The organism is Streptomyces sp. ATCC 21386 (genome assembly GCF_018728545.1).
In the GTDB taxonomy this organism is placed as follows: domain Bacteria; phylum Actinomycetota; class Actinomycetes; order Streptomycetales; family Streptomycetaceae; genus Streptomyces.
The window spans coordinates 9,547,003-9,777,688 of sequence record NZ_JAAVVL010000001.1; the positions used below are offsets into that span (position 1 = coordinate 9,547,003).

Annotated in this window: 187 protein-coding genes, 15 tRNA genes, 1 other RNA gene, 2 pseudogenes and 1 riboswitch (2 of these 206 running past the window's edge); of the genes and pseudogenes, 112 read left to right on the plus strand and 93 right to left on the minus strand. The window is 70.1% G+C overall.

Features of this window, described 5'->3' with window-relative positions; genetic code table 11:
* From GWK25_RS41090 to GWK25_RS41120, 7 genes are all read left to right on the plus strand, one after another.
* On the plus strand, positions 1–625 hold the 3' portion of the coding sequence (locus tag GWK25_RS41090) for a metallophosphoesterase (protein ID WP_374105843.1). 1,037 nt of this gene lie to the left of the window's left edge; only the last 625 of its 1,662 coding nucleotides appear in the window; its start codon lies beyond the left edge, outside the window; the stop codon is at positions 623–625.
* Between the two features lie 81 nt (positions 626–706).
* Positions 707–779 (plus strand) — tRNA-Glu (locus GWK25_RS41095).
* A 36-nt stretch (positions 780–815) separates the two neighbouring features.
* Positions 816–890, plus strand: a tRNA-Asp gene (locus GWK25_RS41100).
* Between the two features lie 24 nt (positions 891–914).
* Positions 915–988: transfer RNA gene (locus GWK25_RS41105), tRNA-Phe, on the plus strand.
* 138 nt (positions 989–1,126) lie between these two features.
* A complete protein-coding gene (hrpA, locus tag GWK25_RS41110) occupies positions 1,127–5,107 on the plus strand; it encodes an ATP-dependent RNA helicase HrpA (protein ID WP_215456700.1) in 3,981 nt (1,326 codons plus the stop codon).
* A gap of 100 nt (positions 5,108–5,207) precedes the next feature.
* Positions 5,208–5,282, plus strand: a tRNA-Asp gene (locus GWK25_RS41115).
* Between the two features lie 245 nt (positions 5,283–5,527).
* Positions 5,528–5,719, plus strand: a complete 192-nt coding sequence (locus tag GWK25_RS41120) for a DUF6274 family protein (protein WP_215456701.1) — start codon at positions 5,528–5,530, stop codon at positions 5,717–5,719.
* Between the two features lie 532 nt (positions 5,720–6,251).
* Here GWK25_RS41120 and bldC read toward each other — a convergent pair.
* Together bldC and GWK25_RS41130 are read right to left on the minus strand one after the other, a co-directional pair.
* Positions 6,252–6,458, minus strand: a complete 207-nt coding sequence (gene bldC, locus GWK25_RS41125; RefSeq protein WP_003949541.1) for a developmental transcriptional regulator BldC — start codon at positions 6,456–6,458, stop codon at positions 6,252–6,254.
* Between the two features lie 612 nt (positions 6,459–7,070).
* On the minus strand, positions 7,071–7,928 hold the full coding sequence (locus tag GWK25_RS41130; RefSeq protein ID WP_215456702.1) for a hypothetical protein: 858 nt from the start codon (positions 7,926–7,928) through the stop codon (positions 7,071–7,073).
* 223 nt (positions 7,929–8,151) lie between these two features.
* Here GWK25_RS41130 and GWK25_RS41135 point away from each other — a divergent pair, with 223 nt between their 5' ends.
* Together GWK25_RS41135 and GWK25_RS41140 are read left to right on the plus strand one after the other, a co-directional pair.
* Entirely contained in the window at positions 8,152–9,246 is a 1,095-nt protein-coding gene (locus tag GWK25_RS41135; RefSeq protein WP_215456704.1) for a Glu/Leu/Phe/Val dehydrogenase dimerization domain-containing protein, read from the plus strand.
* A 311-nt stretch (positions 9,247–9,557) separates the two neighbouring features.
* Complete coding sequence (locus GWK25_RS41140; protein WP_215456705.1) at positions 9,558–9,812, plus strand: DUF3073 domain-containing protein; 255 nt, start codon at positions 9,558–9,560, stop codon at positions 9,810–9,812.
* Between the two features lie 231 nt (positions 9,813–10,043).
* Here the strand turns inward: GWK25_RS41140 and purM are convergent, their stop codons facing one another.
* From purM to GWK25_RS41160, 4 genes are all read right to left on the minus strand, one after another.
* On the minus strand, positions 10,044–11,114 hold the full coding sequence (gene purM, locus GWK25_RS41145; RefSeq protein ID WP_215456708.1) for a phosphoribosylformylglycinamidine cyclo-ligase: 1,071 nt from the start codon (positions 11,112–11,114) through the stop codon (positions 10,044–10,046).
* 67 nt (positions 11,115–11,181) lie between these two features.
* The gene (purF, locus tag GWK25_RS41150; RefSeq protein ID WP_184892164.1) at positions 11,182–12,708 is read right to left on the minus strand and encodes an amidophosphoribosyltransferase; all 1,527 of its coding nucleotides are present in this window, start codon (positions 12,706–12,708) and stop codon (positions 11,182–11,184) included.
* Between the two features lie 84 nt (positions 12,709–12,792).
* Positions 12,793–13,611: an META domain-containing protein gene (locus GWK25_RS41155; protein WP_215457928.1), complete on the minus strand. Its 819-nt coding sequence runs from the start codon at positions 13,609–13,611 to the stop codon at positions 12,793–12,795.
* A gap of 121 nt (positions 13,612–13,732) precedes the next feature.
* The gene (locus tag GWK25_RS41160) at positions 13,733–14,530 is read right to left on the minus strand and encodes a maleylpyruvate isomerase family mycothiol-dependent enzyme (RefSeq protein ID WP_215456710.1); all 798 of its coding nucleotides are present in this window, start codon (positions 14,528–14,530) and stop codon (positions 13,733–13,735) included.
* 258 nt (positions 14,531–14,788) lie between these two features.
* On the opposite strand from GWK25_RS41160, the gene GWK25_RS41165 reads away from it, so the two are divergent.
* Positions 14,789–15,373 carry a Uma2 family endonuclease gene (locus GWK25_RS41165; protein ID WP_215456712.1) on the plus strand — a complete coding sequence of 195 codons (585 nt, stop codon included), beginning with the start codon at positions 14,789–14,791 and terminating at the stop codon, positions 15,371–15,373.
* 67 nt (positions 15,374–15,440) lie between these two features.
* Here GWK25_RS41165 and purL read toward each other — a convergent pair whose 3' ends face one another.
* The 3 genes from purL to purS are packed head-to-tail and all read right to left on the minus strand — an operon-like array spanning position 15,441 to position 18,636.
* The gene (purL, locus tag GWK25_RS41170) at positions 15,441–17,699 is read right to left on the minus strand and encodes a phosphoribosylformylglycinamidine synthase subunit PurL (protein ID WP_215456714.1); all 2,259 of its coding nucleotides are present in this window, start codon (positions 17,697–17,699) and stop codon (positions 15,441–15,443) included.
* Complete coding sequence (gene purQ, locus GWK25_RS41175; protein ID WP_215456717.1) at positions 17,696–18,376, minus strand: phosphoribosylformylglycinamidine synthase subunit PurQ; 681 nt, start codon at positions 18,374–18,376, stop codon at positions 17,696–17,698. The genes purL and purQ overlap by 4 nt, the downstream gene beginning before the upstream one ends.
* Positions 18,373–18,636, minus strand: a complete 264-nt coding sequence (gene purS / locus GWK25_RS41180) for a phosphoribosylformylglycinamidine synthase subunit PurS (protein ID WP_215456722.1) — start codon at positions 18,634–18,636, stop codon at positions 18,373–18,375. Before purS ends, purQ begins: the two co-directional genes overlap by 4 nt.
* Before the next feature lie 352 nt (positions 18,637–18,988).
* Here purS and GWK25_RS41185 point away from each other — a divergent pair, with 352 nt between their 5' ends.
* The 8 genes from GWK25_RS41185 (at position 18,989) to GWK25_RS41220 (ending at position 23,930) form a co-directional block, all read left to right on the plus strand.
* Positions 18,989–19,306, plus strand: a complete 318-nt coding sequence (locus tag GWK25_RS41185; RefSeq protein WP_215456724.1) for an Lsr2 family protein — start codon at positions 18,989–18,991, stop codon at positions 19,304–19,306.
* Between the two features lie 158 nt (positions 19,307–19,464).
* Positions 19,465–19,536 (plus strand) — tRNA-Gly (locus GWK25_RS41190).
* A gap of 80 nt (positions 19,537–19,616) precedes the next feature.
* Positions 19,617–19,689, plus strand: a tRNA-Gly gene (locus GWK25_RS41195).
* A 156-nt stretch (positions 19,690–19,845) separates the two neighbouring features.
* Positions 19,846–20,970 (plus strand): ABC transporter ATP-binding protein, encoded by a 1,125-nt coding sequence (locus GWK25_RS41200; RefSeq protein ID WP_215456726.1) that lies wholly within the window; start codon positions 19,846–19,848, stop codon positions 20,968–20,970.
* A gap of 125 nt (positions 20,971–21,095) precedes the next feature.
* Complete coding sequence (locus GWK25_RS41205) at positions 21,096–21,839, plus strand: ABC transporter permease (RefSeq protein ID WP_251830745.1); 744 nt, start codon at positions 21,096–21,098, stop codon at positions 21,837–21,839.
* Between the two features lie 13 nt (positions 21,840–21,852).
* On the plus strand, positions 21,853–23,202 hold the full coding sequence (locus GWK25_RS41210) for a sensor histidine kinase (RefSeq protein ID WP_215456730.1): 1,350 nt from the start codon (positions 21,853–21,855) through the stop codon (positions 23,200–23,202).
* A gap of 17 nt (positions 23,203–23,219) precedes the next feature.
* Positions 23,220–23,834 (plus strand): response regulator transcription factor, encoded by a 615-nt coding sequence (locus GWK25_RS41215; protein ID WP_215457929.1) that lies wholly within the window; start codon positions 23,220–23,222, stop codon positions 23,832–23,834.
* A 23-nt stretch (positions 23,835–23,857) separates the two neighbouring features.
* A tRNA-Gly gene (locus GWK25_RS41220) sits at positions 23,858–23,930 on the plus strand.
* Between the two features lie 84 nt (positions 23,931–24,014).
* Here GWK25_RS41220 and GWK25_RS41225 read toward each other — a convergent pair.
* From GWK25_RS41225 to ffs, 6 genes are all read right to left on the minus strand, one after another.
* Entirely contained in the window at positions 24,015–24,914 is a 900-nt protein-coding gene (locus tag GWK25_RS41225; protein WP_215456731.1) for a phosphoribosylaminoimidazolesuccinocarboxamide synthase, read from the minus strand.
* Positions 24,915–25,034: 120 nt separating this feature from the next.
* Positions 25,035–26,558: a N,N-dimethylformamidase beta subunit family domain-containing protein gene (locus tag GWK25_RS41230; protein WP_215456732.1), complete on the minus strand. Its 1,524-nt coding sequence runs from the start codon at positions 26,556–26,558 to the stop codon at positions 25,035–25,037.
* A gap of 203 nt (positions 26,559–26,761) precedes the next feature.
* Positions 26,762–28,918 (minus strand): hypothetical protein, encoded by a 2,157-nt coding sequence (locus GWK25_RS41235; protein ID WP_251829264.1) that lies wholly within the window; start codon positions 28,916–28,918, stop codon positions 26,762–26,764.
* A gap of 498 nt (positions 28,919–29,416) precedes the next feature.
* The gene (purD, locus tag GWK25_RS41240; protein ID WP_215456735.1) at positions 29,417–30,670 is read right to left on the minus strand and encodes a phosphoribosylamine--glycine ligase; all 1,254 of its coding nucleotides are present in this window, start codon (positions 30,668–30,670) and stop codon (positions 29,417–29,419) included.
* A 129-nt stretch (positions 30,671–30,799) separates the two neighbouring features.
* Positions 30,800–33,355: a DNA polymerase III subunit gamma and tau gene (locus tag GWK25_RS41245; protein ID WP_215456738.1), complete on the minus strand. Its 2,556-nt coding sequence runs from the start codon at positions 33,353–33,355 to the stop codon at positions 30,800–30,802.
* A 45-nt stretch (positions 33,356–33,400) separates the two neighbouring features.
* Positions 33,401–33,497, minus strand: an RNA gene (gene ffs, locus GWK25_RS41250) — signal recognition particle sRNA small type.
* A 131-nt stretch (positions 33,498–33,628) separates the two neighbouring features.
* Here ffs and GWK25_RS41255 point away from each other — a divergent pair.
* Positions 33,629–33,713: transfer RNA gene (locus GWK25_RS41255), tRNA-Ser, on the plus strand.
* A 284-nt stretch (positions 33,714–33,997) separates the two neighbouring features.
* Here GWK25_RS41255 and GWK25_RS41260 read toward each other — a convergent pair.
* From GWK25_RS41260 to GWK25_RS41270, 3 genes are all read right to left on the minus strand, one after another.
* Positions 33,998–34,399: a DNA-binding protein gene (locus GWK25_RS41260; protein ID WP_215456740.1), complete on the minus strand. Its 402-nt coding sequence runs from the start codon at positions 34,397–34,399 to the stop codon at positions 33,998–34,000.
* Positions 34,396–34,644 (minus strand): hypothetical protein, encoded by a 249-nt coding sequence (locus GWK25_RS41265; RefSeq protein WP_215456742.1) that lies wholly within the window; start codon positions 34,642–34,644, stop codon positions 34,396–34,398. The genes GWK25_RS41260 and GWK25_RS41265 overlap by 4 nt, the downstream gene beginning before the upstream one ends.
* A gap of 128 nt (positions 34,645–34,772) precedes the next feature.
* Positions 34,773–35,171 (minus strand): calcium-binding protein, encoded by a 399-nt coding sequence (locus GWK25_RS41270; protein WP_215456744.1) that lies wholly within the window; start codon positions 35,169–35,171, stop codon positions 34,773–34,775.
* Between the two features lie 176 nt (positions 35,172–35,347).
* On the opposite strand from GWK25_RS41270, the gene GWK25_RS41275 reads away from it, so the two are divergent.
* The gene (locus GWK25_RS41275) at positions 35,348–38,155 is read left to right on the plus strand and encodes an SNF2-related protein (RefSeq protein ID WP_308404454.1); all 2,808 of its coding nucleotides are present in this window, start codon (positions 35,348–35,350) and stop codon (positions 38,153–38,155) included.
* Positions 38,152–39,387: an SWIM zinc finger family protein gene (locus GWK25_RS41280; protein ID WP_251829266.1), complete on the plus strand. Its 1,236-nt coding sequence runs from the start codon at positions 38,152–38,154 to the stop codon at positions 39,385–39,387. Before GWK25_RS41275 ends, GWK25_RS41280 begins: the two co-directional genes overlap by 4 nt.
* Before the next feature lie 359 nt (positions 39,388–39,746).
* Here the strand turns inward: GWK25_RS41280 and gap are convergent.
* From gap to GWK25_RS41295, 4 genes and pseudogenes are all read right to left on the minus strand, one after another.
* Positions 39,747–40,670: pseudogene (gene gap, locus GWK25_RS41285) on the minus strand (type I glyceraldehyde-3-phosphate dehydrogenase); the annotation flags it as partial.
* 102 nt (positions 40,671–40,772) lie between these two features.
* A pseudogene (locus tag GWK25_RS44935) lies at positions 40,773–40,847 on the minus strand (glyceraldehyde 3-phosphate dehydrogenase NAD-binding domain-containing protein); the annotation flags it as partial.
* A 108-nt stretch (positions 40,848–40,955) separates the two neighbouring features.
* The gene (locus GWK25_RS41290; RefSeq protein ID WP_215456749.1) at positions 40,956–41,915 is read right to left on the minus strand and encodes a GlxA family transcriptional regulator; all 960 of its coding nucleotides are present in this window, start codon (positions 41,913–41,915) and stop codon (positions 40,956–40,958) included.
* A 143-nt stretch (positions 41,916–42,058) separates the two neighbouring features.
* Entirely contained in the window at positions 42,059–42,502 is a 444-nt protein-coding gene (locus GWK25_RS41295) for a hypothetical protein (RefSeq protein ID WP_215457932.1), read from the minus strand.
* 680 nt (positions 42,503–43,182) lie between these two features.
* Between GWK25_RS41295 and GWK25_RS41300 the strand changes: the two genes are divergently transcribed.
* Together GWK25_RS41300 and GWK25_RS41305 are read left to right on the plus strand one after the other, a co-directional pair.
* A complete protein-coding gene (locus GWK25_RS41300; RefSeq protein WP_215456751.1) occupies positions 43,183–43,668 on the plus strand; it encodes a TrkA C-terminal domain-containing protein in 486 nt (161 codons plus the stop codon).
* A 7-nt stretch (positions 43,669–43,675) separates the two neighbouring features.
* Positions 43,676–45,019, plus strand: a complete 1,344-nt coding sequence (locus GWK25_RS41305; RefSeq protein ID WP_251829267.1) for a cation:proton antiporter — start codon at positions 43,676–43,678, stop codon at positions 45,017–45,019.
* Between the two features lie 138 nt (positions 45,020–45,157).
* On the opposite strand, the gene GWK25_RS41310 is transcribed toward GWK25_RS41305, so the two are convergent.
* Entirely contained in the window at positions 45,158–46,060 is a 903-nt protein-coding gene (locus tag GWK25_RS41310; protein ID WP_215456754.1) for an NAD(P)-dependent oxidoreductase, read from the minus strand.
* Between the two features lie 159 nt (positions 46,061–46,219).
* Here GWK25_RS41310 and GWK25_RS41315 point away from each other — a divergent pair, with 159 nt between their 5' ends.
* Positions 46,220–47,203 carry a TauD/TfdA family dioxygenase gene (locus GWK25_RS41315; RefSeq protein ID WP_215456756.1) on the plus strand — a complete coding sequence of 328 codons (984 nt, stop codon included), beginning with the start codon at positions 46,220–46,222 and terminating at the stop codon, positions 47,201–47,203.
* 135 nt (positions 47,204–47,338) lie between these two features.
* Complete coding sequence (locus GWK25_RS41320) at positions 47,339–48,400, plus strand: DUF72 domain-containing protein (protein ID WP_215456757.1); 1,062 nt, start codon at positions 47,339–47,341, stop codon at positions 48,398–48,400.
* Between the two features lie 91 nt (positions 48,401–48,491).
* On the opposite strand, the gene GWK25_RS41325 is transcribed toward GWK25_RS41320, so the two are convergent.
* From GWK25_RS41325 to GWK25_RS41340, 4 genes are all read right to left on the minus strand, one after another.
* A complete protein-coding gene (locus tag GWK25_RS41325) occupies positions 48,492–50,513 on the minus strand; it encodes a copper resistance CopC/CopD family protein (protein ID WP_215456759.1) in 2,022 nt (673 codons plus the stop codon).
* A 446-nt stretch (positions 50,514–50,959) separates the two neighbouring features.
* Positions 50,960–51,460 carry a cupin domain-containing protein gene (locus GWK25_RS41330; protein WP_215456761.1) on the minus strand — a complete coding sequence of 167 codons (501 nt, stop codon included), beginning with the start codon at positions 51,458–51,460 and terminating at the stop codon, positions 50,960–50,962.
* A 28-nt stretch (positions 51,461–51,488) separates the two neighbouring features.
* Positions 51,489–52,118: a GNAT family N-acetyltransferase gene (locus GWK25_RS41335; RefSeq protein WP_215457933.1), complete on the minus strand. Its 630-nt coding sequence runs from the start codon at positions 52,116–52,118 to the stop codon at positions 51,489–51,491.
* Between the two features lie 13 nt (positions 52,119–52,131).
* Positions 52,132–54,594, minus strand: a complete 2,463-nt coding sequence (locus GWK25_RS41340) for a penicillin acylase family protein (RefSeq protein WP_251829268.1) — start codon at positions 54,592–54,594, stop codon at positions 52,132–52,134.
* 79 nt (positions 54,595–54,673) lie between these two features.
* On the opposite strand from GWK25_RS41340, the gene GWK25_RS41345 reads away from it, so the two are divergent.
* The 6 genes from GWK25_RS41345 to GWK25_RS41370 all read left to right on the plus strand — a co-directional run bounded on the left by GWK25_RS41345 (position 54,674) and on the right by GWK25_RS41370 (position 58,879).
* Positions 54,674–55,558 carry a siderophore-interacting protein gene (locus GWK25_RS41345; RefSeq protein ID WP_215456763.1) on the plus strand — a complete coding sequence of 295 codons (885 nt, stop codon included), beginning with the start codon at positions 54,674–54,676 and terminating at the stop codon, positions 55,556–55,558.
* A 114-nt stretch (positions 55,559–55,672) separates the two neighbouring features.
* Positions 55,673–56,266, plus strand: a complete 594-nt coding sequence (locus tag GWK25_RS41350) for an HhH-GPD-type base excision DNA repair protein (protein ID WP_215456765.1) — start codon at positions 55,673–55,675, stop codon at positions 56,264–56,266.
* Between the two features lie 387 nt (positions 56,267–56,653).
* A complete protein-coding gene (locus GWK25_RS41355) occupies positions 56,654–57,040 on the plus strand; it encodes a hypothetical protein (protein ID WP_215456767.1) in 387 nt (128 codons plus the stop codon).
* Between the two features lie 61 nt (positions 57,041–57,101).
* Entirely contained in the window at positions 57,102–57,257 is a 156-nt protein-coding gene (locus GWK25_RS41360; protein WP_215456769.1) for a hypothetical protein, read from the plus strand.
* A 336-nt stretch (positions 57,258–57,593) separates the two neighbouring features.
* Positions 57,594–57,890, plus strand: a complete 297-nt coding sequence (locus GWK25_RS41365; protein WP_003999914.1) for a type II toxin-antitoxin system VapB family antitoxin — start codon at positions 57,594–57,596, stop codon at positions 57,888–57,890.
* A 302-nt stretch (positions 57,891–58,192) separates the two neighbouring features.
* A complete protein-coding gene (locus tag GWK25_RS41370) occupies positions 58,193–58,879 on the plus strand; it encodes a LytR C-terminal domain-containing protein (RefSeq protein ID WP_215457935.1) in 687 nt (228 codons plus the stop codon).
* 18 nt (positions 58,880–58,897) lie between these two features.
* Here GWK25_RS41370 and upp read toward each other — a convergent pair whose 3' ends face one another.
* Positions 58,898–59,533, minus strand: coding sequence for a uracil phosphoribosyltransferase (gene upp, locus GWK25_RS41375; RefSeq protein ID WP_215456771.1), 636 nt, complete (start codon positions 59,531–59,533; stop codon positions 58,898–58,900).
* A 302-nt stretch (positions 59,534–59,835) separates the two neighbouring features.
* Between upp and GWK25_RS41380 the strand changes: the two genes are divergently transcribed.
* The 8 genes from GWK25_RS41380 to GWK25_RS41415 all read left to right on the plus strand — a co-directional run bounded on the left by GWK25_RS41380 (position 59,836) and on the right by GWK25_RS41415 (position 64,960).
* The gene (locus GWK25_RS41380) at positions 59,836–60,021 is read left to right on the plus strand and encodes a hypothetical protein (RefSeq protein WP_184898289.1); all 186 of its coding nucleotides are present in this window, start codon (positions 59,836–59,838) and stop codon (positions 60,019–60,021) included.
* Between the two features lie 378 nt (positions 60,022–60,399).
* Complete coding sequence (locus tag GWK25_RS41385; RefSeq protein WP_215457937.1) at positions 60,400–60,924, plus strand: hypothetical protein; 525 nt, start codon at positions 60,400–60,402, stop codon at positions 60,922–60,924.
* 109 nt (positions 60,925–61,033) lie between these two features.
* Positions 61,034–61,522, plus strand: coding sequence for a nucleoside deaminase (locus GWK25_RS41390; RefSeq protein WP_215457936.1), 489 nt, complete (start codon positions 61,034–61,036; stop codon positions 61,520–61,522).
* A 77-nt stretch (positions 61,523–61,599) separates the two neighbouring features.
* A tRNA-Ser gene (locus GWK25_RS41395) sits at positions 61,600–61,684 on the plus strand.
* Between the two features lie 110 nt (positions 61,685–61,794).
* The gene (locus GWK25_RS41400) at positions 61,795–62,010 is read left to right on the plus strand and encodes a hypothetical protein (protein ID WP_215457986.1); all 216 of its coding nucleotides are present in this window, start codon (positions 61,795–61,797) and stop codon (positions 62,008–62,010) included.
* Positions 62,011–62,066: 56 nt separating this feature from the next.
* Positions 62,067–62,360 carry a Dabb family protein gene (locus GWK25_RS41405; RefSeq protein ID WP_215456772.1) on the plus strand — a complete coding sequence of 98 codons (294 nt, stop codon included), beginning with the start codon at positions 62,067–62,069 and terminating at the stop codon, positions 62,358–62,360.
* A 282-nt stretch (positions 62,361–62,642) separates the two neighbouring features.
* The gene (locus tag GWK25_RS41410) at positions 62,643–63,530 is read left to right on the plus strand and encodes an RNA polymerase sigma factor SigF (RefSeq protein ID WP_184892100.1); all 888 of its coding nucleotides are present in this window, start codon (positions 62,643–62,645) and stop codon (positions 63,528–63,530) included.
* Positions 63,531–64,039: 509 nt separating this feature from the next.
* Positions 64,040–64,960, plus strand: coding sequence for an RNA polymerase sigma factor SigF (locus GWK25_RS41415; RefSeq protein ID WP_215456774.1), 921 nt, complete (start codon positions 64,040–64,042; stop codon positions 64,958–64,960).
* 400 nt (positions 64,961–65,360) lie between these two features.
* On the opposite strand, the gene GWK25_RS41420 is transcribed toward GWK25_RS41415, so the two are convergent.
* On the minus strand, positions 65,361–65,561 hold the full coding sequence (locus tag GWK25_RS41420) for a hypothetical protein (RefSeq protein ID WP_215456775.1): 201 nt from the start codon (positions 65,559–65,561) through the stop codon (positions 65,361–65,363).
* Between the two features lie 171 nt (positions 65,562–65,732).
* Here GWK25_RS41420 and GWK25_RS41425 point away from each other — a divergent pair, with 171 nt between their 5' ends.
* The 4 genes from GWK25_RS41425 to GWK25_RS41440 all read left to right on the plus strand — a co-directional run bounded on the left by GWK25_RS41425 (position 65,733) and on the right by GWK25_RS41440 (position 70,401).
* Entirely contained in the window at positions 65,733–66,203 is a 471-nt protein-coding gene (locus GWK25_RS41425) for a MarR family winged helix-turn-helix transcriptional regulator (RefSeq protein ID WP_215456776.1), read from the plus strand.
* Between the two features lie 140 nt (positions 66,204–66,343).
* Positions 66,344–68,857, plus strand: coding sequence for an MFS transporter (locus GWK25_RS41430; protein ID WP_215456777.1), 2,514 nt, complete (start codon positions 66,344–66,346; stop codon positions 68,855–68,857).
* A gap of 99 nt (positions 68,858–68,956) precedes the next feature.
* Complete coding sequence (locus GWK25_RS41435; RefSeq protein ID WP_215456778.1) at positions 68,957–69,826, plus strand: YceI family protein; 870 nt, start codon at positions 68,957–68,959, stop codon at positions 69,824–69,826.
* Between the two features lie 110 nt (positions 69,827–69,936).
* Complete coding sequence (locus GWK25_RS41440) at positions 69,937–70,401, plus strand: PPOX class F420-dependent oxidoreductase (RefSeq protein WP_215456779.1); 465 nt, start codon at positions 69,937–69,939, stop codon at positions 70,399–70,401.
* A 37-nt stretch (positions 70,402–70,438) separates the two neighbouring features.
* On the opposite strand, the gene GWK25_RS41445 is transcribed toward GWK25_RS41440, so the two are convergent.
* The 10 genes from GWK25_RS41445 to GWK25_RS41490 all read right to left on the minus strand — a co-directional run bounded on the left by GWK25_RS41445 (position 70,439) and on the right by GWK25_RS41490 (position 81,628).
* Positions 70,439–71,200 (minus strand): TetR/AcrR family transcriptional regulator, encoded by a 762-nt coding sequence (locus tag GWK25_RS41445; RefSeq protein WP_215456781.1) that lies wholly within the window; start codon positions 71,198–71,200, stop codon positions 70,439–70,441.
* Positions 71,201–71,414: 214 nt separating this feature from the next.
* Complete coding sequence (locus GWK25_RS41450) at positions 71,415–72,917, minus strand: MFS transporter (protein ID WP_215456782.1); 1,503 nt, start codon at positions 72,915–72,917, stop codon at positions 71,415–71,417.
* Between the two features lie 133 nt (positions 72,918–73,050).
* The gene (locus GWK25_RS41455; protein ID WP_215456784.1) at positions 73,051–75,297 is read right to left on the minus strand and encodes a glycosyltransferase family 39 protein; all 2,247 of its coding nucleotides are present in this window, start codon (positions 75,295–75,297) and stop codon (positions 73,051–73,053) included.
* Positions 75,294–76,886 (minus strand): bifunctional glycosyltransferase family 2/GtrA family protein, encoded by a 1,593-nt coding sequence (locus GWK25_RS41460; RefSeq protein ID WP_215456786.1) that lies wholly within the window; start codon positions 76,884–76,886, stop codon positions 75,294–75,296. The genes GWK25_RS41455 and GWK25_RS41460 overlap by 4 nt, the downstream gene beginning before the upstream one ends.
* A gap of 40 nt (positions 76,887–76,926) precedes the next feature.
* Entirely contained in the window at positions 76,927–78,669 is a 1,743-nt protein-coding gene (locus GWK25_RS41465) for a HAMP domain-containing sensor histidine kinase (RefSeq protein WP_215456788.1), read from the minus strand.
* Positions 78,666–79,406: a response regulator transcription factor gene (locus GWK25_RS41470; RefSeq protein WP_215456797.1), complete on the minus strand. Its 741-nt coding sequence runs from the start codon at positions 79,404–79,406 to the stop codon at positions 78,666–78,668. Before GWK25_RS41470 ends, GWK25_RS41465 begins: the two co-directional genes overlap by 4 nt.
* Before the next feature lie 343 nt (positions 79,407–79,749).
* Positions 79,750–80,637 carry a DUF2797 domain-containing protein gene (locus GWK25_RS41475; RefSeq protein ID WP_215456799.1) on the minus strand — a complete coding sequence of 296 codons (888 nt, stop codon included), beginning with the start codon at positions 80,635–80,637 and terminating at the stop codon, positions 79,750–79,752.
* Between the two features lie 258 nt (positions 80,638–80,895).
* Entirely contained in the window at positions 80,896–81,117 is a 222-nt protein-coding gene (locus GWK25_RS41480) for a hypothetical protein (protein WP_033526723.1), read from the minus strand.
* Positions 81,118–81,265: 148 nt separating this feature from the next.
* Positions 81,266–81,338: transfer RNA gene (locus tag GWK25_RS41485), tRNA-Arg, on the minus strand.
* A gap of 199 nt (positions 81,339–81,537) precedes the next feature.
* Positions 81,538–81,628 (minus strand) — tRNA-Ser (locus GWK25_RS41490).
* 212 nt (positions 81,629–81,840) lie between these two features.
* Between GWK25_RS41490 and GWK25_RS41495 the strand changes: the two genes are divergently transcribed.
* Both GWK25_RS41495 and GWK25_RS41500 read left to right on the plus strand, forming a co-directional pair.
* Positions 81,841–82,440: an SSI family serine proteinase inhibitor gene (locus tag GWK25_RS41495; RefSeq protein WP_215456801.1), complete on the plus strand. Its 600-nt coding sequence runs from the start codon at positions 81,841–81,843 to the stop codon at positions 82,438–82,440.
* Positions 82,441–82,769: 329 nt separating this feature from the next.
* Positions 82,770–87,959 carry a PAS domain-containing protein gene (locus GWK25_RS41500; protein WP_215456804.1) on the plus strand — a complete coding sequence of 1,730 codons (5,190 nt, stop codon included), beginning with the start codon at positions 82,770–82,772 and terminating at the stop codon, positions 87,957–87,959.
* Between the two features lie 90 nt (positions 87,960–88,049).
* Here GWK25_RS41500 and GWK25_RS41505 read toward each other — a convergent pair whose 3' ends face one another.
* The 6 genes from GWK25_RS41505 to GWK25_RS41530 all read right to left on the minus strand — a co-directional run bounded on the left by GWK25_RS41505 (position 88,050) and on the right by GWK25_RS41530 (position 93,855).
* Positions 88,050–89,708 (minus strand): long-chain fatty acid--CoA ligase, encoded by a 1,659-nt coding sequence (locus GWK25_RS41505; protein WP_215456806.1) that lies wholly within the window; start codon positions 89,706–89,708, stop codon positions 88,050–88,052.
* Between the two features lie 155 nt (positions 89,709–89,863).
* The gene (locus GWK25_RS41510) at positions 89,864–90,490 is read right to left on the minus strand and encodes a SigE family RNA polymerase sigma factor (RefSeq protein ID WP_215456808.1); all 627 of its coding nucleotides are present in this window, start codon (positions 90,488–90,490) and stop codon (positions 89,864–89,866) included.
* A 226-nt stretch (positions 90,491–90,716) separates the two neighbouring features.
* A complete protein-coding gene (locus tag GWK25_RS41515; RefSeq protein WP_215456809.1) occupies positions 90,717–91,883 on the minus strand; it encodes a lipid-transfer protein in 1,167 nt (388 codons plus the stop codon).
* On the minus strand, positions 91,880–92,305 hold the full coding sequence (locus GWK25_RS41520; protein WP_215456810.1) for a MaoC family dehydratase: 426 nt from the start codon (positions 92,303–92,305) through the stop codon (positions 91,880–91,882). Before GWK25_RS41520 ends, GWK25_RS41515 begins: the two co-directional genes overlap by 4 nt.
* Complete coding sequence (locus GWK25_RS41525; protein ID WP_215456811.1) at positions 92,302–93,300, minus strand: bifunctional MaoC family dehydratase N-terminal/OB-fold nucleic acid binding domain-containing protein; 999 nt, start codon at positions 93,298–93,300, stop codon at positions 92,302–92,304. Before GWK25_RS41525 ends, GWK25_RS41520 begins: the two co-directional genes overlap by 4 nt.
* A gap of 249 nt (positions 93,301–93,549) precedes the next feature.
* The gene (locus GWK25_RS41530; protein WP_215456812.1) at positions 93,550–93,855 is read right to left on the minus strand and encodes a hypothetical protein; all 306 of its coding nucleotides are present in this window, start codon (positions 93,853–93,855) and stop codon (positions 93,550–93,552) included.
* A 422-nt stretch (positions 93,856–94,277) separates the two neighbouring features.
* On the opposite strand from GWK25_RS41530, the gene GWK25_RS41535 reads away from it, so the two are divergent.
* Entirely contained in the window at positions 94,278–95,186 is a 909-nt protein-coding gene (locus GWK25_RS41535; RefSeq protein ID WP_215456813.1) for a bifunctional DNA primase/polymerase, read from the plus strand.
* 545 nt (positions 95,187–95,731) lie between these two features.
* Positions 95,732–96,421: a hypothetical protein gene (locus GWK25_RS41540; protein WP_215456814.1), complete on the plus strand. Its 690-nt coding sequence runs from the start codon at positions 95,732–95,734 to the stop codon at positions 96,419–96,421.
* Positions 96,422–96,900: 479 nt separating this feature from the next.
* On the opposite strand, the gene GWK25_RS41545 is transcribed toward GWK25_RS41540, so the two are convergent.
* Positions 96,901–97,137 carry a hypothetical protein gene (locus GWK25_RS41545; protein WP_215456816.1) on the minus strand — a complete coding sequence of 79 codons (237 nt, stop codon included), beginning with the start codon at positions 97,135–97,137 and terminating at the stop codon, positions 96,901–96,903.
* A gap of 455 nt (positions 97,138–97,592) precedes the next feature.
* On the opposite strand from GWK25_RS41545, the gene GWK25_RS41550 reads away from it, so the two are divergent.
* Positions 97,593–98,399, plus strand: coding sequence for a class I SAM-dependent methyltransferase (locus tag GWK25_RS41550; RefSeq protein ID WP_251829270.1), 807 nt, complete (start codon positions 97,593–97,595; stop codon positions 98,397–98,399).
* 326 nt (positions 98,400–98,725) lie between these two features.
* Here the strand turns inward: GWK25_RS41550 and GWK25_RS41555 are convergent.
* Both GWK25_RS41555 and GWK25_RS41560 read right to left on the minus strand, forming a co-directional pair.
* Positions 98,726–98,813, minus strand: a tRNA-Ser gene (locus GWK25_RS41555).
* Between the two features lie 1,006 nt (positions 98,814–99,819).
* The gene (locus GWK25_RS41560) at positions 99,820–101,511 is read right to left on the minus strand and encodes a S1C family serine protease (RefSeq protein ID WP_215456818.1); all 1,692 of its coding nucleotides are present in this window, start codon (positions 101,509–101,511) and stop codon (positions 99,820–99,822) included.
* A gap of 298 nt (positions 101,512–101,809) precedes the next feature.
* Here GWK25_RS41560 and GWK25_RS41565 point away from each other — a divergent pair, with 298 nt between their 5' ends.
* The 3 genes from GWK25_RS41565 to GWK25_RS41575 all read left to right on the plus strand — a co-directional run bounded on the left by GWK25_RS41565 (position 101,810) and on the right by GWK25_RS41575 (position 104,714).
* Positions 101,810–102,619 (plus strand): glycerophosphodiester phosphodiesterase, encoded by an 810-nt coding sequence (locus tag GWK25_RS41565; RefSeq protein ID WP_215456819.1) that lies wholly within the window; start codon positions 101,810–101,812, stop codon positions 102,617–102,619.
* A gap of 267 nt (positions 102,620–102,886) precedes the next feature.
* Positions 102,887–103,516 carry an ATP-binding protein gene (locus GWK25_RS41570; RefSeq protein ID WP_184892023.1) on the plus strand — a complete coding sequence of 210 codons (630 nt, stop codon included), beginning with the start codon at positions 102,887–102,889 and terminating at the stop codon, positions 103,514–103,516.
* A gap of 208 nt (positions 103,517–103,724) precedes the next feature.
* Positions 103,725–104,714: a DUF5926 family protein gene (locus tag GWK25_RS41575; RefSeq protein ID WP_215456820.1), complete on the plus strand. Its 990-nt coding sequence runs from the start codon at positions 103,725–103,727 to the stop codon at positions 104,712–104,714.
* A gap of 255 nt (positions 104,715–104,969) precedes the next feature.
* On the opposite strand, the gene GWK25_RS41580 is transcribed toward GWK25_RS41575, so the two are convergent.
* Both GWK25_RS41580 and GWK25_RS41585 read right to left on the minus strand, forming a co-directional pair.
* Positions 104,970–105,761 carry a hypothetical protein gene (locus GWK25_RS41580; protein WP_374200677.1) on the minus strand — a complete coding sequence of 264 codons (792 nt, stop codon included), beginning with the start codon at positions 105,759–105,761 and terminating at the stop codon, positions 104,970–104,972.
* A gap of 55 nt (positions 105,762–105,816) precedes the next feature.
* Positions 105,817–106,482, minus strand: coding sequence for a bifunctional DNA primase/polymerase (locus tag GWK25_RS41585; RefSeq protein WP_215456824.1), 666 nt, complete (start codon positions 106,480–106,482; stop codon positions 105,817–105,819).
* A 513-nt stretch (positions 106,483–106,995) separates the two neighbouring features.
* Here GWK25_RS41585 and GWK25_RS41590 point away from each other — a divergent pair.
* The 6 genes from GWK25_RS41590 (at position 106,996) to fxsT (ending at position 118,970) form a co-directional block, all read left to right on the plus strand.
* Entirely contained in the window at positions 106,996–108,519 is a 1,524-nt protein-coding gene (locus tag GWK25_RS41590; RefSeq protein ID WP_215456826.1) for a PP2C family protein-serine/threonine phosphatase, read from the plus strand.
* A 185-nt stretch (positions 108,520–108,704) separates the two neighbouring features.
* Positions 108,705–110,198: an aminopeptidase P family protein gene (locus GWK25_RS41595; RefSeq protein ID WP_251829271.1), complete on the plus strand. Its 1,494-nt coding sequence runs from the start codon at positions 108,705–108,707 to the stop codon at positions 110,196–110,198.
* Between the two features lie 593 nt (positions 110,199–110,791).
* Positions 110,792–110,992 (plus strand): FxSxx-COOH cyclophane-containing RiPP peptide, encoded by a 201-nt coding sequence (gene fxsA, locus GWK25_RS41600; RefSeq protein ID WP_215456830.1) that lies wholly within the window; start codon positions 110,792–110,794, stop codon positions 110,990–110,992.
* A 70-nt stretch (positions 110,993–111,062) separates the two neighbouring features.
* Entirely contained in the window at positions 111,063–113,501 is a 2,439-nt protein-coding gene (locus tag GWK25_RS41605) for an FxsB family cyclophane-forming radical SAM/SPASM peptide maturase (RefSeq protein ID WP_251829272.1), read from the plus strand.
* A gap of 154 nt (positions 113,502–113,655) precedes the next feature.
* Complete coding sequence (locus GWK25_RS44640) at positions 113,656–114,906, plus strand: TIR-like protein FxsC (protein WP_215456832.1); 1,251 nt, start codon at positions 113,656–113,658, stop codon at positions 114,904–114,906.
* A gap of 68 nt (positions 114,907–114,974) precedes the next feature.
* Positions 114,975–118,970: an FxSxx-COOH system tetratricopeptide repeat protein gene (gene fxsT, locus GWK25_RS41615; protein WP_215456833.1), complete on the plus strand. Its 3,996-nt coding sequence runs from the start codon at positions 114,975–114,977 to the stop codon at positions 118,968–118,970.
* A gap of 56 nt (positions 118,971–119,026) precedes the next feature.
* Here the strand turns inward: fxsT and GWK25_RS41620 are convergent, their stop codons facing one another.
* Entirely contained in the window at positions 119,027–119,473 is a 447-nt protein-coding gene (locus GWK25_RS41620; protein ID WP_215456835.1) for an ATP-binding protein, read from the minus strand.
* A 466-nt stretch (positions 119,474–119,939) separates the two neighbouring features.
* Between GWK25_RS41620 and GWK25_RS41625 the strand changes: the two genes are divergently transcribed.
* The 9 genes from GWK25_RS41625 to GWK25_RS41665 all read left to right on the plus strand — a co-directional run bounded on the left by GWK25_RS41625 (position 119,940) and on the right by GWK25_RS41665 (position 130,315).
* On the plus strand, positions 119,940–120,755 hold the full coding sequence (locus GWK25_RS41625) for a hypothetical protein (RefSeq protein WP_215456837.1): 816 nt from the start codon (positions 119,940–119,942) through the stop codon (positions 120,753–120,755).
* A 269-nt stretch (positions 120,756–121,024) separates the two neighbouring features.
* A complete protein-coding gene (locus GWK25_RS41630; protein WP_215456839.1) occupies positions 121,025–121,765 on the plus strand; it encodes a YcnI family protein in 741 nt (246 codons plus the stop codon).
* 84 nt (positions 121,766–121,849) lie between these two features.
* Positions 121,850–122,524: an SCO family protein gene (locus GWK25_RS41635; RefSeq protein ID WP_215456841.1), complete on the plus strand. Its 675-nt coding sequence runs from the start codon at positions 121,850–121,852 to the stop codon at positions 122,522–122,524.
* The gene (locus tag GWK25_RS41640; protein ID WP_215456843.1) at positions 122,521–122,985 is read left to right on the plus strand and encodes a copper chaperone PCu(A)C; all 465 of its coding nucleotides are present in this window, start codon (positions 122,521–122,523) and stop codon (positions 122,983–122,985) included. Before GWK25_RS41635 ends, GWK25_RS41640 begins: the two co-directional genes overlap by 4 nt.
* 14 nt (positions 122,986–122,999) lie before the next feature.
* Positions 123,000–125,087, plus strand: a complete 2,088-nt coding sequence (locus tag GWK25_RS41645; RefSeq protein ID WP_215456845.1) for a copper resistance protein CopC — start codon at positions 123,000–123,002, stop codon at positions 125,085–125,087.
* Positions 125,088–125,095: 8 nt separating this feature from the next.
* Positions 125,096–126,526, plus strand: a complete 1,431-nt coding sequence (efeB, locus tag GWK25_RS41650) for an iron uptake transporter deferrochelatase/peroxidase subunit (RefSeq protein WP_215456846.1) — start codon at positions 125,096–125,098, stop codon at positions 126,524–126,526.
* Positions 126,527–126,608: 82 nt separating this feature from the next.
* Positions 126,609–127,544 carry a prephenate dehydratase gene (gene pheA, locus GWK25_RS41655; protein ID WP_215456847.1) on the plus strand — a complete coding sequence of 312 codons (936 nt, stop codon included), beginning with the start codon at positions 126,609–126,611 and terminating at the stop codon, positions 127,542–127,544.
* 570 nt (positions 127,545–128,114) lie between these two features.
* Positions 128,115–129,392 carry a serine--tRNA ligase gene (gene serS / locus GWK25_RS41660; protein WP_215456849.1) on the plus strand — a complete coding sequence of 426 codons (1,278 nt, stop codon included), beginning with the start codon at positions 128,115–128,117 and terminating at the stop codon, positions 129,390–129,392.
* A gap of 116 nt (positions 129,393–129,508) precedes the next feature.
* The gene (locus GWK25_RS41665) at positions 129,509–130,315 is read left to right on the plus strand and encodes an HAD family hydrolase (protein ID WP_308011117.1); all 807 of its coding nucleotides are present in this window, start codon (positions 129,509–129,511) and stop codon (positions 130,313–130,315) included.
* 538 nt (positions 130,316–130,853) lie between these two features.
* On the opposite strand, the gene GWK25_RS41670 is transcribed toward GWK25_RS41665, so the two are convergent.
* The 6 genes from GWK25_RS41670 to GWK25_RS41695 form a co-directional block, all read right to left on the minus strand.
* Positions 130,854–130,937, minus strand: a tRNA-Ser gene (locus tag GWK25_RS41670).
* A gap of 283 nt (positions 130,938–131,220) precedes the next feature.
* Positions 131,221–131,466, minus strand: a complete 246-nt coding sequence (locus tag GWK25_RS41675; protein ID WP_215456854.1) for a hypothetical protein — start codon at positions 131,464–131,466, stop codon at positions 131,221–131,223.
* Between the two features lie 143 nt (positions 131,467–131,609).
* Positions 131,610–132,329: an ABC transporter permease gene (locus tag GWK25_RS41680; RefSeq protein ID WP_215456856.1), complete on the minus strand. Its 720-nt coding sequence runs from the start codon at positions 132,327–132,329 to the stop codon at positions 131,610–131,612.
* Between the two features lie 10 nt (positions 132,330–132,339).
* Positions 132,340–133,251: an ABC transporter ATP-binding protein gene (locus GWK25_RS41685; protein ID WP_215456858.1), complete on the minus strand. Its 912-nt coding sequence runs from the start codon at positions 133,249–133,251 to the stop codon at positions 132,340–132,342.
* Entirely contained in the window at positions 133,248–134,201 is a 954-nt protein-coding gene (locus tag GWK25_RS41690; RefSeq protein WP_215456861.1) for an ABC transporter permease subunit, read from the minus strand. The genes GWK25_RS41685 and GWK25_RS41690 overlap by 4 nt, the downstream gene beginning before the upstream one ends.
* Complete coding sequence (locus GWK25_RS41695) at positions 134,191–135,180, minus strand: ABC transporter ATP-binding protein (RefSeq protein ID WP_215457941.1); 990 nt, start codon at positions 135,178–135,180, stop codon at positions 134,191–134,193. Before GWK25_RS41695 ends, GWK25_RS41690 begins: the two co-directional genes overlap by 11 nt.
* A 400-nt stretch (positions 135,181–135,580) precedes the next feature.
* On the opposite strand from GWK25_RS41695, the gene GWK25_RS41700 reads away from it, so the two are divergent.
* The 5 genes from GWK25_RS41700 to GWK25_RS41720 all read left to right on the plus strand — a co-directional run bounded on the left by GWK25_RS41700 (position 135,581) and on the right by GWK25_RS41720 (position 140,953).
* Positions 135,581–137,347 (plus strand): SDR family oxidoreductase, encoded by a 1,767-nt coding sequence (locus GWK25_RS41700; RefSeq protein ID WP_215456863.1) that lies wholly within the window; start codon positions 135,581–135,583, stop codon positions 137,345–137,347.
* Entirely contained in the window at positions 137,344–138,291 is a 948-nt protein-coding gene (locus GWK25_RS41705) for a MerR family transcriptional regulator (RefSeq protein ID WP_215456868.1), read from the plus strand. Before GWK25_RS41700 ends, GWK25_RS41705 begins: the two co-directional genes overlap by 4 nt.
* A 141-nt stretch (positions 138,292–138,432) precedes the next feature.
* On the plus strand, positions 138,433–138,981 hold the full coding sequence (locus GWK25_RS41710; protein WP_215456870.1) for an RNA 2'-phosphotransferase: 549 nt from the start codon (positions 138,433–138,435) through the stop codon (positions 138,979–138,981).
* Positions 138,982–139,018: 37 nt separating this feature from the next.
* On the plus strand, positions 139,019–139,921 hold the full coding sequence (locus GWK25_RS41715) for an LLM class flavin-dependent oxidoreductase (protein WP_215456872.1): 903 nt from the start codon (positions 139,019–139,021) through the stop codon (positions 139,919–139,921).
* Positions 139,922–140,083: 162 nt separating this feature from the next.
* A complete protein-coding gene (locus tag GWK25_RS41720; RefSeq protein ID WP_215456874.1) occupies positions 140,084–140,953 on the plus strand; it encodes an HAD family hydrolase in 870 nt (289 codons plus the stop codon).
* A gap of 23 nt (positions 140,954–140,976) precedes the next feature.
* Here GWK25_RS41720 and GWK25_RS41725 read toward each other — a convergent pair whose 3' ends face one another.
* The 5 genes from GWK25_RS41725 to hisC all read right to left on the minus strand — a co-directional run bounded on the left by GWK25_RS41725 (position 140,977) and on the right by hisC (position 149,799).
* Positions 140,977–142,050, minus strand: a complete 1,074-nt coding sequence (locus tag GWK25_RS41725) for a peptidoglycan DD-metalloendopeptidase family protein (protein WP_215456875.1) — start codon at positions 142,048–142,050, stop codon at positions 140,977–140,979.
* Between the two features lie 275 nt (positions 142,051–142,325).
* A complete protein-coding gene (cydD, locus tag GWK25_RS41730) occupies positions 142,326–145,832 on the minus strand; it encodes a thiol reductant ABC exporter subunit CydD (RefSeq protein WP_215457942.1) in 3,507 nt (1,168 codons plus the stop codon).
* A 98-nt stretch (positions 145,833–145,930) separates the two neighbouring features.
* Complete coding sequence (gene cydB / locus GWK25_RS41735) at positions 145,931–146,935, minus strand: cytochrome d ubiquinol oxidase subunit II (RefSeq protein ID WP_215456876.1); 1,005 nt, start codon at positions 146,933–146,935, stop codon at positions 145,931–145,933.
* Positions 146,936–146,962: 27 nt separating this feature from the next.
* The gene (locus tag GWK25_RS41740) at positions 146,963–148,471 is read right to left on the minus strand and encodes a cytochrome ubiquinol oxidase subunit I (protein WP_215456877.1); all 1,509 of its coding nucleotides are present in this window, start codon (positions 148,469–148,471) and stop codon (positions 146,963–146,965) included.
* Positions 148,472–148,719: 248 nt separating this feature from the next.
* Positions 148,720–149,799, minus strand: a complete 1,080-nt coding sequence (gene hisC, locus GWK25_RS41745; RefSeq protein WP_215456878.1) for a histidinol-phosphate transaminase — start codon at positions 149,797–149,799, stop codon at positions 148,720–148,722.
* Positions 149,800–150,223: 424 nt separating this feature from the next.
* Between hisC and GWK25_RS41750 the strand changes: the two genes are divergently transcribed.
* The 3 genes from GWK25_RS41750 (at position 150,224) to GWK25_RS41760 (ending at position 153,692) form a co-directional block, all read left to right on the plus strand.
* Positions 150,224–151,336 (plus strand): LacI family DNA-binding transcriptional regulator, encoded by a 1,113-nt coding sequence (locus GWK25_RS41750; RefSeq protein WP_215456879.1) that lies wholly within the window; start codon positions 150,224–150,226, stop codon positions 151,334–151,336.
* A gap of 214 nt (positions 151,337–151,550) precedes the next feature.
* Positions 151,551–152,630: a metallophosphoesterase gene (locus GWK25_RS41755; protein WP_215456880.1), complete on the plus strand. Its 1,080-nt coding sequence runs from the start codon at positions 151,551–151,553 to the stop codon at positions 152,628–152,630.
* Positions 152,631–152,813: 183 nt separating this feature from the next.
* Positions 152,814–153,692: a hypothetical protein gene (locus GWK25_RS41760; protein ID WP_215456883.1), complete on the plus strand. Its 879-nt coding sequence runs from the start codon at positions 152,814–152,816 to the stop codon at positions 153,690–153,692.
* Between the two features lie 202 nt (positions 153,693–153,894).
* Here the strand turns inward: GWK25_RS41760 and thiC are convergent, their stop codons facing one another.
* The gene (gene thiC, locus GWK25_RS41765; RefSeq protein ID WP_251829275.1) at positions 153,895–155,721 is read right to left on the minus strand and encodes a phosphomethylpyrimidine synthase ThiC; all 1,827 of its coding nucleotides are present in this window, start codon (positions 155,719–155,721) and stop codon (positions 153,895–153,897) included.
* Positions 155,714–155,870, minus strand: a riboswitch (TPP riboswitch). (Overlaps the previous gene by 8 nt.)
* Positions 155,871–155,941: 71 nt before the next feature.
* Here thiC and GWK25_RS41770 point away from each other — a divergent pair.
* Entirely contained in the window at positions 155,942–157,456 is a 1,515-nt protein-coding gene (locus GWK25_RS41770; RefSeq protein ID WP_215456886.1) for a YibE/F family protein, read from the plus strand.
* A gap of 29 nt (positions 157,457–157,485) precedes the next feature.
* On the opposite strand, the gene GWK25_RS41775 is transcribed toward GWK25_RS41770, so the two are convergent.
* The 4 genes from GWK25_RS41775 to GWK25_RS41790 all read right to left on the minus strand — a co-directional run bounded on the left by GWK25_RS41775 (position 157,486) and on the right by GWK25_RS41790 (position 160,184).
* Complete coding sequence (locus GWK25_RS41775) at positions 157,486–157,923, minus strand: SsgA family sporulation/cell division regulator (RefSeq protein ID WP_215456888.1); 438 nt, start codon at positions 157,921–157,923, stop codon at positions 157,486–157,488.
* A gap of 98 nt (positions 157,924–158,021) precedes the next feature.
* Positions 158,022–158,747 carry an IclR family transcriptional regulator gene (locus GWK25_RS41780; RefSeq protein ID WP_215456890.1) on the minus strand — a complete coding sequence of 242 codons (726 nt, stop codon included), beginning with the start codon at positions 158,745–158,747 and terminating at the stop codon, positions 158,022–158,024.
* 743 nt (positions 158,748–159,490) lie between these two features.
* A complete protein-coding gene (locus GWK25_RS41785; protein ID WP_215456892.1) occupies positions 159,491–159,703 on the minus strand; it encodes a DUF5326 family protein in 213 nt (70 codons plus the stop codon).
* 163 nt (positions 159,704–159,866) lie between these two features.
* Complete coding sequence (locus GWK25_RS41790; protein ID WP_033530837.1) at positions 159,867–160,184, minus strand: cupin domain-containing protein; 318 nt, start codon at positions 160,182–160,184, stop codon at positions 159,867–159,869.
* A 57-nt stretch (positions 160,185–160,241) separates the two neighbouring features.
* Here GWK25_RS41790 and GWK25_RS41795 point away from each other — a divergent pair, with 57 nt between their 5' ends.
* From GWK25_RS41795 to GWK25_RS41815, 5 genes are all read left to right on the plus strand, one after another.
* Complete coding sequence (locus GWK25_RS41795; protein ID WP_215456894.1) at positions 160,242–160,619, plus strand: phage holin family protein; 378 nt, start codon at positions 160,242–160,244, stop codon at positions 160,617–160,619.
* 9 nt (positions 160,620–160,628) lie between these two features.
* On the plus strand, positions 160,629–161,120 hold the full coding sequence (locus GWK25_RS41800) for a low molecular weight protein-tyrosine-phosphatase (RefSeq protein WP_215456896.1): 492 nt from the start codon (positions 160,629–160,631) through the stop codon (positions 161,118–161,120).
* Positions 161,117–162,262, plus strand: a complete 1,146-nt coding sequence (locus tag GWK25_RS41805; RefSeq protein WP_215456898.1) for a cystathionine gamma-lyase — start codon at positions 161,117–161,119, stop codon at positions 162,260–162,262. Before GWK25_RS41800 ends, GWK25_RS41805 begins: the two co-directional genes overlap by 4 nt.
* A 188-nt stretch (positions 162,263–162,450) precedes the next feature.
* Positions 162,451–163,356, plus strand: coding sequence for a LysR family transcriptional regulator (locus GWK25_RS41810; protein WP_215456901.1), 906 nt, complete (start codon positions 162,451–162,453; stop codon positions 163,354–163,356).
* A gap of 123 nt (positions 163,357–163,479) precedes the next feature.
* Positions 163,480–163,962, plus strand: coding sequence for an NUDIX domain-containing protein (locus GWK25_RS41815; protein WP_033530680.1), 483 nt, complete (start codon positions 163,480–163,482; stop codon positions 163,960–163,962).
* Positions 163,963–164,036: 74 nt separating this feature from the next.
* On the opposite strand, the gene GWK25_RS41820 is transcribed toward GWK25_RS41815, so the two are convergent.
* Positions 164,037–165,488, minus strand: a complete 1,452-nt coding sequence (locus GWK25_RS41820; protein WP_374200678.1) for a globin domain-containing protein — start codon at positions 165,486–165,488, stop codon at positions 164,037–164,039.
* Positions 165,489–166,119: 631 nt separating this feature from the next.
* Here GWK25_RS41820 and GWK25_RS41825 point away from each other — a divergent pair.
* Positions 166,120–166,986, plus strand: a complete 867-nt coding sequence (locus GWK25_RS41825) for a GNAT family N-acetyltransferase (protein ID WP_215456906.1) — start codon at positions 166,120–166,122, stop codon at positions 166,984–166,986.
* Between the two features lie 27 nt (positions 166,987–167,013).
* Here the strand turns inward: GWK25_RS41825 and GWK25_RS41830 are convergent, their stop codons facing one another.
* Positions 167,014–168,225 (minus strand): MFS transporter, encoded by a 1,212-nt coding sequence (locus GWK25_RS41830; protein WP_215456908.1) that lies wholly within the window; start codon positions 168,223–168,225, stop codon positions 167,014–167,016.
* A 140-nt stretch (positions 168,226–168,365) separates the two neighbouring features.
* Here GWK25_RS41830 and GWK25_RS41835 point away from each other — a divergent pair, with 140 nt between their 5' ends.
* Both GWK25_RS41835 and GWK25_RS41840 read left to right on the plus strand, forming a co-directional pair.
* Positions 168,366–168,824 (plus strand): MarR family winged helix-turn-helix transcriptional regulator, encoded by a 459-nt coding sequence (locus GWK25_RS41835; protein ID WP_215456910.1) that lies wholly within the window; start codon positions 168,366–168,368, stop codon positions 168,822–168,824.
* A 9-nt stretch (positions 168,825–168,833) separates the two neighbouring features.
* On the plus strand, positions 168,834–169,286 hold the full coding sequence (locus GWK25_RS41840; RefSeq protein WP_215456912.1) for a GNAT family N-acetyltransferase: 453 nt from the start codon (positions 168,834–168,836) through the stop codon (positions 169,284–169,286).
* Positions 169,287–169,367: 81 nt separating this feature from the next.
* Here GWK25_RS41840 and GWK25_RS41845 read toward each other — a convergent pair whose 3' ends face one another.
* Positions 169,368–170,753, minus strand: coding sequence for a serine hydrolase (locus GWK25_RS41845; RefSeq protein ID WP_215456914.1), 1,386 nt, complete (start codon positions 170,751–170,753; stop codon positions 169,368–169,370).
* A gap of 50 nt (positions 170,754–170,803) precedes the next feature.
* Positions 170,804–172,279: a replicative DNA helicase gene (dnaB, locus tag GWK25_RS41850; protein WP_184906398.1), complete on the minus strand. Its 1,476-nt coding sequence runs from the start codon at positions 172,277–172,279 to the stop codon at positions 170,804–170,806.
* 449 nt (positions 172,280–172,728) lie between these two features.
* Here dnaB and GWK25_RS41855 point away from each other — a divergent pair, with 449 nt between their 5' ends.
* Positions 172,729–174,075 (plus strand): MATE family efflux transporter, encoded by a 1,347-nt coding sequence (locus GWK25_RS41855; protein ID WP_374200679.1) that lies wholly within the window; start codon positions 172,729–172,731, stop codon positions 174,073–174,075.
* Between the two features lie 133 nt (positions 174,076–174,208).
* Here GWK25_RS41855 and rplI read toward each other — a convergent pair whose 3' ends face one another.
* The 4 genes from rplI to rpsF form a co-directional block, all read right to left on the minus strand.
* Positions 174,209–174,655 (minus strand): 50S ribosomal protein L9, encoded by a 447-nt coding sequence (rplI, locus tag GWK25_RS41860; RefSeq protein ID WP_184906394.1) that lies wholly within the window; start codon positions 174,653–174,655, stop codon positions 174,209–174,211.
* Between the two features lie 18 nt (positions 174,656–174,673).
* Positions 174,674–174,910, minus strand: coding sequence for a 30S ribosomal protein S18 (gene rpsR / locus GWK25_RS41865; protein ID WP_003949403.1), 237 nt, complete (start codon positions 174,908–174,910; stop codon positions 174,674–174,676).
* An 82-nt stretch (positions 174,911–174,992) separates the two neighbouring features.
* The gene (locus tag GWK25_RS41870) at positions 174,993–175,580 is read right to left on the minus strand and encodes a single-stranded DNA-binding protein (RefSeq protein ID WP_215456920.1); all 588 of its coding nucleotides are present in this window, start codon (positions 175,578–175,580) and stop codon (positions 174,993–174,995) included.
* 77 nt (positions 175,581–175,657) lie between these two features.
* Entirely contained in the window at positions 175,658–175,948 is a 291-nt protein-coding gene (gene rpsF, locus GWK25_RS41875) for a 30S ribosomal protein S6 (protein ID WP_215456922.1), read from the minus strand.
* A gap of 262 nt (positions 175,949–176,210) precedes the next feature.
* Here rpsF and GWK25_RS41880 point away from each other — a divergent pair, with 262 nt between their 5' ends.
* From GWK25_RS41880 to GWK25_RS41890, 3 genes are all read left to right on the plus strand, one after another.
* Positions 176,211–176,525: a hypothetical protein gene (locus GWK25_RS41880; protein WP_005482944.1), complete on the plus strand. Its 315-nt coding sequence runs from the start codon at positions 176,211–176,213 to the stop codon at positions 176,523–176,525.
* A gap of 224 nt (positions 176,526–176,749) precedes the next feature.
* Complete coding sequence (femX, locus tag GWK25_RS41885; protein WP_215456924.1) at positions 176,750–177,871, plus strand: peptidoglycan bridge formation glycyltransferase FemA/FemB family protein; 1,122 nt, start codon at positions 176,750–176,752, stop codon at positions 177,869–177,871.
* 65 nt (positions 177,872–177,936) lie between these two features.
* Positions 177,937–178,968 (plus strand): alanine racemase, encoded by a 1,032-nt coding sequence (locus GWK25_RS41890; RefSeq protein WP_033530670.1) that lies wholly within the window; start codon positions 177,937–177,939, stop codon positions 178,966–178,968.
* Between the two features lie 153 nt (positions 178,969–179,121).
* On the opposite strand, the gene GWK25_RS41895 is transcribed toward GWK25_RS41890, so the two are convergent.
* Together GWK25_RS41895 and GWK25_RS41900 are read right to left on the minus strand one after the other, a co-directional pair.
* Positions 179,122–180,624: a glycosyltransferase family 87 protein gene (locus tag GWK25_RS41895; RefSeq protein ID WP_374200680.1), complete on the minus strand. Its 1,503-nt coding sequence runs from the start codon at positions 180,622–180,624 to the stop codon at positions 179,122–179,124.
* Between the two features lie 193 nt (positions 180,625–180,817).
* On the minus strand, positions 180,818–183,481 hold the full coding sequence (locus GWK25_RS41900; RefSeq protein ID WP_215456930.1) for a transglycosylase domain-containing protein: 2,664 nt from the start codon (positions 183,479–183,481) through the stop codon (positions 180,818–180,820).
* Positions 183,482–183,854: 373 nt separating this feature from the next.
* On the opposite strand from GWK25_RS41900, the gene GWK25_RS41905 reads away from it, so the two are divergent.
* The 3 genes from GWK25_RS41905 (at position 183,855) to GWK25_RS41915 (ending at position 187,031) form a co-directional block, all read left to right on the plus strand.
* Complete coding sequence (locus tag GWK25_RS41905; RefSeq protein ID WP_215456931.1) at positions 183,855–184,535, plus strand: PadR family transcriptional regulator; 681 nt, start codon at positions 183,855–183,857, stop codon at positions 184,533–184,535.
* 44 nt (positions 184,536–184,579) lie between these two features.
* Positions 184,580–185,662: an inositol-3-phosphate synthase gene (locus tag GWK25_RS41910; protein ID WP_184906379.1), complete on the plus strand. Its 1,083-nt coding sequence runs from the start codon at positions 184,580–184,582 to the stop codon at positions 185,660–185,662.
* A gap of 79 nt (positions 185,663–185,741) precedes the next feature.
* Entirely contained in the window at positions 185,742–187,031 is a 1,290-nt protein-coding gene (locus GWK25_RS41915) for an MFS transporter (RefSeq protein ID WP_215456932.1), read from the plus strand.
* Between the two features lie 97 nt (positions 187,032–187,128).
* Here the strand turns inward: GWK25_RS41915 and GWK25_RS41920 are convergent, their stop codons facing one another.
* Positions 187,129–188,577 carry a CCA tRNA nucleotidyltransferase gene (locus tag GWK25_RS41920; RefSeq protein ID WP_215456933.1) on the minus strand — a complete coding sequence of 483 codons (1,449 nt, stop codon included), beginning with the start codon at positions 188,575–188,577 and terminating at the stop codon, positions 187,129–187,131.
* 236 nt (positions 188,578–188,813) lie between these two features.
* Here GWK25_RS41920 and GWK25_RS41925 point away from each other — a divergent pair, with 236 nt between their 5' ends.
* From GWK25_RS41925 to trxA, 7 genes are all read left to right on the plus strand, one after another.
* Positions 188,814–191,222 (plus strand): DUF6049 family protein, encoded by a 2,409-nt coding sequence (locus tag GWK25_RS41925; protein WP_215456934.1) that lies wholly within the window; start codon positions 188,814–188,816, stop codon positions 191,220–191,222.
* A 47-nt stretch (positions 191,223–191,269) separates the two neighbouring features.
* Positions 191,270–193,492, plus strand: coding sequence for a murein biosynthesis integral membrane protein MurJ (gene murJ / locus GWK25_RS41930; RefSeq protein WP_215456935.1), 2,223 nt, complete (start codon positions 191,270–191,272; stop codon positions 193,490–193,492).
* Positions 193,493–193,610: 118 nt separating this feature from the next.
* The gene (locus tag GWK25_RS41935) at positions 193,611–195,338 is read left to right on the plus strand and encodes a protein kinase family protein (RefSeq protein ID WP_215456937.1); all 1,728 of its coding nucleotides are present in this window, start codon (positions 193,611–193,613) and stop codon (positions 195,336–195,338) included.
* Positions 195,339–195,363: 25 nt separating this feature from the next.
* A complete protein-coding gene (gene sigM / locus GWK25_RS41940; protein ID WP_215456938.1) occupies positions 195,364–196,077 on the plus strand; it encodes an RNA polymerase sigma factor SigM in 714 nt (237 codons plus the stop codon).
* Complete coding sequence (locus GWK25_RS41945) at positions 196,074–196,961, plus strand: anti-sigma factor (protein WP_215456941.1); 888 nt, start codon at positions 196,074–196,076, stop codon at positions 196,959–196,961. The genes sigM and GWK25_RS41945 overlap by 4 nt, the downstream gene beginning before the upstream one ends.
* A gap of 173 nt (positions 196,962–197,134) precedes the next feature.
* Positions 197,135–198,106, plus strand: a complete 972-nt coding sequence (gene trxB, locus GWK25_RS41950) for a thioredoxin-disulfide reductase (protein ID WP_215456945.1) — start codon at positions 197,135–197,137, stop codon at positions 198,104–198,106.
* 41 nt (positions 198,107–198,147) lie between these two features.
* Complete coding sequence (gene trxA, locus GWK25_RS41955; protein WP_215456948.1) at positions 198,148–198,480, plus strand: thioredoxin; 333 nt, start codon at positions 198,148–198,150, stop codon at positions 198,478–198,480.
* Positions 198,481–198,555: 75 nt separating this feature from the next.
* Here the strand turns inward: trxA and GWK25_RS41960 are convergent, their stop codons facing one another.
* The 10 genes from GWK25_RS41960 to rpmH form a co-directional block, all read right to left on the minus strand.
* Complete coding sequence (locus GWK25_RS41960) at positions 198,556–199,770, minus strand: IS30 family transposase (RefSeq protein WP_215456950.1); 1,215 nt, start codon at positions 199,768–199,770, stop codon at positions 198,556–198,558.
* A gap of 66 nt (positions 199,771–199,836) precedes the next feature.
* Entirely contained in the window at positions 199,837–200,454 is a 618-nt protein-coding gene (locus GWK25_RS41965) for a GNAT family N-acetyltransferase (protein ID WP_215456952.1), read from the minus strand.
* Between the two features lie 323 nt (positions 200,455–200,777).
* Positions 200,778–201,872: a ParB/RepB/Spo0J family partition protein gene (locus GWK25_RS41970; protein WP_215456954.1), complete on the minus strand. Its 1,095-nt coding sequence runs from the start codon at positions 201,870–201,872 to the stop codon at positions 200,778–200,780.
* The gene (locus tag GWK25_RS41975) at positions 201,869–202,942 is read right to left on the minus strand and encodes a ParA family protein (RefSeq protein WP_215457944.1); all 1,074 of its coding nucleotides are present in this window, start codon (positions 202,940–202,942) and stop codon (positions 201,869–201,871) included. Before GWK25_RS41975 ends, GWK25_RS41970 begins: the two co-directional genes overlap by 4 nt.
* Positions 202,943–203,230: 288 nt before the next feature.
* Positions 203,231–203,947, minus strand: coding sequence for a 16S rRNA (guanine(527)-N(7))-methyltransferase RsmG (gene rsmG, locus GWK25_RS41980; protein ID WP_215456960.1), 717 nt, complete (start codon positions 203,945–203,947; stop codon positions 203,231–203,233).
* 115 nt (positions 203,948–204,062) lie between these two features.
* Positions 204,063–204,575: a R3H domain-containing nucleic acid-binding protein gene (locus tag GWK25_RS41985; RefSeq protein ID WP_215456962.1), complete on the minus strand. Its 513-nt coding sequence runs from the start codon at positions 204,573–204,575 to the stop codon at positions 204,063–204,065.
* 15 nt (positions 204,576–204,590) lie between these two features.
* A complete protein-coding gene (gene yidC, locus GWK25_RS41990) occupies positions 204,591–205,865 on the minus strand; it encodes a membrane protein insertase YidC (protein WP_215456964.1) in 1,275 nt (424 codons plus the stop codon).
* A 3-nt stretch (positions 205,866–205,868) separates the two neighbouring features.
* Positions 205,869–206,222, minus strand: a complete 354-nt coding sequence (gene yidD / locus GWK25_RS41995; protein ID WP_215456966.1) for a membrane protein insertion efficiency factor YidD — start codon at positions 206,220–206,222, stop codon at positions 205,869–205,871.
* Positions 206,219–206,590, minus strand: a complete 372-nt coding sequence (gene rnpA / locus GWK25_RS42000) for a ribonuclease P protein component (RefSeq protein WP_078853524.1) — start codon at positions 206,588–206,590, stop codon at positions 206,219–206,221. The genes yidD and rnpA overlap by 4 nt, the downstream gene beginning before the upstream one ends.
* 21 nt (positions 206,591–206,611) lie before the next feature.
* Positions 206,612–206,749, minus strand: a complete 138-nt coding sequence (gene rpmH / locus GWK25_RS42005; protein WP_005482975.1) for a 50S ribosomal protein L34 — start codon at positions 206,747–206,749, stop codon at positions 206,612–206,614.
* 416 nt (positions 206,750–207,165) lie between these two features.
* Between rpmH and dnaA the strand changes: the two genes are divergently transcribed.
* The 9 genes from dnaA (at position 207,166) to GWK25_RS42050 (ending at position 220,319) form a co-directional block, all read left to right on the plus strand.
* Positions 207,166–209,193 carry a chromosomal replication initiator protein DnaA gene (dnaA, locus tag GWK25_RS42010; protein ID WP_215456968.1) on the plus strand — a complete coding sequence of 676 codons (2,028 nt, stop codon included), beginning with the start codon at positions 207,166–207,168 and terminating at the stop codon, positions 209,191–209,193.
* A gap of 1,008 nt (positions 209,194–210,201) precedes the next feature.
* Complete coding sequence (gene dnaN / locus GWK25_RS42015; protein ID WP_215456970.1) at positions 210,202–211,332, plus strand: DNA polymerase III subunit beta; 1,131 nt, start codon at positions 210,202–210,204, stop codon at positions 211,330–211,332.
* A 212-nt stretch (positions 211,333–211,544) separates the two neighbouring features.
* The gene (gene gnd / locus GWK25_RS42020) at positions 211,545–212,420 is read left to right on the plus strand and encodes a phosphogluconate dehydrogenase (NAD(+)-dependent, decarboxylating) (protein WP_215456972.1); all 876 of its coding nucleotides are present in this window, start codon (positions 211,545–211,547) and stop codon (positions 212,418–212,420) included.
* Between the two features lie 120 nt (positions 212,421–212,540).
* Positions 212,541–213,665 (plus strand): DNA replication/repair protein RecF, encoded by a 1,125-nt coding sequence (recF, locus tag GWK25_RS42025; protein ID WP_215456973.1) that lies wholly within the window; start codon positions 212,541–212,543, stop codon positions 213,663–213,665.
* Positions 213,662–214,195 carry a DUF721 domain-containing protein gene (locus GWK25_RS42030; protein WP_215456974.1) on the plus strand — a complete coding sequence of 178 codons (534 nt, stop codon included), beginning with the start codon at positions 213,662–213,664 and terminating at the stop codon, positions 214,193–214,195. Before recF ends, GWK25_RS42030 begins: the two co-directional genes overlap by 4 nt.
* Before the next feature lie 395 nt (positions 214,196–214,590).
* A complete protein-coding gene (gyrB, locus tag GWK25_RS42035) occupies positions 214,591–216,660 on the plus strand; it encodes a DNA topoisomerase (ATP-hydrolyzing) subunit B (protein WP_215456975.1) in 2,070 nt (689 codons plus the stop codon).
* A gap of 42 nt (positions 216,661–216,702) precedes the next feature.
* Positions 216,703–219,297 (plus strand): DNA gyrase subunit A, encoded by a 2,595-nt coding sequence (gyrA, locus tag GWK25_RS42040; protein ID WP_215456976.1) that lies wholly within the window; start codon positions 216,703–216,705, stop codon positions 219,295–219,297.
* Positions 219,298–219,315: 18 nt separating this feature from the next.
* Positions 219,316–220,134 carry a DUF3566 domain-containing protein gene (locus GWK25_RS42045; RefSeq protein WP_215456977.1) on the plus strand — a complete coding sequence of 273 codons (819 nt, stop codon included), beginning with the start codon at positions 219,316–219,318 and terminating at the stop codon, positions 220,132–220,134.
* A 108-nt stretch (positions 220,135–220,242) separates the two neighbouring features.
* Positions 220,243–220,319: transfer RNA gene (locus tag GWK25_RS42050), tRNA-Ile, on the plus strand.
* A 337-nt stretch (positions 220,320–220,656) separates the two neighbouring features.
* Here GWK25_RS42050 and GWK25_RS42055 read toward each other — a convergent pair.
* On the minus strand, positions 220,657–221,025 hold the full coding sequence (locus tag GWK25_RS42055; protein ID WP_215456978.1) for a DUF6344 domain-containing protein: 369 nt from the start codon (positions 221,023–221,025) through the stop codon (positions 220,657–220,659).
* A 368-nt stretch (positions 221,026–221,393) separates the two neighbouring features.
* Between GWK25_RS42055 and GWK25_RS42060 the strand changes: the two genes are divergently transcribed.
* Positions 221,394–221,522, plus strand: a complete 129-nt coding sequence (locus tag GWK25_RS42060) for a DLW-39 family protein (RefSeq protein WP_003999697.1) — start codon at positions 221,394–221,396, stop codon at positions 221,520–221,522.
* 297 nt (positions 221,523–221,819) lie between these two features.
* Complete coding sequence (locus tag GWK25_RS42065) at positions 221,820–223,370, plus strand: hypothetical protein (RefSeq protein ID WP_215457945.1); 1,551 nt, start codon at positions 221,820–221,822, stop codon at positions 223,368–223,370.
* Between the two features lie 8 nt (positions 223,371–223,378).
* Here the strand turns inward: GWK25_RS42065 and GWK25_RS42070 are convergent, their stop codons facing one another.
* Both GWK25_RS42070 and GWK25_RS42075 read right to left on the minus strand, forming a co-directional pair.
* Positions 223,379–225,190 (minus strand): serine/threonine-protein kinase, encoded by a 1,812-nt coding sequence (locus GWK25_RS42070; RefSeq protein ID WP_215456979.1) that lies wholly within the window; start codon positions 225,188–225,190, stop codon positions 223,379–223,381.
* A gap of 292 nt (positions 225,191–225,482) precedes the next feature.
* Positions 225,483–226,031, minus strand: a complete 549-nt coding sequence (locus tag GWK25_RS42075; RefSeq protein ID WP_033530590.1) for a transcriptional regulator — start codon at positions 226,029–226,031, stop codon at positions 225,483–225,485.
* Between the two features lie 182 nt (positions 226,032–226,213).
* Here GWK25_RS42075 and GWK25_RS42080 point away from each other — a divergent pair.
* Positions 226,214–226,286: transfer RNA gene (locus GWK25_RS42080), tRNA-Ala, on the plus strand.
* A gap of 468 nt (positions 226,287–226,754) precedes the next feature.
* Here the strand turns inward: GWK25_RS42080 and GWK25_RS42085 are convergent.
* Positions 226,755–227,456, minus strand: coding sequence for a DUF5324 family protein (locus tag GWK25_RS42085; RefSeq protein WP_215456980.1), 702 nt, complete (start codon positions 227,454–227,456; stop codon positions 226,755–226,757).
* Between the two features lie 361 nt (positions 227,457–227,817).
* Between GWK25_RS42085 and GWK25_RS42090 the strand changes: the two genes are divergently transcribed.
* Positions 227,818–228,351 carry a peptidylprolyl isomerase gene (locus GWK25_RS42090; protein WP_215456981.1) on the plus strand — a complete coding sequence of 178 codons (534 nt, stop codon included), beginning with the start codon at positions 227,818–227,820 and terminating at the stop codon, positions 228,349–228,351.
* A 152-nt stretch (positions 228,352–228,503) separates the two neighbouring features.
* Positions 228,504–229,391 (plus strand): rhomboid family intramembrane serine protease, encoded by an 888-nt coding sequence (locus tag GWK25_RS42095; protein WP_215456982.1) that lies wholly within the window; start codon positions 228,504–228,506, stop codon positions 229,389–229,391.
* Positions 229,392–229,695: 304 nt separating this feature from the next.
* On the opposite strand, the gene crgA is transcribed toward GWK25_RS42095, so the two are convergent.
* Entirely contained in the window at positions 229,696–229,950 is a 255-nt protein-coding gene (gene crgA / locus GWK25_RS42100) for a cell division protein CrgA (RefSeq protein WP_215456983.1), read from the minus strand.
* A 142-nt stretch (positions 229,951–230,092) separates the two neighbouring features.
* Between crgA and GWK25_RS42105 the strand changes: the two genes are divergently transcribed.
* Positions 230,093–230,686, plus strand: the 5' portion of a protein-coding gene (locus GWK25_RS42105) for a DUF881 domain-containing protein (protein ID WP_215456984.1). The gene runs 186 nt beyond the window's last position; only the first 594 of its 780 coding nucleotides appear in the window; it begins with the start codon at positions 230,093–230,095; the stop codon falls past the right edge of the window.

The window sequence follows — 230,686 nt, forward strand, 5'->3', positions numbered from 1 at the left end:
GCGCGGCAACCACGACTCACGCGAGACGCAGCGCTATCTGGAGGGCATCGACAACACGCACGTCCTCGACGAGGGCAGGGCGGTGACCGTCGGCGGGCTGCGCTTCGCGGGGATCGGGGACCCGCAGTTCACCCCGGACCGCTCGACCGACAAGGCGGGCCTGCCCTCGGAGGAGGTCGCCGGACGGCAGCTGGCGGATGCGCTGCGCGCCCAGCGGGCGGCGGGCAGCCCCGTGGACATCGCGGTCGCCCACAACCCGGACGCGGCCCGGCAGACGGACGGACAGGTCCCGCTCGTGCTCGCCGGACATGTGCACCACCCGGAGATGGAGGTCCTCGACCGGGGCACCCGCCTGCGTATCGAGGGCTCGACCGGCGGCAGCGGTCTGCGCGCGGTGGAGGGCAAGTACCCCGATCCCATCCAGGCCTCGGTCCTGTACCTCGACCGCGACACCCGGCGCCTGCAGGCCTGGGACGAGATCGAACTCGGCGGGCTGGGCCTGACGACGGCCGAGGTCAGCCGCCACCTGCCGAAGGAGAACCAGCCGGGGGCCGAACCCGGGGACGAGCGGTCCCCGTCACCCTCCGGGACCACGTCGACGGACGAGTCCCCCGGCCGCCCGTAAACCGTTTTGGCGATAGCTCCCGCCATCCCATATGCTTCTCACGTCCCCGACGCGCTGACGAAGCGCCCAGGCGGGCCGATAGCCCTCATCGTCTAGCGGCCTAGGACGCCGCCCTTTCAAGGCGGTAGCACGGGTTCGAATCCCGTTGGGGGCACGCAAGAACGTGTGCGACACTGTCGTACGCATCCTTGGTCCTGTGGAGCAGTTTGGAGTGCTCGCCACCCTGTCAAGGTGGAGGCCGCGGGTTCAAATCCCGTCAGGACCGCTGGTGTTTCACGTGAAACATCGCGGCTGGGTAGCTCAGTTGGTACGAGCGATCGCCTGAAAAGCGATAGGTCGCCGGTTCGACCCCGGCCCCAGCCACAGCGAACGAAGAACCCCTCCGGGCAACCGGAGGGGTTCTTCGCGTGTACGGCGGCGGACGTGTGCGTGGTGCGCCGTGACGGCCCCACGCAAAAGCGTTCGCCCCTCGTTTCCCGGAGGTGAGATCCTGGGTCGCGTATGTCCACTCACCCCGCCCCCGCCTTCGGCGCCCTCGCCCCCCGTCTGGCCGAGCTGTCCCTGCGCGACGCGCACCGGCTCGGGCGCAGACTCGAAGGTGCGCGCAAGATCCGTAAGCCCGAGGCCCGGGCCGCCGTGCTCGCCGAGATCGAGGCGGAGGTCGCCAAGGGCGAGTCCCGCATGGCCGAGCGCGCCGCCCGCGTGCCGGCGATCTCGTACCCCGAGCAGCTGCCCGTCAGCCAGAAGAAGGACGAGATCGCGGCCGCCATCCGCGACCACCAGGTGGTCATCGTCGCGGGCGAGACCGGCTCCGGCAAGACGACCCAGATCCCGAAGATCTGTATGGAGCTGGGGCGTGGCGTACGCGGCATGATCGGGCACACCCAGCCCCGTCGTATCGCCGCCCGTACGGTGGCCGAGCGCGTCGCGGAGGAACTGCGGACTCCGCTCGGCGAGGCCGTCGGCTGGAAGGTGCGGTTCACCGACCAGGTCAACCCGGACGCCACCTTCGTCAAGCTGATGACGGACGGCATCCTGCTCGCCGAGATCCAGACGGACCGCGAGCTGCGCGCCTACGACACGATCATCATCGACGAGGCCCACGAGCGGTCCCTCAACATCGACTTCCTGCTGGGCTACCTCGCCCAGCTGCTGCCCAAGCGCCCCGATCTCAAGGTCGTCATCACCTCCGCGACCATCGACCCCGAGCGCTTCTCCCGCCACTTCGGCGACGCTCCGATCGTCGAGGTCAGCGGCCGGACGTACCCCGTGGAGGTGCGCTACCGCCCCCTCCTCGAAGAGGACTCCGAGGACGCCGACCGCGACCAGATCACCGCCATCTGCGACGCGGTCGAGGAGCTTCAGGGCGAGGGCAAGGGCGACATCCTGGTCTTCCTCTCCGGTGAGCGCGAGATCCGGGACACGGCCGACGCCCTGATCAAGAAGAACTACCGCTTCACGGAAGTCCTCCCCCTGTACGCCCGGCTCTCGCACGCCGAGCAGCACCGCGTCTTCCAGCCGCACACCGGCCGCAGGATCGTTCTGGCCACCAACGTCGCCGAGACCTCCCTGACGGTCCCCGGAATCAAGTACGTCATCGACCCGGGCTTCGCCCGCATCAGCCGCTACAGCCACCGCACCAAGGTCCAGCGGCTCCCGATCGAGGCGATCTCCCAGGCCAGCGCCAACCAGCGCAAGGGCCGCTGCGGCCGTACGTCCGACGGTGTCTGCATCCGGCTCTACAGCGAGGAGGACTTCGAGGCCCGCCCCGAGTTCACGGATGCTGAGATCCTCCGGACGAACCTCGCCTCCGTCATCCTCCAGATGACCGCGGCCGGCCTCGGCGACATCGAGAAGTTCCCCTTCATCGACCCGCCGGACCACCGCAACATCCGCGACGGCGTCCAGCTCCTCCAGGAGCTCGGCGCGCTCGACCCGGCGCAGAAGGACGTACGCAAGCGCCTCACCCCGATGGGCCGCAAGCTCTCCCAGCTGCCCGTCGACCCGCGCCTGGCCCGCATGGTCGTGGAGGCCGACAAGAACGGCTGCGCCCGCGAGGTCATGGTGATCGCCGCCGCGCTCTCCATCCAGGACCCGCGCGAACGCCCCGCCGACAAGCAGGCCCAGGCGGACCAGCAGCACGCCCGCTTCAAGGACGAGACCAGCGACTTCCTCGCCTTCCTCAACCTCTGGCGGTACATCCGCGAGCAGCAGAAGGAGCGCGGCTCGTCGTCGTTCCGCCGGATGTGCAAGCAGGAGTACCTGAACTTCCTGCGCATCCGCGAGTGGCAGGACATCTACAGCCAGCTGCGCACGGTCGCCCGGCAGATGGACATCCATCTGAACGAGGAGGACGCGCCGGAACAGCACATCCATGTCTCGCTGCTGGCCGGCCTGCTCTCCCACATCGGCATGAAGGACGTGAAGGACGCCGGGAGCGAGGGCGGCGGCCGGAACACCGGGAAGAACGAGTATCTGGGCGCCCGGAACGCCAAGTTCGCGATCTTCCCGGGCTCGGCCCTCTTCAAGAAGCCCCCGCGGTTCGTGATGTCCGCGGAGCTGGTGGAGACCAGCCGCCTCTGGGCCCGGGTCAACGCGAGGATCGAGCCCGAGTGGGTCGAACCCCTCGCCGGGCATCTCCTCAAGCGCACGTACAGCGAGCCGCATTGGGAGAAGGACCAGGCGGCCGTGATGGCGTACGAGAAGGTCACGCTGTACGGCGTGCCGATCGTCGCCCAGCGGAAGATCAACTACGGCCGGATCGACGCGGAGGCCAGCCGCGAGCTGTTCATCCGCAACGCGCTCGTCGAGGGCGACTGGCGGACGCACCACAAGTTCTTCGCCGACAACCGCAAGCTCCTCAGCGAGGTCGAGGAGTTGGAGCACCGGGCGCGGCGCCGGGACATCGTGGTCGACGACGACACGCTCTTCGACTTCTACGACCAGCGGGTCCCCGAGCATGTCGTCTCCGGCGCCCACTTCGACTCCTGGTGGAAGCACAAACGCCACGAGCAGCCGGACTTCCTGGACTTCGAGCGGGAGATGCTCATCCGGGAGTCCGCCGAGGCCGTCACCAAGGCCGACTACCCGGACTCCTGGCGTCAGGGACAGCTGAAGTTCCGGGTGACGTACCAGTTCGAGCCGGGTGCCGACGCGGACGGTGTGACCGTCCACATCCCTCTCCAGGTCCTCAACCAGGTCACCGACGAGGGCTTCGACTGGCAGATCCCGGGCCTGCGGGAGGAGGTCGTGACGGAGCTGATCCGTTCCCTCCCGAAGCCCATCCGCAGGAACTACGTACCGGCGCCGAACTTCGCCCGGCGCTTCCTGGACCAGGCGGTCCCCCTCCAGGAGCCGCTGCCGGTGACGATGGCCCGCGAGCTCAAGCGCATGGTGGGGGTGCCGCTGACCCCCGAGGACTTCGACTGGTCCCGGGTCCCCGACCACCTGAAGATCACCTTCCGGATCGTCGACGAGCGACGCCGGAAGCTCGCCGAGGACAAGGACCTGGAGTCGCTGCGGCTGCGACTGAAGCCGAAGGCACGTCAGGCGCTCTCCCAGGCGGCCGCGGCCACCGCCGAGCGACAGGGCGGCGAGTCCGTGGAGCGGACGGGTCTGACGGACTGGACCATCGGCTCGCTCACCCGGGTCTTCGAGACCCGCAGGGCCGGACAGCCCGTGAAGGCCTATCCCGCGCTGGTGGACGACGGCCCGACGGCGAACACCGTCTCCGTACGCCTCTTCGACACGGAGGCGGAGCAGGCGGAGGCGATGTGGAAGGGCACCCGGAGACTCATCCTCCGAAACATTCCGGTCAACCCTGCGAAGTTCGCGAGCGAAAAGCTCACCAACGCACAGAAGCTGGCACTGTCCGCCAATCCGCACGGTTCGATCCAGGCACTCTTCGACGACTGTGCGATGGCCGCGGCCGACAAGTTGATCGCCGACTTCGGCGGGCCGGCGTGGGACGAGTCGTCGTACCGCAAGCTGTACGACAAGGTGCGCGCGGAGATCGTCGACACCACCGTCCGCACGGTCGGCCAGGTGCAGCAGGTACTGGCCGCCTGGCAGGCCTGTGAACGCCGTCTGAAGTCCACCCGCAGCCCGGCCCTCCTCGCCAACCTCACGGACGTACGGGGACAGCTGGACGCCCTCGTGAAGCCCGGGTTCGTCACGGAGGCGGGGCTGCGGCGTCTGCCCGACCTGATGCGCTACCTGGTGGCGGCCGACCGCCGGCTGCAGCAGATGCCGACCGGCGTCCAACGGGACACCTCCCGGATGGAGAAGGTCCACGAGATGCGCGACGAGTACGCCTGGCTGCTGGAACAGCTGCCCCAGGGGCCGCCCGTGCCCTCCTCGGTGAAGGAGATCCGCTGGATGATCGAGGAGCTGCGGGTCAGCTATTTCGCGCACGCCCTGGGCACGGCCTACCCCGTCTCCGACAAGCGGATCGTGAAGGCGATCGACGCCGCGGCTCCGTAATCGGCCATGTACACCGGGTGAGTTCGACCGCGGGGCCACCGCTCCTGTACAGTCTCTTCTCGCAGGCCAGCGCGGCAACAAGGCGCGGACTGCGAAACCTGGTCCTGTGGAGCAGTTTGGAGTGCTCGCCACCCTGTCAAGGTGGAGGCCGCGGGTTCAAATCCCGTCAGGACCGCACGATCGCGAGAGGCCCGTATCCGATGAGGATGCGGGCCTCTTCCGTGTGTGGCGGCGGGCGAGCGCCCAAGAGCTCGGGACACTGGGGCTGTTGGGCGGGCGCGGGTCCCATGGGGCTGATGACGCAGTTCCCCGCGCCCCGGGGCGAACCTGCAGCCCCTCCAGGGGCGCCGTGGGGGTTGACGGCGTCACATTCCGCCGGTACCTCAGAATTCAGGGCCCAGAGACCCCCGGAGGTGGCGTATGGCGGCGTCCGTTCGGCACGAGACCCGCGCATTACTCCGCGCCCACCTGTCGGCCGCCTCGTCGTACCGCCACCTCACCCGCCACTGCCCGATCTGCCACCGCCTGCTGCGGCTGGCCACGGAACACCCCACGGGCGGCGAGGACGGCACTGACGGCCCCACGGACGACGAGACGCCTGCCAAGGCGTGAGACGCGTCCCTCAGGGAACACACTCCGCGGGGGCCAGACGCGCTCAACTCCCGCCCCCTTTACCGCAGATGTCGCCCCGGCAACAAGCAGCCCGGCATGTGACGGGTGTCACTGAACGAGTTTTCGGAACGCCGGTTCTTACCGACCCCCTACAACTGGTCAATTTTATATGTGCAATTGCACCAGTCACCGGAGTCCTGCACAGGAGATCCGACACCCCTCCCCAGACTCCGACAAGCCCGCTCACAACCCGCCGCTTCCGGACCCGGAACGGCCGGTACGGCTGGTCCCGACCCCTGGTCCGCGCACAAAAAAGATCGCGCTGGACCCGGCGGAGTCCAGCGCGATCTACGACGCACCCTTGGTGCTTGCCTGACGAATACCCGGGAAGCCTGGGCCTCCCGGAAAGCTCTGTATGGCTCGGGCGTGGGAACTGTTGGGGCAGAACCCGCGTCGCTTGAAGCTGCTGAGCGGTGCTTTCAGGCTTCCGGCCGATTGGGGGACCAGCCGAAACGCCCTGTCATGCGGCGGTTCAGGCCTCGCTGCGCTGCTGCGGAATACCCGCGAGCAGTGCGCGGACCTCAGCCTCGCGGTAACGGCGGTGTCCGCCGAGCGTGCGGATGGACGTGAGCTTGCCGGCCTTCGCCCACCGCGTGACCGTCTTGGGGTCGACGCGGAACATGGTGGCGACCTCAGCCGGGGTCAGCAGCGGCTCGGCATCAGGGGTGCGAGCGGTCATGAGCGGCCTCCTCGGGAGAACCGAACCTTCTCGGTTCTTTCCTCTAAATTCTGCACCTTGACCCGCGTTGCCCGAAATGGCGGACGCGAGTCGAGTCGGTTATAGGACGAACGGCTTGTCCTCGGCACTACAACTACACCATCCGTCCAGCCGCGTCGGCCAAACCGATGGAATTGCCCTCCCAGGTGTTCATCAGCGACGGATGCCGATGGACCATGCCATAGCGGACAGTCACGCCACTGTGACGATCAGTCACAGTGGCGTGCAGGAGTCACGAGACCCCCCAATAGCGTGCAATGCTGAGATTCCACCCATACGTGGGCAGAAGGAGCCTCCCCCGGGCTCCTTGTCCTATTTTGACACGAGGAGGTGCGTAAGAGGCAAGGCCCGCGTAAGTGCAATCCGTCACGCTTGGCGGCTTCTTGACACAAAAGCCCGGAACAGGGACCTACGTCCCACGATGACACGCGCAGATCAGTGCGCTGCGTCAAGCTTGGGTCAAGGGTGGACAGTTCACCATGGTTCGGCTTTCGTGGAAAGCCTTTTCCCACCGGCCCCACAAGTCACAGGTACGGACGCGACGTTGAGCCGGTTCAACCGGTTCGGCCCGTTTCAGTTCGCCGAGCGCCGGTCCCGTACCGCCCGCCAGCGTTCGACCAGGCGCCCGTAGGCCTCCCCGGCTGCCAGGCCGTCCCCGCCGCGCAGGGCCTCGATGCCCTCGGCGACGTCGGCGGCGGAGTGGTCCCCGTCCAGCTCGGCGGCGGGCAGGACGTGCACGAGGCCGCCGTAGTCCAGCTCGACGAGCGAGCGCGGGTGGAACTCCTCCAGCCAGCGGCCCACGTCGATCAGACCGTCGATGAGCGGGCCCTCGTCGATGGCCTCCCGCAGGGTCCGCAGCCCCCGCGCCACGCGCCGGCGGGCCTGCACCATGGGAGTGCGATAGCGAAGCACCGGCGAGATCTCGCCGGATCCCTTGTCGCCCGACCCCTTCTCGTACGTCCGCTCCTCGTCCGAGACGAGGACGAACCAGTTCAGCGGCACCTGCCAGGTCGCGGTGCGGATCCACGGCCGGGCGTCGGGGTTGCCGGCCATCCAGCGCTCGTAGTCCTGGCTCGCCTGGTGGCGCACCAGCGGCGGCAGCACCGCGTCCAGGACGGGGGCGGGCAGTTCCTCGGCCAGGTCGCCGAGCGCCTGCCAGCCCCGCAGCCGGGTCCGCCAGGGGCAGACACAGACCACCCCGTCGACCTCCAGCACGAAGGCGTCGTCGCTCTCGTGCACCGGCACCGGCACCGGCGGGGTCGGCAGCAGGTCGGCCAGCGAGCGTCGCAGCTCGTCCTGGTACGAGGGGCGGTCGGGGCGCCGGGCGTAACGGGCCCAGTGGCCACGCTCGGGCTCGGGGAAGGCCGCCAGCGGCTCGTACACGCGGAGGTAGGACGCGTACGGGACGATCACCGAGGACACCTTGGGCACGCCTGCTCCCTCCCCCGGCTGCCACCGGGGAAACCTGCGGAACCCGCACACGGGCGCGCCGGAAAACTGTGCGGATCGCACCACGTCCGTACTCCGGCCGGGGGGTGATCCTGAGGCTGCGCCGCTGTACGGCGGACGAAGGCTCTAATCTCATGCTCACAGACCCCGCCACCCGTACGGGAGCCTGTCACCAACCGCCGCTTCTTACCCAGGAGTCACCACAGTGACCGAAGTATCTGACGGCGTCCTGCACACCCTGTTCCACTCGGACCAGGGCGGTCACGAGCAAGTCGTGCTCTGCCAGGACCGGGCCAGCGGCCTCAAGGCCGTCATCGCCCTCCACTCCACCGCGCTCGGCCCCGCACTCGGCGGCACGCGCTTCTACCCGTACGCGACCGAGGCGGAGGCCGTCGCCGACGCCCTGAACCTCGCGCGCGGCATGTCGTACAAGAACGCCATGGCCGGTCTCGACCACGGCGGCGGCAAGGCCGTGATCATCGGCGACCCCGACCGGATCAAGAGCGAGGAACTGCTCCTCGCCTACGGACGGTTCGTGGCCTCACTCGGCGGCCGTTACGTCACCGCGTGCGACGTCGGCACCTACGTCGCCGACATGGACGTCGTGGCACGCGAGTGCCGCTGGACGACCGGCCGCTCCCCCGAGAACGGCGGCGCCGGGGACTCGTCCGTCCTCACCGGCTTCGGCGTCTACCAGGGCATGCGGGCCTCCGCCCAGCACCTCTGGGGCGACCCGTCGCTGCGCGACCGCCGGGTCGGTGTCGCGGGCGTCGGCAAGGTCGGCCACCACCTCGTGGAGCATCTGCGGGCGGAAGGCGCCGAGGTCGTGATCACCGACGTGCGCGAGGACGCCGTACGGCGGATCCTCGACCGGCACCCGGAAGGGGTCACCGCCGTCGCGCACACCGACGCGCTCATCCGGACCGAGGGGCTCGACATCTACGCGCCCTGCGCGCTCGGCGGGGCCCTGAACGACGACTCCGTGCCGGTCCTGACCGCCAAGGTGGTGTGCGGCGCGGCCAACAACCAGCTCGCGCACCCCGGCGTCGAGAAGGACCTCGCCGACCGCGGGATCCTCTACGCGCCGGACTACGTGGTGAACGCGGGCGGGGTCATCCAGGTCGCCGACGAGCTCCACGGGTTCGACTTCGAGCGGTGCAGGGCGAAGGCCGCGCAGATCTTCGACACCACTTTGGCGATCTTCGCACGTGCGAAGTTGGACGGTATTCCGCCGGCCGCCGCGGCCGACCGGATCGCCGAGCAGCGGATGCACGAGGCGGCCGCGGCACGCGGTCGCTGAGCCTGCGGGCCGACGCCGGGCGGCTTGCGCGCGGCGTCGGCGGTACCCGCCGGCGGCTTTAGAGAGAACTCTCACTTCGTACGGCGGGTCGCCCGTCCAGAAACGGTTAAAATCACCGTTGACCAGCGGGGAAAGGGCTCCTCGCAGGTTCTGGGCACGGGCACGTCCTGCGGGCGACGTACCGTATGGGCGTGGGCTCAGGTACCGTGGAAGCCCTACGGACCGGTCTCTCCACGGAGAGCCCGTTCCAGATCATGAACGCGTGTCAAGACTCTGGGGCCATCGAGCCCCGTCACCGAGGGGGTCGAGCCATGGGGCGCGGCCGGGCCAAGGCCAAGCAGACGAAGGTCGCCCGCCAGCTGAAGTACAACAGCGGCGGGACTGACCTGTCGCGTCTGGCCAGCGAGCTGGGCGCATCGACTTCGAGCCAACCTCCGAACGGCGAACCGTTCGAGGACGAAGACGACGACGACCCGTACGCCCAGTACGCGGATCTTTACAACGACGACGATGAGGACGACGAGGACGAGCAGTCCGGTCCCGCCTCTCATCGTCGCGGCGCTTGACGATCCAGCCGCGCTTCACCCGGTCCGGGCGGGTTACTTCGCCGGACCGGGTTTTGTGCGTGTTCGCTCCGCTGGGAGTGCCGGGCGCGTAGTAGCTCGGGGGCCACTGTGCGTTCGCGGCTGCGGGTTCGTCGTGGCTGGTCGCGCCGTTCCCCGCGCCCCTTTTGGGCCTTCGGCCCATCGGGGGCGCTTTGGCGTGCCCGGAACGGCGCTGCTTGAACGCCTCGCCGGTCAGCCTCGTGCGTAGTCGCCCACCAGTTCCGCGCCCGTGGTGCGGTCGGCGCGGTCGGTGATCTCGCCCGCGACCCAGGCCTCGACGCCGCGGTCCGCCAGGGTGGTCAGAGCCACGTCCGCCGACTCCTGGGGGACGATGGCGATCATGCCCACGCCCATGTTCAGGGTCTTCTCCAGCTCCAGGCGCTCGACCTGACCCGTTTTGCCGACGAGGTCGAAGATCGGGGCCGGGGTCCAGGTGGAGCGGTCGACCGTGGCGTGGAGGGTGTCGGGGATCACCCGCGCCAGGTTGGCGGCGAGGCCGCCGCCGGTGACGTGGCTGAAGGCGTGGACCTCGGTGGTGCGGGTGAGCGCCAGGCAGTCCAGCGAGTAGATCTTGGTGGGTTCCAGCAGCTCCGCGCCTAGGGGGCGGCCGAGTTCGGCGATCTCGGCATCCAGGGAGAGACCGGCCTGGTTGAGCAGGACGTGGCGGACGAGCGAGTACCCGTTCGAGTGAAGGCCCGAGGCCGCCATGGCGATCACGGCGTCACCCGTACGGATGCGATCCGGGCCGAGCAGGCGATCGGCCTCGACCGCGCCCGTACCGGCGCCGGCGACGTCGAAGTCGTCCGGGCCCAGCAGACCCGGGTGCTCGGCCGTCTCGCCGCCGACCAGGGCGCAGCCCGCGAGGACACAGCCCTCGGCGATGCCCTTGACGATGGCGGCGACCCGCTCGGGGTGGACCTTGCCGACGCAGATGTAGTCGGTCATGAACAGCGGTTCGGCGCCGCAGACCACGATGTCGTCCATCACCATCGCGACCAGGTCGTGGCCGATGGTGTCGTAGACGCCCAGCTGACGCGCGATGTCGACCTTCGTGCCGACGCCGTCCGTGGCGGAGGCGAGCAGCGGGCGCTCGTAGCGCTTGAGGGCGGAGGCGTCGAAGAGGCCGGCGAAGCCGCCCAGGCCGCCGAGAACCTCGGGGCGCTGGGTCTTCTTCACCCACTCCTTCATCAGCTCTACGGCGCGGTCGCCCGCCTCGATGTCGACGCCCGCGGCTGCGTAGCTGGCACCAGTTGTCTCAGACATGACGGTGAGAACTTTCGTGTCGTACGGCGGCCGGCGAGCAGGTGTCACCGGCCGTCTACGGGCAGTCTTACGGGCGACGGATCGCGTCGGCCGCGGCGGTGGCGGCGGGACCTGCCGCCAGCTCGGTCTCCAGGAGCTGCTTGCCGAGCAGCTCGGGGTCCGGCAGCTCCATCGGGTACTCGCCGTCGAAGCAGGCCCGGCAGAGGTTCGGCTTGGCGATGGTGGTCGCCTCGATCATGCCGTCGATGGAGATGTAGGCCAGGGAGTCGGCGCCCAGGGAGGTACCGATCTCGTCGATCGTCATGCCGTTGGCGATGAGTTCGGCGCGGGTGGCGAAGTCGATGCCGAAGAAGCAGGGCCACTTCACCGGGGGCGAGGAGATCCGGATGTGGACCTCTGCGGCGCCCGCCTCGCGGAGCATCCGGACCAGGGCGCGCTGGGTGTTGCCGCGGACGATCGAGTCGTCGACGACCACGAGGCGCTTGCCCTTGATGACTTCCTTCAGCGGATTCAGCTTCAGCCGGATACCGAGCTGGCGGATCGTCTGGGAGGGCTGGATGAACGTACGTCCGACGTACGCGTTCTTCACCAGACCCGCACCGAAGGGGATGCCCGAGGCCTCCGCGTAGCCGATGGCGGCCGGGGTGCCGGACTCCGGGGTCGCTATGACCAGGTCGGCCTCGACCGGGGCTTCCTTGGCCAGCTTGCGGCCCATCTCCACGCGGGAGAGGTACACGTTCCGACCGGCGATGTCGGTGTCCGGGCGGGCCAGGTACACATACTCGAAGACACAGCCCTTGGGCTTCGCTTCCGCGAATCGGGAGCTGCGCAGACCGTTCTCGTCGATGGCGATGAACTCGCCCGGCTCGATCTCGCGGACGTACGCCGCGCCGCAGATGTCGAGGGCGGCGGACTCGGAGGCGACCACCCAGCCGCGCTCCAGCCGGCCGAGGACCAGCGGGCGGATGCCCTGCGGGTCACGGGCGGCGTAGAGGGTGTGCTCGTCCATGAAGACGAGGGAGAAGGCACCGCGCACCTGCGGGAGGACCGTGTGGGCGGCCTCCTCGATGGTCAGCGGCTTGCCGTCCTCGTCGACCTGGGCCGCGAGGAGCGCGGTGAGCAGGTCGGTGTCGTTGGTGGCCGCGACGCGCGGCGTACGGCCCTCCTGCTTGGGCAGGTCGGCGACCATCTCGGCGAGCTGGGCGGTGTTGACCAGGTTGCCGTTGTGGCCGAGCGCGATGGAGCCGTGCGCGGTGGCACGGAACGTCGGCTGGGCGTTCTCCCACACGGAGGCACCGGTGGTCGAGTAGCGGGCGTGACCGACCGCGATGTGACCTTGGAGGGAACCGAGCGAGGTCTCGTCGAAGACCTGGGAAACGAGGCCCATGTCCTTGAAGACGAGGATCTGGGAGCCGTTGCTGACCGCGATACCCGCGGATTCCTGGCCCCGATGCTGGAGGGCGTAGAGCCCGAAGTACGTGAGCTTGGCGACCTCTTCGCCCGGGGCCCAGACACCGAAGACGCCACACGCGTCCTGGGGGCCTTTCTCGCCGGGGAGAAGGTCGTGGTTGAGTCGTCCGTCACCACGTGGCACGCAACCGAGTGTAGGCGAGATCGCGCACCGGTCCGAATCCGGTGATCTCGCCCGCCCCGGTCCCCGACTGCGGGCCTTCGCATGTCACTTGTCGGCGACGGCCCCGACACCCGCGTTGTTTTCGCTGGTCAACGTGATACTGCGGTGATCGATCCGATACTTCACCGTGCCCTTGAAGAGCTCCAGGAGGCTGCGTTCGGCGGCCATGAGTGAGTCGGAGCACATCTTGCGGGTGGTCCGCGGATTGCCGAGGGTGATCTCTTCCTCGCTCACCGTGGCCTTCGCGGAGATCTCGTTGCAGCCGACGCTCCCGCTGAGGGTGCCGGCCTTCTTGTCGAGGGTGAACCAGGCCTTGCCCTGGGCGGCCTCGGGGAGGGACGTGGCCACGTCGTGGTCGAGCAGCGAATCGATCCGCCACTTCGTGCCGTACAGCTCCGCGGGCTTCTCCTCGCTCAGCTTCACGGTGTCGCCGTCACCCGTGGTGAGGGTGAGCTCGCCGCCGTCGGTGGTCCGGGCCGTGAACTTCTCGGTGTCGAGGGTGCGGGCGAAGCTCTTCTCGAACTTCATCGGGGCGTCGCCGCAGGCCATCTCGGTGGACCGGGCGGTCTCGAAGTCGATGCCGTCGTCCTTGAAGGCGGCGGTGGAGCCGAAGGTGTTGCAGCCGTAGTTGCCGTCGACCTCACCGTTGTCGGCGATCCTGAGCCAGGCGCCGTCGGGGGCCTGTTCCGTCTTGTCGCCCACGGTCAGGCTGTCGACCTTCCAGCGGACGCCGGTGACCGCGGACTTCGTGGCGGCCGAGCCGACGTTTCCACTGCCGGAGTCGTCGGCCGACTCGGTACCGCAGGCCGCGAGCAGCGGGAGCGGGAGCAGTGCCAGGGCGGTGAGGGTCAGTCGCTTGTCCATGGCGGTGGGACGGGTGGGGTGCGTGGGTGGTTCCACCGAGTTGTTCGGCGAACCCAGGTCATGGGTCCGGCTGACCCAGGTCATGGGGCCCAGCGGGCCCAGGCCACCGGGCCCGCGGCCGTCAGCGCATCAGAGGCAGCAGCCCGCTCAGGTCCGCCCGTTCCCCGCTCGCGCTGACCTTGGCCGCGTCCAGGGCGGCGGCCCACTCCACCCGTCCGGTCGCGAGCCGGATCCAGGTCAGCGGATCGGTCTCGACGACGTTCGGCGGGGTGCCCCGGGTATGCCGGGGCCCCTCCACGCACTGCACCACGGCGTAGGGCGGGATCCGCACCTCCGTCGAGCCGCCGGGCGCCCGCGCGGCGAGGGTGTCCGCGAGCAGCCGGACACAGGTGGCGAGGGCGTGCCGGTCGTACGGGACGTCCAGGCCGGGGACGGCCGCGTTCAGGTCGTCGGTGTGGACGACGAGCTCGATGGTCCGGGTGAGCAGGTAGTCGTCGAGCAGCATGCCGCCGGCCCGGGTGTCGATGATCCGGCCCGGCGGGGTGGCGGCCAGGGCTTCGGTGATCCGCTGCCCGACATGGGAGTAGAGAGCGACGACGTCCGGGTTGGCCTCGGCCAGAGTGTGGCTGCCCTCGGCGATGGCCCCTGCGTACGCGGCGGTCGCGGAGGCGTAGTCGAGGGGGTTCAGCTCGGCCTTCGCGGGCTCGGGCCGCTCCAGCGCCTGGCTGACGCTCTCCACGGCCATCGTGAGGTGCGCGGACAGGTCCCGCACCGTCCACTCCCCGAGCCGGGTCGGCGCCGCCAGCCGCTCCGCGGAGAGGCCGCCCACGGCTTCCCGTACGTGCCCGAACTGGGCCAGGACGGCCTTGCGGGTCTTGACGGGGTCGTAGGCGCGGGGGCGTTTCCTGGCGGGTGGCATGGTGGCGAGCCTACGGGGCGGATGTACGCCGACTGCCTCCGCCGGACCCGGCTCTGTTCGCGCTGCCAGTGCCCGGCCGAGAAGCCGGTCCCCGTGGCCCTCGTCCACGGGGGCTCGGGGCCGGGGCGCACGGAGTACGCGTGCCGGACTGCGCGGACCGGGGCGGGTGGTCACCCGAAGGTGTGATCGAAGGCGAAGCGGGCCCGGCTTCGGCGCCCGCTGGCGACACTGGCCTTCGCCTGGAAAGGGGGGGGCAACATGACGGTTATGGCCGAGCGCACGTCTCAGATGTCGGTGGAGGAGTTCGAAACGATCGCGTCCGCCGCTCCCGAGACCGTCACGTTGGAGTTCATCAACGGACGGATCGGAGTCAAGCAGGTGACGGACGGGGACCACAGCACGATCGTGTCCTGGCTGACCCGGCGGTGTATGCAGTCAAGGCCCGACCTGGACGTGTACCAGGCCCAGGGGCTCCGGGTCGACACGTACCGGCAGGGCAGAGCGAAGCCGGACGCGGTGGTCACCCCCGAGGCGCACTTCGCGGGGCACGGTGAGTGGGCCGACCCCCACGGGGCCCTCATGGTCGTCGATGTCACGTCGTACGACTCGGACACCGACCGGCGGGACCGGCATGAGAAGCCAGCCGCTTACGGGCAGTCCGGGATCCCGCTGTACCTGCTGATCGACCGGGACTCATGCACGGTCACCGTGCACAGCAGCCCCGACCCTCTGGTCGGCGGCTACCGCGACATCCACACCGCGAAGTTCGGCGAGGAGGTCTGCCTCCCCGGCCCGATGGACATCGAACTGGACACAGAGATCCTCAAGAGCTACGTCCGCTGAACGAAACAGCCGAGAAGAAGGACCCGCCCGGAAGGCCATCCGAGCGGGTCCTTCACTGTCGTACCGGCTACGCCAGCAGCGCCGGGATCGTGCCCTCGTGGGCCGTGCGCAGCTCCTCCAGGGTGAGGGTGAACTCGCCCTGGATCTCGACCGTGTCGCCGTCCACGACACCGATGCGGGTGACCGGGAGCCCTCGGGCGCCGCACATGTCGTTGAAGCGGACCTCCTCGGAGCGGGGGACGGCCACGACGGCCCGCCCGGCCGACTCCGACAGGAGGAAGGTGAACGCGTCCAGACCGTCCGGGACGATCAGGCGCGCGCCCTTGCCGCCGAGCAGCGCCGACTCCACGACCGCCTGGATCAGGCCGCCGTCGGAGAGGTCGTGCGCGGAGTCGATCATGCCGTCGCGGGAGGCGGAGATCAGGATCTCGGCCAGCAGACGCTCGCGCTCCAGGTCGACCTGCGGGGGCAGTCCGCCGAGGTGGTCGTGGACGACCTGGGACCAGGCCGAGCCGCCGAACTCCTCACGGGTGTCGCCGAGCAGGTAGAGCAGCTGGCCCTCCTCCTGGAAGGCGACCGGCGTGCGCCGGGCCACGTCGTCGATGACGCCCAGGACCGCGACGACCGGGGTGGGGTGGATGGCCACCTCGCCCGTCTGGTTGTAGAGGGAGACGTTGCCGCCGGTCACCGGGGTGCCCAGCTGCTGGCAGGCGTCCGCCAGACCGCGTACGGCCTCGGCGAACTGCCACATGACCGCCGGGTCCTCCGGCGAGCCGAAGTTCAGGCAGTCGGAGACGGCGAGCGGCTTGGCGCCGGTGGTGGCGACGTTGCGGTACGCCTCCGCCAGGGCCAGCTGGGCGCCGTGGTACGGGTCCAGCTTGGCGTAGCGGCCGTTCCCGTCGGTCGCGATGGCGACGCCCAGGCCGCTCTCCTCGTCGACGCGGATCATCCCGGAGTCCTCGGGCTGGGCGAGGACCGTGTTGCCCTGCACGAAGTGGTCGTACTGGCTGGTGATCCAGGACTTGGAGGCCTGGTTCGGGGAGGCCACCAGCTTCAGGACCTGCTCCCGCAGCTCCTCGCTCGTCGCCGGACGCGGCAGCTTGTTCGCGTCGTCCGCCTGGAGCTCGTCCTGCCAGGACGGGCGGGCGTACGGGCGCTCGTAGACCGGGCCGTCGTGCGCGACCGTGCGCGGGTCGACGTCGACGATCTTGCCGCCGTGCCAGTAGATCTCCAGGCGGTCGCCGTCGGTGACCTCGCCGATGACCGTGGCGATGACGTCCCACTTGTCGCAGATCGCGAGGAAGCGGTCGACCTTCTCGGGCTCCACGACGGCGCACATGCGTTCCTGCGACTCGCTCATGAGGATTTCCTCGGGCGAGAGGGTCGAGTCGCGCAGGGGCACGTCGTCGAGGGTGACGCGCATGCCGCCGGAGCCGTTGGACGCCAGCTCGCTCGTCGCGCAGGACAGGCCCGCCGCGCCGAGGTCCTGGATGCCGACGACCAGCTTCTCCTGGAAGGCCTCCAGGGTGCACTCGATGAGGAGCTTCTCCTGGAAGGGGTCGCCGACCTGGACGGCGGGGCGCTTCGACGGCTTGGCGTCGTCGAACGTCTCGCTCGCCAGGATGGAGGCGCCGCCGATGCCGTCGCCGCCCGTGCGGGCCCCGTAGAGGATGACCTTGTTGCCGGCGCCGGAGGCCTTCGCGAGGTGGATGTCCTCGTGCCGCATGACGCCGATGGCGCCGGCGTTGACCAGCGGGTTGCCCTGGTAGCAGGCGTCGAAGACGACCTCGCCGCCGATGTTCGGCAGGCCCAGGCAGTTGCCGTAGCCGCCGATGCCCGCGACGACACCCGGCAGGACGCGCTTGGTGTCGGGGTGGTCCGCCGCGCCGAAGCGCAGGGGGTCCACGACGGCGACCGGGCGGGCACCCATCGCGATGATGTCGCGGACGATGCCGCCGACACCCGTGGCCGCGCCCTGGTAGGGCTCGACGTACGACGGGTGGTTGTGCGACTCGACCTTGAAGGTGACCGCGTAGCCCTGGCCGACGTCGACCACGCCCGCGTTCTCGCCGATGCCGACGAGGAGGGCGTCCGACTGGGGCGCCTTCTCGCCGAACTGGCGCAGGTGCACCTTCGACGACTTGTACGAGCAGTGCTCGGACCACATGACGGAGTACATGGCGAGCTCGGCACCGGTGGGCCGGCGGCCGAGGATCTCCACGACCCGCTCGTACTCGTCCTTCTTCAGGCCCAGTTCGGCCCAGGGCAGCTCGACGTCGGGGGTCGCGGCCGCGTGCTCGACCGTGTCCAGAGGCGTCCGGCTCATACGTTGACCAGCTTCTTGAGGATCGAGGTGAAGAAGGGGAGGCCGTCGGTGCGGCCGGTGCCGATCAGCGGCTCCACGGCGTGCTCCGGGTGCGGCATGAGACCCACGACGTTCCCGGCCTCGTTGGTGACGCCGGCGATGTCCCGCTGGGAGCCGTTGGGGTTGAAGTCGAGGTACCGGAAGGCGACACGGCCCTCCGCCTCCAGCTTGTCGAGCGTGTACGCGTCGGCGACGTACTGGCCGTCGTTGTTCTTCAGCGGGATGTGGATCTCCTGGCCGGCCGTGTAGTCGGTCGTCCAGGCGGTGTCCGCGTTCTCCACCCGCAGCTTCTGGTCACGGCAGATGAAGTGCAGGTGGTCGTTGCGCAGCATCGTGCCGGGCAGGAGGTGCGCCTCGGTGAGGATCTGGAAGCCGTTGCAGATACCGAGGACCGGCAGTCCGGCCTTCGCCTGCTCGATGAGCGTCTCCATCACCGGCGAGAAGCGTGCGATGGCTCCGGCGCGCAGATAGTCACCGTAGGAAAACCCGCCGCACAGCACCACTGCGTCGACCTGGTGGAGGTCCTTGTCCTTGTGCCAGAGAGCGACGGGTTCGGCACCGGCGAGCCTGATCGCGCGCTGGGTGTCCCGGTCGTCGAGGCTGCCGGGAAAAGTGACGACACCAATACGTGCGGTCACTTTCCGACCTCCGCGACTTCCTCCACCTTGACGGTGAAGTTCTCGATCACGGTGTTGGCGAGGAAGGATTCCGCCAGTTCGTGGATGCGGGCGAGCGCGGCGTCGTCCACCGGTCCGTCAACTTCCAGTTCGAATCGCTTTCCCTGACGTACGTCGGAGACGCCCTCGAAACCGAGGCGCGGCAGCGCGCGCTGCACCGCCTGGCCCTGGGGGTCGAGGATCTCCGGCTTGAGCATGACGTCGACTACGACGCGTGCCACTGGCACTCCCGGTGTTGTGGTGCTGAGCAGGTTCCTACAGGTGCCTTCAGACTACCCGTACAAAATTTCTACGCGGGTAGATTCGTAGGAAACTACAGGGATCGCCGGTGACGGCGGTCACGATCAGGTATCGGACGATCACCCTCACGAAAACTTCCGGGAAAGATCCCGGAACCCTATTGCGCGAAGGACACGCGGGCGGATTAAGTCTGTGTTCACATTGCAATGCCGGGCACTGTACAAATGAATTGGCAATAGCCGATACTTTGCCCAATTAACAGCCGGACAGCCGACATCTCCCTGACGTCAGGGCACGTCAACGGAGAGATGTCGCACGAAGGGACCGATATTCGTGGCGCAGCGTGTCGTGGTCACTCTCTCCGACGACATCGACGGCTCGGAAGCGGCGGAGACGATCGCCTTCGGACTCGACGGCAAGTCGTACGAGATCGACCTGAACGAAGCCAATGCCAAGAAACTGCGTAAGGCGCTCGCGCCCTACGTCGAGGCCGGCCGCAAGCGGTCCAAGTCGGGCAAGGCGTACAAGCAGACCCAGGTCGCCCCGGACCCGGCGGCCGTGCGCGCCTGGGCCCAGGCCAACAAGCTGGAGGTCCCCGCGCGCGGCCGGATCCCCAAGAAGGTCTACGAGGCGTTCGCCGAGGCGCAGTAGCCGCCCGGCGTCGGCCGCTCTCAGGGTCCGTCAGCGGGCCCCGGGGGCGGCCGACTTGGACCCCGGGGACAACCGACTTGCGTTGCCCCCCGGCGGATCAGCTAGAGTCTGGAGCACGCCGAGGGGCAAGGCCGAAAGGCCCGGCTCACCGGAGTCACGCGGGTGTAGTTCAGTAGTAGAACATCCCCCTTCCAGGGGGAAGGCGCAGTGTGCAATTCCTGTCACCCGCTCTGGATCGCTTGACCGACCACTCCGGTGGATCAGGTAAAGTAGTCCTAGCGCCGATCGGTGGGAGCCGATCGGAAGCAGTGCGGACGTAGCTCAGTTGGTAGAGCGCAACCTTGCCAAGGTTGAGGTCGCCAGTTCGAACCTGGTCGTCCGCTCGGTAAAGAAGGCCCCGGTCCATCGGACCGGGGCCTTCTTCGTGTGCCCGCCGTTTCCCGATCTCCGCGTGGAGATCCCGCGCGTCTGACATTTGTCATGCCGTGTGGTGACACCACGCACTGCACTCCGCCCCGAACCACCGGGACGCTGGAGACATGAAAACGAACGGGCACGAGGACGTGAACACTCACGATCACGAGAACGTGATCGAGGTCACCGACCTGCGGCGCGTGTACGGGGGCGGTTTCGAGGCCGTGCGGGGGATCACCTTCTCCGTCGGCCGGGGAGAACTCTTCGCGCTGCTCGGCACCAACGGCGCGGGAAAGACATCGACGGTCGAACTGCTGGAGGGCCTCGCACCGCCGTCCGGCGGCCGGGTGCGGGTCCTCGGACACGATCCCCACGGGGAGCGTGCGGCCGTACGCCCCCGGATCGGCGTGATGCTCCAGGAAGGCGGCTTCCCCTCGGAGCTGACCGTCGCGGAGACGGTACGGATGTGGGCCGGCTGCACCAGCGGGGCCCGGCCCGTCGGCGAAGCGCTGGACTTCGTCGGGCTCGGGCGGCGGGCCGGCGTACGGGTCAAGCAGCTGTCCGGGGGTGAGAAGCGGCGCCTCGACCTGGCGCTCGCGCTGCTCGGGCGCCCCGAGGTCCTGTTCCTGGACGAGCCCACCACCGGGCTCGACGCGGAGGGCCGTCAGGACACCTGGGAGCTGGTGCGGGGCCTGCGCGACGCGGGGACGACCGTGCTGCTCACCACGCACTACCTGGAGGAGGCGGAGGACCTGGCCGACCGGCTCGCCATCCTCCACGAAGGCGTCGTCGCCGCGACCGGCACCCCGGCCGAGGTGACCGCGTCCCAGCCGTCCCGCATCTCCTTCGAACTGCCCACCGGGTACTTCCTCGGCGATCTGCCACCGCTCGGCGAACTCGGTGTCACCGGGCACGAGGAGCACGACCGCGTGGTCGTGCTGCGCACCGACGAACTGCAGCGGGCGGCCACGGGGCTGTTGCTGTGGGCCGAGCGGTCCCGGGTCGAACTGCGCCGGCTGGAGGTGCGGTCCGCCTCGCTGGAGGAGGCGTTCCTGCGGATCGCGCGGGAGACGGCGGAGGCGGCGGAGGCCGCGCGTGCGGAAGCGGGTGCGGGTGCGGAGTCCGGCAGTGGGCCGGGGACCGGCAAGGGACGGGAGAGGGGTCCGGGCGCCGGCGCGGGCACCGGATCGCGTAGGGGCTCGGGGCTCCTTTCGGGCATGGGATCGCGCAAGGGCGGGACGAGGGCATGAGCACGACCACAGGCAAGGGCACGACCGCGGGCACCACCGGTACGGGCGCGGGCACGACGGGCGCCGGCGTGGGCACGACGGGTGCGGAGGCTGTCGTCGCCGGGACCACGACCCTGCGGGGCAGGATGACCGCGCTCGCCCGCGCCGAGCTGACGCTGCTGGGGCGCAGCCGGGCCACGCTGATCACGGCGCTGTTCGTCCCGCTGCTGCTGCCGCTCAGCGTCCGGTCGGCGACGGACCAGATGGACCTGGCGGAGGCCGGGCTGAGCGTCGGGATGGTCATCCTCGCCGCCGCCGTCGGCTTCTCCCTGCTCTTCGCGGTCTACACCGCTCTCACCAACATCTACGTCGTACGCCGCGAGGAACTCGTCCTGAAGCGGCTGCGGACCGGTGAGCTGCGCGATCCGGAGATCCTGGTCGGGGCCGCGCTGCCCGCCGTCGGCATCGCCCTCGTGCAGTGCCTGCTCCTCGCGATCGGCTGCACGATCCTGCTCGATCTCGGAGCGCCGCCCGCGCCCCACCTGGCCGTCCTGGGTGTGCTGCTCGGTGTCGTGATGTGCGTGGCGCTGGCGGCGGTCACCGCGAGCGTCAGCCGTACCGCCGAGAGCGCCCAGGTCACCAGCCTGCCGCTGATGTTCGTCTCCCTGCTGGGGTCGGGCATCACCGTGCCGCTCGAAGTGCTGCCCGACCGTGTGGCGTCCATCTGCGAACTGCTGCCGCTCAGCCCCGTCATCACGCTGGTGCGCGGCGGCTGGACCGGCGACCTGTCGGCGTACGACGCCTTGGGCGCCGTCGCCACCGCACTGGCCTGGACCGTGCTCGCGGTGTTTGCTGTACGGCGGTGGTTCCGCTGGGAACCGCGCCGATGAGGGGAGTTGAGCCATGCGGGGGCCCGGGGCCTGGTGGCGGGCGAAAAGCACACCGGCCAAGGTGGAGACGTACACGCGGTGGTCCTTCCACGCGTTCGCGGTGATCGAGCTCCTCGCGGCCGGACTGCCCGCCTTCGCCGAGGTGGGGCCGGGGCGGCCGGGCAGCTGGCTGCTGCTGTTCCTGGTGAGCGTGCACGCCGCGACCTGTGCGGTGACCGCGTCCCGGGCGCTCGACTGGACGCGCGGGCGGCGGGCCCAGCCCGTACGGCTGCTGTGGGTGCTCACCACCGTCACCGCCGTGGTCGCCGTCCTCACCTTCGTGATCGCCGACCACGCGGTGACGGGGGACGTCGCCGACAACGCCGGCATCTTCAGCATCGTGGTGATCTTCGGAGTCGGTAACGCGACGTTCGGCGTCCGCGGTCAGAAGCGGGTCCTGGCCGTCGTCGGCGGCTTCGCGGCGGGCTCCGCGCTCCTCACCCTCCTGCTGGGCACACCGGTGTCCGGCGCGCTGGTCACGGCGATGGTCGTGATGATCAGCGGTGGGGCCCTCGCCTTCACGGCCGTCTTCTCCGTCTGGCTCCTCGACGCCGTCTACGAACTGGCCGACGCCCGCGAGACCCGCGCCCGGCTCGCCGTCGCCGAGGAGCGGCTTCGCTTCGGACGTGATCTGCACGACGTGATAGGCCGCAACCTCGCGGTCATCGCCCTGAAGAGCGAGCTGGCCGTCCAGCTGGCTCGCCGGGAACGGCCCGAGGCCGTCGAGCAGATGATCGAGGTCCAGCGCATCGCCCAGGAGTCGCAGAGCGAGGTGCGGGAGGTCGTACGGGGGTACCGGGAGGCCGACCTCGGGGTCGAACTCTCCGGTGCGCAGGGCGTGTTGGCGGCTGCCGGGATCGACTGCTCGGTCGACGGGGCGGACACCGCCGGGCTGCCCGGCGAGGTACAGTCCGCGCTCGCCTGGGTGGTGCGGGAGGCGACGACGAACGTGCTGCGGCACGGGAACGCCGGTCAGTGCGCTGTGGCGCTGCGGGTGGGAGAGGGGCAAGTGGTGCTGACCGTGGAGAACGACGGAATCCGGGCGGCCGGTACGGAAGCCGGGGCCGCCGGGCGTTCTGTGGGGGCCGGGTCCAAGCTCGCGGGGCGTTCTGTGGGGGCCGGCGGGTCCGGGCTCGCCGGGCTGCGGGAGCGGCTGGCGGTCGTGGACGGGACGCTGGAGGCGGGGCCGGTGGACGGGGAGGCGTTCCGGGTGGTGGCGCGGGTGCCGTTGGGTGTGGGGGGCTCGGCTGCGAGGGACTCGGTCGTGTCGGCCGGGTCCGTCGCGTCGGTCGGGTCGGCTGTCGTACCGGGGAGTGCGTCGTGACCGCCGTACCTGAGGTGGTGGGGCGGCCGGTACGGCTGCTGCTGGCCGACGACGAGCATCTGATCCGGGGGGCGCTGGCCGCGCTCCTGGGGTTGGAGGACGACCTGGTGGTGGTCGCGGAGGCGGCGAGCGGGCCGGAGGCGCTGGCGATGGCGCGGGCCCACGAACCGGATGTCGCGGTGCTGGATCTGCAGATGCCGGGCGCGGACGGTGTGAGGGTCGCCACATCGCTGCGGGCCGAACTGCCGGACTGCCGGGTGCTGATCGTGACCGGTCATGGCCGGCCGGGACATCTGAAGCGGGCGCTTGAAGCGGGTGTGCGCGGGTTCGTCCCCAAGACCGTCAGCGCGCAGCGGCTGGCGGAGATCATTCGGACCGTGCACGCGGGGAACCGTTATGTGGACCCGGAGTTGGCGGCCGACGCGATCTCCTCCGGGGACTCGCCGCTGACCGCGCGGGAGGCCGAGGTGCTCGAATTCGCCGCCGACGGGGCACCCGTCGCGGAGATCGCCGACCGGGCCGCGCTGTCCCAGGGGACCGTCCGGAACTATCTGTCGTCGGCCGTCTCCAAGCTCGGCGTGGAGAACCGGCACGCGGCGGTGCGGCTCGCCCGCGAGCGAGGTTGGGTATAGTAGGTCTCGCGCCACGGCGCAGCGCGGACGTAGCTCAGTTGGTAGAGCGCAACCTTGCCAAGGTTGAGGTCGCCAGTTCGAACCTGGTCGTCCGCTCGGCAGAGAAGACCCCGGTCCAGTGGACCGGGGTCTTCTTCGTGTCCGGCACGCTGTGCGCCGGCGCGCCAGGTCGTGTCCGACCTAGCTCCATCTCGTGCCTGTCAGGCGCTCGTACGCCTCCACGTACTTGGCGCGGGTCGCGGCGACGATCTCCTCGGGCAGCGGCGGCGGGGGCTGCTCGCTCTTGCGGTCCCAGCCCGAGGCCTCCGAGGTCAGCCAGTCCCGGACGAACTGCTTGTCGAAGGACGGCTGGGCGTGGCCCGGCTCCCAGAGGTCCGCCGGCCAGAAGCGGGAGGAGTCCGGGGTGAGCACCTCGTCGGCGAGGACGAGGGTGTCGCCCTCGTAGCCGAACTCGAACTTGGTGTCGGCCAGGATGATCCCCCGGTCGCGGGCGATGTCCCGGGCCCGGCTGTACACGGCGAGCGTCGTCTGGCGCAGCTGTGCGGCGGTCTCCGCGCCGACCTGGCGGGCGACCTCCTCGTACGACACGTTCTCGTCGTGCTCGCCGACGGCGGCCTTGGTGGCCGGGGTGAAGATCGGCGCCGGCAGCTCGGAGCCGTCGACCAGGCCCTCGGGGAGGGCGAGACCGCAGACCGTGCGGGAGTCGGTGTACTCCACCAGGCCCGAGCCGGTGAGATAGCCGCGGGCGACGGCCTCGACCGGGACCATCGTGAGCGACTTGCAGATCAGGGTGCGGCCCGCCCAGTCGGCGGGGGCGCCCGGCGGGAGCTCGGTGCTCAGGACGTGGTTCGGGACCAGGTCGGCGAGCTGGTCGAACCACCAGAGCGACAGCTGTGTCAGGACACGCCCCTTGTCGGGGATCTCCGTCGGCAGCACCCAGTCGAACGCGGATGTTCGATCGCTGGCGACCATCACGAGGTCGCCCGCCTCGTTCTGGTACAGCTCGCGCACCTTGCCGGTGTGCAGGTGCACCAGGCCCGGAACCTGGATCGGCTCGGGCTTTTCTACGAATCCGGACACGGTTCCTCCCCGTGGTGATGTCCAAGTGGCTCGATTCTCCCGTATGAGGGCGACCGGTCCTGCCCGGGGTTGCCTCGCCGGGAGTCGCCACGGGATCTGACGGTGGACCCGGTACGCGACTCAGTCACGTTTGCAGATGCGGTCCAGGAGGTTTGCGGTGGCTCGCTGGACTCGGGTGTCGACATGGCCCGGTCGGTCCAGGGCGGGGGACCACGCGAACGTCCCGGACGCGAAGACCCAGGCGCCGGAGGGGGCTCGGTAGAGGGAGGTCTCCTGGTGGCGGACGACGCCGTCGGCGTCCCGGTACGGGGAGTGGGCGAGGAGGATACGGCCCTGGTGCTCGGGGAGCGGCGTGCGCGGGAAGTAGCGGTCGGCCTCACCGGCGACCATGCCCTCCAGCTCGTCGTTCTCGTGGGCGCCGGTCGCGTCCCAGAGCCAGTGCTCGGCGTTGCGCACGACCAGGGGGTGGGGATCGGGGACCCGGCCCTCGTACTGGATGCCCATCAACTGCTGTTCGGGGCGGTCGATTTCGCGCCACAGTGCGGGTTTGCCGGGACCCTGGCGTTTTCGGCAGGTGAGGAGCCGGTCGGGGGCTCCGGACGGGGACGGGCCCAGCTCCACCTGCCAGTACATGGTGTTGGAGGAGAGGAAGACGAGCGAGGTGCCGCCGTCCCGGGCGAGTTCGGCGGTGCGGCGCATCTGCGGCGACCAGTACTCGTCGTGGCCGGGGAACACCAGACCCCGGTAGCGGGCCGGGTCCACGCGGCCGGAGTGCAGGTCGCGGGCGTCGGCGTAGGCCAGGTCGTAGCCGTAGCGCTCGGCCCACCGGATGAAGTCGTAGGCGTGACCGACGTGCAGGGGGAGGCCGGCGCCGGCGTACGGGCGGTCGAAGGAGACGGTCGTCGCGGCGTCGGACTCACCGAGCAGCCGGCCGTGCTCGTCCCAGGCGTGGTAGAGGCTGGCGCCCGTACGGCCGTCCTCCGGATACAGGTTGTACGCCTGCCAGGTGATGTCCGGGAGCAGGAGCAGCAGGTCGGCCGGGCGCTCGTCGCGGACGGTGAACGGCACGTGGGAGCGGTAGCCGTCGGCGGTGGTCAGCACCGCCACGTACGCGCCGGTGTTCCAGTAGCTCGGGATCTGCAGCCGCCAGGAGAGCCACCAGTGATGGCAGGAGACCGTGCGGTCGGCCGTGAGGGGCGGGGGCTGGACGATGCCGGAGAGACGGGGACTGGTGGTGATCTTCGCGGCACCGTCGCCGCTGTAGTGGCCGATGCGGTAGATGTCGACGCCGAATTCCTGGGGCGGGTCGACGGTGATGTGGAAGTCGATGGATTCGCCGGGAGCGGCGGCGCCGGTCGCGGTGAAGCCCTTGATCTGGCGGCGCACGTCGTCGGCGGAGCGGGGGCCGCCCGGTGCGGTGCGGGGAGCGGGGACGCGGGCGGGCGCGCGGGTGCGACCGCCTTTGGCCGGGGCGTCGGCCTCCGGCGGGCCCGGCTCCACGTACCAGGGGACGACCTGGCCCGTGTCGTCGAAGTACGTCACATTGCCCCGTAGCCAGGGAACGGGGCCCTGGCCGAAGGGGTCCGTCACGGCGTGGGCGAGTGCGCCCGACTCCCAACGGCGGATGTGGTGCTCCGAGCCCATGAATGGTCCCCTCCCTCGTCCCCCGCGAGCTTCGCAAGCCCTTGCTATGTACGCGATCGGTCCCAGCACATCACATTACGCACGCGCTCCGTCACGGTTCGTTGCTTATTGGCGAGAGTGGAACATGTGGCTCCGAGTGGGGAGTTGGGTTGGGTGGGGCATCCCGTGCGTCAGACCATCTCGCGCATCAGCCGGCACACGCCTCAGACCAGCCGGACGGGCTTTTCCGGGCGGACGCCGAGGCGGCGGAGCCAGTCGCGGAGGGGGACGGGGTCGCCGTCCTCCACGAGGGTCAGGACCCTGGGGGCGAGGTCGGCCGCTCGTTCGCCGTCGACCAGGAGCGAGGGGCCGTCCAGCCAGTCCAGGCCCGGGGTCGCGCCCGCCGTGTCCATCGCCGCGCAGCAGACCATCGCGGTGACGTGCTCCGCCAACAGCTCACGGCCCGTGCGGGGAGGCTGCATCGGGAACAGCGGCAGCAGCCCGTCGTCCCACAGCGCCCGATCCGGCCCCGGCGCCTCGGCACCACCGCCCGCGAGGGACGCGGCAGCCGGGGCCGTGGCCTCCTCCCGGGCCACCTCGGCGGTCAGTGCGGCGGCGAGACCTGCGGACCGGGCGTTGGCCAGACCGGGTTCGTCGTCGTCCTCACCGAGGTCGGGATCGATGCCGATGCCGATGCCGGCGTCGGTGCCGGCGTCGGTGCCGGTGGAGGCGTGGGGACGGTTGCCGTGGACGTGGTCGGGATCGGCGCCTGTGCCGTCGTGGCCGTCGCCGTCGTCGCCGAGGTGGGATATGTGGTGCCGGTGCGGTTCCCGGGCGGGGTTGTGTTCATGTCGGCGGTCGGATCGGGGGCCTTCGGGGGCCCGGCCGAGGTCGGCTTCCCCGGCGGGCGGCTCGTGCCCGGTGACGGTAGGGGCGACGCGCGCCTGGTCGGGGGCCGGAGTCGGGGCGGGGCCCGTCAGGGTCGTCAGGTGGTTCAGGACCCGGGAGAGCGTCGGGCCGCCCGGGGCCGGGCCGGTGGGGTCCGGGCTCGGGTCGCCCGCGGTGTGGCTGACGCCCAGGGTGTCGAGGACGCGGTGGAGGCGGGCCGCGTCGGTGCGCCATTTGCGGTCCACGACCTCGTCCGGGTACTCGTGCCAGTCGACCGGGGACCAGTCGGCGCCGGACTCGGCGGGACCGCCGTGGAAGAGGCGGGCCGCGAGGAGGGAGGCGGCCTCGTCGACCGTGCCGGGCTCTTCGAGGAGGTCGCAGGCGGGGCGCTCGCCGAGCCGGGAGGCGAAGCCCTCGGCCAGGCGGTCGCGGCGGGACAGCTCCGTGAGAGCGGCGACGACACCCGCGTCCAGACGGGACGGCCAGCGGCCCATCCGCCAGGCGGGCAGCGCGACCCGGGTGAGAAGGCGGTCCCAGCCCGCGTAGGCCAGGCCGACCTGCTCCTGGGCGACGATCCGCAGACCGTAGTCCACAGCCTGTGCACGCTCGGCCGCCGCGGCGGCGACCCCGCGCTCCATCTCCGACGCGTGCCCCCGGCAGCCGCGCAGGAGCAGTCGGGTGACCCAGCCGACCCCGGCCAGCACCGACCGCACGAGCGGGCCGTGCGCCGGCGACGAGGTGACGGCCACGGCCGCGTCCAGTCCGCGTACGAAACGGCGGGCCGCGGCTATGTCCGGGTGCGCCGAGGGTCCCGTACCGGCGACGACCGGGGCCAGCACCGCTCGTAGCTCCCCGACCCGCATCCACCACAGGAAGGGTGAGCCGATGACGAGCACCGGGGCGGTGGGCGGGCGGTGTCGGCGTGCAGAGGAGAGTCCGGGCGCCACGCCCGAACGCGGGCCCGAGTTCAGACCTGAGCGCAGGTCGGGTGAGGATCCGCGGGCATCCGTCATCTCGTCGGCCCGGTCGGCCGACTCGGGCCCGGCGGTCTCCGCGGGGGGCGCGGGGGTCGCGGGCGAGCGGTGGGACGGGTGGGTGCGATCCTCCAGCCAGCTGTCGCAGTCCGGCGTGAGCGCTATCGCGGAGGGGGGCGGGACGTCCAGACGGTCCGCCAGGTCCCGGACCAGTCGGTAGAGATCAGGGGCCGCCTGCTCGGTGATCGAGACCGTGGGGCTCACGGCGGGCCGCGCACGGGCGACGACGAGCGCGATCCCGGCGGCGGCGAGGAGCACGAGAACGGCAAGGCCGGAGACGATCCAGCTCGCCATGGACCAGCCCGAACCGGTCAGATGGCCCGTCGATCTGCCGGACAGCAGGACGACGGCGGCCGCCGCGGGCAGCAATGCCACGGCCAGCGCCCTGCTGCGGACCCGCAGCACGGCGAGTGCCCGGGAGCGCGCGGCCTGCGCGCCCGCCTCCTCACCATCTGCCATACCGGTCACGACCCGACGTCACCCCCTGCTGTCCCGTGCGGCGCACACCGCGACGACCGCGACGACTGCTCGTCGAAGTGGTCGCCGCCGAATGCCCTGACGTTGCTCACTCCCCCACTGTGGCACCCACCACTGACATCGCAATGCCGGTGGGCCAAGTGCCGGAACGCTTGCGCCGCACCCTAGTTGGGGGCCCGGCCGCCGTCAGCCGGATGGACCATCGCTCACTCGATGGAATGGCTTTGGGGAGAGGTGAATGACGCTGGGCAAGGATCGGGCCCCGGATTCCGAGGGATTTTCCAGGGGTTCCTGGGGGTCTCCGAGGGATGCCGGGGCCTGGGGTTCGTACCCGTTCGTGATGCTTCGCATGCGGATGTCACGAAGGGGGCGGATGTGTTCGGTTGTGTGTACGGGGGAGCGGCGCAGTCGCAGACGCGCCCTTCGAGCCAGTGGCCGTCCCGGCAAGCGAACGGCCAGCCGATCACGCCTCGGCGCGGGTCACGCCTCCGCCGCTGCCTTCGCCGCGATGTCCGAGCGGTGCTGGGAGCCTTCCAGGCCGATGCGGGCCACGGCGGTGTAGGCGCGGTCGCGGGCCTGGGTGAGGTCCTTGCCGGTGGCCGTGACGGAGAGGACGCGACCGCCGGCGCTGACGACGTCGTCACCGGCGCGCTTGGTGCCGGCGTGCAGGACGTACGCGTGCGGGGCGTCCACCGCGGCGACCTCGTCGAGGCCGGTGATGGGGTCGCCCGTGCGCGGCGTGCCGGGGTAGTTGTGCGAGGCCACGACCACCGTGACGGCCGCGTCGGCGCTCCACCGCAGGGGTTCGAGGTCGCCGAGGGTGCCGTTGGCGGCGGCGAGCAGGACACCGGCCAGCGGGGTCTTGAGACGGGCGAGGACGACCTGGGTCTCCGGGTCGCCGAACCGGGCGTTGAACTCGATCACCCGTACGCCTCGGCTGGTGATCGCCAGCCCCGCGTAGAGCAGGCCGGAGAACGGGGTGCCGCGGCGCCGCATCTCGTCGACGGTCGGCTGGAGCACGGTCTCCAAGACCTCGTCGACCAGCTTCGGATCGGCCCACGGGAGCGGCGAGTACGCGCCCATGCCGCCGGTGTTGGGGCCCTCGTCGCCGTCGAGCGCGCGCTTGAAGTCCTGCGCGGGCTGGAGGGGGACGACGGTCACGCCGTCGGTGATCGCGAAGAGGGAGACCTCGGGGCCGTCCAGGAACTCCTCGATGACGACCCGGCCGCAGGCGAGCGCGTGCTCGCGGGCCTGGGCGAGGTCCGCCGTCACGACGACGCCCTTGCCGGCCGCGAGCCCGTCGTCCTTCACGACGTACGGCGCGCCGAAGGCGTCCAGCGCCTCGTCGATCTCCTCGGCCGTCGTGCAGACGTACGACCGGGCGGTGGGTACGCCGGCCCCGGCCATGACTTCCTTGGCGAATGCCTTGGAGCCCTCCAGCTGCGCGGCCTCACCGGACGGACCGAACACCGGGATGCCCGCCTCGCGCACGGCGTCGGCGACACCCGCGACCAGCGGGGCCTCCGGGCCCACGACCACCAGGTCGGCCTCCAGCCGCGTGGCCAGCGCGGCCACGGCGGCGCCGTCCAGTGCGTCGACCGAGTGGGACTCGGCCACCTCCGCGGTGCCCGCGTTGCCGGGGGCGCAGTGGAGTGCGGTGACATGGGGGTCGAGGGACAGCGAACGGCACAGCGCGTGCTCACGAGCACCGGTACCAATGACGAGGACCTTCACGGGGTCAGCCTAGCCGGAGGGGACGAGGGGCTTTGTGGGGGCTTCCGAAGGATGGGACGGCGGGGGTTTGTCGGATCGTACGACTCGCCACCGGGCGGCGCACGAGTCGCCGCCGCGGCACCCCCCTCTCTACTCGTTCGCGATCTCCTCGATCACCGTCGCGCCCAGTTCGCGCACGATCAGGTCGTGGCCGGAGAGGGCGGTCTCGTCGAGGTCGGGATCGTCGTCCTCGGGGATGTCGTCCTCGGGGGAGACGGGCGGGGGCTCGGGAGCCGGGGGCGGTACCGGGGCGGCGGGCTGAGCGGCCGGGGCGGACTGGTGGGGCCCGGCCGTACCGGGGGACGCCGGGCGGGAGGAGGGGTTCGACGCCTGGGGCGGGCCGGGACGAGAGGACGGGGCCGGGGAGCCGCCGTAGCCACCGCCGGTGCCGGTGCCGCCATAGCCACCGGCGCCCGCGCCACCGCCGTAGCCGCCGCCTCCGTAACCGCCTGCGGCCGGGGCGGGAGCGCCGTATCCGCCGGGAGTGGCCGCCGGGGCCGAGCCGCCCGAGGTGTCGATGACGGCCTCGATCTTCCAGTGCACGTTGAACTGCTCGGACAAGGCGGCCCGCAGGACGTCCTCGCTGCCGCTGCTCGCGAAGTTGTCGCGGGCGCCCGCGTTGACGAAGCCGATCTGCAGGGTGGTGCCGTCGAAGCCGGCCACGTGGGCGTTTTGGCTGAGGAGGATCCAGGTGAAGCGGCGGCGGTTCTTCACCGTCTCCAGGATGTTGGGCCAGAGGGTGCGGGGGTCGGGTCCGCCGGGGGCCGGGTTGTAGGCGGCGGCCGGGGTGGGGCTCGCAGCGGGAGGACCGGGCTGGGCGTACGCCGGGGGCGCGGCCGAGGGTGCGGATGCCGCCTGGGCGCCGGGCGCGGAGCCGCCACCGGCGGGCGCCGCGGTCGGCCAGCCGCCGGGCCGACGGCCGCTGCCCGCGGCGGCCGGGGTGGGCCAGGAGCCGGGAGCGGCGCCACCGGGGGCGCCCGGCGCGTTGGGGTGGGCGGGCGTGGAACCCGCGCCCGGCTGGGCGTGCGCGGGAGTGGTGGGGGGCCCGGCCGGGGCACCGCTCGCGGCGGCGGCCGGGGCGACGGGCGCACCCTCAGGGGGTGCGACGGGAGCCACCCCGGCGGGGCCGTTCCCGCCCGGACCGGCTGCCGGTGCTCCGGCGGCGCCGGAGCCGTACCCGTCCGCACCCGAACCCGAACCGGGAACGGCGCCGACACCCTGCGCGCCCGGTGCTCCGCCGCCGTGACCGGAGCCGGGAGCGGCGCCGGCCCCCGCCCCGCGAACCGCGGCCCGGGCCGCCGCGGGCCCACCGCCCGGCGGAACTTGCGCGACGGCCGGAGCATGGCTGCCGTGTGGAGCCTGGGTGCCGTGCGGAGCCGAGGGGGCCTGCGGATGTGCAGCCATGCCCATGGGCTGGGCCGCTCCCCCGTGCGCGTCGGGGCCGGGCACGTAACCCATGGCCGGGGCCGAGCCGGCGCCGGAGAAGTTCACCCCTCGTTCCAGGCGGTCCAGGCGGGCCATGACGGATCGTTCGTCGCCGTAGGTGGCGGGGAGCAGCACCCGGGCGCAGATCAGTTCGAGCTGGAGGCGGGGCGAGTTGGCGCCGCGCATCTCGGTGAGGCCCTCGTTCACGAGGTCGGCGGCGCGGCTGAGCTCGGCGGCGCCGAAGACGCCGGCCTGGGCCCGCATCCGCTCCAGGACCTCGACGGGGGCGTCGATGAGGCCCTTGTCGATGGCGTCCGGCACGGCGGCCAGGATCACCAGGTCCCGCAGCCGCTCCAGCAGGTCGGCGACGAACCGCCGCGGGTCGTTGCCCCCCTCGATGACGCGGTCGACGACCTCGAAGGCCGCGGCTCCGTCCCCGGCGGCGAAGGCCTCGACGACCGAGTCGAGCAACGACCCGTCCGTGTAGCCGAGCAGCGACGTGGCCATGGCGTAGGTCACACCCTCGTCCGTCGCGCCCGCCAGCAGCTGGTCCATGACGGACATCGAGTCACGCACGGAGCCGGCTCCGGCGCGCACGACCAGGGGGAGGACACCCTCCTCGACCGGGATCTTCTCCTTGCCACACACCTCGCCGAGGTACTCGCGGAGCGTGCCGGGCGGGACGAGCCGGAACGGATAGTGGTGGGTGCGCGACCGGATGGTCCCGATGACCTTCTCGGGCTCGGTGGTGGCGAAGATGAACTTGAGGTGCTCCGGCGGCTCCTCGACGACCTTCAGCAGCGCGTTGAAACCGGCCGACGTGACCATGTGGGCCTCGTCGATGATGTAGATCTTGTACCGGCTGCTCGCGGGTCCGAAGAAGGCCTTCTCCCGCAGCTCACGGGCGTCGTCCACGCCACCGTGCGAGGCGGCGTCGATCTCGATGACGTCGATCGACCCCGGGCCGTTGCGCGCGAGGTCCTGGCAGGACTGGCACTCACCGCACGGTGTGGGGGTGGGGCCCTGCTCGCAGTTCAGACAGCGGGCCAGGATGCGCGCGCTGGTCGTCTTCCCGCACCCGCGCGGCCCGCTGAACAGGTACGCGTGATTGACCCGGTTGTTCCGCAACGCCTGCTGCAGCGGGTCGGTGACATGCTCCTGCCCGATGACCTCGGCGAACGACTCCGGGCGATAACGGCGGTACAGCGCGAGAGACGACACGCATACGAGGTTATAGGCGCCCACTGACAACCCGGCGCCCGAGACGACGAAGACCCCTCACGCACCCGCCAGAGCCAACCTACCCTTGCTGCCTTCCGGCCCTGGGGGAGTTCAGTCAGATAGCGCCGCGTGAGGGGCTGACCCCAGCCTACCCGATCCCCGGGGGCCACCGACCCGCCTCCCCACCCCTCGCTCCCCACCTCGCCCCCACCTTGATCACCGGCCGTCGAACGAGGTCGCAAGCACCCTCCGCCGTCATGTAATGTTTCCGGCGGAGGATTCGCCTAGAGGCCTAGGGCGCACGCTTGGAAAGCGTGTTGGGGGCAACCCCTCACGAGTTCGAATCTCGTATCCTCCGCAGCCGCCTGAACAGGCGAAATGAAGAGCTGGACCGCTCATTGCGGTCCAGTTCTTCGGCATGCTCTGGTTGCAGTTTCGGTTGCATTTATGGCCGGCATTTGGGACAAATCATCAAAGGGGAAGAGCGCACGCTCACGTCCTCATAGGGCGACCGGCTCAGTGCAACCACACCATCTGCCGGGAACCGTCGCGACGGTTCCCGGCGGCCAGGTCCCACTGCGGCGACTCTGGCTCTCGGCGGATCCATGCGGATCTGTCCACGGCCCCGGGACGAGATCGCGGTCAGAGCCCGATCATCAGGACCTTGCTGCCGCACAGCCGGGTCATGTCGTCGACATCCGACGTGAGGACGGCGACCGGACCAGGCTGACGCAAGGCTGCTTCCGCGACGGTGGCGTCGATCGCGTACTTGTGTCCGTGCAGACCGGCGCCCTTGAGCAGTTGTGCCGCCGCCTTGGCCGCTACCTCCGTGACCGGCTCCACCTTGACCCGGGAGAGCGCCCATTGCAGTCGGGGCAGGTTCACCCTGGCGTGGCTCACCTCCACGATGGTGTTGGCGCTGACGACAAGGTCCGCTCCCATGTCGTGGAACACCTGGAACATCGCCAGAATCTTCCGGTCCTGCGCCACCCAGGCCGACAGCCCCTCGCTGTCCAGGACGACAGTCTCGATGTGCCCGCTCACGCGGCGCTCGCGCCGCCGCCGGCCTGCGTGGTACCGAAGATCCGCGCCCGCGCCTCGGCCAGCTCTTCCTCACTGAAGGCCCCGTGCTCGTCTGTGTGGCTGCGCAGGTCGGCTCCTAGGAGCTGGTGCCGGATCTGCCTGGCGACCGCTTCGGCCACGTAGCCGGAGACGTTGTCCGTGATCTTCTTCAGCTCCGCCACCTGCTCGGTGGGGAGTGTCACTGTGATGCGCGTGGTGTCGGCCATAGCCGCAAGCATACTGCGGTATGCGCGCCGCGTGCTCTCTGTTCCCCGTAGTCGGTCCGGGCAGCGGCAGTCGGGGCGACTGCACGTTCGAGCTGGAGCTCAGCCGGGCAGTTGTGCAACGCGCCAGTTCAGCGGGCCCAGTAGCGGTATGCCTCGATCCATTGCCAGCCCTCGGGGGCGGGTTCCGGCAGCGGCAGGTTCAGAATTCCGATGTCCTGTCGGACCGACCCCCGGGCGCAGCGTGCGATCACGCACCCACCCTCGGTCAGATCAACACCGACCACGTTCACCTCGACGCCGAGAACAGTCGTGGTGAACGGCACGGCAAGGCTCTCCTCGATCATCGTGAAGAAGCCGGTGAGCTGCTCGTCCTCTCCGTAGGCGTCGACGGTGGCCTCTTCGATCAACGCCTCCAGCGCTGCTGGGTCCCAGGTGCTCATGGCCTCACCGTAGCGCCGCACCATACGGTTGAGGACCGGTGCATTCAGCAGCGGCGTATCCGCAATGGCGACGTCGCCGGCAGTCAAGCCAAGGCCCGCGGTTGCCAGTGTGTGACGTTGCCTGGTGGGGTTCGGTATGAGCGGGCCTGGGGAGGGTTCGGCAAGCGACAGGGCGGAAGAGAGTGGCACGAGTCGTCGTACGAGAGCCGAGTACGGGCGCGAGGAGCGCACCGCCGCTGGCCCGGCCGGAAACATCCGCCTTCGTGAGGGAGTTGCTCAGCGCCGGCTGGGCGGTGGTGTTCCTGCCCGGTGAGCCCGCCCGCCTCGGGCGGCTGCTGCTGTGGAAGCCGACCCGTGCAGCAGCTGGAGGCAGTACGGCGCCTACCGGCCTGGAGACCGAGGTGGCGGAGTTGGTCCTGCCGCACGGCCGCTCGGTCAGGCGGCGCAGGGTCGAGGGTTACGCCTTGCCTGTCGCCGTCGCTGTCTCTGCCCTGGCTGATGCGGAGCCGACGCATCCCTCCGGCGCCGCCTGGAAGGCCGCCACCCGCTTCGCGCTGCGGCTGCTGGCCGACGGCCGCCTCTACCCGGCCATCACCCCCGCCGGTTACGACACCTGGCAGGCGGGTCCCTTCACAGCCGCCCAGCACCAGACGCTGGACGCCCTGGCCGCCGCCTTCCCGCCACACGCCCACTGCCTGCCCGAGCCTGGCCCTGCGCCGGTACGGATCGCCGAACCGGCTGCGCTGATACGCCAGTTCTGTGACGCGGTAGCCGACGACCTGGTCCGTACGCCGGCCGCGCCGCTCGCCATGGGAGCGCTGCCGTACGCCTGGCGCGAGGCCCGCGCCGCGCCCGCCTTGCGTGAATGGGCCGAGGAAACCCAGGCGGCGCTCACCGCGGAGGTCCGTGTCTCTCTGCGCGTCGACGTACCCGAAGGACGCCGACGGCAGTTCCGGGCCGTTCTGCAGCTGCACACCGCGACGGACCCGGCGCTCGTCATCGAGGCCGCACGACTCTGGAGCGAGCCGACCGAAGTGGAGCGGCGGCTCGGCCCACGCGCCGAGACCGAGACCCTGCTCGCCCTGCGCCGCGGCGCCCGCGCCTGGCCCCCGCTGCGCAGGCTGCTCGACGATGCCGCTCCCGATCAGCTCCGGTTGACCGACGACGAAGCCTTCGAACTCCTTGGGGACGCCACGGACGCGCTGCGCGCTGCCGGTGTCGACGTGCACTGGCCGCGGGAACTGGTCAAGGCACTCACCGCGACCGCGGGGATCGGGCAGCGCACCGCCCCCGGTTCCACCGCAGGCGGCCTGCTGGACACCGAGGCCCTCCTCGACTTCCGCTGGCAGGTCTCCCTCGGCGGCGAGCCGCTCACCGAGGCCGAGATGGATGCTCTCGCAGAGTCACGCCGTCCCCTCATCCGGCTTCGCGATCAGTGGGTGGTCGCCGACCCGAAGCTGGTGGCCCGCGCCAAGCGCCGCCGGATGGAACCGCTCACCCCCATGGAGGCGTTGAGCGCCACGCTGACCGGCGAGGCCGACCTGGACGGTGACCGGGTCCCCTGTGCGGCGGTCGGTGCGCTCGGCGACTTGGTCGCTCGTATCCGCGACCCCGAGTCCCGCACCCCCGTGCCCCAGCCCGCCGCCCTCAAGGCCACGTTGCGCGAGTACCAGAAGCGGGGCCTGGCCTGGCTGGCCGAGATGTGCGCACTCGGCCTCGGCGGCTGTCTCGCCGACGACATGGGCCTGGGCAAGACCATCACCCTGCTCGCTCTGCACCTGCACCGCCAGAGCGACCCCACCACCGCGGGCCCCACCCTTGTCGTCTGCCCGGCCTCCCTGCTCGGCAACTGGCAGCGCGAGGCCGCCAGATTCGCACCGCTCACCCCTGTACGCCGTTACCACGGCGGCGACCGCCACCTCAAGGACCTGGCCGGCGACGAGATCGTCCTGGTCACCTACGGGGTGCTGCGCCGCGACCGGGAAGTCCTCGCCGGGACGGCCTGGTCGCTGGTGGCCGCCGATGAGGCCCAGCACGTCAAGAACCCCTACGCCGTCACCGCCCGCGAACTGCGCGCCCTGCCCACCCGCGCCCGCGTCGCTCTCACCGGCACCCCCGTGGAGAACAACCTCTCCGAGTTGTGGGCCTTGCTCGACTGGACCACCCCCGGGCTCCTCGGCACGCTCTCCGCCTTCCGTGACCGGCATGCCCGCGCCATCGAGGCGGGCGAGGACGCCGAGGCAGCCGAGCGCCTGTCCCGTCTCGTACGTCCCTTCCTGTTGCGCCGCAAGAAATCCGACCCCGGCATCGCGCCCGAACTGCCGCCCAAGACCGAGACCGACCACGTCGTCCCGCTGACCGCCGAGCAGACCAGCCTGTACGAGGCACAGGTCCGCGAGACCATGGCGAAGATCGCGGAGTCGGAGGGCATCGCCCGGCGCGGTCTGGTGCTCAAGCTGCTCACCGCGTTGAAGCAGATCTGCAACCACCCCGCCCAGTATTTGAAAGAGCACAGCCTGCGCCAGTCCACTCCCCTGCGGGGCCGCTCCGGCAAGCTCGACCTGCTCGACGAGCTTCTCGACACCATCACCGCCGAAGGCGAATCCGTGCTGGTCTTCACGCAGTACAAACAGATGGGGGATCTGCTGGAGAAGCACCTCGCAGAACGTGACGTCCCCGCCCTCTTCCTGCACGGCGGCACCCCCGTCGCGCGGCGCGAGGAGATGGTGGACCGCTTCCAGCGCGGTGAGGTGGCGGTGTTCCTGCTGTCGTTGAAGGCGGCGGGCACCGGGCTCAACCTCACCCGCGCCACGCACGTCGTGCACTACGACCGCTGGTGGAATCCGGCCGTCGAGGACCAGGCCACCGACCGCGCCTACCGCATCGGCCAGGACAAACCCGTCCAGGTGCACAAGCTCCTCGCGGAGGGAACCGTGGAGGACAAGGTAGCGAAGCTGCTCGAAGCCAAGCGCGCCCTCGCCGACGCCGTCGTCGGCTCCGGCGAGGCAGCCCTGACCGAACTGTCCGACGCCGAACTCGCCGAACTCGTCGCCCTGGGAAGGCAGTCATGAGCCCCGCTGTCCCCGGCCCGCGCCGTCCGCCCGCCCGCGGCAAGCGAGCCTTCGCCGCGACCTGGTGGGGCCAGGCATGGGTGGCCGCTCTGGAGGACTCCACCCTGGACGCCGGACGGCTCTCGCGCGGACGCACCTACGCTCGCCAAGGCATGGTCGGCCCGGTCACCATCGTTCCGGGCAAGGTCAGTGCCGCTGTCCAGGGCAGCCGCCCGCGCCCGTACCGCTCATCGGTCCACCTGCCCGTTCTCACCGGCCCTCAGTGGGACACCCTGCTCGACACGATCGCGGCCCGCGCCGGACATCTCGCAGCACTTCTCGACGACGAGATGCCCGCCGAACTCGTGGACGACGCCCGGGACGCAGGCGTCCCCCTGCTCCCACTGCCCACTGAGCTCGATCCGGAGTGCTCCTGCCCCGACTGGGGATACCCCTGCAAGCACGCCGCCGCGCTCTGCTACGCCATCGCCGCCACCATCGACACCGACCCGTTCGTGCTCTTCGCGCTGCGCGGCCGCGGTCGCGAGGAGGTCGTCGCCCAGCTGCGCACACTTCGTACGGCAGCACAGGAGACCGCCGCCCCGCCGGCCCCGGACGGCATCCCGGCCGCCGCCACGTACGCCCACTGGGCCGAAGAGCCGCCCGAACTGCCCGAACTCCCGGAACCCGCTGCCCACACCACAGCACTGCCCGTCGCCCCGCCACCCGGCACCGGCCTGGCCGCCGCGGACCTGGAACGCCTCATGGCCGACGCCACCGCGCGCGCCGCCCGGCTCCTGGCGGGCGACACCGCCGACCTGCACCTGACCCAGCGCCAGGACGCCGTCCGCATCGCCGCAAGCAACCCCGGACCCGAGTGGTTCCACCACCTGATCCAGAACACCGGCACCAAACCCACTGTCTTCGCACGCCTCACCCGCGCCTGGCGCCACGGCGGCCCCACGGGCATCACCGTCGCCGAACAGCCCTACACCCCCGACCCAACGGTGATGAAGGCCGCCCGCACGGCCCTGGACACGGCCCTCGCCGAGATGACCGACTCCCCCACACACCTCAGAGCCTGGCGCAACCGCCTCACCCTCACCCACCACGGCATTCAGCTGCGTCTCGGCCCCGACGCCCGCTGGTACCCCTACCTCCAGGACGACGACGGCGAATGGTGGCCCGCGGCACCAGCCGACAAAGACCCGGTCACCGCGCTCACCGCGGCCTGGTCGCAGAAGGGGGAGTAGGCGACTCCGCGCTGACCAGGAACCACGAGCAGAGCTGGACACACTCGCGCTGCTCCACTTCCGTGGTTGCAGTTCTGGTTGCGTTCACCGGCGTACAGCACCGTTCAGAACCCCCGACCGGACCAGCTGCACCGCAGGTCAGGACGTTGCCGTACGCCCCAGAACCCCCGGACGAACATTTGGAAAGCGTGTTGGGGGCAACCCCTCACGAGTTCGAATCTCGTATCCTCCGCCAGTGCCTCACCGGGCACGATGTCGAAGGGCCCCACCGTTCGCGGTGGGGCCCTTCGACGTGTGGGGGGTCAGCGGGTGCGTGACATGTCCGGGGTCACATCACGCGTTCTCGGGTTCGGGCGTCGTCAGGGGGTCGCCAGGAGGGTGAGGGTGTCTATGACTCGGTTCGAGAAGCCCCACTCGTTGTCGTACCAGGCGACCACCTTGATGTGGCGGCCGTCGACGCGGGTGAGGGCCGAGTCGAAGATCGACGAGGCCGGGTTGCCCGTGATGTCGGCGGAGACCAGCGGGTCTTCCGAGTACTCCAGGACGCCGGCGAGCGGGCCCTCCGCCGCCGCGCGGTACGCCGCCAGGACCTCCTCGCGCGTCACGTCGCGGGCCACGGTCGTGTTGAGCTCGACGATCGAGCCGACCGGGACGGGGACCCGGATCGAGTCGCCGGACAGTTTGCCGTCCAGGTTCGGCAGGACCAGGCCGATCGCCTTGGCGGCGCCGGTCGTGGTCGGCACGATGTTGACGGCGGCGGCGCGGGCGCGGCGGGCGTCGCGGTGCGGGCCGTCCTGGAGGTTCTGCTCCTGTGTGTAGGCGTGCACCGTCGTCATGAAGCCGTGCTCGATGCCGGCGAGTTCGTCGAGAACCGCGGCCAGCGGCGCGAGCGCGTTGGTCGTGCACGAGGCGTTCGAGACGATCGTGTGCACGTCCGGGTCGTACGCATCGGTGTTGACGCCGTACGCGAGTGTGACGTCCGCGCCGTCGGAGGGTGCGCTGACGAGCACCTTCTTCGCGCCCGCGTCGAGGTGGGCGCGGGCGGCCTTCGCCGAGGTGAAGCGGCCGGTGGCTTCCACGACGATGTCGACGCCGAGTTCGGCCCACGGCAGGTGCGCGGGCTCCCGCTCGGCCAGCACCGTGATCCGGCGGCCGTCGACGACCAGCGTGTTCCCGTCTGCGGTCACCGGACGCCCGAGACGGCCGGCCGTGCTGTCGTAGGCGAGCAGCCTGGCGAGAGTGGCGGGCTCCGTGAGGTCGTTGACGGCGACGATCTCGAGATCGGCGGCGGGGTCGACAGCGACATCGCCGTCGCGGTCACTGCCACTGCCGCTGCCGCTGCCGCTGCCACCGCCACTGCCCTTGCCGCTGTTGCTGTTGCTGTTGCTGTCGCGTTCGAGCAGTGCGCGCAGCACGTTGCGTCCGATGCGGCCGAATCCGTTGATCGCGATGCGAGTCATGAGTGGTGTCCTGTCCCTTCGATTCGCCACCAGCGTCGCGCGCGGCGCACGGCCGGGACAGCGGCGTGATCGCCACGGTTCAAAAGGATCGCGCCACATGGCGGCGAGCTACTCGCCCCGGGTGAAGGTGCGTCGGTACTCGCTCGGTGTGGTGCCCAGGACGCGCTGGAAGTGCAGCCGCAGATTCGCGCCCGTGCCCAGCCCGACGTCGGCGGCGATCTGCTCGACACTCCGCTGCGAACGCTCCAGCAGCTCCCGCGCCACGTCGATACGGGCCCGCATGACCCACTGCATCGGCGTGTACCCCGTGTCCTCGACGAAGCGCCGCGAGAACGTACGCGGCGAGACCGCCGCGTGCCCGGCGAGAATTTCCAGGGTGAGCGGCTCACCGAGCCGGTGCAGCGCCCATTCACGGGTGGCGGCGAACCGCTCCCCCAGCGGCTCGGGCACGCTGCGCGGTACGTACTGCGCCTGGCCGCCGCTGCGGTACGGGGCCGCGACCAGGCGCCGGGCCGCGTGGTTCGACGCGGCCACTCCGAGGTCGCCGCGCAGGATGTGCAGGCACAGGTCGATGCCCGAGGCGGCGCCCGCCGACGTCAGCACGCTGCCCTCGTCGACGAACAGCACGTTCTCGTCGACCCGGACCAGTGGATGCTTCGCCGCCAGTGCCCGTGCGTAGTGCCAGTGCGTCGTGGCGCGTCTGCCGTCGAGCAGTCCCGTGGCGGCGAGCGCGAAGGCGCCCGTCGAGATGGCGGCGAGCCGCGTGCCCCGGGCGTGGGCCTCGATCAGCGCCTCGACGACGGCCCGCGGCGGGTCGTCGCGGTCCGGGAACCGGTACCCGGGGATGAAGACGATGTCGGCCCAGGCGAGCGCGTCGAGGCCGTGTGCGACGTAGTACGACAGGCCGTCGCCGCCGGTCACGAGACCGGGGGTCGCCCCGCACACACGTACCTCGTACGGCATGCTCGCGCGGGTCGTGAACACCTGAGCGGGGATGCCGACATCGAGCGGCTTCGCACCCGCGAGCACCAGGACGGCGACGCGGTGCAGGCGGGAGGACGACGGCACGGGGACAGGGTACGAGGAGGGGGCGGTCGTCCCTTCGCCCTGCGCGCGGGCACGCCCTGCGCACCGGGGGCTGCGCACCGGGGGCGTGGTCGCGATCGTGGTCGTGGTCGTGGTCGTGGTCGTGCTCGTGCTCGTGGTCGCGGTCAGTGGGTGTGCGGCCAGTCCGGCGGCTCGGGGGTGGGTGGGGCGTGGGCCGTGGTGAGGCGGCGGTAGGCCGCGCGGGCCTGGAGGAGGCGGGCCAGGGTCGTGCCGGTGAGGGCGGCGGTGAGGAGGCAGACCAGCCAGAAGGTGTCGCGGGGGTTGGCCCAGGTCAGGACCCCTGCGGGCGGGATGGCGAAGCCGTTGAGGAACAGCCAGCACAGGGCGGCCGTACCGGGGGCCGCGATGAAGCGTGCGTAGACGCCGAGCAGTGCGGCGAGCAGGGACAGGGCCGCCAGGGCGAGGCCGGGGCGGTCCGTGCCGACCAGTGCGTTCAGGAGGGCCACCAGCGCCATCGCGCCCCCGAAGGCCGTCGCCCACACCAAAGGGGTTGCCACGGGTTGGGGGACGGGGCGCGGGCCGCTCCCCAGGGACACCCACTGGATCACGGGCACGCTCCGGGGGTCTGGAGGCCTCGCGGGGCGGGGCGGCGCGTGGTCGCCGTCGCCGTCGAGGTCGAGGTCGAGGTCGAGGTCGGGGCCTTGGTCGTGGTCGCCGTCGCCGCCGCCGTGGTCGCCGTCGTGGTCGAGGTCGAGGTCGGGGCCTTGGTCGTGGTCGCCGTCGCCGCCGCCGTGGTCGTGGTCGCCGTCGCCGCCGTGGTCGCCGTCGAGGTCGAGGTCGGGGCCTTGGTCGTGGTCGCCGTCGCCGCCGCCGTGGTCGCCGCCGTGGTCGCCGTCGCCGTCGTGGTCGAGGTCGTGGTCGTGGTCGTGGTCGTGGTCGTGGGAAGCGTGTGGGGGGAGAGAGCTGTGGGAGGGGAGGGTATCCGCGCGATCCGGGGGGCTCTCGTCCTGCTCCTCGGGTGGGCCGTCCGTGGGGTGGCGGCCCGGGGGGCCGTGGCGTGGGCCGCCGGGGTGCCCGCTGTGCGGGATGTCGGGACACCCGTGGGGGTCATGGTGCTGGTTCCTTTCGGTCAGCCCTCGCAACCGGGTGGGTGGGCCGGTCCCGGGGGTGAAGGGGGATTGTTCCATCGGAGGGCCGACCTGGCGGCCGGAGGCCGGTGTTCGAGGTCTCGTTAGGGTGGCACCGTCGGTTGTCCGATGACATATCCGAATCAGACAGGAGGCCAGCTGTGGGTGCTCCGCGCCTCAGCAGTACGCCGTTGCCGGGGATCGGGGTCCGTTACGACCTCACGACCAGGGAGCAACAGCGGATCTCGGTGGTCGCTCACCGGGACGGTGCACGGACGTTGAGCGCGTACCGGCAGGACGATCCGGACGCGTGCGCGCTGTCGGTACGGCTCACTTCGGGCGAGGCGACCGCCCTCGTCGACGCGCTGGCACCGGACCACCACAGCCCGAACCTGCTGTCCACCACGGAGTTGGGGCTCGTGGCGGAGCGGATCGAGCTGGCGTCGACCTCGCACTGGAACGGGCGGGTCCTGGGCGACACCCGGATGCGCACCGAGACGGGCGCGTCGATCGTGGCCGTACTGCGGCGGGCCGAGGCGATCCCGTCGCCGACGCCGGACTTCCGGCTGGCCGGAGGTGACACGCTCATCGTGATCGGCACCCGGGAGGGCGTGGACACCGCCGCCGCGATACTCGGGCGGACGTGAGCCCCTCATGCACCTCGCTGCCCACGTCACCGATCAGCCCGTCGCACACCTTCTCGCCCAGTCGTCGTCCTCGGGGCACTCCTCCGCCGTCTTCCTGATCGAGTTCGGCGCGATCATCCTCGGACTCGGGCTGCTGGGACGGTTCGCCGGGCGGTTCCGGCTCTCGCCGATCCCGTTGTACCTGCTGGCCGGACTCGCCTTCGGGGAGGGCGGGTTGCTGCCGCTGGGGACCAGCGAGGAGTTCGTGGCGATCGGCGCCGAGATCGGCGTGATCCTGCTGCTGCTCATGCTCGGCCTGGAGTACACCGCCAGCGACCTCGTCTCCAACCTCAAGACCCAGTACCCCGCCGGACTCGTCGACGCCACCCTCAACGCCCTGCCCGGCGCCGCCATGGCACTTCTGCTCGGCTGGGGCCCCGTCGCCGCCGTCGTCCTCGCCGGCGTCACCTGGATCTCCTCCTCCGGTGTCATCGCCAAGGTCCTCGGCGACCTCGGACGCCTCGGCAACCGCGAAACCCCCGTCATCCTCAGCATCCTGGTCCTCGAAGACCTCTCCATGGCGGTCTACCTCCCCATCCTCACCGCGCTCCTGGCCGGGGCCGGACTCGCGGCGGGCAGCGCGACGCTGGCCATCGCGCTCGGTACCGCCGGGATCGTCCTGCTGGTCGCCGTGCGCTACGGCCGGCACATCTCGCGGTTCGTCTCCAGCGACGATCCCGAGAAGCTGCTGCTCGTCGTGCTGGGGGTGACGCTCGTCGTCGCCGGACTGGCACAGCAGTTGCAGGTGTCGGCGGCGGTGGGCGCGTTCCTGGTGGGCATCGCGTTGTCGGGTGAGGTCGCCGAGGGCGCGCACAGTCTGCTGGCGCCGCTGCGGGACCTGTTCGCCGCCGTGTTCTTCGTCTTCTTCGGCCTGCACACCGACCCCGCCAGCATCCCGCCGGTACTGCTGCCCGCGCTCGCCCTCGCCCTCGTCACCGCGCTGACGAAGGTCGCCACCGGGTACTGGGCCGCGCGCCGGGCCGGTATCTCCGCCAAGGGGCGGTGGCGGGCGGGCGGCACGCTCGTCGCACGCGGCGAGTTCTCGATCGTCATCGCCGGGCTCGCCGTCACCGCCGGCATCGAACCGTCCCTCGGCCCGCTGGCCACCGCGTACGTCCTCATCCTGGTGATCGTCGGCCCGCTGACCGCCCGGTGGACGGAGCCGGTGGCGATGTGGGTCACCGACCGATGGGGTGGGCGCGGACCGACCGGGGCGGAAGGCCCACCGTACGGACCAGGTGATCGCACGTCGGCCGGGCCAGGTGATCGAGCTTCGGCCGAACTGGGTGACGGTGTGTCGGCCGACAGGTGACCGCGCGCGGACGGAGGAAGGAGGCCGTGGTGGGCGTCCCATGTGACAGGACGGTGCGACCCGCGTGAGTTCCGGTGCCGGAGGCGGGAACGCAGGCCACGTCCCCCTGCGGACCCACCTGTGCCCTCGCCCTCGCCCTCACCCTTCCTCCCCCTCCCTCTCTGCCTCCTCGAAGCTCGCGAAGTACGCGGCCGCCATGTCCTCGTCCGCGTGGCCCTGTGCGGCGGCGCGGGCCAGGCGTTCGGCGCCGGCGGCGGCCACGTCGAGGCGTACCCCGTACCGCTCCCCGGCCTCGACGATCAGGCGGGCGTCCTTGGCGGCGGTCGAGACCGCGAAGGACGCCGGGGACAGGCCTCCGTCGAGGATCAGCGCGGACTTGGCGCGCAGATAGCCCATGTCGAGCGGGCCGCCCTCGATGATCTCGAAGAAGGAGCGCGGGTCGACGTCCAGGGCCTTGGACAGGGCGAGGACCTCTCCGGCCGCGTTGGTGGCGGCCAGCACCCAGCTGTTGGCCACCAGTTTGAGCCTCGTCGCGGTGCCCGCCGCGCCGTCCTCGCCGGTCCAGACCGTACGGGCGCCGACGGCGTCGAACACCGGGGTCACCGTCTCCCGGCCCGCGACCGGCCCCGCCGCCAGCACCGTCAGCTGCCCCGCCTCGGCCGGCTGCCGTGTGCCGAGGACCGGGGCGTCATAGAAGAGCAGCCCGTGTTCGTCGGCCAGTGCGGCCAGTGCGGCGACGTCCTCCAGTCCGGCGGTGGTGGACTGGACCCAGGCCGTGCCGGGGCTCAGCGCGGACCCCGCCTCCCGCATCACGTTCCTGGCCGCGGCCCCGTCGTACAGCACGGTGAGCACCACGTCGGCACCGCGTACGGCCTCCGCCGGGGTTCCGGCGACCTGCGCACCGTCGGCGGCGAGGGCCTCTGCCTTCTGCCGGGTGCGGTTCCACACCCGTACGGTGTGACCGGCGCGGACCAGATTGCGGGCCATCGCGGCCCCCATGATGCCGGTACCCAGGACGCTTACGGTGAGCTTGTCGGTCATGACGCCAACTTCCTGCCGCGTACAGTGCGTTGGCAGTTTCGCAGCTCGGGGAGGGGTGGGGGCCGCTACGACACCGGGTGGGAGTCACTTGCGGAAGGGATCAGGTCAGCTCGCGGCCGGGCCGCATGCGCGGGCGGTGGCGTGGGAAGACCGGGCCACGTGAGCATCGACACGAGCAGGTCCTCGACGGGGCCCACCGGCGGCGGTCTGGACGTACGCCCGGCCTCCGGGTACATCGGCGCCGACATTCACGGCGTCGACCTCGCCGCCCCGCTCGACGACGAGACGGTCGCCGGCATCCGCGCGGCGCTGCTCCGATGGAAGGTCGTGTTCTTCCGGGGGCAGCGGCTGGACCACGCCGCGCAGATCGCGTTCGCTCGCCGCTTCGGGGAGCCGATCCGACTGCGGTCGCGGGGCTCGGTCTCCCCAGCCGGACACCCCGAGATCGAGACCACCGCCGACCGTCAGGAACTCGGCCGCAAGCACGGCATGGACCAGGCCGAATGGCTGGAGCGCCGCCGCCACTCGACCCTCCGGGGCTGGCACGCCGACCACACCGCGCGCATCGACCCGCCCGCGCTGACGCTGCTCCGCGCCGAACGCGTGCCCCCGTACGGCGGTGACACCACCTGGGCGAACCTCGCGGCCGCCTACGCGGGCCTGTCCGAGCCGGTGCGCCGGTTCGCCGACGGGCTGCGCGCCGAGCACCGCCTCGGCGTCGGCTACCTCGCCCGTTCCGGCCCCGACCCCTACCTCCGGCACCTCCAGGACCACCAGGTCGCGTCCGTCCACCCGGTCGTGCGCGTCCATCCCGAGACCGGCGAGCGGATCCTCTACGTCAACCCGTACTACGTCGAGAACATCGTCGACGTCACCCGGGCCGAGAGCCGGCTCCTCCTCGAACTGTTCGTCGAGCAGATCACCCGCCCCGAGTACACGGTCCGCTTCCGCTGGGAGCCGGGGTCGGTGGCTCTCTGGGACAACCGCGCCACCGTCCACCTCGCCCCCAACGACACCGCCCACCTGGACTTCCCGCGCATCATGCACCGGGTCATGGTCGCCGGGGACCCGCCGGTCGGCGTGGACGGCACCCCGTCCAAGTCCCTCTGCGGCGCACCGCTGCACGACCGGAGCGAACAGTGAGCAGCGCGCAGTGAGTAGTGAGTAGTGAGTAGCGAGCGACGGGGGCAGCGTGGCCCGCCGTCGGCGAGCCCGCCCGTTCCTCGCGGTCGCCGGTCGGTGCGTGGTCGGGACCGTATTTCGGGTAACCGGCACCGCATGGGTGATGTACTCGTCGGAACCTGCTCCTGGACCGACCGCGCGCTGCTGGCCAGCGGCTGGTACCCACGCGGCCATCGCGACCCCGAGCCCCGACTCCGCTACTACGCCGAGCAGTTCCCGGTCGTCGAGGTGGATTCCGGCTACTACGCCCTGCCCAGCCGCCGCAACAGCCTGCTGTGGTCCGAGCGGACCCCGCCCGGATTCCGCTTCGACGTCAGGGCGTTCTCCCTTCTCACCGGCCACCCGACCCGCCCGGCGGCCCTCCCCGCAGACCTGCGGGAGTCCTTGGGGGCCGAGCTGCGCCGCGGGGCCCCCGCCGCCGTACTGGACCGGGTCTGGGAGCGGTTCGCCCACGCCATCGAGCCGTTGCGGGCGGCGGGGCGGCTGGGAACGGTGCTCTTCCAGTTCCCGCCGTGGTTCGCGCCGGGCCGAGTGCCGGAGGGGGCGGACGGGCAGGGGCCGGGGAGGACCGCTCTCAGCACGTCGGAGCAGACTTCCCGACGAAGCACGTCGGTGCCGAGCACTTCCGGGAGCACGCCGTTGCCGAGGACTTCGGGGAGCACGTCGTCGGTGCGGGCTTCGCGGAGCACGTCGGTGCGGGCCTCCGGGAGGCTCGCCGAGAGGACTCCGGAACAGACGCTGGAGGAGTGTGCCGAGCGTACGGCCGGCTGGCCCGTCTCGGTCGAGTTCCGGCACCCGGCTTGGTGGCAGGGCGAACAGGCCGACCGTACGGCGGCGTTACTCGCCCGGCTCGGCTTCGTCGCCGTGGGGGTCGACATGGCCCAGGGCCTGGAGTCCTCCGTGCGGCCCTTCGTCCCCGTCACCTCCCCGGATCTCGCCGTCGTACGGTTCCACGGCCGCAGCCCGGCCTGGGGCACCGGCAGCAAGGAGGACCGCTTCCGGTACGCGTACTCCGAGGCCGAACTGCGCGCGTGGGCACCCCGGTTGCGGGAGGCCGCCGAACAGGTCGACGAACTGCACGTCCTCTTCAACAACTGCTGCGCCGACGCGGCCGTGAGGGCGGCGGAGACGATGCGGCGGGTGCTCGACCCGACATGACATGAACCCGCCGCCACCGCAAAGACCACCGAGCGCGACCGGACAGGCCACCGAGAGGCCGGAGGCCTACGGAGAGGCCACCGGTCGGGTCCTAGCTCACCCGTACCGACTTCTCCACCGTGACCTGGTCGATGTCCGTCGTGCGGACCGTGAGCTTCATCGTCCACTTGCCGGGCAGGGGGAGTTGAAGGGTGTCCGTGGCCCAGTAGCCGCCACGGTCGGTGAGCTTCGCGTCGATCGGGCCGATCTTCTGTGACTTCAGGGTGAAGGTGAGACGCAGTTCCGGGACGGTGGCGATGCCGTCGTCGGGGCCGAAGACCACGGCCTGCACGGAGTTCTTGCCCACCCGCCCCGGGCCGAGGTCGATCTGGACCTTGCCCTGGCCGTTCGGGGTGCCGACGTCGAAGGGGACCGTCGACGAGGAGGCCGTGACCCCGCCGGCCGCCTGCCCCGCGCTCGCGTCGGCGATCTCCGCCGCCGCCCGCCCCGGCAGGGTCCCCGTCAGCACGGTGGTGATCACCAGCACGACGACCGCGACGGTGAACTCCGCGAGCACGGAACGCCTCAGCCCGCGGCGCAGATCGCCGGGGGAGTCCTCGGAAGACAGTGAGGTGGAGGAAGAGGTGGGGGTGGAGGAAGAGGTGGGGGTGGACGAGGGTTCCGAGGAGCCGGAGGTGTCGGACGAGCCCTCGTCATCCCCCTGATCGCCGGCGCCGCCCGAAGCCCGGTCGGCGGTGTCGTCGGAAGCGTCGGTCGCTTCGCCGGCTCCCACCCGCTCTGGCACCCGCTCGGGCACCCCCGCCGTCACCTTCACCGCCGCCGAGACCGCCACAGCCGCCGGCACGGCCGCGGCCGCCTGCTCAGGAACCTCGCCCGACTCACGCGCCTCGCCCGACTCACGCGCCTCGCCCTGCTCACGGACCTCACTCCGCTCTCGCCCTTCGGCCGCCCTCAGCCGACCCGTCCAGCGGCGCGAGAACGCCGCCCCCGCCAGCAGAAGCAGCACCGCCACCAGCTTGGCGACGAGGACCTCCCCGTACGCCGTGGAGGTGAAGGCGGACCAGGAGCCGAGGCCGCGCCAGGACTGGTAGACGCCCGTCACGACCAGGACGACCACCGAGACGAAGGCCAGCCGGGAGAACCGGTGGACCACGGCGGCCGTCAGCGTCCTCGGCGCCCGGTACAGGACGGTCAGCAATGCGGTCAGCCCGCCCAACCAGAGGGCCATGGCGAGCAGATGCAGCACGGAGGAGGTCATCGCGACCGGCACCTGGATACCGGCGGAGGCGTGCTCCGCGGCCGCCCAGGTCCCGGCGAGACCGACGGAGAGCAGCGCCCCGCAGGCGAGCGCGCCCTTCCCCCACTCCTGCCGGTCCCCCTGACGACGTAGGCGTACGAGGAGGAGGGCGGCCACCGCGAGCAGCCCCAGCCGTGCCAGCAGCGCGAGTCCCGGCCGGCTGACCAGCGTGTCGCGCAGCAGGGAGAGGTCGAGGGCGGCCCCGATCCCACTGCCCCGCTCGTACGGCCCACGGAGCAGCAGCAGGGCCACCGAGGCCAGCAGCAGGGCCAGCCAGCCGGACAGCAGCAGCTTGCGCAGCACCTCGCTCGGCCCGCCGAGCACGACCGCCAGGAAGAAGGTCACGCCGATGAGCAGGGCGAGGGCGCCGTACGCGAAGTAGCGGGTGATGTCGTAGAAGGATGAGGTGAGCGGGTCCTCGGTGAGGTCGGCGGGAAGCGCCGCGGCGGTCGCGGAGGGCTCGCCGATGGAGAAGATCAGGGCGCCCGAGATGGGGTGACTGTCGGCCGAGATCACCCGCCAGGCGATCGTGTACGTGCCGTCGCCGAGGTCGGTGGGCAGGGTGACCCGAGCCGTGTCGGCCCGGCCGCCCGCGCGCCCCGGCTTGCCCGTGTCGACCGCCCGGTTCTCCGGGTCGATGACGCGGAGGGAGTCCTCCAGGAGGCTTACCGACTCGGTGAAGCGGAGGGTGATGTCCCGGGGAGCGGCGTCGAGGACGCTTCCGTCGACGGGATCGCTTCCCTTGAGGGCGGCGTGCGCGGACGCGGTACCCGCCCCGCCGAGGAGGAACAGGACCAGCACGGTGCCCAGCAGCACCAGGCGCTGAACCCCTCGGGCCCGTCGACCGACCGGCCCTCCGCCCCGTCCGGCGCCCCGGCCTTCGACCCGCCCCCCGAGAGAGCCCGCCGCCCGGCCTCCGGATCCGCCGGTGGCCCCGCCGGTTCCGTCATGTCGCCTCACGCCTCTGTCCTCGCCACGGGTCTCGACCGGTGGCCGTTCCCGACGCCGTTGCCGTTCCCGCTCCCAGTCCCGTTCCGGGGTTCGGGTACGGCCTTCGCCCCAGCCCCTGGCCCTGTCGTCGACGGGGTCGTTGTACCTGCCTCGGTCCACGTAGTGCTCCGGATCCACGGTCGCCGGCTCTCGGACTCCTCGAACAGGTACGCACACCACGAACGCCGCGTTCAACGCGATCCGCACCCTCCGCTCCAGCCCCGACAACGTCACGCCACGTCACGTCACCCCACGTCCGCCATGTCCCGCCCCTACGCCCGCCCCAGTTCCCCTATCTCCGTGGCCCGGTCCGGGTACAGCCGAGCCAGCTCCGCGGCGTCCCCGTGCTCGTAGCCCTCGTAGGTGAACCCCGGCGCCATCGTGCACCCGAACAAGGTCCAGCCCGCACCACCGCCGGCGCCACCCCCAGCGCCCAGGACCCGCGCCCCCATCCAGGTCCCCGCGGGCACGACGTACTGCACGTGCTGTCCGTCGAGCACGTCCGGCCCGAGGACGACGATCCGCGAGGACCCGTCCGGGGCGAGCAGCAGCATCCGCAGCGGATCGCCGAGGTGGAAGTGCCAGATCTCGTCGCCGGGCAGCCGGTGCAGGGCGGAGTAGTCGCCGGGTTCGGTGGTGAGCAGGGCGACGATCGCGGTCCCCTCGGGCCGGCCGTCAGCCCGCTCGGGCCCGGCCCACGTCTGACGGAAACGTCCGCCCTCGCGCGGTATGGGCTCCAACTCGTAGTGCGCTATGAGGTCTTCGGGAGTCATCCGCCCGAGGTTACGCCCACCATCCGAACTACCGACCGAACACGGTCTCCCGCCGCAGGAAGGCCAATCGGGCCCGCTTCTCGGGCAGATACACCTCCGGCAGATCGATCTCCGGCAGTACGACGGCCGGCCCGGCCTCGAACCCCTGCCGGGTGAACCGCGCGATCGCCCTCTCGTTCCGCTCGTCGGGGTCGACGACGACCCGCCGCCGGTCCAGCCCGACGAACACGTACGACGTGAAGGCCGCGAGCACCGCGGACGACCACCCCGGCCGCGCTCCCGCCTCCCCGGCGGGCGCCAGCAGCACATGGACGCCGATGTCCCCGGGCTGGACGTCGTAGCACTCGCCGACCCGGTCGGCCTCGGGCTCGTACGTCTGCAGCAGTCCGACGGGCTCGCCGTCGCGCACCGCGAGGTAGGCGTGGTGCGTGTCGAAGGCCTCCAGGCCCTCGTAGATCTCCCGGACCTGCTCCTCGGTGAGGCCGTTCATGCCCCAGAACGCGGCCCGCGGTTCTCGCACCCAGCCGTGCACCACGGCGGCGTCGGCCTTCGCGTCCAACGGCAGGATCCGCACGGTCCCGAACCCGTCCACCTCCTGCTCGTACACGGCCGCACGACCGGCGTACGACGCACGGGCCCCCTCGGGCTCAACGGTCATGGCCCCCTGGGGCTCAACGGTCATGGCGCTTCTCCTCGCTGCTGTGGTCGATGTCGCCGTCGACCTCGTCGACGGCGTTGTCCTCGTCGACGTCGTTGTCCTCGTCGACGTCGTTGTCCTCGTCGTCCTTGGTGAACCGGTCCCAGTCCGTGACGACCGGTACGAGATCTCCCCTGAGCCACAGGGGCAGTTGATCGCGGTGGTGAGGCGACCCGCCGACGCCGGACGCCCCGAACGGCACCACCCAGAGGCTGTCCTCGCGTCGGGCCAGATCCCAGACGTACCGGGCGGCGGGCCCCCGTGCGCTGAGGTCGGTGATGCCGGGGACCGCGGAGGTGCAGAGCACACAGTCGTGATCACCGGCGAGCCCCGGCTCGGCGGCGAGGGGCGGACGGCCGTCAGCACCGTCACCAGGACGCACGTCAGCATCGTCGCCAGGACGCCCATCCCTGCCGCCGTCCGGGAGCGCACGCCATGGCACGAGCCTGTGGCTGTCGCCCCAGCGTCCCGTGTGGAGGCCGGCAACCTCCTCCAGCGCCTCCCGTACGAGCACGCCCCTGTCGATCCCGTACAACTCCTCGGCCCGCAGCAGATGTTCGAGCGCGAACCCGATCCGCACGGTCAGCGACAGCCACGGGCGAAATACCTCGGGGTACGTCGGCGGCACCGCGAGCGCCGCGAAGGCGGGCTCCGCGGCGAGCCGCCGTACGACGGCCCCCCGCAAGGCCGCGTACGCCGCCGCGTCGACACTGTCGGCCTCCATCCGCCGATCCCACCGGAGCAGCCGCTCGCGCAGCGCGGCCGCGGCGGGGTCGGTGGTGGTGACGGCGTCCACAAACTCCAACAGGGGCTCGGCGGAGGCCAGATGGGTGTCCATGTGGATCGCGGGCATGTCCTCGGCGGACCACACCCGCTTCTCGTCCAGCAGCGCGCGAATACGTCCCGCCCGGTGCGGCGGGGCGAACTCGACACCCAACGGGGTCGCCGGACCACGCTGGTTGGCCATCACCGCGACACCGTCCTCGAACGTGCCGTACGGCGTCTCGTGCCACCCTTCCCACGCGTGCCCCGGTTCCCAGGCCGCGACCACCCGCGTCCGGTTGTCCTGGCTCCGCACCGGCACCCGGCCCGCCACCCGGTGCAGCACCCCGCCCCGGGTGTCCGCGGCCTGCACGACGTTCACCGGCTCGGCCCACCGGTCGAACGCGCGGTCCACGTCGGCGACCTCACGGGCCCGGAGGAGTGGCAGAAGCGCCTCGATCCCGAGTTCCCCGGTGACCCGCGGCGGATAGCGGAGGCTGAGGGGACCGACCGGCTCGGAGTCACCCGGAGCAGGGGCGGTGTCGAGGCCCCCGATGACGACCGGCCCCCGAGCGGTCTCGATCACCTCGACCTCGACGGGCTCCCCGCCCGCGACCTCGATGACCTCCACGTGCCGGTGCGCGGCCCGCCACACCCCGTCGGGGTCCAGCGCCTCGACGACTCCTCCACCCTCCCCTGCCCGGGGCCGGCGGCCGGCCTCCTCGCGCATCCTCACCCGCAGCCGCTCCCGGTACAGATCCTGGTAGTCGGCCATGGCGTTGGTGATGGCCCAGGCCACGTCGCCGGTGTGACCGAAGTGGGCGATGCCCGGCATACCCGGGACGGCGAGGCCGACGACGTCGAACTCGGGGCAGGAGAGGTGGATCTGCTGGTAGACCCCGGGCTCCTCGATGAACCGGTGCGGATCACCGGCGATGACGGCCTGTCCGGTGGCCGTCCGGGAACCGTCGACGAGCCACCCGTTGCTGCCGGAGGTGGCGGGCCCGTCGGTGGCGAAGAGCCCGATCGCGTCGGCGCCGAGATGCCGTACGGCCTCCTCGCGCCAGAGCTTGGCGGGGAACCCGGCGAACAGGATGTGCGTGGCGATCCAGACCCCGAGCGGGTGCCAGGCCTCCCAGCGCCCAGGTACGAGCCCGGCACGAGTGAACTCGGGCGCGCGCCGGGCGCCCTCGACGAGTCCGTCGTTCACGCCCTCCACGTACGCGCGGACCCAGTCGGCGCTCTCCGGATCCGTACGCTCCAGCCGGGCGAAGCATCTTCGGGCCGTGTCCGCCAGACGCGCCTGTCTCGCGAACCGGTCCCAGCCGAGGGAGTCCACGCCGAGGAAGGCGGCCGAGGTGCCCTGCACGCGGTGGCGTTCGACCTCCAGCTGCCAGGCCCGGTCGAGGGCCGTGACCCGGCCCTGGGCGCGGGCGAGGGCGAGGGCGTCGGCGGCGCGCAGATGCGGAATGCCCCAGGCATCACGGAAGATCCCGTACGCCGCCTGACTCGCATGGCTCGAAGGGCTCGCATGGTTCGCGTGGCTCGCGTGGCTCGCGTGGCTCGCGTGGCTCGCGTGGCTCGCGTGGCTCGCGTGGCTCGCGTGGTTCGCGTGGCTCGCGTGGCTTGAATCGCTCCCCGGAGCATGCCCCCGCACACCGCTGGTGTCCCGCATCTCTATATCCTGCCTGTGGTTTAGGTTAGCCTCACCTAAGCAATCGGTGATCAAAGCGTACGTGAAGGGTGCAGAAGCCATGGGGCAGGGGCACGGTTGGGAGGGGGCGGTCCTCAAACTGCTCCGGGGCAAGGACTTCGTCCTCACGGTGACCGGTGCGGAACAAGTCACCGAGCACTACCGCCGGATCCACGTCACCGACGGCGGCATGCTCGCGGCCACCGGCGTCCATCCGACGATGTGGGTCCGCCTCTGGTTCGACGCCGCCGGCAAACCGCACCAGCGGGCGTACACCCTGGTGGACCCCGACCCGGCGGCCGGCACCTTCAGCCTGGAGTTCGCCCTCCACGACGGCCACGCCAGCGACTGGGCTCGCGCCGCGAAACCGGGTGACACCATCGAGGCCACGGTCCAGGGCACCGCCTTCTCCGACCCGGACCCGGCCCCCTCCCACCTCCTCGTCATCGGCGACCCGGCCTCCCTCCCCGCCATCAACTCCCTCCTCACCGCCCTCCCTTCGGCCCCGGCGACGATCTGGTTCGAGACCCCTTCTACGGACACGGGGCCGACGCTGGAGGCGCGGGCCTCGGGGCCGGTGGGGGCGGCCAGGACGACCGGCTCAGGGACGAAAGCCGACGCGGGGCCGGACGGCGGCCCGGGGCCGGACAGCGGCCCGGGGCGTGAGAGCGGCTCGGGGCCGGGCGCCGTCACTGGCACGGAGGGCCTCCCCTTCCGCGTCGATCCCTCCCGCCACGACGTCCGCCCGATCTCCCGGCAGGACGCCGGCGCCCGACTGATCGCCCAGGTGAAGGCCGACGCCCCCGCCCTGCTCACCGCCACCCCCGACCCCTACGTCTGGATCGCCTGCGACACGGCGACGACCCGTTCCCTGACGGCGCACTTCCGCAAGGAACTGGGCCTGCCGAAGCAGCGCATCCACGCCCTCGGCTACTGGCGTCCCTGACCACGCCCGACACCCCCACCTCCCCACACACACGACCGCGCCCCGGTCCGTCGCCCCGGTGAAGCCGATCGGGGCCGGGCTGCGGCTCGGCGGACGACAGGTGATCATCGGGGCATGAACGTCACCCTTCACCTCGCCCAGGATCCCGAGGCGGACGACCTCCTCGGCCGCAGTCCCCTCGCCGCGCTGGTCGGCATGCTGCTGGACCAGCAAGTACCGATGGAGTGGGCGTTCAAGGGCCCCTGGACCATCGCCCAACGCCTCGGCGCCGACGACCTGGACGCCCACGAGATCGCGGCGACCGATCCGGAGTCCTTCGCCGCGCTGCTGTCCACCAAGCCCGCGGTCCACCGCTACCCGGGCTCCATGGCGAAGCGGATCCAGCAGCTGTGCCAGTACCTCGTCGAGCACTACGACGGTGACGCGAGCGCGGTCTGGCAGGACGTGACGACCGGCGAGGAGCTCCTCTCCCGCCTCGAATCCCTCCCCGGCTTCGGCCACCAGAAGGCCCAGATCTTCCTGGCCCTCCTCGGGAAGCAACTCGGCGTCCACCCCACCGGCTGGCGCGAGGCCGCAGGCTCGTACGGCGACCCCGACTCCTTCCGCTCCGTGGCCGACATCAAGGGACCCGACTCCCTGGCCAAGGTGCGCGCGCACAAACAGGAGATGAAGGCAGCGGCCAAAGCCGCGAAGGCCTCCGGCAAGTAACGGGGCGCCTGGTCACCCCCCGGCAACCTGACATAGACCGGAGCCGACCAGCACTGGGGGGCCGAGAAACCCCGGGCTCGCGAGGCCGAAAGACCGAGAACTCGGGAGGCCAGGAGGCCGAGGGCCAGGAGGCCGAGGGCCCGGAGGCCAGGGCCCGGAGGCCGAGGGCCCGGAGGCCAGGGCCCGGAAGGACCGGAGGCTCGGAAGGACCGGAGGCTCGGAAGGACCGGAGGCTCGGAAGGACCGGAGGCTCGGGACTCGCGGGCTTGGGGACCGGGGGCAGGCGCCCCGGGGGCGGGCGCTCGGGGGCTCGGACCTCGTACGCCGACCGGGCGGATTCCCGGCTTCGCGCGGTACACGTGCACCCGCCCCTGGAAAACATCCCCCGTGCACCCCATCGCCCGCTCCCGCCCCACGGACACCCCGCGTGTCCGGGTCAGGCGGTACGCCCGGCGCAGGGTCTGGCTGAGGGTGCTCGCGCTGACCATCGCCCTGCTCGTCCCCACCGCCCACGCCGCCGCCCACGCCGCCCCCTCGCTCCCGCTCACGCTGTCGAGCGAACTCCCCGCGGCCGAGTGCGACCTGCTCGAGAGCGCCCCCCGGCCCCAGACCCGCCACGCGCCCCGCCCGGTCGCCCCACCGCGTGCGGCCCCGGTCAGGTCCCCCCGCCCCTCGCCGACGCCCTCGCCCGGCCACCACCTCCACCCCGCCCCACCCTGGCCCGGGCACACGTACGCCCTGCACGTCCTGCGCTCCGTGGTCCTGCGCTGCTGAGCGAGCCCCCGGCTCACTCGACCCACAGACCACACCTCAAGCACAGGACAGGAGACCCCCCATGCCCGCAGACCACTACACGGTCCTTCGCGCGCTCCTCCAGGCAGAGGCCCATCGCAGCGCCCCCGCCACCAAGCCGGAATCCGAACGGACATCCGAACGCTCCCGGGCCGGCGACAGCGACAAGCAGCCGCGGCGGGACCCGAACCACGGCTGACCCGACGCCGATCCCGTCAACTCACCCAGGTGAAGCGCCCTGTACCCCACCAGCTCCAGGGCGTTCACCCTCCACGCGCACCTATAGCCCGGCCGAAATCAGGGCTTTCCCGGCGAAGACCGGGACAACCACGGATGGGCGGCCCACGAGCGCGGAGAATCCCCGACGTCCCGCACAGCGCCCCCTTCGCGCCCCCAAATGGCCCCACCGAGCGCCCTTGACCACCACCGAACCCCCACAGAATGACCCTTTTGCACCACTTCGCGGCGCCTTTTCGGGGGTCGCACTCCGTCGCCATGGCTGCGCCCGGAACGTCTGGGCCGGTAGGCTTTCCGTGTGATCTTCAAGCGCATCGGAAACGGCCGGCCGTACCCCGACCACGGCCGGGAAAGCACCCGGCAGTGGGCGGACGTCGCGCCGCGCCCGGTCCGCCTCGATCAGCTCGTGACGACCAAGGGGCAGTTGGACCTGGAGACCCTCCTCGCCGAGGACTCCACCTTCTACGGCGACCTCTTCGCGCACGTGGTGAAGTGGCAGGGCGATCTGTACCTGGAGGACGGCCTCCACCGCGCGGTCCGCGCCGCCCTCCAACAACGCCAGGTGCTGCACGCGCGCGTCCTCGAACTGGACTAGCCCTTCGCGGTCGGCGGCTCCTCACCCGCGCCCTCACCCGCACCCGCGCCTGCCCGACCGCCCGTCGGCCTGCCAGCCCGTAGGCCTGCCAGGCCTTTGGCCCCACCCCCCATCGGCCTTTGGCCCCACCGCCTGACGGCCCATCGCCCTCTGGCCCGTCCGGCCGTCGGCCCTTTGTCCCGTCCGCCCGTTGGCCCGTTGGCCCTTTCGGGTTGGACTGCAGCGCGGTGAATGATCATCTAGTAGGCATCGCCGTCCAACGGCACTACGCTGCGCCCATGAGCATGCTGACTCCTCCCGGCATGGGCGGCCAGTACCGGATCACGGGGGACAAGTACCCGAGGCTGCGCCGGCCCAGGAGGCGCCGCAGGCTCGTCCTCGCGGTCGTCGCGTCCACGGCCGCGCTCGGCCTCGTCGGCTGGGGAACCCTGCAGCTCATCGACGTCTTCAGCGGCGACGGGGACCAGGCCTCGGCGGCCGGTCCCAAGGCCGACTGCGCGACCCGGGTGAGCCCGTCCCCGAAGGCGAGCGGATCGGCCGGGAAGTCCGGCAAGGCCGACAGGGGCAAGGCCGACAGGGCCGACAAGCCCGGCGCGTCCGTGAACGGCTTCCCCGCGCCCGGCAAGATCACCGTCAACGTCCTCAACGCCACGCCCCGCGCGGGCCTCGCCAAGGACACCGCCGACGAGCTGAAGAAGCGCGGCTTCCGCATCGGCAACGTGGGCAACGCGACCGAGGAGTACGACAAGAAGGTCAAGGGCGCCGCGCTCCTGCTCGGCGCGAAGGCCGCCGAGGACGCGGCGCTGCCGGTTCTCAACACACAGCTCACCGGAGCGCGGCTGAAGACCGACGGTCGTACGAAGGCCACCGAGGTGGACCTGATCATCGGTACCGGCTTCAAGGCCCTCAGCAAGCAGAAGGACGCCGACAAGGCAATGGCCGAACTGACCAGCCCCGAGCCGACGCCCACCACGACAAGGACCTGCTGAGGCGGAACCCCGCTCCGGCTACTCGGCGGCGCCGTACAGCCGGTCGCCCGCGTCTCCCAGTCCCGGCACGATGTAGCCGTGCTCGTTGAGGCGCTCGTCGACCGCGGCCGTCACGACCGTCACCGGGGCGCCGGCCAGCTCACGTTCCATGACCTCGACACCCTCGGGGGCGGCGAGGAGCACCACGGCGGTCACGTCGTCGGCGCCACGGGCGATCAGCTCACGGATCGCGGCGACGAGGGTGCCGCCGGTCGCGAGCATGGGGTCGAGGACGTACACCTGACGCCCGGAGAGATCCTCCGGCATGCGGGTGGCGTACGTGGAGGCCTCCAGCGTCTCCTCGTTGCGGATCATGCCCAGGAAGCCCACCTCGGCGGTCGGCAGCAGCCGGACCATGCCGTCGAGCATGCCGAGGCCGGCCCGCAGGATCGGCACGACGAGCGGGCGGGGGTGGGAGAGCTTGACGCCGGTGGTCGCGGCGACCGGCGTCGTGATGTCGACGAGCTCGGTGCGCACGTCCCGCGTGGCCTCGTAGGCGAGCAGGGTGACCAGTTCGTCGGCGAGACGACGGAAGGTCGGGGAGTCGGTGCGCCGGTCGCGCAGCGTGGTGAGCTTGTGAGCGACCAGGGGGTGGTCGACGACATGGAGACGCATGTCCACAACAGTAACCGGGGCGGCACGCGCGAGCGCCCCCGCACGGTCCGCCCTTCCCGATGGCATCAAACCCGCCATCGGAGGGAAAGTGGGATGAACAGAGCGGCGCCCGAACGAGCCGAGACCCGACGTTCGCCCACTCCGGAACCGCCGCCGATCAGCAGCCGACGGCCGAGCGGGGGCACATGACCGACAAGCCAGCACGAAGGGCGGGCGGGACCGCGCGGACCAGGGGTGGACCGGCCGAGGCACCCCGCGGAGGCGGGCAGGCGTCGGACCGTGCGACCCAGGGGGTTGAGGAGATGGCGGGAGCGGCCGAAAGCACACGCGAGACCGGCTCGGAGAGCGACGCGGCGCGACGGCGGCGGCGAGCGCAGTTCCTGCGGGAGCTGACGGAGGCGCGGGAGCTGCGCGACCGCGTCCAGCCCCGCCGCGCCAAGGCCGCGCGCCTGCGCCACGCCATGCGCATGCGCACGTTCCGCTGGTGACCCGGGGCACCCCGCCCTCCGGGCCCTTCCTCCGGCCCTCGCCCCGCTCCACCGCCGTCTCCGGCCCTCCGCGGATGCGCCCGTGGGGGCCCATGTGTCGGGTTCGTGGGGTATGAGTGGAGCGTTCACGGGGTGGTCGTGCATATGCGGCCAGGAACTGCGCGTACGATCCGCTGGTGGCGGCAACAGGTGCGCAGGTGAACGGCGGGCCCACCGGCGATCAAAAGAGCCGGACACAGGGGGCCGAAGACGTCCCCTGTGCGCTCTGTTTCTGCCACGATTCCGAGTGGGTGGGGCTCGGACCGCAAGCCTCCCCACCCACAACCTCCGCCGGGGGGACCCCCGACCGGCACACCTATGACCAGTGGGAGAGTCACGGTGTACTTCGCCGCACTGCTCGCGCGCACCGAAGACGGGTGGGAAGCGAGCGACACAGAGCTCGACGATGTGGAAACCCTGTCGGATCTGGCCGACCTGGCCCGTGAAGCCTCGCCCGACGACGACACGGTGCTGGTGCTCATCGAGCAGGAGGACGCGTGGTTCGGCGTCGTCCGCATCGATGGCGAGGACGACCCTCGTATCTACGTGTCGGACGCCGCCGCCGCTGCCCGCAGCAGCTACGGCGAGATCCTGCTCACCGACGAACTGCTCGGGAGGGAGCCCGGCGACGACGACGCCGACCTGGAATCCCTCGACCTGGACGGGACGGAGGACGGCGAGCCGGACGACGATGACGACGACACGGGCGCCGAGGCCGTTCCGCACAGCCCCGTCGGCGACACCGAGATCCTCGACGACCTGGGAGTGAGCGAGAAGGAGCTGCGTGCTCTCGACGCCGACGACGCCCTCAGCTCGATCGCCGAGGCCCTCGGAGCGTCGGAAGTCCTGGAGACGGTCCGCTGACTCCGCCGCACCCGCCGGGGGTCTTCCCCTGGTGACCGAGGCAGCGGGCGCGACCGGTGCGGACGCATCGGCCGGGACCGATCCCGTGCGCGACCGGTGGCGGGCCGCGATGCGGCTCGCCCTGGTCGAGGCCGGGCGGGCCGCCGAGGGCGGTGACGTCCCGGTCGGCGCGGTCGTCCTGGCCCCGGACGGCACGACCGTACTGGCCACCGGGCACAACGAACGCGAGGCGACCGGCGACCCCACCGCGCACGCGGAGGTGCTCGCCGTCCGCCGCGCCGCCGCGGCTTTGAGAGATACAGCGGCGCGAAGCGCCTCCGGCAAGGGAGGTGGCGGGACACGGGCGGGCGGCGAGTGGCGGCTCACCGGCTGCACCCTGGTCGTCACCCTCGAACCCTGCACGATGTGCGCGGGCGCCCTGGTGCAGTCGAGGGTCGACCGCGTCGTCTACGGGGCGCGCGACGAGAAGGCCGGAGCCGCCGGCTCCCTCTGGGACGTCGTACGCGACCGTCGTCTCAACCACCGCCCCGAGGTCGTCGAGGGTGTCCTCGCCGACGACTGCGCCCGCCTTCTCACCGACTTCTTCCGCACCCGCTGAGCCCGGCCGGCACCGGGCTGCGCCCCCGCCCGATACCGATTTCAAAGCACGCCCCACCTTGCTGTAAGGTCTCCCTCGGTAGCGTGTCCGAGCGGCCGAAGGAGCTCGCCTCGAAAGCGAGTGTGGCGCAAGTCACCGAGGGTTCAAATCCCTCCGCTACCGCTGGAGAAGGGCCCCGCCGTCAGACGGGGCCCTTCCTGCGTTCTCCCGCTCCGCCGCCTCTCCTGCGAACGCATGATCGGGTTACACTCGCCGCCGACAAAGAGGGACCCATGGGGGCCCACAGGGCACAAGAGGCGGGGGAGGCCGCGGTGGCGGTGCAGGGGAAGAAGATCGCACTGTACGTGCTCGTGGTCTTCGTGCTCTACGTGATCATCACTGACCCGGCCAAGGCCGCCGACTACGTCCAGATAGGGTTCGAGGGCGTCTCGAACGCCGCCCAGGCCATCGGCGACTTCTTCACCTGGCTCGCCGACGGGGCTCAGTAGGCCGCCGGCCCCGGCAGCCGCACCCCAGCACCTCGTACGACCACTCCGGAGCGCCCATGATCCGCCACCTGGTCCTCTTCAAGCTCAACGAGGGCGTCGAGCGCGACGACCCGCGGGTCGTGCAGGGTGTGGACGCGTTCCGCGCGCTCGACGGCACCATCGGCGAGATCCGCTTCTGGGAGCTGGGCTGGAACGTCAGTGACCGCCCCGTCGCCTACGACTTCGCGATCAACTCCGCGTTCGACGACGCGGACGCGCTGCGGACGTACGTCGAGCACCCGGACCACCAGGCGGGCGTGGCGCTGTGGCGCGAGTTCGCGACGTGGATCATCGCCGACTACGAGTTCTGAGCCGCGCCCGCTCGCACGGAGCCGCACCTTCTCGTTCTCAGCCGCACCCGCTCGCACCGAGCCCGGCCCCTTCGATCTCGACCGCGCCCGCTCGTGCTGCGCCGCAACCGCTTCCGCGGTGCCGCCTTCACCCTTCCCCGGCGCCTTCCGGTGTTCGTTCCTCACGTCTTCTCCGCCCCGCGCTCCGCAGCGCGGGGCTTTTTTCTCAACACGGCGATATGCGGTGCTTGATCACAGTGCACATGTCTTGTGATGCTATGACCGCTTTTGACGGTTGAGTTGATGGATGAAGAGGTGGCGTTGACCGTGTCGGCCAGTACTGCGCCTCCCCAGGAAGACGTCCCCGCTCCCGATGCCGCACCGGCCCAGGTCACCAGCCAGGCCACGGCCCCCGCCCCGGAGAAACGTCGCGGCGCCGACACCCGGGCCCTCACCCAGGTTCTGTTCGGCGAGCTGAAGCATCTGGCGCCGGGCACTCCGGAGCACAACCGCGTGCGCGGGGCGCTCATCGAGGCGAACCTCCCGCTCGTGCGCTACGCGGCCGCCCGCTTCCGCTCCCGCAACGAGCCCATGGAGGACGTGGTCCAGGTCGGCACCATCGGACTGATCAACGCGATCGACCGCTTCGACCCCGACCGCGGCGTGCAGTTCCCGACCTTCGCCATGCCGACCGTCGTCGGGGAGATCAAGCGGTACTTCCGCGACAACGTCCGCACGGTCCACGTCCCGCGCCGGCTGCACGAGTTGTGGGTCCAGGTGAACAGCGCGACCGAGGACCTCACCACCGCCTTCGGCCGCACCCCCTCGACCGCGGAGATCGCCGAGCGGCTGCGCATCACCGAGGAGGAGGTCCTGTCCTGCATCGAGGCGGGCCGCTCGTACCACGCGACCTCGCTGGAGGCCGCGCAGGAGGGCGACGGGCTGCCAGGGCTGCTCGACCGCCTCGGCTACGAGGACCCCGAACTCGACGGGGTCGAGCACCGCGATCTCGTACGGCACCTCCTCGTCCAACTCCCCGAACGCGAGCAGCGGATCCTGCTGCTCCGCTACTACAGCAACCTGACGCAGTCGCAGATCAGCGCGGAACTGGGGGTCTCCCAGATGCATGTGTCGCGGCTGCTGGCGCGGAGCTTCGCGCGACTGCGGTCGGCCAACCGGATCGAGGTGTAGCGCTCCGACCCGGCCGCCGGGCGCCTCCTTGCCTGCCGGGTTCATGACCGTCCGCGGGTGCGCGTACGGTCGGGGCCGCTCGCGCAGTTCCCCGCGCCCTTCAAGGCGTTCACGCGTGACCCTCGGTAACAAGGAACCGCCCGCCCCTTCCCGGATGGACCATGGGGCACGCGGGGCGCACGATGGCAGGCGGGGCGCACAGAATCGGCCAGCGGTACGCGTGCGCAGGCCATGGGCGTGACCGAATGCGCTGTCGAGATGTCACCGGTGAGAGCGAATCGCTCATTGACGCTCTTTCAGGTCGATCACCTCTGAAATCCCATCAGAACGCCTTTTTCTAGGGCCTATTCACCCTCCCCATGTCGACATGTCACTACATCGCGTTGCCGACGTGTGACATTCTTCCCCCAGCGCGTTTGCCGTGGCCTCGCCGCCGGTATTCAGGTGGAGGCTGCGTTCCTTACGACGGGAGCGTCCGCCGCGACCGTCCGCGACCCAAAGGGGGTGGCATGTCCGCAGACCAGGGCAGCTCGAAGGTGCTCACGCTCGCCAAGAGCGAGACCGCGCCCGACGCTATCCAGGCCCCTCAGGACCTTCAGGCGCTCGAGGGCCTTCCCGGTCCCCAGGCTCCGCCGGCGTCTGAGTTCCCGGCCTTGTCGGCCTCGGCGAACATCGACACCCGCACCCTGTCCCGCTCCCTGTTCCTGCGGCTCGCCGCGTTGGACGAGAACAGCCCCGAGCGCGCCTACGTCCGGGACACCCTGATCGAGCTCAACCTCCCGCTGGTGCGTTACGCCGCCGCACGTTTCCGGTCGCGCAACGAACCGATGGAGGACATCGTCCAGGTCGGCACGATCGGCCTGATCAAGGCGATCGACCGCTTCGACTGCGAACGGGGCGTGGAGTTCCCGACGTTCGCGATGCCGACGGTCGTGGGCGAGATCAAGCGCTTCTTCCGCGACACGTCATGGTCGGTCCGGGTGCCGCGGCGGCTGCAGGAGCTGCGGCTGGCGCTCACCAAGGCCAGTGACGAGCTCTCGCAGAAGCTCGACCGCTCGCCGACGGTCACCGAGCTCGCCGCGGTGCTGGGCGTCTCGGAGGAGGACGTGGTCGACGGCCTCGCCGTCGGCAACGCGTACACGGCATCCTCGCTCGACTCCCCGGCCCCCGAGGACGACGGCGGCGAGGGCTCCCTCGCGGACCGCCTCGGCTACGAGGACACGGCGCTGGAGGGCGTGGAGTACCGGGAGTCCCTGAAGCCGCTGCTGGCCAAGCTGCCGCCGCGCGAGCGCCGGATCATCATGCTCCGGTTCTTCGCGAACATGACGCAGTCCCAGATCGGCGAAGAGGTCGGCATCTCCCAGATGCACGTCTCCCGGCTCCTGACCCGGACCCTGGCGCAGCTCCGCGAGGGCCTGATCTCCGACTGAGGCCGCGTCGGCCACGCGTTGACACGTGACCGCCGGGTTGCCGAGTTCCAGGGCAGCCCGGCGGTCGGTGCGTGCGGGCGCCCACCTGACTGCCGGCGCGTACGCGGTTGCCGGGTGCGGTGCGTTGGCGGGTGCGGGTGGTTCGTGGTTGCTCGCGCAGTTCCCCACGCCCCTGAACAGGCCCTGCGGGCCTGAAGCCGGCGGCAGCGGGACTGCGGCGGATGAAAAGCACGGGGCGCAGCCCCTGCTTTTCAGGGGCGCGGGGAACTGCGCGAGAAGCCCCACCGGGCCCGCGGCCGCCAACGCACCGCACCGCCACCGCCCCCGCACGCGCCAGGCACCGACAGGCACCGGCAGGCACCGGCAGGCACCGGCAGGCACCGGCAGCCCACCTACAGCCTCACGCCAGCGCGAGCCACACCACCGCGGCCACCACCGCGACCGCCGCGATCACGCCGACGATCACGCCGACCCGCGGCCCGGAGGGCCCGGTCGCGGCGGCCCGTCGGCCCCCCGCCGGCGTCTCGTCGACGAAGGCGCGGAACATCTGCGTGCTCCCCGCGGGGTCGTAGTTGCCCTGGGGGTTCTGGTTGTCGGCCATGGCCCGAGACCTTAGCGAATCCGGCAGGACGCGCCCAAGCGGGGTTGTCCGCCCGGGAGACTCCGAACGTTTCCCTTTGCCAAGACTTGGGCCGCACGAATCCGATTTCATTTGCCTGCAGCAACCATCCAGTCCTATGGTTGCCCTAAGCAACAAAGCAGGAAGGGCTCCATGGCCGGGCAAGCGCACTACGAGGAGCTGGCCCGTCAGCTCAGCGCCGTCGGGGCCGTCAAACGGGAGATCGCACGGATGCTGCCGCACGAGTGCCCCGGCGGATCGGCGGGAGTCCTGACGCTGCTCGGCCGGCACGGCGAGATGCGGATGAGCAGGCTCGCCGAGCTGCTCTCCGTCGACATGTCGGTGACCAGCCGACACGTCGCGCACGTCGCCGAGCGGGGCTGGATCGAACGCCTCCCCGACCCGGCGGACAAACGCTCACGCATCCTGCGCCTGACCCCCGAGGGCCGGGCCGTGGTCACCGAGCTGTACCGGCGCACCAGTCGGCTGATGGCCGCCCGGCTGAGCGACTGGTCCGACGACGAGGTCGGACAACTGACCCGGCTCCTGGGCCGCCTGCGGGAGAGCTTCGACGCCCCGGCGCCGACCCGGACGCCGACCCAACCGACCCGCACGTCCGTATAGCGGCCGAGTTCGCCGAGTTCGCCGAGTTCGCCGAGAGCAGCCGAGTTCGGCCGAGAGCGCGGACGACCCGTGGGTCCGCGACGCGGCGGCCACCACCACAACCCGTACACCCGCAAAGACCCGTAGGAGTAGGAAGCCCCATGGCAACGACCACACCAGCCGGTGTGCGGGCTCACGCCAAGCACGGTGGAGGACCCGCCAAGGGTGCTCCCCACAGCGGTGGCGACCACGCCCCGATGACCCACCGGCAGATCATGGAAGCGCTGACCGGGCTGCTGCTCGGCATGTTCGTGGCGATCCTGTCGTCGACGATCGTGTCGAACGCGCTGCCGGACATCATCAAGGACCTCGGCGGCGGCCAGAGCGCGTACACCTGGGTGGTGACCGCGTCGCTGCTGGCGATGACCGCGTCCACCCCGTTGTGGGGCAAGCTCGCCGACCTGTTCTCCAAGAAGCTGCTGATCCAGCTCGCGCTCGTGATCTTCGTGCTGGGGTCGGCGGCCGCCGGACTCTCGCAGAACGCCGGGATGCTCATCGGCTTCCGCGCGGTCCAGGGCATCGGCATGGGCGGGCTCTCCTCGCTGGCCCAGATCATCCTCGCGGCGATGATCTCCCCGCGTGAGCGCGGCCGGTACAACGGCTACCTCGGCGCCACCTTCGCCACCGCCATGGTCGGCGGTCCGCTGGTCGGCGGTGTCATCACCGACACCAGCTGGCTCGGCTGGCGCTGGTGCTTCTACGTCGGCGTCCCCTTCGCCGTCATCGCCCTGATCGTGCTCCAGCGGACCCTGCACCTGCCGGTCGTCAAGCGCAAGGTGAAGGTCGACTGGGCCGGCGCGTTCCTCATCACCGCCGCGGTCTGCCTGCTGCTGATCTGGGTGACGTTCGCCGGTGACAAGTACGACTGGGTGTCGTGGCAGACGTACGCGATGGTCGGCGGCACGGTTGTGCTGCTGGGGCTCTTCCTCCTCGTCGAGTCGAGGGCGAGCGAGCCGATCATCCCGCTGCGGCTGTTCCGCAACCGGACGATCACCCTGGCCTCGCTGGCCTCGCTCTTCGTCGGCGTCGCGATGTTCTCCGGCACCATCTTCTTCAGCCAGTACTTCCAGCTGGCCCGCGACAAGTCCCCGACCATGTCCGGCGTCCTGACCATCCCGATGATCGCCGGTCTGTTCGTCTCCTCGACCGTCTCCGGGCAGGTCATCACCCGTACCGGCCGCTGGAAGGCCTGGCTGCTCGCCGGCAGTGTGCTGGTCACCGCGGGCCTCGGCCTGCTGGGCACCCTCCGCCACGACACCCCGTACTGGCACGTGGCGATCTTCATGGCGCTGCTCGGGCTCGGCGTCGGCATGATGATGCAGAACCTGGTGCTGTGCACCCAGAACCAGGTCGCCCCCGGCGACCTCGGCGCCGCCAGCTCCACCGTCACCTTCTTCCGCTCCCTCGGCGGCGCGATCGGCGTCTCGGCGCTGGGCGCGGTGCTGAGCCACCGGATCACGCACTACGCCGAGGAGGGCCTCGCCAAGCTCGGGGTCTCCGGCTCGGGCTCGGGCCACGGTGAGATCCCCGACCTGGACGCGCTGCCCGCGCCGATCCGTACGGTCATGGAGAGCGCCTACGGCCACGGCATCGGAGACGTCTTCCTCTACGCCGCCCCCTTCGCCGTCCTCGCGCTCCTCTTCTCCCTCTTCATCAAGGAGGTCCCGCTCAGGACCACCGGAGCGCTCGCCCAGGCGGCCCAGGCGACCGACGCGACCCGGCCGACCGAGGCGGTCCCGGCCGAGACTCCGGCCACGGTGTCCGCCGGCTCCGCCACCGCCGACGCACCCCGGGCGGCGGCAACGGCAACGGCAACGGCCTCGACCGCGGTCGCCCCGGTCACGGGCGCCGGCGGCGGCATCCCCGTACGGGGGCAGGTCCGCGGGGCCGAGGGCGTGCCCGTGCCGCGGGCCGCCGTCACCCTGATCTCGCTCGGCGGGCGGCAGCTCGGCCGTTCGGTCGCGGGGGCCGACGGGGCCTACGCGGTGGACGCGCCCGCCGCCGGGTCGTACGTCCTGATCGCGGCCGCCGACGGGTTCCAGCCGCAGGCGTCCACGGTCGTCGTGCACGACGAGCCGGTCGCGTACGACATCCTGCTCAGCGGGACCAGCGGGCTGAGCGGTGTGGTGCGGGCCGCCGAGGCCGGACAGGGCGTGAAGGACGCCATGGTCGTCGTGACCGATGTGCGCGGCGACGTGCTGGCCAGTGGAGTCACCGGTGAACAGGGCGAGTTCGGCTTCGGCGAGCTGGTGCCGGGCGGGGTGACCGTCGCGGTGAACGCCCCCGGGTTCCGCCCGCGTGCCCTGCCCGTCGAGGTCGGCGGCACCGGGATCACCCGGATCGAGATCGCCCTGGAGGCCGGCGCCCGGCTCCAGGGGGTCGTACGGGCGCCGGGCGGGGTGCTGGCCGACGCCCGCGTGACCCTCGTCGACGCGGCGGGCAACGTGGTCGGCACCGCCACCACCGGCACGGACGGGGCGTATGCCTTCACCGACCTGGACGGCGGCGAGTACACGGTCATCGCGACCGGTTACCCGCCCGTGGCCACGGCCCTGACGGTCAGCGGCCCCGGCGTCGACGGCCACGACATCGAACTCGCGCACCCCGGCGAGTAGTCCGGGCCTCGGGCCTTCGGGCCGATGACAGTTGAACCACCGGCCGGTGGAGCCTCCCCCCGCTCCACCGGCCGGTCGCATGCTGAGGAGTTGACCGACATGGGACCGACAGGACAGGCAGAACCGTCAGGACAGACACGGCCCATCGGGCGGGCCGGGCTGACCGCGAGGATTCGTACCCGGGACGGCTGGGCCGTGTCGCACGCGGTCGTCACCGTGACGGACATGACCGGTACGCAGGTGCTGCGGGCCGAGGCGGACACCGAGGGGGTCGTGAACGACCCCACGCCGCTCGCGCCGGGCGCGTACACGGTGATCGTGACGGCGGTCGGCCACACGCCGATGGCCTCCAGCGCCCTGGTGACAGCAAGCGGGCGGGCGGAGGTCGGTACGGTCACGATGAACCGGCTGGGCGGTACCGAACTGCCCCCGTCCGGGCCCTGGACCGTCGACCCCGCCCACTCCTCCGTCGCCGCCGTGGCCCAGCACCTCGGGATCTCCAGCGTCCACGGCCGCTTCACCGACTTCGCGGCCTCCGTCGAGATCGCCCCGGCCCCCGACGAGGGGACCAAGTCCCGGGTGGAGGCGGTGATCCGGGCCGCCTCGATCGACACAGGGAACGCGACCCGGGACCAGCACCTGCGCTCCCCGGACTTCCTCGACGTCGAACGGCACCCCGAGATCACCTATGTCTCGACCGGCCTCACGCCCGTCGGCCCTGACCGGTGGACCGTCCACGGCGAGCTGGGCATGCGCGGGGTCGTACGGCCGGTCGACCTGGACCTGGCGTACCTGGGCACCGGCGCGGACCCGTGGGGAGGCACTCGCGCCGCGTTCCGGGCCACCGCCGAACTCCGTCGTGCGGACTTCGCCATGAACTACAACCAGGTGGTGCAGGCGGGGATCGCGGCCATCGGCACGACCTTGAGGGTCGAGCTGGACGTACAAGCGGTGCAGGGCGGCGCGTAGCGTGCCCTGCAGGGGCGCGGGGACCTGCGCGAACAACCCCAACGCACCGGCAGCCGCCGAACCGCAGTACCCCTCGAGCTATTCGGCTCCCCCGGCCCTACGCTGAGCGCATGGCACGGAACATCGCGACCAACACGTCGGTCTCCCTCGAAGAACTGCTCGACTTCGTACGCCCCCGGCACCGGGCGCTCCTGCTCACCCGGCGGTCCGACGGCAGCCCTCAAGCCTCCCCGCTGACCTGCGGTGTCGACGACTCGGGCCGGATCGTGGTCTCCACGTATCCCGAGCGGGCCAAGACCAGGAACGCCAAGCGGGACGAGCGTGTGAGCGTCGTCGTGCTGAGCGACGACTGGGACGGCCCCTGGGTGCAGATCGACGGCACGGCCGAGGTCATCGACTCGCCGGACTCGGTCGAGCCCCTGGTGGAGTACTTCCGCAACATCTCGGGCGAGCACCCGGACTGGGACGAGTACCGCGAGGCGATGATCAAGCAGGGCAAGTCGATCATCCGGATCACCCCGGTGAGGTGGGGACCGGTGGCCACCGGCGGCTTCCCGGCACGGCTGGCGCAGTAGCGCCCTCGTCACCGTCGCCGTCCCCGTCGAGCGCTCCTCACCCCCTCGTCGCCATCACCTCGATGCCGGCGACGAGGGTGTCCAGGGCGTAGACGAAGTCGCGTTCGCGCATCTCCTCGACGGTCTCACCGCCGCGGGCCTCCATGAGGGCGGCGGAGTGCTGGATGACCTCATGGGGTGCGAGGGAGTCGGACACGGCGCTCATGGCCGCGCGGAAGTACTCCTCCTGGGTCATCCCGGCCGCGGCGGCGCGCTGCGCGAAATGGCCCTCGATGGTGCCGAAGCCGTACACGAACTGGAAGACCGCCGCGATGGCACCGGCCTGGCCGCGCGCCGGCAGCCCGGTGCGGCGGATCACGCGCTGCACGGCGAGCGAGAAGTCCAGTGAGCGCGGGCCGATGTTGAGGAAGGTGCCGGCGAGGGGCGAGACCCAGGGGTGGCGGACCAGGACCGCCCGGTACTCCCCGGCCAGCGTGCGCAGTTGGTCCCGCCAGTCCTCGTCGGAGTCGGGCGGGGGAAGCCGCATCTCGTCGAAGATCTGGTCGAGGGCCAGTTCCAGCAGGTCGTCCTTGGTGTCCACGTACCAGTAGACCGACATCGCCGTCACGTTCAGCTCGGCCGCCAGCCGCCGCATCGAGAACTTGGCGAGCCCCTCGGCGTCCAGCAGCCGCACGGCCGCCACGATGATCCGCTCCCGGTCCAGCCCCGAGGGCTGTCCGCCCCGCCCGCCCCGCGCCTTCTCGTCCAGCCACACACTGGCCCGCGCGGAACCTCCGGACCGACCGGCTCCCTTCACCATGACGCACCTTCCGAGAACGGCTTCCTCTGTTTCTCCGCCGGTGACGATGCTAGGCGGATGCCACCGTGGGGAGGGGCCTGCGCCTTTCAGGGCGCGCGGGAGGGCCGCGTAGCGCGCCCTCCAGGGGCGCGGGGCTGTATCGATGTGCGACTCCACCGCGTGGGCGCGAGCAACCACGAACGACCCGCGGCCGCCCGACAACAGGACCCCCGCCCTATGAGGCGCCCACCAACTCCCGCTCCCCCTTCTCCGCCCTGCGCAGCAGCCCCGCAGCCACCAACCCCCCGAGCAGCACAGCCACCGCCCCCACCACCAGGCTCGTCTCCACTCCGGCGGAGAACGCCGACACCATCGCGGCCCGCTCGGCAGCCGTGTCCGCGCCCGCCAACGCCGCCGGCAGCGACGCCGCCGCCACCGAGACCAGCGCCGCGAACCGCGAGTTGAGCACGGCCCCCAACACCGCCACGCCCAGCCCCGTGCCGAACTCCGCGAGCGTGCCGTTGATCCCGGCGCCCACCCCCGCCTTGGCCGGCGGGATCGCGCTCATGATCGCGTGCGCCATCGCGGGGTTGGCGACCGCGCAGCCCACCCCGATCAGCACCAGCCCGAGCAGTGTCCCGGCGTAACCGCCGGAGGCCATCGTGGCGATGGAGACCAGCCCGCCCGACATCAGCACCATCCCCAGCGCGATGGACAGCGGCATCCCGAGCTTCGCCGTCCACTTCGCCGACAGCCCCGAGAAGTTGAGGGCGACGACGACCAGGGCGAGCGGCGCGGTGCGCAGTCCCGCCTCCAACGCGTCGTAGCCGAGCACGAACTGCAGATGCTGGGTGAGGAGGAAGAGCGCGCCTCCCATGCCGAAGGTGATGAGGACGGCCCCGGCGACGGCCCCGGTGAAGCGGCGGTCGCGGAAGAACTGCAGGTCCAGCATGGGATAGGGGATGCGGCTCTCCCAGTACGCGAAGGCCGTGAGGACGACCGCGGCGACGGCGGCCGTGGCGAGCACGCGGCCCGACGTCCAGCCGTGTTCGGGGCCCGAGATGATCGCGTAGACGAGGGCGGTCATACCGACGGTCGACAGCAGCGCGCCCAGCAGGTCCGGCCGGTCGCCCTGGGGATTCTTCGACTCGGGGACCAGCGCGATCACGGCCACCACGCCGAGCGCGGCGACCGGCAGGTTGATCAGGAAGATGGCGCCCCACCAGAAGTGACCGAGCATGAAACCACCGAGGAGGGGGCCGGCCGCGAAGCCGAGCGCGTTGACCGCCGCCCAGATGCCGATCGCCCTCGGCTGCTCCTCGGGCGTGAAGATCTGCATGGCGACGGCGAGGGTCGTGGTCAGCAGCAGCGCGCCGCCGACACCCATCCCGGCTCGCGCCGCGATCAACTGCCCCGTGGACTGGGCGAGTCCGGCCACGAGCGAGCCGATGCCGAACAGCACCAGACCCGCGATCAGCATCTTCTTGCGGCCGTAGCGGTCGGCCGCGCTGCCGGCGGTGAGCAGCAGCCCCGACTGCACCAGCGAGTACGCGTTGATCATCCACTGGATGTCCGAGGTGGCCGCCCCCAACTCCTCGGTGAGGGACGGGATCGCCACGTTCAGGACGGTGTTGTCCAGCAGCACGGTCAGCTGCGCGAGACAGATGACACCGAGGATGATCCAGCGCTGTGGGTGCCCCTGGGTGGTGGGGGCGGCAGGGGCGGCGGGGGTCGACATGTTGTACACCGTAGAACAGTTCTTATACGGCGTACAACGCGGTTGCCCGGGTCTTCCCGGACTGCGAAAAGGGCGGTGGCCCGGGGGGTCGTCCACACCCCGGGCACCGCCCCGCTCACGTCGCGGCCTTGGTCTACTTCGCCTGCGTCAGGTCGTAGAACGTCGTGCCGTCGACCGTCACCGACTCGAAGTTCTCCTGGACCCAGGAGCTGATCTGCGCGGAGGTGCCGTCGCTGCCGCCGCGGCCCATGCCGCCGCCCGAGCCAGCGGCGATGAAGTAGTGGATCTTGCCGTCCTCCACGTACTCCTTGAACTCCGTGAGGGTCGGGGACGGGTCGGTGCCGTTGAAGCCGCCGATCGCCATGACGGGGTCTCCGGTGGAGAGCTGGTAGCTCGCCGCGTTCTGGGCGCCGATGGCGGCGGCCGCCCAGGTGTAGTCCCCCGCGTTCTTCTCCAGCACTTCCTTGGCCTCGTCGCTGACGGAGGTGCCGTTGATCAGGCCGCCCATGCCGCCACCACCGCCGCCGGCCGTGCGACCGCCGTCACCGTTCTGCGTCTGGCCGTTGCCCTGACCCTGCTGGTTCTGCTGGTTGTTCTGGCCCTGCTGGTTGTTCTGGCCGCCGAAGCCGCCGGTCGGGGGCCGGCCCATCTGACCGTTGCCGTTCTGACCGGGCCAGCCGCCCTGTTGGTTGTTCTGACCCGGCATTCCGCCACCGCCACCACCGGGACCGCCGCCCATGCCGCCGCCGGGGCCACCGCCCATGCCCCCGCGGGTCGACGGGCCGGCCGTCACGATCGAACCGGCGTGCCCCTCGTTGAGGGTGGTGAAGGTGTACGCCGTCGGGCCCGCCACCGCCGTGACGATGCCCAGCCCGACGACCGCCAGGGCCAGCCGCCGCCCCAGCCTGGCCACGAAGACCAGCCCGAGCGCGGCGGCCAGACCGCCGACGAGCACGACCCACTTCAGCCAGGGCAGGTAGTCGGAAGAGCGGTTGAGCAGGACATAACCCCAGACGGCCGTGGCCGTCATGGCGGCGGCCAGCGTGATCGACGCCCAGAACTTGCCCCGTTGGTCCCACAGCAGAGCCGCGCCCATGCCCATCAGCGGCGCGATGTAGGGGGCGAGAGCCACCGTGTAGTACTCGTGGAAGATGCCCTGCATGAAGCTGAAGATCACCATGGTGATCAGCAGCGAGCCGCCCCAGAGGAGGAAGGCCGCCCGGGTCGTGTCCGTGCGCTTCAGCTTCCGCGTGGCCCAGACCGCGGCACCGAGGAAGATCAGCGCGGCCGGGATCAGCCAGGAGATCTGACCGCCGACGGAGGAGCTGAACATCCGGTCCCAGCCGTTCTCGCCCCAGTTGCCGCCACCGCCGCCTCCGCCACCGCCGACGCTGCCGGTCTCCTCGCCGTTGAGACGGCCGAGACCGTTGTAGCCGAAGGTCAGTTCGAGGAAGGAGTTGTTCTGCGAGCCACCGATGTACGGGCGGGACGACGCGGGCCACAACTCGACGATCGCGACCCACCAGCCGCCGGCCACGACCATCGCGAGCCCGGCGAGCAGCACCTGGCTGACCCGCTTCTTCACCGAGGCCGGCGCGAGGACGACGTACACGAGCGCGAGGACCGGCAGGATCAGAAACGCCTGCAACGTCTTGACCAGGAAGGCGAGGCCGATGGCGACACCCGCCCAGACCAGCCACTTCGTCTGCGCCCTCTCCATCGCGCGCAGCGTGCAGTAGACCGCCGCGGCCATCAGCAGCGCGAGCGCCGCGTCCGGGTTGTTGAAGCGGAACATCAGCGCGGCGACCGGCGTGAGCGCGAACACCGCCATGGTGACGAAGCCTGCCGTGGCGTTGAAGCGCCGGCGCACGGCCGCCCACAGCACCCCGGCGGTGGCGACGGCCATCAGGACCTGCGGGAACAGGATCGCGAAGGAGTTCAGGCCGAACAGGCGCACCGACAGCGCCATCGGCCAGAGGGAGGCCGGGGGCTTGTCTACGGTGATCGCGTTGGCGGAGTCCAGCGAGCCGAAGAAGAAGGCCTTCCAGGACTGGCTGCCCGCCTGTACGGCCGCCGAGTAGAAGGAGTTGGCGTATCCGGAGGCCGTGAGGTTCCAGGTGTAGAGCCCGCCGATGAGCAGGAGGGTGAGGAGGAAGCCGGGGCGGATCCAGCGATGGTCCTCGGGCCTGCCTCTCCACAGGCGCTTGGCGAAGGGCTGCCCGGGCTCGCCCGCGCCCGGGGCAGGGGACTCGGCGGCCGCCTGCGGAACAACCGGTTCCTGTACGGCGGTCGCGGTGGGCGGCGGTCCCCAGTCGGGACCGGGGGCGGGGTCCGGGCCGGGACCGTCCGGCCGGCCCGTCGTCTCGAACTGCGTGGTCATCGTGCGTTCCTCGAATCCTGATCGTGCGGGCGCACCGGCCGCATCTGCATGGTCGGCTCCCCCCAGGTGCGGTCCGCGGCTTCTCCGGCGCGGAACGGGGTCGTGGTGTACGTCGGCCGGAACCAGTCCTGATGGCCGTACGGCTCCGGCTGTCCCGGGCGTACCGTCGCCGTCGCCGTCGCCGTCGCCGCGGTCGCGTGGACCGGCGGAGCGGGGTGGTGCGAGACCGGCTGGTGCGGAGCGGGCTCGTGCGGAGCGGGGTGGTGCGAGGCGGCGACGGTCGAGCCCCCCGCGAGGGAGCCGTCGACGAGGGAGCATTCGACGTACGAACCGTCGACGAACGAACCGTCACGCCGGTCCGGGAACACCCACGCCCGGAAGAGCAGGAACCGCAGCACCGTCGCCGCGAGGTTGGCCGCGACGAGGACCGCCAGTTCCGTGGAGTGCGCGGGGGCGGAGGTCGCCGCGTGCAGTGCGGCGAGCGAGCCGCTGGTGAGGGCCAGTCCGATGCCGAACACCACCAGCCCCTGCGCCTGGTGCTTGATGACACCGCCGCGGCCCCGGACGCCGAAGGTCAGCCGTCGGTTGGCGGCCGTGTTGGCGATCGCCGAGACCAGCAGGGCGAGCGCGTTGGCGATCTGCGCCGCGAAGAGGGCCCGGAAGCCGCTGTAGAGGAGCAGGTAGAACAGGGTGGAGAAGCCGCCCACCACACAGAAGCCGAGCAGCTGGCGGGCGAGGCCGCGCGGCACGTCCTGGATCTCGCGGTCCCGGGGATCGTCCCCGAACGGCCGTGCGAGCCGGTCGAGCGCGAGGGACCCGGTGGCCAGCGCTTTGCCCACCCGCCAGACACCCTTGAGGTCGTCGGTGGCCGTCTTCACGATGTGGACGGTCGAGTTCGGGTCGTCGACCCAGTCCACCGGGACCTCGTGGATCCTGAGCCCGGCCCGCTCCGCGAGCACCAGCATCTCGGTGTCGAAGAACCACCCGGTGTCCTCGACCAGGGGCAGCAGCTCCTGGGCGACGTCCCGGCGTATCGCCTTGAACCCGCACTGCGCGTCCGAGAACCGGGCCTGCAGCGAGCCGCGCAGGATCAGGTTGTACGCGCGGCTGATGAACTCCCGCTTGGTGCCGCGCACCACCCGCGAGGAGCGGGCGAGCCTGGAGCCGATCGCGAGGTCCGAGTGGCCTGAGATCAACGGGGCGACGAGCGGGAGCAGGGCGTTGAGGTCCGTCGACAGGTCCACGTCCATATAGGCGAGGACAGGCGCGTCGGACGCGGACCACACCGTCCGCAGGGCCCGACCCCGCCCCTTCTGCTCCAGGCGGAAGGACATCACCTCGGGGAGCTCCGCCGCCAGCCGTGCGGCCACCCGCGGGGTGGTGTCCGTCGACGCGTTGTCCGCGATCGTGATGCGGAACGCGTACGGGAACGTGCGCGCGAGGTGCTCGTGCAGTCTGAGCACGCACGGCTGGAGGTCCTTCTCCTCGTTGTAGACGGGGATCACTACGTCCAGGACAGGCGTACCGGCGTTTCCGGCCGGGAGGTGCTCCCGCGCCGGCAGAGTGCCAGGAGAAGAGTCGGTTCGCATGCAGACCACATTCGCGAGCCGCTCTGTTATGCCCGTGTGCTCACACTGTGGTGGGCCTGTGAGTCCGATTGTCAGGTGTCGCGCCGGTCACCAGCCCGTCCCCGTCGAAGGCGCGGTCGAAGGCGTCGTCGAACACGCCGTCGCGCTGCCCCTGGTGCTCACCGCGGTGTTCGCCGTCGTAGCGGACGTCGTCGAGCTCCCAGTTCGCGGCGTCGTCGAGCAGCGGTGCGGCCCGGCCGAGGGCCGGCAGATGCACGGTGAACACGGTCCTGCCGGGCACGCTGTCGACGGTCACGGCACCGCCGTGCGCGTCGGCGACGGCCTGCACGATGGCGAGCCCGAGTCCGGTCGAGCCGGAGGCCCTGGACCGGGAGGAGTCCCCGCGCGCGAACCGCTCGAACACACGCGGCAGCAACTCCCCCGGGATGCCCTGTCCGTCGTCCTCGACGTCGACGCACATCCACGGCCCGCGCCGCTGCACGCGCGCGGTGACGGTGGTGCCCGGTGGCGTGTGCGTCCGGGCGTTGGCGAGCAGATTGACGAGCACCTGCTGGAGCCGAGCCGCGTCCGCCGACACCAGGGCGGGGGTGTCCGGCAGGTCGAGCCGCCAGCTGTGGCTCCGCCCGGCCACGCGCGCGTCGCTGACGGTGTCCACGACGAGGGGGATGAGGTCGGTCTGCTCGAACTGCAACGGGCGTCCCGCGTCGAGCCGCGCGAGCAGCAGCAGGTCCTCGACGAGCATGGTCATCCGCCCGGACTCGGACTCGATCCGCCCGAGCGCGTGCCGGGTGTCGGGCCCGACCTCCTCCCGGCCGCGCCGGGTCAGCTCGGCGTACCCGCGGATCGAGGCCAGCGGCGTCCGCAGCTCGTGACTGGCGTCGGCCACGAACTGCCGTACGCGTGTCTCGCTCTCCTGCCGTGAGTGCAGGGCGCCATGGATGTGGTCGAGCATGCGGTTGAGCGCGGCGCCGACCTGGCCGACCTCGGTGTACGGATCGGTCTCGGACGCGGGCACCCGCTCGTTGAGGGTCACCTCACCGGTGTGCAACGGCAGCTCGGAGACCCGGGTCGCCGTGGCCGCCACCTTCCGCAACGGCCGCAGCGCGACCCCGACGAGCACGGACCCGGCGATACCGGCGGCGACGAGCCCGGCGCCGGTGACGCTGAGTTCCACGGCGATGAGGGTGCTGAGGGTATTGGTGACGGACTTGGTGGGCAGGCCCACGTAGAACGCGTCACCGTCTTGGTTGGTCTGGTACTTGACCAGGTAATCGCCCTGGTCGGGCAGTCTGACCTTGTGCGTGTCGCCGTCCTTGGCGACTGTGGCGAGCGCGGCGAGGTCCGCGTCGCTCAGCGTGACAGCCCTCATGTCCGGGCCGGTGGTGCTGGAGTTCGCCAGCTCGCCGACGACACCCTTGACGATGGTCCCGTTCCGCACGACGGCGCCGATCGTGTACTCCGGCGAACCGCCCTTCGTGACGAACTGGAGCTTCTCGTCCGTCGTCAAGGTGCTGGTGTCGACGTCGCCCGGCGTGCCGATCCTCACGCCCCCCGGTCCCCGGGGCCCGTCCGTGCGCTTGGCGATGTCCTTCACCTCGGACGCCAGCTGCTGGTACAGATGCTCACTCAGCGCGAACGTCGTCACGGTTCCGATGACGGAGGCCACCACCGCGATCAACGCCACCGCGGAGACGACGAGCCGCGTACGCAGCGTGCGCGGCTGTCCTCGCTTCAGCCACGGCCACGGTTGCCTCTGCGTACGCGTCCGTCGTCGCCCGCTCATGACGAGGCGGGCTTGATCAGATAGCCGGCCCCACGCCGGGTGTGGATCATCGGCTCACGCCCGGCGTCGATCTTGCGCCGCAGATACGAGATGTAGAGCTCGACCACATTGGCCTGGCCACCGAAGTCGTACGACCACACGCGGTCGAGGATCTGCGCCTTGCTGAGGACGCGCCGCGGGTTCCGCATCAGGAACCGCAGCAGCTCGAACTCGGTGGCGGTGAGGTGGATGTTCGACCCGCCGCGCGACACCTCGTGGCTGTCCTCGTCGAGCATGAGGTCACCGACGACGAGCACGGAGTCGGAACGACGGTCGGCGGCACCGGACCGCCGGATCAGCCCGCGCAGTCTCGCCACGACCTCTTCGAGGCTGAACGGCTTGGTGACGTAGTCGTCACCACCGGCGGTGAGCCCGGCGATCCGGTCCTCGACCGCGTCCTTCGCGGTCAGGAAGAGCACCGGCACGTCCGGCAGTTCACGCCGCAGCCGACCGAGGACGGTCAGGCCGTCCATGTCGGGCAGCATCATGTCGAGGACGACGGCGTCGGGCCGGAAGTCCCGGGCGGTCTGGAGGGCACCCGTGCCGTCCCCCGCACTCCGGATCTGCCATCCCTCATAGCGCAGGGCCATGGACAACAGCTCGGTGATCGACAGCTCGTCGTCCACCACAAGCACTCGGACGGGGCTCCCGTCCGGCCTCAGCAGTTCGGTGCGCCCCTGGGGCGAGGTCGTGGTCATGCTGAACACCTTGTCGGGGCCCCCTGAGAACACCCTTTCCGGAACCTGTGATTTTTCTGAGAAACGCACAGGCGCCTCTCAGGAACCCCTTGGGAAGATCCCCGACTTCTCGGACACCATCCCCGCCGACCAGCAGTTTTCTGATCGTCCGCAGGGCGTTCCCCAGGCCGTCTCACCGGTGCCCCACAGCCGCGCCACTCAGGAACGAACTCGGGGCGGCGCCTCACTCACCCCACTTTTATGCAAGCGCCGTCATGATGCGCCCGCCCGCAGCAGAGCGAAGCTCCTACGCCCTTCCCGGCCTGCCCACCCTTCTCCCCTGAACGCCCTCGTCCCCGTCGTCTCAGAACAGCCCGTCCTGCACGCTCCCGTCCCCTGGGCTGCGCAACTCCCGTACGGGCAGGGTGAGGACGTCCCGGGAGCCCTCGCCGACGGGCGCGGTCAGCTCCCAGCCCGTCATGAGCCGGGTGTCGAGCACGACGACTCCGCGCCGGGTGGCCAGATGGAGATCGGGTCCGGCGACGGCGAGGATCTCTCCGCCCACGGCCCCGCCCGGCACCAGCTCGGTCACCACACCGCCGGCGGCCGGCAACCCGTCGAGCCCGAACGCCGCGAAGTGGTCGACGGCTTGGAAGGGAAGGCGCTCCAACGACTCGGGCCACGCCGCGAGCCCCTGGGCGCGTTCGTGCAGCTCGGCCAACTCCCCGACACGCTCCTCGAGCGTCGACGGCCCGGCCCGCACGACCCGCTTGTCGGCGTACGGAATCCGATCGGGCACACCGAGGGCGGCCCGCAGCATCTCCTCCGACCGCCGGGCGGCCATCAACGGCCCACGCCCGAGCCACCCGAAGCACACCGCGCCCTGCTCCAACAACCGCGCCGGTCCCCGCTCGGCGGCGGTGATCCCGACCTTCACCATGCCGGGCCCGAACCACGCGAGATACACGTGATACGGCCGCGGGTCGTCGGCGATCGTGTCGGCGGCCACGGAGTGCGCCCGGTCGAGCCGCGCACACTCCTCGCATCGGGCGCCCGTACTCCGCCCGGGGACCTCGGCCCGCACCGGACACGGGTTCCCGCGAGCGCCGACGCACGTACGCCCGTCGCTCACGACCTCGAAGGCCACCGCTTTCCCCCGCGGCAGCGGACTGCGCCGTCCCCCAGCCCACCGCAACGACGGCGCCCCGTCCTCGCCCCAGCGCAGCCCCGTACATCTCCACACGCGTGCCATCCCTCACGACAGTAGAGGGCACCACTGACAACGCGTCCGCCCGGCGAGCGGGACGCGGACGTCCGGGGAACGACGGACTCGGAGCGGCACGACGGACTCGGAGCAGCACGACGGACTCGGAGCGGCACGACGGACTCGGGACCATCGCGGACTCCGGACCATCGCGGATTCGGGGGCATGGCGGAACCGAGGGGCGCGCCCCTCCCGATCGAAACCCGACCGCGATGCGGACGTCCGGCCATCCGGCCGTGCGTCGCCCTACAGCTTGCTCATCTTGCTGTACGGGCTGAGGATCCGCTGCCGCGCCGAACCGAAGTCGACGAGCGCCGCGATCCCGTCCTCGATACCGATCACCCGGCCGAGACCGTACATGTCATGCGTGACCTGGTCGCCCACCGCGAAGTGCTTGGGAGGCGGGGCGACCGGGGCCTTGAAGGGACTGGTGGGCAGATAGCGCTTCGGTGCACCTGGCTTTGTCATTGCGACCAGTATGCGCCAACCACCGGAACCCCCGACCGGCCAAGAGCCACTTGATCTTCATCCGCGGGGCGGCACACCTCTCCCATGCCGCCGACACGGCAAAAGCCAGAGGCCCTGTGGATCACTCCACAGGGCCTCTGGACTGCTGTGCACTCGGCAGGATTCGAACCTGCAACCTTCTGATCCGTAGTCAGATGCTCTATCCGTTAAGCTACGAGTGCTTGTTCTGTTTTTCGCCGGTCCCGGTCCTTTCGGCCCGCTCGCGGCGACAGGAAGAACATTACATGACTGCCGTCGGCATGTGAAATCCGTTTGCCGCACCCCTTGTGAGCTGGGAAAACGCCATGCGAGGGGGTCATGGAGCGAGGGCGGGAACGACGAAGCCCCGGTCGCGTGGACCGGGGCTTCGGTGATCAAGCGCGGAGGCGGAGGGATTTGAACCCTCGATGGGATTGAAGTCCCAAACCGCATTAGCAGTGCGGCGCCATAGACCGGACTAGGCGACGCCTCCAGCACAACCGCCCGCGCGAGCGCGAGTGGTGCGTGCAGATGATGACACAGCCTGGTGGGCTGTCACCAATCGCCTCCCACGGTACTAGGCGGAGAGCCCGCAGGGCAAAGCCGTATGGCACGTCGGGAGTGGTGCGGCGCGGCGGCCGCGCGGGGCGGACACGGCGTACGACGGCGCCGCAACCGCAGGGCGGGCACGGCGTTAGTCAGGTCATGTTGCAGAGCCTTCCCGGCGCGCGCCGGAAGCCCCCCACAGGTTCCCCCACCCCCCTCGCCGCCGCGTGTCCCTCCGCGCTCCCCACCACCACACCGCCCGCCCCACACCCCACCCGCCCCACCGCCGCCCTGGGCCGGGTCCTCCTCGGGGTCGTCGCCTCGGTCGCCGCGGGTGCCGCCGGCACGCTCGCGCCGGTGGCGCCGGGCGCGTACGCCGCCGAGGCGGTGTCGCGGCCCGCGCCGCCCACGCCCGGCCCGGCCGGCGGGCCCGGGGATCGGCTGACCGTCACCGTGCGCCAGGCCGGCGGCGGCGCGGACGGCACCTTCGAGCTGCGCTGCCATCCGGAAGGGGGCACGCACCCGGACGTACGGGAGGCGTGCGGGCGGCTCGACCGCCGGACGACCTGGGGGACGGATCCCTTCGCACCGGTCCGGTCCGGCACCGTGTGCACGATGCAGTACGGCGGACCGGCCACCGCGCACGTGACCGGTACCTGGGCCGGACGCCGCGTCGACGCCCGCTTCGACCGCGGCGACGGCTGCGAGATCGCCCGCTGGGACGACATGGTTCCCGTACTGCCGGACCTCCGCGCGTAAGAGGGAGGAGAGGAAGGGACGAGAAAGGAAAGAGGAGGGGCGCGAAATCGGCCACGCCTCGGGCGGCGCCCACACCCCTCCCGGCGCCCGCGCACAGGCCGCACATATGTGCCTCCGTCAAGGTCCTCCGGCAAAACACACGGTCACGGCATCCGCGTTCGCACAGTCACGGCATCTCCGTATGTTCGGTGTGCGACCTCCCTCTCATCCGGCGTCGCGAGCGCAACCTCTGCCCGTAGACTCCCTCGCGTGACACGTTGCGGGCCGGTTGGCAAGATGGCCATGGGCCCAGCGGTCGGCAAGGTGCGGTAACAGGGAGGAAGCGTCTCGTGAGCAGCAGGCCATCCCGAGGCGCTGCTCGCCTCGCAGCCATACTGGACGCGCTGCCCGATGCGTTGGTGCTGGTCAACGCCAATGGGACCGTCGTCAACGCCAACACCATCGCGCTGGAGGCCTTCGAGGCCCCGGGCACCGCCCTGGTCGGACGCGGCCTGCTGGACCTGCTGCCCGAGTTCGACTCCCGGCTCATCCCGGGGTCCATGCGGCGGCCCGACACCATGGACCCGACGGGGCGGACCAAGCCGACCCGCATGATCGCCCGCCGGACCGACGGCAGCGAGTTCCCGGTCGAGGTCACAAGCGCGAATCTGGAGAACGGGCAGCAGGCGTACGACGGTTACGGCTACGCCAATGACGAGCTGCTCATGCTGGTCGTACGGGATCTTTCGGGCACCGTCGACACCGAGGCCGAACTCGCGCGTTCGCAACGGCAGACCGAAATGATCCTGCGGGCCGCGTCCGAGGGCGTGGTCGGGACCGACACCGACGGTCGGATCGTTCTCGTCAATCCGGCCGCCGCTCAGATACTGGGTTACCGGGCCAGTGACCTCGGCGGACGCGAGCTGCACACCCTCGTGCTGCACTCCCGCGAGGACGGCGCCCCCTTCCCGTACACCGAGTCGCCCCTCGCGGACACCCTGAAGTCCGGGCGCAAGCACCGGGTGCGCGGGCAGGTGCTGTGGGCGAAGAACGGCGAGAAGGTGTCGGTCGATCTGACGACCGCGCCGGTGCGCGACGGCGACCAGCTCGTCGGCGCCGTGATGACGTTCACCGACCGGCGGCAGTACGACAAGCTCGCCGAGGAGAAGGACGCCGAGGCCGAGAAGCACGCGGCGGAGCTGGAGCGACTCGCCAAGGAGCACGCCGAGGAACTCGCGAGCGTGCGCGAGGAGCACACCGCCGAGCTGGCCGAGCTGGGCGAGCAGCATGCCGAGGAACTCGCCGCCGGGGACGAGCGGTACGCGGCGCTCGGGGAGCGCGAGAAGGACCGGTACGAGGCGCTGGCCGCGCGGCACGAGCAGCTGCTCGCCGTGCTGGGCACCTCGCTGCGCGGTCCGCTCGACCAGCTCCGCAGCGAGCTGGGCACGCTCGCCGCCGACGACGCCGGGCAGCTGTGGCCCGAGGCGAACCAGGTCCTGCACCACCTGACCGCCGGGTACTCACGGATCACGACGCTCATCGACAACGTGCTCGGCTACCAGCGCATCGACGCGGGTGAGGACGACCTCGTACGTACGGCGGTGATGCTCGACGCGGTCGTCGCGGCCGGTGTCGACGGGGCCGTGGAGCTGGTCGGGCCGGGGCGGGTGCAGTTCGCCGTGCACGCTCCGCCCATCGAGGCGGAGGTGGACCAGGCGCGGCTCGCGACCGCCCTCGCGCACCTCGTCGCCGATGTCGCCGGTGTCGACGCGACGGGCAACGCGCCCATGTCCACCGGCGGCTACATGGACAACACCGTCGTCGTGGCGGCCGCGCAGCGCGGTGAGGTCGTGCGCATCGAGGTGCGTGGGCCGTACGCCGGGGGAGACCCGGTGCACCAGCCGATCGTCCAGGGGATCGTGCGGGCGCACGGCGGTGTGCTCCAGACGGTCGAGGTGCCGGGGATGAGCGGCAGCGCGTATGTGCTGGAGGTGCCGCTCGGCGGTGGCGCCGGGGCGATGCCGGCCGCGCAGCTGCCCGCCGTGATGGGCGTCGAGCCCGACCCCGGGGCCGTGGCCACCGGTGCGGAGGTCGCCCTGCCCGAGCAGGCCCCCGTCGGTGGCGGGCGGCGGCGGGCGCGGCGTTCGTCGGTGGACGCGTTCCTGGAGAGCGAGGACACTCCCGAGGGCCCCGACGCCGAGGCCGCGGTCGCCCCGACCGGGCGGCGCCGGCGCAGGGCGGAGGACGCGGCGGGTGCGCCGGGCGCGGCCGTCGGCGCGGTCGGATCCGGTGAGAGCGTTGAGGGCGAGGGCTCCGGGGGCACAGGGCGACGCCGTGGACGTGCCGCAGCTGCCGAGGCGGCCGGTGAGGCCGTGGCCACCGAGGGCGCTGTCGTCACGGCGGCCGAGCACGCGGCGGGTGCGGCCGCCAACGCCACCGGACTGGGCGGGACCGTACCGCCGCAGGGTGTGCCCGCGCCCAGCGGACGTCGTGCGCGCCGCGAGCCCGCGGCGCAGAACGGGGCACAGGACGCGCCGCAGAACGCGTTGCCGCCGGCGCTGCCGGCGGGTCCGGGCGCGGTCACCGAGGCGACCGCCGCCGAAGCGGGCGGCGCCCAGCAGCCCACCGGTCGCCGTCGTCGTGCCCTCGGGGGCGGCGAGGAACGCGCCGCCGCGCCCGAGCCGGGCACGCGAGCCGTCTTCGCCCTGCCACCGGCCGAGGCCGACCGGGGTCCCGAGTACACGAACGCCCCCGGCCTCGGCCCGGTTCCGCCGCCGGGGGCGCCTGGCGCCGCCGGCAGAGCGATGCCGATGCCGATGCCGTTGCCCGCCGGAGCCGCCGGAACCGCAGTGCCCGTGCAGGCCGGGGAGGCGTACGACGGCGAGGGTGACCAGGGTGCGGCGGCGGCCGCCGCTGCCGGGGGGCCCGCCGCCGGCGGGCCGGTGCCGGGAGGGCAGGTCCCCGTCGGTGGACAGGTCGCCGTCGGTGGACAGGTCCCCGCCGGTGGGCCCGTGCCGCCCGGGGGAGTCGTGCCGGGCGGCGGGCCGGTGCCCGCCGCCGGCGTCGGACAGCCGCTTCCCCAGAGCGGTCCGGGGGTTCCGGGTGGCGTTGCCGGGCCGGGCTCGGGGCAGCCGGCCGGTGCCGGGCAGGCACCCGGAGGTGGCCAAGTGGCCGCCGCGGCGGCGATGTCGGGAGCCCCGGTCGGCGGTGCCGACGAGGGTCGCCATGACGCCGCGTTCCATGACGCCGGCGACGACCACACCCCGCCGCAGCCGCACCCGGTACCTACGCCCACGGGCCGACGCCGCGCGGTACGGCAGCCCGCCCCTCAGCAGGGCGACGGCGCGGACAGGACGGCACCGGGGCAGGGGGCGCCGGCACAGGGCGCCGCCACCCAGGGCATTCCCCCGCAGGGTGGCCCCGGGCAGCCGGTCCCGGCCCAGGGCAGGCCGATGGCCGCCGCGCAGTCCGTTCCCGCCCAGGCCGCCGGGGTGGTCCCCGGTCAGCCCGTCCCTGCGGGGATCGCGGCCGCGCAGTCCGTCGCTCCGCAAGGGGCCCCTGGCGCCGCCGCTCAGGCAGCCCCCGGACAAGCTCTTCCCGGGCAGGGCCTCCCCGGGCAGGCAGCCATCGGGCAGCCTCTCGCCGCACAGGCCACCGCTGCTCAGAGCGCTCCGGCACAGCACGTCGTCGGACAACCCGTCGTCGGACAACCGGGTGCCGTCCAGGGAGTCGTCCCGCCTCAAGCGGTGCCCGGTGACCGGCAGCAGGCGCCCGCGCAGGCCGCAGCCCTCGGGCACTCCGTCGTCGTACCGGGCGCACAGGGCGTACCGGGGGTCCAGGCCGTACCCGGGATGCAGGGCGTGCCCGGCGCTCAGCCCTCCCCCGCCCAGCCCGCCCCCGCTCAGGTCGCCGCCCCCGGAGCGGCCCAGCCGCAACAGCAGCCGCAGTCCTGGCCGGACCCGCGCCACGAGGCCTCCGGCGTCGGCATCCCCGTAGCAGCTCCTCAGGCGCCGCTGCCCCCTCAGCCGACCCCGTCCTCGGGCACCCCGCTGCCGCCCGAGGTCGCCGTCCAGCAGCCGCGCGTCGCACAGCCGTTGCCTGCCGAGGCCGCAGCCCCGGCGCAGGCGCAGGCCGCCCCGGCGCCGGCCGCGCCCGCCGCCGGAACCACCGCACCGGCCACCGCTCCTGCGGCGGCCCCTGCCGACCCCAACTCCACCCAGGGAAGGTCGATCAGCGTGCGGACGCTCGGCCAGGGTGTCCCCTTCTCCCGTCAGGGCGGCCCCCAGGCCCAGGCACAGGCACAGCCGCAGGCAGCGCGGTCCGGTGTACAGGCCGCCGCGCAGGCGCAGCCGCAGGCCGGGTCCACACCCGCCCCGAACCAGCCCGGCGGTTCCGGCAGGCGCCGCAAGCTGGGCACTCCGCCCCAGCCGACCGGCGACCGGCCCGAGACGGGCGCGCGCCCCCACCCGCAGTCCACCCCGAGCAATGGCACGGGCCTGCGGGCCGGCACCGGACAGACTCCGCCCGCCGGCCAGGCCGCGGCGCAACCGCAGACGGCCGCGCAGGTGTCGCAGCCCTCTCTCGCCGGGCAGGTCCCGCTGCCGGCGCAACCCTCGCTCGCCGGCCAGGTTCCGCTCCCGCCGCAGCCGTCCCTCGCGGGACAGTCCCGGCTGACGGGCCGTACGGAGGGTGCCGGGCGGTCGTACGCCATAGGGGCGCCCGACGAGAACGCGGACGAAGGTCCGGAGCCTCTCGACGGGCCCGGCGGCGCGGTGGAGGTCCCCGACCGGCCGCATCCGCAGCCGATGGACGACGAGTTGCCACCGGAGCCGCTCGACAATCCGCGCCGGCTGTTGGTGTGGCCCGCGCCGGACGTGACCACCCACCAGGCCCTGAGCGACCGGGGCTACCGGCCCGTCATCGTGAATTCCCGCGAGGACGTGGACGCCCAGATCGCCGCGTACCCGGCCGCCCTGTTCGTGGACCCGCTGACCGGCCCCATCACCCGCACGGCACTTCAGTCGCTGCGGCAGGCCGCCGTGGCCGCCGAGGTCCCCGTCCTCGTCACGGCGGGCCTCGGTCAGGCGACGCGCGAGGCGGCGTACGGGGCCGACCCGGCCATCCTGCTGAAGGCGCTCGCGCCGCGTGACTCCGAGCAGCATCCGCCGCGTGTGCTGCTCATCGAGGAGCACGCGGAGATCGCGCTCGCCCTGACCGCGACGCTGGAACGGCGTGGCATGCAGGTCGCGCGGGCGGCGTCGGACGCGGACGCCGTCACCCTGGCCGCGCAGATGCGGCCCAACCTCGTGGTGATGGACCTGCTCCAGGTGCACCGCCGCCAGGCCGGCATCATCGACTGGCTGCGGGCGAACGGCCAGTTGAACCGCACCCCGCTCGTCGTCTACACGGCCGCCGTCGACCAGTCCGAACTCCCGCGCCTGGCCTCGGGGGAGACGGTCCTCTTCCTCGCGGAACGCTCGACGAGCCCCGAGGTACAGACCCGGATCGTGGACCTGTTGGCACGAGTCGGCACGAACTGAACCAGAACTGAGCCCACGGACAGCAACAGTTGGGGCGGTGTTTCACGTGAAACACCGCCCCAACTGCCGTACGTCATTCGCGAAAGGGCGTCAGATCTGCGTCACGTCCAGCGAACCCTCCGCGTACTGCCTCCGCAGCACCTTCTTGTCGAACTTGCCCACGCTCGTCTTCGGCACCGACTCGATGATCGTCCAGCGCTCGGGGAGCTGCCACTTGGCGATGTGGCCCTCGTCGGCGAGGAAGGACCGCAGGGCTGCGAAGTCGGCGGTGGAGCCCTCCTTCAGCACGACCGTGGCGAGGGGACGCTCGCCCCACTTCTCGTCCGGCACGGCTACGACGGCGGCCTCGGCGACGTCCGGGTGGGCCATGAGCGCGTTCTCCAGCTCGACCGAGGAGATCCACTCACCACCGGACTTGATGACGTCCTTGGCCCGGTCGGTGAGGGTGAGGAAGCCGTCGGGGCTGATCGTGCCGACGTCGCCCGTCTTCAGCCAGCCGTCCTCGCTGAACTTGTCGTCGGGGCGGATGGGCTCGGCACCCTGGCCGCCGAAGTAGGCACCCGCGATCCAGGGACCACGGACCTCCAGCTCACCGGCGGACTCGCCGTCCCAGGGGAGGCGTTCGCCACCGGGACCGGTGAGACGGGCCTCGACGGAGGCGGGGAAGCGACCCTGGGTGAGGCGGTAGGCGAACTCCTCCTCCGAGCCCGGCTCCACACCGGCCGGCGGCCGGGCGATCGTGCCGAGCGGGGAGGTCTCCGTCATGCCCCAGGCGTGGCAGACACGCATGCCCAGCTTGTCGAAGGCCTGCATGAGGGCGGGCGGGCAGGCCGAGCCGCCGATGGTCACCTGGGTCAGGGAGGCGACCTCGCGCGGGCGGGCGGACAGCTCCGCGAGCAGGCCCTGCCAGATGGTGGGCACGGCGGCGGCGTGCGTCGGCTTCAGCGTCTCGATCATCTCGGCGAGCGGGCCGGGCTGCAGGAACCGGTCCGGCATCAGCATGTTGACGCCGGTCATGAACGTCGCGTGCGGCAGACCCCAGGCGTTGACATGGAACTGCGGGACGACGGCGAGCGAGAGGTCCGCGTCCGTCAGGCCCATGGACTGGGCCATGTTGACCTGCATGGAGTGCAGATAGATCGAGCGGTGGGAGTAGACGACGCCCTTGGGGTCGCCGGTGGTGCCGGAGGTGTAACACATGGCCGCGGCGGTGCGTTCGTCCAGCTCGGGCCAGTCGTAGGTGGTCGGCTTGCCGGCGATCAGGTCCTCGTACTCGTGCACCTGGACGCTCGCCCCGGCGAGCAGCGACCGGTCACCGGGCCCGGCCACGACGACGTGCTCCACCGGCTTGAGGTGCGGGAGGAGCGGCGCGAGGAGGGGGAGCAGCGAGCCGTTGGCGATGATCACGCGGTCGGCGGCGTGGTTGACGATCCAGGCGAGCTGCTCGGGGGGCAGCCGCAGGTTGAGGGTGTGGAGGACGGCGCCCATGGAGGGGATCGCGAAGTACGCCTCGACGTGTTCCGCGTTGTTCCACATCAGGGTGGCGACCCGTTCGTCACCGTCGACCCCGAGGTCCTCGCGCAGGGCGTGGGCCAGCTGCGCGGCGCGGGCGCCGATCTCGGCGTAGGAGCGGCGGTCGGGCTCGCCCTCGCCGGTCCAGGTGATCACCTGCGACGTCCCGTGGATGCTCGACCCATGGGCCAGGATCCTGGAGATCAACAGCGGTACGTCCTGCATGGTGCTCAGCACGGCGTCCTCCCGGGGCGGCTCTGCCTACGCGGTGGTAACGGTTGCGCTGATTCTGCTCACATACCGAGCGGTATGTCACTAGGTGCCGGAATGATCGATCAGAGAACGTTGTCCGAGGTGCTTGATCGCGGCCGCATGTCAGGCCAACGATCGGGCTAGCGGACGGGTTCCAGCTCAGGGTCCTCGCGCAGCTTGCCCAGCGCGCGGGACACCGCCGACTTCACCGTGCCGACCGAGACGCCCAGCACCTCCGCGGTCTGGACTTCGCTCAGGTCCTCGTAGTACCTGAGGACGACCATGGCCCGCTGCCGCGCCGGCAGCTTCATGATCGCCCGCCACATCGCGTCGTGGAGCGCCTGCTGCTCGGCCGGGTCGGCGGTCTGGACCCCGTCGGGCTCCGGCAGCTCGTCGCACGCGAACTCGTCCACCTTGCGCTTGCGCCACTGGGACGTCCGGGTGTTCAGCAGCGCCCGTCGGACATAGCCGTCGAGGGCCCGGTGGTCCTCGATGCGCTCCCAGGCGACGTATGTCTTGGCCAGCGCGGTCTGCAACAGGTCCTCGGCGTCGCACGGGTTCGCGGTCAGCGAGCGGGCGGTCCGCAGCAGCACCGGCTGGCGGGCCTTCACGTACGCCGAGAACGACGGGTACGACAGGTCCGCCCGGCCCGGCAGGGTCGGCCGGGCGGAGTGCGAGCGGGCCGAGTGCGAGCGGGCCGTGGTCGACAGGGTCCGCGGCACTGGTGCAGCGGCCTGCGAAGCGCTGGTGCAGACGGGTGTGGTCATGGCTCCACGCTAGGAGCGGGCCCCGCCCGGCGGATCGGCCGCAGGTCCCGAAGACGAATCCCCCTCAGGTTGTAGGAGTGGAGCAGACCCCACCTACTGGAGGTGGATGAACAGCCCCCAGGTACTGAGGGTGCACCCCCGAGAACCACCTGCCCAGGGTGGACGGCGCCCGCCACACCAGGCCCCCGAGTGACCGGAGCCCCCTCAGCCGCCCCGCCCGCACCGCTCACCCGTCCGTCCCCAGCACCAACCCCGAGGTGGGCACCCCCGTCCCCGCGGTGACCAGCACCCGCTCGGCACCGGCGACCTGGTTCACGGAGGTGCCCCGCAGCTGTCGTACGGCCTCCGCGATGCCGTTCATCCCGTGCAAATACGCCTCGCCGAGCTGCCCGCCGTGCGTGTTGAGCGGCAGCCGGTCCTCGGCGACGAAGTCCGCCGCCTCCCCCGGCCCGCAGAACCCGAACTCCTCCAGCTGCATCAGCACGAACGGCGTGAAGTGGTCGTACAGGATGCCCACGTCGAAGTCGTCGGGGCCCAGCCCCGAGGTACGCCGGAGCTGCCGGGCGACGACGTTCATCTCGGGCAGCCCGGTCAGATCGCTGTCGTAGAAGCCGGTCATCTGCTGCTGCGCCCGGCCCGCGCCCTGGGCGGCCGCGACGACCACCGCGGGCGGTCTCGGCAGGTCCCGCGCGCGCTCCACCGAGGTGACGACGAGCGCCTGACCGCCGTCCGTCTCCTGGCAGCAGTCGAGCAGCCGCAGCGGCTCGGCGATCCAGCGCGAGGCGGCGTGCTCGTCGAGGGTGATGGGGCGGCCGTGGAAGTACGCCGCCGGGTTCGTCGCGGCGTGTCTGCGGTCGACCACGGCGACGTGCCCGAACGCCTCCGGGGTCAGGCCGTACGCGTGCAGATAGCGCTGCGCCGCCATCGCGACCCACGAGGCGGGCGTGAGCAGCCCGAACGGCAGCGTCCAGCCCAGGGCCACGCCCTCCGCCGACGGCTCGCGGTGCCGTACGCCCGCCCCGAACCGGCGCCCTGAACGCTCGTTGAAGGCCCGGTAGCAGACCACGACCTCCGCCACGCCCGTCGCGACCGCGAGCGCCGCCTGCTGCACGGTCGCGCACGCGGCACCACCGCCGTAGTGGACGCGGGAGAAGAAGGACAGCTCGCCGATGCCGGCCGCCTGCGCGACCGTGATCTCCGGGCTCGTGTCCATCGTGAACGTCACCATGCCGTCCACGTCCGTCGGTGCCAGCCCCGCGTCGTCCAGCGCCGCGCGCACCGCCTCCACCGCCAGCCGCAGCTCGCTGCGCCCCGAGTCCTTGGAGAAGTCGGTCGCGCCGATGCCGACGATCGCGGCCCGCCCGCCGAGCCCGTCCTTGGTCCGTACGCTCACACCGCCTCCCTCGGGGACAGGGGTCGGGGCAGGGATGGCGGCAGGGTCAGGGTCACCGTGCCGGTGACGTGCCGCCCGACGCCGTTGTCGCCGATCACCCTGACCGTGACCGTCGGCCCGTCGGCCGTCTCGACCGTGCCGGTCAACACCATCGTGTCGCCCGGGTAGTTGGGCGCGCCGAGCCGGATCGCCACCTTGCGCAGGACGGCGTCCGGTCCGAAGTGGTCGGTCACGTACCGCCCCACCAGCCCGTTCGTCGTCAGGATGTTCATGAACACATCGGGCGACCCGCGCCGCCGCGCCAGCTCCGGATCGTGGTGCACGTCCTGGTAGTCGCGCGACGCGATCGCCCCCGCGACGACGAGCGTGCGGGTGATCTCGATCTCCAGCGGCGGGAGCACGTCCCCTGCCTCGACCCTCACGCCGACACCGCCCCCTCCGCGGGACCCTCCGCCGCCTCCGCGGGACCCGCCGGATCCGCGGCGCCCGCGGGACCCGCGCGGAACACCGGAAGCTCCAACTCCTCGTCGAAACGCGCGAATTCGAGCCGTACGGGCATCCCGATCCGCACCTTGTCGTACGGCACCCCGACGACGTCGCTGACCATCCGCACCCCCTCCACCAACTCGATCAGCCCGACGGCGTACGGCGGATCGAAGGCCGGGAAGGGCGGGTGATGCATGACGACGTACGAGTACACGACCCCCTCACCGCTCGCCTCGACCGTGTCCCACGCGGCCGAACCGCACGCGTTGCAGCCGGGCAGCCAGGGGAGGCGGAGCGTGGCGCAGTCGGCACAGCGCTGGATGAGCAGACGGTGCTGTGAAACGCCTTCCCAGAAGCCCGCGTTGTCGCGATTGACGACGGGGCGGGGGCGGCGGGGCCGTTCCTGGGGTGGGGACGATCCGGGGGATGTTCCGTGGGACGGCCGGGGCGCGTGAGCCGGGACGTACTTGAGGATCCGGAAGCGATGGGTGCCCACGAGTTCGTCGCCCACTCGCACATCCATCCGGGTCGTGACGAAGTACCCGGTGCCGAGCCTCGTGGTCTTCCGCTCCGACACCGACTCGATGACCGAGTCGAAGGTGACCTCGTCCCCCGGCCGCAGCGCCCGCAGGTACTCCTGCTCGCAGTCCGTGGCGACGACGGAGGTGCAGCCCGCGTCGTCGAGCAGCGCGAGCAGTTCGTCGTACGCCGGTGCGCGGGTCTCGTGGCCGCCCAGTCCTCCCATCGTCCACACCTGGAGCATGGTCGGCGGCGCGATGGCGTCCGGCCCGGTGTAGGCGGGGTTGGTGTCCCCCATGGCCTCGCACCAGTGCCGGATCATGGGCGAGTTGACGGGATCCTTGCCACGGCCGCCGAGGACGGCAGCGCGCCCCTCGTAGGCCTTGAGCCGTACGGACAGGTCCTCGACCATCGTGGCGCAGCCCCCTCCGAGTTTGCTGACTGTCCGTCAGATTGGGGGCCTGTCGCCACGACTGTCAAGGTCGCCCTGGGGCGGGATGGGACGGGAAACGCCTGTGCGGCGATGCCGTAGCACCGCCGCACAGGCGTGTCACACCCCACGAACATGTCCCACTCGTTCTACGTCGCGCGAGGGCGATGGCCCGGAAGCCGGGCGACCTCATCCGTCCACCCCCGGCCCGACCGACCGCCCTCGCCCGGCTCACCAGAGGTTGGTGAAGCTGACGACCGCGTTGTCCTGGTCGATGGCCGTGAAGCCGGAGCCGTTGACCTGGGCGGTGTTGTTCTGGTTCGAGGCACCCGAGCCGTTCGCCTGCTGCTGCGAGGTCGACGAGTTGCCGTTGTTGTCGTGGCCGACACCGCTGCCGACGATGTTCGCCACGCCGGCGTTCGATCCGTTGTCCGCGATGGCGCCGTTGTCGGCCGTCGCGACGCCGGTGAACAGGGCGGCGGCGAGCGGGAGAGCCGAGACGGCGGCGAGAACGCGGGCGGTACGGATGCTTGCCATGTGCATTTCCTCCAGGGCCTTTCACACAAGTACGGGTTGCGCCAGGGCAGTTGGCCGACCGCCTCGGTGCGGGTCTTCGGGTCTTCGGGTCTTCGGGTCTTCGGGTCTTCGGGTCTTCGGTTCTTCGGGTCTTCGGTTCTTTCTTCGACGTCGCGAATCAAGAGTTGCCCACCGAATCCCCGGCGAACCACCCCGGAAGACCCCATTCCCCCTGAAGCGTGATGACAAGTCGATAAACCCCCTTGGATCTAGGAACTCCCAGTTCAGACGGGATGGCGGCTAGCGACGACCACAAGATCAAGTGAGACAAGAGGGGAAGCGTTCCGGCACATTTCCGACCAACCCGCGAACAGGCCCGCAACGGCCGAAAGCGCACCCCGAACCCTCTTCCCTTTATCGAACACTCGTACGAACATGGAGGCATGGCCACCACGGACCGGCAGGCCAGCACCCTGGCCCTGGCACACGCGCTCTCCGCCGCCGAACGCGGACTGGCGGTGATCCCCCTGTCCCGCACCAAGCTCCCGGCCCTACGCTCCCCCCACCGCCCCGCCGCGCCCGCCTCCCCCACCACCTCCACCACACCGGCCCCCGCCCCTGCCCAGCCCCCGTGCCATGGGGAGTGCGGGCGCTTCGGCCACGGCGTGTACGACGCCTCCACCGACCCCCGGCGCATCCGCGAGCTCTTCGCCGCGGCCCCGTGGGCCACCGGCTACGGCATCGCGTGCGGTGTCGGCCCCCACCACCTGATCGGGGTCGACCTCGACACGAAGTCCGGTACGGACTCCTCGGCGGCCCTGCGCGAGCTGGCCCTGCGCCACCTCTTCACGATCCCCGAGACGGTGGTCGTGCTGACCCCCAGCGGCGGGCGCCACATCTGGCTCACCGGCCCGCCCGACGTGGCCGTCCCCAACTCGGCCGGCCGTCTCGCCCCCGGCATCGACATCCGAGGCGCCGGCGGCTACCTCGTCGGCCCCGGCTCCCGCACCGAACACGGCGCCTACGCCGCGGCCCCCGGCACGTCCCACCTCCTCCCGGCCCCCTGCCCACCCGCTCTGCTCCACCTCCTGCTGCCGCCCCCGCGCACGGGCCCCGCACGGACGACCGGCCGCCGGGGCGACGGTCACGGCCTCGTCCACTTCGTCCTGACCGCGCAGGAGGGGCAACGCAACACCCGCCTCTTCTGGGCGGCTTGCCGCGCCTACGAGAACGGCCTCGGCGCGGAACTCGCGGGCGCCCTGGTCGAGGCGGCCGTCCGCACGGGCCTCACGGAACGGGAGGCGAGGTCGACGATCGCGTCGGCGGCACGGATGTCGAGCGGTGGTCGGTGATCAGACCGGGGCGGGGACGGGAGCGGGGGCGGGGGCGGCGTTCCGCCAAGACGGACCGCCAGACCAGGAAACTCGACCGTCCCGAGCGCGAGGTCCAGACTGAAGCGCGCCGTGGACCAGCACGCCGTGCCGCCGCCCGCCGTCTCGCACCGGAAGCACAAGCCGGGCGGAGTGCCGTCCGTACGTTCGCAACGGCCAGGCAGAACGGAGCGCGGCCCGTGACGCAGATGGGCAACGTGGCTGAGGCTCGTGCGGGGTTGCTGGAGGCACACGTGGCGGGTGCTCGTTCGGCGCACCCGCCGCCGTGGCTGATTTTCGGTGGCTGAGGCCAGAACTGCGTTCCTCGATGGGCGCCAGTTCGACGCCTTTCACATCATGTTGACGAGATCCGAGGCGAGTGCCCCGATCCCGTTGGGGTGCCGAACGCAAGGAGGGGGAAAGATTCTGAGCAGCCTTCTAGTGTAGCTGTCATCACGCCCTCTATCTGCCTCGAATGTACTGCCCTACGATTTCTGAGTCGGCGACACGCAGAGACCGGGGCGGGCATGGAGACAGAGCAGCGAGTGGTGCGCCGAAGCGGATTATTCTCCCGACTGCTGTTCGCGCTGTGGTGCTTGGCGCTGCTTCTTCTGATCTACACCTTGATCCGGCAGAACCTGACCAGTCAAGCGACCCGCAGTTGGCCTTGGAAAATCCGGCTTTTAGATCTCCAGGGCGCCGTCGCGGCAGTACTCGCGACGGGAGGTGCGTCCCTTGCCCGGGCTCAGTACGCTCGCACGGTCAGGCCGGTGATTGGATACTTTGGGCGCGTCGAAGCAGGCCACGGTCCACGCGACCAGTTGGCATGGGCGTGCCGCATGTTCAACGGTGGCCAGGATGCCGCGGTAGTAACGGATGTCAGCTACTGGATCACTTATGCGTCTGCTGCGCGTGTCAGGGGCGCCGCAGACTCCCTGGGATGGGTGAGGCATCCCGACGTGATTGCGTCCATCGAGATGAGTGGTCTGATGAACAGGGAAGATCTCGCATTGACCAACATAGGGCCCGGACTTCCGCTGTCCGCATCGCAGCCCCTGTTCATGGCGTGGTTCACCGAGCGAGCCCTGCGCGATGTGGGGAACGTGTTCGTTAGAGTCCGCCTGCTCGATCGAATGGGTGACACTCATGAGCGGGTGATCAACTTACTGAAAGGCGCCAACCGTTCGCCTTCCCACCCTGATCCACCGATCTTCTGAATTGCGATTCTCCGTAGCTGCGCCAAGATGAGAGATTCTGCAGCCTGCACCAGGATCTCGCATAGCGGGAGTCACCCACCCAGGGACGTCCCCAGGTCATGACACGGATCGACAGCAGGTCAGCGGGACTATCGATCCCGTAGAACCCAAGCCTCGGCCGGGAACATCGAGGCACCAGCCGGCCGCTGGGAGCTGTGGTGCTGGGAGTGGCGCCTTCTCTGACGATCGCACCTGTACGGCAGCGTTCAGGACGCCGCACCACAACCGCACCAGATCTAGCGGGGAACCACGGTGAAAGCAGTCGACCCCGACGACGCCACATCCCAGCTATTCGCCCAGTTCAGCACCCGAAGGGGTCTCGAATGATCACAGCTTCCCAAGCTGATGGCTTTGCAAGTCCGCACCTGGCCGCTTCTGCCGACCAGGTGCGGAGGCGGGCAAGAGCCCTTCTCCAGCCGGAAGGGCCACTCTGCTGGTGGTCAGAGGCCCCGATCCCGGTTCCAGCGGCTCACGTGCATCCCGTAGAGGACGTTGCCGATGCCCGCGGTGAACATGAACAGCCAAAAGTGGACCCACAGCGACTGACGCCGACGCCTCAAGCCGACGCCGCCAATGACCGACGCGGAAGATGCCACGGCGGAACTGCTGCTGTTGATGATGATCGTCGGAGGCTGCCCGAACTGCTGGGCAGGCTGCTGACCCGGTGGTGTCGCCATGTTGCGTCGACTCCTTGCTGAGCTGAGTGTGCGAGAGCGAGACGCACCGTAGAGGTGCCCGAACGGTCACCGAGGTCGAACCGGCTGCATGTCACCCGATCGGGCATGCCTCTGTCCGTCTCACTTTCCGTCTCATTCAGCGCCGTTCACGGCCGTTCAGACGGGGGCGAAGCCGGTAGCCGCTCTCACGGCCGGCCGCCCATGAACGCAGGTGAACGGCCCAGAACGACGCCCGCCACCCCACCACCACAGTTGGAAAGCGTGTTGGTCAGGGGTGATGAGAGGGGATGGGATGTGCGCCCTGCGATAGCCCCGAGGCGGCTTCCTTGAGCAGAGAACCTCTTCGCTAGTGCCGCGTCAGAGAACGTTTGCCCCGCCGACTTGTCAGGTATGGCCGGCTCCAGGGTGCAGGGCGGCGCGGCAGGGCAGAGGTCTTCGGGTGCGGCACTACCGTCATGAGGGTGACAGGAATCAATGCCGACCAGCGGTGGTCCGAGTCCATGCCGGCGGCCTATGAGCAGTACCTCGTGCCCGTGGTCTTCCGGCCTTTCGCCGAGGACCTGACCGCGAGGGCGGCAGCACTCCACCCTCGGCGCATCCTCGAACTGGCCGCGGGAACGGGCGTGTTGACGTCGAACCTGCTCGCTGCGGCACCGTCGGCCGGTGTGACGGCCACCGACCTGAACGAGGCCATGGTCGCCTTCGGGTCGGCCCGGGCCCCAGGCGCGGAGTGGCGGCGGGCCGACGCGCAGCGGCTGCCGTTCCCGGACGGAGGCTTCGACCTGGTGGTCTGCCAGTTCGGCGTGATGTTCTTTTCCGACCGGGTCGCGACCTTCACCGAGGTGAGGCGGGTGCTGGCCGAGGGCGGCCGGTTCTTGTTCAACACCTGGGGCCCGCTCAGGACGCACGCCTTCGAAGTCGCGCTGCAGGCAGGGCTGGAGCGGGCCTTTCCGGTCGACCCGCCGCGGTTCTTCCCGACGGTTCCGCATGGCTACGCCGACCCGGCTGTCGTGGTCGCCGATCTGGCGGCCGCTGGGTTCGCCGTCGAGGAGGAGCAGGAGCTGACGCTTCAGGGCCGAGCCGCGTCGACCGCCGACCTTGCCACCGGCTACCTCACCGGGACACCGGTGCGCGCGGCAGTCGAGGAGCGCGGCGACGGACCAGCCGTCCGGGCCAGCGTCATCGAGGAGATGACGGCCCGTCTGGGCCCCGGGCCGGTCACCGCCCCGATGACGGCGTACGTCTTCCGCGCCGCGGCCTGAACGCAGGACGCGCCCGCCCCGAGGACGGGCGTGAGCCGATGCCGACGGGGCGCATCGCGGCTACGTGGCCTGGCAGCCGGGAGCTGCGGTACAGCAGCGACGTACAGCAACCTCAGCAACCAGCAGCGCCCAACACCAGCACTCATTGGTATCCCGGCAGCCTGTATGACCTTCACTGACCGATCTCTGTAGAGCTACGGATCAGAAGGTGCACGTGCCCCATCCGTGCCCGATCCAGCGGAAAGCCACGGGGAACCACGGTGCTGAGCGGGAACCGCGCACGACGACGGCCCCTGACCAATTACCTGGTCAGGGGCCGTTTCACCTGGCGGTGGGTGTGGGATTTGAACCCACGGTGACTTGCGCCACGACGGTTTTCAAGACCGTTCCCTTAGGCCGCTCGGGCAACCCACCTCGCCCCGGCCCACCAGGGGCGGAGCGGGTACAGCGTACCGGTCGCGAGTGGATCGCGGGCGGCGTGGTCCACAGGGGCCACTGGCTCCGCTCACCCTCACTCACGTAGCGTCGGACGCGGCTTGTCAGAGCCCCATTCCTCGTGTCCGTGTACAACGATCGAGCGAACCGAAACCTGACGTAGTCCAGATTGGAGCGGCGGCGGCCCTGAGCGTGCTGCGTACGGCACGCGACGTTGCCGGTGGTTCTGGAGAGTCGGACCGGCTCCACGAGGACTACAACAACCTCGCTCACTTGGCCAATTTTCCGCAGCTAGGGGAACGCAAGGACGCAGTCGCTCTGGCTGAGGAGTGCCGAGATCTAGCCATCGACATCCGGTCAGCTTCCTGGGCGATCGGCCGAATCGAACAGCCGCACCAGCTCCCGGCGTCCCGCGCCCCGCGTGGGGAATCGCACGCATGCGAGAAGGGGTACGCCCGTGACTCTCTGGTGGCCTGCGGCGCCGACGGGGCGGGACTTCACTTTGTACTCGAACACGTACTGAGCGAGGAGTCGCTGATCCCGGCCTTCCTCTACGGCCCACTGATCAACGATCTGGCGAAGGGCATCCGGGACAGAAGGCAGAAGGCGCTGAATCAGCATCTCCGGCACATCCAGGAGCTACCGCCAGCCCCGCCCCACCACCACCGACCTGCGCGGATCTCGGCCGCCAACCCAGTGCGCCCAAACGAGGCCCAGAGCTTCCTGGCAACGGCCTGAGTGTCTGACTGCATAAGCGTCGGCCCGGGCGCACAGACCCGGCCCCACCCTCTCGTTTCGTCGATCTTGACGCGAATTGACGCTCGCGCGGTCTCCCCGACGATGTCGACGCTGCAACCTGCCCTACTGAGGCCGAGCCGCCGCCGTCACAGCCCCGCGGACCCCGACGCCCACGCCCCGCCCCCACAGTGGACGACTGAGGGAGCGGGGACGGCGAAGCGGGGCGGTGCTGTGGTGACGGCGTGGGTCAGCTGTCGCCCTCGCGTTCGCCCAGGGTGACGTCCGCCGTGTGGGTCTTGCCGTCACGGGTGTACGTGAGGGTCACCTTGTCGCCGGGCAGGTGGGTCCAGATCTCGCCGATGAGGGTGGGGCCGCTGTCGATGACGTGGTCGTCGAGCTTGGTGATGACGTCACCGGGCTTCAGGCCGGCCTTGTCGGCGGGGCCGCCCGGGGTGACGGAGTCCGACCCGCCGTCACCCGCGTTCGTGATCTTCGCTCCGCCCGTGCCCTCGTCCAGGGCGACCGACGCACCGATCACCGGGTACACCGGCTTGCCCGTCCTGATCAGCTGCTGGGCCACGGTCTTGGCCTGGTTGATCGGGATGGCGAAACCGAGGCCGATGGAGCCCGCCTGGCCGGAGCCGAAGCTGCCGTTGCTGGCGGACTGGATCGCCGAGTTGATGCCGATGACGTTGCCCCGCGCGTCGAGGAGCGGGCCACCGGAGTTGCCCGGGTTGATCGACGCGTCGGTCTGCAGGGCGCTCATGTAGGAGGCCTTGCTGCCGGAGGAGCCGTCGCTGGAGGCCACCGGGCGGTTCTTGGCGCTGATGATGCCGGTCGTGACCGTGTTGGAGAGCCCGAAGGGCGCGCCGATCGCGATCGTCGAGTCGCCCACCGCGACCTTGTCGGAGTCACCGAGCGTCAGCGGCTGCAGGTTCGACGGGGCGTTCTTCAGCTTGATGACCGCCACGTCGTAGCCCTGCGCGTGCCCGACGACCTCGGCGGCGTACTTCTTGCCGTTCGGGAAGGTGGCCGACACCTTGCCGCCGTCGACGGCCTCCGCCACCACGTGGTTGTTGGTGACGATGTGGCCTTCCTTGTCGAACACGAACCCGGTGCCCGTGCCGCCCTCGCCGTCGTTGCCGGAGGCCTCGATGGTGACCGTGCTCGGCAGCGCGGCGGAGGCCACGGCGGCGACCGTACCGGCCGCGCGCTTGACGTCACCGCCGTTCTGGGAGGCCGAGACGGTCGTGGAGCCGGTGGAGTTGTCGTTGCGGTCGGCCAGCGTGTAGCCGAGGCCGCCGCCGACGCCGCCCGCGACCAGCGCGGCCACGAGGATCGCCGCGATCAGACCGCCGCGCTTGTTGCCGGCCGGCTTGGGGGCCGGCTGCTGCGTCTGCTGCCAGGAGGAGCCCCAGCCGCCGTCGCCCGGGCCGCCGTGACCGCCCGTGCCACCGGCCGCGCCGGCGTTGCCGTACGCACCGGCGGCGGCGCCGTTGTCCGCGTACGACGGGACGGCGGGCGGCGGCGGGGGAGGCCAGGACGCGTCGGGCGCGGAGGAGCCGCCGGGTCCGGCCGGGCCGGCCGGACCGCCAGGTGCCTGTGCGTAGCCGCCGCCGGGCGCCTGACCGTATCCACCACCGGGCACCTGACCGTATCCACCACCGGGCACCTGGCCGTGGCTCGCCGCGTATCCGGGTGTCCCCGTGGACACCAGCTCGGGCTGCGGCTGCTGCGTCGTCGGCGGGACCGGCGGAAGCTGCGTCGTCGGGGCGTTGTCGGCGGCGGTTGCGGGCGAGGGGGCTGGGGCGGTGGGCTCCGCCGGTGCCGCGCTCGGCTCGTGCGTCGGGGCCGGCGCGGAGGCAGCGGGAGAATCCACCGGCACGGGAGGTGCGGACGGGGCGGGGGGTACCGCGGTGCCCTCGTTCTCGGTGCTCACAGCTTTTCTCCTCGGTCCACGGCTTCACCTTGTAGGCGGTCGACTGTTCTTGATCGCGTGTTCTCGCGTCGCGGGCTCTCGCGTCGCGCGTACTTGGTCGCACAGAGGCTGTGCGTGATTTTTTGTCTGCGGTCAGCTTTTCCCACGAGCCGTCAGGGCACCATAAGCGGTGTCTGTGGGTCCGGGACGATCCTTTATATAGGATCTATCGGACTAACGACGCGTACTGTGCGTACGAACCCGGTCGTCCACGGTCACCACCCCCACGCGTACCCCGTCACGGTGGCACCATGACGCGGTGACCCACGCACGACAGCTCCCGATTCAGGTCGTCGCCCACCGGGGTGCCTCCGAGGCGGCTCCCGAGCACACCCTGGCCGCGTACAAGAAGGCGATCGAGGACGGCGCGGACGCCCTCGAGTGCGATGTCCGGCTGACGGCGGACGGCCACCTCGTCTGTGTCCACGATCGACGCGTCAACCGTACGTCGAACGGCCGCGGCGCGGTCTCCGCCCTGGAACTCGCCGATCTGGCCGCCCTGGACTTCGGCTCCTGGAAGAACGGCGACGAGGCGCCCGACTGGGAGGTCACCCCCGAGGACCGGGCGGACACCTCCGTTCTCACCCTCGAACGGCTGCTCGAACTCGTGGCCGACGCCGGGCGCCGGGTGGAGCTGGCGATCGAGACCAAGCACCCCACGCGCTGGGCCGGGCAGGTCGAGGAACGCTTGCTGGTCCTGCTGAAGCGGTTCGGCCTGGACGCCCCCGAGTCCGCCGCCGACTCGCCGGTGAGGGTCATGAGCTTCTCGGCGCGCTCGCTGCACCGCGTGCGGGCCGCGTCCCCGACCCTGCCCACGGTCTATCTGACGCAGTTCGTCTCGCCCCGGCTGCGCGACGGCCGACTGCCCGCCGGTGTCCGGATCGCGGGGCCCTCGATCAGGATCGTGCGCAACCACCCCACGTACATCGAGCGACTGAAGAGCGCCGGGCACCAGGTGCACGTGTGGACCGTGAACGAACCGCAGGACGTCGACCTGTGTGTCGGGTTGGGTGTGGACGCCATCATCACCAACCGCCCGCACGCGGTTCTGCACCAACTCGGCCGCTGAGCGCACGCGTTCCCACAACTCCGAACACACGGTTCCCGACAACTCCGCACACGCGCCTCGGCGACAGCTTCGAACACTCCTCGGTTCACATCTGCGACGACCCCGTGCACCCCCGGCGGCGCCCCCGCGCGGCGCTTGACGGAGGTAAGAATTCCGCCAAGGCGGCCGACCTGCAGGCAGGGACAAGTCGGCATATCAGGGACGAAATTCAGCCATCCGGCTACGGGGAGTGCACCGGCGCGTTCGGTCCGTATTCGAGTGTGAGGAGTGCGTCAGAGCACGTGGTTTGGCCGGTTTCCAGTCCAGTCCAATGGGGCATTCACACCGTGGCGTGGGGCGAAGGAGGTCTCGGGGGTGGCGTTGGTGGTGGCACAGGAGGTGCCCACGTCGTCGAGCATGGCCGTACCCCATGGCCCTGCGGGCGTGGGGGAAGCAAGGCACCGGATGCGTGATCAGTTGCGCACGGGCGGTGTGGCGGAATCGGTCATCGACGATGCCCTACTGATCCTTTCCGAACTGCTCAGCAATGCCTGCAAACACGGCAGACCGCTCGGTGACGCGCTGGCCGGCGACGGCGATGTGCGCTGCGCCTGGCGGATGGATCCCACAGGGCGGCTCACGGTCGAGGTGACGGACGGCGGTGGTCCGACCCGCCCTGTTCCGTCCACGCCCTCGGTCACCGCACACGGCGGCCGCGGGCTGAACATCGTCACGGCGCTGGCGGACGACTGGGGTGTGCGGGACGACGCCCGCGGCGAGGTCACGGTGTGGGTCGTCGTCCAGGACGACGTCTACCGCGCCCACCGCCGGGACGACTTCGCCTCCCGCGTCGTCGCCCCCTCGGTCTCCGCCCTCCCCGACCTGGACTTCGCGGACGCGTTCGACGACCTGGACTGACGGTCCGGCCTGCCAGGCCGGACCCAGGCCCGGACCGGCAGGCCCGGACTGCCTGGAAAGCATCCGGCCACGGCACCGGTGCACATCCCGGCCCGATCCACCGGTTCCGGGACGACTCGGTGCGTTGTCCACAGGGTCCCGTCGGCCGTCGTACGAGCGGCTAGGCTCGCGCGAGTACGAGACGAGCCGTGATCGGGAGACACCCACGATGGCCAAGAAGCGACCCCACACGAAGGCCAAGCGCCCGCAGGGCACCGGCGGAGTCGGCGCCGCAGGCGCCGATGGGCAGGTTCCGGTTGTCGGCGCGCGCGAGCAATGCCCCTGCGGCAGCGGCCGCCGCTACAAGGCATGCCACGGCCGGGCCGCCGCCCAGGCCGTGACCGAGCTGGTGCAGCGCCCCTTCGAGGGCCTGCCCGGCGAGGGCGACTGGATCGCGCTGCGCGAGCTGGTGCCCGCCGCCACCGTCGAGCTGAAGCTGAAGGACGCCCTCCCCGAGGGGGTCCCATCGGTGACGCTCGCCACCGTGCTGCCCATGGCGTGGCCCGCGCTGCGCCGCGACGACGGCTCGGTCCTGCTCGGCCTGCAGAACGACACGGCCTCCGGAGACATCAGCCGCGACCTCGCCGACACCCTGCAGCGCGCACTGGTCGCCGAGCCGGGCACTCCGGTTCAGGGGCGGCGGGCCCCGGCCGACGGTCCGCGGCTGCAGGACCTGCTCGACCCCGAAGGTGAGTTCGAGCCAGTTGTGCACACGGGCTTCGAGTTCTGGGTCCCGGACACGGAGAACGCCACGCCGGAGGTGACCGCCTCCCTGGAGCGCGCCAACTCCGCCGCGATCCCCACGGTGAAGCTCGCGGGCGTCGACGCCGCCTACTGGTGCGAGACCCCGGAGAAGAACCACCTGCGCTGGGTCATGCCGCACGCCGAGGAGCGGCTCCTGGACGCGCTGGCCCGGCTGCACGCGGCGGGGCGTTCGAGTCTCGGCGAGGGCACCCGCCTGGTGGGCTCCTTCCGTGCTCACGGCCTCACCGTGCCGGTCTGGGACCTCCCCAGCGGGGTCGGCGCGGACGACATCGAGAAGCCGGCGGCCGAGTTCGCCGAGCGGCTCGCCGAAGCGCTGGCCGACGAGTCCCCGCTCACGCCGGAGGAGCGCCGGGCACGCGGTGGTCTCACCAACCGACAGGTCACGCTGAGCTGACGTTCGCTCCTGCGCCGAAGGGGCCGTCGGACGACCGAGTGCGTTCGATGTGTGGTGACTCCTGTCACAACTCCCCTACGTGACAGGCAAATTCGTGTCCGAATAGCCGAGATCGAATTTGCGAAGCGCCGATCTCTTGTTACGGTTCCATTAGCCCGGTTGCTGGTGCATCCCCCGTCGCCAGCAACCGGGTCTTTTCATGCCCGGGTTCCGCAGCGGCTCCACTGGACGGAAACGTCTCGGGCATCAACCCCCTTACGGGCGGCCTGAGTTACTCCCTGAGCGCAGCAGCAGCGGCCCCTCGCCCTCCGATGCGGCGAACTCCGCGACGGCCGTGTACGCCCCCGTCCCGCCCCGCGTACGCGCCCTCGGCGTCTCGCACACCCCCGGCTCGTCGTGGGCGCCCACGGTGCAGTGGATCCGTACGGTGTGCCCGCCGGGCGCCATCATGCTGAGGACCGAGCTGAGTTCACGTCCGGTGGCGTTGCGGTAGTACGTGCGGGCCCAGGTCCGGTCGCCCTGGGTGAGGACGCATGTCTGGGCCTCGATGCCGTCGGGGGAGGTGAGGTCGGGGCCGCAGCGGGCGGCGGTGGCGAGTCCGAGGCCGAGCGGCTGTGAGGAACCCCCAGCCTGGTCCGACGCGTCTGCGTCGTCCGCGGCCCTCGTGTCCGGCCCGTCGGCGCCGCCCGCCTTCTGGTCGGCGCGGTCGGCGGACTTCTCGACGTCACCGCCGGATTCGCCCGCGCCGCCGATGCCACCGGTGCCGACGGCGGCACCGACACGCCCGGTGGCGCGGTCGAGTTCGGCGGTGAGGGCCTGTTCGGGCGTGGAGGCGCGCTCGGACACGGGGACGTCGCCGAGCGGGCCGGCGGAGGCCACGAGGGGGAGACCGAGGGCGACCGCGACCGCGGCGGTCAGTCCCGCGAGGCAAAGACGGCGCGGATCCGGCCCGCCGCGCGCCGAGGCGGGTGCTCTACGGCTCCGGGGTGGGGGAGCGCTGTGACGGCCGCGCGACGGGGCCCCGTGGCCCCCGGGAAGACGCTGCATGTGCGGAAGATAACGACCGACCGGGGGCGCCCGGCCCCGCGCGCGCCGGGCGCGCTCAGAACTCGGGCGCGCTCACACCCGTACGAGTGAGGGCGTCGACGACCGCGTCCACGACCGCCTCGACGTCGGGCACCCAGGGCGCGGCCGAACCGGGCAGCGGCGCGCGCTCCCAGCGGATCAGGCCGTGGCCGGTCTCGGAGGGGGGCAGGGCGAGATAGCCGCCCTGGCTGTGGAACCGCAGCGAGCCGGGGACGAAATCCTTGGCGTAGAGCAGCTCTCCCAACTGCTCCATGGAGTACGGCGCGACGAGGATCGCCCAGCGGTGCGGGGCGGCGACCACGGGGCCGAGGCGCATGCCGGTGCGGTCGAGGGCGGCGAGGGCGCGCGAGGCGGCCGGCGCCGGCAGGCTCACCGCACAGGGGGCGGTGCCTCCGGTGGCCAGCACGATCGGCGCGGTGGGGCGGTTGGTCCACCACCAGCGGACCATGCGCTCGTCGGTGGTGGCGGCCAGCAGGCCGGGGTCGAAGGGGTGAGCGCCGGGCACCACGCACTCCGGGTCCGGGCAGCCGCAGCGGGCACGCCCCTGCGGGTCCGGAGCCACCCCCGGGAGTACGGGCCACTGCCATTCCGTCGCGAACGTCAGGGCCTGCTCAAGAAGCTCGGGCCTCCCGCCGTTGCGCTTGGACAGGAGCCTGCGTCGCTTTCCGGGGATCTCGCGCATGAGCGCTCGTCCTTTCCGTTGCACGCATGGCAACACCGTGGGTCACATCACAACATGTGTCGTTCACTGCACTGTGCGTACCTGCTGGCGCATCACACCCCTGCCGCGGACAAGGGGGACCCCTGCGGGCCGAGCTCGGTTACGTCCGCGTCCATCGCTTGCGTCGACTTGCGTCTGTCTAAAGCATGGGCATGGCGTAGGGGTGGCGGCGCCTGGCGTTTTACTGTCCCGCGTGTGCTCGCCGCCTCCGCCACGGGAGGATGGGGCTCGGTCGTCGGTGGATAGGACGCCCGGGTCCGTCGCCAGGTTCCGGGTGGCCTCCGCCGCCCCTGGCCTTCACCGGGTACGTACCCATCACGACCGCTGTGACGCTCTGTTGAACAAGGCCAGTCGACCTCAGTACACCGTTCACCACAACACTTTCAGGCCAACTTAGCTTTCTCCAAAGGACTGGACAAGAAGCCGGCGGCAGTCCAACGACGCCTCACGGACACCAGATATCCCAGCAGGACAATGCTGGACATCCCCTCACGAGTGCGTGTACATGTGGAGAGACTGCTAGCGGCGCAGAATGACATGGGGGTTTGCGATGCTTTTGAGCAATACGCACCGGTCGGAAAGCCGGACACCATGAACGCCCCTCACCCTCCGAAAGTGGCTGGAATCGATTCAACGGTTCCCTCCCCCACACACACTGTCGCGCCCGCGCCCGCCACCCCGAGCACCCCGGCGGCCCCTCCCGCCACAGGAGCTGGCACCGCCCCCGGAGCGGTTCTGCAGGACAGACTCGCGGGCTGGGTCTCGGACCTCACGACGCTGCACGAACTCACCGAACGTCTGACCCGCACGGACTCACTGGACAGCGCCCTGACCGAACTCCTGCACGCCGGAGCCGCCCTCGTCGGCGCCCGTCGGGGTCTCGTCGTCCTGGAGCCTGCCGACGGACTGGGTCCGGACACCACGATCGGCCTCGGTCTCGGCCGCGCCGACCTCGGGCACATCGAGACCGTGCCCCGCAGCTCCCTGCCGTACGGCCGCATCCTGGACGGACTGCCCGGCAGCGACGGAGAGATCGCCCAGCCCGACCTGTTCGCCGAGGACGGGCTCGACCCCCGCCACCGCGAGGTCGCCGCCCGGCTCGGATTCGCGGCGAGCTACGCGCTCCCCCTGTCCACGGACAGAGCCGGCCGGCTCGGCGCCGCCGTGTGGCTGTACGACGAGCCCGCGGAGCCGGTCGAGCGCCAGCGGCACCTCGTCGGTCTGTACACGCGGTACGCCGCCGAGCACCTGGCACGGCTCGTCGAGGTCGAGCGCACGCGCACGTCCATGGCCACCATCGCCGAGGAACTGCTGCCCTCCCGGCTGCCCCGCGTCTCCGGCGTCCAGCTCGCCGCCCGGCACCGCACCGGGCCGCGCGGCGGCGGTGACTGGTACGACGCGCTGCCGCTACCGGACGCCGCACTCGGTCTCGCGGTCGGCTCGGTCACGGGGGCGGGGCCCAGCGCGGTCGCCGCGATGGGACGGCTACGGGCCTCGCTGCGCGCCTACGCCGTGATGGAGGGGGAGGACCCCGTCGCCGTCCTCTCCGACCTGGAGCTGCTCCTGCGGCTCACCGAACCGGCCCGCTCCGCCACCGCCCTCTTCGCCTACGTCGAGCCCGCGCTGCGCAAGATCACCCTGGCCGGGGCCGGACACAGTCCGCCGCTGGTGATCGGCGAGCGGCGCACGGAATACATGGAGACGTCGCTGTCGGCGCCGCTCGGCATGCTCGCCTGCTGGGAGGCGCCCAGCGTGGAGCTGACCGCCGAGCCAGGAGAAACCGTTCTGCTCTACACCGACGGCCTCCTCCAGCGCACGGGCGAGTCCGTCGACCGCGCCTTCACCCGCCTCCACGCGGCCGCCACCGGCGTCCCCCGGGCCCTGCGTACCGACCCCGGTGCCCTGGCCGACCACATCCTCCGCACGATGCTCCCGAACGGCCTCGACGAAGCGGACGACACGGAGGACGTGGTGCTCCTGGCGGCGCGGTTCGAGTAGGGCCACGGGCCCGCTGCCGGGCCTGTGCGAAGCCGCGGGCCGGGCCCAGTGCGCGAGCGCCGAGGGCCGTCGTGACTGCTTGTCGTGAGGGGGCGGTAACCCCTTGTGAGAGGTGTTCCGGCGCCCCCTCGGCGCCCTCCGGTGCGACCGTACGATGGACGGGGTCCAGTGCCGTATCTAGGAGGATGACCGTGGCGGACGAGCTCGAGCCGGCGATCCCGGAGACCGAGGCGACCGAAGCCGAGGAGCCCATCAAGCAGCGCAAGAACGGCCTGTACCCGGACGTGTCCGACGAGCTGGCCGAGTGCATGAAGTCCGGCTGGGCCGACACCGAGCTGCACGGCCTGGAGCCGATCGCCCAGGCCGCCGAGACCGCCGCCCGTCGCGCCGCACTCTCCGCACACTTCCCTGGCGACCGCCTGGTGATCCCCTCGGGCAACCTCAAGACCCGCTCGAACGACACCGAGTACCCCTTCCGTGCGTCGGTCGAGTACGCGTACCTCACCGGCAACCAGACGGAGGACGGCGTCCTCGTCCTGGAGCCCTCCGCCTCGGGCGAGGGCCACGACGCGACGATCTACCTGCTGCCGCGCTCCGACCGGGAGAACGGCGAGTTCTGGCTCTCCGGCCAGGGCGAGCTGTGGGTCGGCCGACGCCACTCGCTGGCCGAGTCCGCGAAGCTGTACGGCATCCCCGCCGCCGACGTGCGCGAACTCGCCGACACGCTGCGCGAGGCCACCGGCCCGGTCCGCGTCGTCCGCGGCTACGACGCCGGCATCGAGGCGGCCCTCACCGACAAGGTCACCGCCGAACGCGACGAGGAGCTGCGGGTCTTCCTCTCCGAGGCCCGGCTGATCAAGGACGAGTTCGAGATCGGCGAGCTGCAGAAGGCGGTCGACTCGACCGTGCGCGGCTTCGAGGACGTCGTACGGGTGCTGGACAAGGCCGAGGCCACGTCGGAGCGCTACATCGAGGGAACGTTCTTCCTGCGCGCCCGGGTCGAGGGCAACGACGTGGGCTACGGCTCCATCTGCGCCGCCGGCCCGCACGCCACCACTCTGCACTGGGTCCGCAACGACGGACCGGTCCGCTCCGGCGACCTGCTCCTGCTGGACGCGGGCGTCGAGACGCACACGTACTACACGGCCGACGTGACCCGGACACTGCCGATCAACGGCACGTTCAGCGAGCTCCAGAAGAAGATCTACGACGCCGTGTACGACGCCCAGGAGGCCGGTATCGCCGCCGTGTGGCCGGGCGGCAAGTACCGCGACTTCCACGACGCCGCGCAGCACGTCCTGGCCGAACGGCTGGTCGCGTGGGGCCTCGTCGAGGGCCCCGTGGAGCGGGTCCTGGAGCTGGGGCTCCAGCGCCGCTGGACGCTCCACGGCACCGGGCACATGCTCGGCATGGACGTCCACGACTGCGCCGTCGCGCGCGTCGAGTCGTACGTCGACGGGACGCTGGAGCCGGGCATGGTGCTGACCGTCGAGCCCGGCCTCTACTTCCAGGCCGACGACCTCACCGTTCCCGAGGAGTACCGGGGCATCGGTGTCCGCATCGAGGACGACATCCTGGTGACGGCCGACGGCAACCGCAACCTCAGCGCCGCGCTGCCGCGCCGTTCGGACGAGGTCGAGCTGTGGATGGCCTCGCTGAGGGGGCGTGCGGAGGGCTGAGCGGCGGCGGGTTGTTCGTCTGCGGGTGAGTGAGGGCTGGTCGCGCAGTTCCCTGCGCCCCTGAAAAGCAGAGGCTGCGCCCCGTGCTTTTCGATGAAGGGCCGAAGGCATCTTCAGGGGCGCGGGGAACTGCGCGAGCAACCCCACCGGACCGGCAGATGGGGGTCGACGCGACGCCGCGTGATCGTTTTGCTTGTGTGGTGTCCCGTCATACGGGTGAAGTCAGGGACGCCGTCCGTCAGCGGCCTGTGATGTGGCTGTGCGGGGGCTGAGAGTCGAAGGGGCCTGGAGTCGACCGGATCGGGCGGGCTTCCGCTCAACTGCCGCTCCTGCGGCGGGCGGTGAGACGGTTCTCACGTTTGCCGCCCCGAATACGGACGAGGCTTGTGGTGCCGTCCGAACCACTCCTCGGCGTCGGCTATCTTCTGGTCGCAACCGGTAGCCGACCGGATATTCGGCGCTGTTCGCCCGGTCGGCCGCTAACTTCTTCTGCGGCCGGTGCTTGAGTGAGAAATTCCTGTCGGCATCTGCTTCATCGAGCCGCAAGACTCCGCAACCCCGTCAGTTTCCACGCACAGATTGATGAGGTCCCCATGAACGCATCCCTCGACCCCACGGCCGACGAGTCGCACGCCACGGCCGCCGTCGGTCCGGAGCGGGTGTCCTTGGTGCAGTTGGCGGCGCGGAGCGGCGGCGCGTCGCTGTCGCCCGCTCTGACCCGTGCCATGGCGAACGGCACCGAACGCCGGGGTCCGGCGAGGGTCGCGGTGGCGGCCTTCCAGTCCTCCGTGTGACACCGCCGGCACCCTCCCGAGCCCGCCGAGACGCCCGACGTCACATGACCGCCGAGACCACCGACCTCACATGACCGTCGACACCGTCGGGACCGTCATGGGCCGACCGCTCCTGCCGCTGCGTCAGTTCGTGCTGAAGATGCACAGTCGCTGCGATCTCGCGTGCGACCACTGCTATGTGTACGAACACGCCGACCAGAGCTGGAGCCGTCGGCCCGTGGTGGTCTCGGACGAGGTCCTGAGCGCCACGGCGGAGCGGATCGCCGAGCACGCCGGGGCGCACGGGCTGCCCGCCGTCCACGTGGTCCTGCACGGTGGCGAGCCCCTCCTCGCGGGCCGGACCCGGCTGCGCAGGGCCGCCACGGAACTGACGGCCGCCCTGAGCGGTGTGTGCGAGCTGGACCTGCGGATCCACACCAACGCCGTCACGCTCGACGAACGGTTCCTGGACCTGTTCGACGAGTTCGGCATCAAGGTCGGCGTCTCGCTGGACGGCGACCGTTCGGCCAACGACCTGCACCGCCGCTACGCCGACGGGCGCAGCAGCCACGACCGCGTCCTCAGGGGCATCGCCCTGCTCAACCGGCCGCGCCACCGCCATCTCTTCGCCGGCATCCTGTGCACCGTCGACCTGCGCAACGACCCGGTCGCCGTCCATGACGCGCTGGCGGCCCTCGCCCCTCCCCGCGTCGACTTCCTCCTCCCGCACGCCACCTGGGACGAGCCGCCCGCGCGCCCGGCCGAGGACAGCGACGGCACCGCGTACGCGCGCTGGCTGCTGGCCGTCCACGACCGGTGGACCGCGACCGGCCGCGCCATGGACGTCCGGATCTTCGACTCGGTGCTGCGGACCCTGCGCGGCGAGAGCAGCCTGACCGAGTCACTGGGGCTGGCGCCCGCCGATCTCGCCGTGATCGAGACCGACGGGACGTTCGAACAGGCCGACTCCCTCAAGACCGCGCACGACGGGGCGCCCGCCACCGGGCTGGACGTGTTCCGCAACTCCCTGGACGAGGTCGCCGGGCATCCGGGCATCGTGGCCCGGCAGCAGGGCCTCGACGGGCTGGCCGAGCAGTGCCGGGCCTGCCCGGTGGTGCGCTCGTGCGGCGGCGGTCTCTACGCCCACCGGTACCGCTCCGACGGCAGCGGCTTCCGCAACCCGTCCGTGTACTGCTCCGATCTGCTGGCTCTCATCACCGACCTCCGGGACCGTCATATGACCGACCAGTCCGCGCGGCCGGCGCTCGCCGACCACCACCTGGCCGAACTGGCCACCGGACGCGGCTCGGGCGCCATCGTCGACCTGCTCGCCCGCCATCAACTCGCCCTGGCCCGTGAACTGCTGGGCCTCGTCCGGCACGAGACGACACTCGCGCCGGCCGCCGAGGACGGCCAGGAGGCGTGGGACACGCTGACCGCCCTCGACGCCGAGGCCCCCGAAGCGGTGGACCGGGTCCTGGCCCACCCCTATGGACGGTCCTGGGCGCTGAGCGCCCTCGGGGCCCGCCCGGCGCCGACACCGACCGCAGGCGTCACGGGCGCCGCGGCGACGGCAGCACGCGGGACGGCGGAGATCGCGGCCGCCGCCGCGCTGCGGGCGGGCCGCCGGGCTTCGGTGGTCGTCCCGGTCCACGCCGGGCTGCTGCGGCTGCCCACGTACGGGACCCTCACGGTGGAGGCGGACACCGAGCGGGTTCTGGTGCGCACGGATGTAGACGGCTGCACGGTCCGGGCGGGCGGCCGGACGTACGCGATCCCCCGGAGCGGCCGCGCGGACCCCGCCTGGCGGGGCAGCCGACGGTTCGAACTGGACGGCTGGTCCGTGACCTTGGAGGACACCGACCCCTGGCGGGACTGTCACGGCCACCCGGCGCACCCGCGGGTCAGCGAGGACGAGGCCGAGGCGTGGCGGTCCGACCTGACCGCGGCCTGGGCCTGGATCCGGCGCGAACTGCCCGAGTACGCGCCGGGGATCGCCGCCGGGCTCCGGACGATCACCCCGCTCACGCCCTCCCCCGAGGGCGCCGACATCAGTTCCGCGGCCCGCGACGCCTTCGGCGCGGTGGCCGTCGCCCGACCGTCCGCGCCGGAGACCCTGGCGCTGCTCCTGGTCCACGAGTTCCAGCACGTGAAGCTGGGGGCCGTACTGGATCTGGTCGACCTGTACGACCCGGCCTGCACGACGTTGTTCTACGCGCCCTGGCGTCCCGACCCGCGCCCGCTGGAGGGGCTGTTGCAGGGGACCTACGCGCATCTCGCGGTCGTCGACTTCTGGCGGGCCCGGTGGCGCGGCGGGGGCGGGCCGGATGCCGAGACGCGGTTCTCCCGGTGGCGGGACCAGACGGCGGAGGCGGTGGGGACGCTGGCGGACTCCGGGGCGCTGACGGAGACCGGGAAGCGGTTCGTCGCGGGGCTCCGGGAGGCGCTGGCGACGGACGAGGTCGGCGCGGAGGCCCTGCGCGCGGCCCGGCGGGCGGCGGAGGAGCACCGGCGGACGGTCCGGCCGTAGGGGGGCGAGGGGCGCGACGCCCGCTTTATTCCGCTTAACTGTTCGATGGCTGCGCTTCGGCGGCCGAGGCCGGGACATTGAGCCCGTTCGTCATATTCCACGTGCCCCTGCCCCCTTCCTACACTGAAGAAAGTCCGGGCATCGGGGGGCATGGGTGCGAGGAGATGCGGCCAGGGGCGGCGGAAGCCCTTATTTCTTCCTCAGTTACGCGCACACGCCGCGAAATGACGCCGGTGACACCGATCCGAACATCTGGGTGAGAAAGCTGTACGACGGGCTGTGCGCCCACATCATGCAGATGACCGATCTGCCGCGCGGCGCACGGGCCGGCTTCCTGGACCAGGGCATGGCCGTCGGCACCCGGTGGACGGACGAACTGTCCGAGAACCTCGCGCGCTGCAAGGTCTTCGTCCCCCTCTACTCGCCCCGCTACTTCATCAGCGAGCAGTGCGGACGGGAGTGGTGGGCCTTCAGCCAGCGGCAGATCAGCCACCGGGCCCGCGGCGGCGCCACCCGGGAGCAGGCGATCATCCCCGCGTTATGGGTGCCCGTGGAACCCGCCCAACTCCCGCACGCGGCCAAGGACCTGCAGTTCAACCACGTGTCCTTCGGCCAGGACTACGCGGAGGAGGGGTTCTACGGGCTGACCAAACTCCGCTACCTGCGGGACGAGTACGAGCGGGCCCTGTACCGGCTGGCCAAGCAGATCGTGCACGTGGCCAGGGTCACCGAGCTGGACGAGGGGCAGACGTACGACGAGTACGAGTCGCTGCCCAGCGCGTTCGGCGCCTCGGGGCACCCCCCGGAGTTCGACATCACGGTCATGGCGTGCACCCGCTCCGACCTGCCGCCGGGCCGTGAGCCCGACTGCTACGGGCATCTGCCGCGCGACTGGAACCCGTACCACCCGGCGTCGACCCGGCCGCTCGGCGAACACGCGGCGGACCTGGTGCGCACCATGGACTACAAGGTCAACATCGGGGACTTCGAGAAGGACGCCGACCGGCTGCTCGGCCCCGGCCCGCCCCGGGCCCCCGGGCTGCTGCTGCTCGACCGCTGGGCCCTCGCCTCCGCCCGGGGCCGGGAGCTGTTGGAACGGCTGTGCGAGGAACAGCGGCCGTGGATCAGCGTGATGATCCCCCGGTGCGAGGAGGACGCCGGACCGGCACGGGAGAAGCGGCTGACGGCCCTCACCGAGAAGGCCCTGGCCGCGCGGACGACGGAGGGCAGCGGCCACCGGACCCCCAACGGCGGCATCCGCACCCTGGACGCCTTCGGCAACGAACTGCAGACGGCCGTGAAACAGGCCGTCGCCTCCTACGAGGCACACGCACGGACCTATCCACCGGCGGGACCCCTCGTCGCACCCCCGCGGCTGCGGGGCCCGGCGGACCTGGGCGGCTAGGACCCCGGGGGCACCGGGGCGGGGAGTACGGCAAGAGCGGGTCGGACAGGGCGGAGGACGGCAGGCGCATGACGGAGAACCGCAACGGCACGGTCATCACGTTCTACTCGTACAAGGGCGGCACCGGCCGGACCATGACGCTCGCGAACGTGGCGTGGATCCTGGCCGCGGGCGGACACCGCGTCCTGGCCGTCGACTGGGACCTGGAAGCACCCGGTCTGCACAAGTTCTTCCACCCCTTCCTGAACCCGGCGATGCTCCGGGCCACCCCCGGGCTGGGCAACCTCATCGGCGACTACCGCCGGGAGGCGCTGCGCGACCTGCCCGACCGCGCCCCGGACTGGCACCGCAGGTACGCCCGCGTCCGCCCGCACGCGCTGACCCTCGACTGGACCTTCCCCGAGGGCGGCAGCCTGGACTTCCTCTCCGCCGGACGGAGGCAGGACGACTACCCGGTGATCGGCAACATGGACTGGGACCTCTTCTACGCCAGCTACGGCGGCGGCCAGTTCTTCGAGGCGATGCGCGCGGACATGCGGCGCCACTACGACTACACCCTGATCGACAGCCGTACCGGACTCAGCGACCTCGCCGACGTCTGCACCGTGCAGATGCCCCACACCCTCGTCGTCTGCTACACCCTCAGTGGCCAGAGCATCGAGGGCGCCGCCGCCGTCGCGCAGAGCATCCGGGAGCGGTTCGGCCACAAGGGCATCCGCATCCTGCCCCTCGCCATGCGCATCGACCTCGGCGAGAAGGACAAGCTCGACGCGGGGCGCGCCCTGGCCCGGGAGCGCTTCGCCGGGCTGCCCGCCGGCCTGGACGGCGACCGGCTGGCCGACTACTGGTCGTCGATGGAGGTCCTCTACCAGCCGTACTACGCCTACGAGGAGATCCTGGCGGCCTTCGGCGACCCGCCGAAGACGGCCAACTCCATGCTGAGCGCCTGCGAACGGGTCACCTCCGTCATCACCGAGGGCCGGGTCACCCGGCTCCCCTTGATCGGCGAGGAGAAGCGGGCCCGGTACAAGGCCGCGTACACCCGGCGGCGCCCGCTGCCCGTCTCCCGGCTGGTGCTCTACTACGTCTCCGAGGACCGGATGTGGGTCGACTGGCTGGAGTCGGTGCTCCGCAACGCCGGTTTCGACGTGGCGCCGATGGACGTCCGGGCGCTGCCGCAGGACGCCGACGGACTGCCGGGGCACGAGGACCGGGCCGCGTCCGGCGCCGAGGACGCGGCCGACGGCTCGGAGCGGCTGCTCGCCGTGGTCTCGCCCGCCTTCCTCGACTCCCGCAGGGCCCGCCGGGCCTGGGAGGACGCCGTGCACGCCGACGGGCGCAAGGCGGGGAACCGGCCGGTGGCGGTCCGCGTCGACGACGTCCGGCTCAGCCTGCCGCACTCCTCCCGGGGCGCCATCGACCTCACCCGGCTCGACGAGGACCGGGCCCACCGGACCCTGCTGACGAGCCTCGACCACCCGGACGTCCTGTCCGCGCCGCCGGACGGCGGCGCCCGCTTCCCCAACACCGGCACCCGGATCTCCAACGTCCAGCCCCGCTACCCGTGGTTCACCGGTCGCTCGCCGATCCTGGACCGGCTGCGTGAGCGCCTGGTCAGCGGCCGCTCCGGACAACGGCTGCCGCAGGTGCTGCACGGTCTGGGCGGGGTGGGCAAGTCCCAGCTCGCCCGCGAGTACGCCCACCGGTTCAAGGCGGACTACGACCTGGTGTGGTGGATCGACGCCGAACAGCCGGACCTCGTCCTGCCGAAGGTGGCCGCCCTCGCGCAGGAACTGGACCTGCCGGTCGGCGACGACGTCTCCGAGGCGGCCGAGGCCGCGATGCGGGCCCTGCGGCAGGGTGACCCGTGCGCCCGCTGGCTGCTGATCTTCGACAACGTTCCGGACCTCAACCGGGCGTTGCCGCTCTTCCCGGGCCAGACGGCTCCGCTGCGGGACCACGTGTACGGCCACATCCTGGTCACCACCCGCGCCCGGCCCGGCTCGACGGTGGTGCAGTCGCTGGAGATGGAGGTCTTCACCCGCGAGGAGAGCGTGGAGCACCTGTGCCGCCGCGTCCCCGGACTGCGCGACGCCGACGCGGACCGGGTCGCCGACGCGCTGGGCGACCTGCCGCTGGCCGTGGAGGTCGCGGCGGCCTGGCTGGAGGCGACGGCCACACCGGTGGAGGAGTACATCGACCAGTTGCGGGAGCAGTCCACCCGGGTGCTGTCGGTGCAGGAGGCGGTGAACGCGGTCGAGTACCCCTCCTCCGTCGGCGCCACCTGGAACATCTCCATCACCCGGCTGCGCGAGGAGTCCCCGGCGGCGGCCCGGCTGCTCGAACTGTGCGCCTTCTTCTCGGCCGAACCCATCTCCATGACCCTGATCAGCAGCGACGCGATGATCGACGCCCTGCTGCCGTACGACCGGGACCTGCGCGCCCGCTACATGCTCGGCCGCGTCACCCAGGCCCTGAACCGCTTCGCCCTCGCCAAGGTCGACTCCGCCGACAACTCCATCCAGGTGCACCGGCTGGTGCAGGCGGCGGTGCGGGACAGTCTGGACGAGCAGCGGTACGTGGAGACCATGCACGAGGTGCACCGCATCCTGGCCGCCGCCCGGCCGCGCGAGGGCGCCGTGGACGATCCCGCGCAGTGGCTCGGGTTCGAGGTGATCTGGCCCCATCTGATGCCCTCGAACATCCGTGAGTGCGAGGAGGAGGAGCCCCGCCAGCTGATGGTGGACCGCGTCCGCTACCTGGGAAAACGCGGCGAGCTGCAGGCGGCCCGCGACCTGGCCACCGACCTCGACGAGCTGTGGACCAACGAGATCCTCGACGCGGACGACGAGCAGGTCCTGAACCTCCGCTTCCAACTGGCCAACGTGATGCGCGCCCAGGGCGACTACCAGGCCGCCCGGGCGATGGACGAGAGGACCCTGGACGGCCAGCGCCGACTGCTCGGCGAGGACCACCCGAACATCCTCATGACCTCGGGCAGTCTGGCCGCCGACCTCAGGGCGTTGGGGCGCTACAAGGAGGCGCTGGACCTGGACCTGCGCATCCACCTGGGTTTCAAGGAGATCTTCGGCGACGACCACCCGCGTACGCTCTCGGCCGCCAACAACCTGGCCATCGACCTGCGGCTGGCCGGCGACAGCGAGGCCGCCCGGCGGCTCACCGAGGACATCGTCCGCCGCCGCACCGCGCTGCTCGGCCCGACCCACCCCTACACACTCGCCACCAAGGGCCACCACGCGCGTGACCTGCGCGACCTCGGGGACTACCGGACCTCCGCCGAGCTCCTGCGCGAGGTCCGCGAAAGCTTCGAGCAGGTGTTCAACCCGGGCGTGCCCGAGGTGTTGCAGGCCGACAAGAGCCTCGCGGTCTCCCTGCGCAAGGCGGGCCGTACCGCCGAGGCGCTGCGGATCACCGAGGAGACCTGGAAGACGTACGCCCGCTACCACGACCGCTACGGCAGCACCATCCCCGAGATCCTTGCCTGCGGGCTCAACCTGGCCGCCGACTACTTCGCCACGGACCCCGAGGACGGTCCGGCACGGGCGGTCCACCAGGTCGAGGAGGTACTGGACGGGTACCAGGACTCGTTCGGCGCCGAGCACCCGTTCACCATGTACTGCTTCAACAACCTCGCCATGTACCACCGGGCCCTGGGCAACACCGAGAAGGCGGAGGAGCTGAGCCGCCACGCCCGCGACTGTCTGGCGGCGACGCTGGGGGACGACCACCCGGCGGTCTGCTCCGCGGGCCTCAACCTGGCCAACGCCTACGGCGACCGGGGGCTGTACGACCACGCCGAACGCTCGGAACGCCAGGCCGTGGAGGGGCTGCGCCGACGGTTCGGCGCGGACCACCCCGATGTGCTGGTCGGCATGGGCAACCTGGCGATCACCCTGCGGGACACGGGTCACGAGGAGGCCGTACGGCTCCAGGAGAGGGCGGCGACCCGGCTCACCCAGCTGCTGGGCCGGGGCCATCCGGTGACCGTGCTGGTCCGCTCCTGGCAGCGGGTGGGGAGGGACCTGGAGCCGCACCAGATCTGACGCGGGACGCCGTGGAAGTCCCGGTCGGCTGCTGAGCAGCGAGCTCGGGACGTGCTCTAGACGGCCACCAGCGGTGCGTCGTCGCGCCACTTGAGGATCTTGTCGAAGCTGACGATCGCGCCGCCGCGGCCCGGTTTGTTGCCGATGTGGACGTGGTCGGCGAGTTCCCGGATGAGGCAGAGGCCGCGGCCGTCCTCGGCATCGGCGGGGGCCGGGCGGACCGGGTGTCGGTGCGGGAAGCCCGGCCCGGAGTCGGCGACCTCGATCCGGCACTTCTCACCGTCGAGGTAGGCGGTCACCCGGTACGCCTCGGTGGCGGTGCCGGACGGGATCGCGCCGCCGTGCTCGACAGCGTTGGCACAGGCCTCGCTGAGGGCGATGGAGAGGTCGTAGGAGACGTCGGGATCGACGCCCGCGGTCTCCATCGTGCCGATCAGCAGCCGTCGGGCGAGCGGCACGCTCGCAGCCTCGCGCCGCAGATGGAGTGACCACCAGATGCTCATGCTCCAGCCTCCTGGCCGCGGCTCGACATACCGTTACGTATTGCCGCCGAGGCCCGCCCGCAATCGCCTGGAACCCGTCTCTCCGCCCATACGGCGGATGCGTCCCCCGCACATTCGGTGTATGCGGACCGAACCCTTCCGAATCATCCACAACTTCCACCACTCCACCGCAGCCGGACGGCACCGGGGCCGACTGCCGGACGGCGACGGTGAGGACCGAGCGGTGCCGCGCTTGCACCGGGACGGCTGCCGTGAGGATCAAGCGGTGGGCGCACTTGTCTCCGCCTTCGCACGGCGGTCAGCGCGCCCGCACGGCCCCGAGTCCTTTCAGGAGCGCGGAGGAACTGCGCGACCAGCCGCCAATCACCCCGAAACCCCAGCTGAACACCGCCCCCTCCCTCCCCGTACCTCAACCCGTGAACCCGCCGAACCCGGCGCAGCGCCCCGGTGCGATGATGGGCCCGCCATGACTGCCCCCCACCCAGACCGCCCGGCCTCGCCACGCCGGACCCGCGCCGGAGGCGACCTCCGGGTCCTGCGGGCCGCGGTGTTCGCCGCGGTCTGTGTCGTGCTGGCCGGGGCCGGACACGCACTCGCCTCGTGCGCGACGGTTCCGCTGTGGAGTCTGGGCGTCGGGTTCGTCGGCACCTTCTGCGTCGCCGCCGCGCTGGCCGGCCGGCAACGCTCGCTCCCGGGCATCGCGGCACTGCTGGCGGTGGGCCAGACCGTGCTGCACGTCCTGTTCGGCCTGAACCAGCACGGGACGACCAGCGCGTCCCGCACGACGGAGGCGATGGACGCGGCGCTCATCGAGCGCGCGGCCCGCTTCGTGTGCGGCACGACCGCGGCGGCCCTGAGCCCCGAGCGGGCCCGTCGCATCCTCATCGACGCGGGAGTCGGCGGTACGCACGTCACGCACGACCCGGCGGACGCGATGACGACCGCGCCGGGCTCGTCCGCCGCCCTCCTGCCGTCCCTGCCCATGCTGCTCGGCCATGTGCTCGCCGCCGTGGCCGCCGGGTGGGTGCTGCGCCACGGCGATCTGGCGCTGCTCCGGCTGACCCGGCTGGCGACCGAGGAGCCGCTCGTACGGTCGCTGCGTGGCGCGCTCGCGCTGACGCGGGCCCTGCGGTGCGGGCTGCCGGGCACGCCGGAAGCGGTTCCGCGCGCCCCGCACACCGTGCACGCGGCGCCCGCCGCCCTGCGGACGACCGCGCTGCAGCACACCGTCGTCCGCCGAGGACCTCCGGCCGCCGCTCCCGCCTTCATGCTCGCCGCCTGACCCGACGCACACTCACTCCACACCAGGGAGAGGGCGTCCGTCGCCCGGCGCCGAGCCCCGCGCACCCGCTGCCGACCCCGATCCAGCGGTTTCGACGGCTCCGGCCCCTCTGTCTCCGGACCACGGGCTCCGGCTCCCAGCCCTGCTCCTGGTCCCGGCCGTGGATGTCGGCCGTGGATGTCGGCCCGGGCCACAGCCCGGCTGTCGGCTCGCGGCGTGCGCTGTCCCTCGTCCTCTTTTCTCTCACTCACTGTGGAGTGTCACCCGTCATGAAGGCTTCTCGTATCGCCGCCGTCGGCACCCTCGCCGGCTCGGCCGTCCTCCTCCTGTCCGGCCCCGCGTTCGCCCACGTCAGCGTCGCGGCGGAGGGCACGGCGGCCAAGGGCGGGTACGCGACCGTCAACTTCAAGGTCCCCAACGAGCGCGACGACGCCACGACCACCAAGCTCGAGGTGAACTTCCCGACCGACCACCCGCTCGCCTCGGCCCAGCCGGAGGCCGTCCCGGGCTGGAAGATCAAGGTCACCAAGGCCAAGCTCGACAAGCCGCTCGAACTGCACGGCGAGCAGATCGACGAGGCCGTCTCCAAGATCACCTGGACCGCCACCGGCGACGGCATCGCGGCGGGCTTCTTCCAGAAGTTCCCGGTCTCCATCGGTCAGCTGCCCGAGAACACCGACGAACTGGTCTTCAAGGCGCTCCAGACGTACTCCAACAAGGAGGTCGTCCGCTGGATCGAGGTGCCGCAGGACGGCCAGGAGGAGCCCGAGAACCCGGCGCCCGTGCTCGCGCTGTCCGCCGCGTCCGACGACCACCACGGCGCGTCCGGCGCCTCGAACGCCTCCGACAAGGCGAAGGACGACGCCGAGGCCCCGTCGAACGAGACCACCGCCGCACCCGCCGACACCAGCGACACCACCGCCCGCGTGCTCGGCGTCGTCGGCATCGTCGTCGGCGCGGCGGGCGTGGCCTACGGCGTCCTCGCCGGCCGCCGCCGCACGAACGCCTGAGCCCCCGGCTTCCCGGCCCTCTCCCTCGGCGCGCGCGGCTACCCCCCCGTGCGCGCCGGGGCTCGAACCCACTGGACATCTTTCATGCGCACGAACACCAAGAAGACGACGCTCGCGGCCGGTGCCCTGCTGGCCGCGGCCGTCCTCGGCCTCTCGGCCTGCGGCACGGGCGACAACTCCACCACGTCGGTCGCCGAGGTCTCCGACACCGGCCCCCAGCGGCACTTCACGGTCCTCGACCAGCCGTTCACCAAGCCGGACCTGGTCCTCACCGACACCAACGGCAAGTCCTACGACCTCCGCAAGGAGACCGCGGGCAAGCCGACGCTGATCTACTTCGGGTACACCAACTGCCCCGACGTCTGCCCGCTCACCATGAACAACCTCGCGGTCGCCAAGAAGGAGATCGCGAAGAAGGTGCCGAAGGCGGAGCTGGCGAACCTCCGGCTCGTCTTCGTCACCACCGACCCGGAGCGCGACACCTCGGCCGAACTCGGGAAGTGGCTCAAGGGCATCGACTCCGAGATCGTCGGCCTGACCGGCGACTTCGACGACATCCAGGCCGGCGCCCGCACTCTCGGCATCTCCATCGCCCCGCCGACCAAGGACAAGAACGGCAAGACCGTCTCCGAGCACGGCACCCAGGTCATCGCGTTCTCGCCGAAGACCGACGGCGGCTATGTGCTGTACGACGACAACGCCACCGTGCAGGACTACGAGAAGGGCCTGCCGAAGCTGCTCAAGGGCGAGAACCCGTGAGAGCACCGGCCGGTCCCGTCCTGATCACCGCCGCCGCGCTCGTCGCCCTGACGGGCTGCGGCTCCGCCGCCCCCTCCTCCGGCTCCGCCGCGCAGCTGTCCGTGAAGGCGGCCTACATGCCGCAGCCCGTCACGGACTCCATGGCCGCCGGTTACCTCGTCATCGAGAACGACGGCGGTACGGCGGACGAGCTGACCTCCGTCACCAGCGACCTCGCCCGGGACGTCACCGTCCACGAGACGACCGGGCAGTCGATGCGGGAGGTCGGGGGCCTGAAGGTCCCCGCCGACGGCGAACTCGTCCTGGAGACCGGTGGAAACCACCTGATGTTCGAGAACCTGAAGCGCAAGCCGAAGGAAGGCGAGACGGTGTCCCTGCGGTTGAACTTCACCAAGTCCGAGGCCATCACGGTCGAGATGCCCGTGAAGTCGGCGACGTACCGGCCGACCAGCGGTCACTGAGGGAGGTAGCACCGGTGAGCCGGTTGAGGCCCTTGCTGTTGCTGTTGTTCGCCACCGTCGGAGCGCTGCTCGCCGGTGCCGTGCCCGTCTCCGCGCACGCCGCGTTGACCGGCAGCGACCCGCAACAGGGCTCGGTGGTCCAGGAGGCACCGGACCAGGTGTCGCTCACCTTCTCCGAGAAGGTCGCGGTGTCCGACGGTTCGGTGCGCGTGTACGACCCCAAGGGCAAGGAGGCCGACACCGGCGAGGTCACCGATCTGGGTGGGAACAGCTATGCCGTCGGGCTGCACTCGGGCCTGCCCGACGGCACCTTCACCGTCACCTACCAGGTCGTGTCGGCGGACAGCCACCCCGTCTCCGGTGCCTTCACCTTCTCGGTGGGGGCGCCGTCCAAGACGACGGTCGCGGTACCCGAGCAGGGGGCGGGCGGCGGGCTCGTCGGCGGCCTCTACGGCTTCGCGCGCTATCTGTCGTACGCCGGTTTCATCCTGCTGGTCGGCGGCGCGACCTTCGTGCTGGCCTGCTGGCAGCGTGGTGCCGGGGTACGGCCCGTGCAGCGGGTCGTGGTGGCCGGCTGGCTCACGCTGACCACCGCCACCCTCGCGATGCTGCTGCTGCGCGGTGCCTACACCGGCTCCGGCAAGTTCGGCGACGTCTTCGACCTGGACCTCCTCGGCCAGGTCCTCCAGACGAAGGCGGGCGCCGCCCTGGTATCCCGTCTGCTGCTCCTCGCCGCGGCGGCCCTGTTCATCGCGGTGCTGTTCGGCGCGTACGCACGGCGGGACGAGAAGACCGAGGGGGCGGAAGAGACCGAAGGGGTCGAGGAGACCGAAAGGGCCGAGAACGCCGAGGAGACCCGCGGCCACGGGCCCGCAGCCACGGCGGCCGCCGGTACCGCGAGCTCCGCCCACGATCCGGTCTCCCGGGACGACGCCGGCACGGACGACGACGCGGCCCCCGAGCACGACGACCCCTCCCTCCATCGGGACCTCACCTTCGGGCTTGCCGTCGGCGGAGGCGTGGTCGCCACCGGTCTCGCCGCGAGCTGGGCGATGGCCGAGCACGCCTCGACCGGTATCCAGACCGGCATCTCGATGCCCCTGGACGTCGTGCACCTGCTGGCCGTCGCCGCCTGGCTGGGCGGCCTGGCGACGCTCCTCGTGGCACTCTTCCGGGCACCCGTGGGCGCGCAGATCGAGACCGGCGCCGTACGGCGGTTCTCGCGGCTCGCGTTCGGCAGCGTGCTCGTGCTGGCCGTGACCGGGATCTACCAGTCGTGGCGCCAGGTCGGCAGCTGGTCCGCGCTGACCGGCACGTCGTACGGGCAGCTCCTCCTGGTGAAGATCGGCCTGGTGGCCGTGCTGGTCGGGATCGCGTGGATCTCACGCCGGTGGACCTCGCAGCTGGCGGAGGCGCCGGCCGCGCCGGAGGCACCAGCCGGCCAGGAGAAGGAGGCCGCCGAGGAGAAGGAGCCGGTGGTCGCGCGCGCGGTGGTCGGTTCCACACAGGCGACCGGTGAGGGCGCGGAGCGGGCCGCCCAGCTCGCCCGGCAGCGGGCGGCGGTGGCGAGCGCACGCGAGAAGCGGCTGCGGGACGCGGATCCGGGCCGTACCGGTCTGCGTCGGTCCGTGCTGGCGGAGGCGGGCGTCGCCGTCGTCCTGCTCGCCGTCACCACCGTGCTGACGGCCACCGAGCCGGGACGCACGGTGGAGGAGGCCGAGGCGGCCAAGGCGGCCGTGACACAGCAGGACGAGACGTCGGGCGCGCTGGCGCTGGACATGTCGTTCGACACCGGGGGCAAGAACGGCCAGGGCGTCGCCCGGCTGCAGATCGACCCCGCACGGGTGGGCGCCAACGAGATGCACGTCTACGTCCAGGGACCCGACGGCAAGCCCATCGACGTCCCCGAGGTGAAGGTCGCCTTCACCCTGGAGGCCAAGAAGATCGGCCCGCTGCCCGTGGTCCCCGAACGCGTCACCACCGGCCACTGGACGGCGAGTGGCGTACAGGTCCCCATGGCGGGCGACTGGAAGATCGAGATGACCGTGCGGACATCCGACATCGACCAGGTGACCGTCAGCAAGAACGCGCAGATCGGCTGAAACACATCATGGCTGACCAGGACCTCGTCGAAGACGGCCCCGCCGCCCGGAGAAGAGCGCGGGGCGGTGCGGACCGCACCGGCGCCGCGCGGATGCGGGCGACCCCGGACGACTCACCGTCGTCGTCCGTCGGTGCGGAACCGAAGAGGGAGGGGGACCGACCGCACGGGAGCCCCGCGAGCGGACCCCTCTCCCGCCGCCGCCTGCTCGGCACGGCCGGCGCCACCGGCCTCGCGCTGGGTGCGGCGGGCGGCGCCGCGGGCTACGCGGCGGGCTCCGCCTCCTCTACCTCCGCCGAGAAGGTCACCCCGCTGTCCTCGCTCGGCGCGGGCGAGGTGAGGTTTCACGTGAAACATCAGCCCGGGATCACCACCCCGCTCCAGGCGCGTGGCCATCTCGTCGCCTTCGACCTGGCTGCCGGGGCCGGGCGCAAGGAGGCCGCCGCTCTGCTGCGCCGCTGGTCGGACACGGCCCGGCGACTGATGGCGGGCGAGCCCGCGGCCCAGGACGACACCGCGATCGCCCTGGACGCCGGACCCTCGTCGTTGACGGTCACCTTCGGCTTCGGCCACAGCTTCTTCGCCCGTACCGGGCTGGAGAAGCAGCGCCCGGAGTCCCTGGACCCGCTGCCGGACTTCTCCTCGGACCAGCTCGACCGGTCGCGCAGCGACGGCGATCTGTGGGTGCAGATCGGCGCGGACGACGCGCTGGTCGCCTTCCACGCCCTGCGCGCGATCCAGAAGGACGCGGGCGGCGCGGCCCGGGTGCGATGGCAGATGAACGGCTTCAACCGCTCGCCGGGCGCCACGGCCCACCCCATGACCGCCCGCAACCTGATGGGGCAGGTCGACGGCACCCGCAACCCCAAGCCGACCGAGTCCGACTTCGACGAGCGGATCTTCGTGCCCGGGTCCGCATCGCCGAGCACCTCCGGCGACCCCGCCTGGATGGCGAACGGGTCCTACGCCGTCATACGCCGTATCCGCATGCTCCTCGACGACTGGGAGCAGCTCTCGCTCAAGGAACAGGAGGACGTCATCGGGCGCCGCAAGTCCGACGGCGCCCCGCTGAGCGGGGGCTCGAAGGCGACGGAGACGACCGCGATGGATCTGGAGAAGACGGACGCCGAGGGCAGTCTCCTGGTCCCGATCAACGCGCATGCCCGTATCTCCCGCCCCGACCAGAACGGCGGCGCGGCCATGCTCCGCCGCCCGTTCTCCTTCCACGACGGCATCGATGCGAAGGGCGTCCCCGACGCGGGTCTCCTCTTCGTCTGCTGGCAGGCCGACCCGCTCCGCGGCTTCGTCACCGTCCAGCGCAAACTCGACCGCGGCGACGCCCTGTCGAGGTTCATCCGCCACGAGTCGAGCGGCCTCTTCGCGGTGCCGGGAGGCGCGGCGGAGGGGGAGTACGTGGGGCAGGGTTTGCTGGAGGGCTGACGGCCGCGGGGCAGCGGTTGCTCGGCCATGGGGCGCGGGCCGAGGGTCGTACGGCCGGACCGAGGCCCATTAGGGTGAGTCCATGTCAGCCAGCTACGTGTACCTCGGCCCCGAGGGCACCTTCACCGAGGTCGCCCTGCGCACGCTGCCGGAGGCCGCGACCCGCGAGCTCGTCCCGATGGTGTCCGTGCCCGCCGCGCTCGACGCCGTCCGCAACGGCGAGGCCGAGGCCGCGTTCGTCCCGATCGAGAACTCCGTGGAGGGCGGCATCACGACCACGCTCGACGAGCTGGTCGCCGGGACCCCGCTGATGATCTACCGCGAGGTGCTCCTCTCCATCACCTTCGCGCTCCTGGTCCGGCCGGGCACCCAGCTCTCGGACATCAAGACGGTCACCGCCCACCCGGCCGCCCAACCGCAGGTCCGCAAGTGGATGAAGGCCAACCTCCCGCCCGACGTGGTCTGGGAGTCGGCCGCCTCGAACGCCGACGGCGCCCGTCTCGTCCAGGAAGGCCGTTACGACGCCGCCTTCGCCGGCGAGTTCGCGGCCTCGCGCTACGGCCTGGAGGCCCTGCAGACCGAGATCCACGACGCGGAGAACGCCCAGACCCGCTTCGTCCTGGTCGGCCGTCCCGCCCGGCCGGCCGCCCCGACCGGCTCCGACAAGACGTCCGTCGTGATCTGGCAGCGCGACGACCACCCCGGTGGACTGCGCGACCTGCTCGGCGAGTTCGCCGTCCGCGGCGTGAACCTCATGCTTCTGCAGTCCCGCCCGACCGGCGAGGGCATCGGCAACTACTGCTTCGCCATCGATGCCGAGGGTCATATCGCCGACCGGCGGGTGGCGGAGGCGCTGATGGGCCTCAGGCGGGTCTGCCTCCAGGTCCGCTTCCTCGGTTCGTACCCGCGTGCGGACGCGGCCACCGCGAAGGTCCGGCCCACGCTGCCGGGCACCTCCGACACCGAGTTCGTGGCCGCGGCGGACTGGGTGGCACGCTGCCAGGACGGCCGGTTCTGACCCGGCCCGCCGCCGGTGCTACCTGCTTATTTTCTTTGTCCACAGAAGTTATCCACAGGGCGCCTTCTCTACCTGGGGACAAGTCGACAACACGGCACCACTCAGTCGACAAATCCCCTTCGCGGACCGCGCCGTGTCCACACCCTCGTGGGTCACCCTTCGCCCATGTGTTTCCTCACGTCAATCCTTTAGAGCGACTCATTCCCACGTCAATCCACTCGAAAGTGGGCGTGAAGGCGGTTTGGGCCGGGAACCCTCAGGACGGCGCCCGATTCCCCCGGCGATCTTCTCGGAAGTCCACAGATCTTTCGCACAGCCTGTGGATAACTCTGCGGCGCTGTGGATCCCTGTGGACGAACGATCCCCAAGTCCCTTGCGGCACAAGGGAGTCGAGTCAACCAGGCGCCGCGCCCCTGCCCCCGTTCAGGGGGTCTCCGCTCAGTCCATTGACTTTCGCCAGCGCCTGCCATGGCGGGCCTATGTGATCGATATTCCACTCAAAGCGCCCCATAAAGGGCGTACCGCGAATTCAAGTCGTGGGCCGGAACCACGCACCGGTAGCCTTGAGGGGTGATTGACCTTCGCCTGCTCCGTGAGGACCCCGACCGTGTGCGCGCGTCCCAGCGCGCCCGTGGAGAGGACGTCGCGCTCGTCGACTCCCTCCTGTCCGCCGACGAGCGGCGCAGGTCGTCCGGCGTCCGCTTCGACGAGCTCCGTGCCGAGCAGAGGTCGCTCGGCAAGCTGATCCCCAAGGCCTCCGCCGACGAGAAGGCCGAGCTGCTCAAGCGCGCGGAACAGCTCAAGGCCGACGTCAAGGCCGCCGACGTCGAGCGCGACGCGGCCGACAGCGAGACCCGGGAGCTCCTCCTCCAGCTGGGCAACCTCGTCCACCCCGACGTCCCCGTCGGCGGCGAGGAGGACTTCGTCACGCTGGAGACGCACGGCGAGATCCGCGACTTCGCGACCGAGGGCTTCGAGCCCAAGGACCACCTGGAGCTCGGCACGATCCTCGGTGCCATCGACACCGAGCGCGGCGCCAAGGTCTCCGGCTCGCGCTTCTACTTCCTGACGGGCATCGGCGCCCTCCTCGAACTCGCCCTGGTCAACGCGGCGATCGCCCAGGCCACCGCGGCCGGCTTCACCCCGATGCTGACCCCGGCGCTGGTCCGCCCGCAGTCGATGGCCGGCACCGGCTTCCTCGGCCAGGCCGCCCAGGACGTCTACCACCTCGACAAGGACGACCTGTACCTGGTCGGCACCTCCGAGGTCGCGCTCGCCGCGTACCACATGGACGAGATCATCGACGCCGACCGCCTGCCCCTGCGGTACGCGGGCTTCTCCCCCTGCTTCCGCCGCGAGGCCGGCTCGCACGGCAAGGACACCCGGGGCATCTTCCGCGTCCACCAGTTCGACAAGGTCGAGATGTTCTCGTACGTCGCGCCGGAGGACTCGCAGGCGGAGCACCAGCGCCTGCTGGACTGGGAGAAGCAGTGGCTGACGTCGCTCGAACTGCCCTTCCGCGTCATCGACGTCGCCTCCGCCGACCTCGGTTCCTCGGCCTCGCGCAAGTTCGACTGCGAGGCGTGGATCCCGACCCAGGGCAAGTACCGCGAGCTGACCTCGACGTCCGACTGCACGGAGTTCCAGTCGCGCCGGCTGCAGATCCGCGTCCGTGACGGCAAGCAGGTCAAGCCGCTGGCCACCCTCAACGGCACGCTCTGCGCCGTCCCACGCACCATCGTGGCGATCCTCGAGAACCACCAGCAGGCCGACGGCTCGGTCCGCGTCCCCGAGGTCCTGCGTCCGTACCTGGGCGGCCGCGAGGTGCTGGAGCCGGTAGCCAAGTGAGCGAAGCGGCAGCCACCGGGGGTTCCACGGACCCCGGCGAGATCGCGGTGTCCGAGGCGACCGTCGTGTCCGACGCGGCCCCGGCCTGCGGAACGACCCCGGTCTCCGAACCGTCCGTGACGCCCTCGGGCTTCCCCTACAGGCTGATCGCGACCGACCTCGACGGAACGCTTCTCCAGTCCGACGACACGGTCTCCCGGCGCACCCGGGAAGCGCTCGCCGCGGCCACCGCGGCGGGCGCCGCCCACATCGTCGTCACCGGCCGGGCCGTCCCCTGGACGCGTCACATCCTCGACGACCTCGGCTACCGGGGACTGGCCGTCTGCGGCCAGGGCGCACAGGTCTACGACGCCGGGGAGCACCGGCTGCTCACGGCCGTCACCCTGGACCGACAGCTCGCCGCGGTCGCCCTCGCCAAGATCGAGGCGGAGGTCGGCCCCCTGCACCTGGCCGCCAGCCGCGCGGGCCTGGACGGCGAGATCCTGGTCGGCAGCGGGTACTCCCTGCACGGCTCGCTCCCCACGATCCCGCTCACGGACGTCACCGACCTCTGGGCGTCCCCGCTGAACAAGATCTACATACAGCACCCCACCCTGACCTCCGACGAACTCACCGAGGCCGCCCGTCAGGCCGCCGGCGGCTTCGTCACGGTCGCCATGGCCGGTGAGGGCATCGTCGAGCTGCTCCCACTCGGCCTCACCAAGGCCACCGGGCTCTCCATCGCCGCCCGCCGCCTCGGGGTGAAGCGCACGGACACCGTCGCCTTCGGCGACATGCCCAACGACATCCCGATGTTCACCTGGGCCACCCACGGCGTGGCCATGGCCAACGCCCACCCCGACCTCAAGGCCGTCGCCGACGAAGTGACCTCCTCGAACGAGGACGACGGCATCGCCGAGGTCCTGGAACGCCTGCTGCCCTGAACGAACCGAAGTCCCGCGGCGCAGCGGGGGCCCGGGGAAGCGGGGCGACAGCACCGGAGGGACGCGGGACGAGGGACCTGTGGCCGGGCGGCCTCACCGTCGCACACGCGGTGACGCGGCACCCTCCTGACGGTGCCTCGGAGTAAACCTGCGCGCCCGGCGAACGTCCCCGGCGCACCCGGCGCCGAATCACCGGCTCCCCCGACCGCAGCCCCAAGACCCGGCGCAGCCCCCGGGAAGCCTCTCCGCCCCCACCGCCTGGCCAAGGAGCCCGGCGCAGGCCCGTGAGCCTGTCTACCCACCCCCTGGCCGAATGGAGCCGGGCGCAGCCCCAAGGGCCTCTACGCACCCCTGGCCCAACGAACCCGGCGCAGCCCCGTGAGCTTCTCTACCCACACCCCCTGGCCGAATGGAGCCCGGCGCAGCCCCAGGGGCCTCTCTGCACGCCCCTGGCCCACAAAACCGGCACAGCCCCGGGAGCCCCTCTACACACACCCGGCCCAACGAACCCGGCCAAGTCACAGCGACAGCGAAACGGCGGAGGATGCACGGATCGAACGTGCGCGGGCAGAACCCGACCACGGCTTAGCAAGCCGGTGCCTTACCACTCGGCCAATCCTCCGGGTGGGCGGCCCACGCGAAGCGATTCGCGTGCTCGAAGCGGCCGCCCCGGGCAGCTCCCCACTGAGGGGACGGACTCGACGGAGGGGTAACTACTCCGGAGTCCGTCGTGAGCCGCCCTGCGGGGAACTCGACGTACTGCGCCTGAAGGTCAGCATCGCCGGGCTCCTCTCCCAGAACGTGGCGCCGATCCGATCCGGCGACCTGGACACCAACCACTGTGCCCGGCGGCCGAGTTGCCCGCCACCGAATATCGGCCGCACGGCCCCGGCCACTCCGAACGGTCAGCGTCGGCGCCACTTGCGACGTCGTGCCTTGCTGAAGAACCACCCGGCGGGCGGCTCGTCCGAGCGCCAGGGCTGGGGATCCGGGGCCTGCCGCCGCCACCGCGCCGCCAACATCCGGGCCCGTGCCGACGGTTCGGCCGTCTCGGCGGACCGTATGAAGTCCTCGTCCAGGACGAGGTCGTCCCAGGCGTCCTCGCCCGCGCCCCGCGTATCGCCTCCGTCGGACGAATGCTCCGCTGCCATCCCCGTTCCTCCCGCCCTCTGGTCGCCCTTCCTGGCCGGTATGTCCCGTGTATCCGTCCGCCCAGTCTGCCCGGGCGCGCGTGAAGCCTCCGTCAAGGCCGCGAGAGCGGGGCCTCCGGGGCGGCTCGCCCCGGAGGGTCCCGTCACTCCTCGCCGGCGAGCTTCAGTGTCCGCAGCTTCTGTCCCGCGTACCAGGTCGCTCCGGCCGTGACGACCGTCAGCAGGATCACCGCGGTCGGCAGCCCCACGTCGGAGGTCACCAGATTGCCGTCGGTGACCTTCTGGGCGACGGCGAGCGCCCACTGCTGGACGCTGAGGGTGCGCGCCCCGTCCACCAGGGACCCGAAGAGGGTCTCCCAGACGAGGGCGTACACGAGCCCGAAGACGACCGCGTGCCGGGTGACCGTCCCGAGGAGCAGGAACATCGCGGCGTAGGCGATCGAGGCGACCAGCGCCGCCACGGTGTAGGCGACGGCGATCTGCTGCCCGTTACCGTTGAGGATCACGCCCGCGATCAGCGTCGGCACGGCCGAGAAGGCCATGGTCACCGCGATCGCCACGATCAGCTTGGTGAAGATGATCGTCGGCCGCTTCACCGGCTTGGCCAGCAGATACACCACCGAGCCGTCGTCGATCTCCGGTCCGATCGCGCCCGTTCCCGCGATGACGCCGATGATCGGCACCATCGTGGCGAGCGCGAATCCGCCCAGCAGATCCGCCGCCACCTGGTCGTCGGCGCCGCTCAGGGCGCGTACGGCCACGGAGAGGACGATCAGCAGGGCGGGCAGCGCGCTGAGGATGAGGGCCCGACGGCGGCCGAGCAGGGCCCGGTAGGTGAGCCGGGCGACTGTGGGGTCGTACATCTTCGGCCTCCTACGCCGCGACGAGATACGAGAAGACGGACTCGAGGGACTCGTCCGACGGCGAGACCGTGAGCAGACGGATGCCATGGTCCCGGGCCACCCTCGGCAGCAGGGTCGTGAACCGCCCGAAGTCGACTGCCTGGATGCGCAACGCGCCCTCGGTCAGATCGACTTCGATCCCGGCGGTCGACGGGTCGGCGATCAGCGCGGCGGCCAGGGCCCGGTCGTCGCTGGAGCGCACCAGATAGCGGTGGGGGCGGTCGGTCATCAGCCGGCGGATGCGCCGGAAGTCACCGCTCGCCGCGTGCCGTCCGGCGACGATCACCTCGATGTGGGCCGCCAGCTGCTCGACCTCTTCGAGGATGTGGGACGAGAACAGCACGGTGCGGCCCTCGTCGCCCATCCGCCGCAGCAGCTCCATGAGCTGCATGCGCTGACGCGGATCCATGCCGTTGAACGGCTCGTCGAGGAGGAGCAGGGACGGTTCGTGGACCAGCGCCGACGCCATCTTCACGCGCTGACGCATGCCCTTGGAGTACGTCGAGATCTTGCGGTCCTGCGCGTACTCCATCTCCACCGTGGCGAGCGCACGCTGGGCGGCGGTCGCTCCGAGGCCGTGCAACTCGGCGTTGGCGACGACGAATTCACGGCCCGTGAGGAAGTCGTACATCGCCTCGCGCTCGGGCACGATGCCGATGTGCTTGTAGATCTGCTCGTTGCGCCACACCGGCGTCCCGTCGAGGGTGACGGAGCCCGTGGAGGGGGCGAGGAAGCCGCCCATCATGTTGATGAGGGTGGACTTCCCGGCGCCGTTCGGGCCGAGCAGGCCGGTGACTCCGGGGCCGATCGTCATCGTGACGTCGTTGACCGCCACCACGTTGCCGAACCAGCGGGAGACGTGGTCGATGTTGAGCGTGGTCACAGCCCGACCTTTCGGTAGCGGCGCATCAGCAGGCCGTAGGAGCCGGCGATGAGACCCAGGACGACGAGGACGTAGAGGGCTCCCTGCCCGTCGGAGGGCCCGTGCCCGCCGGGGAAGGCGGAGGTGGCGCCCAGGAAGGCGGTCTGTACGCCGTCGATGAGGGTGATGGGCGAGAAGAAGCCGAGCCAGGGCACCGTGTCCGAGCTGTTCTGCTCGGTGGCGATGGCCTGGACGACGGACACCGCGCCGTAGGAGATGGTCAGGACGGCGATGACGGCCGCGATGCCGAAGCCCCGTCGCGGGGTGACCGCCGAGATCACCAGGCCGATACCGGCGAAGAGGAGCGACAGCAACGCCACGGACACCAGTCCCTGCGCCAATCCCTTGGTCTGGTCGGTGAAGTCGAACTCGGCCAGCAACGCGCCCACATAGAGCACGAGCAGCGGCACCGCGGTCAGGATGAAGAGCGCCGAGGTCAGCGCCGCGAACTTGGCGCGGACGTAGTCGGCGGTCTCGATCGGGCGCGAGAAGTACAGCGGGACGGTCTTGAAGCGCAGGTCGCGCGAGACGGCCTGCGGTGCCTGGGAGGCGACGTACAGGCCGATGACGGCCTGCATGATGACCGCGTACTCGGTGTACTTGACGGGCAGGTCCGTGACGGGCAGGCCCTGGGACCGGGTGGCGATCGCCACCGCCACCATGATGGCCGCCGGCACGCACATGACCGCGAACAGCAGCATGGGCAGCACCTTCGACTTGGCCGAGCGGCCCAGTCCGTACGCGCCGCGCAGCGACTGCGAGTACAGCGAGCGCCGGGCGTAGGCGCGGCCGAGGCGGGGGCCGTCGTAGGAGCGGTATCCGATGTTGTGGATACGGCTCTGCTCGCCCGTGCGGGCGGGCTGTCCGCCGCTGAGGGACGGTGCCGGTGCACCGTGCTGCTCAACCGCCATGGCCGACCGCCTCCTTTCCTGCGTCCTGGGCGCTCCGGGTGTCGGTCTGCGCGTCGTGGTCCTGGAAGACCTCGGCGATCTGGTGCCTGCGCTGCTCCATACGGACCAGACCGAGGCCCAGATCGGCGACGGCGTCCCGGACCAGGTCGTAGGTCTCCTCACCCTGCGCGGTGAGCAGCAGGATGTGTCCGGCGCCGGGGAGGCCGCTGCCGTCGGAGACGGTGACGCCGCGCGCGAGGAGTGCCTGTCGCAGCGCGCCCGTGCCGTCCGGGTGCTCGTCGCTGTCAGTGACCTCGATCGCGAGGGTCGCGGTGCTCTGGGTGAAGTCCCGGGTGGAGCTGGACCGCAGCAGCTTGCCGCCGTCGACGACGACCACGTGGTCGCAGGTGCGCTCCAGTTCGCCGAGGAGATGGGAGGTGACGAGGACCGAGATGCCGAAGTCGGTGTGGATGCGGCGGATCAGGCCGAGCATCTCGTCCCGGCCGACCGGGTCCAGGCCGTTGGTCGGCTCGTCCAGGAAGACCAGCTGCGGATCGTGCACCAGGGCCTGGGCGAGCTTCACCCGCTGCTTCATGCCCGTGGAGTAACCGCCGATGGGGCGGTACCGCTCCTCGTACAGGCCGACATGGCGCAGGGTGTCCGCGGTGCGCTCGCGCGCGGCGGTCGGCGGGAGTCCGGACATGCGGGCCATGTGCACGACGAACTCGGTGGCCGAGACGTCGGGTGGCAGGCAGTCGTGCTCCGGCATGTACCCCACGCGCTCGCGGATGGTGCCGCCCTTGGTGGCGACGTCGAGGCCGAGCACTTCGGCACGGCCCTCCGAGGCGGGGGACAGACCCAGCAGGATTTTGATCAGTGTGGACTTGCCGGCGCCATTGGCACCCACGAGTCCGGTCACACCGGGTCCGATGTCCACGGAGAGCCGGTCAAGAGCGGTCACCCTCGGGAACCGCTTGCTCAGGCTTTCGGTCGCGATCACAGTCACGATCTAGACATTAGGGGCGGGGGACGCCGCGGTCGTCAGCCCGCGGGGTTGCTTCTTCCTCACCCTCGAGTCGTACGGGCTCCTAGGGGGCCTCCACCGCCGGTCCCCCTAGGGGTCACCCTGAAGGTCGAGCGACGGGACGACTCCGAGCCGCCGTCCGTGGGCGGCGCGAGCGTCCGTGGACGTCCGTGAGCGTCCGTCATGAGAGGGAACGTCCGGCGCCGCGGTTTCGTGCCCGCGTTCGCTTTGCTCTTCGGACGGTTTTCCACAGCCCGTACGCGCCCGTTGACGCAGCCACCACTCACTGGCACAGTCGTTGACGTCACGGAGCGAACACGGAACGTAGTCGACGGAGGTGGGCGGGGTAGTGGCTGCCTCGGCCGGAGGGGGAGACATGGCGGATGCGGGGACGCTCGAAGGCGCGCGGGAGCGCAGGGTGCGCGCGGGCGGGGTCGAGCTGTGCGTCGCCGAACTCGGCGACCCCGAGCGGCCGACCGTTCTGTTCGTGCACGGCTATCCCGACTCCAAGGAGGTCTGGTCCGAGGTCGCCGTACGGCTCGCGGAGCGCTTCCACGTGGTGCTCTACGACGTGCGCGGCCACGGCGGCTCCACGGCGCCGAAGCCGCTGCGGGGTGGATTCACCCTGGAGAAGCTGACGGACGACTTCCTGGCCGTCGCGGACGCTGTCAGCCCGGACCGCCCCGTGCACCTGGTGGGACACGACTGGGGATCGGTCCAGGGCTGGGAGTTCGCGACGGTGGCGCGCACCGAGGGGCGCGTCGCGTCCTTCACCTCGATGTCCGGCCCCTCCCTCGACCACATGGGGCACTGGATCAAGCGGCGGGTGAGACGCCCGACCCCGTCCCGGATCGGCCAGCTCCTGGGCCAAGGCGCCCGGTCCTGGTACATCTACGTGCTGCACACGCCCGTACTGCCCGAGCTCGCCTGGCGCGGCCCTCTCGGCAAGTGGTGGCCCGGCGTGGTGCGTAGAGCCGAGAAGCTGCCCCCTGGCGACTACCCGAGCGCGTCGTTGCCCACCGACGCCGCGCACGGGGTCTGGCTGTACCGGGACAACATGCGCGCCCGGCTGTCCCGCCCCCGGGACGACGCGTACGCCCATGTGCCCGTGCAGCTCATCACGCCTCAGGGCGACCAGTTCCTCTCCGAACGGCTCTACGACGACCTGGAGTCGTGGGTTCCGCGCCTCACCCGCCGCACTCTGCCGACCAAGCACTGGATCCCGCGCACCCGGCCCGATCAACTGGCCGGCTGGATAGCCGACTTCGTCACGGCGGCCGAGGGCGGGCGCGAGGCCCTGACGGCCGCCGGGAAGCACACGGACCGGTTCGGGGGGCAGTTGGTGCTGGTCACCGGCGCGGCCGACGGTATCGGCCGGGCCACGGCCCTCGCGTTCGCCGAGTCGGGGGCCCGCGTCGTGGCCGTCGACGTGAACGCCGAGGGCGCGGCTCGCACCGCCGAGTCGTCCCGGCTGCGCGGCGCCCCCGAAGCCTGGGCGGAGGCGGTCGACGTCTCGGACGAGCAGGCCATGGCGAAGCTCGCCGAGAAGGTCGCCACCGAGTACGGCGTGGTCGACGTCCTGGTGAACAACGCGGGGATCGGGCTGTCCGGGTCCTTCCTGGACACCACCGTCGAGGACTGGCGCAAGGTCCTCGATGTCAACCTCTGGGGCGTGATCCACGGTTGCCGGCTCTTCGGCAGGCAGATGGCCGAGCGGGGCCAGGGCGGCCACATCGTCAACATCGCGTCGGCCGCGGCCTATCTGCCTTCCCGCTCGCTGCCCGCGTACAGCACCTCCAAGGCGGCGGTCCTGATGCTGAGCGAGTGCCTGCGCGCGGAACTGGCCGGGCGGGACATCGGGGTTTCGGCGATCTGTCCCGGCATCGTCAACACCGCCATCACCTCGACGGCGCGCTTCGCCGGCGTCGACGCCGCAGAGGAGAAGCGTCGGCAGCGGAGGGCCGCGAAGCTCTACGGGCTGCGGAACTACCCGCCGGAGAAGGTCGCGCAAGCCGTCCTGCGCGCCGTCGTGCGCGACCAGGCGGTCGTCCCCGTCACCCCGGAGGCCCGCGGCGGACGCTTCATGTCCCGGTTCACCCCCCGGGCGCTGCGTGCGCTCGCCCGTATGGAGCCGCCGCTGTGAGCCGCCGGGACGAGCGGGACGACGTACCGGCGGGCGCCGCGTACCGCATCGACGACCTGGCGCACCACAGCGGCGTCACGGTCCGGACGATCCGCGCCTACCAGGACCGCGGACTCCTCCCGAGCCCCGAGCGGCGCGGCCGCGCCAACGTGTACTCCGACGCTCACCTGACCAGGTTGCGCCAGATCGCCGACCTCCTCGACCGCGGCTACACGCTCGCCTCCATCAAGGAGCTTCTGGAGGCCTGGGACACGGGCCGCGGTCTCGGCGGGGTCCTGGGCCTGGCCGCGGAGGTCGAGGGACCGTGGACCGACGAGGAGGCCGTACGGATCTCGCGGACCGAGTTGGTCGAACGGTTCGGCGGCGCTCCCGACGAGTCGGCGGTGGCGGACGCCGTCGACCTGGGTGTGCTGGTGCCGGTGCCGGAAGACGAGGATCTGTTCCTCGTGCCGAGCCCCCAAGAGCTTGCTGTGGCGGCCGAGTTGCACGCTGCCGGGGTGCCGCTGTCCGCGATCGCCGGTCATCTACGGGAGTTGAGGGGGCAGGTCGAGCACATCGCCGCCCGTTTACTGGAGTTCACCACCGAGCATGTGTTCGCCCTCTCCCTCGGGCAGCACCGGCCACCGACCGAGGCCGACGCGGTCGAGGCGGCCGCGCTCGTGCGGCGGCTGAGGCCGCTCGCGCAGCAGACGGTGGACGCCGAACTCGCGCGCGCGATGCGACTGTTCGCCACCCGCAGACTGCGCCGTCATCTCGAATCCGACACGAACGCCGAACCCGTGGAAGAGTCGCGTTCCGTGCTCATCACGGCGTCCACGATACGAGCGGTGGAGAAGCTGGTTGGCCCGGACCAGGTGTCCGCCTTCGTCACTGCTGCCGCTGAACGCGAGGTGCAGGCACGAGCTTTGGACGCTCTGACCGCAAATGCGTGTGAAATAAGATAAATTGACCAATAACCCCGAATCTGACGGGTCGTTGTCCACAGAATCTTCAATTCCCCTGTGGATAACTACACTTGGCTGTGGATCAAACATCCGCGGCAAAATCAAGTGCGTGACGCGGGTCTCGCCGGGCACGCTGGCGAGATGAACGAACGACGTACCGTGAGAGTGTCGAAGTACCTCTCGAAGCACCTGCGACACCAGCCGGAGCGGATCGGGCTCACGCTCGACGAGGGCGGTTGGGTCGGGATCGACACGCTCATGGCAGCGGCCGCCGCCCACGGTTTCCCTTTCACCAGGGCCGAGCTCGACCATGTGGTCGAGGTCAACGACAAGCGACGCTTCGCCGTCGACGGCGACCGGATCCGCGCCAACCAGGGCCACACCGTCGAGGTCGACCTCGGCCTGCCCCCGGCCACCCCGCCCGCGTACCTCTACCACGGGACGGTCGCGGCCTACCTGGGCGCGATCCGCGCCGAGGGACTGCGTGCCATGAACCGGCACGACGTGCACCTCTCGCCCGACCGCGAGACCGCCACCCGTGTCGGCGCCCGCCGGGGCCGCCCCATCGTGCTGTCGGTGGACGCGGGCGCCATGCACCGCGACGGCCACGTCTTCCGGGTCAGCGACAACGGCGTGTGGCTGACCGAGACGGTTCCACCCCGTTACCTGCGGTTTCCCGAGTCGCACTGAGCGGAACCACACCACGGGTGCCCTTACGCTCGGGGGTATGAGTCTGCGTCTGAGCACCGTGATCCTGCCGTACCTCCGCTGGCACGAGGGCGGCCGTGACATGTGGCAGCGGGCCGAGCAGCTCGGGTTCCACACCGCCTTCACGTACGACCACCTGTCCTGGCGCACCTTCCGGGACGGGCCGTGGTTCGGCGCCGTGCCCACCCTGACCGCGGCGGCCGCCATCACCGACCGCATCCGCCTCGGCACGCTCGTGACCTCGCCGAACTTCCGGCACCCGGTCACCCTCGCCAAGGAACTCATCTCCCTCGACGACATCTCCGGCGGCCGGATGACCCTGGGCGTCGGCGCGGGCGGAACCGGCTTCGACGCCACCGCGCTCGGCCAGGAACCGTGGACACCGCGAGAGCGCGCCGACCGCCTCGCCGAGTTCGTCCCCCTGCTCGACCGCCTGCTCACCGAGGACTCGGTCTCGTACGAGGGCGACCACTACTCGGCGCACGAGGCACGCAACATCCCCGGCTGCGTCCAGCGGCCCCGGCTGCCCTTCGCGGTGGCCGCCACCGGGCCGCGCGGAATGCGGCTGGCCGCCCGGTACGGGCAGGCCTGGGTGACCACCGGGGACCCGAAGCTGTTCGAGACGGGCACACCCGCACAGTCGGTTCACGCCATTCGTGGGCAGGTCGAGAAGCTGGCCGACACGGCCGCCGCGGTCGGCCGCGACGCGTCCCGGCTCGACAAGATCCTCCTCACCGGTTTCACCCCGGACCGAAGCCGCCCCCTGGAGTCGCTCGACGCCTTCGTGGACTTCGCGGGCCGCCACGCCGAGCTGGGCTTCACCGACCTCGTGATCCACTGGCCGATCCCGGACTCGGACTTCGCCGCCGACGAGAAGGTCTTCGAGCGGATCGCCATGGAGGCCCCGGCCCAGCTGGGGTGACCGCTCTCCCGGAGCCGTCGCGGCCGAGCCGCGTACCGCAGTCGGCACACCCGTGAGAACGGCGTCGGCAACAGGTCGGGCAGCGAGGCGGCCAGGGCCCTTGATCACTCAGTTGTGCGGGGCCCGCACGGCCGTGCGCGCATATGCGCGACAATGGGGCCCGTGACCTCAGCGACGAGACAGCCCGAGACCCCGGCCCCGACCGTCCCGCTCCGGCTGATAGCCACGGACCTCGACGGCACCCTGCTCCGCGACGACAAGTCGGTCTCCCCCCGCACCGTCGCCGCCCTCGCGGCCGCCGAGGAAGCGGGCGTCGAGGTCTTCTTCGTCACCGGGCGCCCGGCCCGCTGGATGGACGTCGTCAGCGAGCACGTGCACGGCCACGGCCTGGCGATCTGCGGAAACGGCGCCGCCGTGGTCGACCTGCACGGCGGCCCCGGCACCCACAGCTTCGTCAAGGTCCGCGAGCTGGCCCGCGAGAACGCGCTCGACGCCGTACGGCTGCTGCGCGAGGCCGCGCCGGGCACGGTGTACGCGGTCGAGCAGACGTACGGCTTCAACCAGGAGCCCGAGTACCCGAAGCTCCACATGGAGATCCCCGACACCCTGGCGCCTGCCGAGAAGCTGCTGGCCCCGGGTGGTGTGGCTGATCACGAGCCGGTGCTGAAGATCCTCGCCTACCACCCGTCGATCGACCCCGACGACTTCCTCGCCACCGCGCGCATCGCCGTCGGCGACCGTGCCACCATCACCCGCTCCAGCCCCAGCGCCCTGCTGGAGATCAGCGGTCCGGGCGTCTCCAAGGCCAGCACCCTCGCCCTGTGCTGCGCCGAGCGCGGTATCTCCCACGAGGAGGTCGTCGCCTTCGGGGACATGCCGAACGACGTCGAGATGCTCACCTGGGCCGGCCAGTCCTACGCCATGGGCAACGCGCACCCGGACGTCCTCGCGGCGGCCTCCGGCCGGACGGTGGCCAACAACGAGGACGGGGTGGCGGTAGTGATCGAGCGCCTGCTGGCGGAGCGGCTGTAGCCCAGGCCCGGCGCAGCGCCCGCCTACAACGTCACCCCGCGCTTCCGCAGCCACGGCACGGGATCCACCCCCGAGCCCAGCTCCGGGGTGACCCGTACCTCGAAGTGCAGGTGGGGTCCCGTGGAGTTGCCGGTGGTGCCCGACTGGCCGATCCACTGGCCCGGTCCCACACGGTCCCCCTGATCGACGGTGACGGCGGCGAGGTGCGCGTACTGCGTGAAGTAGCCGCCCGCGTGCTCGACGACGATCTCGATGCCGAAGGCGCCCCCGCACGACACCTTCACCACGCGGCCCGCACCGACCGCCCGTACCGGCGTACCGATCGGCACCGCGAAGTCCTGACCGGTGTGCTGACTGGCCCAGCGTTCACCACCGCTGCCGTAGCCCGCGGAGAGTTCGTACGTGGCCACCGGAGCCACCCACCTGCTCCGCGGCTTGCCGTCCGGTTGCTCCAGGCGGACGGCTCCCCGGCAGGCACCGGCCGCGACCGCCTCGTCGGCCTGGCCCTGAAGCGTCCATTGCGCCTCTTCGAGCTTCTGCTCGATCGTCTTCTTGATCCCGGCGAGCCCGGTCCTCCACTCCTCCAGTGCCTGCCACGCCTTGGTCGCCTCGGCCTCGTCCGCGGCCAGCCGCGTCTCCGCGCGACGGCTCTTGGCCACCGCGTTGTTGACGGCCAGATCGGCCTGCCAGACCGCCCGCCGGCCTCGCATCAGCTCTTCGGTGTCCTTCGCGAACAACATCTGCGCGGTGTACGGCACCCCGCCACCCTCGCGGTACTGGGCGCGCGCGATGCGGCCGAGATCGGCGTTGAGCACGGCGATCTGCTTCCGCTCCCGGGTGAGGAGCTTCTCCAGTCGCTCCGTCCGCGCCCTCTGCGCCTCCGCCGCCTGCCGGCCCGCCTCGTACCGCTGGGTGGCCACTGCCGCCTCCCCGAACAGCCTCGCCACCCGGACGCTGATGCCCTCCTTCGCGGACGCTCCCGAGGCCCCGCCGGACCCGCCGCGATCGCCGTCGGCCGCCGCAGGCCGGGCCGCGACGGTGACCGAGGCGCACAGCACCAGGGCGACAAGCAGCGAGTGTCGGCGAGAGAAGCGCATAGCAGCGATCGTGGACCTGACCCGCGCCGCAGTCCTGTTCGAGTCGTACGGCCGGGGGACACTCAGCCCCGTACGGGCCAAGCGACTGAGCCGAACAGGGGCCGGACAGCGGGGCGTTCGGCGCGGCCCCTTGCAACCCGGGCACACCCGTGCCGAACGCGGGCCTGATCAGCAGATCATCGGCGACCGGCGGGGCGGCGGCGCGACCGGCGAAACGGGCCCGGCGGCCAGGGATCGGCCGACTGGGACCGGCAGCCAGGGCACCCACGAGACGCTCAGACCGCGGCCAGCAGCTCCCCCGCCGCCTCCCGTTCCACCATCTCCCGCAAGGGGCCTTCCGCCAGGGCCAGTTCCGCGTAGGTCCCGCGCTGCACGACGCGCCCCGCCGCCAGGACGACGACTTCGTCCACCGCTTCGAGGCCGGCCAGCCGATGGGTGATCAGCAGGGTCGTACGACCCTCGGTCGCGGCCAGCAGATCCGCGGTGAGCGCGTCGGCCGTCGGCAGGTCCAGGTGCTCCGCCGGCTCGTCGAGAACGAGGACCGGGAAATCGGCCAGGAGCGCGCGGGCGAGCGCGAGCCGCTGACGCTGGCCGCCCGACAGCCGCGCCCCGTGTTCGCCGATCAAGGTGTCGAGCCCGTCCGGCAGTTCGTCCGCCCAGTCGAGCAGCCGAGCCCGCGCGAGTGCGTCCCGCAACTCCGCCTCACCGGCGTCCTTGCGGGCGAGCAGCAGGTTCTCCCGCACCGAACTGTCGAAGAGGTGCGCGTCCTGGGCACACAACCCCACGAGCCGCCGTACGGCGTCCCCGTCGAGCGTGCGCGCGTCCACACCGCCCAGCGTGTAGGTCCCCTCGCACGCGTCCAGGAACCGCAACAGCACCTGCGCGAGCGTCGTCTTGCCCGCCCCCGAGACGCCGACCACGGCGATCCTGCGGCCCTCTTCGAGGGTGAGGTCCAGCGCGGTGAGCACGTTCCGGTCCTGCCCGGCGTACCGCGCGCCGAGCCCTTCGAGCCGCAGCGGGAACGGCGACACCGGCGCCTCGGCCGACTCCTCCGGTTCGCGGACCGGGTCGGGAGTGTCCAGCACCTCGTACACGCGCTCCGCGCTCCTGCGCACCCGCTGGCGGAACTGGACGGCGAGCGGCATTCCCAGCACCGCCTCGAACGCGGCCAGCGGGGTGAGCACGACGACGGCCATGGCCACTCCGCTCAGCCGTCCGTCGACCACCGCCTGGGCGCCGAAGAGCGCGGTCGCGGCGACGGTGAGTCCGGAGACGAGCGCAGTGAGCCCGTCGCCGAGCGCGGTGGCCGTGGCGGCCCGGGAGGCGATCCTGGTGAGCACCCGGTCGGCCCGGCGTGCCTCTGCCGTACGCGCGGGCAGGGCGCCCGCGACCGCCAACTCGGCGGTGCCGGTGAGCAGATCGGCCACGCGCGTGGCCAGCACCCCACGGGCCGGCGCCAGCCGGTACTCCGCCCGTCGCGCCACGGCCCCGGTCACGAGGGGCACCCCGGCACCGGCTGCGAGCAGACCGACGGCCAGCGCGGCTCCCGCCTCGGGCAGCAGCCAGGCGGTGAAACCGACGGAGGCGGCGGAGACGGTCACCGCCGCCCCGGCGGGCAGCAGCCAGCGCACCCAGTAGTCCTGGAGCGCGTCGACGTCGGCGACCAGCCGTGAGAGCAGGTCGCCCCGGCGGATCGTGCGCAGTCCTGCGGGTGCCAGTCGTTCGAGCCGTCGGTAGACGGCCACCCGTGTGTCGGCCAGCATCCGCAGCACGGCGTCGTGCGACACCAGCCGCTCGGTGTACCGGAACACCGCCCGTCCGATCCCGAACGCCCTCGTCGCTGTCACCGCGACCATCAGATACAGCACCGGAGGTTGCTGCGAGGCCCGCGAGATCAGCCATCCGGAGGTCGCCATCAGCCCGACCGCACTGCCCAGCGCGAGACTGCCGAGCAGTAGCGCCAGAGTGAGCCGGCCCCGTCGCGGTCCGGCCATCCGACGGACCCGGCTCAGCACGCCTCCGCGCCGCTCCAGCGGCAAGTCTTCCCCGGCTGTCGACTCCGGTGCCTCCTGCCGTTCCGACCGAGGGGAGGCGGCCGGCACCCGGTCGCTCTCGGCGGACGGTGCCGCCCCGCGCCCGGTGGCCTCCTCCAGCCGCACCACCCGGTCCGCCACCCCCAGCAGGGCCGGACGGTGAACCACCAACAGCACGGTCCGGCCCACGGCCAGCCGCCGCACCGCCTCCACGACCTCCGCCTCGGTCTCCCCGTCCAACGAGGCTGTCGGCTCGTCGAGAAGCAGCACGGGGCGGTCGGCGACGAACGCCCGGGCGAGAGCGAGGCGCTGTCGCTGTCCGGCGGAGAGTCCGACGCCGTCCTCACCGAGAACCGTGTCGGCCCCGGCGGGCAGGGCGTCCACGAAATCGAGGGCTCCCGCGTCGGCGAGAGCCCGTCGTATCGCCGTGTCGTCCGCGTCCGGACGGGCCAGCCGTACGTTCTCCGCGATCGACCCTGCGTACAGATGCGGCCGCTGCGGCACCCAGGCCACCTGCGATCGCCATGCGTCCAGGTCGAGCGAGGCGAGGTCGGCTCCCCCGATCCTCACCCCGCCGGAGGTGACCTCCGTGAACCCCAACAGGACACTCAGCAGGGTCGACTTGCCCACGCCACTCGGTCCGACGAGGGCCGCCGTCTCACCGGGGGCCACGGTGAAGGTGACGTCGGAGACGGCGTCGTACGACCGGCCGGGATAGCGGACGGTCACCCCGTCGAAGCGGAGTTCACTCACGGGCGGCACTGCCCCGGTTCCGGACGCCGGTACCGGGGTCTCCAGGACCTCGAAGATCTCCTCGGCGGCCGCGAGCCCCTCGGCGGCCGCATGGAACTGGGCACCCACCTGCCGGACGGGCAGATACGCCTCGGGAGCCAGGACGAGGATGACCAATCCGATGTACAGGTCCATCTCACCGTGCACGAGCCGCATGCCGATGGTGACCGCGACCAGGGCCACCGAGATCGTCGCGAGCAGCTCCAGCGCGAAGGACGACAGAAAGGCGATCCGCAGCGTCCGCATGGTCGCCCGGCGGTACTCACCGGTGATCCGCTTGATCGACTCGGCCTGGGCCTTGGCCCGGCCGAACACCTTCAGCGTCGGCAGCCCGGCCACCACATCCAGGAAGTGCCCCGACAGCTGTGACAGCAGCCGCCACTGACGGTCCATCTGAGAGCGGGTGGCCCAGCCGATGAGCACCATGAAGAGAGGGATCAGCGGCAAGGTGCCGACGATGATCGCCGCCGACACCCAGTCCTCGGTGACGATTCGCGCGAGGACCGCGACGGGCACGACGACCGCGAGGCCCAACTGCGGCAGGTAACGCGAGAAGTAGTCGTCGAGCGCGTCGACCCCACGGGTGGCGAGGGCGACCAGTGAGCCGGTGCGCTGCCCGCTCAGCCAACCGGGCCCCAGCGCGGTCGCCCGTTCCAGCAGCCGGCCCCGCAGCTCCGACTTCACCGCCGCACTCGCACGGTGAGCGGCCAGTTCGGTCAGCCAGGAGACCAGAGCCCGGCCAAGCGCCACCGCGACCAGGAGCAGCAGGGGAGTGCGGAGTGCGGAGACCGGCATCCCATGCTGGAAGGCCCCGACCACCACTTCGGCGATGAGCATGGCCTGCGCGATGACGAGCGCGGCTCCCGCAACACCCAGTCCGACGACGACCACCAGGAAGAAGCGAGTGGCACGCGCGTACCGCAGCAGTCGTGGGTCGATCGGTTTCACGTGAAACACCCTCTTCTCAGCAGGCATGTTTCACGTGAAACATGCCTCTTCGGCCTGGAGGGGTGTGTTTCACGTGAAACATCGCCAAACACACCCCTCACCGCGACTCAGTGCACCGACTCGGCGATGTGCTGCGTACCGATCCGCTTGCGGAACACCCAGTAGGTCCACCCCTGATAGAGCATGACCACCGGTGTGGCGATGGCCGCGCACCAGGTCATGATCTTCAGGGTGTACGGGCTGGACGAGGCGTTGGTGACGGTGAGGCTCCAGTCCTCGTTCAGCGAGGACGGCATGACGTTCGGGAAGAGCGTCAGGAAGAGCATCGCGACGGCGGCCACGATGGTGACCCCCGACAGGGCGAATGCCCAGCCCTCGCGCCCCGCCCGAACCGCCGCCAGCGCCACCACCAGTGCGGCCACGGCCACGACCGCAGCGACCAGTGAAGCACCGTCACCCTTCTCGAGCTGAGTCCAGAGCAGGAAGAGCAGCGCCACTCCGGCCGTCACGGCACCCACCCGCAGTGCCAGGGTGCGCGCCCGCTCACGGATGTCCCCGACCGTCTTGAGGCCGACGAACACCGTTCCGTGGAAGGTGAACAGGGTCAGCGTGACCAGTCCGCCCAGCAGGGCGTACGGGTTGAGCAGGTCGGTGAGACCGCCCACGTACTCGAAGTCGCGGTCGATCTTCACCCCGCGCACGATGTTGGCGAAGGCCACGCCCCACAGGAAGGCGGGGAGCAGCGAGGTCCAGAAGATCGCTGTCTCCCAGTTGCGCTGCCACTTCTCCTCGGGCCGCTTCACCCGGTACTCGAACGCCACACCGCGGACGATCAGGCAGACCAGGATGAGCAGCAGCGGCAGATAGAAGCCGGAGAAGAGGGTCGCGTACCACTCGGGGAAGGCGGCGAAGGTCGCGCCGCCCGCGGAGAGCAGCCAGACCTCGTTGCCGTCCCAGACGGGTCCGATGGTGTTGATGAGGACCCGCTTCTCCGGACGGTTCCGGGCCAGCAGTTTGGTGAGGACACCGACCCCGAAGTCGAAGCCCTCCAGAAAGAAGTAGCCGATCCACAGGACGGCGATGAGGACGAACCAGACGTCGTGAAGTTCCATGACTGTGCTCCCTTGGCCCGGTGCGGCCTAGTACGAGAAGGCCATCGGCTTGTCGGCGTCACGGGAGTCGCCGCCGATCTTCGTGGGCGGGTTGAGGTCGGCCTCCGTCAGCTCGGGCGGCCCAGCCTTGACGTACTTCACGAGCAGCTTGACCTCGACGACGGCGAGGATCGCGTACAGCGCGGTGAAGACGATCATCGAGGTGATGACCTCACCCTGGGAGACACCGGGGGAGACCGCGTCCTCGGTGCGCAGCACGCCGTAGACGACCCAGGGCTGACGGCCCATCTCGGTGAAGATCCAGCCCCAGGAGCTGGCGATCAGCGGGAAGCCCAGGGTCAGGACCGCGATGCGCCAGTACCACTTGGTGAGCGTCGGACCGAGGGCCTTCTTCGGCAGCAGTACGAGATGCGGCACCTCGTCGTCGCCGACCCGCAGATGCTGCGGCAGCAGGAACTTCCGCCGGGTGAGCCAGAGGCCGACCGCGCCGATCGCGACGGACGCCATGCCGAAGCCGATCATCCAGCGGAAACCCCAGTAGGCGACGGGGATGTTGGGCCGGTAGTCACCGGGCCCGAACTTCTCCTGCTCGGACTTGTTGACGTCGTTGATGCCCGGGACGTACGAGTCGAAGTCGTCGTTGGCGAGGAAGGACAGCAGGCCGGGGATCTCGATGGCCACCTTGTTGTGGCCCTCGTCGACGTCTCCGTAGGCGAAGACGGAGAACGGCGCGGGCGCCTCGCCGTCCCACAGGGCCTCGGCGGCCGCCATCTTCATCGGTTGCTGCTTGAACATGACCTTGCCGAGGAGGTCGCCGCTGATGGCGGTGAGCATGCCGGCGATCACTACGGTGACCAGACCGAGGCGCAGCGAGGTCTTCATCATCGGGATGTGCTTCTTGCGGGCCAGGTGGAAGGCGGCGATGCCGACCATGAAGGCTCCGCCGGCGAGGAAGGCCGCCGCGAGGGTGTGGAAGACCTGGGTGAGCGCGGTGTTCTGGGTCAGGACGAGCCAGAAGTCGGTGAGCTCGGCCCGGCCCTTCGCCTCGTTGATCCGGTAGCCGACCGGGTGCTGCATCCAGGAGTTGGCCGCGAGGATGAAGTACGCCGACAGGATCGTGCCTATGGAGACCATCCAGATGCAGGCCAGATGGATCTTCTGCGGGAGCTTGTCCCAGCCGAAGATCCACAGGCCGATGAAGGTGGACTCGAAGAAGAAGGCGATCAGCGCCTCGAAGGCGAGCGGAGCTCCGAAGACATCACCGACGAAGCGGGAGTAGTCGGACCAGTTCATACCGAACTGGAACTCCTGGACGATGCCGGTGACGACACCCATCGCGATGTTGATCAGGAACAGCTTGCCCCAGAACTTGGTGGCCTGGAGGTACTTCTCCTTCCCTGAGCGCACCCAGGCGGTCTGCAGGCCCGCGGTCAGCGCGGCGAGCGAGATCGTCAGGGGGACGAAGAGGAAGTGGTAGACGGTCGTGATGCCGAACTGCCATCGCGCCAGAGTCTCCGGCGCCAGAGCGAGATCCACGTCTTCTCCTTACATGCCGTGGCACTGCGGCAGCCTGTCCCGATGACACACATCTCAGGACAACCAGGACGCGCTTGTGAACGCGTTCACATTCACAAGCAATTATGACGCATACGCGTTCGGGCCTCGACGGGCGGGGGGTCCCTAAGCCTGGACCGATCGACCTATGGCGCAAACAGGCACGTCAGCCCATAGGAAAAGGGGCCGGGGAAACCCCCGGCCCCTCGCCACGGAAGAGCATCGACAATCTAGAGCTCCTTGCGGAACTCTTCCGTCACCCTGAGGAAGATGTCGTTCGCCTCGGTCTCGCCGATCGTCACGCGCACACCCTCGCCCGGGAACGGCCGCACCACGACACCGGCCTGCTCACACGCACCGGCGAACTCGACGGTTCGCTCCCCCAGCCGCAGCCACACGAAGTTCGCCTGCGTCTCCGGCACCGTCCACCCCTGGCCGCGCAGCGCCTCGACCACCCGGTTCCGCTCACAGACCAGCGAACCGACCCGGCCCAGCAGCTCGTCCTCGGCGCGCAGCGAGGCGACGGCGGCGTCCTGTGCGAGCTGGCTCACACCGAACGGCACGGCCGTCTTCCGCAGCGCGGCCGCCACCGGCTCGTGAGCGATCGCGAACCCCACGCGGAGCCCCGCGAGCCCGTACGCCTTCGAGAAGGTGCGCAACACGCAGACGTTCGACCGCTCGCGGTAGAACTCGACGCCGTCCGGAACCTCGACATCCCGTACGAACTCGCGGTATGCCTCATCCAGCACCACCAGCACATCACCGGGCACCCGGTCGAGGAACCGCTCCAACTCGGCACGGCGGACCGCCGTGCCTGTCGGATTGTTCGGGTTGCAGACGAAAATCAGCCGGGTCCGGTCGGTGATCGCGTCCGCCATCGCGTCCAGGTCGTGAACATCGCCCGGCGTCAGGGGCACCTGCACGGACGTGGCCCCGCTGATCTGGGTGATGATCGGATACGCCTCGAACGACCGCCAGGCGTAGATCACCTCGTCGCCCGGCCCCGAGGTCGCCTGCACCAGCTGCTGGGCCACACCGACCGAGCCGGTGCCTGTGGCGAGATCCGTGACCGGCACCCCGAAGCGGTCCGCGAGCTCGCTCATGAGCCCCGTGCACGCCATGTCCGGGTACCGGTTGAAGGACGCGGCCGACCCCGTCACGCTCTCCAGCACGCCGGGCAGCGGCGGATACGGGTTCTCGTTGGAGGACAGCTTGTACGCCACCGGGCCGCCCGCCGCGGCCGGCTTGCCGGGCTTGTAGGTGGGAATCCCCTCCAGCTCGGCTCGCAGCTTGGGGCTTGTCTCGCTCACCGCAGTCCTCCTCATCGACTCAATGCTTCTCACCTTATGAGGATTCGGCGCCCCTGCGAATGGCCTGTGGACAACCACGTCCGTAGCGGCGTCCGTACCGTGCCCACGCCTCCGCCGCCACACCCGCCCCAGGGGCATCAGCGCACGAAGGTGTACGAATCAGGGGGCGCGTCCCTTGTGGACGCGCGCGCCGGTGGCTCACGCCGTAGCGCGCATCACCCGTCCAGGTGAGTTGAGACCTCTTCGAAACATCAGCTACTTGGCAGGCCCATGCGCGTCGACAAGTCACGTCCTGACATCTGAGCTCTCAACTCCCTTGCAATGCAAGGGAATTACCCCTTTATGACCTTGCAGAAACGTGCCTGTCAACGAGTGCATATGCGTCCGCACTACCCCACCGCATGAGCCCTACTATCGGCTCGCCATGACAGCAGCAGGGAAGCACCAGGTGAGCCGCGCGGAAACTCCCCGCCGAGGCAGCCGGTCTGGCCGGGCGGGCATCCGGGATGTGGCCGCCGCCGCCGGAGTCTCCATCACGACCGTTTCCGACGCCCTCAACGGCAAGGGCCGGCTCCCGGACGCCACCCGACGCCATGTACGCGAGGTCGCCGACCGACTTGGCTACCGCCCCTCGGCGGCCGCCCGAACCCTCAGAACCGGCAAGTCGGGCCTCATCGGCCTGACCGTGACCACCTACGGGGATGAACCTTTCACCTTCACCGAGTTCGCGTACTTCGCGGAAATGGCGCGGGCAGCCACCTCGGCCGCGCTGGCCCGGGGCTACGCCCTGGTGATCCTCCCCGCGACCTCGCGACACGACGTGTGGTCGAACGTCGCCCTGGACGGCACCGTGGTCATCGACCCCTCCGACCACGACCCGGTCGTCAGCGAACTGGTCCGCCAGGGATTACCGGTGGTCTCCGACGGCCGGCCGGCCGGCACGCTGCCGGTCACCGCGTGGGTCGACAACGACCACGAGGCCGCCGTCCTCGGCATCCTCGACCACCTGGCCGACGCGGGCGCCCGCCGGATCGGACTCCTCACCGGCACCTCGACGGACACGTACACCCACCTCTCCACCACCGCGTACCTGCGCTGGTGCGAGCGCGTGGGCCAGGATCCCGTCTACGAGTCCTATCCGGCGCACGATCCGTGCGCCGGAGCCGTCGCGGCCGACCGACTGCTGGCCCGCCCGGACCGCCCGGACGCGGTCTACGGCCTCTTCGACCCGAACGGCACCGATCTGCTCGCCGCGGCCCGGCGTTACGGTCTGCGCGTCCCCGACGACCTGCTGCTCGTCTGCTGCAGCGAGTCCTCCGTGTACGCGTCCACCGAGCCGCCGATCACCACGCTGTCGCTGAAGCCGCGTCGGATCGGCACGGCCGTGGTCCAGCTCCTCATCGACGCGATCGAGGGGGTCGAATCGGACCAGCCGGTCGAGCAGGTGATACCGACGGAGCTGATCGTGCGGACCTCGTCCGAGCGGCGTCCACCGCGTACGACGGTCAGCCCGCCACGATCACCTGAAGCGGGTTGACGTCCCACTTGCGGATCCGAACGGGAATCGGGCGGGGTGAGCCCCGCCCAATTCGGGAGAAAACCGCGGTGAACTGGGGCCCTGCGCCATTTCACCACCCCTGGGTCATCACACGGCGCGATCCGCATTCCTATGATGGGCGCACACACCGCGGACCGTCGCGACCAGGCAGTCCGATGCGGTGCAGATGCGGGCGATGGTGGTGGAGGGGTCGATGACGCAGGGGGCCGGTCAGGGACCCGAGGTGCGGACGCCGACGGTGCGCGATTTCCGCGTGCCCGCGTACGTCCACGAGGCCGGTCCGTACGGACACTCCGCGGAGCCCGGCGAAGCCGCCGGGCCCGCCGGGGATCCCGAGGGCTACCCCGAGGGATACACCCCGACCCAGCGAGACCTTCCGGTGATCAACCGGGGCGACACCCTCCAGGTCGTGATCGACCCGGAGGCCGCGGCAGCCGAGCCGTCCTCCGTCCGGCCGAGCCCGCTCTTCGTCGTGGGGGACGTCCACGGCTACCTGGACGAGCTCCTCGCCGCGCTCCGCGAGAAGGGCCTCGTCGACGCCGCGGGCAACTGGTCGGCGGGCACCGCCCGGCTCTGGTTCCTCGGCGACTTCACCGACCGGGGTCCGGACGGCATCGGCGTCATCGACCTCGTGATGCGCCTGTCCGCCGAGGCCGCCGCGGCCGGCGGCTACTGCAAGGCACTCATGGGCAACCACGAGCTGCTGCTGCTGGGCGCCAAGCGGTTCGGCGACACCCCCGTCAACTCCGGAGCGGGCACGGCCACCTTCCAGGCCGCCTGGCTCCTCAACGGCGGCCAGAAGACCGACATGGACCGCCTCCAGGACCACCACCTCCAGTGGATGGCCCGTCTGGACGCCATGGAGGAGGTCGACGGCCACCTTCTGGTGCACTCCGACACCACCGCCTACCGCGACTACGGCGACTCCATCGAGGCGGTCAACGACACCATCCGCGAGACGATCACGCGCAACGACGCGGACGAGGTCTGGGACCTCTTCCGCAAGTTCACCCGCCGCTTCGCCTTCCGGGACGAGGGCGGCGCCGACGCCGTGCGCTCGCTGCTCGAAACCTACGGCGGCACCCGCATCGTCCACGGTCACAGCCCGATTCCCTACCTCCTGGGAGAGGTCGGCTCGGAGGACGGCGAGGACGGCGCGGGCCCCTCGGTCGACGGACCGTACACCTATGCGGACGGTCTGGCCGTCGCCATGGACGGCGGTGTCACCATGGCCGGAAAGCTGCTGGTCCAGGAACTTCCCCTGCCTACCTGAGCCGTCAGCGGGCAGGCGTTCCCGGTCGGAAGACTTCGCTGGCCAGGTGCCAATTTCTTCAAACCCCCTGTCACCGCCTGCCGTCACCGCTCTACCATCGGCTTATCCGTAGCAGGCTCCCCTCCGTTTCTGCCCGACGGCTCGTCAGCATGCCGAGCCACAAGCCCTACGGAGCATCGGGGGATGCAGATGAACAGCGTTCCGCAGCACCTGCTCAGTGAGGACCGCCAGGAGTACGAGCGGATCCTCGGCGAGGCGCTGCGCTCCGCACCACACCGCCCGGAATTCGCCGCCGGTCTCCAGCGGCTCAACACCGAACAGCTGCGCACGATGGCCCTCAACGCCTCGGCGATCATCACGGCCGCCGCGGCAACCGAATACCAGTACTACGTCAAGGTCCGCGACGAGTTCCGCAGCCCTCCGTCGGCCGCCACGCCCGCCTCCGAGAGGACCGCGCCCGGCTCCAGCGAGCCGGACGGCTCCACGGTGAACCTCGCCGCCACCGTGGGCGAGGTCACGGAGGCGGCGGGGGCGGGCGCCGGTGCGGTCGCCGCAGTACTCGCTCCGGTCCTCGCCGGAACCGCGGCGGTGCTCTTCCTGCTCGTGGGGTACGTCATGAAGGTGCTCGACCCCGAGCGGGCGATCGCCGAGACCCTCCTCACCACGGGTTGGGTCTTCGGTGCGGTCACCGCGGCGGCGATCCTGGTGGCCGCGGTCGGCCTCCTGCTCACGGCCCTGCGCAACAACGCCACCGCGCTCCTCGACGACGGAGCGCGCAGCGAGCTGAACGAGGAGTTGACCCGGGCCAGGGAAGCCTGGCGCGAAGCCCTCCTGGAGCGCGGCATCCTGCCGTTCCTCCGCGACGCCCTCGCGAACCCGGGTCCTGCTCTGCTGCTGGAGCCGGACCGTCCGGCCCCGCCCAGCCGTATGCCGCATCTCGGCTACAACCGTCCGAGCTTCAGCAGCAGCCCGGACAGCGGCAGCTCCGGCTCCCGGCCCAGTTACAGCAGCCCGGACTTCTCCAGCCCGGACTTCGGCGGCCCGGAACACCAGCCGGACTGACAACAGGCCTCAGGCCACCGCCCACACCGCGGCAGCGGGCTCTCCCGGCAACGGCCGGAAGAGCACCGCTCGTCGCCCGGGGACCGCGGTCCGCACGCAAGCACGAGGCACCGCGTCCAGGCAGCAGGAGCCACGACCGAGCCCCGGTCCCTCGGCCGTACGTGAACGCTCCCGCCGCCGTGCCCCGATCCCTCGTCGCCCCTCAGTCCGCCATCGGCAGATAGACCCGGTTCCCCGCCTCGGCGAACTCCTTGGACTTCTGGGCCATACCCGCCTCGATGTCGGCCCGGGAACCACCGTGCTCACGACGGATGTCCTGGGAGATCTTCATCGAGCAGAACTTCGGACCGCACATGGAGCAGAAGTGAGCCGTCTTGGCCGGCTCCGCCGGGAGGGTCTCGTCGTGGAACTCGCGGGCCGTATCGGGGTCGAGGGCCAGGTTGAACTGGTCCTCCCAGCGGAACTCGAAGCGAGCGTCCGACAACGCGTCGTCCCACTCCTGTGCGCCCGGGTGCCCCTTGGCGAGGTCCGCCGCGTGGGCCGCGATCTTGTAGGTGATGACGCCGGTCTTCACGTCGTCGCGATTGGGCAGTCCCAAGTGCTCCTTGGGCGTGACGTAGCAGAGCATCGCCGTGCCCCACCACGCGATCATCGCGGCGCCTATGCCCGAGGTGATGTGGTCGTACGCCGGTGCGACGTCCGTCGTCAGCGGGCCGAGCGTATAGAACGGAGCCTCATCGCAGATCTCCTGCTGCAGGTCGATGTTCTCCTTGATCTTGTGCATCGGGACATGGCCCGGGCCTTCGATCATGGTCTGTACGTGGAAACGCTTCGCCGTCCGGTTGAGTTCCCCGAGCGTGCGCAACTCCGCGAACTGGGCCTCGTCGTTGGCGTCGGCGATGGAACCGGGCCGCAGGCCGTCACCGAGGGAGTAGGTGACGTCGTAGGCGGCGAGGATCTCGCACAGTTCCTCGAAGTTCTCGTAGAGGAACGACTCCTTGTGGTGGGCGAGACACCAGGCCGCCATGATCGAACCACCGCGCGAGACGATGCCGGTCTTGCGGTTCGCGGTGAGCGGCACATACGCGAGGCGCACACCCGCGTGGACCGTCATGTAGTCCACGCCCTGTTCGGCCTGCTCGATGACGGTGTCCTTGTAGATCTCCCAGGTGAGCTCCTCGGCCTTGCCGTCGACCTTCTCCAGCGCCTGGTACAGCGGCACCGTGCCGATGGGGACGGGGGAGTTGCGCAGCACCCACTCGCGGGTGGTGTGGATGTTCCGGCCGGTGGACAGGTCCATGACCGTGTCGGCGCCCCAGCGGGTCGCCCAGGTCATCTTCTCGACCTCCTCCTCGATGGAGGAGGTGACCGCGGAGTTGCCGATGTTGGCGTTGACCTTCACCAGGAACCGCTTCCCGATGATCATCGGCTCGATCTCGGGGTGATTGACGTTAGCGGGCAGTACGGCCCGGCCTGCGGCGATCTCCTCGCGGACGACCTCCGGCGAGACGTTCTCCCGAACGGCCACGTACTCCATCTCGGGTGTGATCTCCCCGCGTCGTGCGTACGCGAGTTGGGTCACGGCCTGGCCGTCGCGGCTCCGGCGCGGCTGGCGCGGCCGCCCCGGGAACACCGCGTCGAGGTTGCGCAGCCCGCCGCGTGGCGAGGTGTGCTTGATCCCGTCGTCCTCGGGGCGGACGGGACGGCCCGCGTACTCCTCAGTGTCTCCCCTGGCGATGATCCAGTTCTCGCGCAGGGGGAGCAGTCCCCGCCTGACGTCGGTCTCCGCGGTCGGATCGGTGTACGGACCGGAGGTGTCGTACAGGGTGACGGACTGTCCGTTGGTGAGATGCACCTGGCGGACCGGCACCCGCAGATCGGGGCGTGAGCCCTCGATGTACGCCTTGTGCCAGCCGATGGACTTCCCGGCCTCCAGGGGCTGTTCACCCTGGCTGTTCTCACCCGGGGACGCGGCGGATGCCCCGTCCGTCTGGCTGGAGGCAGGCGTGCGTGTGTCCTCGATGGTCATGAGACCTACTCCCTACGCCGGCATTACCCGGTAACAGGTTCAGCGGTCGACGCAGCAATTTCCGCCCGACGATGTTCCACGTGAAACATCGCGTCTGCGGAGGTCAGCGCCCTCTCAGCCCGGTGCTCCGAGCTCCCGCGTGTGCAAAGGTGCCTCCACGCTAGCGGCAGATGTGGCGCGGTGAACAGTGGGCATCGCTCGTTCTTGCGATGATCGGTCGGTGACCACGACGCAGCAGCCCCCGCCTCCGCCCCACGAGCCGCCCCACGGCCATGGCCCTGGAAACGGCCATGGCCGTGGCTCCGACGGTGGCCATGGATACGGCTCCGGAGGCGGCCACGGCTCCGGCGGCGGCCCTGGCTCTGGAGGGGGACACGGCTCCGGCGGGGGACACGGCTCCGGCGGAGGGCACGACCAAGGCCCGTCCTCCGGTGGCGGCCACGGCCATTCGCACAGCCATGGCCACGGTCCCGCCGCGCCCGTGTCGCAGCACCTGCGCAAGGTCATCGCGGCGGTGCTGATCCCCTTCGCGACCGCGGTCGTCGTGGGTCTCGTCGTGCTCTGGCCCGGCGGCGCCCCGGCCCACGAACGCACCGGGGTGGGCTTCGACCGACAGACACAGCAGGCCACCGTCACCAAGGTCGAAGAGGTCAGCTGTTCGTCGGTGAACGCCTCGGGCGGGACCCCGACCGGCGACACGTCCACCGCCGAGGGCTCGTCGGCCCAGCAGCAGGCGAACGGCACCTGCAAGAAGGCCACGGTCCGGGTCGACACCGGTGACGACAAGGGCCGTACCTTCACCGAGATCGTCCAGCCCGACCAGTCACGGCAGTTGGAGCAGGGCCAGGAGGTCGTGGTCGCCTACGAACCCGCCGCGCCCAAGGATTTGCAGTACTCGGTGACCGATGTGAACCGGAAGTTCCCGATGGTGCTGCTCGCCGGGATCTTCGCACTCGCCGTGGTGGCCGTGGGCCGGATGCGCGGTCTCATGGCCCTGGTGGCGCTGGCCATCAGCTTCCTGGTGCTGACCCTCTTCATCCTGCCGGCCATCCTGCAGGGTTCGAACCCGCTGGTGGTGGCGGTGGTCGGGGCGAGCGCCATCATGCTCATCGCCCTCTACATGTGCCACGGGCTCTCGGCCCGGACCTCCGTGGCGGTGATCGGCACCCTGATCTCGCTGCTGTTGATCGGCCTGTTGGGTTCGGGTTTCATCGGCTCGGCCTACCTGACCGGCAACACGGACGACAACACCGGTCTGATCCATGGGCTGTACCCGACGATCGACATGAGCGGCCTGTTGCTCGCGGGCGTCATCATCGGCTCGCTCGGCGTGCTCGACGACGTGACGGTCACCCAGACGTCGGCGGTGTGGGAGCTGCACGAGGCCAATCCGATGATGGGCTGGCGGAACCTGTACCGCGCGGGCATCCGGATCGGCCGCGACCACATCGCATCGGTGGTCAACACTCTCGTTCTGGCCTATGCCGGTGCCGCGCTGCCGCTGCTCCTGCTCTTCTCGATCGCGCAGAGCAGTGTCGGCACGGTCGCCAACAGCGAGCTCGTCGCGGAGGAGATCGTGCGCACGCTCGTCGGCTCGATCGGCCTGGTCGCATCGGTGCCGGTGACCACCGCGCTGGCCGCCCTGGTCGTCTCCGCCGACCGTCCGAACAGCGCCGAAGCTGCGTCCGCCTCCGCTCCGGCCCGTGGTGGAAGGGGGCGCCGCCGCAAGCGCTGAAGCGTTACGTCACCCCGGCGCCGTAACGTTCAGCCCGCGCTCTGCTCCTCGGCCAGGATGCGGTCCAGCGCCTCGTCGAGCAGGGCGTCGAAGTCGGCGAGGGAACGCTCCTGCCCCAGCGGCACGATCTTGTCCGTGCGGTCCAGGAAGGCCACCAGCGGCGCCGTGCCGACCCGGAACATCGCCTGGTCGCTCCCCACCTGCAGGCGGATCAGGACCTCGCCGAACGTCTCCGGGTCGGCGGGCGCGATGTGGACGTCCCCGTCCCCGCACGGCCGCCCGACTCCGTCGATGAGCAACTCCCGCCCGAACGCCCAGGTCACCGGGGCATCTCCGGGCAGATGAAAGGTCAGCCGCACGGCGTAGGGATCACAGGTCTCGTAACGCAGCTCCACCGGAATACGGAAGGAGAGTTCTTCCGAGACGAGGAAGCTCATCATGACCTCTGCCTGTACCGACTCGCGCATCGCCTACCCCGCCGTGATCGTCGACTGGCCAGGAATCATCCGCCTGACACCCCTGGAAGTTTGCTGAAAGTACACGAGAGATCACAAGGAGTGATTTTTCAGATGCTGATAGAGATCGCGAGTGTCCCTAGCAGCTTCCCGATCTCCGTCTGCAACTGATGGGCCACCGGCATCAGTCGGGCCGCCTGGTGCGAGGGCAGCGAGATGGCGAGGGCCCCGGCAGTCGCCCCCACGGTGAGGGGAAGCGCGGCACAGACCGTCCCGAGGGCGTACTCCTGGTGCTCCACCACCGGTTCCATGCGCCCGAGGCGCCCGAGGCGCCGGAGGAGCGTCTCCTCGTCGCGAACCGTGTACGGGGTGAGGGACTGAGCCGGGTGGCGGTCCAGGTGGTCGAGGCGGGCCTCCTCGCTCAGTTGGGACAGCAGGCACTGTCCGACGGCGTGGGCGTGCGCCGTCTCGCGGAAGTCGGCCCATTCCTCGACGGCAGGGATGCTCGGGCTGTCGGCGACGCACATGACCTCGATCTCGCCGTCCCGGTAGGTGGCGAAGTAGACGGGGACGCCCAGGGTGTCGCGCCAGTGCGCCAGCGCCTCGCTCACCGTGCTGCGACGTTTCTGCTGCGCTCCGCTGCTGCTCAGCCTCTCCGCCGCCTCACCGAGGAAGAACAGGCCCTTCTCCCGGCGCAGATAACCCTCGTGCACCAGGGTGCGAAGCAGGTGGTAGGCCGTGGGCAGCGCGAGACCGGCGTCCCGTGCCAACTGTTTGGCGGGTGCTCCGTGTTCCCGCTCGGCGACGGCCTCCAGCAGCCGCATCGCCCTCTGCACGGATCCGATGAGGGTCCCGGAGTTCGCCTCCGGCACGGTCGGCGGCGCGGGAGAGGGGATGCGGCCCCCTCTCCCCGGCCCGTGACCGAGGGACCGCGCCGAGCGGACGAACCCCGTCGCCTGCGCCTGGTTCCGAAGCTGTGGTGCCGACGGCTGCGCCTCGGTCCCGGTCGGCGATGACGGTCCCCGCGCCGGCGCCGGGGCCGATCCCGCGCCCGCCGAACGCTGCGCCCGCTTCCCGGGCGCCGAAGGCTCGGGCCGCCGCACGTTCTCCTCACCCGGCGAGGTACGGGGCTGCACAGGAGGCGCCAGGGCAGTCGAGGGCGTCGCCCGCGGAGCTGCCGGAGGGCCATGCGTCTCCGGGGCCCGGGCACGTGGCGGCTCGGCAGCCGTCGCAGGCGTCGATCTGGGACCCGGCTGCGTGGGAGGCACCGTGTTCTGAGGCGACCGTGAGCGTGGCCGACCGGACGGGGAGAGCGGTTCTGCTGGTGCGGTGTCAGCCGTGGCCAAGGGTCGCTCCCGAAGCGCGAGGAGGGCCGCCCGTGCGGGGGACACGGGAGGAGATGCGCCGCCCGCGGGATTCGATCCCGCGGCGAGTTTCCGGACTCTAGCCGCCCGTCACCGCCCGCAGACGGCCCCGCCGGGAAACTTCCCCCTGGCGAGGGAACCTCACGTTCCTGTTACCGGTGCGCCCTGACCGGGCTCACCCACTCACGCCACAGCCGTTGCACGGCGCTGACGGCTCACCAGTCGCCGCGCGACGAGGATCCCGCCGTGAACTTCCTGACGACGTAGATCAGTCCGCCGACCAGCGCCACGAAGACCAGCACCTTGAAAAGCAGGCCCACCACGACTTGGACGACGCTGAGTATCAGCCCTCCGAACACCAGCAGGGCGATGACCGGCACCGCGATCCACTTCACCCACCACGGCATCCCCGCGAAGATCTCCCGCATCGGCCTTGCTCCCTGTGTCTCCACCCGTCGCCCGCCACCGGGACACTGATTCCGGGCCTACTGCTGTCCTGTCATCGATGCTAGGGCGGTGCGAGGGCGTTCCGGGGGCTTCGCAGCCCTTGTCCGTCCCTGATCGTCCCCCTAGGGAACGCCGAAGCGGACGTCAGCCCTCCGGCGGAGAGAACACCACCACGACCCTCAGGTCCTCGGTGATGTGGTGGAACTTGTGGGCGACCCCGGCCGGCACGTACACGACACTGCCGCGTGCCACCTGGGTCGTCTCCAGCCCCACCGTGAGCGAGGCACGGCCACTCACGACGAGGTACACCTCGTCCTGACTGTGCGGCCTCTGCGGATCGAGTTCACCGGCATCGAGTGCGTACAGGCCGACCGACATGTTCCGCTCGCGCAGGAACTGCAGATAGGCACCGTCGTTGGCGGCGCGCTCCGCCTCCAGCTCATCCAACCGGAATGCCTTCATCGACTTAGTCGCCCCTGCCCAGTCCTCGTACCGATCGCTTCTGCCACGATCAGACACATGATGAATTTCCTAGTCAAGACGATCGCCAACGCGGGCGCCCTGGCGGTCGCGGTGTGGCTGGTCGACAAGATCACGCTGACCGGGGACAGCACGGGCAAGAAGGTCGGCACGCTGCTGCTGGTCGCCCTCGTCTTCGGCCTGGTGAACGCGGTGGTCAAGCCGCTCGTGAGCCTGTTGACCCTCCCCCTGTTCATACTCACGCTCGGCCTGTTCACGCTGGTCGTGAACGCCCTGATGCTCCTGCTCACCTCCTGGCTGGCCGACGTCCTCGACCTGAGCTTCCACGTGGAGGGCTTCTGGACCGCCGTGCTCGGCGGCCTGATCATCTCGATCGTCTCGTGGGCGCTCTCCCTCGTCCTGCCCGACGGCGACTGAGGGTCCGCCATGACGTACCGAGTCTGCTTCGTCTGTACCGGCAACATCTGCCGTTCCCCGATGGCCGAGGCCGTCTTCCGCGCCCGTGTCGAAGAAGCGGGGCTCGGCGGGCTGGTGGAGGTCGACAGCGCGGGCACCGGGGGCTGGCACGAAGGCGACGCCGCCGACCCGCGCGCGGTCTCCGTCCTGGAGTCGAGCGGCTACGACGGCCTCCACACGGCCCGGCAGTTCCAGGTCTCGTGGTTCTCCCGCCTGGACCTCGTCATTGCCCTCGACAAGAGTCACCTCGAAGCCCTGCGTCGCCTCGCACCGACGGCGGCGGACGCGGACAAGGTCCGCCTCCTGCGCTCCTACGACCCCGCTGCCGGGGACGATCTCGACGTTCCGGACCCCTACTACGGGGGCATGGACGGATTCGAGGAGTGTCTGGAACTCGTGGAGGCCGCGAGCCCAGGTCTGCTGGCCGCCGTACAGGAGAAGGTGGAGGTAGGGGCCGCATGAGCACCGAGAAACCCGAATCGCGCCCGGGCGAGGGCACCCGCGCGGTGCGCGCCGGCCTGCCCGAGCCCGTCAAGCACGAGCCCACCCTCCCCGGACCGGTCTTCGCCGCCCACTACCACCTGCCGGGCGAGCCCACGGGCCCGTACGCCTACGGACGCGACCAGAACCCCACCTGGACGCTTCTGGAACGCGCCATCGGCGAACTGGAGGCCCCCGGGCAGGACGACGTCGAGACGGTCGCCTTCGCCTCCGGCATGGCCGCCATCTCGTCCGTCCTCTTCTCCCAGGTCCGCTCCGGGGACGTCATCGTCCTGCCGAGCGACGGCTACAACGTCCTGCCGCTGGCCGGTGAACAGCTGCGGTCGTACGGCGTCGAGGTGCGAAGCGCGCCGACGGGCGGCGACGCCCAGCTCGACGCCTTGGAGGGCGCCAGGCTGCTGTGGATCGAGACACCGTCGAACCCGGGGCTGGATGTGTGCGACGTGCGCCGGCTCAGCGAAGCGGCACGCGCGCGAGGGTGTCTCGTGGCCGTCGACAACACACTGGCGACACCGCTCGGACAGCGCCCGCTGGATCTCGGCGCCGACTTCGCCGTGGCCAGCGGAACGAAGCAGTTGACCGGCCACGGGGACGTCCTGCTCGGGTACGTCGCCGGACGCGACCCTGCGCTGATGGCCGGTGTGAGGCGATGGCGCAAGATCGTCGGAGCGATCCCGGGGCCGATGGAGGCCTGGCTCGCGCACCGCTCGCTCGCCACGCTCCAACTGCGTGCCGAACGGCAGAACGTCAACGCCCTGTCGGTGGCCGAGGCGCTCAAGGGCCGCCCCGAGGTCACCGGGGTGCGCTATCCGGGGCTGCCCGACGATCCCTCGTACAAGATCGCCTCGCAGCAGATGCGGCGCTACGGCTGTGTGGTGTCGTTCGAGTTGCCCACGCGCGCGCGTGCCGACCGTTTCCTCGACGCGCTGCGCCTCGTGGACGATGCCACGAGCTTCGGCGGGGTGCGCTCCACCGCCGAGCGACGCGGCCGTTGGGGAGGTGACGCGGTTCCGGAGGGTTTCATCCGGTTCTCGGCCGGCGCGGAGGACACGGACGATCTCGTGGCGGACGTGCTGCGCGCGCTCGCTGTTGCTACCGACTAGTACCGCGCTACGTACAACGGACGGTCCGAGCCTCCCCCCTCGTGGCTCGGACCGTCCCCGGTTCCGCGCGCGAAGAACCGCGCGACCAAGGCTAGTTGACTCTGTGTCAGTGTCCAATCACAGTAGCGACAGAAACCTATCGACTTACTTATAGTTGGGCGCTCCGGAGGCGGCGTGGGGAGGCGACCATGGATCTGGCCTTACTGCGGACGTTCGTGACCGTGCACCGGGCCGGTTCCTTCACTCGTGCCGCCGCCCTGCTCGGACTTTCGCAGCCGGCCGTCACCTCCCAGATACGCACGCTGGAGCGCCAGTTGGGCCGCCCGCTCTTCCTGCGCAGGGCCCGGGGGGTGACACCGACGACCATCGGCGACGAGCTCGCCCACAAGGCGGCACCTCATCTCGACGCGCTGGTCGAGATCGCCGAGACCGGCCTCGACGACGACTCGTCCTTACGGACCCTCCATCTCGCCGGCCCTCCGGAGTTCACCGCCGAGCGGGCCCTGCCCGCGCTCACCGAGCTGAAGGGCGACGACGGCCAGGGCTTCGCGCTGAGAGTCTCCTTCGGAAACTCGGACGAGGCGCTGGAAGGTCTCGCCGCCGGACACCACGACCTGGCCATCACGACCGCCCAGCCACGTGGCGCCCTGCTCACCGCGGCACCCCTCTGCGACGAGGAGCACGTCCTGGTCGCCGCCCCGTACTGGGCGGACGTGATCGGTCCGGGCCGGCCAGGGCGCAAGGGGGCGCACGCGCTGGAGGAGCTTCCCCTCGTCGAGGTACACGAGTCACTGCCCTTCATCGCCCGCTACTGGGCCTCGGTCTTCGACGCCCGGCCCGCCGCCTCCGGGACCGTCGTCGTCCCGGACCTGCGCGCGGTCATAGGCTGTGCGGTCTCGGGCGCCGGACTGGCCGTGGTCCCCCGCTACCTGTGCGCTTCCGCGCTGGAGCGCGGTGACCTCGTCACGCTCCTGGAACCCGCCGTGCCCCCGTTGCGGACCTATTTCCTGGTGGTCCGTACCGGCACCCTGGCCATGCCGCACATCGCGCGGGCCCACGAGTGGCTGCTGGAGACCGCGGCGAACTGGTCCTGAGACCGCCTTGCAACCCCGGGGCGGAGGGGAGTGCCGATCGCGGACCGGCCGTGAGCGCCGGGGTGCCCCTCTTCCTCGCTCCGGCGATGTTTCACGTGGAACATGCGGGGCCACATTTCTCCCATGACCGTACGACCCGTGGTCAAGCGCACCGCCCGCGCCGTGCTGCTCGACGGCGACGACCTGATCCTGATCAAGCGGACCAAGCCGGGCATGGATCCGTACTGGCTCACGCCGGGCGGCGGTGTCGAGCCGGAGGACACCACGGTCGTCGACGCGCTCCACCGCGAAGTGCACGAGGAACTCGGCGCCAAGATCACCGACGTCGTGCCCTGTTTCGTGGACACCGTCGAACACATCGGTGAGGACGGCGGCGCCACCGGGGTGAAGGTCCAACACTTCTTCGTCTGTCGCCTGGAGTCCATGGACCCCTCCAAGCGACATGGCCCCGAGGTGGACGAGCCACTCGGGGAGTACGAGATCGTGCGCATCCCCTTCACCCGGGTCGGCATCGCCTCCGTACACCTCGTCCCGTTGTCCCTGCGGCACTACCTGGACGGGAACATCGAGGGCGTGCGGGCGATGCACGCGCCCGACCTCGGCTGAGTGCCCGCGGACGGCCGCCGGAGACCAGCCGCTCGCTCGGTCTCGGCCGTCAGCCGCTCCGCTTGTCCCGGGTGTCAGTCCCCGGCCGCCACCAGTTCTTCCACCGAGTCGTGGTGTATGCGCTCGGCGGAGATACCGGCGGCCTTCAAGGCGTCCACACCGCTGCGGATCATGCCGGGCGGTCCGGAGAGGTAGGCGTCGTACCCGTTCCAGGGCCCATGGTCCCGTATGGCGTCGGGCAGCTGCAGCAGTCCGTGCTTGTCCACCACCGGGCGGACCTCGAGCCACGAGTTGCTCTGCTGTAGCCGTAGCAGCGTGTCCAGGTCATAGAGGTCCTGGCCCGTGCGGGCACCGTAGAAGACCTCGACGGGGCGGTGCCGCCCATGTTCGGCCACGTCCTCCACGATGGCCTTGATCGGCGCTATCCCGGTGCCACCGCCCAGACAGAGCAGGCCGCTGTCGCTGCTGTGATCGACGGTCATACCGCCGGCCGGCGGACCCAGGCGCAGCACGTCACCGGGCCGGGCCCGGTGCACCAGCGAGTTGGAGACCCAGCCCGCGGAGATGGCCTTCACATGGAACGACAGCAACCCGTCCGAGCGGGGCGCCGAGGCGAAGGAGTAGTGCCGCCAGATCCGCGGCCACCAGGGAGTCTCCAGGCTCGTGTACTGCCCGGCGAGAAAGGGGTACGGCTGGTTGGGGCGGACGGTGAGGACCGCCGTGTCCGCCGTTCTCAGATCGTGCGAGACGACCTCAGCGAGCCACCAGGGCGGGGAACGCAACTCGTCCGCGGCCGCCGCGTCGATCATCACCTGGGAGATCGTCGTGTACGTCCTGACCCAGGCGGCCTCGGTCTCCTCGTTCCAGCTCCCCTTGGCGTACCGGCTCAGCGCACCGATCAGACACTCGCCGACCGCCGGGTAGTGGTCGGCCTGGGTCCCGTATTTGCGATGTCCGCGGCCGAGGTTCTGCAGGTAGTCGACGAGGACGGGAGTGTTGTCGATGTGCTCGGCAGCGGTCAGCAGTGCCTTGAGCAAGCGGTCGCGCTGGGCGTCCATGGCCGGGGGGAACATCGACCGCAGTTCGGGGTGCTGGACGAAGAGCAGCGCGTAGAAGTACGAGGTGACCTTGTCGGCGACAGGGCCGACCTCGGCCATGGTCCGCCGGATGAGAACGGCGTCGGGGGAGGGGGGCGCCGCCTGTCCGGCGGGCTCGTCCGGCACACGCGGGTCGAAGACGGAGTGCTCGGGGCCGTGGTCCAGGGCGGGCGGAGGGCTGAGGGGGGCGCTGGGAGGAAGGTCCACGCCGCTCTGTATTCGCTCCCGCGCCGCGCCTTCCCGGTGCTGCCGCACGCCGGTCGGCGGCTCCTGGGAGCGGCCCACGGGCCGCAGGCCTGCGAGGCGGTTGCCGTCTGATTCCTGGTCCCCGCCAGGGAGCGGCGGCGATGTGCGAGGCGTGAACCAACCGCCTCCGTCAGCGTCCCCCGAAGTACCGTTGCCGGCCGACGTGGTGGTCGGAGCGTCCATGGTCTGCCTCGCCTCGAGCATCTTTCGGTCGATCTGCGTACGTCCTCCAGCCGGAAGTCGCACGTTTCCCCCGCGGACGGCCTTGCATTCCCCGTTCGTTCCCCGTCGACCAATGCGGCCACATTCAACCCGGAACCCCGCTCCGTACGGACAAGTAGATGGGGATGTGACGTGCGCCGCAGCACCCACGGCAGCGTTCCACAGCGTGCGAACACCCCCGCCTCGTAGCGGCAAACGCAGGTTCTCGATCTCCCTGTCCGGTTAGGCTGCATTGAGCTGCGTTCGCACCCGCGCCATGAGACAACTGCATCTCGCTTCGGACACGAACCGGACTCGACCCTACCGGCAGGGCCGTCACACACAAGTCCCCCCTGGCAGCACCGGGAATACAACTGGTGCGAATCAGCAATTCCTTCAATTACCGGGCGCGCCATACTCATTCATAGGCATCCCACAGATCCCACCGCCGAGTGCATACGCAGCCACGCCTGTGCGCGTATGCCCGCAGACGGACGTTTCACGTGAAACATCCGCCCCCACGCTGTTTGGTTGTGCACGAGATGGCCAGAACAGCGCACGTCGGCAGCAAACCAGTGGACGCAGGGGGCGTGGGTCGGACAGCCTGACCTGCGTGCCGACACCTTCCCCAAGCGTTCTGCCCATCCGCCGTCTGACGCCTCGCGATCTCAACGCCTGCGCCGACCTGTCCGAGGACCGGGGCTGGCCTCGCGAGGAGCACAAGTGGGGGCTCCTGCTGTCGGCCGGCACCGGATACGGCATCGATGACCCTGAGGGCGGGCTGATCACCGCCTGCGTGGTCACCGAGTACGGCCCGGTGGGCCGCCCGGCTCTGGGAGCGATCGGGATGGTCCTGGTCGCCGAGCGGTATTCCCGCCAGGGCATCGGCCGTCGCCTGATGCGCCATGTCCTCGCGGAGATGGGTACGACACCGCTGACGCTGCACGCCACTCCGAACGGACGCCCGCTCTACGAGGAGCTCGGCTTCAAGGTCACCGGACGGGCCGAAATGGTGTGTGGGCACTTCACGGCAGGCGGACTGGCCCCTGCGGTCTCCACCCGTCCGGCCACGGCCGAGGATCTCACCACGATCCTTCGGCTCGACGAAGAGGTCTTCGGCACGGACCGCACCCACATCCTCACCCGGCTCCCCGCGTTCACCGACCAACTGCGCGTCGCGGAGGAGAACGGCAAGATCATCGGATACGCGGCCGCCTGGCCCAATCTCGACAACCAGGTCGTCGGTCCGCTGATCGCCCGTGACACCGAGGTGGCGAAGGCGCTCATCACTTCCCTCGCCGCCCATACGGATATGCAGTTGCGCACCGACATCGACGTGCGCCACGAGGAACTGCTGACCTGGGTGAAGGACCGCGGTCTGGCGTCGATCGCCTTCAACTCCGTGATGACGTACGGGATCTCCGAGCTGCCGGGTGACTGGGCACGGCGCTATGCGCCACTGACCGTGGCAGCGGGCTGAGGCTGGCACTCCGCGTCCCGCCGACCGTCAGTGGTGGGCAGGTTCCGACCGGGCGTCCGCTCCCGTAGATCGCGCGACACCCGTGCCGACGGCGCTCTCCCCGCGCTCCAGCGCAGCCGCGACGAAAGCCAGCACGAGTGCGCTCACGGCGAGAGCGGCACCGACCCAGTTGGGTGCCGTGTAGCCGAGGCCCGCGTCGATGACGAGGCCGCCGAGCCAGGCGGCGAGCGCGTTGCCGAGGTTGAAGGCACCTATGTTCACGGCCGAGGCCAGGGTGGGTGCGCCGTGCGCCTGGTCGAGAACCCTCTTCTGCAGCGGCGGCACGGTCGCGAAGCCGAGTGCGCCCACCAGCGTGAGGGTGACAGCAGCCGTGATCTTGTCGTGAGCGGTGAAGGCGAACAGGGCGAGGACGACAGCCAGGGCGCCCAGCGACACGTACAGCATGGGCATGAGCGCGCGGTCCGCGTATTTGCCGCCCACCAGGTTGCCGGCGACCATTCCGAGGCCGAAGAGGACGAGGAGCCAGGTGACGGAGGAGTCGGCGAAGCCGGCGACCCGCGTCATCATGGGCGCGACGTAGGTGACTGCCGCGAAGACCCCTCCGAAGCCCAGCACCGTCATCGCCATGGCCAGCAGCACCTGGATGTTCTTGAACGCCGCCAGCTCGTGCCTGAGGCGGACCTCTTCCGGCCTGGGCATCTCGGGAACCAGCCGGACGATGCCCAGCAGCCCGACGACGCCCAGCGCCGTGACCGCAGCGAAAGTGACCCGCCAGCCGACGGACTGTCCGATCAGCGTGCCCAGGGGAACACCGACGACGTTGGCGACGGTCAGGCCGCTGAACATCATCGCGAGAGCACCGGCCTTCCGGTCCGGGGCGACGAGGTCGGCCGCGACCACCGAGCCGATACCGAAGAAGGCCCCGTGCGCCAGAGAGGCGACCACACGCCCGAGGAGCATGACGGAGTAGGCGGGGGCGAGCGTGGAGAGCAGATTGCCCAGGATGAACAGGACCATCAGCAGCATGAGCATGCGCTTGCGGGACACCCGCGTGCCCAGGGCGGTCATGATCGGCGCCCCGAGCACGACACCGAGTGCGTAGCCGGTCACGAGGAACCCCGCGGCCGGGATGGAGACATCGAAATCGTCGGCGACCTCGGGCAGGACTCCCATGATCACGAACTCGGTCGTACCGATACCGAAGGCCCCGATCGCAAGAGCCAGAAGCGCGAGAGGCATGAGGGCGGACACCTTCCAAAAGACTGCATGAGCGCTTTACCAGCGTACACAATAGTTGCATACGCGCTCTATCTTCGCCTGCTGGCACTTGCGGGACTGGCCTATCCTGGGGAGGACGGTCCGGGACGGAGGGACGATCGATGACAGCCACAGATCCGGCGCTCACCGCCCTCGCCCAGGGCTGGTGCGCTCTCTCCCTGTTGCACGGGAGGATCGAGGCGCACATCGAGCGCGCGCTTCAGGCCGGGCACGACCTGAGTGTGCGTGAGTACTCGCTGCTCGATGTGCTCAGTCGCCAGCACGACGGTGAGGGCGGGCACCTGCAGATGAAGCAGGTCGCCGACGCGGTCGTCCTCAGCCAGAGCGCGACCACCCGTCTGGTCACTCGGCTCGAGGATCGCGGACTGCTCTCGCGCTATCTGTGCCCGACCGACCGTCGGGGTATCTACACCGATGTCTCCGAGGCGGGTCTGCGACTCCTCTCGGCAGCACGCCCCACCAATGACGCGGCTCTGCGCGAGGCTCTGGACGCGGCCGCCGAGAACCCCGAACTGGCCCCCCTCGTCCGCGTGGTGGAGTCGCTGAACGTGTCCGCGTAGGGTGCGGGCATGGGAGATCTGGACATTCGCCCGGCGACCGAGGCCGACGTCCCGGAGATCGTCGCGATGCTGGCCGACGATCCCTTGGGCGCCCAGCGCGAGTCACCGGACGACCTGGCCCCCTACCTCACCGCCCTGGGGCGCCTCATTGATGACCCCCACCAACACGTGGTGGTCGCCGTTCGTCAGGGCCGTGTCGTCGGCACACTCCAACTGACGATCGTGCCAGGGCTCTCCAGACGCGGCTCCACCCGCGCGATCATCGAAGGCGTACGGGTGCACGCCGACGAGCGCGGCACCGGACTCGGTACACAGCTCATCGAATGGGCGATCGACTCATCACGAGCTGAGGGCTGTCAGTTGGTGCAGCTGACGTCCGATGTCACGCGGACCGAAGCCCACCGCTTCTACGAGCGGCTCGGATTCCAGGCCACCCACGTGGGTTTCAAGCTGCCGCTCTGAGACGGCGCCGGTGAGGGGGCTGTCGGATCGTGTTTCACGTGAAACATCACGAGACGAGCCCCTCACAGCCGCCGATACGGGCTATGCGATCCCCCGCCACCCCTCGGGATCCACTCCGCCGGGCACCGGAGCCCCCTCGTCGTACGGCTGACGCGTGAACACGAACGATCCGAGGTCCAGGTGGCTCACGGCCCCGTCGGGCCCTCGTACGGCCCGCAGGAGCTCTCCGGCGAAGTACCCGTTGAGCCCCGTCCAGCTGCCGTCGTCGTTCCGTCGGAAACGAGCACCGCGCAGGGTCGCCGCGAGCGGCTCCAGCGAAAGACCTCCCCCGGCGGTGAGCCGCAACACGAAGCTGTACGTCCCCCAGTACCAAGGTCCGACCAACTCCAGGACCGATCGGTCCACTTCGGTCAGCGGCCGCCATGGCTCGGGCATCCGCGGCTCGGCCTCCGCCACGATGCGTACGAGGTCAGCGGCCACCTCCGACACCACCGGCCCGGAGGTGCAGTTGGTCAGCACCACGGCTGCCACATCGTCCTCGACACTGATGGTCAGCTGGGCGAGGAAACCCGGCACCGAGCCCCCGTGACCGACGAGAAACCGGCCGTCACGGTGCTGCAACTGCATCCCGAGCCCGTACGCCGCTCCGGCCGCCACATCGGCGGCCTCCGCCGGCGCGGCCGGCGTCCGCATCTCCAGGACCGACTCCGCGCTCAGCACCCGCTCGTCCCCCTTGGCCAGGAAGGCCGCGAAGCGCGCCAAGTCACCTGACGTGGACCAGAGTTGCCCGGCGGGCCCCATACGGCCCAGGTCCTCGACCTGCTCAGGCAGCATCACGTCCGCCCAGGGGTGCACGGCCCAGCCACCGGCGTGCGGCGCCTCCGGGTGCCAGGTCGTGCGGCGCAGGCCGAGGGGTTCGAGCACCTCGCGTCGCAGGACCTCTTCCCAGGGAGCACCTCTCAGCTCCTCGACGAGCGCACCGAGCAGCGTGAACCCGGGGTTGGAGTAGTGGAAGCGACGGCCCACGGGATGGCGATGGGGCTGCTCCCCGAGAACGTCGGCGAGCTCGGGGCGCAAGGACCCCGAGGTCCGCTCCCACCAGGGCGAAGGGGACTCCGCCGCCAGCCCCCCTGTGTGCGCGAGCAGTTCGGCGATGGTCGCCTCCCCCGCGCCTGTCCCCGGCAGGTACTTCTCCAGCGGGTCGCCGAGGTCCAGCACGCCCTCGTCACGCAGCCGCATGACCAGAACGGCGGTGAAGGTCTTGGTGATCGAACCGATCCGGTACTGCACGTTCACGTCCGGCCCGTGCCCGGCCACCGAGGTCCGCGCCCCGTTCCACACCATCTCCCCGCCCCGGACCACCGCGGCGACCAGAGACGGAGCCCGCCCCTCGGTCTGGGCGACGGCGATGCGGTGCAACAGTGCCCGGCGTGTGGCGGCGAGCAGCTCTTCGTGAGGTGTTGTCATGCGCTCAGTCCACCGGGCCCGGCACCGGGAGTCGAGCGCATTTCGCCCGGTCAGGTCTGTGCCATGTCCACGAATCGCGAATAGTGGCCCTGGAAGGCGACCGTGATCGTGGCCGTCGGACCGTTACGGTGCTTGCCCACGATGATGTCGGCCTCCCCGGCCCGCGGCGACTCCTTCTCGTAGGCGTCCTCGCGGTGCAGCAGGATCACCATGTCCGCGTCCTGCTCGATCGATCCCGACTCACGCAGGTCGGAGACCATGGGCTTCTTGTCCGTACGCTGCTCGGGACCACGGTTGAGCTGTGACAGGGCGATCACCGGCAGCTCCAGCTCCTTGGCCAGCAGCTTCAGGTTTCGCGACATGTCCGAGACTTCTTGCTGACGGCTCTCGGACCGCTTGCCGCCGGACTGCATGAGCTGCAGATAGTCGATGATGACGAGCTTCAGATCGTTGCGCTGCTTCAAGCGCCGACACTTGGCGCGGATCTCCATCATCGACAGGTTCGGGGAGTCGTCGATGTAGAGCGGCGCGGCCGACACGTCCGGCATCCGGCGGGCCAGGCGCGTCCAGTCCTCGTCGGTCATCGTGCCGGAGCGCATGTGGTGAAGGGCCACGCGCGCCTCGGCAGACAGCAGACGCATCGCGATCTCGTTTCGCCCCATCTCGAGCGAGAAGATCACGCTCGGCATGTTGTGCTTGATGGAACAGGCTCGCGCGAAGTCCAGCGCCAGCGTGGACTTACCCATGGCGGGACGGGCCGCGATGATGATCATCTGACCCGGGTGCAGACCGTTGGTCAGCTGGTCGAGATCCGTGAAGCCGGTCGGCACACCGGTCATCTCCCCCGACCGCGAACCGATCGCCTCGATCTCGTCGAGCGCGCCCTCCATGATGTCGCCGAGCGGCAGATAATCCTCGGTCGTGCGCTGCTCGGTGACCGCGAAGATCTCCGCCTGGGCCCTGTTGACGATCTCGTCCACGTCATCGTCGGCCGCGTATCCCATCTGGGTGATGCGGGTGCCGGCCTCGACCAGGCGGCGCAGGACGGCGCGCTCATGGACGATCTCCGCGTAGTACTCGGCGTTCGCCGCCGTCGGCACCGTCTGGACGAGCGTGTGCAGATAGGAGGCGCCGCCCACCTTGGTGATCTCGCCGCGCTTGGTGAGTTCCGCGGCGATGGTGATGGGGTCGGCCGGCTCGCCCTTGGCATAGACGTCGAGGATCGCCTGGTAGATGGTTTCGTGTGCCGGCTTGTAGAAGTCGGGGCCCTTGAGGATCTCGACCACATCGGCGATGGCGTCCTTGGACAGCAGCATGCCGCCGAGAACGGACTGCTCGGCGTCGAGGTCCTGCGGCGGTACGCGTTCGAAGGCCGAGCCCCCGCCGTCCCACTCCCGGTTGTCCCGGCCCCGGTCGTGCCGCTCGTCCCTGCTCCGGTCGCCGTCCGGACGTCGGCGGGAAGGGGGCAGACGATCACTGGGCCCGCTGTCGGCCCACGGGTCGTCCAGGGGCTCGGAAATGCTCACCGAGCGACCTCCTCCCGTCCGCCGAGCGGACCTCGCCGTGCTTCCCATTTCTACGGCACGACACTGACAAATGAGAGGCCCAACTCCGGTTCTGGCGCGTCGGTTTTGCGAGGTTTCCGCGATCAGCCAGGGAGTGGGCGCCGCACCACCGTAGGCCCGTCGGCACCGTCAGCCAATCTGGTTATCCACAGGCCATGTGGACGACGGCCCAGATGCTGTGGAGAACTGCGCAAAACCTGTGCACGACTCGGTGGACAGGCCTGTGAAAAAGACCCTGGCCACCTGTTCACCACCATCCTGACCTGCGCCTTTACCATCCACCGGCTGTGCAGAAGAAAAACTTTCCCGACGGGATCAAGATCATCGAGATCGGCGCACGAGAACACGCCCGACCAGGGAACATGTAATGACTGCAAGTGCTTTGCATCTCTTACCTGTGGAAGATTAGATTGGTGCTCATGACACAGGCTTCCGAGACCACCAAGGCCACCCGGCGTCGGCACGATCGAGAGATCATCATGCTGGCCGTTCCGGCCTTCGGCGCGCTCGTCGCGGAGCCGCTCTTCCTCATGGTCGACACCGCCGTCGTCGGCCACCTCGGCACCGCACAACTGGCCGGTCTCGGGGTCGCCTCGGCCCTCCTCGTCACCGCGGTGAGCGTCTTCGTCTTCCTCGCCTACGCCACCACGGCCGCCGTCGCCCGCCGTGTGGGAGCCGGAGATCTACGGGCCGCCATCCGTCAGGGGCTGGACGGTATCTGGCTGGCCCTGCTGCTGGGAGCGGCAGTCGTCTCCGTCGTCGTCCCCATGGCCCCCACCCTCGTCTCCCTCTTCGGGGCCTCGGACACGGCGGCTCCCCATGCCACGACCTATCTGCGGATCTCGGCCCTCGGCATCCCCGCCATGCTCGTCGTACTCGCCGCCACAGGCGTCCTGCGTGGTCTCCAGGACACGAAGACACCGCTGTACGTCGCCGTGGTGGGCTTCGTCGCCAACGGTGCTCTCAACGCGGGCCTCGTCTACGGTGCCGACCTCGGTATCGCAGGATCCGCCTGGGGCACGGTCATCGCCCAACTCGGCATGGCTGCCGCGTACCTCTGGGTCGTGATCCGCGGCGCCCACAGACACGGCGCCTCGCTGCGCCCGGACATCGCCGGCATACGGGCCTCGGCCCAGGCGGGGGTGCCCCTGCTGGTCCGTACGCTCTCGCTGCGGGCGATCCTCATGATCGCCACCGCGGTGGCCGCCAGGCTCGGGGACGAGGACATCGCGGCACACCAGATCATCCTCTCGCTCTGGAGCCTGCTCGCCTTCGCCCTGGACGCGATCGCCATCGCCGGACAGGCCATCATCGGTCGCTACCTCGGCGCGGGCGACGCCCAAGGAGCCCGCGATGCCTGCCGCCGGATGGTCCAGTGGGGAGTCGCCACGGGTTCCCTGCTCGGACTCCTGGTGGTCGCCGCCCGTCCCCTGTTCATCCCGCTCTTCACGAGCGATCCGTCAGTCCAGGAAGCGGCACTGCCCGCTCTGGTCGTGGTGGCGCTCGCGCAGCCGATCTCCGGCGTCGTCTTCGTGCTCGACGGAGTACTGATGGGCGCGGGAGACAGCCCCTATCTGGCCCGGGCCATGCTCCTCACCCTGGCGGTCTTCGTCCCGACCGCGCTGCTCGTCCCCACCTTCGGTGGTGGTCTGACCGCGCTCTGGGGTGCCATGGCGCTGATGATGGCGACCCGCATGCTGACCCTGTGGCTGCGGTCCCGGTCCGGGCTCTGGATCGTCACAGGTGCGACGCGCTGAGTTCTGGGCGAGGCCCGCGCCGAGAACAGGTCGAAGTCCGCTCCGTTTCACGTGAAACATCGCCGCGTCACGCATATGGGGCCGCACCCTTGGCAGGGTGCGGCCCCATACATCGCTTCAGCGAGCGCGACGCTTAGGCCGCGATGACCTCGATGTTGACCTTGGCGGCAACCTCGGGGTGCAGACGCACGGACGTCTCGTGAGCGCCCAGCGTCTTGATCGGAGCAGCCAGCTCGATGCGGCGCTTGTCGACCTCGGGGCCACCGGAAGCCTTGATCGCGGAAGCGATGTCGGCCGGGGTGACGGAACCGAAGAGACGACCGGCGTCGCCGGAGCGGACGGCCAGACGAACCTTGACGGCCTCGAGCTGGCCCTTGATCTGGTTGGCCTGCTCGATGGTCTGGATCTCGTGGATCTTGCGAGCACGACGGATCTGCTCGACGTCCTTCTCGCCGCCCTTGGTCCAGCGGATCGCGAACTTCCGCGGGATCAGGTAGTTGCGAGCGTAGCCGTCCTTGACGTCGACGACGTCGCCGGCAGCGCCGAGGCCGGAGACCTCGTGGGTGAGGATGATCTTCATGTGTCGGTCACCCTTCCCTTATCGCGCGGTGGACGTGTAGGGCAGCAGCGCCATCTCACGGCTGTTCTTGACGGCCGTGGCGACGTCACGCTGGTGCTGCGTGCAGTTGCCGGTCACGCGGCGGGCACGGATCTTACCGCGGTCGGAAATGAACTTCCGCAGCATGTTCGTGTCCTTGTAGTCCACGTACGTGACCTTGTCCTTGCAGAAAGCGCAGACCTTCTTCTTCGGCTTGCGCACAGGCGGCTTCGCCATGGTGTTTCTCCTGTGTGATCAAGAAGTTTGGGGTACGGCCCCGCCCTCGACCTCGGAGACCGGTGATCCCGGCCACGAGGGCTTAGAAGGGGGGCTCGTCCGAGTAGCCGCCACCGCCGCCGGAGCTTCCGCCCCAGCCGCCGCCACCCTGGTTACCACCGGCGGGAGCGCCGCTGGCCCACGGGTCGTCGGCGGGAGCGCCGCCGCCCTGCTGACCGCCACCGGGGCCACCGCCCCAGCCGCCGCCACCCTGGCCGCCACCGCCACCGCCGCCGTAACCGCCCTGGCCACCGCGGCCGGCACCGCCGGCGGTCTTGGTGACCTTGGCCGTGGCACTGCGCAGGCTGGCGCCGACTTCCTCGACGTCCAGCTCATAGACCGTGCGCTTGACGCCCTCACGGTCCTCGTAGGACCGCTGCTTCAGCCGGCCCTGCACGATGACGCGCATGCCTCGCTGGAGCGACTCGGCGACGTTCTCCGCCGCCTGACGCCAGACCGAGCAGGTCAGGAACAGGCTCTCGCCGTCCTTCCACTCATTGGTCTGACGGTCGAAGGTGCGAGGGGTGGACGCGACACGGAACTTCGCGACCGCCGCACCGGAAGGGGTGAAGCGCAGCTCGGGGTCGTCGACAAGATTGCCGACGACCGTGATGACGGTCTCGCCTGCCATGGGGGTACCTCTCGGCGGGTTTGCTGCTGGCTGCTTGTGCTGCTACTCGGATCCCGGGACCGACTGAGCGAGAAGGCTCAGTGGGTCTCGGGGCGGAGGACCTTGGTCCGGAGGACCGACTCGTTCAGGTTCATCTGGCGGTCGAGCTCCTTGACGACCGCAGGCTCGGCCTGCAGGTCGATGACCGAGTAGATGCCCTCAGGCTTCTTCTTGATCTCGTACGAGAGACGACGACGGCCCCAGGTGTCGACCTTCTCGACCTTTCCGTTGCCCTGACGGACGACGGAGAGGAAGTTCTCGATCAGGGGGGCGACAGCGCGCTCCTCCAGATCGGGGTCGAGGATGACCATCACCTCGTAGTGACGCATGTGGAACCCACCTCCTTTGGACTCAACGGCCACGGTCGTTCCGTGGCAGGAGGGTTGTGATGCGTACGCAACGGTATCGGCAGCCACTGACAATCGGGGGTCCCGAGGGGATCCCTGTCATGGCCTGGGCAGACACCGGTGCAGACGGTACAGACTACCCGCACACCCGCTTCCGGTTGAAATCAAGTGGCGGTGACCGTCAATCTGTACACATCGGGTGTGTATGGCGCTACGATGCGCCGCCTTCCGCAGGAGGTGCCCCATGGCACAGACATTGCGACCCAACATCGCCGGCTCCCTGTTCGCCACCGACGACAAGCCTCACCCAGTGCAGGACACCCTGCTGGCCGTGACGCTCGTGCTCGGGGCGGTCTCTTTCATCACAGCGATGTTCCACCATCTGCACCTGCTCAGTTCCTGGACGGGCCTGGTGGGGATTCTGACCGGCGCGTACGGGCAGTTCATCTCGGAGACGACCCGTGAGCGCTTCGGCCTGATCGTGGGTCTCGGTGCCTCGGCCGTCGGATTCTTCCTCGGCATGGCCCACGGGGGTCTCTTCGGCGGAGTCATCGGCTGACACCGCGGCCCCGGTCGAACAGTCGACGGACGGTGCCCCATGCTGTCCGTGGTCTCACATCGGACCAAGCGGCCGAATAACACCACCTGACGTCCTGACCACGTGCTGGGCGGGCTCCAGGTTCCATACAGCCATTCGGGGCGCCCGCAGGGCGCAGTAGGCTTCGGCGCGAGAGCCGGAGCCCCTGTACCCATGGGGACACACCAGCCCGAGGAGCGCCCCGAATGAGCCTGACCCTGAGGACGATCAGCCGTGAGCAGCATCTGGCATACATCCAGAGCCTGCCCTCGGCTAGCCACATGCAGGTCCCGGCCTGGGCCGACGTCAAGGCCGAGTGGCGCTCCGAGAGCCTCGGGTGGTTCGACGACAGGACAGGCGAGATGGTCGGCGCCGGCCTGGTGCTGTACCGCCAGCTTCCCAAGATCAAGCGTTACCTCGCGTATCTGCCTGAAGGTCCGGTCATCAACTGGTTCGCGCCGAACCTGACCGACTGGCTGGAGCCGATGCTCGCGCACCTCAAGCACCAGGGCGCCTTCTCGGTGAAGATGGGCCCGCCGGTGATCATCCGGCGCTGGGAGGCCACCTCCATCAAGGCGGGCATCCAGAACCCGGACGTGAAGCGCCTGCGCGACATCGAGGCCGACTTCATCGAACCGCGGGCCTTCGAGGTCGCCGACAAGCTGCGCCGCATGGGCTGGCAGCAGGGAGAGGACGGCGGGGCCGGCTTCGGTGACGTACAACCGCGCTACGTCTACCAGGTGCCCCTCGCCAACCGGTCCCTGGAAGAGGTCCACAAGAACTTCAACCAGCTGTGGCGCCGCAACATCAAGAAGGCCGAGAAGGCCGGGGTCGAGGTCGTCCAGGGCGGCTACCACGACCTGGAGGAATGGCAGCGGCTGTACGAGATCACGGCCGTGCGCGACCGCTTCAGGCCCCGCCCGCTGTCGTACTTCCAGCGCATGTGGACGGCCCTCAACACCGAGGACCCCAACCGCATGCGGCTCTATTTCGCCCGGCACAACGGCGTGAACCTCTCTGCAGCGACCATGCTCGTCGTCGGCGGACACGTCTGGTACTCCTACGGCGCCTCGGACAACATCGGTCGTGAGGTCCGGCCGTCGAACGCGATGCAGTGGCGCATGCTGCGCGACGCCTACGCCCTCGGCGCGACCGTCTACGACCTGCGAGGCATCTCCGACTCGCTGGACGAGACCGATCACCTCTTCGGCCTGATCCAGTTCAAGGTGGGCACGGGCGGACAGGCCGCCGAGTACCTCGGTGAGTGGGACTTCCCGCTGAACAAGCTGCTCCACAAGGCGCTCGACATCTACATGTCGCGCCGCTGACATCCCCGTTTTTGCTTCCATACCTCTGATACACCGCAGCCACGAGAAAGGTTCCGGGACCGTCCATGGCGCTCACGCTGTACGTCGACACCGCGCGCTGGCGGGCACACCACAAGCACGTTCAGGAGCAGTTCCCGGGACTCGTCCCCGTCTGCAAGGGCAACGGCTACGGCTTCGGGCACGAGAAGCTGGCGGAAGAGGCCACGCGTCTCGGGTCGGACATCCTCGCCGTCGGCACCACGTACGAGGCCGCCCGGATCAAGGACTGGTTCAGCGGCGACCTGCTGGTGCTGACCCCCTACCGGCGCGCCGAAGAGCCCGTCCCCCTGCCCGACCGCGTCATCCGCTCCGTGTCGTCGGTCGACGGCGTGTACGGCCTCGTGGGTGCCCGCGTCGTCATCGAGGTCATGTCCTCGATGAAGCGGCACGGGGTGAGCGAGCAGGAACTGCCCCAGCTCCACGCGGCCATAGAGAACGTGCGCCTGGAGGGCTTCGCCATCCACCTGCCACTGGACCGCACCGACGGCTCGGACGCCGTCGAGGAGGTCATCGGCTGGATGGACCGGCTCCGGGCGGCTCGTCTGCCGCTGCACACCATGTTCGTCAGCCACCTCAAGTCCGAGGACCTCATCCGCCTCCAGCAGCAGTTCCCGCAGACCCGCTTCCGTGCCCGCATCGGCACACGGCTGTGGCTGGGCGACCACGAGGCGACCGAGTACCGCGGTGCGGTGCTGGATGTCACCCGCGTCGCCAAGGGGGACCGTTTCGGCTACCGGCAGCAGAAGGCGGCCTCCGACGGCTTCCTGGTCGTCGTGGCGGGCGGTACGTCGCACGGAGTGGGTCTGGAGGCCCCGAAGGCCCTGCACGGCGTCATGCCGCGCGCCAAGGGCGTCGCCCGGGCGGGCCTCGCCACGGTCAACCGGAACCTTTCTCCTTTCGTATGGGGCGGCAAGCAGCGCTGGTTCGCCGAGCCTCCACACATGCAGGTGTCGATCCTCTTCGTACCGTCGGACGCCCCGGAGCCGAAGGTCGGCGAGGAACTCGTGGCCCATCTGCGACACACCACCACGCAGTTCGACCGGATCGTCGACCGCTGATACCCCGCCCCCGAGGGCGGAGGAGCCGGGCGCCGAGCAGATCAGCTCCGCAAGGTCGCATACGAAAGGCCGTACACGCGATGTCGTGTACGGCCTTTCGCGTCTGTCATTCGCCCCGCGTCGTCCCAGGAGCGCCTCTCCCGCTCTGTTCGCTCAGAGCGAACCACCACCCGGGCCACTACCTCCCCACTCGACCTGAGGCCCTTCGAAGGGCATCGCGTGCCTCGGAGGTCGGGCGGCCGCACCGAACACATGGAGATCCTCCGCGCCGTCGAGGACTCCTCCGGAGGGATCGTCGTCACCGGCCCTGCGCACCACGTCCCGTTCGGGCATGAAGATGTCGCACACGACGACGACACACAGATAGAGCGTGCCCAACAGGTGGGCCATGATGGCGAGTTGGTAGCCCTCGGCAGGCAGACCCTTGTGAGCGTCTCCGCTGGTCGTGTAGGCGAGATACATCCAGATCCCCAGGAAGTAGGCCACCTCGCAGGCCTGCCAGATCAGGAAGTCCCGCCAGCGGGGCCGGGCCAGGGCGGCGAGCGGGACCAGCCAGAGCACGTACTGCGGCGAGTAGACCTTGTTGGTCAGGATGAAGGCCGCGACGATCAGGAAGGCGAGCTGCGCGAAGCGGGGGCGGCGTGGGGCAGTGAGCGTGAGCGCGACGATGCCGGCGCAGACGATCACCATCGAGACCATCGCGTACGCGTTCGCCGTCTCGGCGGTGATCTGGATGTTGAGCCGTTGCGAGATGACAAGGAAGAACGAACCGAAGTCCACACCGCGCTCCTGGCTGAAACGGTAGAACTTCGACCATCCGTCAGGTGCCAGCAGCATCACCGGGAGGTTCACCGCGAGCCAGGCCCCGACGGCCCCGAGCAGCGCGGTCGCGAACGCGCGCCACTTGCCCGCTCGCCAGCACAACACGAAGAGCGGTCCGAGCACCAGGAACGGGTAGAACTTGGCGGCCGTGGCGAGCCCGATCAGCACACCGAAGGCGAGGGGGCGCCGACGCGACCACATCAGCATCGCGGCGGCCAGCAGGGCCACCGCCAGGAGGTCCCAGTTGATGGTGGCGGTCAGGGCGAATGCGGGCGCGAGGGCCACCAGAAGGCCGTCCCACGGGCGCCGGCGGTGAATGCGCGCGCAGCAGACCGCGATGACCGCCGCACACACCATCAGCATCCCGGCGTTGACCATCCAGTACCACTGCTCCTGGTCCTGGATGGTGCCGCTGCCGGGGGTGAGCCAGGCGGCGACCTCCATGAACACGCCGGTCAGTACCGGGTACTCCAGGTACTCCATGTCGCCGGGGATCTTGTCGAAGTACGGTACGAGGCCGTCCGCGAAGCCACGGCCCTGGTACAGATGCGGGATGTCCGAGTAGCAGGCGTGCGTGTACTGGGAGCTGGCCCCGAAGAACCAGGCGCCGTCGTAGCAGGGCAGCTTCTGCACCATGCCCAGCGCGAACATGCCGATGGCCACCAGTGCGACGACCCGCACCGGCGTCCACCAGGACGTGCCGAGCAGCGCTCGGCGCCCGATCGGGCCGCCGATCAGCTCACTGCCGTTCGCAGCGACCTCGTCCTCCTTGGTGGGCCGCACCGGCTCCGGTTCGTCCGTGCTCACTCGCGTCGTCTCTGCTGCACTGGGCATGCCGCACATCCTGCCGTACGCACCTAGGGATACACCGAGGACCACCGCATCCCGTTGTGTCCGGCGGTCCATGTTTCACGTGAAACATGGACCGCTTCTTCATCGTGTTCGGGCGGGATACGGCATGGGCCACCGCACCTGGTCGGTGCGGTGGCCCATGTTTCACGTGAAACAGATTCTGCCGGGCGGGGAGCTAGCCTTCGTTGCCTCCGAAGAGCCCGCCGTTCTGATTGCCTCTCGAATCGTCCTCCGACTCCGTAGGCGAGGCGGTCACCCCGCCATCGATTCCACCGGTGTCCGTGCCACCCGTGTCGGTACCGCCGGTCTCCTCGCAGTTGGGGTTGAACGGGTTGCGGCAGGTCTCGCTGGGGGTCGGCGAGGGCAGAGCCTCGCTCTCGGTGGGCGTCGGGCTCGGCTCGGGCGACTCCTCCTCCGACTCGGTCACCGTCGGGGTCGGCGTCGGGTCCGGGTCCTCGTTGACGATGACACCGATCGGCTCCGGCTCCGGGAAGTCCTCCGCCGGCTGGCCCCTGAGCGCGTCCTCCATGTAGTCGTGCCAGATCTCGGCCGGGAACGAGGCGCCGTGGATCGTCTCCTGGCCACCCGTGCCGTACATCTCCAGGAACGTGCGGTTCTTGTTCGACTCGTCGTCGTCCATGCGATACATGCTGATCGCCGTCGACAACTGCGGGGTGTACCCGACGAACCAGGCCGACTTGTTGCCGTCGGTGGTGCCGGTCTTGCCCGCCACCTCGCGGCCGGGCAGCTGAGCCGACGTACCAGTTCCCTCGTCGACGACGGTCTTGAGGACGTCGGTCACGTTGTCGGCGACCTCCGAGGTGAAGGCCCGCTTGGTGTCGGCGATGTCGTCGTGGTCGAACCGGGTCAGCCCCTCGTACTCGACGGACTTCACCGAGAACGGCTCGTTCTGCTTGCCACTCGCCGCGAAGGTCGCGTACGAGCCCGCCATACGGATCGCACTCGGGTCGGAGATACCGATCGAGAAGGACGGGAAGCTCGTGCCCGTGAGGCTGCCCTCCTTGAGGCCTGCCTCCATGGCCGCCTCCTTCACCCGGTCCAGGCCGACGTCCATGCCCAGCTGGACGTACGGGGAGTTCGCCGAGACTCGCATCGCCTCACGGAGATCGATCTGGTACTTCGGCGGGCTGCCGTACGACTCGTCGCCGTCGTTGGCCTGCAGCCACTCCTCGCCCTCTTCGTTGGTCCAGATGTCGCCGTTGTAGTCCCTGATCTTGAGGTTGTTCTTACCGCTGTAGAGACTCTTCGGCGAGACGATGGTCCGTTCGTCCTGCGCCTGGTCCGGATCGAGGTCCGGGTCGCGCTTGCCCCAGGTCATGGCCGCCGCCAGGACGTAGGGCTTGAACACCGAGCCGACCTGCGCTCCGGTGACGTCGGCGTTGTTGGTGAAGTGCTTGGTGGCGTCCACGCCACCGTAGATCGCCTCGATGGCGCCCGACTTCGGATTCACCGACGCGCCACCGAACTGCACGTGAGTGTCGGTCTTCGGGCGCAGGTCCGGCTTGATGTTCTCCTTGCGGACCTTCGTCACGGCCTTTTCGAGTTCCTTGACCTTCTTCCTGTCGAAGGTCGTGTGGATCTCGTAGCCGCCCTGCTCGAGCTGCTTCTGCGTGATGTCGGTGTTGTTGAGGATGTAGCCCTTGGCTGTGTCGACCAGGTAGCCGATCTGCCCGCCGAGCTGTGCGTTGGAGCGGGGACGCTGGATCTTGGGAAAGTTGGGGTACTTGGCCGCCTCGGCCGCGGACAGATGCTTGTCCTTGACCATCTCGTTGAGGATCCAGCTCCAGCGTTCCGTGGCACGCTTGGTGTTGGCATCCGGCGTGGCGGCCGGGTCGATCGACGTCGCACCCGCCGGGTCGTAGTACGTGGCACCCTTGAGCACCGCGGCGAGAAAGGCGCACTCGCTGGGGTTGAGCTTCTCCGCGTCCTTGCCGAAGTAGGTACGGGCGGCCGCCTGGAGACCATAGGCGCCACGGCCGAAGTAGGCCGTGTTCAGGTAGCCGCGCATGATCTCGTCCTTGTCGACGGAGGCGCCCACCTTCACCGAGATGAAGAGTTCCTTCACCTTCCGGGACAGCGTCTGCGACTGGTCGTCGAGCATGGCGTTCTTCACGTACTGCTGGGTGATGGTCGAGCCACCCTGCGTCTGACCGCCCTTGGCCATGTTGACGACGGCACGGGCGATTCCCATCGGGTCGACGCCGCTGTCGGTCTCGAACGTCTTGTTCTCGGCCGACATGACGGCGTAGCGCATCGCCTTGGGGATCTTCTCGTACGCGATGATCTGGCGGTTGACCTCGCCACCCGTCGCGACCATCTGCGAGCCGTCCGACCAGTAGTAGACGTTGTTCTGCGCCGTCGCGGCCTGAGCCGGGTCGGGTACCGCCACCACTGCGTATCCGATGCCCGCGGCCGCCACGAGGCAGCCGAAGAAACCGATGAACAGCCCTGTCACCTGGCGCCAGGAGGGCACCCACCGCATCGCCCCGTACTTGCCGGCGCGCGGATAGTCGATAAAGCGCTGTTTGCCAGGTGGAGCGGCGCGCCCTCGGCCACGACCCGGCCCACGCCCTGCGGGCTCGGCCGTTCTACGACGGCCACCGCCCGCACCCACGCCGGTGCTTCTCTGCGCCGCACGTCGCGTAGCCGCGCGGCCCTCGTACGGGGACTCCTCACCTCCCGCACCATAGGTATCGGAAAGTGACCCGGTGGCGCCCCGCGGTGCCGCGCGGCGACCGGAGGACGCCGACTGGCCGCGTCGGGCCGCGGCACGTCCGCCTCCCTGCGGCTGCGGCGGTTTGCGACGGTGCTCGCTCATCGAACGACTACTCCTCGGGCAGGCGCATCCGTGCGCGCCTGGAAACGGCGGCTGGTTTCCGGTCCCCCCGAAGTACGGATGCGGTCGTGTAGCCATTCATCCGTACCGCACCCAGGACGACGACGTGCTCATACGTCACTCGGTTCCCGGTGGTGTGCATGCCGCACAGACTACGCACCGCCCAAACCCACCGGGCACTTAACTTCATCCCAAATCAGGCAACTTGCTTCCTACTAATTGGTGATGTGACCCCGTTCACCGGATCCCCACTTGTCGCATCCGTAGGGGCGTTCTATCGTCGTGATGTATCGAGTCGATACATCAGCTCGGCATACAGCGTGCCGACAGGGCCAGCGGGAGACGGGAGGCGACGATGAGCCGGCGCTCCGGGATACTCGAGTTCGCCGTCCTCGGCCTGCTCCGCGAAGCCCCGATGCACGGCTATGAGCTGCGCAAACGACTCAACACGTCGTTGGGCGTGTTCCGGGCCTTCAGCTACGGGACGCTCTACCCCTGCCTCAAGACGCTGGTCGCCAACGGCTGGTTGATCGAGGAACCGGCCAGTACCCCGGAGGATGCTGCCGCCGTCCCGCTCACGGGTCGCCGCGCCAAGATCGTCTACCGGTTGACGGCGGAAGGTAAGGAGCACTTCGAGGAGCTGCTCTCGCAGACGGGTCCCGACGCCTACGAGGACGAGCACTTCGCCGCTCGTTTCGCGTTCTTCGGGCAGACCTCCCGGGATGTGCGGATGCGCGTCCTGGAGGGCCGTCGCAGCCGTTTGGAAGAACGGCTGGAGAAGATGCGCGTCTCTCTGACGCGCACCCGCGAGCGCCTCGACGACTACACGCTTGAGCTCCAGCGCCACGGGATGGAGTCCGTGGAGCGCGAAGTGCGCTGGCTGAACGAGCTCATCGAGAGCGAGCGGGCGGGCCGGGACCTGAAGGGTCCCGGCCACGGAGAGCCCGCTCGCGACACCACAGAGGGAGCGCCGGGCGCCCTGCCCCGGACCGGGGACGCCCCCGGTCCGGATGCGCCCGGCGACACCACCACGTGAGGTCCCTGCCAGGACCTCACTCGTACACACAGGGAGCAACCGGAATGGGTTCGGTTCGCGTAGCCGTCGTCGGCGTGGGCAACTGCGCAGCGTCGCTGGTGCAGGGAGTCGAGTACTACAAGGACGCCGACCCGGCGTCCAAGGTCCCGGGTCTCATGCACGTGCAGTTCGGGGACTACCACGTCCGTGACGTGGAGTTCGTCGCCGCCTTCGACGTCGACGCCAAGAAGGTCGGTCTGGACCTCGCGGACGCCATCGGCGCCTCCGAGAACAACACGATCAAGATCTGCGACGTGCCGAGCACCGGTGTGACCGTGCAGCGCGGCCACACGCTGGACGGCCTCGGCAAGTACTACCGCGAGACCATCGAGGAGTCCGCCGAGGCTCCGGTCGACGTGGTGCAGGTCCTCAAGGACAAGCAGGTCGATGTCCTCGTCTGCTACCTGCCCGTGGGTTCCGAGGACGCGGCGAAGTTCTACGCCCAGTGCGCCATCGACGCCAAGGTCGCCTTCGTCAACGCCCTGCCGGTCTTCATCGCCGGCACCAAGGAGTGGGCGGACAAGTTCACCGAGGCGGGCGTCCCGATCGTCGGTGACGACATCAAGTCCCAGGTGGGCGCCACCATCACACACCGCGTCATGGCGAAGCTGTTCGAGGACCGTGGCGTGGTCCTGGACCGCACGATGCAGCTGAACGTCGGCGGCAACATGGACTTCAAGAACATGCTCGAGCGTGACCGCCTGGAGTCGAAGAAGATCTCCAAGACCCAGGCAGTCACTTCCCAGATCCCCGACCGGGAGCTCGGCGAGAAGAACGTCCACATCGGCCCGTCGGACTACGTCGCCTGGCTCGACGACCGCAAGTGGGCGTACGTCCGTCTCGAGGGCCGCGCCTTCGGTGACGTCCCGCTGAACCTGGAGTACAAGCTCGAGGTCTGGGACTCCCCGAACTCCGCCGGCGTCATCATCGACGCTCTGCGCGCCGCGAAGATCGCCAAGGACCGTGGCATCGGCGGCCCGATCCTGTCGGCGTCGTCGTACTTCATGAAGTCCCCGCCGGTGCAGTACTTCGACGACCAGGCCCGTGAGAACGTCGAAAAGTTCATCAAGGGCGAGGTCGAGCGCTGACCACGCGCTCGTAGTGGGCCGTTGAGGGTCCCCGGGGCAGGCGCTCCGGGGACCCTCCCCGTATGTGAGGCTGTGCCCCATGTCCGTCGTGCGCGACCTGCGCGTCCTGCTCCGTTTCCGGGACTTCCGGCGTCTGCTCGCGGTACGGCTGCTGTCCCAGGGAGCCGACGGCGTCTATCAGGTCGCGCTGGCCACGTACGTCGTCTTCTCACCCGAGAAGCAGACGTCGGCAGCCGCGATTGCCTCCGCGATGGCGGTCCTCCTTCTTCCGTACTCCCTCGTCGGCCCCTTCGCCGGCGTCCTGCTCGACCGTTGGCGACGACGCCAGGTGCTGCTGTACGGAAACCTGCTCCGCGCTCTCCTGGCTTCGGTGACGGCAGTCCTGATCCTGGCCCATGTGCCCGACTGGCTCTTCTACGTCTCCGCGCTCTGCGTCACGGCGGTCAATCGCTTCGTCCTGGCAGGCCTCTCCGCCGCACTGCCCCGAGTGGTGGACGCCGACCGCCTCGTGGTCGCCAACTCGCTCTCACCGACAGCCGGGACGCTCGCCGCGACCGCCGGCGGCGGACTCGCCTTCGTCGTACGCCTGGCGGCGTCGGAATCCGACGCCGCAGTGGTCCTCCTGGGTGCTGGCCTCTATCTGTGTTCGGCGCTGGCCTCGCTGCGTATCACCCGAGAACTGCTGGGCCCGGATCCCGAGCTGGTGCAGCCACGACTGGGCGCCGCCCTGGCCGGCACCGCGCGAGGTCTGGCAGCGGGTGTACGGCATCTCGCCGAGCCTGGCCGGCGGGCGGCTGCGTGGGCCCTGGCCTCGATGACGCTGATGCGGTTCTGCTACGGCGCCCTGACGGTCATGGTGCTCATGCTCTGCCGTTACGCCTGGTCGTCCGACAGCTCCGGCGTGTCCGACTCCGAGGAAGGGCTCGCCCTCCTCGGTCTCGCCGTGGGCATCTCGGGAGCGGGATTCTTTACAGCGGCGGTGATCACGCCCTGGGCCGCAGGCCGGCTGGGCCCCGGCCTGTGGATCGTCGCCTGCTCCGCGGCCGCCGCCGTGCTGGAACCGGCACTTGGCCTGCCCTTCACGGAAGTGCCCATACTGATCGCGGCGTTCGTCCTGGGTCTGGTCACACAGGGGGCGAAGATCTCGACGGACACGATCGTCCAGTCGTCGGTCGAGGATGGATACCGGGGCCGGATCTTCTCCCTGTACGACGTCCTGTTCAACATCGCCTTCGTCGGCGCCGCTGCCGTGGCCGCCCTGATGCTCCCACCAGACGGCCGCTCGGCCGCTCTCGTGATCACTGTTGCGGTGATCTACGGATCGATCGCTGTGGCCATGGCCCGCTTCGGTGTGATGCAGCAGCGCTGATGCGGAACGAGCGATGTTTCACGTGAAACATCGCTCTCTGTTTCACGTGAAACATCGCATCGCGTCAATGCGGAACGACGCGACGGACCGCCTGCTGTCAGGAAACCTGCGACGCCTGCGCCCACCACTCCTTGAGTGCTGTCACAGCCTCGTCGTGTTCCATCGGCCCGTGCTCCAGACGCAGCTCCAGCAGGAACTTGTACGCCTGCCCGATCACCGGGCCGGGCCCCACGCCCAGGATCTCCATGATCTGGTTACCGTCGAGATCCGGGCGGATGGCGTCCAGCTCTTCCTGCTCCTGGAGCTGGGCGATGCGCTCCTCCAGGCCGTCGTACGCCCGGGAGAGAGCGTTCGCCTTGCGCTTGTTCCGGGTGGTGCAGTCGGAGCGAGTCAGTTTGTGAAGGCGGTCGAGGAGCGGGCCCGCGTCGCGCACGTAGCGGCGTACAGCGGAGTCCGTCCACTCCCCGGTGCCGTATCCGTGGAAGCGCAGATGGAGCTCCACCAACCGTGAGACATCCTTCACCAGGTCGTTGGAGTACTTCAGCGCTGTCATGCGCTTCTTGGTCATCTTGGCGCCCACCACCTCGTGGTGGTGGAAGGAGACCCGGCCGTCCTTCTCGAAGCGACGGGTACGGGGCTTACCGATGTCGTGCAGCAGCGCCGCAAGCCGAAGCGTGAGGTCTGGGCCGCTCTCCTCGAGCACGATCGCCTGTTCCAGGACGATCAAGGTGTGGTCGTAGACATCCTTGTGCCGATGATGCTCGTCCCGTTCCAGTCGCAGCGCCGGCAGCTCGGGCAGGACGTGCTCGGCAAGGCCGGTGTCGACCAGCAGGGTCAGGCCCTCGCGAGGGTGGGCGGAGAGGATCAGCTTGTTCAGCTCGTCCCGCACCCGCTCCGCCGAGACGATCTCGAGCCGACCGGCCATGTCGCTCATCGCCTGGACGACCTCGGGAGCCACCTCGAAGTCCAGCTGGGCGGCGAAGCGCGCCGCCCTCATCATGCGCAGCGGGTCATCGGAGAAGGACGCCTCGGGTGTCCCGGGGGTACGCAGAGCGCGCGCCGAGAGGTCCTCCAGCCCGCCGTGCGGATCGATGAACTCCTTCTCGGGCAGGGCCACCGCCATCGCGTTCACGGTGAAGTCACGGCGTACGAGATCATCCTCGATCGAGTCGCCGTACGACACCTCGGGCTTGCGCGAGGTCCGGTCGTACGCCTCGGAGCGGTAGGTCGTGACCTCGATCTGGTAGCCGTCCTTCTGCGCGCCCACCGTGCCGAACGCGATCCCGACCTCCCAGACGGCGTCAGCCCAGGGCCGCACGATCTTCAGCACGTCCTCGGGCCGGGCGTCTGTCGTGAAGTCCAGATCGTTGCCGAGCCGACCGAGCAGCGCGTCCCGGACCGACCCACCGACCAGGGCGAGCGAGAACCCGGCCTCCTGGAAACGGCGGGCGAGGTCGTCGGCGACAGGGGACACCCGCAGCAGTTCACTCACCGCGAGGCGCTGCACCTGGCTCAGGGCACTGAGGTCTTCGTTGGCGTTCGGCACAACTGAAAAGGGTACGGGGCGCCGGTGGCCGCGGTCGCCTCCATTGAACGTGCACAAAGGCTTCGTGCAGGTGCCCCCCTCGCCCACCCCTTTGATACGTGCACATACAGGGACAGCCCGGCCTCGTCCCCCGATCTTGTGGAGCGGACCGCGGCACTTCCCCTCAGCGCACATCGTTACCATGCGTGGACGCACATTCCGACGACCACTGACGACGACGAGGGACGGGCGAGCGCGTGGCCGAGGCGGCAGACTTCCAGGGGACGAGTCCCTCACCTGCCCGCCGGTGGCTGCTGCGCACCGGGGCCCTCTTCGCCGGGGTGCCGCTACTGGCCGGCCTGTTCCAGCTGCCCGCAGCCCCGTCGGTGCAGGCGGCCCCGAAGGCCGCCTTGTCCGAGGCCACGGGCTCGAACACCGTCGAGGTCTCCCTCGACTCGCTCAGTCCCAGCGTGCCCACCAAGGGCGACACCGTGACCGTTTCGGGCACGGTCACGAACAAGGGCAAGCCGACCGTCACGGACGCCCATGTGGGCCTGCGTGTGGCCCCGGCTGCTGTGAAGGGCCGCTCGTCCATCGACGACGCAGCCAAGCGGACCGGCTTCGACCAGTACGCCGACGGCCCGGAGGTCGGCGGCAAGTACGTGGAGAAGTTCTCCGCGCTCGCCACCGGCGTGGCGCAGCCCTTCACCATCTCCGTGCCCGTCAAGGAACTGGACCTCGGCTCGGACGGTATCTATCAGCTGGGAGTCTCCCTCTCGGGCAGGACCGCCGCAGCGCGGTACGACCAGGTCCTCGGCATCCAGCGCACGTTCCTGCCCTGGCAGCCCGACGAGGCGGGCACCAAGACGAAAACCACGTTCCTCTGGCCGCTGATCTCCAAAACCCATCTGACGGCCGAGACCGGTCCCGGCGAGCGGCAGACGCCTGTCTTCCTCAACGACGACCTGGCCAAGGAGATCTCCGCGGGCGGACGTCTGGAGCAGCTGCTCACGCTGGGCAAGGACCTGGACATCACGTGGGTGATCGATCCGGACCTGCTGGCATCCGTGGTCGCGATGACGGGCGGCTACCAGGTCCGCAGCGGGGACACCACCGTCGCGGGCAGGAATCAGACCGTCGCCAAGGAATGGCTGGCGGAGCTGGAGACGGCGGTCCAGGGCGAGGAGGTGATCGCCCTTCCCTTCGCCGACCCCGACCTCGCGGCGCTGGCCCACAACGGCAGAACGATCACTGGCTCGCTGAGCCGCCTGAAGGACGCCACCGATGTGGCATCGGACACGGTCCAGAACATCCTCAGGGTGGAGCCGGAGACCGACTTCGCCTGGCCGGTGAACGGCGCCGTCGACCCGTCGATCGTCAAGGTCGCCATCTCCGCGGGCGCCGACAAGGTGATCGCCCGCAGCGACAGCCTGCAGGAGAGCAGCAGCCTGTCCTACACGCCCAACGCGGCTCGGCCCGTCGGCGGCGGCACCACAGCGGTGGTCGCGGACGCCCGAATGTCGACTGCCTTCCAGGGCGACATGACGAAGGCCGAGAGTTCCACGCTGGCGGTGCAGCGGTTCCTCGCCCAGAGCCTGACCACGGACCTCCAGAACAGCAAGCAACGCAGCATCGTCATCGCTCCGCAGCGCATGCCGTCGGCCAGCCAGGCACAGACGATGGCGCAGGCTCTCACCGCGCTCCAGGGCGGGAACTGGTCGCAGCCCCAGGAACTCGCGGCTGCCGCCGCCGCGAAGCCCGATCCGAGCGCCAACACCAAGATCCCGTCGGCCTCGGCCTACCCCTCGTCACTGCGGAAGCAGGCGCTGTCGAAGTCCGCCTTCGAGGAGATCCGGGCCACGCAGGCCGACCTCGACCGCTTCAAGGTGATCCTCTCCGACCAGTCCCGCGTGGTCACACCGGTCGGCAGGACCATGGACCGGGAGATGTCCACCTCCTGGCGAGGCAGCTCCATGGACGCGGCGGTGTACCGCAACAGCGTCCAGTCGTACCTCAACTCCCTCACCGAGCGGGTGCGGTTGATCGAGAAGTCCGAGACGAAGCTCTCGGGCCGCAGCGCGACGATCCCCGTGACCGTGCAGAACAACCTCGTGCAGGGTGTCGACAACCTGACGCTGCGCCTCACCTCCGAAGCGCCGAAGCGTCTGAAGATCGCTGACCACGACTTCGACGAGCAGTCCGTCGACATCTCCGGCGGGCACAGCGAGTCGGTGAAGTTCACCACCAACGCCGAGGCCAACGGGCCGGTCACTGTCGTCGCCCAGCTCTACACCGTGGACGGCGAGAAATATGGCGACGAGGTCAGGTTCACGGTGGACGTCACCGAGGTCACACCCACGGTGATGCTGGTCATCGCCGGAGGCGTCCTCCTCCTCGTTCTCGCCGGTTTCCGGATGTACACCCAGCGCAAGCGCGCCGCCGCCCGGCTGGAGGCGGAGGGGGCCCTGACGGACGACGAGACGTCGGAGAGCACCCCGAGGGACGACGACGCGAACACCGAGGCCGCCTCAGTCGTACACACTGTCGAGGAGGAGCGCCCGGTGAATTCCGGGACAGACGAGCCGGAGCACGCGAGTGACCCGGCACCGGACACCGCTCGGGAAAGCGCCGACCCGTCCGGCACGGGTGAGAGAGTGGACCGTTGAGCGATTGTCGTGGCCGGTGGGCCCGGGGACGATGAGGTGGGGTAACCATGAACGCGCCGTACGACGGTGACCGCGGCCAGGGCGCGGCCGACTCGGGGTATCCCGAGGGCCCGCTGCCCGGGCCGGGCCAGGTGCCGCCGCAGCCCCCCGCGGACATGTACCTCCAGGACGCCTACGACCAGGACCCCTACCGCGCTCGGGATCTCGCCGCCCAGGACCCGGTCTCGGAGGCACTCTACGACCGCGCGGCCCACCCGCCACCGGCTCCGGGCACCTACCAGCCGCAGCAGCCGCTCTACGCGCAGCCGTCGGCTCCGCAGTACGCGCCCGACCCTCGTGTCTGGGCCCAGACACCGGCGCCTGAGCCCGAGGGGCCGACCCGGCATCTGCCCTACGGCGACGACGCCCGTACCACCCAGTTCGTCGGCGTGGACGACCTGGTGACCCAGGCCGGTGAGGAGCGCCACGAGCCGGACGCCTTCGCCCATCTCTTCCGCGACCAGCAGCAGGGCGGCTCCCCGGTGGGACAGCCGTCCGTTCCGGGTCCGACCCCGCCTTCGGGCCCGGGGGCCGGCCGCCCGACGCTCGAAGAGCCCGCACCCGCACCTGTTCCCCCACCCGCCCCTGCCGCGAAGAAGGGCGGCCGGGCGTCGGGCCTGCTGAAGTCGAGCGCCGTCATGGCGGCGGGCACCATGGTCTCGCGCCTCACGGGCTTCATCCGCTCGGCGATGATCGTCTCGGCGCTCGGCCTCGCCGTGCTGGGAGAGTCCTTCCAGGTCGCCTACACGCTGCCGACGATGATCTACATTTTGACCGTCGGTGGCGGTCTGAACTCCGTCTTCGTGCCACAGCTCGTTCGCGCCATGAAGGATGACGACGACGGCGGGGAGGCGTATGCCAACAGGCTGCTGACCCTGGTCATGGTGATCCTCGGCCTGCTGACCGCACTGGCCATGTTCGCCGCGCCGCTTCTTGTCCGTGCGCTGTCGACACCCCTCGCCAACGATCCCGCCGCCAACGACGTAGCGGTCACCTTCACCCGGTACTTCCTGCCCTCGATCTTCTTCATGGGCATCCACGTGGTGATGGGCCAGATCCTCAACGCACGTGGCCGCTTCGGCGCGATGATGTGGACCCCGGTCCTCAACAACATCGTCATCATCGTCACGCTCGGAGCGTTCCTGTGGGTCTACGGCAGCGCGGCCGACTCCGGGATGACGGTCGAGAACATCCCGCCGGAGGGCGAGCGACTCCTCGGTATCGGCATTCTCCTGGGTCTCGTTGTGCAGGCCCTGGCGATGATCCCGTACCTGCGGGAGACCGGGTTCCGGATGCGACTGCGTTTCGACTGGAAGGGCCACGGTCTCGGCAAGGCCGCGATGCTGGCCAAGTGGACCATCCTGTTCGTACTCGCCAACCAGGCGGGCGCCCTGGTCGTGACTCAGCTGGCGACCGCGGCGGTCACGGACACGAAGATCGCTGGTACCGGTTTCAGCGCCTACGCCAACGCTCAGCTCATCTGGGGCCTGCCGCAGGCCATCATCACGGTCTCGCTCATGGCCGCGCTCCTGCCTCGCATCTCTCGCTCGGCCGCCGAGGACGACGCCGGCGCCGTGCGTGACGACATCTCACAGGGCCTGCGCACCACGGCCGTCGCCATCGTGCCGATCGCCTTCGGCTTCGTCTCGCTCGGTATCCCGATGTGCACGCTGATCTTCGGCTCGTCCGGCACCGGCGCGGCGACGAACATGGGCTTCATGCTGATGGCCTTCGGGCTCGGCCTGATCCCGTACTCCGTGCAGTACGTCGTCCTCCGCGCCTTCTACGCGTACGAGGACACCCGGACGCCCTTCTACAACACGGTCATCGTGGCGGCCGTCAACGCAAGCGCCTCGGCAGTCTGCTTCTTCGTGATCCCAGCCCGTTGGGCCGTGGTCGGCATGGCAGCCTCGTACGGTCTCGCCTACATGATCGGTGTCGGTGTGGCCTGGCGTCGCCTCAAGAAGCGGCTGGGCGGGGACCTGGACGGCTCCAGGGTCATGCGGACCTACGCGCGACTGTCCATCGCCTCACTGCCCGCGGCGCTGCTCAGTGGTGCCGCCTGCTACGGCATCAGCCGGGCCCTGGGACAGGGCGTCGGCGGCTCGATGCTCGCACTCTTCGGGGGAGGAATCGTTCTGCTCGGTGTCTTCTACGTCGCCGCGCGACGCATGCGCATCGAAGAGCTCAACTCGATGGTCGGTATGGTCCGCGGACGGCTGGGGCGCTGAGGCTGGGGTACGCGCACAACCATCGTCCGCCGACGCGTGTCGCTCATAGCGGCGGACTGTGGGCACAATTGGCTTTGGCGTCTTGGAACGCTCAACGGATGGGGAGGCAGGGACGACGGTGGCGGAACGGAGCACGGCTGCCGTCGACGTGGCAGACAACAGCGGCGACGAGCCGCTGACCGCACAAGCGGACCAGTCCACGGCCGACGGGGAGGCCCAGAACCGGGAGCGGGACACGGAAAGCTCGGCGAGCGAAGAAGCACAGGGGAGCGGCGGTACCGAGGTCCCTTCGAGGACGACACCGCCCGAACTGCACAGCGGTCACAAGCTCGCCAGGCGCTACCGCCTCGAAGAGTGCGTCACCCGTCTGGACGGTTTCAGCAGTTGGCGTGCCGTGGACGAGAAACTGCGTCGCGCGGTCGGGGTGCATGTGCTGCCCGCCGATCACGCACGCGCGCGTTCCGTACTGGCGGCGGCCCGTTCCTCCGCGTTGCTGGGTGATCCCCGCTTCGTTCAGGTGCTGGACGCGGTCGAGGAGAACGACCTCGTGTACGTGGTGCACGAATGGCTGCCCGACGCAACGGAGCTGACGACACTGCTGGCGTCGGGTCCTCTGGAACCGCATGACGCCTACCAGATGGTCACTCAGATCTCCCACGCCATGGCCGCCGCGCACCGGGAGGGCCTCTCGCACCTGCGGCTCAACCCGAGTGCGGTGCTGCGTTCCGCCTCCGGCCAGTGGCGCATTCGCGGTCTCGCGGTGAACGCCGCGCTGCGCGGCATCGGCTCGGACACCCCGCAGCGCACGGACACGGAGGCGATCGGCGCGCTGCTGTACGCGGCGCTCACCCAGCGCTGGCCGTACGAGAACGACGCGCACGGCCTCTCCGGGCTCCCCAAGGGCGTCGGTCTCATCGCGCCCGATCAGGTCCGAGCGGGCGTCCACCGAGGGCTGTCGGAGCTGTCCATGCGGGCGCTCGTCAACGACGGTGCCACCGCCTCCCGCCATGAGTCCCCGTGCACGACGCCGGAGGAGCTGGTGAAGGCGATCGGTGAGATGCCCCGCATCCGCCCGCCGGAGCCCGCGTTCACCGCACCGCCGGACTACCAGCACACGGCGTACCAGCAGGGCACGTACGGCCGTCAGTCCCCCCACGCCGGCATCACGCAGCCCCTGCCGACGCCGCCGCCCCCGCTGCAGAGTCGCACCGGCAAGGCCCTCAAGTGGGCCGTCTCGGCCCTGCTGATCGCCGCGCTCGGTCTCGGCAGCTGGCAGCTGGCCGACGCGCTCATGGGGAAGCGAGGCCAGACCGGCGAGCCGGACACGAGCCAGACCTCCGACGGCAACGACAAGGGAACCGACAAGGCCAAGCCCATCACGGCGCTCAGCATCAAGGGCGCCACGGAGTACTACCCGGACGGGAAGCCCCAGCACGCGGACGACGTGGATCTGACGTACGACAGCAGCTCGTCGACGTACTGGAGGACCTACTCCTTCAACGACGGCCCCACACTGGCTCCCTTCAAGCAGGGCGTCGGCATCGTCTACGACCTCGGCTCGGCCAAGGACGTGTCGGCGGCCTCGATAGAGCTCTACTACTCCGGGGACCACACCACGGCCACGCTGTACGCAACCGATTCCCTGTCGTCGTCCGCCCCCCTCAGCTCCATGACGAAGATCGCTACGAACAGGACGAGCGGCACGGACCTGAAGATCTCCACCAAGAAGCCGGTGAAGACCCGGTACGTTCTCGTCTGGCTCACCGATGTGCCGAAGGGCGCCGGTGACCAGTTCAGTGGCGCCGGATACAAGCAGGCGATCACCGACGTGAAGTTCATGGGCTGAGAGTTCGGCGAAGGAGGGGGGTCCTGTGGCGCACAGCGCCGATCACAGCGGGGTAAGCGATCAGGATCTCCTGGCCCGCCATGTCGAGGGCGACCCCGACGCCTTCAGTGAGCTCGTGCGGCGGCACCGCGACCGCCTCTGGGCGGTGGCGCTGCGGACCCTGGGCGACCGCGAGGAAGCCGCCGACGCCGTCCAGGACGCCCTGGTGTCGGCCTACCGGGCCGCCCACACCTTCCGTGGCCAATCGGCCGTCACGACCTGGCTGCATCGCATCACGGTGAACGCCTGCCTGGATCGTGCCCGCAAGGCGGCGTCCCGCAAGACGTCGCCCGTCGACGACACCGAGCGCCTGGAGCAGCTCCTGGAGCCGCACGAAGCGGCGTCCGCTCCTGCAGAGCGCAATGATCTGCACCGCCAACTGCTGGAGGCTCTGGGCACCCTCCCGAAGGATCAGCGGGCGGCGCTCGTATTGGTGGACATGCAGGGCTATCCGGTGGCGGAGGCCGCCCGCATCCTCGATGTGCCGACCGGCACGGTGAAGAGCCGCTGCGCCCGTGGCAGAGCCAGACTTCTGCCGCTCCTGACCCATCTCCGAGCGGAGGGTGAGGGAGAGGGCGGCAAAAAGTCGGGGCGCGGAAGGAACCGGGCGCAGGGGACATCCGTCCCACTCGCAGCGGAAGCACATGATGCAGGGCCAAGCGATTCAGCTGCTGTGAAGGGCGGAGGTGGGCGAGCGTGACATCCACGACCGACACGGCCGGGCACCCGGAGGTCGCGGAGATCTCCGACCTCAGTGAGGGTCTTCTGCCCCCTTCCCGCACTGCGGATGTCCGCCAGCACCTGGACGAGTGCCCGCTCTGCTCCGACGTCTACGCATCGCTGGAAGAGATCCGCGGCCTGCTCGGCACCTTGCCAGGGCCTCCGCGTATGCCCGACGACGTAGTGGGAAGGATCGATGCCGCCCTGGCCGCTGAGGCTCTGCTGAACGCCACGGCGCCCGAGAGTGAGATCCCTGAAGAGGGAGCCGACGTCTCCCGTCCCGCTGCGCGCGACGACGGCGCGCATGTTTCACGTGAAACATCGCCTGCCGTGGCTCGCCCTGCCGGTCATCCACGCGCGTCCACCGGCCCGGGCCGCGCAGGGCAGAAGCGACGCAGTCGTCGTAGGACGGCCGTCGGTGCCCTCGTAGCGATCGCGGTCCTGGGCTTCGGCGGTGTTCTCGTCCAGTCGCTCGGTGAGAACGACGATCCCCCGAGCTCAGCGCCCGCCTCGTTCTCAGGCGTCAAGCTGGAGAAGCGGGTCGAAGACCTCCTGAGCAAGACGGAAAGCGGCGGTCGGCCCGAGAAGGACCCCTTCGGGACTGCGGCGTCCCCAAACGAGGGCAAGAAGACGTTCTTCGCCACCGATGTGCCTGACTGCATCGCGAAGGGCATCGGAGACACCACAGGTGCGATCGCTTCAGAGGCGGGTACCTACCGGGGAGCTGACGCGTACCTCGTGCTGCTGCCCGACCGCTCCGACGACGCGCGCGTCACCGCTTACGTCGTCGACGCCTCGTGCCTGAAGAAGGCCTCGGAACCTGCTGGCGACGTACTCCTGAAGCGTTCCTACGCCCGTCCTTGAGGACTGTCTCCCGCGCTGTGCCACCTCCGGCGAACCCGTGGCCGGGCCGCGCCGCCGTGTGCCCGGCCACACCGGGAATGCGCGCCCCTTAGGATCCGTTGGGTGGGGTGAGAGTTTCGAGAGCAGCTCCCACCGGCAGTACGCAGCAGTCTCCAGAGACGAGGAATCAAGCCGTGAGCGACGTCCGTAACGTGATCATCATCGGCTCCGGGCCCGCCGGCTACACGGCGGCGCTCTACACCGCGCGCGCGTCGCTGAAGCCGCTGGTGTTCGAGGGCGCCGTCACCGCAGGCGGCGCGCTGATGAACACCACCGAGGTGGAGAACTTCCCCGGCTTCCGGGACGGCATCATGGGCCCCGACCTCATGGACAACATGCGTGCCCAGGCTGAGCGCTTCGGTGCCGAGCTCGTCCCGGACGACATCGTCGACATCGACCTGAGCGGCGAGATCAAGACCGTCACGGACACCGCGGGCACGGTGCACCGCGCCAAGGCCGTCATCGTCACCACGGGCTCCCAGCACCGCAAGCTCGGGCTCCCCAACGAGGACGCGCTCTCCGGTCGCGGTGTGTCCTGGTGCGCCACCTGTGACGGGTTCTTCTTCAAGGACCAGGACATCGCCGTGATCGGTGGCGGTGACACCGCCATGGAGGAGGCCACCTTCCTCTCGCGGTTCGCCAAGTCCGTGACCATCGTCCACCGCCGGGACACCCTGCGTGCCTCCAAGGCGATGCAGGAGCGTGCGTTCGCCGACCCGAAGATCTCCTTCGTGTGGGACAGCGAGGTCGCCGAGATCCAGGGTGACCAGAAGCTCGCCGGTCTGAAGCTGCGCAACCTCAAGACGGGCGAGACGTCCGAGCTGCCGGTGACGGGCCTGTTCATCGCCATCGGACACGACCCGCGCACGGAACTGTTCAAGGGACAGCTCGAACTGGACGACGAGGGCTACCTGAAGGTGGCTTCTCCGTCGACCCGTACGAACCTCACCGGTGTCTTCGGCGCCGGCGACGTGGTCGACCACACGTATCGTCAGGCGATCACCGCCGCCGGTACCGGCTGCTCCGCCGCCCTCGACGCCGAGCGCTTCCTCGCCGCCCTCGCCGACGGCGACCAGGCCGCCGAGCCCGAGAAGACCACCGTCTGACCCCCGTCCGCCCCACCGCACCAATCAGTTAGGAGCCCTCAGTGGCCGGCACTCTGAAGAACGTGACCGACGACTCCTTCGAGCAGGACGTCCTCAAGAACGACAAGCCCGTCCTGGTGGACTTCTGGGCCGCCTGGTGCGGTCCGTGCCGCCAGATCGCGCCGTCCCTCGAAGCGATCGCCCAGGAGTACGGCGACAAGATCGAGATCGTCAAGCTCAACATCGACGAGAACCCTGGCACCGCTGCCAAGTACGGCGTCATGTCCATCCCGACGTTGAACGTCTACCAGCATGGCGAGGTCGCCAAGACCATCGTCGGTGCCAAGCCCAAGGCGGCGATCGTGCGGGACCTCGAGGACTTCATCTCCGAGTGATGTTTCACGTGAAACACGAAAGGGCCACCGCCCAGGGCGGTTTCTAGGGATCGTCGCAACATGTGGTTGGTTTGATCAGGTCGCGAGTAGCTTATGCAGGCGCTCGGCTGGGGTTTCCCAGCCGAGCGTTTTGCGTGGGCGGCCGTTGAGCTCGGTGGCCACGGCGGTCAGGTGCTCGGGGGTGTGGAGCGAGAGGTCGGTGCCCTTGGGGAAGTACTGCCGCAGCAGGCCGTTGGTGTTTTCGTTGGAGCCGCGCTGCCAGGGACTGGCGGGGTCGCAGAAGTAGACGGGGATGCCGGTGGCGATGGTGAACCCGCCATGCGCGCCCATCTCGCTTCCCTGGTCCCAGGTCAGGGACCTGCGGAGGTGGGAGGGCAGGGTCTGCACCGTGGTGACCAGCGCGTCGCGGACGCTCTCGGCGCTGTGGTCGCCGGGCAGGTGCAGGAGCATGACGTAGCGGGTGGCACGCTCGACCAGGGTGCCGATGGCCGACTTTCCGTCCTTGCCGATGATGAGGTCGCCCTCCCAGTGGCCGGGCACGGCCCGGTCCTCCGCTTCGGCGGGCCGTTCGCTGATCATGACCATGGGGGTGGAGAACCGCGGCTGGCGCTGCTGGGCCTGGCGGCGCGGCTTGCGCCGGGTGCGGCCGGTCCGCAGGGCGCGGGCCAGTTCGCGGCGCAGTTCGCCCCGGCCTTGGACGTAGAGGGGCTGGTAGACCGTCTCGTGGACCACGTGCATCTCCGGCCGCTGGGGGGACTGTGCCCGCAGAGCCTGGCAGATCTGCTCCGGACTCCACCGTAGGTCCAGGTGGTCCTGGATGAAGTTCCGCAGCTCGGGGTTCTGGCCGGTCCTGCCCGGCTTGGGCCGGGGCCTGCGGGCGTCGGCGCGGGCCTGGGCGGCGTGCGGGCGGTACTGGCCGTTGCCGGGGTGCCGGTTGCGGCGGATCTCCCGGCTGACGGTGGACGGGCTGCGGCCCAGCTCGGCAGCGATCGCCCGGACTGTCGCCTTCTCCCGTAGCCGGTCGGCTATGTGGATCCGGTCGGCCTCACGCAGATACCGGGACGGACCGGAAGGCGGCACCACCGCATTGATCGGTGGTGCCGCCTTCTGTCTGCGGTCGGCGCTGCGGCCGTTACGCCACTTCCTGCCGGTTCGAGCGTCGATCCCGACGAGCCGGCAGGCTTCCTTGTTGCTGTAGCCCTGCTGCACGAGCCGGGAGTATTCCGCACGCTCCCGCCTCAGCCTCACAGGGCCCTGAGCCGTCCGATCCCTACGGATCTCGAAGTCCATTGCATCCCCTGAGCTGGGGTGTTGCAACGACCACCAGAACCCAAGCGGAGGGTCGGCCCTTTCTCATCAGAGCGGTCGCAGCGCCGGTTCCTTCTGGACGGCTCCCAGAAGCCGGTCCAGCGCCAACTCGACGTCTTCCTTCCAGGAGAGCGTCGTCCGCAGCTCCAGCCTCAGCCGCGGATGAGTGGGATGGGGCCGCACCGTCTTGAAGCCCACGGCCGTCAGATGGTCGGCGGGAAGCACACACGCCGGTTCCGTCCAACGGGCATCCCCGAAGGCCTCGATCGCCTTGAAGCCTCGTCTCAGTAGATCCTTGGCGACCGTCTGGACCATCACACGGCCCAGCCCTTGCCCCTGGTACCCCTGCATGATGAAGGCCGTCATCAGCTGGACGGCGTCAGGGGAGACCGGACTCGTCGGGAACGCGGTCGAACGGGGGACATAAGCCGGAGGCGCATACAGCACGAAGCCCACCGGTACCTCGTCCACGTAGACGACCCGGCCGCAGGATCCCCAATCGAGCAAGACGGCTGAGATCCACGCTTCCTTCTCAAGAGCGGGAGTACCCGCCTTTACCGCGGCTTCGCCGCTGACTGGGTCCAACTCCCAGAAGACACACGAGCGACACCGCTTGGGGAGGTCCTGGAGGTTGTCCAGCGTGAGCGGTACGAGCCGACGGCCCATAAAGGCTGTTCCTCGCTTCCTTCGCCCGCAGCGTCGCGAGCGGCTGTCAGAGCGCTCCGCTCCCTGAGCAGACTGCCGATGAATCCGCCGACGGCACCCAGTCCCAGGCCTGCGGTAACCAGTCCGGAACGGCTCACGGTTCGCATGGCCCGCCTCTCCACAAAGATCCGCCAGGTCGATTGCGCCATACCCGAACGCATCGTATCGACGATGCGATTGCCTAGATACCGCCTCAAAGCAAAGAGCGGGCTGTGTCCGGTATACATCGGACACAGCCCGCTCATGAGGTCGACGAGCCGAAGCCGGTGACGCAAATCGGGAGGTCAGGCTTCTGACTCCTCCGAGGCATCGTCCAGGAGACTCTTCTGGAGAGCGAGCTTCTCGCCCGGCGCGAGCGTGCTCAGAATCCGCTCAAGGTCTTCCGTGGAGGCGAACTCCACGGTGATCTTGCCCTTCTTCTGCCCCAGATCGATCTTCACGCGCGTCTCGAAGCGGTCCGACAGCCGGGTCGCGAGCTCGCCCAGCGCCGGGGACGGTACGGAGCCGGCCCGCGGGCCCTTGGACCGTACCGTGCTCTTCGGGCGCGATCCCATGAGGGTGACGATCTCTTCGACCGCCCGCACCGAGAGCCCCTCGGCCACGATCCGATGAGCCAGCTTGTCCTGCTCCTCCGAGTCCTCGACGGAGAGCAGCGCCCGTGCGTGCCCAGCCGAGAGAACACCGGCTGCCACACGGCGCTGAACCGCCGGGGAAAGCTTCAGAAGACGCAGGGTGTTGGAGACCTGCGGGCGCGAGCGACCGATGCGGTCCGCCAACTGGTCATGCGTGCAGTTGAAGTCCTTGAGCAGCTGGTCGTACGCGAAGGCTTCTTCCAGCGGGTTCAGCTGCGCACGGTGCAGGTTCTCCAGAAGCGCGTCCAGCAGCAGCTTCTCGTCATCCGTCGCCCGTACGATCGCCGGGATCGCGTCGAGCTCCGCCTCATGACAGGCACGCCAGCGCCGCTCACCCATGATGAGCTCGTAGCGACCCTGGCCCACCTGCCGTACGACGATGGGCTGGAGAAGTCCGACCTCCTTGATGGAGGTCACGAGTTCCTGGAGGAGATCCTCGTCGAACACCTCGCGGGGCTGGCGCGGGTTCGGGGTGATGGAGTCGAGAGGAAGCTCAGCGAAGTAGGCGCCGACCGGTGCCGTCGGCAGTTCAACTGGAGCACTCGGCGACAACTCCTCTGTTTCACGTGAAACAGAGGGGAGCGTGGCCAGCTTCGAGGCTGCCACCCCACGTTCGGGAACGAAGACAGATGCAGCTGGTGGCGTAGTGGGGGGTGCAGCGGCGGCTGGAGCCTCCTTCTCGCCCGTCGCGGCTGCTGGGATCAGTGCGGCGAGACCACGGCCCAACCCCCTCCGTCGATCACTCACTGGATCCCCTCCACCACACTCGGATTGTTCTGAGCACCGAGGTGGGCGTGCGTCGGGTCGTACCCGACGCCCACGCCCTTCAGCGCGATTTCTCGTGCCGCCTCAAGGTAGGAGAGGGCACCGCTCGATCCTGGATCGTAAGTCAACACCGTCTGCCCATAGCTCGGCGCCTCGGAGATACGGACCGAGCGGGGAATGCTCGTCCGCAGCACCTCTTCACCGAAGTGGGTGCGCACCTCGTCGGCGACCTGGGACGCCAGGCGGGTCCGGCCGTCGTACATGGTGAGCAGGATGGTCGACACGTGGAGGACGGGGTTGAGGTGCCCCCGTACCAGGTCGACGTTGCGGAGCAGCTGACCGAGGCCCTCGAGCGCGTAGTACTCGCACTGGATCGGGATGAGGACTTCCTGACCGGCCACCAACGCGTTCACCGTCAGAAGACCGAGCGAGGGCGGACAGTCGATGAGGATGTAGTCCAGGGGCTGCTCGTACGCCTGGATGGCTCGCTGCAGTCGGCTCTCTCGTGCCACCAGCGACACCAGCTCGATCTCCGCACCGGCGAGATCGATCGTGGCGGGGGCACAGAAGAGACCTTCCACATCGGGAACGGGCTGGACGACCTCCGACAGCGGCTTGCTGTCGATCAGCACGTCGTAGATGGACGGCACCTCGGCGTGATGGTCGATCCCCAGCGCTGTGGACGCGTTGCCCTGGGGGTCCAGATCGACCACGAGGACACGGGCGCCGTGCAGAGCCAGCGAAGCGGCGAGGTTGACCGTCGTTGTGGTCTTTCCGACGCCGCCCTTCTGGTTGGCGACGACCATGACTCGGGTCTGCTCGGGCCGAGGCAATCCCTCACCGGCCCGCCCCAGAGCCTCTACCGCCAGTTGGGCAGCACGACCGATGGGGGTGTCGTCCAACGGGGGCGGTGTTTCACGTGAAACATCCTCCCCCATCGACTCGGTACGGGGGCCGGGGACCGGATCGGTCATCGGTCCCGCGATGTTGGCGTCGGACCGCAAGGATTCACTCTCCTCGACTTCAGGCTCGCAATGAACAGAGCCTCCCATGCCTTCGGGGTCGTGAACCAGTGAGGCCTGGTGTTCTGTGGAGAATTCCACCTCTGTGGAAAACTCCGTTACCTCTCCGAGTGACCCGAGAGGCTTCCGGTCGCGCGGTTCGGCCGCGGCGCGGCCACGACTGATGATGCCGTGCAGCAGTGAGCGACGTTTCACGTGAAACACGATGCCCAGCGGCACAGGCAAGGCTTGCGCGACACTCCGAGATGCGTAGGTTTGGAAGCTTGTGTGGAGTACGACTCGTCGTCAGGACGGATCAGCGAACGTCCAGTTCAGTGCCTAGCGACGACGCCGTACTCGACCTGACCGGGCCGCCTTCGCTCGCTTGGCGGCGAAGCGCACCCCTCCGGGGCTCTCCCCGACCTCCACCCGGACGACCGTGGACAGCGGATCGACCACACCCTCACCCACATGGTGGATGGAGGTCTCCACCGCGCCGAGCTTGCTCAGGGCGGTGGCGGCGCTCTTCAGCTCCTCCTCCGCGGTGTCGCCCTTGAGTGCCAGCATCTCCCCGTACGGGCGCAGCAGCGGGATACCCCAGCCGGCCAAGCGGTCCAACGGCGCCACGGCTCGTGCTGTCACCACGTGGACGGGCTGCAGCGTCCCCAGGACTTCCTCGGCTCGGCCACGAACGACGGTCACATGGTCGAGCCCCAAGAGCTCGACCACCTCGGTCAGGAAGTTGGTACGCCGCAGCAGGGGTTCCAGCAGCGTGATCTTCAGGTCGTTCCGGACGAGGGCCAGCGGGATACCGGGCAGCCCGGCACCGGAGCCGACATCGCACACTGTCACCCCCTCGGGCACGACCTCGGAGAGCACCGCGCAGTTCAGCAGGTGCCTCTCCCACAGACGGGGTACCTCCCTCGGGCCGATGAGCCCGCGCTGCACTCCCGCCTCAGCCAGGAGCTCGGCGTATCGGACCGCGTCCGCGTAGCGATCACCGAATACGTCACGCGCCTGCTCGGGCGCAGGGGGGAGCTCCGCTGCCTCCGTCACGGGGACCGTCCTTCCGTACCGCAAGAGCGCACTGGGCGCTGACACCAGAACTACAGGCTGACAAAGTTCGGCCCCGCCTGCAGGCAGACGGGGCCGGAGAAGCGTTGGTACCGAATCAGGCAGGCAGGACGACGACGAAGCGCTGCGGCTCCTCGCCCTCGGACTCGCTGCGCAGACCGGCGGACTTGACCGCGTCGTGCACGACCTTGCGCTCGAAGGGCGTCATCGGCTGCAGCTTCACAGGCTCGCCCGTGCTTTTGGCCTCGGCCGCCGCCTTGGCACCCAGCTCGGAGAGCTCGGCGCGCTTCTTTGCCCGGTACCCGGCGATGTCCAGCATCAGACGGCTGCGGTCACCGGTCTCGCGGTGCACGGCCAGGCGCGTGAGCTCCTGGAGCGCCTCCAGCACCTCGCCCTCGCGGCCGACGAGCTTGTTCAGATCACGGCTACCGGAGTCGCTGATGATCGAGACAGAGGCACGGTCGGCCTCGACGTCCATGTCGATGTCGCCGTCGAGGTCGGCGATGTCCAGCAGACCTTCCAGGTAGTCCGCCGCGATCTCACCCTCCTGCTCCAGGCGGGTCAGGGTGTCGCCACCCTCGGAGGCGGCGGAGGTGGTGCCTTCCGTCACGGGATGGACTCCTTCTTACTTCTTGGACGGGGACTTGGAGCGCTGCTGACCCTTGCGCTGACCGGACTGAGCCTTGCTGCGGCCGCCGACACCGGGCTTGGGCGCGGCCTTCTTGGCAGCGGCCGCCGGCTTGGCGTCCTCGGGCTCGTCCGACTTGCTCAGCGACGTGGGCTCGGTCTTCGGGTCGGTGTCGTCGGCGGTCTTCGCGCCACCGGACTGACGCTGCGCCTTGGTCTGGCGCTTCGGCTGCTGGCGCTTGGGCGTCGCCGACGTACCGTCCTCGGCGGTGGCCACGGAGACCTCGCTCTTGATCACGGTGCCGTCGGCCTGCGCCGCGAGGCCCTCCTTGCTCAGGCCGGTGATGAACTTCCGCTCGTACTCGTTGCGGTCACGGCCCTTGGCGACGATCGCCTTGACGATCGCCCGCTCACCGCGGCCGCGGGTCTTGCCGTGGTGCGTGACGTGCTTGTAGAGGCGCTCCAGGTAGGCGGCCTGAGCCTTGGAACCCGGGGTCGGGTTGTTGTGGATGACGTACATCTGCTGGCCCATGGTCCACACGTTGGTGGTCAGCCAGTAGACGAGGACACCGACCGGGAAGTTGATGCCGAAGACGGCGAACATGATCGGGAAGATGTACATCAGCATCTTCTGCTGCTGCATGAACGGCGTCTTCACCGTGGTGTCGACGTTCTTCGTCATCAGCTGGCGCTGCGTGTAGAACTGCGACGCCGACATCAGGACGATCATGATGGCCGTGACGATCCGGACCGTGGTGATCGACGCGTCGAGCGCCTGGGCCTCGGCGGCGGAGTCCGTGAAGGTCGCGGCCAGCGGGGCACCGAAGATGTGCGCCTTCTGCGCGCTCTGCAGCAGACTCTCGTTGATGACACCGATGGTGTCGTTGTTCGCGATGCTGTTGAGCACGTGGTACAGGGCGAAGAAGAACGGTGACTGCGCCAGGATGGGAAGGCACGAGGAGAGCGGGTTGGTGCCCGTCTCCTTGTACAGCTTCATCATCTCTTCGGACTGACGCTGTTTGTCGTTCTTGTAGCGCTCCTGGATCTTCTTCATCTCGGGCTGCAGCGTCTGCATCGCCCGGGTCGCCTTGATCTGCTTCACGAAGAGCGGGATCAGGCAGATACGGATCAGGATCACCAAGGACACGATGGACAGGCCCCAGGCCCACCCGGTGTCAGCGCCGAACAGAGCGCCGTACACCGTGTGGAACTGGACGATGACCCAGGAGACAGGTGTCGTGATGAAGCTGAAGAGGCTGGCAATCGTGTCCACTAATCATGCTCCTTGGGCATGGGACGGGGTCTCTGCGGCCGGGCCCGAGGAGACATTCCCCTCGGTGGCCGGTTCGGCGGCGGAGGTCCCGCCCTTGCGTGCACGCCAGGCGCCACGCAACATCTCGTGCCACCGTGGCCGCTTGCGCGGCGGGACGTGGTCCACACCGCCGAGCGACCACGGATTGCACCGCAGGATGCGCCAGGCGGTGAGTGCCGTTCCCTTGATCGCACCGTGCCGGTCGATGGCCGTATAGCCGTAGTGGGAGCACGACGGGTAGTACTTGCACACCGGCCCGAGCAGTGGACTGATTGTCCACTGGTACAGCTTGATCAGCGCCAGCAGCGGGTACTTCATCGTGCGCCCCCTCCCAGCAACCGCCCTATGGCGGCATCCAGGTCTTGGGCCAGTTGTACGTGGTCGGCGTCACCCGCTCCGGGCAGCGCTCGTACGACTACCAGGCTACCGGGGGGAAACAGGGCGACTCGATCGCGCATCAGATGGCGAAGCCTTCGCTTCACCTTGTTGCGCACAACCGAACCACCGACGGCCTTGCTCACGACGAAACCCGCACGCGTCGGGGGAGCGCTCTCCCCAGGCGCGTGCGGGTCCGTGGCACCGCTACGTAGGTGAACGACGAGGAGAGGGCGTCCGGCCCGGCGTCCTCGTCGTACCGCGGTCGCGAAGTCCTCGCGCCGCCTCAGCCGATGCTCGGTAGGCAGCACGACGTCATGACCTGATCGGGATCAGGCGGACAGGCTGGCGCGACCCTTGCTGCGGCGGTTCGCGAGAATCGCGCGGCCCGCACGGGTCCGCATCCGCAGGCGGAAGCCGTGGGTCTTCGCGCGACGACGGTTGTTCGGCTGGAAGGTGCGCTTGCTCACTCGGGGGCTCCAGAAAGAAATCGGTGTTTGCGGGTGCCGTCCTGGCTGTCACCGTGCGCCCACGAGTAGCTCGTATCAACGCCCGAGTGCACCGCTGTCCGATCACCTGACGTGACCTGTGCCCATCGGAGGCAGGCGGCAGCAGCCATCGACAACTCGACCTGGTTACGGTACGCGCGGCTACGCCATCCGGTCAAACCAGCTGCCACGGGGAGACACTATCCACAGGCTGGGGACAACAACTTGAACCGTACCGGTCGCCGTGACTACCGTGCTGAACTCCGATTCGTTCCCTTTGCTTTGGCTGTTGGGCCCCGACCCGCCCACCAGCACCTCGTTCCGAGTGCCCCACCCGAGTTCCAAACCGACCTGTCCCAGAACCACACGTTCGTGGGACCTGTGAGAGAGCGTGCCCTGTGGCTGACGTACCTGCCGATCTTGCCGCAGTGTGGCCACGCGTACTGGAAAAGCTGCTGGGTGAGGGCCAGGGCCAGGGCGTCGAGGTGAAGGACGAGCGCTGGATCAAGCGCTGCCAGCCGCTCGCCCTGGTCGCGGACACGGCACTCCTCGCCGTACCCAACGAGTTCGCGAAGGGCGTACTCGAGGGCCGTCTCGCTCCGATCGTCAGCGAGACGCTGAGCCGGGAGTGCGGCCGCCCGATCCGGATCGCGATCACCGTCGACAGCTCCGTCGGCGAGCAGCCGCTCCCGCCGGCCCAGCACCGCTTCGAGGAACCCGAACGCCCCTCCGTTCCGGCCCAGAACCGCGAGTCCTACGACAGCAGGGACCCGTACGACAGCCAAGGGCGCGAGACGCGCGGCGGGTACGAGACGCAGAACACCTACGAGAATCCGAGCGGGTACGACGGCCAGGGACGCGATCCTTACGAGGGGTACGGCCGCCACCGGGCCGCCGACCGTGGGCCGGGACGCGGCGACCAGCCGGGCGGCGGCCCCGGCGACCTGCTGCCGCCCCCGCGCTCGGACCAGCAGCCCGTCGGCCGCTCGGACCAGCTGCCGACAGCGCGTCCCGCGTACCCGTCCGAGTACCAGCGGCCCGAACCGGGCGCCTGGCCGCGGCCGGCGCAGGACGACTACGGCTGGCAGCAGCAGCGGCTCGGCTTCCCCGAGCGCGACCCCTACGCTTCGCCGTCGTCGGACTACCGCTCGCAGTCGATGGACAGGTCACCGTACGACCAGCGATCCGAGTACGACTCCGGACGTCCCGACTACGACCAGCCCCGTGGCGACTACGACCGACCCGGCGCCGACTCCGACTACCCGCGACCGGACCGCCGCGAGCTCCCCGACCCGCCGCCGGGTTCGGGACACGTGCATCGGGGCGGTCCGGCCAGCAGTGCGCCCGGGCCGCTGGCTGCGCAGCCCGCACCGGCCCCCGGGCCGGGTGAGCCGACGGCACGCCTGAACCCGAAGTACCTCTTCGACACCTTCGTCATCGGCGCCTCGAACCGCTTCGCGCACGCGGCCGCGGTGGCCGTGGCCGAGGCGCCGGCCAAGGCGTACAACCCCCTTTTCATCTATGGGGAGTCGGGCCTCGGCAAGACGCACCTGCTGCACGCGATCGGGCACTACGCGCGCAGCCTCTACCCGGGCACGCGCGTGCGGTACGTGAGCTCGGAGGAGTTCACCAACGAGTTCATCAACTCCATCCGCGACGGGAAGGGCGACAGCTTCCGCAAGCGGTACCGCGAGATGGACATCCTGCTCGTGGACGACATCCAGTTCCTGGCGGACAAGGAGTCGACGCAGGAGGAGTTCTTCCACACCTTCAACACGCTCCACAACGCCAACAAGCAGATCGTGCTCTCCAGCGACCGGCCGCCGAAGCAGCTGGTGACCCTGGAGGACCGGCTGCGGAACCGTTTCGAGTGGGGTCTGATCACCGACGTCCAGCCGCCCGAGCTGGAGACGCGGATCGCGATCCTCCGCAAGAAGGCGGTGCAGGAACAGCTCAACGCCCCGCCGGAGGTACTGGAGTTCATCGCGTCCCGCATCTCGCGCAACATCCGCGAGCTGGAGGGCGCGCTGATCCGGGTGACGGCGTTCGCGTCGCTCAACCGGCAGCCGGTCGATCTCGGTCTGACCGAGATCGTCCTCAAGGACCTGATCCCGGGCGGCGAGAACGCGTCCCCGGAGATCACCGCCACCGCGATCATGGGCGCCACGGCCGACTACTTCGGGCTCACGGTGGAGGACCTGTGCGGCACCTCGCGCGGCCGCGCCCTCGTCACGGCCCGCCAGATCGCGATGTATCTGTGCCGTGAGCTGACCGATCTGTCGTTGCCCAAGATCGGCGCGCAGTTCGGCAACCGGGACCACACCACCGTCATGCACGCCGATCGCAAGATCCGCGCGCTCATGGCCGAGCGCCGGTCCATCTACAACCAGGTGACGGAGCTGACGAACCGCATCAAGAACGGCTGACGACAGAGCCGACGGGACAGCCGACCACTGACACGGCCGACCCCGCCGACACAGCCGACGACGACACGGCTGCCGGACGCCGGTCAGAACGCCGTCGTGAGTCGCCGAGGGCGCCCCGGGACGAGTTCCCGAGGGCGCCCTCGGCCTTTCTCGGCGGCTTCGACCCGTCTCGTCGACGGATGCGGCTGGCTCCGGGACGGCCACGGCCGTCGCCGTCCCGTCATCAGGTGTTCGATTACCTGCGACGTCACGGCCTTCCTCCACAGATTCGGGGACTTTCTGCCGTCCACACCCTGGGGACCGGGAAGTTATACAGATCGTGTCCACAGGGCTGGCTGTCGAGAGATCATCAGGCCAGGTCATCCTCCTGTGGATCCGTGGACGAAAGATCTCCACAGTCTGTGGACGAAGCCGTGATCCACAGACTGTGGACGGAGTTGTCCACCGACGACCCACAGGCTGTGGCCGGTTGTCCCCAGTGACCGTCGGCTTCTCCACATGCCTGTCCACTGTTCGGCAAGCCCACGCGCCTCCTCACCGTGTCGAGTGAAAGGCGTCACACGAACTTGCCTGGTTGGGCTGTGGGAAAGACGGGTAAACCTGGGGACGCCGTTGGGGAGAAGTGCCCCGGGGCTGTGCACGGTGTGTGCAGAACTTTCCGTTCTCCACAGAGACCCCGAGTTGTCCACCGCCTCCGCCCACAGGCACGGTGGACAAAATTTGCGGCTTGAGCTGCGAAAACGGGGTTATCCACGGTTTCCACAGGCCCTACTACTACTCCCAACTAGAGAGAGCTGGGAATCCGTTTCGAAGAGGGTCCTGTGCACAACTCGCTCTCGGCTGCCTGACCGCGCCTCGTCACGACTTGACCCCGAGAGGCTCCGAGTGTCAGCGGTGTGCGTCAGACTGTTCCCCGGTGTCCTTCCCGTCACAGGAGCCAGCGACACCGAGACAGACGACGAAGCCAGGCAGGGCGAGAAGCGCCGGCAACAGCAGGAGGCGGCAACAGTGAAGATCCGGGTGGAACGCGACGTACTCGCGGAGGCAGTTGCCTGGGCGGCGCGCAGCCTCCCGGCCCGTCCGCCGGCGCCTGTCCTCGCCGGCCTCCTTCTGAAGGCCGAGGAAGGCCAGCTGAGCCTCTCCAGCTTCGACTACGAGGTCTCCGCACGGGTGTCCGTGGAGGCCGAGGTCGACGAGGAGGGCACGGTGCTCGTCTCCGGTCGCCTGCTCGCCGACATCTGCCGCGCCCTCCCCAACCGCCCGGTGGAGATCTCCACAGACGGTGTACGGGCGACGGTGGTCTGCGGCTCCTCGCGGTTCACCCTCCACACACTGCCTGTGGAGGAGTACCCGGCGCTGCCGCAGATGCCGAACGCCACGGGCACCGTCCCCGGCGAGGTCTTCGCCTCCGCCGCCGCCCAGGTGGCCATCGCCGCCGGCCGTGACGACACGCTGCCCGTCCTCACCGGTGTGCGCATCGAGATCGAGGGCGACACGGTCACGCTGGCCTCCACCGACCGCTACCGCTTCGCGGTCCGCGAGTTCCTGTGGAAGCCGGAGAACCCCGAGGCGTCCGCGGTCGCCCTGGTGCCCGCCAAGACGCTCCTGGACACCGCCAAGGCCCTCACGAGCGGCGACAGCGTCATCCTCGCGCTCTCCGGCTCGGGCTCCGGAGAAGGCCTGATCGGTTTCGAGGGCGCGGGCCGTCGTACGACCACGCGGCTGCTGGAGGGCGACCTCCCGAAATACCGCACGCTCTTCCCGACGGAGTTCAACAGCGTGGCCGTCATCGAGACCGCGCCGTTCGTGGAGGCCGTCAAGCGCGTCGCCCTGGTCGCCGAGCGGAACACCCCGGTGCGGCTGAGCTTCGAGCAGGGCGTGCTGATCCTGGAGGCCGGCTCCAGCGATGACGCACAGGCTGTGGAAAGGGTCGACGCCCAGCTGGAGGGCGACGACATCTCGATCGCCTTCAACCCGACGTTCCTGCTGGACGGCCTCAGCGCCATCGACTCCCCGGTGGCCCAGCTGTCGTTCACGACGTCCACCAAGCCCGCGCTGCTCAGCGGCAAGCCGGCCGTGGACGCGGAGGCGGACGAGGCCTACAAGTACCTGATCATGCCGGTGCGGCTCAGCGGCTGACCGGGCGGACGCCACCGCGGCCGAGCCGTGGGAGGTCGTCCACAGCGCTGTGGGGCCCGGTGGATCACCGGGCCCTCGGCGCGAAGCCGCAGGTGGGGGTGTACTTATGAGCGGGTATGCCCACAGGTGTGCGTGAGCGTCCGGGTTTAGGCTCGTGCGTGGGTACGCAGTTCAGGTGCCCTCCTGCCACGTCGCAACCTAAGGAACAACTGATGGAGCTCGGTCTCGTCGGCCTCGGCAAGATGGGCGGCAACATGCGCGAGCGGATACGCCGCGCGGGCCACACCGTCATCGGATACGACCGGAACCCGGATCTCGCCGATGTCCACAGCCTCGAAGAGCTTGTGGGCAAGCTCAAGGGCCCGCGGGTCGTGTGGGTGATGGTCCCGGCCGGTGCCGCCACCCAGTCGACCGTCGACGAGCTGGCCGAGCTGCTGGAGCCCGGTGACGTCGTCGTGGACGGTGGAAACTCCCGCTGGACCGACGACGAGAAGCACGCAGAGGAGCTGGCGGCCAAGGGCATCGGCTTCGTCGACTGCGGTGTCTCCGGCGGCGTCTGGGGCCTGGAGAACGGCTATGCGCTGATGTACGGCGGCGACGCGGAGAACGTCGCCAAGGTACGACCGGTCTTCGACGCGCTGAAGCCCGAGGGCGACCTCGGCGCGGTGCACGCCGGCAAGGTCGGCGCCGGGCACTTCGCGAAGATGGTCCACAACGGCATCGAGTACGCGATGATGCAGGCCTATGCCGAGGGCTGGGAGCTCCTGGAGAAGGTCGACTCGGTGACGGACGTCCGCGAAGTCTTCCGTTCCTGGCAGGAGGGCACGGTCATCCGTTCCTGGCTCCTCGACCTGGCGGTGAACGCCCTCGACGAGGATGAACACCTGGACGGCCTGAAGGGCTTCGCGCAGGACTCCGGCGAGGGCCGGTGGACCGTGGAGGCCGCCATCGACCACGCCGTGCCGCTGCCCGCGATCACGGCCTCCCTCTTCGCGCGGTTCGCGTCGCGCCAGGAGGACTCACCGCAGATGAAGATGATCGCGGCGCTGCGGAACCAGTTCGGCGGCCACGCGGTCGAGAAGAAGTAGCCCACGGCGAGAAGCGACGCACGGCAGAGCAGACAGCGACGACCACACAACGGTCGACGAGAAGTCGTCCACAGGACCGCCACGGTGGTCCACAACCCTGGGGGAGGTCGGCACCCGACCATGCACGTCACGCACCTGTCACTGGCCGACTTCCGCTCGTACGCCCGGGTCGAGGTCCCGCTCGACCCGGGCGTCACCGCGTTCGTCGGCCCCAACGGGCAGGGGAAGACCAACCTGGTCGAGGCGGTCGGCTATCTCGCGACCCTGGGCAGCCACCGGGTCTCGTCGGACGCGCCCCTGGTCCGCATGGGCGCCGACCGCGCGGTGATCCGGGCACAGGTGCGGCAGGGCGAACGGCAGCAGCTGGTCGAGCTGGAGCTGAACCCCGGCAAGGCCAACCGGGCCCGCGTCAACAGGTCCTCGCAGGTCAGACCTCGCGACGTCCTCGGCATCGTACGGACGGTGCTCTTCGCGCCGGAGGACCTCGCGCTGGTCAAGGGCGACCCCGGTGAGCGGCGGCGCTTCCTCGACGAACTGATCACCGCCCGGGCCCCGCGCATGGCGGGGGTGCGCTCCGACTACGAGCGGGTCCTCAAGCAGCGCAACACCCTGCTCAAGACGGCCGCGTTGGCCCGTCGGCACGGCGGCCGCTCCATGGACCTGTCCACCCTCGACGTGTGGGACCAGCACCTCGCGCGCGTAGGCGCGGAACTGCTCGCCCAGCGTCTCGATCTGGTCGCCGCGATCCAGCCGCTCGCCGACAAGGCGTACGAGCAGCTGGCACCCGGTGGCGGCCCGGTCGGTCTGGAGTACAAGCCCTCCTCGCCCGGCCTCGTCGGGCACGCGCGCGAGGAGCTGTACGAGCAGCTGACGGCGGCCCTCACCGAGAGCCGCAAGCAGGAGATCGAGCGGGGCGTCACACTCGTGGGACCCCATCGCGACGACGTGATCCTCAAGCTCGGTCAGCTGCCGGCCAAGGGATACGCCTCCCACGGCGAGTCCTGGTCGTACGCCCTGGCACTGCGGCTCGCCTCCTACGACCTGCTGCGCGCCGAGGGCAACGAGCCGGTGCTGATCCTCGACGACGTCTTCGCCGAACTGGACACCCGTCGGCGGGAGCGGCTGGCGGAGCTGGTCGCGCCGGGCGAGCAGGTGCTGGTGACCGCGGCGGTCGACGACGACGTACCGGACGTACTGACGGGGACGCGCTACGCCGTGTCCGACGGGACGGTGAACCGCGTATGAGCGGATCCGACGCCACCCCCAAACCGCCCGAGCCCTCCGGCGTGGACCTCGCGCGTGTGGCGCTGCGCGCCGCGAAGGAGGCCGCACGCGCGCGTGGCGAGGCCACCCAGCAGCAGAAGCAGGCACGACGGGGCCCCGGGCTGCGTTCGGGCGCGCGTGCCGACGGCCGGGACCCGATGCCGCTCGGCCCCGCCATCAACAGGCTGATCACCGAGCGGGGCTGGGAGACGCCGGCCGCCGTCGGCGGCGTCATGGGGCGCTGGCCCCAGATCGTCGGCGACGACCTGGCCAGACGGTGCGTGCCGGAGCGCTACGACGAGGACGAGCGGGTCCTGCATGTGCGGTGCGACTCCACCGCCTGGGCCACGAACGTGCGGCTGCTCGCGCCGCAGCTGGTCGCCCGGCTCAACGAGGACCTCGGCCACGGCACCGTGCGGCTCCTCAAGGTCCACGGCCCCGCCGGCTCGGCCCGTAGCTACGGGCCCCTGCGGGCCCCGGGAAGCACGGGTCCCGGCGATACCTACGGGTGACCGTAGTCACATTTCCAGGTGCTTCCGCCCCCATGACCGGCGGTCCTCCCAGCGGCGGCGGGCGCCCGTGCGCTTCGGCGCCGACGTTCGCACGCGGATGCGAACGTCGACCTGACCCGGGAGTAGCAAAGGGTTGACACCCGGAAGCGCTGAGTGCCGCTGTGAGCCTCTTGGAGCCCCGCTCCGCATATGGGGAGTCGGGAGAGACCGGTTCAGGGCGGCACATGCGGACTCAGGTACCGGCAAACCCCCATCACTGTCGGCGCTACCGGTAGACTGGAAGCTAATCCCGCCCCATTCGTGGGGACCGCTTCGGAAACACTGTGCAACGCTGACAAAGGCTTCCACCGCAACATGCCGCAGCCGCTCCGGCAAACCTGCCAAGAGCCTGGCTTGTGCTGTGCCAGAAAGGGCGCTTCGTGGCCGATTCCGGCAACCCCAACGAGAACATCCCGTCCACCGAGGCCCTGGCCGGAACGGCCGAGGCCTCTCCCTCGGCGTACGACGCCAGTGCCATCACCGTCCTCGAAGGGCTGGACGCGGTCCGCAAGCGGCCCGGCATGTACATCGGCTCGACCGGTGAGCGCGGCCTGCACCACCTCGTGCAGGAGGTCGTGGACAACTCCGTCGACGAGGCCCTGGCAGGCCACGCGGACACCATCGACGTGACGATCCTTCCCGACGGTGGTGTCCGGGTCGTCGACAACGGCCGCGGTATCCCCGTCGGCATCGTGCCGTCCGAGGGCAAGCCGGCCGTCGAGGTCGTGCTGACCGTCCTGCACGCGGGCGGCAAGTTCGGCGGCGGCGGCTACGCGGTCTCCGGCGGTCTGCACGGCGTGGGTGTCTCCGTCGTGAACGCCCTGTCGACCAAGGTCGCCGTCGAGGTCAAGACGGACGGCTACCGCTGGACGCAGGACTACAAGCTCGGCGTCCCGACCGCTCCGCTCGCCCAGCACGAGGCCACGGAGGAGCACGGCACCTCGGTCACCTTCTGGGCCGACCCGGACATCTTCGAGACGACCCACTACTCCTTCGAGACGCTCTCGCGGCGCTTCCAGGAGATGGCGTTCCTCAACAAGGGGCTGAGGATCAACCTCACCGACGAGCGCGAGTCGGCGAAGGCCACCGCCGGGGCGGACGAGGCCGGTGAGGACGAGAAGCACGAGGTCAAGGCCGTCTCGTACCACTACGAGGGCGGCATCGTCGACTTCGTGAAGCACCTCAACTCCCGCAAGGGCGACGTGGTGCACCCCTCCGTGATCGACTTCGAGGCCGAGGACAAGGACAAGGCCCTGTCCGTCGAGGTCGCGATGCAGTGGAACAGCGGTTACAGCGAGGGCGTGTACTCCTTCGCCAACATCATCCACACGCACGAGGGCGGTACGCACGAAGAGGGCTTCCGCGCCGCGATGACCGGTCTGATCAACCGCTACGCGCGTGACAAGAAGCTGCTCCGCGAGAAGGACGACAACCTCACGGGTGACGACATCCGCGAGGGTCTCACCGCGATCATCTCGATCAAGCTGAGCGAGCCGCAGTTCGAGGGCCAGACCAAGACCAAGCTGGGCAACACGGAGGCCAAGACCTTCGTGCAGAAGGTCGTCCACGAGCACCTGACGGACTGGCTGGACCGCAACCCGGTCGAGGCCGCGGACATCATCCGCAAGTCCATCCAGGCGGCCACCGCGCGCGTGGCGGCCCGCAAGGCGCGTGACCTGACCCGCCGCAAGGGCCTCCTGGAGACGGCGTCGCTGCCGGGCAAGCTGAGCGACTGCCAGTCGAACGACCCCACCAAGTGCGAGATCTTCATCGTCGAGGGTGACTCCGCCGGTGGCTCGGCCAAGTCCGGCCGCAACCCGCAGTACCAGGCGATCCTCCCGATCCGCGGCAAGATCCTCAACGTCGAGAAGGCGCGGATCGACAAGATCCTGCAGAACCAGGAGATCCAGGCGCTGATCTCCGCCTTCGGCACGGGTGTGCACGAGGACTTCGACATCTCGAAGCTCCGCTATCACAAGATCATCCTGATGGCGGACGCCGATGTCGACGGCCAGCACATCAACACCCTGCTGCTGACCTTCCTGTTCCGCTTCATGCGGCCGCTGGTCGAGGCCGGGCACGTGTTCCTGTCGCGTCCCCCGCTCTACAAGATCAAGTGGGGCCGGGACGACTTCGAGTACGCGTACTCGGACCGTGAGCGCGACGCCCTGATCGAACTCGGCAGGCAGAACGGCAAGCGCGTCAGGGAGGACTCGATCCAGCGCTTCAAGGGTCTCGGCGAGATGAACGCCGAGGAACTGCGCATCACGACCATGGACGTCGACCACCGGGTCCTCGGCCAGGTCACGCTGGACGACGCCGCTCAGGCCGACGAGCTGTTCTCGGTCCTCATGGGCGAGGACGTCGAGGCCCGGCGCCAGTTCATCCAGCGCAACGCCAAGGACGTCCGCTTCCTCGACATCTGAGTCGGTCTCAGCTGACCGCACCAGGAAGGATCCCCACCAGCAATGGCCGACGAGAACCCCACCGTCATGCCTGACGACGCCGGCGAGACGACCGTGCGCATCGAGCCCGTCGGGCTCGAGACGGAGATGCAGCGCTCGTACCTGGACTACGCGATGTCCGTCATCGTGTCCCGCGCGCTGCCCGACGTACGCGACGGCCTCAAGCCCGTCCACCGCCGTGTCCTGTACGCCATGTACGACGGCGGCTACCGGCCCGAGAAGGGCTTCTACAAGTGCGCCCGCGTCGTCGGCGACGTCATGGGCAACTACCACCCGCACGGCGACTCCTCGATCTACGACGCGCTGGTCCGCCTCGCGCAGCCGTGGTCGATGCGGATGCCGCTGGTGGACTCCAACGGCAACTTCGGCTCGCCGGGCAACGACCCGGCGGCGGCCATGCGCTACACCGAGTGCAAGATGGCGCCGCTGTCGATGGAAATGGTCCGTGACATCGACGAGGAGACCGTCGACTTCACGGACAACTACGACGGCCGCTCCCAGGAGCCGACCGTCCTCCCGGCCCGCTTCCCCAACCTGCTGATCAACGGCTCGGCGGGCATCGCGGTCGGTATGGCGACGAACATCCCGCCGCACAACCTCCGCGAGGTCGCGGCCGGCGCCCAGTGGTACCTGGAGAACCCCGATGCCTCCCACGAGGACCTCCTGGACGCGCTGATCGAGCGCATCAAGGGCCCCGACTTCCCGACCGGCGCCCTCGTGGTCGGCCGCAAGGGCATCGAGGAGGCGTACCGCACGGGCCGCGGCTCCATCACGATGCGCGCGGTCGTCGAGGTGGAGGAGATCCAGAACCGCCAGTGCCTGGTGGTCACGGAGCTGCCGTACCAGGTCAACCCGGACAACCTCGCGCAGAAGATCGCCGACCTCGTGAAGGACGGCAAGATCGGCGGCATCGCGGACGTCCGCGACGAGACGTCGTCCCGTACGGGCCAGCGCCTGGTCATCGTCCTGAAGCGCGACGCGGTCGCCAAGGTCGTGCTGAACAACCTGTACAAGCACACCGACCTGCAGACCAACTTCGGCGCGAACATGCTGGCCCTGGTCGACGGCGTGCCCCGGACCCTCTCCCTGGACGCGTTCATCCGCCACTGGGTGACGCACCAGATCGAGGTCATCGTCCGCCGTACGAAGTTCCGGCTCCGCAAGGCCGAGGAGCGCGCGCACATCCTGCGCGGCCTGCTGAAGGCCCTGGACGCCATCGACGAGGTCATCGCGCTGATCCGGCGCAGCGACACCGTCGACATCGCGCGCACGGGCCTGATGGACCTCCTGGAGATCGACGAGATCCAGGCCAACGCCATCCTCGAGATGCAGCTGCGCCGCCTGGCCGCCCTGGAGCGCCAGAAGATCATCCAGGAGCACGACGAACTCCAGGCCAAGATCCGCGAGTACAACGAGATCCTCGCCTCCCCCGTGCGCCAGCGCGGGATCGTCAGCGCGGAACTCGCCGCGATCGTCGAGAAGTACGGCGACGACCGCAAGACGATGCTGGTCCCCTACGACGGCGACATGTCCATCGAGGACCTCATCGCCGAGGAGGACATCGTCGTCACCGTCTCGCGCGGCGGCTACGTCAAGCGCACCAAGACGGTCGACTACCGGGCACAGAAGCGCGGCGGCAAGGGCGTACGCGGCACGAAGCTCAAGGAAGACGACATCGTCGACCACTTCTTCGTGTCCACGACCCACCACTGGCTGCTGTTCTTCACCAACAAGGGCCGTGTCTACCGGGCCAAGGCGTACGAGCTCCCCGACGCCGGGCGTGACGCGCGTGGACAGCACGTCGCCAACCTGCTGGCCTTCCAGCCGGACGAGGCGATCGCCGAGATCCTCGCGATCCGCGACTACGAGGCCGCGCCCTACCTGGTGCTCGCCACCAAGGGCGGTCTTGTGAAGAAGACGCCTCTGAAGGATTACGATTCGCCCCGTTCCGGCGGTGTCATCGCGATCAACCTCCGTGAGAAGGAGGACGGTTCCGACGACGAACTGATCGGAGCCGAACTCGTATCGGCAGAGGATGACATCCTTCTGATCAGCAAGAAGGCACAGTCGATCCGCTTCACGGCGACCGACGACGCGCTGCGGCCCATGGGCCGTGCGACCTCGGGTGTCAAGGGCATGAGTTTCCGTGAGGGAGACGAGCTGCTCTCGATGAATGTTGTTCGACCCGGTACGTTCGTGTTCACTGCCACAGACGGCGGGTACGCGAAGCGGACCGCCGTCGACGAGTACCGCGTCCAGGGTCGCGGCGGCCTCGGCATCAAGGCCGCCAAGATCGTCGAGGACCGCGGTTCGCTCGTCGGCGCGCTGGTGGTCGAGGAGACCGACGAGATCCTCGCCATCACGCTGTCGGGCGGTGTGATTCGTACGCGAGTCAACGAGATCAGGGAAACCGGCCGTGACACCATGGGCGTCCAACTGATCAACCTGGGCAAGCGCGATGCCGTGGTCGGCATCGCTCGCAACGCCGAGGCGGGGCGGGAGGCGGAGGAGGTCGACGGCGAGGATGCCGTCGACGAGACCGCCGAGGCTGCCCCATCGACCGGTACGGACGAGGGTGAGGCGCCCTCGTCCGAGTAGCACGAGGAGTGAGTCAGCGTGAGCGGAGCCACGGGCGCCGGATCGTCCGGTACTTCGGCCGGCACTTCGACCGGGTCGGAGGCGGACGGCGGCGGCCGTGGCTCCGCCGCGCGTGCGATGGACACGCACACGACCCAGCTGAAGGCCATCAAGCCGGACGCGACCGACGCGGCGGCGCCCGCGCCGGAGAAGCCGGGATCGCAGGGGGCGACCGCGACGGACACGCGTGGTCCGCAGGCCCAGAAGCCCGCGGCCGGAAGTCCGGCCGCGGCTCAGGCCGGGCCGGGCCGTCAGGGCGGTCCGTCGGCCGCCGCGGCACAGCCGCAGGCGCGGGCCGCCGGCTCCGCGTTGCCGGGTGAGCGGCAGTCGCAGCAGCAGGCGGGCCCGTACCACCCGCCGCAGGCCTATGCGCCGGCTCCGGATGAGTCCTCCCGCAAGCCTCGTACGGGGGCGCGCACGACGCCGCGTACGCGCAAGGCGCGGCTGCGGGTGTCCAAGGCCGACCCGTGGTCCGTGATGAAGGTCAGTTTCCTGCTCTCCATCGCCCTCGGTATCTGCACGGTCGTCGCGGCGGCGGTGCTGTGGATGGTCATGAACGCGATGGGCGTGTTCTCGACGGTCGGCGCCACCATCTCGGAGGCGACCGGCTCGAACGAGTCCAACGGATTCGACCTGCAGGCGTTCCTGTCGCTGCCCAACGTGCTGATCTTCACCACGATCATCGCGGTCATCGACGTCGTGCTCGCCACCGCTCTGGCCACCCTCGGAGCCTTCATCTACAACCTCTCCGCGGGCTTCGTGGGCGGCGTCGAGCTGACGCTCGCCGAGGACGAGTAGGCCCGGCTCAGCGCGTCGCGGTCGCCCTGCGGGTATCGATTTTGGGACTGCCCACGTCGTGCGCTAATCTTCAGGAGTCAGCGCGCGGGACACACCGCAGAGCGCGGCGGGGCTATAGCTCAGTTGGTTAGAGCGCATCCCTGATAAGGATGAGGCCACAGGTTCAAATCCTGTTAGCCCCACCAGACGGAAGACCCCCAACCGGTTGCGGTTGGGGGTCTTTGCTGTTGGTGGGGACACGTGGTGTGCTGCGGACCTCGACGATGGGCGGCAGGACGGCTTTCATCCTCGCCCCCTCCTCTCCTGATCCCCCGACGAAGAGTCGGAGCGGACGACTCGCTCCAAAACTCGCTCTCTCTCGCCACCTCCACCGGCCGCCCCGGAGTCCCGTGTGCTGCGCCCGAACGCGCTGGCCACGAAAAGACCCTCAGCCGAGTCCGGCTGAGGGTCTTCGTCGTTCATGGTCTTGCAGCGGGCGTTGTACGCAAGATCGCCGCTGGGTCTTTCCTGGCCTGCTGGAGATCAGCGCTGGAGAGGTGCGGCTGGATGCTCGGGCTGTGGCACAGGTGCCTCCGGGACCGCAGCCTGGCCTGTGACGTTCGTGGCGGTGTCCGTGACCGTGTGCAGGGCCGTGCGGCGGCGGCAGGAGGGGGAGGAGCCGTGGGCCTCGGCGCGGATGCGCTGTTTCATCGTGGGGGGCAGGGCGCGGTCGTGGGGCCGGGCCGGGAGGGACATCGCCGGGGCCGTCGCGGGGGCCGCGCAGTTGCGGGTGGTCTCGGTCTGCTGTACCGCGGCCGAGGCGGTGGTCGTGACGAGTCCGAGCGCCGTGCACAGCGCGAGGAAGGCGGTGACGATGGCGGTCCACAGCTTCATGACCTTCTTCTGGGCCATGGCCCCTCACTTTCGGGTTGGGCGATTTGCGTACTTTCCTCATGATGTGTATGTGGGCTTCGAAATCACGGACCGACGTTCATGGCGCGTCGATCTTCGGATGAACACCACTCGGATGGGCCAGAGGTCCGAGGAGTTGCAGGCGGGTCTGAAAAGTTGCAGGAAGTCGAGGTCCACGGATCCGCCGAGGTGTGCGAGATGTGATGGACCTGTGTGATGAGCCTGCGATCGGAACAGTGGCGTCCGGTTCTACTGCGGTCTTCCCTGCGGGAGTTGAGGGGGCCGACGCAGGTCACCGATCGGTATCGGTCGGTGTGTATAGTCGGGCGCCAGAGGTCCCCTACGTCAAGGAAAGACGAGGTCGCGCGGTGAAGAAGCTTCTCCTGGTCGCACTGGCCGCCATCGGCGGGCTCCTCGTGTACCGCCAGATCCAGGCGGATCGCGCCGAGCAGGATCTGTGGACGGAGGCGACTGACTCCGTGCCCACGGGTTCGTGACGTCGACATCAGTCTCAGAGCAGACCCCGGCCGCCTAGGCGGCCGGGGTTTTGTGTTGCTCGGCGGCACCCCTCCCGGCTTCTGGGGGGTTTGCGGAAATTCCACCGACTTGGATTCGCACTAGCGAACAATATGATTGCAATGGCAAGGAGTGGGTCCGGGTAGAGGCCGTTTTCAGCCGCTTGTCCCCAGGAACACCGGCGTCGGCACGCAGGGCCGGGCAGGATGAGCGAGTTCGGGGCCGCGACCACAGCGCTGGGGCCTCGCATCACGGTCTACGACGAGGGGTGGCGCTTGATGGGGCGGCGGCGCACGGTCTGGTGGCGAACCGGGGCGGCTGTGGGGGCGGCCCTGTGCGTGACGACGGCACAGCCCGGCCCCGCCGTGGCGGCCGACGGGCCCGCCCCGTACTCCTACGCCGAAGGCGCGAGGGTGGTCGAGGGCGCCACGAGCAGCACGGGAGCCGTGCAGCTGGCGGCCGGAAAGACCTACAGGAGCTCCATCGGGCCGGGCGGCAAGCTGTACTACCGCCTCGATCTCGGCGCCGCCACCAACGCGTACGTCTCGGCCACGGCTGTACCCGAGGCGGGTTCGGCGGTCGGCTCGGCGGACGGGGTGAGGGTGTCCGTGCAGGACGCCGACGCACATCGCTGCTCCTACGAGACCGCCCGCTTCGGACCGACCCGCAGCGCGCACCCCGTCACCGCCTGGGCCTCGCGGGAGGTCGGCACCGACGAGTACATGTGCCAGGGGGCCGGGGTGTACTACGTCGTCGTCGAACGTGTCGGCTCGGCTGCCGGAGCCGGTTCGGGGGCGAGTGCGGGCTCCGCCTCCGGCTCGGCGACCGGCTCGGCTTCCGGTTGGGCTTCCGGTTCCGTGACCGGCTCCCCCTCGGAGGGGGCGTCGGAGGAGTGGGGGCTGGAACTCGGCTTCGTTTCGGAGCCCGCCGTGACGAAGGGCGGTTCGACGAGCGCTCCCCAGAGCTGGAACTCCGCCTCCCCCGACGCTGTCTCCGGTGACCCCGAGCCCCGCCGCGGAGGGAGCGGCTTCGCCGTGGCGAGCCCCGTGGCACAGGGCGTCTGGCAGGACGAGGTCGGCATCAGAGCCGGGGAGACCTTGTTCTACAAGGTGCCCGTCGGCTGGGGGCAGCAGCTCCAGGCCACCGCCGAACTGGGCAGCACGGCCGAGGGCGACGGCTACGTCGGGCACGCGTTCGTCATGTCGCTCTACAACCCCGTACGCGGCCGGGTGGACGACAAGACGGCCAACTACAGGGGCGACCAACGTTCGGTCTCCCTGGACCCGCTCCCGCCCGTCGCGTACGAGAACCGTTTCTCACCCGACGACGAGGTGGGCGGGATGCGGTTCGCCGGCTGGTACTACCTGGCACTGCACCTCGGGACGTCGGTCGCCGACCGGTTCGGCGACAAGCCTGTCGGCGTGACGCTGCGGGTGAGGCTGGAGGGAGAGGCCGGGGCCGGGCCGGGATATCTGGGGGACTCCGAGCCGCGCGGCGTCTTCGAGGTCACCGAGGGGGATAGGGAGGCCGCCGAGAACGGCATCACGGGGGACACGTTGGAGGGGGGCTCCCGGGCCGGCGGTGACGGAGGGGGCACGGGGTATTCCGGCGAAGGGACGGGCACCGGGAACTCCTCGGTCGGTGGAGACCGACGACTGGCCATGACCGTCGTCGCGGCGGGTGGCCTGGGCACGGGCAGTCTGCTGGTTCTCGGGCTTCTGGCGTGGACACTCGTGGCCCGCAGGAGGGCGTCCGCTGCCAGCGAGTCCGAACGCCCGAAGGGCGTGGGTGCGGCAGCGCGTGGGCGGCACGGGGCGTCCCGGGGGTAGGACGAGGATCAGAGTTGTCCCAGCGCCCAGAACCCCACCGCGAAGCAGGCCAGGGCGAGCAGCAGGACCGGGACGACCACCTTGACCGGCGGGCCCGGACGGCGCCGCGGAAGCGCCCTCGATCGGCGTGGAACCTCCGGGGTCCGAGCGGTGTATGAACCAGTAGAGGCGTACGCGTGCTGCACCGCCGAGGCGGGGTCCTGAGAGAGGCCCAGCTGGGGGTGGGACTGGGGGGAGGGCACATGCGCGGGTCCGGGGTGGTGCGCTGGGGCCGTCCGGAGAGGCGTCCCTGCCGGGGGACTGGCCTGCTGCTCGGGTTGCTGCTGTGGGTGGCCCGGGCCGGGGGAGTGCTGCTCGATCTGTCGCGAGGCCGCGTGGGCGGTGAGCACCTGGGGCGGGGGCAGATGGAAGCTGCCGGTGTCCGACATCGTGGAGGGCTGTGGTGCGGGGGCGCGGTCGGGACGCGGTGGTACGGCGGCGGGGGGCGCCCCGGCCGATATGTGACCGGGGTGGGGCGACTGCGCCGGAGACGTCGAAGACGAGGCCCCGGAATCCTGGGACCAGTGACCGGTTCCTGTTCCTGTGCCAGCGCCCGCACCCGGGTCGGTGCCCACGGCGCCGGCTTCGGTACCAGCACCGAAGCCGGCGCCCTTGCCAGAGCTGGCCGAGTCGGTCTGGGGCGGGGCGGTGGTGGGCATGGGGGGCGGAGATATGGAGCCTGTGGCCGTGTACGGGGGTTGAGGGGCGCTGCCCGGGAACGGCGCCGGTAGCGCGGGCCCCGCCCCGGGCTGGGACGGCGGTCCCATGGGCGGTGGGCCGTAGGTCGGCGGATGGTGAGGCGGTGGTGGGGTGGTGTCCGTGACGGGAGTCGGGGAAAAAATTCCGCTGCTGCTGTCGGCACCGGCACCTGTGCCCGTTTTGTCCAGTCCTGATGCCCTGTGCAGGGGACCCTCGGGGGCGAACCCGATAGGAAGCGGGCCGAGTTGGTCGAAGACCTCCACCAACTCGTCGTCGGGCCCCGGCTCGGGCAACAGCTCGATGGCCGCGGCGAGGGCCTTGCGGGCGCCTGTGGCGGTGCGGAAGCGGGAGTTGGGGTCCGGCTGGAGCAGCGTCGCGATGACCTGCCACAGCGGCTCAGGGATACCCCGCGGCGCCTTCGGAGTGCCATGGGCTGCGAAGTGCTCGATGAGGGCCTTGGAGTCGGGCTTCGCGCCCTCCAGGAGGTACAGGGCGACGAGACCCACAGCGAAGAGATCGGCCGGGAAGTCCGGATCCGCGCCCAGCATCTGCTCGGGAGCGAAGTAACCCGGCGTTCCCACCACGTAGTTGGTCTCGGTGAGGCGGGGCTCGCCCAGACGCATGGCGATGCCGAAGTCGGACAGGCGCAGGCGGGGGCGGGCCGTGCCCGTGGCCTCCAGGAGCACATTGGCGGGCTTGATGTCGCGGTGGATGACGCCCTCGGCGTGCACGGCGGCGAGGCCGGACAGGAGTTGGTCGAGCAAGCCACAGACATAAGCCGGCGGGAGAGGGCCGTAGTCGTTGACGAGGTTGACCAGGGAGCCCCCGGCCACCAGGTCCATGGTGAACAGGACCTTGTCGTCGTCGGCGGCCCAGCTGGCAGGGGCGAGCACATGCGGGTGGTCGATCCGTACAGCCTGCTCACGGACGAAGCGCAGCAAAGCGTGCGCGTCACGCTGTTGCAGGACCTTGGCGGCCACATAGCGGCGGCGGCGGTGGTCCCAGGTGCGCCAGACCGCGCCGACTCCCCCGCGCCCGATCGGGTCGACCAGTTCGTACCGGCCGGCGAAGACCTCACCCATGGCTGTGCGTCGTTCCCCCTTCGGCTCCCCTCTTGGCTGCCCGTCGGCGGAGGGCACGGTGCTCGCGCCGCCCTCCGCGGAGCCGGCTCGCACGTGCCCGGCTTCCCTCGGAGCTAGTACCCGCTTCTGTCCCCCTGCCGCTCTTCCTGTTCCCGATTCCGGTTCCTGCGCGGAGCCTACGTCCACGACACTGCCGCTCACGAGGGGCCTACAGACCCCTTCCCCTCTTCGGATCCCCCTCTTCGGCCTCGGCCCGGTCGCCGAACCCCCTTTCGGGGACCGGGCCTTGAGCTCAGTTCTGGTGGGACTGGTAGTGCGCCACCGCGTCCGAGGTGCGGCCCGCGCCGTACACCCGGAGGAACTCTGCCAGCTCCGGGTGGGTCGGGGCGAGGGTGTCCGCCGCCTCGATGATGTCGCCCGCGGCCGCGACCGAGCGCAGCAGCGACTGGATCTCGCGGACGACCCGCTTGACCGTGGGCGCCCCCGAACTCGTCGTCGACTGCGTGGTGTTGCTGAGCACCGAGCCCCCCTGTGACTTCTTGATCTCATCCATGCGCTCGGTCGCCTCGGCGGCGCTCACGCTGCCGTCCGCGACCTGACCTGCGAGGTCCTGCAGCAACTGCACCCGCTGGACCACCGCCGGGTTGCCGATCTTGGCACGCTGACCGCTCATCAGCTGCGACAGCATCGGTGCGGACAGGCCCAGCACCCCCGCGAGCCGGGCCTGGTTGAGCCCCAGGTCCTCGATGAGCCTACGGAAGAGCGCCCCCAACGGCTCTCCGTACCAGTTCCGCTGCAGCTCCCGGGCTCTTGCGGTCGCTTCCTGCTGTGCGGCGTCCATTGCGTCTCCCCATCGCTTCCCCAAATACCGCGGTTCGCTGTAGCGAACCACGACGAGCATCTTACGGAGAGTGGTCGTTCACGGGGACCCCCAATCTTTTTGCGAGATCCCGGGGGTGACCCGGTACTCTGGTCTGCGAAGCCTCCCGGTGGCCCTTGCCTCCGGGTGGACGCTTCCCTAGCGGGGCCTTAGCTCAGTTGGTAGAGCGCTGTCTTTGCATGGCAGATGTCAGGGGTTCGACTCCCCTAGGCTCCACAGCGGATAGACCGGGCCGGATGTCGTAGGACATCCGGCCCGGTCTTTTTGTGCCCCGGGGAAGCCTGGTCGTCAGTGGCGCCCTGGGTGGCGGTCGTCGCGATCGCTATCTGTGCACTTCATGGAAAGAAGCCTGCTGGAACGGGGCAATGGATGCTGGCACCTGTCGACGTGCGCAAATGCGAAACCAGTGCTCTGGCTGGCACGAGGGCGGGTGAAATGTGTGCGTCACCCTTTGCAACCGGATCAATACATTCCAGATAGTGGTGCAGGGGGTCTCGTGGGGTGGCGCTGTTTCACGTGAAACAGCCCTGTGGGGCAGAAGACCTTCAAGTCTTCTGCCCCACAGGGCTGTTGAAAGATGTCCCGCCGAACGCACCCTCGGGCAGGGCTGAGCCGGAAAGGAGGACGTCCCTCCGGCGCCGACCGTGGAGAAAACGGCCTCGGCTGCCGATGCTCAGCCGGTTCTCAGCGGCGGTCGTCCCGGTCGGCCGCCTCGTCCTCAGCCTGCTTGGCCTCGACCTCGGGGTCGAGAACGGATTGACCGCTGCCGTCCACAGCGGACAGACGACCGGAGTCGGAGACCTCGGTGGCGGCAGGGGGCTCGACGAGCCAGTCGGGGTTGGCCTGCTTGTCCCACCACTTCCAGGCGGCGAAGGCACCGCCCGCCAGGACACCCAGGACGGCCAGGCCCTTGGCGGCACGGCCGACCCGGGCCCTGCGCTGCTGCCTGCGGACCAGCCGCTGGATCTGCTGGGGTGAGACCTGCCCGCGCAGCGCGGCCAGCGCCGCGACACTGCGGGCGGTGGCCTCCTCGCGGACCGGGCCGGCGGCGGCCACGGCCTGCTCGATACGGGGACGGGAGTAGTCGGCGGCCTGACGGGCCGCCTTGCGGGTGCGTGCGGCGGCTTCATGGGCCGCGTGGTCGACCTTCGGCGGCACATGCGTGCGAGCCTGCTCCAAGCGCGGGACGACATGGGCGCCGTACTGGACGCGTGCCTGTTCCGCGGCCTGCGACACCTTCGGCGCGAGTCGTACACGTGCCTCTTGCGCGTAGTGCGAGGCCTTGTCCTTGGCCGTGTCGGCGTAGGGCGCCACCACTTCCGCGGCGTGCAGCACGCTGTCCTTCGCCGAGCCGGTCGCGGCGCGCACGCTGTCGATGCGGGTCACGGGATCCTCCTCCTCGGTGGCGTACGTAATTCGACTTTCCACCCTTTTGGGGATCATGCCTCTCGGAGCGCTCCGGGGCATGTGCGGGCGGGCATCCGGGTCATGGCCTCGGCCCCGGTCGGTCATCGACAGGAGCCGCTCATGAGTCCGGTCACGTGCAATATGAGGATGAATGCGGGACAACGGGAACTTGTCCACGACAGGGCCGACAATGCCACGGATCGCCGCGAAGCGCGCCGGTACCGGCGGTACTCGGCCGGATTTCCATACGCCCGCCGTACGAGAGCGAGGGCGTCGGGGGACGCACGGCGTCGTCCGTGCGAGGATCAGGGGAGTCACAGAGGACAACGGAAGGCAGATCGTGGCAGAGCAGCTGTACGCCACCCTGAAGACCAACCATGGCGACATCGAGGTGCGGCTGCTGCCGAACCACGCGCCCAAGACGGTCCGTAACTTCGTCGAGCTCGCCCAGGGCGAGCGTGAGTGGACCAACCCGGCCACCGGCCAGAAGTCCACGGACAAGCTCTACGACGGCACGGTCTTCCACCGGGTGATCAGTGGATTCATGATCCAGGGCGGTGACCCGCTGGGCAACGGCACCGGTGGTCCCGGCTACCAGTTCGAGGACGAGTTCCACCCGGACCTCGCCTTCGACAAGCCCTACCTGCTGGCCATGGCCAACGCAGGCCCTGGCACCAACGGCTCGCAGTTCTTCATCACCGTCTCCCCGACGGCGTGGCTGAACCGCAAGCACACCATCTTCGGTGAGGTCGTCGACGCGGCCAGCCAGAAGGTCGTGGACGCCATCGCCGGCGCCCAGACCAACCCTCGCACCGACCGTCCGGTCAACGACGTCGTCATCGAGTCGGTCGTCGTCGAGACCCGCCAGAGCTGAGCCCTCGGGCCTGGCGCACCGAACGCGCATCACGGGTTCACCGCCCGGACCGGATCCGAAAGGTTCACAAGGTCCCGAAGGGAACCAATCGCCCCGCTCATCCGTAAGGATGGGCGGGGCGATGCGTTCCACCCAGGAGACGGAGGGACCCGATGGACCAGGTGCCGAGCGGCTCGCAGGACGCGCGGAGCCTGCCCACCTGCTACCGGCACCCGGACCGGGAGACAGGTATCCGCTGCACCCGCTGCGAGCGGCCCATCTGCCCCGAGTGCATGGTGAGCGCCTCCGTCGGCTTCCAGTGCCCCGAATGCGTCCGCAACGGCTCGGGCACGGGCCACGCCCCCTCCGCCGCCACCCCGCGCACCCTCGCGGGCGGCACGGTCACCGCCGACCCCCGGCTCGTCACCAAGATCCTGATCGGCGCGAATCTGCTGTTCTTCCTGGTGCAGGAGGCCGTCGGCGACTCCTTCCAAGAGCGGTTCGCCCTCGTGGGGCGGGCCTGGGGCTCCGATTTCGACTCGATCCAAGGTGTCGCCGAAGGTCAGTGGTACCGGCTGGTCACGTCGATGTTCCTGCACGGCGGTCTCATGCACATCGCCTTCAACATGCTCAGCCTGTGGTGGATCGGCGGCCCGCTGGAAGCCGCCCTCGGCCGCGCCCGCTATCTGATGCTCTACTTCGCCTCGGGCCTCGCGGGCAGCGCGCTCACCTACCTGCTCGCCGCGCCGAACCAAACGACGGTCGGCGCGTCCGGAGCGATCTTCGGCCTCTTCGGCGCGACAGCCGTCCTCATGCGCCGGCTGAAGTACGACATGCGCCCGGTCATCATCCTGCTGGTCATCAACCTGGTCATCACCTTCGGCTGGTCCGGCATCGCCTGGCAGGCCCATGTCGGCGGGCTCGTCGGCGGTGTGCTGATCGGCTATGCGATGGTGCACGCTCCGCGCGAACGGCGAGCGCTCATCCAGTACGGCGTGTGCGCGCTGGTACTGGCCGCAGTGGTCATCGTGATCCTGCTGAGGACGGCCCAGCTGACCTGAGGTGATGGCGGATCGTCACCATCCGGGTGCTGGTCCGGGCACCGTTACAGCACTGTTGTCCACAGACGGTGGCGGATCTTGTGCATAGGGTGCGGGAACAGGTGTGCCCCCTGTCGCTCACCTGTGTTTTCGCAGGTCAGGCAGGGGGCGAACATGCTTGCGGGTGCCGGTAGGTCAGTCGTACCGGCGTCAACGCCCAGTGAGTTATCCACAGATCGTCGTTCTTTTTCCCCACTGTGGAAAACGTCTGTGGATAACTCCGTGGATTGCTCGGGGGAGAACTAGCTCCGCCGAGCGGAGACCACTACTTCCACTGGGTGGAGACACCGAATCCGGCGGCGATGAAGCCGAAGCCGACCACGATGTTCCAGTTGCCGAGCGAGTCGACCGGCAGCGAGCCGTCCGTCACATAGAAGACGACGATCCAGGCCAACCCGATGAGGAACATGGCCAGCATGACCGGAGCCACCCAGCCGCGGCTGTTCAGCTTGATGTTCGTGGCCTGCTTGGACGGCGGCGGCGTGTAGTCGGCCTTCTTGCGGATACGTGACTTCGGCACGAGGGTCTCTCCTGTCGATGCGCTGCGTGGCCGCGCAGGGAACTGTGGCGGGCTCCGGGGCAGCGTACAAGGGGACACTGAATGCTCCCCCGGGCGTCCGTTAGCGTAGTGCTTCCGCGGCGCCTAAGGAGATAAGGGTACGTTGAGCAATTCAGCCGACTCCCCCGAGGCGGGTACCGGCACCTCCTCCCGAGGCGGTTTCCGGCCCGTGCGCGTGCTCACCGCTGGGGTCTTCGCCCTCGCCGGGCTGATCTTCTTCACCAGCTTCGACACGGCCAAGGGCACGAATATCCGTACGGACGCCTCGCTGCTGAAGCTCTCCGACCTGATCCAGGAGCGCAGCCACAAGAACGGTCAGCTCGACGAGTCCAACGCGGTCCTCCGGGACGACGTGGAGGCCCTGGCCGAGCGGGACGACGGCAGCACCAAGGCCGATGACGCGCGGCTCAAGGCGCTGGAGAAGAACGCCGGCACCCAGAAGCTCAGGGGGCAGGCCCTCACGGTCACCCTCAACGACGCCCCGCCGGACGCCACCGCCAAACTCCCCGGATATCCCGAGCCGCAGCCCGACTACCTGGTCATCCACCAACAGGACCTGCAAGCCGTGGTGAACGCCCTGTGGCTTGGCGGCGCCGAGGGCATCAAGGTCATGGACCAGCGGCTGATCTCCACCAGCGCCGTCCGCTGCGTCGGCAACACCCTGATCCTCCAGGGCCGTGTCTACTCGCCCCCGTAC

Bases quoted from the DNA above. Each gene is read 5' to 3' on its own strand.
- GWK25_RS41210 (WP_215456730.1), top strand. From the start codon at position 21,853: ATGCGGGGGCCCGGGGCCTGGTGGCGGGCGAAAAGCACACCGGCCAAG.
- GWK25_RS41775 (WP_215456888.1), bottom strand. From the start codon at position 157,923: ATGCGCGAGTCGGTACAGGCAGAGGTCATGATGAGCTTCCTCGTCTCG.
- GWK25_RS41230 (WP_215456732.1), bottom strand. From the start codon at position 26,558: ATGGGCTCGGAGCACCACATCCGCCGTTGGGAGTCGGGCGCACTCGCC.
- GWK25_RS41330 (WP_215456761.1), bottom strand. From the start codon at position 51,460: ATGACTCCCGAAGACCTCATAGCGCACTACGAGTTGGAGCCCATACCG.
- GWK25_RS41750 (WP_215456879.1), top strand. From the start codon at position 150,224: ATGACAGCAGCAGGGAAGCACCAGGTGAGCCGCGCGGAAACTCCCCGC.
- GWK25_RS41280 (WP_251829266.1), top strand. From the start codon at position 38,152: ATGAGCCCCGCTGTCCCCGGCCCGCGCCGTCCGCCCGCCCGCGGCAAG.
- GWK25_RS41200 (WP_215456726.1), top strand. From the start codon at position 19,846: ATGAAAACGAACGGGCACGAGGACGTGAACACTCACGATCACGAGAAC.
- GWK25_RS41550 (WP_251829270.1), top strand. From the start codon at position 97,593: ATGAGGGTGACAGGAATCAATGCCGACCAGCGGTGGTCCGAGTCCATG.
- upp (WP_215456771.1), bottom strand. From the start codon at position 59,533: ATGCGTCTCCATGTCGTCGACCACCCCCTGGTCGCTCACAAGCTCACC.
- GWK25_RS41465 (WP_215456788.1), bottom strand. From the start codon at position 78,669: ATGAGCGGGCGACGACGGACGCGTACGCAGAGGCAACCGTGGCCGTGG.
- GWK25_RS41960 (WP_215456950.1), bottom strand. From the start codon at position 199,770: ATGGACTTCGAGATCCGTAGGGATCGGACGGCTCAGGGCCCTGTGAGG.
- GWK25_RS41530 (WP_215456812.1), bottom strand. From the start codon at position 93,855: ATGGCAAGCATCCGTACCGCCCGCGTTCTCGCCGCCGTCTCGGCTCTC.
- GWK25_RS41590 (WP_215456826.1), top strand. From the start codon at position 106,996: ATGCTGGACATCCCCTCACGAGTGCGTGTACATGTGGAGAGACTGCTA.
- GWK25_RS41525 (WP_215456811.1), bottom strand. From the start codon at position 93,300: ATGGTCGAGGACCTGTCCGTACGGCTCAAGGCCTACGAGGGGCGCGCT.
- GWK25_RS42030 (WP_215456974.1), top strand. From the start codon at position 213,662: ATGAGCGGATCCGACGCCACCCCCAAACCGCCCGAGCCCTCCGGCGTG.
- GWK25_RS41915 (WP_215456932.1), top strand. From the start codon at position 185,742: ATGTCCGTCGTGCGCGACCTGCGCGTCCTGCTCCGTTTCCGGGACTTC.
- pheA (WP_215456847.1), top strand. From the start codon at position 126,609: ATGTCAGCCAGCTACGTGTACCTCGGCCCCGAGGGCACCTTCACCGAG.
- GWK25_RS41400 (WP_215457986.1), top strand. From the start codon at position 61,795: ATGGGGGCCCACAGGGCACAAGAGGCGGGGGAGGCCGCGGTGGCGGTG.
- GWK25_RS41840 (WP_215456912.1), top strand. From the start codon at position 168,834: ATGGGAGATCTGGACATTCGCCCGGCGACCGAGGCCGACGTCCCGGAG.
- rpsR (WP_003949403.1), bottom strand. From the start codon at position 174,910: ATGGCGAAGCCGCCTGTGCGCAAGCCGAAGAAGAAGGTCTGCGCTTTC.
- GWK25_RS41700 (WP_215456863.1), top strand. From the start codon at position 135,581: ATGGCGGATGCGGGGACGCTCGAAGGCGCGCGGGAGCGCAGGGTGCGC.
- yidD (WP_215456966.1), bottom strand. From the start codon at position 206,222: ATGAAGTACCCGCTGCTGGCGCTGATCAAGCTGTACCAGTGGACAATC.
- GWK25_RS41965 (WP_215456952.1), bottom strand. From the start codon at position 200,454: ATGGGCCGTCGGCTCGTACCGCTCACGCTGGACAACCTCCAGGACCTC.
- fxsT (WP_215456833.1), top strand. From the start codon at position 114,975: ATGACGGAGAACCGCAACGGCACGGTCATCACGTTCTACTCGTACAAG.
- GWK25_RS41265 (WP_215456742.1), bottom strand. From the start codon at position 34,644: ATGGCCGACACCACGCGCATCACAGTGACACTCCCCACCGAGCAGGTG.
- GWK25_RS41140 (WP_215456705.1), top strand. From the start codon at position 9,558: ATGGGGCGCGGCCGGGCCAAGGCCAAGCAGACGAAGGTCGCCCGCCAG.
- GWK25_RS41160 (WP_215456710.1), bottom strand. From the start codon at position 14,530: ATGCCACCCGCCAGGAAACGCCCCCGCGCCTACGACCCCGTCAAGACC.
- GWK25_RS41370 (WP_215457935.1), top strand. From the start codon at position 58,193: ATGGGCGGCCAGTACCGGATCACGGGGGACAAGTACCCGAGGCTGCGC.
- GWK25_RS41575 (WP_215456820.1), top strand. From the start codon at position 103,725: ATGGCCAAGAAGCGACCCCACACGAAGGCCAAGCGCCCGCAGGGCACC.
- GWK25_RS41205 (WP_251830745.1), top strand. From the start codon at position 21,096: ATGACCGCGCTCGCCCGCGCCGAGCTGACGCTGCTGGGGCGCAGCCGG.
- GWK25_RS42075 (WP_033530590.1), bottom strand. From the start codon at position 226,031: ATGGACGCCGCACAGCAGGAAGCGACCGCAAGAGCCCGGGAGCTGCAG.
- GWK25_RS41910 (WP_184906379.1), top strand. From the start codon at position 184,580: ATGGGTTCGGTTCGCGTAGCCGTCGTCGGCGTGGGCAACTGCGCAGCG.
- GWK25_RS41580 (WP_374200677.1), bottom strand. From the start codon at position 105,761: ATGCAGCGTCTTCCCGGGGGCCACGGGGCCCCGTCGCGCGGCCGTCAC.
- GWK25_RS41795 (WP_215456894.1), top strand. From the start codon at position 160,242: ATGATGAATTTCCTAGTCAAGACGATCGCCAACGCGGGCGCCCTGGCG.
- GWK25_RS41845 (WP_215456914.1), bottom strand. From the start codon at position 170,753: ATGACAACACCTCACGAAGAGCTGCTCGCCGCCACACGCCGGGCACTG.
- GWK25_RS41815 (WP_033530680.1), top strand. From the start codon at position 163,480: ATGACCGTACGACCCGTGGTCAAGCGCACCGCCCGCGCCGTGCTGCTC.
- GWK25_RS41805 (WP_215456898.1), top strand. From the start codon at position 161,117: ATGAGCACCGAGAAACCCGAATCGCGCCCGGGCGAGGGCACCCGCGCG.
- purL (WP_215456714.1), bottom strand. From the start codon at position 17,699: ATGAGCCGGACGCCTCTGGACACGGTCGAGCACGCGGCCGCGACCCCC.
- GWK25_RS41425 (WP_215456776.1), top strand. From the start codon at position 65,733: ATGGCCGGGCAAGCGCACTACGAGGAGCTGGCCCGTCAGCTCAGCGCC.
- gnd (WP_215456972.1), top strand. From the start codon at position 211,545: ATGGAGCTCGGTCTCGTCGGCCTCGGCAAGATGGGCGGCAACATGCGC.
- GWK25_RS41440 (WP_215456779.1), top strand. From the start codon at position 69,937: ATGGCACGGAACATCGCGACCAACACGTCGGTCTCCCTCGAAGAACTG.
- GWK25_RS41625 (WP_215456837.1), top strand. From the start codon at position 119,940: ATGACTGCCCCCCACCCAGACCGCCCGGCCTCGCCACGCCGGACCCGC.
- GWK25_RS41595 (WP_251829271.1), top strand. From the start codon at position 108,705: ATGACCGTGGCGGACGAGCTCGAGCCGGCGATCCCGGAGACCGAGGCG.
- GWK25_RS41380 (WP_184898289.1), top strand. From the start codon at position 59,836: ATGGCGGGAGCGGCCGAAAGCACACGCGAGACCGGCTCGGAGAGCGAC.
- GWK25_RS41835 (WP_215456910.1), top strand. From the start codon at position 168,366: ATGACAGCCACAGATCCGGCGCTCACCGCCCTCGCCCAGGGCTGGTGC.
- GWK25_RS41340 (WP_251829268.1), bottom strand. From the start codon at position 54,594: ATGCGGGACACCAGCGGTGTGCGGGGGCATGCTCCGGGGAGCGATTCA.
- GWK25_RS41510 (WP_215456808.1), bottom strand. From the start codon at position 90,490: ATGACCACACCCGTCTGCACCAGCGCTTCGCAGGCCGCTGCACCAGTG.
- GWK25_RS41800 (WP_215456896.1), top strand. From the start codon at position 160,629: ATGACGTACCGAGTCTGCTTCGTCTGTACCGGCAACATCTGCCGTTCC.
- GWK25_RS41605 (WP_251829272.1), top strand. From the start codon at position 111,063: ATGACCGTCGACACCGTCGGGACCGTCATGGGCCGACCGCTCCTGCCG.
- GWK25_RS41320 (WP_215456757.1), top strand. From the start codon at position 47,339: ATGGGTGATGTACTCGTCGGAACCTGCTCCTGGACCGACCGCGCGCTG.
- GWK25_RS41830 (WP_215456908.1), bottom strand. From the start codon at position 168,225: ATGCCTCTCGCGCTTCTGGCTCTTGCGATCGGGGCCTTCGGTATCGGT.
- GWK25_RS41680 (WP_215456856.1), bottom strand. From the start codon at position 132,329: ATGTACGACCCCACAGTCGCCCGGCTCACCTACCGGGCCCTGCTCGGC.
- GWK25_RS41785 (WP_215456892.1), bottom strand. From the start codon at position 159,703: ATGCGGGAGATCTTCGCGGGGATGCCGTGGTGGGTGAAGTGGATCGCG.
- hrpA (WP_215456700.1), top strand. From the start codon at position 1,127: ATGTCCACTCACCCCGCCCCCGCCTTCGGCGCCCTCGCCCCCCGTCTG.
- GWK25_RS41755 (WP_215456880.1), top strand. From the start codon at position 151,551: ATGACGCAGGGGGCCGGTCAGGGACCCGAGGTGCGGACGCCGACGGTG.
- GWK25_RS41420 (WP_215456775.1), bottom strand. From the start codon at position 65,561: ATGGCCGACAACCAGAACCCCCAGGGCAACTACGACCCCGCGGGGAGC.
- GWK25_RS41495 (WP_215456801.1), top strand. From the start codon at position 81,841: ATGTTGCAGAGCCTTCCCGGCGCGCGCCGGAAGCCCCCCACAGGTTCC.
- GWK25_RS41445 (WP_215456781.1), bottom strand. From the start codon at position 71,200: ATGGTGAAGGGAGCCGGTCGGTCCGGAGGTTCCGCGCGGGCCAGTGTG.
- GWK25_RS41870 (WP_215456920.1), bottom strand. From the start codon at position 175,580: ATGGCAGGCGAGACCGTCATCACGGTCGTCGGCAATCTTGTCGACGAC.
- cydB (WP_215456876.1), bottom strand. From the start codon at position 146,935: ATGGAACTTCACGACGTCTGGTTCGTCCTCATCGCCGTCCTGTGGATC.
- GWK25_RS41435 (WP_215456778.1), top strand. From the start codon at position 68,957: ATGGGACCGACAGGACAGGCAGAACCGTCAGGACAGACACGGCCCATC.
- GWK25_RS41155 (WP_215457928.1), bottom strand. From the start codon at position 13,611: ATGGACAAGCGACTGACCCTCACCGCCCTGGCACTGCTCCCGCTCCCG.
- GWK25_RS41585 (WP_215456824.1), bottom strand. From the start codon at position 106,482: ATGCGCGAGATCCCCGGAAAGCGACGCAGGCTCCTGTCCAAGCGCAAC.
- GWK25_RS41535 (WP_215456813.1), top strand. From the start codon at position 94,278: ATGGCCACCACGGACCGGCAGGCCAGCACCCTGGCCCTGGCACACGCG.
- GWK25_RS41900 (WP_215456930.1), bottom strand. From the start codon at position 183,481: ATGAGCGAGCACCGTCGCAAACCGCCGCAGCCGCAGGGAGGCGGACGT.
- gyrA (WP_215456976.1), top strand. From the start codon at position 216,703: ATGGCCGACGAGAACCCCACCGTCATGCCTGACGACGCCGGCGAGACG.
- recF (WP_215456973.1), top strand. From the start codon at position 212,541: ATGCACGTCACGCACCTGTCACTGGCCGACTTCCGCTCGTACGCCCGG.
- GWK25_RS41725 (WP_215456875.1), bottom strand. From the start codon at position 142,050: ATGCGCTTCTCTCGCCGACACTCGCTGCTTGTCGCCCTGGTGCTGTGC.
- rpsF (WP_215456922.1), bottom strand. From the start codon at position 175,948: ATGCGTCACTACGAGGTGATGGTCATCCTCGACCCCGATCTGGAGGAG.
- GWK25_RS41430 (WP_215456777.1), top strand. From the start codon at position 66,344: ATGGCAACGACCACACCAGCCGGTGTGCGGGCTCACGCCAAGCACGGT.
- GWK25_RS42065 (WP_215457945.1), top strand. From the start codon at position 221,820: ATGGGGCGGCGGCGCACGGTCTGGTGGCGAACCGGGGCGGCTGTGGGG.
- GWK25_RS41415 (WP_215456774.1), top strand. From the start codon at position 64,040: ATGTCCGCAGACCAGGGCAGCTCGAAGGTGCTCACGCTCGCCAAGAGC.
- GWK25_RS41675 (WP_215456854.1), bottom strand. From the start codon at position 131,466: ATGGCAGCGGAGCATTCGTCCGACGGAGGCGATACGCGGGGCGCGGGC.
- GWK25_RS42070 (WP_215456979.1), bottom strand. From the start codon at position 225,190: ATGGGTGAGGTCTTCGCCGGCCGGTACGAACTGGTCGACCCGATCGGG.
- GWK25_RS41975 (WP_215457944.1), bottom strand. From the start codon at position 202,942: ATGGGAGGCTCTGTTCATTGCGAGCCTGAAGTCGAGGAGAGTGAATCC.
- GWK25_RS41635 (WP_215456841.1), top strand. From the start codon at position 121,850: ATGCGCACGAACACCAAGAAGACGACGCTCGCGGCCGGTGCCCTGCTG.
- GWK25_RS42055 (WP_215456978.1), bottom strand. From the start codon at position 221,025: ATGGCCCAGAAGAAGGTCATGAAGCTGTGGACCGCCATCGTCACCGCC.
- GWK25_RS41410 (WP_184892100.1), top strand. From the start codon at position 62,643: ATGGATGAAGAGGTGGCGTTGACCGTGTCGGCCAGTACTGCGCCTCCC.
- GWK25_RS41120 (WP_215456701.1), top strand. From the start codon at position 5,528: ATGGCGGCGTCCGTTCGGCACGAGACCCGCGCATTACTCCGCGCCCAC.
- rplI (WP_184906394.1), bottom strand. From the start codon at position 174,655: ATGAAGATCATCCTCACCCACGAGGTCTCCGGCCTCGGCGCTGCCGGC.
- GWK25_RS41310 (WP_215456754.1), bottom strand. From the start codon at position 46,060: ATGACCGACAAGCTCACCGTAAGCGTCCTGGGTACCGGCATCATGGGG.
- GWK25_RS41880 (WP_005482944.1), top strand. From the start codon at position 176,211: ATGGCACAGACATTGCGACCCAACATCGCCGGCTCCCTGTTCGCCACC.
- GWK25_RS41895 (WP_374200680.1), bottom strand. From the start codon at position 180,624: ATGCCCAGTGCAGCAGAGACGACGCGAGTGAGCACGGACGAACCGGAG.
- femX (WP_215456924.1), top strand. From the start codon at position 176,750: ATGAGCCTGACCCTGAGGACGATCAGCCGTGAGCAGCATCTGGCATAC.
- GWK25_RS41540 (WP_215456814.1), top strand. From the start codon at position 95,732: ATGGAGACAGAGCAGCGAGTGGTGCGCCGAAGCGGATTATTCTCCCGA.
- GWK25_RS41405 (WP_215456772.1), top strand. From the start codon at position 62,067: ATGATCCGCCACCTGGTCCTCTTCAAGCTCAACGAGGGCGTCGAGCGC.
- GWK25_RS41820 (WP_374200678.1), bottom strand. From the start codon at position 165,488: ATGGACGCTCCGACCACCACGTCGGCCGGCAACGGTACTTCGGGGGAC.
- murJ (WP_215456935.1), top strand. From the start codon at position 191,270: ATGAACGCGCCGTACGACGGTGACCGCGGCCAGGGCGCGGCCGACTCG.
- GWK25_RS41165 (WP_215456712.1), top strand. From the start codon at position 14,789: ATGACGGTTATGGCCGAGCGCACGTCTCAGATGTCGGTGGAGGAGTTC.
- GWK25_RS41360 (WP_215456769.1), top strand. From the start codon at position 57,102: ATGCCCGCAGACCACTACACGGTCCTTCGCGCGCTCCTCCAGGCAGAG.
- GWK25_RS41890 (WP_033530670.1), top strand. From the start codon at position 177,937: ATGGCGCTCACGCTGTACGTCGACACCGCGCGCTGGCGGGCACACCAC.
- GWK25_RS41545 (WP_215456816.1), bottom strand. From the start codon at position 97,137: ATGGCGACACCACCGGGTCAGCAGCCTGCCCAGCAGTTCGGGCAGCCT.
- GWK25_RS41350 (WP_215456765.1), top strand. From the start codon at position 55,673: ATGAACGTCACCCTTCACCTCGCCCAGGATCCCGAGGCGGACGACCTC.
- GWK25_RS41460 (WP_215456786.1), bottom strand. From the start codon at position 76,886: ATGCGAACCGACTCTTCTCCTGGCACTCTGCCGGCGCGGGAGCACCTC.
- GWK25_RS41235 (WP_251829264.1), bottom strand. From the start codon at position 28,918: ATGGCAGATGGTGAGGAGGCGGGCGCGCAGGCCGCGCGCTCCCGGGCA.
- GWK25_RS41905 (WP_215456931.1), top strand. From the start codon at position 183,855: ATGAGCCGGCGCTCCGGGATACTCGAGTTCGCCGTCCTCGGCCTGCTC.
- GWK25_RS41630 (WP_215456839.1), top strand. From the start codon at position 121,025: ATGAAGGCTTCTCGTATCGCCGCCGTCGGCACCCTCGCCGGCTCGGCC.
- fxsA (WP_215456830.1), top strand. From the start codon at position 110,792: ATGAACGCATCCCTCGACCCCACGGCCGACGAGTCGCACGCCACGGCC.
- efeB (WP_215456846.1), top strand. From the start codon at position 125,096: ATGGCTGACCAGGACCTCGTCGAAGACGGCCCCGCCGCCCGGAGAAGA.
- GWK25_RS41480 (WP_033526723.1), bottom strand. From the start codon at position 81,117: ATGACAAAGCCAGGTGCACCGAAGCGCTATCTGCCCACCAGTCCCTTC.
- GWK25_RS41475 (WP_215456799.1), bottom strand. From the start codon at position 80,637: ATGGCACGCGTGTGGAGATGTACGGGGCTGCGCTGGGGCGAGGACGGG.
- GWK25_RS41710 (WP_215456870.1), top strand. From the start codon at position 138,433: ATGAACGAACGACGTACCGTGAGAGTGTCGAAGTACCTCTCGAAGCAC.
- GWK25_RS41760 (WP_215456883.1), top strand. From the start codon at position 152,814: ATGCAGATGAACAGCGTTCCGCAGCACCTGCTCAGTGAGGACCGCCAG.
- GWK25_RS41715 (WP_215456872.1), top strand. From the start codon at position 139,019: ATGAGTCTGCGTCTGAGCACCGTGATCCTGCCGTACCTCCGCTGGCAC.
- GWK25_RS41455 (WP_215456784.1), bottom strand. From the start codon at position 75,297: ATGACCACGCAGTTCGAGACGACGGGCCGGCCGGACGGTCCCGGCCCG.
- GWK25_RS42095 (WP_215456982.1), top strand. From the start codon at position 228,504: ATGGACCAGGTGCCGAGCGGCTCGCAGGACGCGCGGAGCCTGCCCACC.
- GWK25_RS41690 (WP_215456861.1), bottom strand. From the start codon at position 134,201: ATGGCGGTTGAGCAGCACGGTGCACCGGCACCGTCCCTCAGCGGCGGA.
- GWK25_RS41305 (WP_251829267.1), top strand. From the start codon at position 43,676: ATGCACCTCGCTGCCCACGTCACCGATCAGCCCGTCGCACACCTTCTC.
- thiC (WP_251829275.1), bottom strand. From the start codon at position 155,721: ATGACCATCGAGGACACACGCACGCCTGCCTCCAGCCAGACGGACGGG.
- GWK25_RS41620 (WP_215456835.1), bottom strand. From the start codon at position 119,473: ATGAGCATCTGGTGGTCACTCCATCTGCGGCGCGAGGCTGCGAGCGTG.
- GWK25_RS41390 (WP_215457936.1), top strand. From the start codon at position 61,034: ATGCGGCTCGCCCTGGTCGAGGCCGGGCGGGCCGCCGAGGGCGGTGAC.
- purM (WP_215456708.1), bottom strand. From the start codon at position 11,114: ATGTCTGAGACAACTGGTGCCAGCTACGCAGCCGCGGGCGTCGACATC.
- GWK25_RS41450 (WP_215456782.1), bottom strand. From the start codon at position 72,917: ATGTCGACCCCCGCCGCCCCTGCCGCCCCCACCACCCAGGGGCACCCA.
- GWK25_RS41790 (WP_033530837.1), bottom strand. From the start codon at position 160,184: ATGAAGGCATTCCGGTTGGATGAGCTGGAGGCGGAGCGCGCCGCCAAC.
- GWK25_RS41335 (WP_215457933.1), bottom strand. From the start codon at position 52,118: ATGACCGTTGAGCCCGAGGGGGCCCGTGCGTCGTACGCCGGTCGTGCG.
- GWK25_RS41810 (WP_215456901.1), top strand. From the start codon at position 162,451: ATGGATCTGGCCTTACTGCGGACGTTCGTGACCGTGCACCGGGCCGGT.
- GWK25_RS41470 (WP_215456797.1), bottom strand. From the start codon at position 79,406: ATGACCACGACCTCGCCCCAGGGGCGCACCGAACTGCTGAGGCCGGAC.
- GWK25_RS41345 (WP_215456763.1), top strand. From the start codon at position 54,674: ATGGGGCAGGGGCACGGTTGGGAGGGGGCGGTCCTCAAACTGCTCCGG.
- bldC (WP_003949541.1), bottom strand. From the start codon at position 6,458: ATGACCGCTCGCACCCCTGATGCCGAGCCGCTGCTGACCCCGGCTGAG.